Origin of the sequence: Microbacterium sp. HMH0099 (assembly GCF_049384025.1) — a bacterium.
In the GTDB taxonomy this organism is placed as follows: Bacteria; Actinomycetota; Actinomycetes; order Actinomycetales; family Microbacteriaceae; genus Microbacterium.
In genome coordinates, this window is the sequence record NZ_JBMRJR010000005.1 from 1 (window position 1) to 226,782 (window position 226,782).

Annotated in this window: 211 protein-coding genes and 1 tRNA gene (1 of these 212 only partly in view); 131 read left to right on the top strand and 81 right to left on the bottom strand. The window is 71.7% G+C overall.

Annotated elements, in window-relative coordinates; all coding sequences use genetic code 11:
• The first annotated feature begins 475 nt into the window (after positions 1-475).
• Both aqpZ and ACO03V_RS11985 read left to right on the top strand, forming a co-directional pair.
• Positions 476-1,294: an aquaporin Z gene (gene aqpZ, locus ACO03V_RS11980; protein ID WP_423137743.1), complete on the top strand. Its 819-nt coding sequence runs from the start codon at positions 476-478 to the stop codon at positions 1,292-1,294.
• 132 nt (positions 1,295-1,426) lie between these two features.
• Positions 1,427-2,161, top strand: coding sequence for a TetR/AcrR family transcriptional regulator C-terminal domain-containing protein (locus tag ACO03V_RS11985; RefSeq protein ID WP_423137744.1), 735 nt, complete (start codon positions 1,427-1,429; stop codon positions 2,159-2,161).
• Positions 2,162-2,411: 250 nt separating this feature from the next.
• Here the strand turns inward: ACO03V_RS11985 and ACO03V_RS11990 are convergent.
• A tRNA-Gly gene (locus tag ACO03V_RS11990) sits at positions 2,412-2,482 on the bottom strand.
• A gap of 129 nt (positions 2,483-2,611) precedes the next feature.
• Between ACO03V_RS11990 and dcd the strand changes: the two genes are divergently transcribed.
• A complete protein-coding gene (gene dcd / locus ACO03V_RS11995; protein WP_367728241.1) occupies positions 2,612-3,217 on the top strand; it encodes a dCTP deaminase in 606 nt (201 codons plus the stop codon).
• 57 nt (positions 3,218-3,274) lie between these two features.
• Here dcd and ACO03V_RS12000 read toward each other — a convergent pair whose 3' ends face one another.
• Positions 3,275-4,012: a hypothetical protein gene (locus tag ACO03V_RS12000; protein WP_423137745.1), complete on the bottom strand. Its 738-nt coding sequence runs from the start codon at positions 4,010-4,012 to the stop codon at positions 3,275-3,277.
• 106 nt (positions 4,013-4,118) lie between these two features.
• On the opposite strand from ACO03V_RS12000, the gene ACO03V_RS12005 reads away from it, so the two are divergent.
• Entirely contained in the window at positions 4,119-4,646 is a 528-nt protein-coding gene (locus ACO03V_RS12005; RefSeq protein WP_423137746.1) for a MarR family winged helix-turn-helix transcriptional regulator, read from the top strand.
• Positions 4,647-4,774: 128 nt separating this feature from the next.
• Here the strand turns inward: ACO03V_RS12005 and ACO03V_RS12010 are convergent, their stop codons facing one another.
• Complete coding sequence (locus tag ACO03V_RS12010) at positions 4,775-6,151, bottom strand: MFS transporter (RefSeq protein WP_423137747.1); 1,377 nt, start codon at positions 6,149-6,151, stop codon at positions 4,775-4,777.
• A gap of 115 nt (positions 6,152-6,266) precedes the next feature.
• Between ACO03V_RS12010 and ACO03V_RS12015 the strand changes: the two genes are divergently transcribed.
• From ACO03V_RS12015 to ACO03V_RS12050, 8 genes are all read left to right on the top strand, one after another.
• Positions 6,267-8,021: a DEAD/DEAH box helicase gene (locus ACO03V_RS12015; RefSeq protein ID WP_423137748.1), complete on the top strand. Its 1,755-nt coding sequence runs from the start codon at positions 6,267-6,269 to the stop codon at positions 8,019-8,021.
• 425 nt (positions 8,022-8,446) lie between these two features.
• Positions 8,447-10,321 (top strand): molecular chaperone DnaK, encoded by a 1,875-nt coding sequence (gene dnaK / locus ACO03V_RS12020; RefSeq protein WP_367728258.1) that lies wholly within the window; start codon positions 8,447-8,449, stop codon positions 10,319-10,321.
• A 10-nt stretch (positions 10,322-10,331) separates the two neighbouring features.
• Positions 10,332-10,943 (top strand): nucleotide exchange factor GrpE, encoded by a 612-nt coding sequence (locus tag ACO03V_RS12025; RefSeq protein WP_367728261.1) that lies wholly within the window; start codon positions 10,332-10,334, stop codon positions 10,941-10,943.
• 8 nt (positions 10,944-10,951) lie between these two features.
• Positions 10,952-11,947, top strand: coding sequence for a DnaJ C-terminal domain-containing protein (locus ACO03V_RS12030; protein ID WP_367728265.1), 996 nt, complete (start codon positions 10,952-10,954; stop codon positions 11,945-11,947).
• 75 nt (positions 11,948-12,022) lie between these two features.
• Entirely contained in the window at positions 12,023-12,466 is a 444-nt protein-coding gene (locus ACO03V_RS12035) for a heat shock protein transcriptional repressor HspR (protein ID WP_367728267.1), read from the top strand.
• 113 nt (positions 12,467-12,579) lie between these two features.
• Positions 12,580-13,869, top strand: coding sequence for a sensor domain-containing protein (locus tag ACO03V_RS12040; RefSeq protein WP_423137749.1), 1,290 nt, complete (start codon positions 12,580-12,582; stop codon positions 13,867-13,869).
• 22 nt (positions 13,870-13,891) lie between these two features.
• On the top strand, positions 13,892-14,581 hold the full coding sequence (locus ACO03V_RS12045) for a response regulator transcription factor (protein WP_367728280.1): 690 nt from the start codon (positions 13,892-13,894) through the stop codon (positions 14,579-14,581).
• A 150-nt stretch (positions 14,582-14,731) separates the two neighbouring features.
• Positions 14,732-16,243 carry a glycosyltransferase family 2 protein gene (locus ACO03V_RS12050; protein WP_423137750.1) on the top strand — a complete coding sequence of 504 codons (1,512 nt, stop codon included), beginning with the start codon at positions 14,732-14,734 and terminating at the stop codon, positions 16,241-16,243.
• 61 nt (positions 16,244-16,304) lie between these two features.
• On the opposite strand, the gene ACO03V_RS12055 is transcribed toward ACO03V_RS12050, so the two are convergent.
• On the bottom strand, positions 16,305-16,895 hold the full coding sequence (locus ACO03V_RS12055) for a hypothetical protein (protein WP_423137751.1): 591 nt from the start codon (positions 16,893-16,895) through the stop codon (positions 16,305-16,307).
• A gap of 178 nt (positions 16,896-17,073) precedes the next feature.
• Between ACO03V_RS12055 and ACO03V_RS12060 the strand changes: the two genes are divergently transcribed.
• From ACO03V_RS12060 to ACO03V_RS12075, 4 genes are all read left to right on the top strand, one after another.
• Complete coding sequence (locus tag ACO03V_RS12060) at positions 17,074-18,801, top strand: ABC transporter ATP-binding protein (protein ID WP_423137752.1); 1,728 nt, start codon at positions 17,074-17,076, stop codon at positions 18,799-18,801.
• Positions 18,798-20,951: an ABC transporter ATP-binding protein gene (locus ACO03V_RS12065; protein WP_423137753.1), complete on the top strand. Its 2,154-nt coding sequence runs from the start codon at positions 18,798-18,800 to the stop codon at positions 20,949-20,951. The genes ACO03V_RS12060 and ACO03V_RS12065 overlap by 4 nt, the downstream gene beginning before the upstream one ends.
• A gap of 101 nt (positions 20,952-21,052) precedes the next feature.
• A complete protein-coding gene (locus ACO03V_RS12070; protein ID WP_367728290.1) occupies positions 21,053-22,261 on the top strand; it encodes a glycosyltransferase in 1,209 nt (402 codons plus the stop codon).
• A gap of 4 nt (positions 22,262-22,265) precedes the next feature.
• Positions 22,266-23,501 carry a glycosyltransferase gene (locus ACO03V_RS12075; RefSeq protein ID WP_423137754.1) on the top strand — a complete coding sequence of 412 codons (1,236 nt, stop codon included), beginning with the start codon at positions 22,266-22,268 and terminating at the stop codon, positions 23,499-23,501.
• A gap of 7 nt (positions 23,502-23,508) precedes the next feature.
• Here ACO03V_RS12075 and ACO03V_RS12080 read toward each other — a convergent pair whose 3' ends face one another.
• Positions 23,509-23,721 carry a hypothetical protein gene (locus tag ACO03V_RS12080; RefSeq protein WP_423137755.1) on the bottom strand — a complete coding sequence of 71 codons (213 nt, stop codon included), beginning with the start codon at positions 23,719-23,721 and terminating at the stop codon, positions 23,509-23,511.
• A gap of 86 nt (positions 23,722-23,807) precedes the next feature.
• Here ACO03V_RS12080 and ACO03V_RS12085 point away from each other — a divergent pair, with 86 nt between their 5' ends.
• Entirely contained in the window at positions 23,808-24,815 is a 1,008-nt protein-coding gene (locus ACO03V_RS12085) for a GlxA family transcriptional regulator (protein WP_423137756.1), read from the top strand.
• Between the two features lie 177 nt (positions 24,816-24,992).
• Entirely contained in the window at positions 24,993-27,188 is a 2,196-nt protein-coding gene (locus tag ACO03V_RS12090) for an ATP-dependent Clp protease ATP-binding subunit (RefSeq protein ID WP_423137757.1), read from the top strand.
• A 239-nt stretch (positions 27,189-27,427) separates the two neighbouring features.
• Here the strand turns inward: ACO03V_RS12090 and ACO03V_RS12095 are convergent, their stop codons facing one another.
• Together ACO03V_RS12095 and ACO03V_RS12100 are read right to left on the bottom strand one after the other, a co-directional pair.
• Complete coding sequence (locus ACO03V_RS12095; RefSeq protein ID WP_367728315.1) at positions 27,428-28,012, bottom strand: nitroreductase family protein; 585 nt, start codon at positions 28,010-28,012, stop codon at positions 27,428-27,430.
• A gap of 139 nt (positions 28,013-28,151) precedes the next feature.
• A complete protein-coding gene (locus tag ACO03V_RS12100) occupies positions 28,152-29,537 on the bottom strand; it encodes a glucose-6-phosphate dehydrogenase (protein WP_423137758.1) in 1,386 nt (461 codons plus the stop codon).
• Between the two features lie 113 nt (positions 29,538-29,650).
• On the opposite strand from ACO03V_RS12100, the gene ACO03V_RS12105 reads away from it, so the two are divergent.
• Entirely contained in the window at positions 29,651-31,426 is a 1,776-nt protein-coding gene (locus tag ACO03V_RS12105) for a glycoside hydrolase family 15 protein (RefSeq protein ID WP_423137759.1), read from the top strand.
• Between the two features lie 105 nt (positions 31,427-31,531).
• Here ACO03V_RS12105 and ACO03V_RS12110 read toward each other — a convergent pair whose 3' ends face one another.
• Positions 31,532-32,170 carry a nucleoside deaminase gene (locus ACO03V_RS12110; protein WP_423137760.1) on the bottom strand — a complete coding sequence of 213 codons (639 nt, stop codon included), beginning with the start codon at positions 32,168-32,170 and terminating at the stop codon, positions 31,532-31,534.
• Positions 32,171-32,324: 154 nt separating this feature from the next.
• On the opposite strand from ACO03V_RS12110, the gene ACO03V_RS12115 reads away from it, so the two are divergent.
• Positions 32,325-32,705, top strand: coding sequence for a VOC family protein (locus ACO03V_RS12115; protein ID WP_423137761.1), 381 nt, complete (start codon positions 32,325-32,327; stop codon positions 32,703-32,705).
• A 72-nt stretch (positions 32,706-32,777) separates the two neighbouring features.
• Here the strand turns inward: ACO03V_RS12115 and ACO03V_RS12120 are convergent, their stop codons facing one another.
• The 4 genes from ACO03V_RS12120 to ACO03V_RS12135 all read right to left on the bottom strand — a co-directional run bounded on the left by ACO03V_RS12120 (position 32,778) and on the right by ACO03V_RS12135 (position 37,010).
• Positions 32,778-33,899, bottom strand: coding sequence for an ABC transporter permease (locus tag ACO03V_RS12120; protein WP_423137762.1), 1,122 nt, complete (start codon positions 33,897-33,899; stop codon positions 32,778-32,780).
• The gene (locus tag ACO03V_RS12125; protein ID WP_423137763.1) at positions 33,896-34,780 is read right to left on the bottom strand and encodes an ABC transporter ATP-binding protein; all 885 of its coding nucleotides are present in this window, start codon (positions 34,778-34,780) and stop codon (positions 33,896-33,898) included. Before ACO03V_RS12125 ends, ACO03V_RS12120 begins: the two co-directional genes overlap by 4 nt.
• Before the next feature lie 231 nt (positions 34,781-35,011).
• A complete protein-coding gene (locus ACO03V_RS12130) occupies positions 35,012-35,686 on the bottom strand; it encodes a response regulator (protein WP_423137764.1) in 675 nt (224 codons plus the stop codon).
• Positions 35,679-37,010, bottom strand: coding sequence for a sensor histidine kinase (locus tag ACO03V_RS12135; protein WP_423137765.1), 1,332 nt, complete (start codon positions 37,008-37,010; stop codon positions 35,679-35,681). Before ACO03V_RS12135 ends, ACO03V_RS12130 begins: the two co-directional genes overlap by 8 nt.
• Before the next feature lie 164 nt (positions 37,011-37,174).
• On the opposite strand from ACO03V_RS12135, the gene ACO03V_RS12140 reads away from it, so the two are divergent.
• On the top strand, positions 37,175-37,432 hold the full coding sequence (locus ACO03V_RS12140; protein ID WP_423137766.1) for a hypothetical protein: 258 nt from the start codon (positions 37,175-37,177) through the stop codon (positions 37,430-37,432).
• Between the two features lie 165 nt (positions 37,433-37,597).
• A complete protein-coding gene (locus ACO03V_RS12145; protein ID WP_423137767.1) occupies positions 37,598-38,170 on the top strand; it encodes an NADPH-dependent FMN reductase in 573 nt (190 codons plus the stop codon).
• Positions 38,171-38,260: 90 nt separating this feature from the next.
• On the opposite strand, the gene ACO03V_RS12150 is transcribed toward ACO03V_RS12145, so the two are convergent.
• From ACO03V_RS12150 to ACO03V_RS12165, 4 genes are all read right to left on the bottom strand, one after another.
• Complete coding sequence (locus ACO03V_RS12150; protein WP_423137768.1) at positions 38,261-39,496, bottom strand: RNA polymerase sigma factor; 1,236 nt, start codon at positions 39,494-39,496, stop codon at positions 38,261-38,263.
• On the bottom strand, positions 39,493-39,918 hold the full coding sequence (locus ACO03V_RS12155; protein ID WP_367728334.1) for a YciI family protein: 426 nt from the start codon (positions 39,916-39,918) through the stop codon (positions 39,493-39,495). Before ACO03V_RS12155 ends, ACO03V_RS12150 begins: the two co-directional genes overlap by 4 nt.
• Positions 39,919-40,547: 629 nt before the next feature.
• Positions 40,548-41,390, bottom strand: coding sequence for an exodeoxyribonuclease III (locus tag ACO03V_RS12160; protein WP_423137769.1), 843 nt, complete (start codon positions 41,388-41,390; stop codon positions 40,548-40,550).
• A gap of 86 nt (positions 41,391-41,476) precedes the next feature.
• Entirely contained in the window at positions 41,477-42,685 is a 1,209-nt protein-coding gene (locus ACO03V_RS12165; protein ID WP_423137770.1) for a hypothetical protein, read from the bottom strand.
• Positions 42,686-42,794: 109 nt separating this feature from the next.
• Between ACO03V_RS12165 and pyrE the strand changes: the two genes are divergently transcribed.
• Positions 42,795-43,373: an orotate phosphoribosyltransferase gene (gene pyrE, locus ACO03V_RS12170; RefSeq protein ID WP_387055799.1), complete on the top strand. Its 579-nt coding sequence runs from the start codon at positions 42,795-42,797 to the stop codon at positions 43,371-43,373.
• A 184-nt stretch (positions 43,374-43,557) separates the two neighbouring features.
• Here the strand turns inward: pyrE and ACO03V_RS12175 are convergent, their stop codons facing one another.
• The 3 genes from ACO03V_RS12175 to ACO03V_RS12185 all read right to left on the bottom strand — a co-directional run bounded on the left by ACO03V_RS12175 (position 43,558) and on the right by ACO03V_RS12185 (position 44,834).
• On the bottom strand, positions 43,558-43,707 hold the full coding sequence (locus tag ACO03V_RS12175; RefSeq protein WP_367728346.1) for a hypothetical protein: 150 nt from the start codon (positions 43,705-43,707) through the stop codon (positions 43,558-43,560).
• A gap of 13 nt (positions 43,708-43,720) precedes the next feature.
• Positions 43,721-44,551 (bottom strand): HAD-IIA family hydrolase, encoded by an 831-nt coding sequence (locus ACO03V_RS12180; protein WP_367728348.1) that lies wholly within the window; start codon positions 44,549-44,551, stop codon positions 43,721-43,723.
• A gap of 112 nt (positions 44,552-44,663) precedes the next feature.
• Positions 44,664-44,834: a CsbD family protein gene (locus tag ACO03V_RS12185; RefSeq protein ID WP_367728351.1), complete on the bottom strand. Its 171-nt coding sequence runs from the start codon at positions 44,832-44,834 to the stop codon at positions 44,664-44,666.
• Positions 44,835-45,018: 184 nt separating this feature from the next.
• On the opposite strand from ACO03V_RS12185, the gene ACO03V_RS12190 reads away from it, so the two are divergent.
• Positions 45,019-45,960, top strand: a complete 942-nt coding sequence (locus ACO03V_RS12190; RefSeq protein ID WP_367728352.1) for an SDR family NAD(P)-dependent oxidoreductase — start codon at positions 45,019-45,021, stop codon at positions 45,958-45,960.
• A gap of 285 nt (positions 45,961-46,245) precedes the next feature.
• Here ACO03V_RS12190 and ACO03V_RS12195 read toward each other — a convergent pair whose 3' ends face one another.
• Positions 46,246-46,881, bottom strand: a complete 636-nt coding sequence (locus ACO03V_RS12195) for a metal-dependent transcriptional regulator (protein ID WP_367728354.1) — start codon at positions 46,879-46,881, stop codon at positions 46,246-46,248.
• Positions 46,882-46,891: 10 nt separating this feature from the next.
• Complete coding sequence (locus ACO03V_RS12200) at positions 46,892-48,280, bottom strand: Nramp family divalent metal transporter (protein ID WP_423137981.1); 1,389 nt, start codon at positions 48,278-48,280, stop codon at positions 46,892-46,894.
• A gap of 198 nt (positions 48,281-48,478) precedes the next feature.
• Between ACO03V_RS12200 and ACO03V_RS12205 the strand changes: the two genes are divergently transcribed.
• Positions 48,479-49,117 (top strand): TrmH family RNA methyltransferase, encoded by a 639-nt coding sequence (locus ACO03V_RS12205; RefSeq protein ID WP_367728356.1) that lies wholly within the window; start codon positions 48,479-48,481, stop codon positions 49,115-49,117.
• Positions 49,118-49,453: 336 nt separating this feature from the next.
• Positions 49,454-50,698 carry an acyl-CoA dehydrogenase family protein gene (locus ACO03V_RS12210; RefSeq protein ID WP_423137771.1) on the top strand — a complete coding sequence of 415 codons (1,245 nt, stop codon included), beginning with the start codon at positions 49,454-49,456 and terminating at the stop codon, positions 50,696-50,698.
• Positions 50,699-50,875: 177 nt separating this feature from the next.
• Here the strand turns inward: ACO03V_RS12210 and ACO03V_RS12215 are convergent, their stop codons facing one another.
• Positions 50,876-51,415: a hypothetical protein gene (locus ACO03V_RS12215; protein WP_367728360.1), complete on the bottom strand. Its 540-nt coding sequence runs from the start codon at positions 51,413-51,415 to the stop codon at positions 50,876-50,878.
• Between the two features lie 49 nt (positions 51,416-51,464).
• Positions 51,465-52,787 (bottom strand): MATE family efflux transporter, encoded by a 1,323-nt coding sequence (locus tag ACO03V_RS12220; protein ID WP_423137772.1) that lies wholly within the window; start codon positions 52,785-52,787, stop codon positions 51,465-51,467.
• 91 nt (positions 52,788-52,878) lie between these two features.
• Here ACO03V_RS12220 and ACO03V_RS12225 point away from each other — a divergent pair, with 91 nt between their 5' ends.
• The gene (locus ACO03V_RS12225; protein WP_423137773.1) at positions 52,879-55,155 is read left to right on the top strand and encodes a M13 family metallopeptidase; all 2,277 of its coding nucleotides are present in this window, start codon (positions 52,879-52,881) and stop codon (positions 55,153-55,155) included.
• Positions 55,156-55,202: 47 nt separating this feature from the next.
• The gene (locus tag ACO03V_RS12230; protein ID WP_423137774.1) at positions 55,203-56,165 is read left to right on the top strand and encodes a serine hydrolase; all 963 of its coding nucleotides are present in this window, start codon (positions 55,203-55,205) and stop codon (positions 56,163-56,165) included.
• 4 nt (positions 56,166-56,169) lie between these two features.
• Here the strand turns inward: ACO03V_RS12230 and ACO03V_RS12235 are convergent, their stop codons facing one another.
• A complete protein-coding gene (locus ACO03V_RS12235; protein WP_423137775.1) occupies positions 56,170-57,501 on the bottom strand; it encodes an MFS transporter in 1,332 nt (443 codons plus the stop codon).
• A complete protein-coding gene (locus tag ACO03V_RS12240) occupies positions 57,498-58,022 on the bottom strand; it encodes a helix-turn-helix domain-containing protein (protein ID WP_367728371.1) in 525 nt (174 codons plus the stop codon). Before ACO03V_RS12240 ends, ACO03V_RS12235 begins: the two co-directional genes overlap by 4 nt.
• 155 nt (positions 58,023-58,177) lie before the next feature.
• Here ACO03V_RS12240 and ACO03V_RS12245 point away from each other — a divergent pair, with 155 nt between their 5' ends.
• A complete protein-coding gene (locus ACO03V_RS12245; protein WP_367728375.1) occupies positions 58,178-58,453 on the top strand; it encodes a hypothetical protein in 276 nt (91 codons plus the stop codon).
• A 14-nt stretch (positions 58,454-58,467) separates the two neighbouring features.
• Positions 58,468-59,355 (top strand): FHA domain-containing protein, encoded by an 888-nt coding sequence (locus tag ACO03V_RS12250; RefSeq protein ID WP_423137776.1) that lies wholly within the window; start codon positions 58,468-58,470, stop codon positions 59,353-59,355.
• 51 nt (positions 59,356-59,406) lie between these two features.
• Here the strand turns inward: ACO03V_RS12250 and purU are convergent, their stop codons facing one another.
• Positions 59,407-60,294 carry a formyltetrahydrofolate deformylase gene (purU, locus tag ACO03V_RS12255; RefSeq protein WP_367728379.1) on the bottom strand — a complete coding sequence of 296 codons (888 nt, stop codon included), beginning with the start codon at positions 60,292-60,294 and terminating at the stop codon, positions 59,407-59,409.
• Positions 60,295-60,510: 216 nt separating this feature from the next.
• On the opposite strand from purU, the gene ACO03V_RS12260 reads away from it, so the two are divergent.
• Together ACO03V_RS12260 and ACO03V_RS12265 are read left to right on the top strand one after the other, a co-directional pair.
• A complete protein-coding gene (locus tag ACO03V_RS12260; protein WP_367728380.1) occupies positions 60,511-61,833 on the top strand; it encodes an MFS transporter in 1,323 nt (440 codons plus the stop codon).
• A gap of 61 nt (positions 61,834-61,894) precedes the next feature.
• Positions 61,895-62,296 (top strand): arsenate reductase ArsC, encoded by a 402-nt coding sequence (locus ACO03V_RS12265; RefSeq protein WP_367728382.1) that lies wholly within the window; start codon positions 61,895-61,897, stop codon positions 62,294-62,296.
• Between the two features lie 12 nt (positions 62,297-62,308).
• On the opposite strand, the gene ACO03V_RS12270 is transcribed toward ACO03V_RS12265, so the two are convergent.
• Positions 62,309-63,454 (bottom strand): response regulator transcription factor, encoded by a 1,146-nt coding sequence (locus tag ACO03V_RS12270; protein WP_423137777.1) that lies wholly within the window; start codon positions 63,452-63,454, stop codon positions 62,309-62,311.
• Between ACO03V_RS12270 and ACO03V_RS12275 the strand changes: the two genes are divergently transcribed.
• Together ACO03V_RS12275 and ACO03V_RS12280 are read left to right on the top strand one after the other, a co-directional pair.
• A complete protein-coding gene (locus tag ACO03V_RS12275) occupies positions 63,441-63,563 on the top strand; it encodes a hypothetical protein (protein ID WP_423137778.1) in 123 nt (40 codons plus the stop codon). The genes ACO03V_RS12270 and ACO03V_RS12275 overlap by 14 nt on opposite strands.
• A 700-nt stretch (positions 63,564-64,263) precedes the next feature.
• Entirely contained in the window at positions 64,264-65,928 is a 1,665-nt protein-coding gene (locus tag ACO03V_RS12280) for a sigma-70 family RNA polymerase sigma factor (protein ID WP_423137779.1), read from the top strand.
• Positions 65,929-65,936: 8 nt separating this feature from the next.
• Here ACO03V_RS12280 and ACO03V_RS12285 read toward each other — a convergent pair whose 3' ends face one another.
• The 6 genes from ACO03V_RS12285 to ACO03V_RS12310 form a co-directional block, all read right to left on the bottom strand.
• Positions 65,937-66,512 carry a hypothetical protein gene (locus ACO03V_RS12285; protein WP_423137780.1) on the bottom strand — a complete coding sequence of 192 codons (576 nt, stop codon included), beginning with the start codon at positions 66,510-66,512 and terminating at the stop codon, positions 65,937-65,939.
• A gap of 101 nt (positions 66,513-66,613) precedes the next feature.
• On the bottom strand, positions 66,614-66,820 hold the full coding sequence (locus ACO03V_RS12290; RefSeq protein ID WP_423137781.1) for a multidrug transporter: 207 nt from the start codon (positions 66,818-66,820) through the stop codon (positions 66,614-66,616).
• Between the two features lie 7 nt (positions 66,821-66,827).
• A complete protein-coding gene (locus tag ACO03V_RS12295) occupies positions 66,828-67,637 on the bottom strand; it encodes an SDR family oxidoreductase (RefSeq protein ID WP_423137782.1) in 810 nt (269 codons plus the stop codon).
• Between the two features lie 167 nt (positions 67,638-67,804).
• Positions 67,805-69,481, bottom strand: a complete 1,677-nt coding sequence (locus ACO03V_RS12300; RefSeq protein WP_423137783.1) for a tripartite tricarboxylate transporter permease — start codon at positions 69,479-69,481, stop codon at positions 67,805-67,807.
• A 12-nt stretch (positions 69,482-69,493) separates the two neighbouring features.
• Positions 69,494-70,048, bottom strand: coding sequence for a tripartite tricarboxylate transporter TctB family protein (locus ACO03V_RS12305; RefSeq protein ID WP_367728393.1), 555 nt, complete (start codon positions 70,046-70,048; stop codon positions 69,494-69,496).
• Positions 70,045-71,064, bottom strand: coding sequence for a Bug family tripartite tricarboxylate transporter substrate binding protein (locus ACO03V_RS12310; protein ID WP_367728395.1), 1,020 nt, complete (start codon positions 71,062-71,064; stop codon positions 70,045-70,047). The genes ACO03V_RS12305 and ACO03V_RS12310 overlap by 4 nt, the downstream gene beginning before the upstream one ends.
• A gap of 167 nt (positions 71,065-71,231) precedes the next feature.
• Here ACO03V_RS12310 and ACO03V_RS12315 point away from each other — a divergent pair, with 167 nt between their 5' ends.
• The 6 genes from ACO03V_RS12315 to ACO03V_RS12340 all read left to right on the top strand — a co-directional run bounded on the left by ACO03V_RS12315 (position 71,232) and on the right by ACO03V_RS12340 (position 78,157).
• Positions 71,232-72,803 (top strand): ATP-binding protein, encoded by a 1,572-nt coding sequence (locus ACO03V_RS12315; protein ID WP_367728397.1) that lies wholly within the window; start codon positions 71,232-71,234, stop codon positions 72,801-72,803.
• Positions 72,800-73,495: a response regulator gene (locus tag ACO03V_RS12320; protein ID WP_423137784.1), complete on the top strand. Its 696-nt coding sequence runs from the start codon at positions 72,800-72,802 to the stop codon at positions 73,493-73,495. Before ACO03V_RS12315 ends, ACO03V_RS12320 begins: the two co-directional genes overlap by 4 nt.
• A gap of 111 nt (positions 73,496-73,606) precedes the next feature.
• On the top strand, positions 73,607-74,140 hold the full coding sequence (locus tag ACO03V_RS12325) for a hypothetical protein (protein WP_423137785.1): 534 nt from the start codon (positions 73,607-73,609) through the stop codon (positions 74,138-74,140).
• Positions 74,141-74,265: 125 nt separating this feature from the next.
• Positions 74,266-75,654: a glycine--tRNA ligase gene (locus ACO03V_RS12330; protein ID WP_423137786.1), complete on the top strand. Its 1,389-nt coding sequence runs from the start codon at positions 74,266-74,268 to the stop codon at positions 75,652-75,654.
• Between the two features lie 287 nt (positions 75,655-75,941).
• Positions 75,942-77,123 carry an ATP-binding protein gene (locus ACO03V_RS12335; protein WP_423137787.1) on the top strand — a complete coding sequence of 394 codons (1,182 nt, stop codon included), beginning with the start codon at positions 75,942-75,944 and terminating at the stop codon, positions 77,121-77,123.
• Positions 77,124-77,125: 2 nt separating this feature from the next.
• Positions 77,126-78,157, top strand: a complete 1,032-nt coding sequence (locus ACO03V_RS12340) for a tetratricopeptide repeat protein (protein ID WP_423137788.1) — start codon at positions 77,126-77,128, stop codon at positions 78,155-78,157.
• A gap of 52 nt (positions 78,158-78,209) precedes the next feature.
• Here ACO03V_RS12340 and ACO03V_RS12345 read toward each other — a convergent pair whose 3' ends face one another.
• Positions 78,210-79,196 carry a LacI family DNA-binding transcriptional regulator gene (locus ACO03V_RS12345; RefSeq protein ID WP_423137789.1) on the bottom strand — a complete coding sequence of 329 codons (987 nt, stop codon included), beginning with the start codon at positions 79,194-79,196 and terminating at the stop codon, positions 78,210-78,212.
• Between the two features lie 202 nt (positions 79,197-79,398).
• On the opposite strand from ACO03V_RS12345, the gene ACO03V_RS12350 reads away from it, so the two are divergent.
• The 4 genes from ACO03V_RS12350 (at position 79,399) to ACO03V_RS12365 (ending at position 85,117) form a co-directional block, all read left to right on the top strand.
• The gene (locus ACO03V_RS12350; RefSeq protein ID WP_423137790.1) at positions 79,399-80,652 is read left to right on the top strand and encodes an MFS transporter; all 1,254 of its coding nucleotides are present in this window, start codon (positions 79,399-79,401) and stop codon (positions 80,650-80,652) included.
• On the top strand, positions 80,649-82,268 hold the full coding sequence (locus ACO03V_RS12355) for an amidohydrolase (RefSeq protein ID WP_423137791.1): 1,620 nt from the start codon (positions 80,649-80,651) through the stop codon (positions 82,266-82,268). The genes ACO03V_RS12350 and ACO03V_RS12355 overlap by 4 nt, the downstream gene beginning before the upstream one ends.
• Positions 82,269-82,382: 114 nt before the next feature.
• Entirely contained in the window at positions 82,383-83,417 is a 1,035-nt protein-coding gene (locus ACO03V_RS12360) for an agmatine deiminase family protein (RefSeq protein ID WP_423137793.1), read from the top strand.
• Positions 83,414-85,117 carry an amidase gene (locus ACO03V_RS12365; RefSeq protein ID WP_423137794.1) on the top strand — a complete coding sequence of 568 codons (1,704 nt, stop codon included), beginning with the start codon at positions 83,414-83,416 and terminating at the stop codon, positions 85,115-85,117. The genes ACO03V_RS12360 and ACO03V_RS12365 overlap by 4 nt, the downstream gene beginning before the upstream one ends.
• Before the next feature lie 25 nt (positions 85,118-85,142).
• On the opposite strand, the gene ACO03V_RS12370 is transcribed toward ACO03V_RS12365, so the two are convergent.
• The 16 genes from ACO03V_RS12370 to ACO03V_RS12445 all read right to left on the bottom strand — a co-directional run bounded on the left by ACO03V_RS12370 (position 85,143) and on the right by ACO03V_RS12445 (position 102,661).
• Positions 85,143-85,508, bottom strand: a complete 366-nt coding sequence (locus ACO03V_RS12370; protein WP_367728433.1) for a hypothetical protein — start codon at positions 85,506-85,508, stop codon at positions 85,143-85,145.
• Positions 85,498-89,598, bottom strand: coding sequence for a type VII secretion protein EccCa (eccCa, locus tag ACO03V_RS12375; RefSeq protein WP_423137795.1), 4,101 nt, complete (start codon positions 89,596-89,598; stop codon positions 85,498-85,500). Before eccCa ends, ACO03V_RS12370 begins: the two co-directional genes overlap by 11 nt.
• The gene (locus tag ACO03V_RS12380; RefSeq protein ID WP_423137796.1) at positions 89,595-90,470 is read right to left on the bottom strand and encodes a hypothetical protein; all 876 of its coding nucleotides are present in this window, start codon (positions 90,468-90,470) and stop codon (positions 89,595-89,597) included. The genes eccCa and ACO03V_RS12380 overlap by 4 nt, the downstream gene beginning before the upstream one ends.
• 23 nt (positions 90,471-90,493) lie before the next feature.
• The gene (locus ACO03V_RS12385; RefSeq protein ID WP_423137797.1) at positions 90,494-91,843 is read right to left on the bottom strand and encodes an EsaB/YukD family protein; all 1,350 of its coding nucleotides are present in this window, start codon (positions 91,841-91,843) and stop codon (positions 90,494-90,496) included.
• On the bottom strand, positions 91,840-92,097 hold the full coding sequence (locus tag ACO03V_RS12390; RefSeq protein ID WP_367728454.1) for a hypothetical protein: 258 nt from the start codon (positions 92,095-92,097) through the stop codon (positions 91,840-91,842). Before ACO03V_RS12390 ends, ACO03V_RS12385 begins: the two co-directional genes overlap by 4 nt.
• Positions 92,097-93,170 (bottom strand): DUF6177 family protein, encoded by a 1,074-nt coding sequence (locus ACO03V_RS12395; RefSeq protein ID WP_423137798.1) that lies wholly within the window; start codon positions 93,168-93,170, stop codon positions 92,097-92,099. The genes ACO03V_RS12390 and ACO03V_RS12395 overlap by 1 nt, the downstream gene beginning before the upstream one ends.
• A gap of 46 nt (positions 93,171-93,216) precedes the next feature.
• Positions 93,217-93,990, bottom strand: a complete 774-nt coding sequence (locus ACO03V_RS12400) for an FHA domain-containing protein (RefSeq protein ID WP_423137799.1) — start codon at positions 93,988-93,990, stop codon at positions 93,217-93,219.
• Positions 93,991-94,129: 139 nt separating this feature from the next.
• A complete protein-coding gene (locus ACO03V_RS12405) occupies positions 94,130-95,077 on the bottom strand; it encodes a hypothetical protein (protein ID WP_423137800.1) in 948 nt (315 codons plus the stop codon).
• Positions 95,078-95,156: 79 nt separating this feature from the next.
• Complete coding sequence (locus ACO03V_RS12410; protein ID WP_423137801.1) at positions 95,157-96,014, bottom strand: hypothetical protein; 858 nt, start codon at positions 96,012-96,014, stop codon at positions 95,157-95,159.
• Positions 96,015-96,019: 5 nt separating this feature from the next.
• Positions 96,020-96,505: a hypothetical protein gene (locus ACO03V_RS12415; protein ID WP_423137802.1), complete on the bottom strand. Its 486-nt coding sequence runs from the start codon at positions 96,503-96,505 to the stop codon at positions 96,020-96,022.
• On the bottom strand, positions 96,502-99,126 hold the full coding sequence (locus ACO03V_RS12420) for a hypothetical protein (protein WP_423137803.1): 2,625 nt from the start codon (positions 99,124-99,126) through the stop codon (positions 96,502-96,504). The genes ACO03V_RS12415 and ACO03V_RS12420 overlap by 4 nt, the downstream gene beginning before the upstream one ends.
• Positions 99,126-99,470, bottom strand: a complete 345-nt coding sequence (locus ACO03V_RS12425) for a DUF6507 family protein (protein WP_367728468.1) — start codon at positions 99,468-99,470, stop codon at positions 99,126-99,128. Before ACO03V_RS12425 ends, ACO03V_RS12420 begins: the two co-directional genes overlap by 1 nt.
• 103 nt (positions 99,471-99,573) lie before the next feature.
• Positions 99,574-99,885: a pore-forming ESAT-6 family protein gene (locus ACO03V_RS12430; protein ID WP_367728472.1), complete on the bottom strand. Its 312-nt coding sequence runs from the start codon at positions 99,883-99,885 to the stop codon at positions 99,574-99,576.
• Positions 99,886-99,905: 20 nt separating this feature from the next.
• On the bottom strand, positions 99,906-100,226 hold the full coding sequence (locus ACO03V_RS12435) for a hypothetical protein (protein ID WP_367728473.1): 321 nt from the start codon (positions 100,224-100,226) through the stop codon (positions 99,906-99,908).
• Between the two features lie 133 nt (positions 100,227-100,359).
• Positions 100,360-100,935 carry an HhH-GPD-type base excision DNA repair protein gene (locus tag ACO03V_RS12440; protein WP_423137982.1) on the bottom strand — a complete coding sequence of 192 codons (576 nt, stop codon included), beginning with the start codon at positions 100,933-100,935 and terminating at the stop codon, positions 100,360-100,362.
• Positions 100,936-101,335: 400 nt separating this feature from the next.
• Entirely contained in the window at positions 101,336-102,661 is a 1,326-nt protein-coding gene (locus ACO03V_RS12445) for a glutamyl-tRNA reductase (protein ID WP_387055755.1), read from the bottom strand.
• 111 nt (positions 102,662-102,772) lie between these two features.
• Between ACO03V_RS12445 and hemE the strand changes: the two genes are divergently transcribed.
• From hemE to cofD, 11 genes are all read left to right on the top strand, one after another.
• A complete protein-coding gene (hemE, locus tag ACO03V_RS12450; protein ID WP_423137804.1) occupies positions 102,773-103,810 on the top strand; it encodes a uroporphyrinogen decarboxylase in 1,038 nt (345 codons plus the stop codon).
• Positions 103,807-105,354, top strand: a complete 1,548-nt coding sequence (hemG, locus tag ACO03V_RS12455; protein WP_423137805.1) for a protoporphyrinogen oxidase — start codon at positions 103,807-103,809, stop codon at positions 105,352-105,354. The genes hemE and hemG overlap by 4 nt, the downstream gene beginning before the upstream one ends.
• A gap of 226 nt (positions 105,355-105,580) precedes the next feature.
• Positions 105,581-105,982, top strand: coding sequence for a hypothetical protein (locus ACO03V_RS12460; RefSeq protein WP_367728494.1), 402 nt, complete (start codon positions 105,581-105,583; stop codon positions 105,980-105,982).
• A gap of 3 nt (positions 105,983-105,985) precedes the next feature.
• Positions 105,986-106,396 (top strand): phage holin family protein, encoded by a 411-nt coding sequence (locus ACO03V_RS12465; protein WP_367728504.1) that lies wholly within the window; start codon positions 105,986-105,988, stop codon positions 106,394-106,396.
• Complete coding sequence (locus tag ACO03V_RS12470; protein ID WP_367728506.1) at positions 106,386-106,664, top strand: hypothetical protein; 279 nt, start codon at positions 106,386-106,388, stop codon at positions 106,662-106,664. Before ACO03V_RS12465 ends, ACO03V_RS12470 begins: the two co-directional genes overlap by 11 nt.
• A gap of 190 nt (positions 106,665-106,854) precedes the next feature.
• Positions 106,855-107,523, top strand: coding sequence for a hydrogen peroxide-dependent heme synthase (gene hemQ, locus ACO03V_RS12475; RefSeq protein WP_367728507.1), 669 nt, complete (start codon positions 106,855-106,857; stop codon positions 107,521-107,523).
• Positions 107,520-108,518: a hydroxymethylbilane synthase gene (gene hemC, locus ACO03V_RS12480; RefSeq protein WP_387055753.1), complete on the top strand. Its 999-nt coding sequence runs from the start codon at positions 107,520-107,522 to the stop codon at positions 108,516-108,518. Before hemQ ends, hemC begins: the two co-directional genes overlap by 4 nt.
• A complete protein-coding gene (locus ACO03V_RS12485) occupies positions 108,515-109,330 on the top strand; it encodes a uroporphyrinogen-III synthase (protein ID WP_367728517.1) in 816 nt (271 codons plus the stop codon). Before hemC ends, ACO03V_RS12485 begins: the two co-directional genes overlap by 4 nt.
• A complete protein-coding gene (hemB, locus tag ACO03V_RS12490) occupies positions 109,327-110,310 on the top strand; it encodes a porphobilinogen synthase (RefSeq protein WP_423137806.1) in 984 nt (327 codons plus the stop codon). Before ACO03V_RS12485 ends, hemB begins: the two co-directional genes overlap by 4 nt.
• Positions 110,311-110,377: 67 nt before the next feature.
• On the top strand, positions 110,378-111,706 hold the full coding sequence (hemL, locus tag ACO03V_RS12495; RefSeq protein WP_423137807.1) for a glutamate-1-semialdehyde 2,1-aminomutase: 1,329 nt from the start codon (positions 110,378-110,380) through the stop codon (positions 111,704-111,706).
• Positions 111,707-112,079: 373 nt separating this feature from the next.
• Entirely contained in the window at positions 112,080-113,045 is a 966-nt protein-coding gene (gene cofD, locus ACO03V_RS12500; protein WP_423137808.1) for a 2-phospho-L-lactate transferase, read from the top strand.
• 276 nt (positions 113,046-113,321) lie between these two features.
• On the opposite strand, the gene cofC is transcribed toward cofD, so the two are convergent.
• The 4 genes from cofC to cofG form a co-directional block, all read right to left on the bottom strand.
• A complete protein-coding gene (gene cofC, locus ACO03V_RS12505; protein ID WP_367728526.1) occupies positions 113,322-113,957 on the bottom strand; it encodes a 2-phospho-L-lactate guanylyltransferase in 636 nt (211 codons plus the stop codon).
• A gap of 102 nt (positions 113,958-114,059) precedes the next feature.
• Positions 114,060-115,070, bottom strand: coding sequence for a glucose-6-phosphate dehydrogenase (coenzyme-F420) (gene fgd / locus ACO03V_RS12510; RefSeq protein WP_367728528.1), 1,011 nt, complete (start codon positions 115,068-115,070; stop codon positions 114,060-114,062).
• A complete protein-coding gene (locus ACO03V_RS12515; RefSeq protein ID WP_423137809.1) occupies positions 115,067-116,557 on the bottom strand; it encodes a flavin-containing monooxygenase in 1,491 nt (496 codons plus the stop codon). Before ACO03V_RS12515 ends, fgd begins: the two co-directional genes overlap by 4 nt.
• Positions 116,554-119,010, bottom strand: coding sequence for a 7,8-didemethyl-8-hydroxy-5-deazariboflavin synthase CofG (cofG, locus tag ACO03V_RS12520; protein ID WP_423137810.1), 2,457 nt, complete (start codon positions 119,008-119,010; stop codon positions 116,554-116,556). Before cofG ends, ACO03V_RS12515 begins: the two co-directional genes overlap by 4 nt.
• Before the next feature lie 108 nt (positions 119,011-119,118).
• Between cofG and ACO03V_RS12525 the strand changes: the two genes are divergently transcribed.
• The 3 genes from ACO03V_RS12525 (at position 119,119) to ACO03V_RS12535 (ending at position 122,885) form a co-directional block, all read left to right on the top strand.
• On the top strand, positions 119,119-119,508 hold the full coding sequence (locus ACO03V_RS12525) for a hypothetical protein (protein ID WP_367728534.1): 390 nt from the start codon (positions 119,119-119,121) through the stop codon (positions 119,506-119,508).
• A gap of 167 nt (positions 119,509-119,675) precedes the next feature.
• Positions 119,676-122,621, top strand: coding sequence for an immunoglobulin-like domain-containing protein (locus ACO03V_RS12530; RefSeq protein ID WP_423137811.1), 2,946 nt, complete (start codon positions 119,676-119,678; stop codon positions 122,619-122,621).
• Positions 122,622-122,708: 87 nt separating this feature from the next.
• On the top strand, positions 122,709-122,885 hold the full coding sequence (locus ACO03V_RS12535; protein ID WP_367728538.1) for a hypothetical protein: 177 nt from the start codon (positions 122,709-122,711) through the stop codon (positions 122,883-122,885).
• Positions 122,886-123,437: 552 nt separating this feature from the next.
• On the opposite strand, the gene ACO03V_RS12540 is transcribed toward ACO03V_RS12535, so the two are convergent.
• Positions 123,438-126,119: a LamG-like jellyroll fold domain-containing protein gene (locus tag ACO03V_RS12540; protein ID WP_423137812.1), complete on the bottom strand. Its 2,682-nt coding sequence runs from the start codon at positions 126,117-126,119 to the stop codon at positions 123,438-123,440.
• A gap of 232 nt (positions 126,120-126,351) precedes the next feature.
• Here ACO03V_RS12540 and ACO03V_RS12545 point away from each other — a divergent pair, with 232 nt between their 5' ends.
• Positions 126,352-129,840 carry a family 43 glycosylhydrolase gene (locus ACO03V_RS12545; RefSeq protein ID WP_423137813.1) on the top strand — a complete coding sequence of 1,163 codons (3,489 nt, stop codon included), beginning with the start codon at positions 126,352-126,354 and terminating at the stop codon, positions 129,838-129,840.
• Between the two features lie 270 nt (positions 129,841-130,110).
• On the opposite strand, the gene ACO03V_RS12550 is transcribed toward ACO03V_RS12545, so the two are convergent.
• Both ACO03V_RS12550 and ACO03V_RS12555 read right to left on the bottom strand, forming a co-directional pair.
• On the bottom strand, positions 130,111-130,929 hold the full coding sequence (locus tag ACO03V_RS12550) for an ABC transporter permease (protein ID WP_387055743.1): 819 nt from the start codon (positions 130,927-130,929) through the stop codon (positions 130,111-130,113).
• On the bottom strand, positions 130,926-131,987 hold the full coding sequence (locus ACO03V_RS12555; RefSeq protein WP_367728546.1) for an ABC transporter ATP-binding protein: 1,062 nt from the start codon (positions 131,985-131,987) through the stop codon (positions 130,926-130,928). Before ACO03V_RS12555 ends, ACO03V_RS12550 begins: the two co-directional genes overlap by 4 nt.
• Positions 131,988-132,166: 179 nt before the next feature.
• On the opposite strand from ACO03V_RS12555, the gene ACO03V_RS12560 reads away from it, so the two are divergent.
• Positions 132,167-133,234, top strand: coding sequence for an enoyl-CoA hydratase/isomerase family protein (locus ACO03V_RS12560; RefSeq protein ID WP_423137814.1), 1,068 nt, complete (start codon positions 132,167-132,169; stop codon positions 133,232-133,234).
• 341 nt (positions 133,235-133,575) lie between these two features.
• Positions 133,576-134,502: a DnaJ domain-containing protein gene (locus ACO03V_RS12565; RefSeq protein WP_367728556.1), complete on the top strand. Its 927-nt coding sequence runs from the start codon at positions 133,576-133,578 to the stop codon at positions 134,500-134,502.
• A 51-nt stretch (positions 134,503-134,553) separates the two neighbouring features.
• On the opposite strand, the gene ACO03V_RS12570 is transcribed toward ACO03V_RS12565, so the two are convergent.
• On the bottom strand, positions 134,554-136,218 hold the full coding sequence (locus ACO03V_RS12570) for an ABC transporter ATP-binding protein (RefSeq protein WP_423137815.1): 1,665 nt from the start codon (positions 136,216-136,218) through the stop codon (positions 134,554-134,556).
• A gap of 189 nt (positions 136,219-136,407) precedes the next feature.
• Here ACO03V_RS12570 and ACO03V_RS12575 point away from each other — a divergent pair, with 189 nt between their 5' ends.
• The 5 genes from ACO03V_RS12575 to ACO03V_RS12595 all read left to right on the top strand — a co-directional run bounded on the left by ACO03V_RS12575 (position 136,408) and on the right by ACO03V_RS12595 (position 147,229).
• A complete protein-coding gene (locus ACO03V_RS12575) occupies positions 136,408-137,160 on the top strand; it encodes a LamB/YcsF family protein (RefSeq protein ID WP_423137816.1) in 753 nt (250 codons plus the stop codon).
• Complete coding sequence (locus ACO03V_RS12580; protein ID WP_423137817.1) at positions 137,154-138,752, top strand: 5-oxoprolinase/urea amidolyase family protein; 1,599 nt, start codon at positions 137,154-137,156, stop codon at positions 138,750-138,752. The genes ACO03V_RS12575 and ACO03V_RS12580 overlap by 7 nt, the downstream gene beginning before the upstream one ends.
• A 314-nt stretch (positions 138,753-139,066) precedes the next feature.
• Complete coding sequence (gene rpoB, locus ACO03V_RS12585; RefSeq protein WP_367728564.1) at positions 139,067-142,564, top strand: DNA-directed RNA polymerase subunit beta; 3,498 nt, start codon at positions 139,067-139,069, stop codon at positions 142,562-142,564.
• 41 nt (positions 142,565-142,605) lie between these two features.
• Positions 142,606-146,481: a DNA-directed RNA polymerase subunit beta' gene (gene rpoC / locus ACO03V_RS12590; RefSeq protein ID WP_367728567.1), complete on the top strand. Its 3,876-nt coding sequence runs from the start codon at positions 142,606-142,608 to the stop codon at positions 146,479-146,481.
• A gap of 139 nt (positions 146,482-146,620) precedes the next feature.
• Entirely contained in the window at positions 146,621-147,229 is a 609-nt protein-coding gene (locus ACO03V_RS12595; RefSeq protein ID WP_367728569.1) for a hypothetical protein, read from the top strand.
• Between the two features lie 13 nt (positions 147,230-147,242).
• Here the strand turns inward: ACO03V_RS12595 and ACO03V_RS12600 are convergent, their stop codons facing one another.
• A complete protein-coding gene (locus tag ACO03V_RS12600) occupies positions 147,243-147,824 on the bottom strand; it encodes a hypothetical protein (RefSeq protein ID WP_367728571.1) in 582 nt (193 codons plus the stop codon).
• A 152-nt stretch (positions 147,825-147,976) separates the two neighbouring features.
• Here ACO03V_RS12600 and ACO03V_RS12605 point away from each other — a divergent pair, with 152 nt between their 5' ends.
• The 10 genes from ACO03V_RS12605 to ACO03V_RS12650 all read left to right on the top strand — a co-directional run bounded on the left by ACO03V_RS12605 (position 147,977) and on the right by ACO03V_RS12650 (position 164,996).
• Positions 147,977-149,080 (top strand): ABC transporter, encoded by a 1,104-nt coding sequence (locus ACO03V_RS12605; RefSeq protein WP_423137818.1) that lies wholly within the window; start codon positions 147,977-147,979, stop codon positions 149,078-149,080.
• Positions 149,081-149,086: 6 nt separating this feature from the next.
• Positions 149,087-149,563, top strand: a complete 477-nt coding sequence (locus ACO03V_RS12610; RefSeq protein WP_367728573.1) for a hypothetical protein — start codon at positions 149,087-149,089, stop codon at positions 149,561-149,563.
• A gap of 64 nt (positions 149,564-149,627) precedes the next feature.
• On the top strand, positions 149,628-150,290 hold the full coding sequence (locus ACO03V_RS12615) for a spermidine/putrescine ABC transporter substrate-binding protein (RefSeq protein WP_367728575.1): 663 nt from the start codon (positions 149,628-149,630) through the stop codon (positions 150,288-150,290).
• Positions 150,291-150,395: 105 nt separating this feature from the next.
• Positions 150,396-151,529, top strand: coding sequence for a serine/threonine-protein kinase (locus tag ACO03V_RS12620; protein WP_423137819.1), 1,134 nt, complete (start codon positions 150,396-150,398; stop codon positions 151,527-151,529).
• A complete protein-coding gene (locus tag ACO03V_RS12625; RefSeq protein WP_423137820.1) occupies positions 151,529-157,450 on the top strand; it encodes an Ig-like domain-containing protein in 5,922 nt (1,973 codons plus the stop codon). Before ACO03V_RS12620 ends, ACO03V_RS12625 begins: the two co-directional genes overlap by 1 nt.
• A 42-nt stretch (positions 157,451-157,492) precedes the next feature.
• On the top strand, positions 157,493-158,458 hold the full coding sequence (locus ACO03V_RS12630) for an AAA family ATPase (RefSeq protein ID WP_367728583.1): 966 nt from the start codon (positions 157,493-157,495) through the stop codon (positions 158,456-158,458).
• Between the two features lie 73 nt (positions 158,459-158,531).
• Positions 158,532-159,905 carry a DUF58 domain-containing protein gene (locus ACO03V_RS12635; protein WP_423137821.1) on the top strand — a complete coding sequence of 458 codons (1,374 nt, stop codon included), beginning with the start codon at positions 158,532-158,534 and terminating at the stop codon, positions 159,903-159,905.
• Positions 159,902-162,397, top strand: a complete 2,496-nt coding sequence (locus tag ACO03V_RS12640) for a DUF3488 and transglutaminase-like domain-containing protein (protein ID WP_423137822.1) — start codon at positions 159,902-159,904, stop codon at positions 162,395-162,397. The genes ACO03V_RS12635 and ACO03V_RS12640 overlap by 4 nt, the downstream gene beginning before the upstream one ends.
• Positions 162,394-164,010: a DUF5684 domain-containing protein gene (locus ACO03V_RS12645; protein ID WP_423137823.1), complete on the top strand. Its 1,617-nt coding sequence runs from the start codon at positions 162,394-162,396 to the stop codon at positions 164,008-164,010. Before ACO03V_RS12640 ends, ACO03V_RS12645 begins: the two co-directional genes overlap by 4 nt.
• A complete protein-coding gene (locus tag ACO03V_RS12650) occupies positions 164,007-164,996 on the top strand; it encodes a hypothetical protein (protein ID WP_423137824.1) in 990 nt (329 codons plus the stop codon). Before ACO03V_RS12645 ends, ACO03V_RS12650 begins: the two co-directional genes overlap by 4 nt.
• Before the next feature lie 49 nt (positions 164,997-165,045).
• Here ACO03V_RS12650 and ACO03V_RS12655 read toward each other — a convergent pair whose 3' ends face one another.
• Positions 165,046-165,939, bottom strand: coding sequence for a hypothetical protein (locus ACO03V_RS12655; protein WP_423137825.1), 894 nt, complete (start codon positions 165,937-165,939; stop codon positions 165,046-165,048).
• Between the two features lie 196 nt (positions 165,940-166,135).
• Between ACO03V_RS12655 and ACO03V_RS12660 the strand changes: the two genes are divergently transcribed.
• The 38 genes from ACO03V_RS12660 to ACO03V_RS12845 all read left to right on the top strand — a co-directional run bounded on the left by ACO03V_RS12660 (position 166,136) and on the right by ACO03V_RS12845 (position 191,128).
• Entirely contained in the window at positions 166,136-167,434 is a 1,299-nt protein-coding gene (locus ACO03V_RS12660; RefSeq protein WP_423137826.1) for a hypothetical protein, read from the top strand.
• Positions 167,435-167,906: 472 nt separating this feature from the next.
• The gene (gene rpsL / locus ACO03V_RS12665) at positions 167,907-168,275 is read left to right on the top strand and encodes a 30S ribosomal protein S12 (RefSeq protein WP_013584051.1); all 369 of its coding nucleotides are present in this window, start codon (positions 167,907-167,909) and stop codon (positions 168,273-168,275) included.
• A 5-nt stretch (positions 168,276-168,280) separates the two neighbouring features.
• Positions 168,281-168,751 (top strand): 30S ribosomal protein S7, encoded by a 471-nt coding sequence (gene rpsG / locus ACO03V_RS12670; RefSeq protein WP_022878284.1) that lies wholly within the window; start codon positions 168,281-168,283, stop codon positions 168,749-168,751.
• 87 nt (positions 168,752-168,838) lie between these two features.
• Positions 168,839-170,953, top strand: coding sequence for an elongation factor G (fusA, locus tag ACO03V_RS12675; RefSeq protein WP_367728609.1), 2,115 nt, complete (start codon positions 168,839-168,841; stop codon positions 170,951-170,953).
• Between the two features lie 161 nt (positions 170,954-171,114).
• Positions 171,115-172,308 (top strand): elongation factor Tu, encoded by a 1,194-nt coding sequence (tuf, locus tag ACO03V_RS12680; RefSeq protein WP_108317909.1) that lies wholly within the window; start codon positions 171,115-171,117, stop codon positions 172,306-172,308.
• Between the two features lie 150 nt (positions 172,309-172,458).
• Positions 172,459-172,674 carry a hypothetical protein gene (locus ACO03V_RS12685; protein WP_367728612.1) on the top strand — a complete coding sequence of 72 codons (216 nt, stop codon included), beginning with the start codon at positions 172,459-172,461 and terminating at the stop codon, positions 172,672-172,674.
• A gap of 424 nt (positions 172,675-173,098) precedes the next feature.
• Positions 173,099-173,407 (top strand): 30S ribosomal protein S10, encoded by a 309-nt coding sequence (gene rpsJ / locus ACO03V_RS12690; RefSeq protein ID WP_013584016.1) that lies wholly within the window; start codon positions 173,099-173,101, stop codon positions 173,405-173,407.
• 8 nt (positions 173,408-173,415) lie between these two features.
• Positions 173,416-174,075, top strand: a complete 660-nt coding sequence (rplC, locus tag ACO03V_RS12695) for a 50S ribosomal protein L3 (RefSeq protein WP_367728624.1) — start codon at positions 173,416-173,418, stop codon at positions 174,073-174,075.
• A gap of 4 nt (positions 174,076-174,079) precedes the next feature.
• Entirely contained in the window at positions 174,080-174,742 is a 663-nt protein-coding gene (gene rplD / locus ACO03V_RS12700; protein WP_367728627.1) for a 50S ribosomal protein L4, read from the top strand.
• Positions 174,739-175,038, top strand: a complete 300-nt coding sequence (gene rplW, locus ACO03V_RS12705; protein ID WP_367728628.1) for a 50S ribosomal protein L23 — start codon at positions 174,739-174,741, stop codon at positions 175,036-175,038. Before rplD ends, rplW begins: the two co-directional genes overlap by 4 nt.
• A 22-nt stretch (positions 175,039-175,060) precedes the next feature.
• Positions 175,061-175,900: a 50S ribosomal protein L2 gene (gene rplB / locus ACO03V_RS12710; RefSeq protein ID WP_013584012.1), complete on the top strand. Its 840-nt coding sequence runs from the start codon at positions 175,061-175,063 to the stop codon at positions 175,898-175,900.
• Between the two features lie 12 nt (positions 175,901-175,912).
• Positions 175,913-176,194 (top strand): 30S ribosomal protein S19, encoded by a 282-nt coding sequence (rpsS, locus tag ACO03V_RS12715; protein ID WP_013584011.1) that lies wholly within the window; start codon positions 175,913-175,915, stop codon positions 176,192-176,194.
• Between the two features lie 25 nt (positions 176,195-176,219).
• Entirely contained in the window at positions 176,220-176,618 is a 399-nt protein-coding gene (gene rplV, locus ACO03V_RS12720) for a 50S ribosomal protein L22 (RefSeq protein WP_367728632.1), read from the top strand.
• The gene (rpsC, locus tag ACO03V_RS12725) at positions 176,618-177,376 is read left to right on the top strand and encodes a 30S ribosomal protein S3 (protein WP_367728645.1); all 759 of its coding nucleotides are present in this window, start codon (positions 176,618-176,620) and stop codon (positions 177,374-177,376) included. Before rplV ends, rpsC begins: the two co-directional genes overlap by 1 nt.
• Positions 177,376-177,795, top strand: a complete 420-nt coding sequence (rplP, locus tag ACO03V_RS12730) for a 50S ribosomal protein L16 (RefSeq protein ID WP_077049577.1) — start codon at positions 177,376-177,378, stop codon at positions 177,793-177,795. Before rpsC ends, rplP begins: the two co-directional genes overlap by 1 nt.
• Complete coding sequence (rpmC, locus tag ACO03V_RS12735) at positions 177,795-178,103, top strand: 50S ribosomal protein L29 (protein WP_367728653.1); 309 nt, start codon at positions 177,795-177,797, stop codon at positions 178,101-178,103. The genes rplP and rpmC overlap by 1 nt, the downstream gene beginning before the upstream one ends.
• Entirely contained in the window at positions 178,103-178,435 is a 333-nt protein-coding gene (gene rpsQ / locus ACO03V_RS12740) for a 30S ribosomal protein S17 (RefSeq protein WP_022877835.1), read from the top strand. Before rpmC ends, rpsQ begins: the two co-directional genes overlap by 1 nt.
• Positions 178,436-178,470: 35 nt before the next feature.
• Complete coding sequence (rplN, locus tag ACO03V_RS12745) at positions 178,471-178,839, top strand: 50S ribosomal protein L14 (protein WP_013584005.1); 369 nt, start codon at positions 178,471-178,473, stop codon at positions 178,837-178,839.
• 2 nt (positions 178,840-178,841) lie between these two features.
• The gene (rplX, locus tag ACO03V_RS12750; RefSeq protein ID WP_367728661.1) at positions 178,842-179,219 is read left to right on the top strand and encodes a 50S ribosomal protein L24; all 378 of its coding nucleotides are present in this window, start codon (positions 178,842-178,844) and stop codon (positions 179,217-179,219) included.
• A 2-nt stretch (positions 179,220-179,221) separates the two neighbouring features.
• The gene (rplE, locus tag ACO03V_RS12755) at positions 179,222-179,812 is read left to right on the top strand and encodes a 50S ribosomal protein L5 (RefSeq protein WP_367728665.1); all 591 of its coding nucleotides are present in this window, start codon (positions 179,222-179,224) and stop codon (positions 179,810-179,812) included.
• Positions 179,813-179,904: 92 nt separating this feature from the next.
• Complete coding sequence (gene rpsH, locus ACO03V_RS12760) at positions 179,905-180,303, top strand: 30S ribosomal protein S8 (protein ID WP_367728670.1); 399 nt, start codon at positions 179,905-179,907, stop codon at positions 180,301-180,303.
• 6 nt (positions 180,304-180,309) lie between these two features.
• Positions 180,310-180,846, top strand: a complete 537-nt coding sequence (gene rplF / locus ACO03V_RS12765; protein ID WP_367728673.1) for a 50S ribosomal protein L6 — start codon at positions 180,310-180,312, stop codon at positions 180,844-180,846.
• 3 nt (positions 180,847-180,849) lie between these two features.
• Entirely contained in the window at positions 180,850-181,209 is a 360-nt protein-coding gene (gene rplR / locus ACO03V_RS12770; RefSeq protein ID WP_367728676.1) for a 50S ribosomal protein L18, read from the top strand.
• Positions 181,206-181,886, top strand: coding sequence for a 30S ribosomal protein S5 (gene rpsE / locus ACO03V_RS12775; RefSeq protein WP_387055717.1), 681 nt, complete (start codon positions 181,206-181,208; stop codon positions 181,884-181,886). Before rplR ends, rpsE begins: the two co-directional genes overlap by 4 nt.
• Positions 181,886-182,071 carry a 50S ribosomal protein L30 gene (rpmD, locus tag ACO03V_RS12780; RefSeq protein ID WP_013583998.1) on the top strand — a complete coding sequence of 62 codons (186 nt, stop codon included), beginning with the start codon at positions 181,886-181,888 and terminating at the stop codon, positions 182,069-182,071. Before rpsE ends, rpmD begins: the two co-directional genes overlap by 1 nt.
• The gene (rplO, locus tag ACO03V_RS12785) at positions 182,071-182,607 is read left to right on the top strand and encodes a 50S ribosomal protein L15 (RefSeq protein ID WP_367728688.1); all 537 of its coding nucleotides are present in this window, start codon (positions 182,071-182,073) and stop codon (positions 182,605-182,607) included. Before rpmD ends, rplO begins: the two co-directional genes overlap by 1 nt.
• A 109-nt stretch (positions 182,608-182,716) precedes the next feature.
• Positions 182,717-184,039: a preprotein translocase subunit SecY gene (gene secY, locus ACO03V_RS12790; RefSeq protein WP_367728692.1), complete on the top strand. Its 1,323-nt coding sequence runs from the start codon at positions 182,717-182,719 to the stop codon at positions 184,037-184,039.
• Positions 184,036-184,632 carry an adenylate kinase gene (locus ACO03V_RS12795; protein WP_367728694.1) on the top strand — a complete coding sequence of 199 codons (597 nt, stop codon included), beginning with the start codon at positions 184,036-184,038 and terminating at the stop codon, positions 184,630-184,632. The genes secY and ACO03V_RS12795 overlap by 4 nt, the downstream gene beginning before the upstream one ends.
• Before the next feature lie 4 nt (positions 184,633-184,636).
• Positions 184,637-185,476: a type I methionyl aminopeptidase gene (gene map / locus ACO03V_RS12800; RefSeq protein WP_367728699.1), complete on the top strand. Its 840-nt coding sequence runs from the start codon at positions 184,637-184,639 to the stop codon at positions 185,474-185,476.
• Positions 185,477-185,478: 2 nt separating this feature from the next.
• Complete coding sequence (locus ACO03V_RS12805) at positions 185,479-186,177, top strand: DsbA family protein (protein ID WP_423137827.1); 699 nt, start codon at positions 185,479-185,481, stop codon at positions 186,175-186,177.
• A gap of 139 nt (positions 186,178-186,316) precedes the next feature.
• Entirely contained in the window at positions 186,317-186,538 is a 222-nt protein-coding gene (infA, locus tag ACO03V_RS12810) for a translation initiation factor IF-1 (protein ID WP_013583992.1), read from the top strand.
• A 59-nt stretch (positions 186,539-186,597) separates the two neighbouring features.
• Positions 186,598-186,714 carry a 50S ribosomal protein L36 gene (rpmJ, locus tag ACO03V_RS12815; RefSeq protein WP_005050492.1) on the top strand — a complete coding sequence of 39 codons (117 nt, stop codon included), beginning with the start codon at positions 186,598-186,600 and terminating at the stop codon, positions 186,712-186,714.
• Between the two features lie 125 nt (positions 186,715-186,839).
• On the top strand, positions 186,840-187,214 hold the full coding sequence (rpsM, locus tag ACO03V_RS12820; protein ID WP_063256596.1) for a 30S ribosomal protein S13: 375 nt from the start codon (positions 186,840-186,842) through the stop codon (positions 187,212-187,214).
• Positions 187,215-187,248: 34 nt separating this feature from the next.
• The gene (gene rpsK / locus ACO03V_RS12825) at positions 187,249-187,647 is read left to right on the top strand and encodes a 30S ribosomal protein S11 (RefSeq protein ID WP_013583990.1); all 399 of its coding nucleotides are present in this window, start codon (positions 187,249-187,251) and stop codon (positions 187,645-187,647) included.
• A 178-nt stretch (positions 187,648-187,825) separates the two neighbouring features.
• Positions 187,826-188,815 carry a DNA-directed RNA polymerase subunit alpha gene (locus tag ACO03V_RS12830; protein WP_367728722.1) on the top strand — a complete coding sequence of 330 codons (990 nt, stop codon included), beginning with the start codon at positions 187,826-187,828 and terminating at the stop codon, positions 188,813-188,815.
• Between the two features lie 42 nt (positions 188,816-188,857).
• Positions 188,858-189,433, top strand: coding sequence for a 50S ribosomal protein L17 (gene rplQ, locus ACO03V_RS12835; protein WP_367728725.1), 576 nt, complete (start codon positions 188,858-188,860; stop codon positions 189,431-189,433).
• Between the two features lie 70 nt (positions 189,434-189,503).
• Positions 189,504-190,358, top strand: a complete 855-nt coding sequence (gene truA / locus ACO03V_RS12840) for a tRNA pseudouridine(38-40) synthase TruA (RefSeq protein ID WP_423137828.1) — start codon at positions 189,504-189,506, stop codon at positions 190,356-190,358.
• Positions 190,359-190,435: 77 nt separating this feature from the next.
• Positions 190,436-191,128 (top strand): endonuclease/exonuclease/phosphatase family protein, encoded by a 693-nt coding sequence (locus ACO03V_RS12845; RefSeq protein ID WP_367728731.1) that lies wholly within the window; start codon positions 190,436-190,438, stop codon positions 191,126-191,128.
• A gap of 188 nt (positions 191,129-191,316) precedes the next feature.
• On the opposite strand, the gene ACO03V_RS12850 is transcribed toward ACO03V_RS12845, so the two are convergent.
• Both ACO03V_RS12850 and ACO03V_RS12855 read right to left on the bottom strand, forming a co-directional pair.
• Positions 191,317-191,907, bottom strand: coding sequence for a hypothetical protein (locus ACO03V_RS12850; RefSeq protein WP_423137829.1), 591 nt, complete (start codon positions 191,905-191,907; stop codon positions 191,317-191,319).
• A gap of 113 nt (positions 191,908-192,020) precedes the next feature.
• The gene (locus ACO03V_RS12855) at positions 192,021-193,799 is read right to left on the bottom strand and encodes a DUF4012 domain-containing protein (protein WP_423137830.1); all 1,779 of its coding nucleotides are present in this window, start codon (positions 193,797-193,799) and stop codon (positions 192,021-192,023) included.
• Positions 193,800-193,885: 86 nt separating this feature from the next.
• Here ACO03V_RS12855 and ACO03V_RS12860 point away from each other — a divergent pair, with 86 nt between their 5' ends.
• Positions 193,886-194,536, top strand: coding sequence for a hypothetical protein (locus ACO03V_RS12860; RefSeq protein ID WP_423137831.1), 651 nt, complete (start codon positions 193,886-193,888; stop codon positions 194,534-194,536).
• 4 nt (positions 194,537-194,540) lie between these two features.
• Here ACO03V_RS12860 and ACO03V_RS12865 read toward each other — a convergent pair whose 3' ends face one another.
• Together ACO03V_RS12865 and ACO03V_RS12870 are read right to left on the bottom strand one after the other, a co-directional pair.
• Positions 194,541-195,659, bottom strand: a complete 1,119-nt coding sequence (locus tag ACO03V_RS12865; RefSeq protein WP_423137832.1) for a hypothetical protein — start codon at positions 195,657-195,659, stop codon at positions 194,541-194,543.
• Positions 195,656-197,341 carry a sensor histidine kinase gene (locus ACO03V_RS12870; RefSeq protein ID WP_423137833.1) on the bottom strand — a complete coding sequence of 562 codons (1,686 nt, stop codon included), beginning with the start codon at positions 197,339-197,341 and terminating at the stop codon, positions 195,656-195,658. The genes ACO03V_RS12865 and ACO03V_RS12870 overlap by 4 nt, the downstream gene beginning before the upstream one ends.
• 175 nt (positions 197,342-197,516) lie before the next feature.
• Here ACO03V_RS12870 and ACO03V_RS12875 point away from each other — a divergent pair, with 175 nt between their 5' ends.
• Positions 197,517-198,398 carry a fructose 1,6-bisphosphatase gene (locus ACO03V_RS12875; RefSeq protein ID WP_423137834.1) on the top strand — a complete coding sequence of 294 codons (882 nt, stop codon included), beginning with the start codon at positions 197,517-197,519 and terminating at the stop codon, positions 198,396-198,398.
• A 41-nt stretch (positions 198,399-198,439) separates the two neighbouring features.
• On the opposite strand, the gene ACO03V_RS12880 is transcribed toward ACO03V_RS12875, so the two are convergent.
• Positions 198,440-199,516: a hypothetical protein gene (locus tag ACO03V_RS12880; protein ID WP_423137835.1), complete on the bottom strand. Its 1,077-nt coding sequence runs from the start codon at positions 199,514-199,516 to the stop codon at positions 198,440-198,442.
• Between the two features lie 148 nt (positions 199,517-199,664).
• Here ACO03V_RS12880 and ACO03V_RS12885 point away from each other — a divergent pair, with 148 nt between their 5' ends.
• Complete coding sequence (locus ACO03V_RS12885; RefSeq protein WP_423137836.1) at positions 199,665-201,128, top strand: glycosyltransferase family 2 protein; 1,464 nt, start codon at positions 199,665-199,667, stop codon at positions 201,126-201,128.
• A 96-nt stretch (positions 201,129-201,224) separates the two neighbouring features.
• Here ACO03V_RS12885 and ACO03V_RS12890 read toward each other — a convergent pair whose 3' ends face one another.
• Together ACO03V_RS12890 and ACO03V_RS12895 are read right to left on the bottom strand one after the other, a co-directional pair.
• Complete coding sequence (locus ACO03V_RS12890; RefSeq protein ID WP_423137837.1) at positions 201,225-202,205, bottom strand: response regulator transcription factor; 981 nt, start codon at positions 202,203-202,205, stop codon at positions 201,225-201,227.
• A 127-nt stretch (positions 202,206-202,332) separates the two neighbouring features.
• A complete protein-coding gene (locus tag ACO03V_RS12895; RefSeq protein WP_423137838.1) occupies positions 202,333-203,358 on the bottom strand; it encodes a glycoside hydrolase family 6 protein in 1,026 nt (341 codons plus the stop codon).
• A 156-nt stretch (positions 203,359-203,514) separates the two neighbouring features.
• Here ACO03V_RS12895 and ACO03V_RS12900 point away from each other — a divergent pair, with 156 nt between their 5' ends.
• Positions 203,515-203,835 (top strand): ATP-dependent DNA ligase, encoded by a 321-nt coding sequence (locus ACO03V_RS12900; protein ID WP_367728773.1) that lies wholly within the window; start codon positions 203,515-203,517, stop codon positions 203,833-203,835.
• A gap of 54 nt (positions 203,836-203,889) precedes the next feature.
• On the opposite strand, the gene ACO03V_RS12905 is transcribed toward ACO03V_RS12900, so the two are convergent.
• Complete coding sequence (locus ACO03V_RS12905; RefSeq protein WP_423137839.1) at positions 203,890-204,348, bottom strand: MarR family winged helix-turn-helix transcriptional regulator; 459 nt, start codon at positions 204,346-204,348, stop codon at positions 203,890-203,892.
• Between the two features lie 190 nt (positions 204,349-204,538).
• Between ACO03V_RS12905 and ACO03V_RS12910 the strand changes: the two genes are divergently transcribed.
• On the top strand, positions 204,539-204,865 hold the full coding sequence (locus ACO03V_RS12910) for a hypothetical protein (protein ID WP_423137840.1): 327 nt from the start codon (positions 204,539-204,541) through the stop codon (positions 204,863-204,865).
• Between the two features lie 3 nt (positions 204,866-204,868).
• Here the strand turns inward: ACO03V_RS12910 and ACO03V_RS12915 are convergent, their stop codons facing one another.
• On the bottom strand, positions 204,869-205,159 hold the full coding sequence (locus ACO03V_RS12915) for a hypothetical protein (protein WP_423137841.1): 291 nt from the start codon (positions 205,157-205,159) through the stop codon (positions 204,869-204,871).
• A 153-nt stretch (positions 205,160-205,312) separates the two neighbouring features.
• On the opposite strand from ACO03V_RS12915, the gene ACO03V_RS12920 reads away from it, so the two are divergent.
• The 4 genes from ACO03V_RS12920 to ACO03V_RS12935 all read left to right on the top strand — a co-directional run bounded on the left by ACO03V_RS12920 (position 205,313) and on the right by ACO03V_RS12935 (position 207,799).
• Positions 205,313-205,690, top strand: a complete 378-nt coding sequence (locus tag ACO03V_RS12920; RefSeq protein WP_387055678.1) for a DoxX family protein — start codon at positions 205,313-205,315, stop codon at positions 205,688-205,690.
• Positions 205,691-205,703: 13 nt separating this feature from the next.
• Positions 205,704-206,249, top strand: coding sequence for a 2'-5' RNA ligase family protein (locus tag ACO03V_RS12925; protein WP_423137842.1), 546 nt, complete (start codon positions 205,704-205,706; stop codon positions 206,247-206,249).
• Complete coding sequence (locus ACO03V_RS12930) at positions 206,243-206,620, top strand: PPOX class F420-dependent oxidoreductase (RefSeq protein WP_423137843.1); 378 nt, start codon at positions 206,243-206,245, stop codon at positions 206,618-206,620. Before ACO03V_RS12925 ends, ACO03V_RS12930 begins: the two co-directional genes overlap by 7 nt.
• A gap of 129 nt (positions 206,621-206,749) precedes the next feature.
• Positions 206,750-207,799 (top strand): helix-turn-helix domain-containing protein, encoded by a 1,050-nt coding sequence (locus ACO03V_RS12935; protein ID WP_423137983.1) that lies wholly within the window; start codon positions 206,750-206,752, stop codon positions 207,797-207,799.
• An 18-nt stretch (positions 207,800-207,817) separates the two neighbouring features.
• Here the strand turns inward: ACO03V_RS12935 and ACO03V_RS12940 are convergent, their stop codons facing one another.
• The 4 genes from ACO03V_RS12940 to ACO03V_RS12955 form a co-directional block, all read right to left on the bottom strand.
• Positions 207,818-208,783, bottom strand: a complete 966-nt coding sequence (locus ACO03V_RS12940) for an LLM class F420-dependent oxidoreductase (protein WP_423137844.1) — start codon at positions 208,781-208,783, stop codon at positions 207,818-207,820.
• A 173-nt stretch (positions 208,784-208,956) separates the two neighbouring features.
• Positions 208,957-209,979 (bottom strand): TerC family protein, encoded by a 1,023-nt coding sequence (locus ACO03V_RS12945; protein WP_423137845.1) that lies wholly within the window; start codon positions 209,977-209,979, stop codon positions 208,957-208,959.
• Positions 209,980-210,182: 203 nt separating this feature from the next.
• A complete protein-coding gene (locus ACO03V_RS12950) occupies positions 210,183-211,508 on the bottom strand; it encodes a UDP-glucose dehydrogenase family protein (RefSeq protein WP_423137846.1) in 1,326 nt (441 codons plus the stop codon).
• Positions 211,509-211,631: 123 nt separating this feature from the next.
• Complete coding sequence (locus ACO03V_RS12955; RefSeq protein WP_423137847.1) at positions 211,632-212,192, bottom strand: TetR/AcrR family transcriptional regulator; 561 nt, start codon at positions 212,190-212,192, stop codon at positions 211,632-211,634.
• A gap of 116 nt (positions 212,193-212,308) precedes the next feature.
• Between ACO03V_RS12955 and ACO03V_RS12960 the strand changes: the two genes are divergently transcribed.
• Positions 212,309-214,888, top strand: a complete 2,580-nt coding sequence (locus ACO03V_RS12960) for an MMPL family transporter (RefSeq protein WP_423137848.1) — start codon at positions 212,309-212,311, stop codon at positions 214,886-214,888.
• 121 nt (positions 214,889-215,009) lie between these two features.
• Here the strand turns inward: ACO03V_RS12960 and ACO03V_RS12965 are convergent, their stop codons facing one another.
• Positions 215,010-215,174, bottom strand: a complete 165-nt coding sequence (locus ACO03V_RS12965) for a hypothetical protein (protein WP_367728799.1) — start codon at positions 215,172-215,174, stop codon at positions 215,010-215,012.
• A 161-nt stretch (positions 215,175-215,335) separates the two neighbouring features.
• On the opposite strand from ACO03V_RS12965, the gene ACO03V_RS12970 reads away from it, so the two are divergent.
• Positions 215,336-215,527 (top strand): hypothetical protein, encoded by a 192-nt coding sequence (locus ACO03V_RS12970; protein ID WP_423137849.1) that lies wholly within the window; start codon positions 215,336-215,338, stop codon positions 215,525-215,527.
• A 503-nt stretch (positions 215,528-216,030) separates the two neighbouring features.
• Here the strand turns inward: ACO03V_RS12970 and ACO03V_RS12975 are convergent.
• Both ACO03V_RS12975 and ACO03V_RS12980 read right to left on the bottom strand, forming a co-directional pair.
• Entirely contained in the window at positions 216,031-217,488 is a 1,458-nt protein-coding gene (locus tag ACO03V_RS12975) for a glycosyltransferase (protein ID WP_423137850.1), read from the bottom strand.
• Positions 217,485-217,733 (bottom strand): hypothetical protein, encoded by a 249-nt coding sequence (locus ACO03V_RS12980; protein WP_367728805.1) that lies wholly within the window; start codon positions 217,731-217,733, stop codon positions 217,485-217,487. Before ACO03V_RS12980 ends, ACO03V_RS12975 begins: the two co-directional genes overlap by 4 nt.
• A gap of 81 nt (positions 217,734-217,814) precedes the next feature.
• On the opposite strand from ACO03V_RS12980, the gene ACO03V_RS12985 reads away from it, so the two are divergent.
• Positions 217,815-218,522: an esterase/lipase family protein gene (locus ACO03V_RS12985; RefSeq protein WP_423137851.1), complete on the top strand. Its 708-nt coding sequence runs from the start codon at positions 217,815-217,817 to the stop codon at positions 218,520-218,522.
• A gap of 39 nt (positions 218,523-218,561) precedes the next feature.
• On the opposite strand, the gene ACO03V_RS12990 is transcribed toward ACO03V_RS12985, so the two are convergent.
• A complete protein-coding gene (locus tag ACO03V_RS12990; protein ID WP_423137852.1) occupies positions 218,562-219,104 on the bottom strand; it encodes a MarR family winged helix-turn-helix transcriptional regulator in 543 nt (180 codons plus the stop codon).
• Between the two features lie 93 nt (positions 219,105-219,197).
• Between ACO03V_RS12990 and ACO03V_RS12995 the strand changes: the two genes are divergently transcribed.
• From ACO03V_RS12995 to ACO03V_RS13005, 3 genes are all read left to right on the top strand, one after another.
• Positions 219,198-219,569 (top strand): hypothetical protein, encoded by a 372-nt coding sequence (locus ACO03V_RS12995; RefSeq protein WP_423137853.1) that lies wholly within the window; start codon positions 219,198-219,200, stop codon positions 219,567-219,569.
• A gap of 5 nt (positions 219,570-219,574) precedes the next feature.
• Positions 219,575-219,892 (top strand): hypothetical protein, encoded by a 318-nt coding sequence (locus ACO03V_RS13000; protein ID WP_423137854.1) that lies wholly within the window; start codon positions 219,575-219,577, stop codon positions 219,890-219,892.
• 207 nt (positions 219,893-220,099) lie between these two features.
• Entirely contained in the window at positions 220,100-221,857 is a 1,758-nt protein-coding gene (locus ACO03V_RS13005; RefSeq protein WP_423137855.1) for a glycoside hydrolase family 13 protein, read from the top strand.
• Positions 221,858-221,885: 28 nt separating this feature from the next.
• Here ACO03V_RS13005 and ACO03V_RS13010 read toward each other — a convergent pair whose 3' ends face one another.
• Positions 221,886-222,086, bottom strand: coding sequence for a hypothetical protein (locus ACO03V_RS13010; RefSeq protein ID WP_387055649.1), 201 nt, complete (start codon positions 222,084-222,086; stop codon positions 221,886-221,888).
• A gap of 145 nt (positions 222,087-222,231) precedes the next feature.
• On the opposite strand from ACO03V_RS13010, the gene ACO03V_RS13015 reads away from it, so the two are divergent.
• Entirely contained in the window at positions 222,232-222,828 is a 597-nt protein-coding gene (locus ACO03V_RS13015) for a hypothetical protein (RefSeq protein WP_367728815.1), read from the top strand.
• 115 nt (positions 222,829-222,943) lie between these two features.
• On the opposite strand, the gene ACO03V_RS13020 is transcribed toward ACO03V_RS13015, so the two are convergent.
• Positions 222,944-223,882, bottom strand: a complete 939-nt coding sequence (locus ACO03V_RS13020) for an aldo/keto reductase (protein WP_423137857.1) — start codon at positions 223,880-223,882, stop codon at positions 222,944-222,946.
• A 489-nt stretch (positions 223,883-224,371) separates the two neighbouring features.
• Between ACO03V_RS13020 and ACO03V_RS13025 the strand changes: the two genes are divergently transcribed.
• The gene (locus tag ACO03V_RS13025) at positions 224,372-225,058 is read left to right on the top strand and encodes a DUF998 domain-containing protein (protein WP_423137859.1); all 687 of its coding nucleotides are present in this window, start codon (positions 224,372-224,374) and stop codon (positions 225,056-225,058) included.
• 47 nt (positions 225,059-225,105) lie between these two features.
• On the opposite strand, the gene ACO03V_RS13030 is transcribed toward ACO03V_RS13025, so the two are convergent.
• Entirely contained in the window at positions 225,106-226,569 is a 1,464-nt protein-coding gene (locus ACO03V_RS13030) for an FtsX-like permease family protein (RefSeq protein WP_423137860.1), read from the bottom strand.
• A protein-coding gene (locus ACO03V_RS13035; protein WP_367728823.1) for an ABC transporter ATP-binding protein crosses the window boundary here: on the bottom strand, positions 226,566-226,782 show its 3' portion. It continues 548 nt past the right edge of the window; 217 of the gene's 765 nt are visible here — the last part of the coding sequence; its start codon lies off the right edge, out of view; the stop codon is at positions 226,566-226,568. Before ACO03V_RS13035 ends, ACO03V_RS13030 begins: the two co-directional genes overlap by 4 nt.

The following is a 226,782-nucleotide window of genomic DNA, read 5'->3' on the forward strand; positions in this document are numbered from 1 at the left end:
GCCGCGATACCCGCGACCTTGCCCACCACACCATCAGCGATCGTCGTCTTGCCCGCGGCAGGGGCCTCCGAGCCGCGTCCGCCGAGCGGACGGTTCACGCGCGAGGCGGCCTGGGGAACGTTCTGGGCAGCGGGGGTGGAGGCGTTCTCAGCCATGGTCGAAGTCCTTTCGAGTGTGTTGACCCGGCGAACCGGGGCGGCCCGTCGGCCGGTACTTACAAGACGTACCGGCCCGTCGAAACGTCACGCGGGGCTTGCGCAGTTTGTCCGAATGTGTATGAACACGCATACGCTTACGCCGTATACATCAGAGCTGGAGCGGGAGTCAACAGTTCCTGCGCGTTGCGTCGAACGGCCATCCTGTCTCTCATGCGGCAGGCGGAACTCGCCCTCGTCTGTCGTCCAGGCCTGCAGGCGCGGGCCTCCCCTGAACACGACGCCGGAGTGCATCCCGGCCTTCGAGAGGACCCCGCCACATGGGCAAGAAGAAGCACGCGAAGCAGGAGCAGGAGCCGGTCGCCGTCGCGGACTCCACCGTCGAGCAGCGGAAGCAGAACGCCTCCGAGTGGTCGTCCCTCGCCCGTTACGGGGCGGAGGCCTTCGGGACATTCCTCCTCGTGCTCGGAGGCGTCGGCACGGCCGTCTTCGCCGCGAACTTCCCCGCCGCCGACGACAACCAGGCGGGTGTCGGCTTCCTCGGGGTCGCGCTCGCGTTCGGCCTCACGCTCGTCGCGGGGATCGCTGCTGTGGGCCACATCTCCGGCGGTCATTTCAACCCGGCGGTGACGCTCGGGCTCCTGGCCGCGGGCCGGACCGATGCGCGCCATGTGCCGGGCTACATCCTCGCCCAGCTCGTCGGCGGTATCGCCGCCTCCAGCGTCATCGCGCTGATCTTGACGGGGAAGGACGGCGGGTTCGCGGCCGCTCAGGACGCCGGCTTCGCCAGCAACGGGTTCGGCGAGGGAAGCCCCGGAGGCTTCGGACTCGCGGCGGTCTTCATCGCGGAGGCCGTGCTGACGGGTATCTTCGTCGCCGTCATCCTCTCGATCACCGCGAAGAAGGAGTACGTCACCTTCGCCCCGATCGGCATTGGTCTGGCGCTGACCCTCATCCACCTCATCAGCATCCCGATCAGCAACACCTCGGTGAACCCCGCACGCTCGGTCGCCGCCGCGGTCTACGGCGGTGCGCTGCCGGTCTCGCAGTTGTGGGTGTTCATCGTCGCCCCGATCCTCGGAGCGGCCGTCGCCGGGCTCATCGTTCGCGCCCTCGGGCGCCGCACCGTCGCCGTCTGACCCGCCGCCGGTCGTCCGGCGGTGCGCAGCGCGGGGGTCCGGTGGTTCGTGGGGGAGCCACCGGGCCCTCGCCCACAGGCAATGCGCGTCGTCGATTCACGCGCCTGATCGACCGGAACGAGAGGAGCGATGGTGGCCGATCACGACGCACGGGGGGTGCACGGGCAGCCTCTGCCGAGACTGAGCCGCGATGTCGTCATCCGGTACGCCCTCGCTCAGATCGATGAGGGAGGGCTGTTCGGGTTGTCGATGCGGAACCTCGCGAAGACGCTCCGCGTCGAGGCGATGTCGCTCTACCGGTACGTCAACGGTCGAGAGGACCTCCTCGAAGGCATTGTCGACCTGCTCCTGCACGACCTCACCCCCGCGATGAGGGACGCGCAGCGCGGGCAGTGGCAGCGGTTCTTCCAGGTCACGGCCCACGAGGTGCGACGCATCGCCATCGACCACCCCCGGGCGTTCCCGCTCGTCGCGACGCGACATCCGGCCGCCCCCTGGCTGCGGCCTCCGCTGCGCAGCGTGGAGGTCGTCGAGATCTTCCTCGGGACGTTGATCGAGTACGGCTTCACCGATCAGCAGGCCGTGGATGCCTATCGGTCCTTCAGCAGCTTCCTCCTCGGTCAGCTGCTGCTCGAGTCCGCCGTCCGCGGTGCCGACACGTCCCCGGACGACGAGCCCCTCGACGAGGGCGGGGCGGACGTGCCGCAGCGGGACGGGACCCGGCGGCTGGTCGACCTCCCACACGTGTCCCGGCTCCGCGACCTGCTCAGCGAGGACCGCGCGGAGGAGGAGTTCGAGGTGACGCTCGAGGCCCTCCTCGATCGCCTCGATCACGAGTTGTCGCGGGACGGCGGACGCGCGCGCTAGGCGACGACTCGGAGCAGGTCGAGTCGGTCCTCCGAGACTCTGTCGGGATGCCCCGTGTAGACGAGATACGACAAGCCGGCGATGCCGGCATGTCGGACCTTTGAGGGGCTGACGGGAATCGTCCCCACCGCCCCTCCACACGCCGCTGCGCGGCGTGCGGAGCCTCCGGCGGCGTGGGCCCACCCAAGGGTTCGATCCGCAACAACACGAAAGCCCTCCCGAGCGGCTGAAGCCGCCCGTGAGGGCTTTGAGGGGCTGACGGGAATCGAACCCGCGCTGTCTGCTTGGGAAGCAGAAGTTCTGCCATTGAACTACAGCCCCGGATGCCTCGCGGCAACCCGCCCAGCATAACAGCGACGGGGTGGCATCCATCGTCCGGATCGCGTGCGGCCCGGAACGACCGGGTGAAGACGCCGAACGCGCCCGGCCGTGCGCCCCTAGGCTGGGGGCGTGCTGCTCTCCGATCACGACATCCGGGCCGAGCTCGACGCGGGACGCCTGGGCCTCGACCCCCTCGACCCGGCCATGGTGCAGCCCTCGAGCGTGGACGTGCGGCTGGACCGGTACTTCCGGCTGTTCGACAACCACAAGTACCCCTTCATCGACCCGGCCGAGGATCAGCCCGAGCTCACGCGACTGATCGAGGTCGATCCGGACGAGCCGTTCATCCTCCACCCGGGCGAGTTCGCCCTCGGGTCCACGTACGAGCGCGTGTCGCTTCCCGACGACATCGCCGCCCGACTGGAGGGCAAGTCGTCGCTGGGGCGACTCGGTCTGCTCACCCACTCCACGGCGGGGTTCATCGACCCCGGCTTCACCGGGCACGTGACCCTGGAGCTGTCGAACGTCGCGACGCTCCCCATCAAGCTGTGGCCGGGGATGAAGATCGGGCAGGTCTGCTACTTCCGGCTCAGCTCGCCGGCCGACAACCCTTACGGGTCCGGTCCTTACGGCAACCGGTACCAGGGGCAGCGCGGGCCGACGGCCTCGCGTTCCGCGCTCAACTTCCACCGCACCGACGTCGGTGCGAGCGACGCCGGCTCCGTCGGACGCTGACCGGACCACGACGCGGCGGGCTCCCGAGGGACACCCGCCGCATCGTGTTCTCGGGGATCACTCGGATGCCGCGGACTCACGGCCGCGGCTGAACCCGGCGTCGAAGCCGCGCTCGTAAGCGCTCTCCGCCGCCCGCTGCCCGCGGCCGTGGCGCTGCCCGCGATCGTGCCGGTGGCCGTTCTCGTGGCACGGACCGCGGCCGTGCGAGCCGCGGTGCTCGTGGCGCTGGCGCCCGCGCCCGTGCTCGTCGTCGCCGCCGTCGTCGAACCGGGGTCCGCCGAAGCCGTGGCGCTCACCGGGGCCGAACCCCGGCCCGAACCCGCGGCCGGCGCCGGGTCCGAACGGACCGGGGCCGAAGCCGAATCCACGGGGTCCGCGTCCGCGGGGTCCGCGGGCGGCTTCGTCCTCGTCGAGACCGAGGGCTGAGGAGACCACGTCGAGGGCGGCGGTGAGACGTTCGATCTCCTCCGCGGGGACCTCGGCGAGAAGCGCCTGCTTGTCGGCATCCATCCGTTCGAGGACCTCGCGGCCCTCGTCCGTCAGCGTCCAGCCGTCGTCGGCGGGGGCGATCCATCCCCGGTCGGCGAGGGCGCTGAGGCGCTTGCCGCCGCGGGCGATGCGGTCGCTGATCCACGGGGCGTCGATACGCCCGTCGATCACGGAGAGGACCAGGACGGTCTTCGGGTGCAGGCCGCTGTCGCGCAGCTGCGCGAAGAGGCGGTGGTGCAGCGCGTGGCCGACCGTCGTGAGGCGGTGGGCGAGGCTGCGGGGATCTGTCGGTGCAGAGGTGTTCATGGGAGTCCTTTCGTCGGCGGGCTGTCCGCCGTTACATGTCATGTGACAACGGATGTACTCTGACATGTATTTCGAATGCTTGTCAAGCGACATGTAAAATCCGAGGGTGACCACCGACCCCGCCGACGAGATCGCGGCAGCCCTCGGCCGCCTGCGCGGACGCCGCCCGCGGCCGCCGTTCGCCGCCGACGACCGCGACCCGCGCGAGCACGGCCCCGGCCACGCGCACGGCCACCACGGCGGACCGTGGGGACGCGGCGCGCCGCCCTGGGCGGACCCCGCGCACGGACGCTTCGGCGGACCGGCGCGCCTGCGCATGCTCGACGCCCTCCTCGCGGCCGGCGATGCGTTGTCGGTGGGCGCGATCGCCGAGGCGGTCGGCGTCGATCAGCCGCGCGCCTCCCGCCTGGTGCAGCAGGCGGTGCAGATGGGGTTGATCGAACGCGAGCCCGATCCGGACGACGCCCGCCGCACCCGTGTGCGCCTCACCCCCGAGGGGGAGCGTCTCGTCTCCCGGGTGCGGGGGAGGAGGATGGATGCCGTGCGCTCCGCGCTCGACTCCTTCACCGATGCCGAGCGCGCCGAGCTCGCCCGTCTGCTCTTGAAGCTCGCCGACTCCTGGCCGCGGGACTGAGCCCGCGGCATCCGGAATCCGCCTCGAGACCACACGTTCGGCGCGAGATCACACGGTCGAAGCCGTCGGGATCGCGTGATCTCGCGCGGAACGTGTGATTCTGGCGAGGACGAACCCGGGCCCGGGGCTCAGCGGATGACGGCCGGACGCGCCGCCACGGGCAGGAGCAGGGCGAGGCCCGCGGCGAGCACGAGGACGATGCCGAGGATGCCCAGCCGGGTATCGCCGGTGGTCGCGACGAACAGCGCGAACAGGCCGGGGGCGAGGAACGACACCGCGCGGCCCGTCGTGGCGTAGAGGCCGAACATCTCGCCCTCCCGTCCCTCGGGGGCGACGCGGGCGAGGAAGGAACGGCTCGCGGACTGCACCGGTCCGACGAACATCGTCAGGACGAGGCCGGCCACCCAGAACGCCGCCTGCGACGTGCCGATGAAGAGCACGGCCGTCCCCGCGACGATGAGCCCCGTCAGGGCGAAGACGATGACGCGCTTCGGCCCGAAGCGGTCGTCCAGCCGGCCCGACACCATCGTGCTGATCCCGGCGACGACGTTGGCGGCCACGGCGAAGTAGAGGACCTCGGTTGAGGAGAACCCGAACACCTGGGCGGCGATGATGGCGCCGAAGGTGAACACGCCGGCGAGACCGTCGCGGAAGACCGCACTCGCCAGCAGGAACATCAGCACCTGACGGCTGTCGCGCCAGAGGGAGCGGAGCGTGCCCCACAGCACGACGTAGGACTGCAGGAAGCCGACGCGGACGCGACGCTCCTGCGCGGGGATCTCGGGCACGCGCACGAGCACCGGGATGGCGAAGGCCGCGAACCACACGGCGGAGGCGAGGACGGCGAGCCGGATGTTGAGGCCGCCTTCCTCCGTCACGGCGAGGAGACCGCCCGTCGCGGGGTCGCCGAAGCTCTGGATGAACAGCACCAGCAGGACGAGCAGCAGGACGATCCCGCCCACGTATCCCATGCCCCAGCCGAAGCCGGACACGCGCCCGATGTTCTCGCGGGTCGACACCTGGGTGAGCATCGCGTAATAGTTGACGCTCGCGAACTCGAAGAACACGTTGCCCACGGCGAGCAGCGTCGCCCCCAGAACGAGGAGCTTCGGCGTGCCCTCCACGAAGACCATCGCCGCCATCGCGAGGACGACGACACCGGTGTTGACGCCCAGCCACAGCTTGCGGCGGCCGGTGCCGTCGGAGCGCTGACCCAGCACCGGAGCGAGCACGGCGACGGCGATGCCGGCGATCATGAGGGCGACGCCGACGGTGCTGGCGTTCTGCGCGAGGGCCCGGACGAGCGCGGGATCGTCGGGGTCGCCGCCCGCGGCCGCGACCACGGCGGGGTCGACGAAGAGCGAGCTGGCCAGGTAGGTGCTGAAGACGAACGTCGTGACGACCGCGTTGAAGGCGGCGGATCCCCAGTCCCACAGAGCCCACGCGAGGACGGGGTGTCGGGCGGGCGTCGACGGCGTCGGGCCGGGGGAACTGTTGTCGGTCACGCGCGGATCCTTCGATGAGCGCCCGGGCGTCCGGGAGGGGGGCTGCGACCGCAACGGCGCACCGCTCACGCTAGTGGTGCCGACGCCGCGACGCGCGGCGAAGTACCGTGGACCCATGGCATCCGATTCCCCCGTCGACTCCGTCGAGTCCGACACCGCCCCCGCCCAGCTCACCTTCGCCGATCTGGGACTGGATGCCGCCGTGCTCAAGGCCCTGAAGGACGTCGGCTACGAGACCCCCTCCGCCATCCAGGCGGCCACGATCCCGGTGCTGCTGCAGGGCCGCGACGTCGTCGGTCTCGCCCAGACCGGAACCGGCAAGACCGCGGCCTTCGCGCTGCCGGTGCTGTCGCAGATGGAGACCGGCCACAAGAATCCGCAGGCTCTCGTGCTCGCCCCCACCCGCGAGCTCGCCCTTCAGGTGTGCGAGGCGTTCGAGAAGTACGCCGCGCACATCAAGGGCGTCTCGGTGCTGCCCGTCTACGGCGGTCAGGGCTACGGCCAGCAGCTGTCGGCCCTCCGCCGCGGCGTCGACGTGATCGTCGGCACGCCCGGGCGCATCATGGATCACCTCGACAAGGGCACCCTCGACCTGAGCGAGCTGAAGTTCCTCGTGCTCGACGAGGCCGACGAGATGCTCAAGATGGGCTTCGCCGAGGACGTCGAGACGATCCTCGCCGACACCCCCTCGACCAAGCAGGTCGCGCTGTTCTCGGCCACGATGCCGGCGCAGATCCGCCGCATCTCGGCGCAGTACCTCAACGACCCCGAAGAGATCACGGTCAAGACCAAGACCACGACCTCGGCGAACATCACCCAGCGCTACCTGGTGGTCTCGTACCAGCAGAAGATCGACGCGCTCACGCGCATCCTCGAGGTCGAGAACTTCGAGGGCATGATCGTCTTCACCCGCACGAAGAACGAGACCGAGACGGTCGCCGAGAAGCTGCGCGCCCGCGGCTACACGGCCGCCGCCATCAACGGCGACATCGCCCAGGTGCAGCGAGAGCGCACGGTCAACCAGCTCAAGTCGGGCAAGCTCGACATCCTCGTCGCCACCGACGTCGCCGCCCGCGGCCTCGACGTCGAGCGCATCAGCCACGTCGTCAACTACGACCTGCCGATCGACACCGAGTCGTACGTGCACCGCATCGGCCGCACGGGCCGCGCCGGTCGCACCGGCGACGCCATCAGCTTCGTCACCCCGCGCGAGCGCCGCATGCTCACCGCGATCGAGAAGGCCACGCGCCAGCCGCTGACCGAGATGTCGCTGCCCAGCGTCGACGACGTCAACGCCACACGCCTGACCCGCTTCGACGACGCCATCACCGCCGCCCTCGAGGACACCGCCGCGATCGCGACCTTCCGCGACGTCGTCGCGCACTACGTCGAGCACCACGATGTGCCCGAGGCCGACGTGGCCGCGGCCCTCGCCGTGGTCGCGCAGGGCGACACGCCGCTGCTGCTCGAGGAGGAGACGATCCAGCAGCCGCGGTTCGACCGCGATCGCTCGGACCGCCCCTCGCGCGACGGCGGCTCCCGCGACGGCGGCACGCGCGAGCGCCGCGAGAGCAACGGCCGGTTCGCCACCTACCGCATCGCCGTCGGCCGCCGTCAGCGGGTCGAGCCGCGCCAGATCGTCGGCGCGCTCGCGAACGAGGGCGGTCTGCGCCGCAACGACTTCGGGGCGATCCAGATCCGCCAGGACTTCTCACTCGTCGAACTGCCCGTGGATCTCCCGCGCGACACGATCGACCGTCTCGCCGACACCCGCATCTCGGGCCAGCTCATCGACCTGCGCCTGGACCAGGGCGGCCGTTCCGCCAAGCGCAGCGACCGGCCGCAGCGCCGTCCGCGCGATCGCGACTGAGGTCGCGGCATCCCGTCGACGCCCCCGGGCCCCCTTCGGGCCGGGGGCGTCGTCGTGTGCCGGGGTGCGTCGGGGCGTCGCGCGGCGGGGCGGCGTGTGCCGCGAGCGTCGCGTACCGGAGGCGTCGTGTACCGGGGGCGTCGCGTGGCGGGGGCGTCGCGTGCCGGGGGCGTCGCGTGGCGGGGGGGGCGGGTGTGCGCGAGTGGCCCCGGGGCGCCGTGCGTGGCCCCGGGGCCACTTCGGCGACCCGGATCAGATGGAAGGGATGCCGCGGAAGTTGAGCCAATTCATATCAACTCTCCTTGACCGCTCGGCGGGCCTGCGATAACGTTGAGTCATCGCGGCTCAACTCGGTTCGAGTCGCCGAAGACTTCGCAGCAACCAGGAGCCGTGGTGATCCCCGGCTCGGATCAAGGAGAAGACACATGCCTCGTGCAGTGGGAATCGACCTGGGTACCACCAACTCGGTCGTGAGCGTCCTCGAGGGCGGCGAGCCCAAGGTCATCGCGAACGCGGAGGGCTTCCGCACCACCCCGTCGGTGGTCGCGTACACGAAGGACGGCGAGGTGCTCGTCGGCGAGACCGCCAAGCGCCAGGCCGTCACCAACGTCGACCGCACCATCTCCAGCGTGAAGCGCCACATGGGCACCACCTGGACCTTCGACGTCGACGGCAAGAAGTGGACGCCGCAGGAGATCTCGGCCCGCATCCTCCAGAAGCTGAAGCGCGACGCCGAGGAGTACCTGGGCGACAGCGTCACCGACGCCGTCATCACCGTGCCGGCGTACTTCAACGACGCCGAGCGTCAGGCCACCAAGGAGGCCGGTGAGATCGCGGGCCTCAACGTCCTGCGCATCATCAACGAGCCGACCGCCGCGGCCCTCGCCTACGGCCTCGACAAGGGCAAGGAGGACGAGCTCATCCTCGTCTTCGACCTCGGTGGTGGAACGTTCGACGTCTCGCTGCTCGAGGTGGGCAAGGACGACGACTTCTCGACCATCCAGGTGCGCGCCACCGCCGGTGACAACCGCCTCGGTGGAGACGACTGGGACCAGCGCGTCGTCGACTACCTGATCAAGCAGTTCAAGGACACGACCGGCGTCGACGTCTCCGGCGACAAGATCGCCCTGCAGCGCCTCAAGGAGGCCGCGGAGCAGGCGAAGAAGGAGCTCTCGAGCTCCACGTCGACGAGCATCAACCTCCCCTACCTGTCGCTGACGGACTCCGGTCCCGTCTCGCTGTCGGAGACCCTGTCGCGCGCCAAGTTCGAGGACCTGACCAAGGACCTGCTCGACCGCACCCGCAAGCCCTTCTCGGATGTCATCCGCGAGGCCGGCGTCAAGGTCGAGGACATCGCCCACGTCGTGCTCGTCGGTGGTTCGACCCGCATGCCCGCGGTCGCCGAGCTGGTCAAGAAGGAGACCGGCAAGGATGCCAACAAGGGCGTGAACCCGGACGAGGTCGTCGCCGTCGGCGCCGCCCTGCAGGCCGGTGTCCTGAAGGGCGAGCGCAAGGACGTCCTCCTCATCGACGTCACCCCGCTGAGCCTCGGCATCGAGACCAAGGGCGGCATCATGACCAAGCTCATCGAGCGCAACACGGCCATCCCGACCAAGCGCAGCGAGACCTTCACCACCGCCGACGACAACCAGCCGTCGGTCGCGATCCAGGTCTTCCAGGGCGAGCGCGAGTTCACCCGCGACAACAAGCCGCTCGGCACCTTCGAGCTGACCGGCATCGCACCGGCTCCCCGTGGCATCCCGCAGGTCGAGGTCACCTTCGACATCGACGCGAACGGCATCGTCCACGTGTCCGCGAAGGACAAGGGCACCGGCAAGGAGCAGTCGATGACCATCACGGGCGGCTCGTCGCTGCCCAAGGAGGACATCGAGCGCATGGTCCGCGAGGCCGAGGAGAACGCGGCCGAGGACAAGAAGCGCCGCGAGTCCGCCGAGACCCGCAACCAGGCCGAGACGCTGTCGTACTCCGTCGACAAGCTGATCAAGGACAACGACGACAAGCTGCCCGAGGAGGTCAAGACCTCGGTGCAGGCCGACGTCGACGCCCTCAAGTCGGCCCTCGCCGGCGACGACGACGACGCGGTCAAGACCGCGTTCGACAAGCTCAACGCCAGCCAGAGCCAGATCGGCGAGGCCATCTACAAGTCGTCGCAGGCCCAGGGCGAGCCGGCCGACCCCAACGTCGGCCAGCCCGGCAACGGCGAGACGCCGAACCCTGAGGAAGACGTCATCGACGCCGAGGTCGTCGACGACGAGCCCCAGCAGGACGACAAGAAGTAAGCGATAGGACATGGCACACAAGGACGACGAACAGCCCCAGGGCTCGGGCGCCGGTCCTGACGAGACGGGGCCGGAGGAGAACACCTCCGGCCCCGCGCCGTCGGACCCGCAGTCCGCGACCGAGGGGGATGACGACGGTCTGACCGTCGACGACATCCTGGGCGCAGAGCAGACGCCGGAGGCGGCGGCCGAGGACGGGACCGACCCCGAGTCGACGCTGCTGACCGACCTCAAGCGCGTGCAGGCCGAGTACGCCAACTACCGTCGGCGCACCGAGGAGCAGCGCGAGCGTGAGATCGAGCGCGCCAAGGGCGAGGCCGTGAAGGGCCTGCTGCCGGTGATGGACGACCTCGACCGCGCCGAGAAGCACGGCGACCTCGTCGAGGGCACGCCGTTCGCGGCCATCGGCGGCAAGATCCGTGCCGTCGCCGAGCGCCTGGGTGTGGTGTCGTACGGCACCGCGGGCGAGCCGTTCGACCCGCAGCAGCACGAGGCGATCTTCCAGGCTCCAACCCCCGGCGTGACCGTGGCCACCGTGCTCGAGGTCGTCGAGGTCGGCTACCGCCTCGGCTCGACGGAGCTGCGACCCGCCAAGGTCGTCGTCGCCGTCCCCGCCGAGTAGGAGGATCCATGGCGAGTCAGGACTGGTTCGACAAGGACTTCTACAAGGTCCTCGGCGTCGAGAAGGACGTGAGCGCGGCCGATCTCAAGAAGACGTACCGCAAGCTCGCGCGCCAGTACCACCCCGACTCGAACCCGGGTGACGTCAAGGCCGAGGCGAAGTTCAAGGAGATCAGCGAGGCCTACTCCGTCCTGAACGACCCGGAGCAGCGGGAGGAGTACGACCAGATCCGCGCGATGGGGTCGGGCGCCCGCTTCTCCGCGGGGGGCCAGGGCGCCGGCGGCGGCTTCGAGGACGTGTTCAGCAGGTTCGGGCAGAGCCGCGGAGGCGGCTCCGGTCCGATGCCGGGCGGTTTCGACGACTTCTTCTCGGTGTTCGAGCAGCAAGGGACGGGCTTCGGCTCCGGCCGGTTCGGCCAGACCAGCGGCGGCTACCGCGGGTTCGGCGGGCCGCAGCGCGGTGCCGACGTCACGGCGCGGACGACGATCGACTTCGTCACCGCCGCCAAGGGCGAGACGATCACCCTGCAGGGCGAGGACAACAAGCCTTTCAAGGTGAAGATCCCTGCCGGCGTCGCGGACGGACAGAAGATCCGGCTGCGCGGTCGCGGCCGGCCCTCGCCCGACGGGGGAGAGGCCGGCGACATCGTCGTGACCGTCGCCGTCCGTCCCCACCCCGTGTTCGCCCGCGACGGGGTCAACCTGCGCGTGACCGTCCCGGTGACGTTCACCGAGGCCGCGCTCGGCGCGACCATCGAGGTCCCCACCCTGGGCGGAGAGCCGGTCCGGCTGCGCGTCGCACCCGGTACGCCGTCGGGGCGGGTCCTGCGTGTGAAGGGCAGAGGCATCCAGACCACCAAGGCGACCGGCGACCTGCTCGCCGAGGTCCAGGTCGCGGTGCCCGCCCACCTCGACGACGCGGCCCGCGAGGCGCTCGAGCGCTTCCACGCGCTCGAGCCCAAGGAGAACCCGCGCGCGGACCTGATGTCCAAAGCGCGTTCGTGACACCGCGGCTCCTGGCATCCGGGATGATCGGATGCCAGGAGCCCGTGCCCCATCGGAGCGACGAGAGGAGAAGACGTGTCCGACAGAGAGATCGACGAGGACGCGCCGATCTTCGCCATCGCGGTCGCCGCGGAGCTGTCCAACATGCACCCGCAGACCCTCCGACAGTACGACCGGCTCGGACTGGTCGTCCCCGCGCGCACGCAGGGCGGATCGCGTCGGTACTCCAGCCGTCACGTGGCCCAGCTGCGCGAGGTCGCCCGCCTGTCCGGCGAGGGCATGAGCCTGCCGGCGATCGCACGGCTTCTCGATCTGGAGCAGCGGGTGCACGAGCTGTCGCGCCGCGTCAGCGAGCTCGAACGGCAGCTCGTCGCCGAGCGCCAGGCGCGCCCCGGTGCCCGCGTCTTCGCGGCCGGAGCCACCGGATCCGTCGTGACCCTCCGCCACGGGGCGCGCGTGCGGCGCGCCACCGACGTCGTCCTCTGGCGGCCGCGGGACCCGTTCGGTCGCGACGACTGAGCCCCGCCGGCCGCCTGCCCGGGTGGGCTCAGGGCAAGAGTGCAGCGCGATGCACCGCAGAGTGAGGACCCCTCCCTCGGGCGCGCCCGTGCGCGCGGCCTAGCGTCGTCCGTGTGCCCGCCCCGAACGACGTCACCCGCCTGCGCGCGTTCACGCGTCGCGTGAGCCAGGCGCCGCTCCTCCTGCTCTACCGGCTGACCAGCATCCTGCTCGCGACCTGGGGTGCCGCCACGCTCATCGGCCTCATCACGCTGCCGCTCGTCCCGCTCGTGGCTCAGGCGCTCATCGCGATCGAACGGCGCCGGGGCGCGCTGATCGGACGGCCGATCACCGGGTCGGCAGGTCCTCCGCCGCCGGCGGGTCCGGTCGGGTGGGTGCGCCGGGCCTACCGTCCGGACCGGGCCGGCCGTGTCGCCGCGCTGTACGTCATCACCGTGGTCTTCGGGCTGGTGCAGCTGGCCGTCCTCGCCTATTGCGCGGTCGTGCTGCTGCTCGTCATCGTGCTGCCCGCGGCCGTCTTCCGCTACCACGACGACGTGAAGGCCGCGGGGTCCGGGGTCCAGCCCCCCGAGCCGCTGCCGTTCCCCGGAGGCCCCTTCACGCGGGTCGGGGACTCCGGGTCGCTGACGTTCTGGATGATCACCGGAGTCCTCGTCGTCCTCGTCGGGTGGTATCTGACGGGGGTGCTCGCCCGGGTGCAGGCCCGGGTGGTGCAGCTGCTCCTGTCCACACGCGAGGCGGATCTCGAGACCGCCGTCATCGAGCTGCGCGGCTCGCGCTCCGTTCTCATCACCGCGTTCGAGAGCGATCGGGAGCGCATCGAGCGCGATCTGCACGACGGCGCCCAGCAGCATCTCGTCATGACGACGCTCCGCGTGGGGACGGCGCTGTCGCAGGCGCGTGCACATGAGGGTGAAGAGAAGATGCCCGAGGTCGTGAACCAGCTGGTGAAAGCCCAGGAGAGCGCCGAACTCGCCCTGGCGACACTGCGGCGCACCGTCCTCGGACTGCACAGCGACGTGCTCGTCGACCACGGCCTCACGGCGGCGGTGGAGGAGCTCGCGCAGCGGTCCGTCCTCCCCCTCACCGTGCATTCGGCCCTCGACCGGCGTTTTCGCGCCGACGTCGAGCGCTGCGCCTACTTCACGGTCAGCGAGGCGGTCACGAACACCCTCAAGCACGCGGACGCGAGCGCCATCCGTGTCACGTTGACGACCGAGGGGGACAGCCTCGTGGTGCGCGTCATGGACGACGGCGCCGGAGGCGCGGCGGTCGACGGCGGCCGCGGCATCCGGGGTCTGCGCGAACGCGCCCGGAACCTGGGGGGTACGCTCGCGGTCTCGAGCCCCGTCGGTGGGCCCACCACCCTCACTCTCGAGGTCCCTGCCATCCCCGAGGAGTGACGCGATCGAGAGGTCCCCCCGGATGAACATCGTCGTCGCCGACGACTCGGCCCTGCTGCGCGAGGGCATCTGCTCCCTGCTGACCGGCGCCGGACATGCCGTCACCACGGCGGCGGACGCCACCGCGCTCCTGCGGGTCGTCCGGTCGGGCCCGACGTCGACGGACCTCGTCGTCACGGACGTCCGGATGCCGCCCGGTCACCGCAGCGACGGCGTCGACGCCGCACTGGTCCTGCGACGCGAGTTCCCCGATCTCCCCGTCCTGCTGCTGTCGAACTACGTCGCGAGCGCCTACCTGAACGACCTGTTCGCCCAGAGCAGCCGGTCGCTCGGATACCTGCTGAAGGACCGGATCGGCCGCGTCGACGACTTCCTGCGGAGCATCGAGATCATCGTCGGCGGCGGCACGGTCATCGACCCCGAGATCCTCGCGACCGTCGTCGGACGGCGCACGGGGGGCACGGCCCTGGATGCGCTCACCCCTCGCGAGGGGGAGGTGCTGGCGCTGATCGCGCAGGCGCGGTCCAACACCGAGATCGGCCGGCTCCTGCACCTCAGCGACAGCGCCGTCTCCAAGCACATCGGGTCGATCTTCGCCAAGCTGGGTCTCGACGAGTCCGATCCGGGTCATCGCCGTGTGCGGGCCGTCCTCCTCTACCTGGATGCCGCACGGTCGCGGGACGGCGAGCCGGTGGGGTTCGGCGTGGGGTGACCGTGCCGCCGGGTGTGCGGGCCGCCCGCCCGCCCGCCGGAGGCGCCGCCCGCCGGGTGTGCGGGCCGCCCGCCCCCGTGGCAGTCCGCTGCACCCCGGAGTGCGGTCGCACCCCTCCCGCGCGGGCCGCGGCGCCGATGGGATGGACCCATGCGCACTCGAACCGACCGTCTGCTGCTCGCCGGTCTCCTCACGCTGTGGGCGGGTCTCGTCGCCCTCGCCGTGAGCGTCCTGCCGCCTGTGGACCTCGGCGCGCCGTGGGCGGGTGCGACGGCGACCCTGTTGGCGGGAGCGGTGATCGGCACGGTGTGGGCGATGGCCGTGCGCTCGCTCGTCGTCCTGGCCGCGTACCCGCTGTTGCGGCGTCGGCAGCGCCCCGTCCCGCACCGCCCCTCGGATGACAGTGTGGCGCTGCTCTACTGCACCGCCGACGACTTCGACGGCGCCCGGCTCGCGGCATCCCTGCAGCAGACGCACCCGGTGACGACGTACATCCTCGACGACTCGCGCCGGCCGGACAGCCGCGCCGCGATCGACGCGTTCGCCCGCCGGACCGGTGTCGAGGTCGTGCGTCGCGCCGACCGAAGCGGGTTCAAGGCGGGGAACCTCAACCACTTCCTGTCGCTCGGACACGCGCACGACTGGGTCGTGGTGATGGACAGCGACCAGGAGCTGCCGCCGACGTTCGTCCGTCGGGCTCTCGATCACGCCGCCGACCGGGCCGCCTCGGGCGTGCGGGTCGGAGTGGTGCAGGGGCGTCAGACGACCCGGCGCGGCGTGACCGGCTTCGCCGACGAGTTCGGCCCGCTCCTGGAGTCGCACGTGCACACCACGATGCTCGTGCGTTCCGCGTTCGGTTCCACCTGCTTCCTGGGGCGCGGCGGCCTGGTGAGCACGACCTGTCTGCGGGCCACGGGCGGGTTCCCGGAGGTCGTCGCCGAGGACATGGCCTTCAGCATCGAGGCGGCCCGGCACGGTTTCGACGTGTCGTACGCCGCGGATCTCGTGAGCGTCGAGGACTTCCCCGTCGACTACGCCGCCTTCAAGACCCAGCACGAGAAGTTCAGCCAGAGCAACGTGGAGATGCTGCGGCGGTACGCGGGCTCGCTGCTGCGCTCGCCGTTGCGGGCATGGCACAAGATCGACCTGATGCTGGAGATGACGACGGCGACGGTGGGGGTGGCCGTGACGGCGCTGCTGCTCGTCTTCTCGGCGGCCACGCTCACCGCCTCGGCGGGGGCGTCGTTCCCGGCGTGGGTCGGGCTGACGCTCGGGGCGGGCGGTGTGCTGCCGCTCGTGCCGGAGACCCTCCGCCGCCTCCGCGGGCGCGACCCCGTGTCGGCGCTGCTGTTCGTCGTCCGCGCCATGGCCCTGTACTCGTCGATGCTGCTCACGACCGCCGGCGCGGTGATCGGCGTCCTCGGCGGTCGACGCGCACGGTTCATCGTGACGCCGAAGACCCGCACGCGCTCGCGCGCCGCGACCTGTCGGACGGACGTCGTCGTCGCGGCGGTGCTGCTGGCGGTCACCGTCGCCGGTTGCGGCTCCCCGGTCCCCGCCCTCAGCGTCGCCACGGCCGCGGCGTGCGCGGTGTACTACAGCGTGCGCAGCGGCCGGTGGGAGACGGCGAGCCCGCGCGAGGATCTGCGGTTGGCGGCGTGACGGGTGCCGCCGTCGCCGCCGAGCTGTCGCCGGAGCGCCGCAGGCCTGACGCGGCCGCCGGTCAGGCGGGGCCGAGCCGCAGGACGGTCGGGGCCTCGCCCACGTTGAGGTCGTCGACGACGCGGAGGGTCCGGGCGATGTCGTCGACCGGGCGCAGGACGGTGCCGAAGCGTTCGCGGTCGGAGCTCACGGCGGTGAGCGTGACGAAGTGCGCGCCGGTGTCCCACGTGTAGGTCGCGAACGGCGGCGCCGCGGGCTCCTTCGGCAGCGGCATGGCGAGCTTCTCGCCCACCCCGAGGTGGGGGTTCGGGAAGGCCTCGGTGTCGTCGTACTCCATCGGCATCATCGCCCGAGCCGTGCGCAGCTGGGGAGTGGCCTGCTGCAGCTGGGCCATCACGACGAGCAGCTCGGGGTCGGACTTCCACACCCACACGAGCACGCGACCGTCCGCCCGCCGCATGAGCAGCGGCGTGGCCTGGCTGAGCACCCAGGCGAACACTCCGCCGCCCGGTCGGGGCGTCGCACCGGCACCCCGCCCCTGGGTCAGGAGCATCCGGATGGCGGCCTTGCGGTGACGGCGGCCGCGGAGCCCGAGGGAGCCCGTCACGGGCACCCAGAGGTCGGCGGGGGCGTCGGCCTGCAGTCGCGACATGGCCCCAGCTTACGAGCCGACCCGGGGACTGTGGATGCCACCTGTCACGGCTCCGCTCCGCGACTGAGTAGTCGGGACCCGCAGCGGCCGCGCGCGGGGGGTCTCGCCCGTGTCGGAGGTCCGTGCCAGGCTGGGGGAGCGGTCCCGTCGCCGCTCGCCTCATCTACGGAGGGCCCCTGTGCTCGGAAAGATCCTCACCCGATATCTCACGCGCTATCGCGCGCTGCTCATCGCCCTCCTGATCTTCCAGTTCGCCGCCGCGATGGCATCCCTCTATCTGCCTCGTCTCAACGCGGACATCATCGACCAGGGCGTCGCCCGTGGAGACACCGGGTACATCTGGTCGCGGGGCATGCTCATGCTGGTCATCTCGCTCGGTCAGATCACGGCATCCGTCATCGCGACCTACTTCGCCGCGCGCGCGGCGATGTCGGCCGGGCGCGACATCCGCCGCGACGTGTTCGAGAAGGTGAGCGGGTTCTCGGAGCGGGAGCTGACGCAGTTCGGGGCGGGCTCCCTCATCACGCGCAACACGAACGACGTGCAGCAGGTCCAGATGCTCGCGATGATGGGCGCCACCATGCTCGTCAGCGCGCCGCTGCTGGCCATCGGCGGCGTCGTGATGGCGCTGCAGCAGGACGTGGGGCTGAGCTGGCTGATCGGGGTCTCGGTCCCGGCGCTGCTCATCGCCGCGGGTCTCATCATCGCGCGCATGGTGCCGCTCTTCCGCAGCTACCAGTCCAAGCTCGACGGCGTGAACCGCGTCATGCGGGAGCAGCTGACCGGCGTCCGCGTCGTGCGGGCCTTCGTCCGCGAGCGCATCGAGGAGGAGCGCTTTCGCGAGGCCAACACGGACATCATGATCGTGGGCCGCAAGGTCGGCTCGCTGTTCGTCCTGCTGTTCCCCCTGGCGATGCTCGTGCTCAACGTCACCGTCGTCGGGGTCATCTGGTTCGGCGGCATCCAGGTCGATGCCGGCGCCGTGCAGATCGGCACGATCTTCGCCTTCATGCAGTACGTCGCGCAGATCCTCATGGGCGTGCTCATGGCGAGCTTCATGACCGTGATGATCCCGCGCGCCGCCGTCTCGGCCGAGCGCATCGGCGAGGTGCTCGACAGCCACTCGACGCTCGAGCGTCCCTCCGACCCGGTCGCGACCTTCCCCGCGCCGGGCGCCGTCGAGTTCGACGATGTCGCGTTCGCCTACCCCGGCGCGGAGGCGCCCGTCGTGAGCGGCGTGAGCTTCGCCGCCGCCCCCGGCGAGACGGTCGCCATCGTCGGGTCCACCGGATCCGGCAAGACCACGCTGGTGTCGCTCGTCCCGCGCCTGTTCGACGTGACCGGCGGCGCGGTGCGGGTCGGCGGCGTCGACGTCCGGCAGGCCGACCTCGACGTGCTGTGGCAGAGCATCGGCCTCGTGCCGCAGCGCCCGTTCCTGTTCAGCGGGACGGTGGCATCCAATCTCCGTTTCGGTCGCGAGGAGGCGACCGACGAGGAGCTCTGGCGGGCGCTCGAGATCGCGCAGGGTCGGGACTTCGTGGAACGGATGGAGGGCGGGCTCGACGCGCGGATCGCGCAGGGTGGCACGAACGTGTCGGGCGGTCAGCGGCAGCGTCTCGCCATCGCCCGCGCGATCGTCCACCGTCCGCGGGTGCTCGTCTTCGACGACTCCTTCTCGGCGCTCGACCTCACCACCGACGCCCGCCTGCGGCAGGCGCTGTGGTCCGAGCTGCCGGAGGTGACGAAGATCGTCGTGGCGCAGCGCGTCTCCACGATCGTCGATGCCGACCGCATCGTCGTCCTCGAGGACGGGCGGATGGCCGGTCTCGGCACCCACGAGGAGCTGCTGCGCTCCAGCCCGACCTACCGCGAGATCGTCGAGTCGCAGCTGGGGGTGGAGGCGTGAGCACCACCGACACCCTCACCGAGGAGGAGCGCGCCGAGCTCGAGCTGGCCGAGGAGGCCCGCCGCACCTCCGGCGACTGGGACAGCGTCGCGCCCGGCAAGGCGTCGGACTTCGGCGCGAGCTTCGGGCGGATGATCGGCCTGCTGCGGCCCTACGCGTGGACGTTCGCCCTGGTCTCCGCCCTCGGAGCGCTCGGCGTCGTCCTCGCCGTCCTCGCGCCCCGCGTGCTCGGCAACGCCACGAACATCATCTTCGAGGGCGTCGTCTCGCGCGGCCTGGCCGAACAGTTCCCGGCGGGGACGTCGAAGGACGCCGTCGTCGAGGCCCTGCGCACCGCGGGCCAGACCGACATCGCCAACATCGTCGGCGCCATGGACAGCTTCCAGGTAGGCGCCGGCGTCGACTTCGACGCCCTGCGCGTGACGATCGTGACGGTGCTGGCGATCTACGTCGGCTCCTCGCTGCTGTCGTGGGTGCAGGGGTACGTCATCAACGTCATCATGGTCCGCACGATGTGGCGCCTGCGCGAGTCGGTCGAGGCGAAGATCAACCGCCTGCCGCTGTCGTACTTCGACCGCGTCCAGCGCGGCGAGCTCATCTCGCGGGTGACGAACGACATCGACAACATCACCCAGACCATGCAGCAGTCGCTCTCGAGCGCGCTCACCTCGGTGCTGACGGTCGTCGGCGTGCTCATCATGATGTTCACGATCTCGTGGCAGCTCGCGCTGGTCGCGCTGGTCTCGCTGCCCCTCATGGCCGTGATCTTCGGTGTCATCGGCCCGAAGTCGCAGAAGGCGTTCGGCGAGCAGTGGAAGAAGGTCGGCCGCCTGAACGCCCGCGTCGAGGAGTCGTTCTCCGGTCACGCGCTGGTCAAGGTCTACGGGCGCGAGCGCGATGCGCGCGACAAGTTCGAGGTCGAGAACGAGGAGCTGTACCAGGCCAGCTTCCGGGCGCAGTTCCTGTCGGGGATGATCATGCCCGGCATGATGTTCGTCGGGAACCTGACCTACGTCGGCATCGCCGTGCTCGGCGGGCTGATGGTCGCCGGCGGGCAGATCCGACTCGGCGACGTCCAGGCCTTCATCCAGTACTCGCAGCAGTTCACCCAGCCGCTGTCGCAGCTGGGCGGCATGGCCGCGGTCGTCCAGTCCGGCACGGCATCCGCCGAGCGCGTCTTCGCGCTGCTCGACGCGGAGGAGCAGGAACCGGATGCCGCCGACGCCCCCGGCCCCGCCGAAGGCCGCGGCGTCATCGAGTTCGAGAACGTCCGCTTCGCCTACAGCCCCGACCGGCCGCTCATCACCGACCTCTCGTTCCGTGTCGAGCCGGGGCAGACGGTCGCGATCGTCGGGCCCACGGGAGCCGGCAAGACGACCCTGGTCAACCTCATCATGCGGTTCTACGAGCTCGACGGCGGACGCATCCTGCTCGACGGGCAGGACATCGCCGACATGCGCCGCGACGACGTCCGCTCGCGCACCGGCATGGTGCTGCAGGACCCGTGGCTGTTCGCCGGCTCGATCCGCGAGAACATCCGCTACGGCCGCGCCACCGCCACCGACGAGGAGATCCACGAGGCCGCCGCCGCCACCCGCGTCGACCAGTTCGTGCACTCCCTCCCCGACGGGTACGACACCGTGCTCGACGAGGACGCCGCGAACGTCTCCGCCGGCGAGAAGCAGCTCATCACGATCGCGCGGGCCTTCGTCGCGCGTCCGTCCGTGCTCATCCTCGACGAGGCCACGTCGTCCGTCGACACCCGCACCGAGCTGCTGCTGCAGCAGGCGATGGCCGCCCTGCGCGAGGGGCGGACGTCGTTCGTCATCGCCCACCGCCTGTCCACGATCCGGGACGCCGACCTCATCCTCGTGATGGAGCACGGCGACATCGTCGAGAAGGGCACGCACGACGAGCTCATCGACCGCCGCGGAGCGTACTGGCGGCTCTACCAGTCGCAGTTCGAGAAGGCCGCCGCCGAGTCCGACGCGGACGCGGACGGCATCGAGCCGGAGCGTCCCCCGGCGGACGACGACGCGCTCGTCGTGTCCGCGATGGCGGCCGCGGCGCCGGACGTGACCGCCCCCGCCGGCACCGACGGACCGCCGCGTCCCGCCCACGGCTCGCCCGAGCCCGACCCGCGGCTCTGAGAACGGGGAGGCATCCGGGAACTCCAGGACCCCTCCGGTACAGTGGACGCTCGCAAGCACCGCCCGTGCGACCCCTGCCGCACAGATAGGCCTCACCACCCGTGACTTCTCCTGCGACGCCCGGCGACCATCCCCCCGCCGACCGACCGCTCACCATCCTCATCGGCTGCGACACGTTCGAGCCGCACATCAACGGGGCGGCGCGGTTCGCCGAACGCCTCGCCGCCGGCCTCGTCCAGCGCGGGCACGACGTGCACGTCGTCGCGCCCGGGACCCGCTACCGCCGCGAGAAGGCCCACACCGAGGTCATCGAGGGCGAGCCGATGACGCTGCACCGCTTGCCCTCGGTGCGCTGGCCCCCGCACGACTGGCTGCGGTTCGTCTGGCCCTGGCGAGCGAAGCACCACGTCCGTCGCATCCTCGACGAGACGACCCCCGACGTCGTGCACATCCAGTCGCACATCATCATCGGACGTGCGCTCGCCCGCGAGGCACGCAAGCGCGGCATCCCGATCGTGGCCACGAACCACGTGATGGCCGAGAACATCCTCGACTTCACCACCCTGCCGCCGGTCCTGGACAAGATCGTCGTCCGACTGGCCTGGGCCGACGCCGCGCGCACCTTCGCGATGACGCGCGCCGTCACGACCCCCACCCGCAAGGCGGCGGACTTCCTCGAGTCGACGATCGACATCGACGGTGTCATCCCCATCTCGTGCGGAATCGACCGGTCCAACTACCGGCCCGACCTGAGCCCGCGCGACCAGAATCGCATCCTCTTCGTCGGTCGCCTCACGACCGAGAAGGGCATCGACGTCATCCTCCGCGCCCTCGCGCAGCTCGACCCGGCGCTCGACGCGACCTTCGACGTCGTCGGCGGGGGCGACCAGCGCAAGAACCTCGAGAACCTCGCCGCCCAGCTCGGCGTCAGCGAGCGCGTCACCTTCCACGGCCACACCTCCGAGGAGGAGCTGCGCTCCCTCTACTCGCGGGCCAGCGTCTTCGCGATCGCCTCGATCGCCGAGCTGCAGTCCATCGCGACGATGGAGGCCATGGCATCCGGTCTCCCCGTCGTCGCCGCCGACGCCGTCGCCCTGCCGCACCTCGTGCACCACGGTGAGAACGGGTACCTCTTCACGCCGGGAGACGCGGACGACGCCGCCGCGCGTCTCACCGACGTGCTGACCGCCTCCCCCGAGGATCGCCGGCGCATGCAGCAGGCCTCCCTCGACGGCGTCGCCGTCCACGACATCACGCGGACGCTCGACACCTTCACAGCGCTCTACCGCGGCGAGCCGATCCCGGAGTGACCGCGTGCACGTCGTGATGTTCGCCGACCAGCACATCGAGTCGCTGGGCGGTGCACAGGTGTCGATGCGACTGCAACGACGGTTCCTCGAGCGCGCCGGGCACACCGTCACCGTCGTCGCCCCGCGCATGCATCGGCCCGTCCCCGGCGACCCGGCGTACGTCGACCTGCGCTCGACCTCGGCGACCCCCGACCGCGAGTACGGCTTCAGCTGGCCCGGACGCCGCAGCGACAGGGAAGTGGATGCCGCCCTCGCCCGGCGTCCGCCCATCGACATCGTCCACGTGCAGGCGGACTTCTGGGGCGCCTTCATCGGCCACCGGTTCGCCGCCCGGCACGGCCTGCCCGTCGTCCACACGATGCACAACCGTGCGGACGTGGGCATCGAGGCCACCGTGCCCGTCCCGGGACTGGTGCTGCGCGCCCTCAACGCCTGGGCGCGGACGGCGCTCCGGCCGGCCCTCGCCCGCCGTCGTGCTGAGCGCGGCGGCGACTCCCTCGCCGACGGCCGCAGCGACGGCTGGGCCTACCTCCGCCGGCTGGCGCGCCTGTCCGACGCCGTGACGGCACCCTCGTCCCACTTCGCCCGCCGCTTGGAGCGGCACGGCGCGGTCCCCGCCGCCGGATCCGTCGACGTCATCTGGAACGGCATCGACGACGAGCTCCTCGACGCGGTCTCCACGCAGCGCGTCGCGCGGCGCCCGGGACCCCCGCGGTTCGTCTGGCTCGGCCGGATGAGCCCCGAGAAACGGCTCCTCCCGTTCCTCACTGCGGTGGCGCACTCCGGCATCCAGGCCGAGGTCGAGATCATCGGCGGCGGCGTGCAGCTGCGAGCGGCGCGACGGCTCGTGGAGCGCGGGTGGGGGGAAGCGTCCATCGTCTTCTCCGGCCGCCTGCCCTACGCCGAGACGCTCGCCCGGCTGGCCGACGCGGACGCCGTCGTGCAGACCTCGATCGGGTTCGAGACGCAGGGCATGACGGTGTTCGAGGCGGCCTCGCTCGGCACGCCGGCGGTCGTCAGCGACCCGGACGTCGCCGCCGAGCTCGGCTCCGGCACGTGGGGAGTGCGGGATGCCACGGTGCCGGCCCTCGCGGATGCTCTCCGCCGCGCCGCCGCCGACATCGCCGCCGGGACGACCCCGGCCGTGGACCGCGACATCGCCGAACGGTTCCGCCAGTCGTCCCGGACGGCTGCCATGGTCGGCGTGTACGAGCGGACCATCGCGCAGGCCCGCCGGTAGCAGCGCGTCACGCGGTGGGGTGGACCCGCAGCGTCGGCACGCCGCACTCGTCGCGGGAAGGGACCCGAGAAGACGCCCCGGTCGACGCGGCGCGCGGCGGCGCCTCGGGTCGTCGTGCGGGATCGACCGGGATACGGCGGTAGCCGTCGGTCGCCATCGCGTGGACGGTGGCGGCGATCCCGAGGAGCGAAAGGGCCAGGAGGATGATCAGCAGTGCCATGGCAGGAAAGCTACGCCTGGCGTGATACCGCCTCGAGTGGCATAGTGGACGCTGTTCGTTCGATTCCTGCCACACCGGAGGTCGCCATGCGATCGGTCGCCGTCGTCATTCAGCCCGGCTTCGCCCCCTTCGAGTTCGGTCTCGCCTGCGAGGCCTTCGGGCTGGACCGCAGCGACGACGGCATCCCGAACTTCGACTTCCGCATCGTCGCGCCGGACCCGGGCGTCGTGCCGTCCAACATCGGGTTCTCGGTCAATGTCGAGCGCGGACTGGAGGATGCCCGGGATGCCGACATCGTCGTGCTCGCGCCGATCCCGCGCGCGCAGTGGGACGACGTCGACCCGCGCGTCATCGAGGTGGTCCGCGCGGCGCACGCCCGCGACGCCTGGCTGCTGAGCGTCTGCAGCGGGGCGTTCGTCATCGCCGCCGCGGGCGTCCTCGACGGTCAGCGCGCCACCACCCACTGGATGTACGCCGACACGATGAGCCGGCTGCACCCGTCCATCGACGTCGACCCCGATGTGTTGTACGTGCAGTCCGGTCGCATCATCACCAGCGCGGGCACGGCCGCCGGCCTGGACGCCTGCCTGCATCTGCTCCGGCAGGAGCTGGGGTCCGAGCTCGCCAACCGCATCGCCCGGCGTATGGTCGTCGCGCCGTTGCGCGACGGGGGACAGGCGCAGTTCATCGCGTCGCCGCTGCCGGTCAGCGCATCGATGTCGCTCGCGCCCGTCACCGAGTGGATGATGCAGCACCTGGATGCCGACCTGTCCGTCGAGCGCCTCGCGGCCCGCGCGCACATGTCGCCCCGGACGTTCGCTCGGCGGTTCAAGGCCGACTTCGGGGCGACCCCGGCGGCCTGGCTCGCCCGGCAGCGCCTGCTGCACGCGCAGCGGCTGCTGGAAGAGACCGATCTCGGGCTGGACCGGATCGCCACGGAGTGCGGATTCGGGTCCGCCGCGGTGCTGCGGCAGAACTTCGCCCGGACGCTCGGACTCACCCCGACCGCGTACCGCGCCCGCTTCTCGTGCGGGGAGGCCGCCATGGCCGGCCCCGCGCCGGCGTTGCAGAGCGCCGAGCCGGTCCTCGCCTGAGCGGCCCCGCGGTCCCTGGTCGCGCGGCCCCGCGGTCCTGGCACACGCCGCGCCATGGGGCGCAAGGGGTGCGCGAGCGGGGCGCCGAGGTGGTGGCATCCATTGCTCCCTTTCGGGACCGCTGGTAAACTTGAGTCAGCGCGGCTCAAGTTCTGCGCAGAAACTTCGGGAGACCACATGAACGCCACACAACAGCCGGGGCAGGAGGACGCGCGCAGCGCCCTCGAGCAGTTCGGCATCAACCTCACCGACCGGGCCCGTCAAGGCAAGCTCGATCCCGTCATCGGGCGCGACGGCGAGATCCGGCGGGTCAGTCAGGTGCTCACGCGTCGCACCAAGAACAACCCCGTCCTCATCGGCGAGCCCGGCGTCGGCAAGACCGCCGTCGTCGAGGGGCTCGCCCAGCGCATCGTCGCGGGCGACGTCGCCGAGAGCCTGAAGAACAAGGAGCTCGTCGCGCTCGACATCTCCGCGCTCGTCGCGGGGGCGATGTACCGCGGCCAGTTCGAGGAGCGGCTGAAAAGCGTCCTGAAGGAGATCACCGAGTCCGACGGTCGCGTCATCACGTTCATCGACGAGCTGCACGTGCTCATGGGGGCGGGCGGCGGGGAGGGATCGGTCGCGGCATCCAACATGCTCAAGCCCATGCTGGCTCGCGGCGAGCTCCGCCTGATCGGCGCCACGACGCTCGACGAGTACCGCGAGTTCATCGAGAAGGATGCCGCCCTGGAGCGCCGCTTCCAGCAGGTGTACGTCGGCGAGCCCACCGTCGAGGACACCATCGCCATCCTGCGCGGCCTCAAGGAGCGGTACGAGGCGCACCACAAGGTCGCCATCGCCGACGCCGCGCTGGTCGCCGCGGCATCCTTGTCCAACCGCTACATCCCGTCGCGCCAGCTGCCCGACAAGGCCATCGACCTCATCGACGAGGCGGCGTCACGGCTGCGCATGGAGATCGACTCCGCCCCGCTGGAGATCGACGAGCTGCGGCGTCACGTCGACCGGCTGAAGCTCGAGGAGCTCGCACTGAAGAAGGAGAAGGACGCGGCGTCCAAGGAGCGCCTCGCGACGTTGCGCGAGAGCCTCGCGTCGGAGCAGGCGAAGCTCGACGAGCTGCAGGCCCGGTGGGAGCGGGAGCGCGCGTCGCTGAACCGCGTCGGCGATCTGAAGACCCGATTGGATGCCGCCCGTGTCGACGCCGAGCGCGCACAGCGCGAAGGCAACCTCGAGCGGGCGTCCCGGCTGCTGTACGCCGACATCCCGGCGCTGGAGCGCGAGCTGATGCTGGCCGAGCGCGAAGAGCCCACGGGCGACCGGATGGTCAACGAGCAGGTCACCGACGAGGACATCGCGGCCGTCATCGCCGCGTGGACGGGCATCCCCGTGGGGCGCCTGCTGCAGGGCGAGACCGAGAAGCTGCTCCACCTCGAGCGCGAGCTCGGCAAGCGGCTCATCGGGCAGAAGGATGCCGTGAAGGCCGTGTCCGACGCGGTGCGCCGCTCGCGCGCGGGCATCAGCGACCCCAACCGGCCCGTGGGCTCGTTCCTCTTCCTGGGCCCCACCGGCGTCGGCAAGACGGAGCTGGCCAAGGCGCTGGCCGACTTCCTCTTCGACGACGAGCACGCGATGGTGCGCATCGACATGTCGGAGTACGGCGAGAAGCATTCCGTCGCCCGGCTGGTCGGTGCCCCTCCCGGGTACATCGGGTACGAGCAGGGTGGGCAGCTGACGGAGGCGGTGCGCCGTCGTCCGTACAGCGTCGTGCTGCTCGACGAGGTCGAGAAGGCGCACCCCGAGGTGTTCGACGTGCTGCTGCAGGTGATGGACGACGGTCGCCTGACCGACGGCCAGGGTCGGACGGTCGACTTCACCAACGTCATCCTGATCCTGACGTCGAATCTCGGCTCGCCGATCCTCATCGACCCGACGCTGTCGCTGCAGACCAAGCGGGACCAGGTGCAGGCGCTCGTGCGGCAGGCCTTCAAGCCGGAGTTCGTCAACCGTCTCGATGACATCGTCATCTTCCAGGCCCTCACCGAGGACGACCTCGCTCAGATCGTCGAGCTCACGGTCGACGCGCTGCACAAGCGGCTGCGTGAGCGCCGGTTGACCCTCGCGGTGACGCCCGACGCCCGGTCGTGGCTCGCCGAGCGCGGGTACGACCCGGTGTACGGCGCCCGGCCGTTGCGTCGGCTCATCCAGTCCGAGGTGCAGGACCGCCTGGCCATGGCGATCCTGGCCGGCAGCGTGCGCGACGGCGACCTCGTCCGCGTCGACGTCGCCTCGGACGGCGAGTCGCTCGTGCTGGCCAGCGCCGGTCCGGCAGCCGAGGCGGGCGACGACGACGTCATCGAGGCGGAGATCGTCGAGTAGCGGCGGCGCGCGCTATGGCGCGCGTTTGCAGGACTGGTGGGGCGGGAGTGGTGCTTGCGCGCGCGTTTGCAGGACCGGTGGTGCGGGAGTCGCCGCGAGGGGCGGGTGGGGCGGTGGAGCCCGGCTCGGCCCTGCAGATTGACCCCGCCGGCGCCGCGGCGACGCGAAACGCCCCCTGCCCGAAGTGCGCCGGGTGAGGCGTTTCGGTGCAGGGGGCGTTCGCGGAGGGATGCCGCGGATCAGGCGTCGACGAGAAGGGACTCGGCGATGGGGCGGCGCTGGCGCGGCGCGAGCTCGCGCTGACGCAGGCCCTCCTCGGCGGCATCGATGTCGCCGAGCGCGCCGACGGCGATCACCGTGACGGGGGCGAAGCGCGGCTCGACGTCGAAGGCCGCGCGCAGGTCCTCGGCCACGAAGCCGCCCATCTGGTGGGTCGCGAGGCCCTCGGCGTGCGCCTGGACCGTGAAGTGGGCGGCGGCCTGGCCGGCGTCGTAGTACGCCCACGCGCGGGCCTCGCCGTCCTCGGTCTCGGTCTCGGCCAGCACGACCAGCAGCGCGCCCGCGGCGGGGGCCCAGGCCTGGTTGAAGCCCATGAGGGCCGCGGAGAGACGGTCGTGCGCCTCGGTACCGCGGCGGGCGACGATGAAACGCCACGGCTGATGATTCATGCCGGACGGTGCCCAGCGGGCGGCCTCAAGGGCGGAGCGGAGGGCCGCCTCATCAATGGGCGTCTCAGGATCGAAGACGCGGGTGCTCCAGCGCTCGGCGAGCACGTCGAGGATGGGGGCGTCGGTGGGGGCGACGCGGTCGAGAGTGGTGGACATGGGGGCCTCCAGCGAAGAATCGGATGAGCGGGGCATCATCGACCCGCACCAGTGAACGCCATCGGGCGGCATCCTGTTCCCGTATGACGGTCGATGTCGTAGCGCGGAACGCCGCCTGTCAGCCCGCCGCAGCCGTTCGTCAGCCCGCCGACGCGGGGGCCGGCGTCGCGTGCCAGGACTCCGGTCCCGCGGAGCCCGCCGGGTACTCGTCGAGCGGCACCTTGCCCTGCCGCCACGCGTCGATCACGGGCTGCACGATGCGCCAGCACTGCTCGGCGGCGTCGCCGCGGACGGCGAGCATCGCGTCGCCGTCGAGGATGCCCGACAAGACTTCGCCGTACGCCTTCAACGCGCCCGCGCCGAGGTCGGCGGCCAGGGTCACGCGCTCGAGCTCGAGGGGGTCGTCGGCGCCGTTGACGTTGAGCTCGAGGCTCATCGTGTCGGGGCCGAGCGAGAAGACGAGCTTCGAGGGGTCGCTCTCGCCGACGAAGCCGCCGGGAAGGTGCCGCACGGGCTTGAAGGTGACGGTCACCGCGGGGTAGCCGGCATCCAGTCCCTTGCCGGATCGCAGGGTGATGGGGACGCCCTGCCATCGTGCGGTGCGCACCTCGACGGTCATCTCGGCCAGGGTCTCGGTCTCGTGCGAGGGGTCGACGCCCGGCTCGTCGACGTACGACACGAAGTGGCGGTCGCCGACGTCGCCGGCGGTGTAGCGGGCGCGGCGCGAGTTCTTCACGGGGTCGTCGTCGAGCACGTGGGTGGCGCGCAGAACCGCCGAGGTGGCGTCGCGCAGGTCCAGCTGGTCGAGGCTGGACGGCGGCTCCATCGTGATGAACGCCATCACCTGCAGCAGGTGGCTCTGGATCATGTCGACGAGCGCGCCGGCGGTGTCGTAGTACCCGGCGCGACCTTCGAGGCCCAGCTTCTCGGGGAAGTCCACGGTGATGGCGGCGATGTCGTCCGCCGACCAGACGCTCTCGATGAGGCGGTTGGCGAAGCGGACCCCGAGCAGGTTGAGTACGGTCGAGCGGCCGAGGAAGTGGTCGATGCGGAAGACCTGCTCCTCGGGCACGAGGGACGCGAGCTGCCCGTTGAGCCGGTGCGCGCTGGCCTCGTCGGTGCCGAACGGCTTCTCGAGCGCGAGGATGGTGCCGTCCGGGATGGTCACGTCGGCGAGGGCGACGCAGGCCTTCTCGGTGACGGCCGGCGGGACGGCGAAGTACAGCGCCGGGCGCCCCTCGGCCTCGTCGAGCAGGGTCTGGAGATCGGCCGCCTTCGTGATGTCGGCCTGCGAGTACGTCGTCGCGGAGACCGCGTCGAACGCGGCCTCGGCATCCATCGACTGGAAGGCCTTGTGCACGACGTCGCGCCAGTGCTCGTCGGTCCAGTCCTCCATGCCGGCGCCGTGCAGGCGCACCGAGCGCTTCGGCTCGCGCGCGAGCAGCTGGCCGAGGGCCGGCAGGAGCAGTCGCGAGGTGAGGTCGCCGGAGGCTCCGAGGATGATCAGGGTCGTGTCGGCCGTCATGGGCCTCACTGTATCCACGCCGTGTCTCGTGCCCAGAGGCTTGCGGAACCTTCGTGGAAACTCCATCGGAAAAGCCCTCCTGTGGAGGAGTCTCGGCCTGCAATGATCCGAAGGTGAGCACTCCGATCGAGGACTACGCCGTTCTGAGCAACTGCCGCTCCGCCGCGCTGGTGTCGTCCGCGGGCAGCGTCGACTGGCTATGCCTGCCGCGCTACGACAGCGGCTCGATGTTCGGAGCCCTGCTCGGCGACCGGTCCCACGGGAGTTGGTCGCTCCGTCCGGCCGATGCGGATGCCCGGTCGACGCGCCGCTACGACGGCGACACGTTCGTGCTCGTGACGAGGTGGGAGACCTCGACGGGCATCGCCGAGGTGCACGACGCGATGCCCGTCGACGACGGCGACTCCCTCGTCCGTCGTGTCGTCGGCATCTCCGGCGAGGTCGACTTCGTCAGCGAGGTGCGCCTGCGCTTCGACTACGCCCGTGCCGTGCCCTGGGTGCGCCAGGTCGGCCGCGACGGGGAGCACGCGATCCTCGCCGTCGCGGGCCCGGACGCGGTCGTCCTCCGCGGCCCCCGGCTCATCGCGGTCGACACCGCGCACCTCGCCCGCTGGACCACCGCCGCGGGCGAGAACGTGGACTCCGTGCTGTCGTGGGGCCCGTCCTGGCAGCCCGCGCCGGGACCGTTCGACGTGGATGCCGCCCTCCAGCGCACCCGTGACTGGTGGGCCGAATGGGCGGGGCGCGTGCAGTCCGCCGGCTCGCATGCCGCGCACGTCACGCGGTCTCTGCTGGTGCTCCGGGCGCTCACCCACGCCGAGACCGGCGGGATCGTGGCCGCGGCGACCACCTCGCTGCCCGAGGCCTTCGGCGGCGCGCGCAACTGGGACTACCGCTACGTGTGGCTGCGCGATGCGGCGCTCACGCTGGCCGCCTACATCGACCACGGCTACCTCGACGCCGCCCGTCGGTGGCGCGACTGGCTGCTGCGCGCGATCGCGGGCGACCCCGCGGACGTGCAGATCATGTACGGGATCGCGGGGGAGCGGGATCTCCCCGAGCGGGAGATCGACAGCCTGCCCGGCTACGAGGGCGCCGCACCGGTCCGCATCGGCAACGCCGCCGTGGGCCAGTACCAGGCGGACGTCATCGGCGAGGTCATGGTCGCGCTCGAGGCGGCCCGGCACGCGGGTGTGGAGGAGACGTCGTTCTCGTGGGCGCTGCAGCGGGCGCTTCTGGATCAGCTCACGCACTGGGTCGACCGGCCCGACAACGGCATCTGGGAGATGCGCGGCGACCCGCACTTCTTCACGCACTCCCGGGCCATGGTGTGGGCGGCCTTCGACCGTGGCATCCGGGCCGTCGAGGAGGCCGGTCAGGACGGCGACGTCGCGACTTGGCGCGCTCTCCGCGACCGGGTTCGCGATGACATCGACCGCCGCGGCGTCCACACCGGCGGCTGGTTCACCCAGCACTTCGACACGGACGAGGTCGACGCATCCCTGTTGATCCTCCCGCAGGTCGGGTTCTGCGCCCCCGACGATCCGCGGATGCTGGCCACGGTGGCCCGCATGGAGGAGACCCTGATGCCCGACGGCTGGCTGCTGCGCTACCGGACCACGGGCGTCGACGGTCTCGCCGGTGACGAGCATCCGTTCCTCGCCTGCACCTTCTGGCTGGTCGAGCAGTACGCGCGCAGCGGTCGCCGGGACGACGCGGTCGCGCTGATGCGGCGCGCCACCGCCGTCGCGAACGACCGGGGCCTGCTGTCCGAGGAGTACGACCCGGTGAGCGGCCGGCAGGTGGGCAACACCCCGCAGGCGCTCTCGCACCTCGCGCTCGTCGGTGCGGCCGACGCCCTGGATGCCACGGCCCCGCCGACCGACTGACCGGCCGTCCCGCGGGGTCGGGCCGGCACGGTGACGCGCGGAAGGCCCCACCGGCCGCCCGACCGGATGACCGCGCCGGACCGCTGGGGGACCGCCGGGCCGGGCTCAGCGCGCCGCAGTCGCCTCGCCTGCGTTCTCGCCGCTGCGGGCGTTGTAGACGAGAGCGCCGCCGGCATCGACCATCGCCCGGTAGTCCCGGAAGACGGCGAGGGCCTCGTCGCGCAGGACGTCCTGCACGACCTCGATCCCGCGCGCTTCGAACTCGGCCGCCCAGTCCGAGGTGAGGGGGCCTTCGTCGAACGTCGTGATCGCCTCGAGCTCGGGTCCCTCCCCGGCGACGACGAGCGTGCGCACGCCCGACCACATCGTGGCGCCGTAGCACTGGATGCAGGGGCGCCAGTTGACGACGAGCTCGTGGCTCGGCATCCCTTCTCCTCCGAGATCCCACGACCCCAGCGCAGTCTGCGCGAGACCGAGCGCGGTGACCTCGGCGTGCCCGCTGGAGACGTTGCTGCCCAGCACGACGTTCACCCCCACCGAGACGATGCGTCCGGTGGCGGTCTCGGCGACGAGAGCGGCGAACGGGCCGCCGTTGCCCTCGCGGAAGTTGCGGGCGGCGAGGCGGTGCACGAGACGCATGCGCTCGGTGCGGTCCGGGATGACGTCCGGCACATCGGCGAGCTCGTCCCCGATCCACGCGGGCAGGTCGACGCGGTACGAGGTCGCGAGGGTGGCGAGGTGCATGGGAGTCCTTCTCTCGTGGGGCGGGTCGGAGCGAACGGAAGCGTCGCATTCCGGTCGAACTTACGGCAGGGGCGCCGGCCTTCTCGGCAGCGCCCTCGACAGCGCGCCCGACACGGAGGACCCTGGACGCATCACTCCCGACGAGAGGACGTCCATGTTCACCATCGACCACGCGTTCAGCGGCTTCTCGGTCGACGACCTCGACGCGGCCCGGCGCTTCTACCAGGACACCCTCGGCCTCGACGTGGAGGTGCTCGAGGGTTCCGGCTTCCTGCAGCTGACGCTGGGCTCGGGCGGCCGCGTGCTCGTCTACGGCAAGCTGAATCACGAGCCGGCGTCGTTCACCGTGCTGAACTTCCCCGTCGACGACATCGACGCCGCCGTCGACGACCTCACCGCCCGCGGGGTGGACACCAAGATCTACGACGACGCCGAGTTCCCCACCGACTCCCGCGGCATCATGCGCGAGATGGGCCCGGCCATCGCGTGGTTCCGCGACCCGGCCGGCAACGTCCTCGCCGTCCTCGAGGGCTGACCTCGCGCGACGGAGGAGGGGATGGATGCCGCGAGGCGGCGGCATCCATCCCCGGACGAACCGGCGGGGGTGTCAGCCGCGCAGGGCCTCGGCCAGCTTGACGCGTGCGCCCATGCGCAGGAGCGAGTTCTGGTAGATGCGCGCGGCGACGAGGATCGCGGCGACGCACGCCGCGACGAGGATGAGCAGCGACAGCAGCGGCTCCCACCACTGCGCGTCGCCGATGTACAGGCGCAGCGGCATCCCGACCGGGGCGGAGAACGGCACGTAGGACATGATCGCCAGCACGAGCGGGTTGTCGTTGAAGAAGATCACGAGGAAGTACGGCGCGAGCACGAGCATCGTCAGCGGGGTCGTGGTGGAGCCGATGTCCTCCTGACGGGAGACCATCGCGGCCGCCGCGGCGAACAGCGACGCCAGCAGCACGAACCCGAACAGGAAGAACACCGCGAACCACGCGATCGGAGCGCCCAGGGTCGTCAGCACGCTCGCCTGTCCGGTCACGCTCAGACCGACGACCGCGATCGCGGCGAGGAGCACGATCTGCGCCATCGCCAGCACGGTGTTGCCGAGCACCTTGCCCGCCAGCAGCACGCGGACGGGGATCGCCGAGATCAGGATCTCGACCACGCGCGTCTGCTTCTCCTCGACGACGCTCTGCGCGATCGTGCCGCCGAACGTACTCGCGGCGATGAGGAACACCAGGCCGAAGCCGAAGGCGATCAGGTAGCGCAGGGCGTCGGCCGCTCCCGCCGCCGGGTCGAGCATCTGCACCGGGGGCGACTCGCTCAGCAGCTGCAGGAGCGCCGAGGGGACGCTGTCCTCCACGAGCACGGTGTAGTCGAACGACCCGCCCGACGGATTCGGGACGAGGGCGGCATCCACCGTCCCGTCCTCGACGAGCGCCTGGGCCGCGTCGTCGGAGTCGGCGACGGTCACGTCGAGACCCGCGACGCCCGTCACCGCGCTCTCGGTCTGAGAGGTCACGGCGACGGGGATGCCGGAGTCCGATCGCGCGTCGCCTGCGGCGAACCCGCCCCACAGCACACTCGCGAGGGCCGCGACGAGGAGGAAGGCGGTCGAGATGACGAACGCCTTGCTGCGCAGCTTGGAGCCGATCTCTCGTTCGGCGACGAGCCACACGCTCTGCAGCTCGCCGGGGGACCGGTGCCCGGTGGGGGTCTGCGTGCTCACTGGATGACCTCCTTGAAGATCTCGGCCAGGGTCGGGCGTTGCGGGGCGAAGCTGGCGACGTCGCCGCGGGCGACGGCCTGGCGGAGCACCCGCTGCGCGGCCTCGTCGTCGGAGGCGTCGAAGAGTGCGTAGCCGCCGTCGAAGTCGATCACGGAGACGCCGGACTCCTCCCGGAGCCAGCCCGCGTCGCCGTGCGACAGCAGCTCGTAGCGGTGCGTCGCGTGCTGTGCGCGAAGCTCCTCGCGGGTGCCGGTCGCGCGGATGGTGCCGCCGGCGATGATGACGAGGTCGTCGCACAGCCGCTCGACGACGTCGAGCTGGTGCGACGAGAACAGCACGGCCGCTCCCGTCGCGGCCTTCTCCTGAAGGACGCCGGCGACGACGTCCACGGCGAGCGGATCGAGGCCCGAGAACGGTTCGTCGAGGATCAGCACGTCGGGTTCGTGCACGAGCGCGGCGGCGATCTGCGCGCGCTGCTGGTTGCCGAGCGACAGCGTCTCGACGAGGTCGCCGAGGCGCTCGCCGAGCCCGAGTCGTTCGAGCAGCGCCGTGGCCTTCTTCGTCGCCTCGGCCTTGCCGAAGCCGTGCAGGCGGGCCAGGTAGGCGATGTGCTCGACGACCTTCATCTTCGGGTACAGCCCGCGCTCCTCGGGCATGTAGCCGAAGCGGCGGCGGTCCGCCGTCGTCACGGGCGCGCCGTTGAGCGCGACGGTCCCGCCGTCCTTGGCGAGCACCCCGAGCGCGATGCGCATCGTGGTGGTCTTGCCCGCGCCGTTGCCGCCGACGAATCCCGTGAGCCGCCCCGGGGCCACGGCGAAGCTCACGTCGTCGAGCACGCGGCGTCCGCCGTAGCTCTTGGTGATGCCGTCCAGTTCGAGCACAGTCGTCCCCTCTCCTCGTCCCCTCACGCTAGTGAGGGCCGGGCGCGGCGGCATCCGTCGGGGGAGGGGTTGCCGTCCTCCCCCGTGCGGGGGAGAGCCGTCGTGCGGGGGGGAGCCGTCGCGCGGGGGAGACCGTCGTGCGGGGGAGAGCGGTCGCGCGGGCGGAGCGCCGTCGCTCGGGGGCCTCCCGGGAGCGGTACCGGCCGAGGTATCGCGGGGAAGGCTCGGCGCTCAGGCCAGGCCGTGCCGGTGCGCGAGCACGACCGCCTGCACGCGGTCGCGGGCGCCGAGCTTCTGCAGGACGTTGGACACGTGCGTCTTGACCGTCGCCTCGCCGATGAACAGGCGTGCGGCGATCTCGGCGTTGCTCAAGGCCTCGGCGACGAGGCGCAGCACCTCGGACTCCCGATCGGTCAGCGGTTCGCCGAGCGTCAGAGGCGGAACGCGGGGAGGGAGGGATGCCGCGGCCTCCCCGCCGCGCCCGGCGAAGTGTTCGATGACCCGGCGCGTGACCTCGGGGGCGAGCAGCGCGTCGCCGGCGCCCACGACGCGCACCGCCGCGACGAGCTCCTCGGGGCCGGCGTTCTTCAGCAGGAACCCGCTGGCGCCGGCGGCCAGGGCGGCGAACACGTAGTCGTCGCTGTCGAACGTGGTGACGATGAGGACGGCGGCGTCCACATCCGGGTCGGCGAGGAGGCGTCGGGTCGCCTCGAGCCCGTCCATGTCGGGCATCTGCACGTCCATGCAGATGACGTCGGGACGCGTGCGGCGGGCGACCGCGAGCGCTTCGAGCCCCGTGGACGCCTCCCCGACGACGTCGATGTCGTCCTCGAGGGTCAGGATGGTGCGGAAACCCGCGCGCATCATGGCGTGGTCGTCGACGAGCAGCACGCGCAGCTCAGGCACGGGTCGCCTCCGGAGGGGTCGGGGCGGATGCGTCCGCCGCGAAGGTGAGCGGCAGACGGGCGCGCACGAGGTAGCCGCCGCGGGTCCGCGGGCCGATCTCGACGGTGCCGCCCGAGACCGCGGCGCGTTCGCGCATGCCCAGGTGCCCGAGGCCCGTGCGCACGGGACCGTGTCGGCCGGTGTTGGCGATCTCGAGCTCGACGGCATCCGGGTCGAAGCGCAGTCGGACGTCGGCGGTGGCGCCCGGACCCGCATGACGCCGGGCGTTGGTCAGGGCCTCCTGAGCGATCCGGTACAGGTTGACCTGCAGGAGCGGGGACGGCTCCGCGTCGATCTCCCCGATGACCGTGAACGTCGTGGCAAGACCCGCCTCGGTCGCCTCCCCCACGAGGGCCGGGATCGTCGCGAGGCCGTGCGTCGTGGGCGCCGTGTCCGGGGCGTCGCCGCCGGACGTGCGCAGGGTCTCCAGCAGTTGGCGCAGCTCCCGCAGCGACGTGCGCGCCGACTCCTCGACACCCGTGAGCAGGTCGCGGGACTTCTCCGGGTCGCGCGTGAGGACCGAGCGGGCGGCGCCGGCCTGCACGCCCATCAGCGACACGTGGTGCGCGACGACGTCGTGCAGCTCGCGGGCGATACGCACGCGGTCGAGGGCGACGGCCTGCGCGGCGGTGACCTCCCGCTCGGCCTCGAGCTCCGCCGTGCGCTGCTCCAGGGCGGCCCGCTCCTGCGCCTGCTGATGCGAGCGCTCCCCGAAGTAGTAGGCGCCGCCGAAGTAGAGGACGTTGATGAGCAGGCCCGCCAGCTGACTGGCGACGAACGCGGGCACCTGCGAGGGGCCGAGCGTCCCGGCATCGAGGCCGGAGAGGGCGGCCTGAACGATGGTGACCGTCAGCCAAGCGGCCATCGCCACCATCACCACCACCCGGATGACGAGGGCCCGTCGCCGGTCCGGGACGTGCGCGCCGACGGTGTAGAAGACGATGAACAGGCTGACGTTGCCCGCGTAGAGCTCCGGGATGCCGATGGTCACGGCCACGAAGTACGCGACGGCGACAACGATGAGCATCGTGGCGGGCCACTTCCGCCGCAGGGCCACGGCGGCACCCAGGACGAGCGCGTAGGGGACCGCGAGGCCGGCCACGTCGACGCTGCCGTAGTAGCCGGAGATCGCCGTCAGGCCCGCGCTCACGAGAGCGCCGAACAGGACGACGGCGCCGAGGACGAGGTCGACGCGGTTCGTGGAGACGGGTCGCGCGGTTCCCTCGGCGGTCGGAGTGCGGTGGCGTGCCGTGGCGGTCACGGGTCCTCGCGAGGGGGTGGACACGTCCAACAGTCTAGGTTGGGTCATCCCGCCGCCCCAGGGGCGATTCCGTCGTCCGGGGGAGGTGCATGCCGCCCGGGGCGGGCGAGGCTTGACGGACGGACGCCGCGCGTTCCGTCCGACCCGACGGATGCCGCGCGCTCCGTCCTAACGAGAGGACGTCGAACATGGCGAGACTGGACAAGCTGCTCTGGGGAGACCGTGCCGACCCCCGGGACGAGCTGCGGGAGCTGTTCCCCTCCGTCGAGCGCGGGAGCCTCGCGGCTGCCCGACAGTGGGCGAGCGAGGTCGTCGCCGCGGCGGGTGTCAGCGCCGACGACGAGCTCCGCGTCATCGCGGTCCTGCGGGAGGCGGAGCCGCGTCTGTCGCTGAAGCCGGCGCGCTTCCTTGCGACGCAGGTGGCGGGCGCACCCCGGGAGACGTGAGCGTCTCTTCCCCTGGCGGGGCGGGGGCCCTGCGGTGAGCGGAGCCCTGCACCCCCGGCATCCGTCCGTCAAGCGGGTCGGGAATACAGGGGCATCCGGGATCCTTTCCCGTGAATGTACCTGGCGGCCGCGCGCCGCCGACGACACCCACACAGGAGGATCATCGTGACGGACCACACGATCGGCTACATCGTCGGAAGCATCTCGAGCACGTCCATCAACCGCCGTCTGGCGAAGGCGCTCGAGAAGGTCGCCCCGGAGGGCGTCACGCTCAAGGAGATCCCGATCAAGGACCTCCCCTTCTACTCGCCCGACGCCGACGGGAACTTCCCCCAGGTCGCGATCGACTTCAAGAAGGCCATCGAGGATGCCGACGGCGTCTTCATCGTCACGCCCGAGTACAGCCGCTCCATCCCCGGCGTCCTCAAGAACGCCCTCGACTGGTCGGCGCGCCCCTACGGTGAGGCGTCCTTCAACGACAAGCCGACCGCCGTCATCGGCACCTCGCAGGGCGGCATCGCCACCGCTGCCGGCCAGCAGCACCTTCGCTCGGTCCTCCTGCACTACAACGCCCTCGTCCTCGGCCAGCCGGAGGGCTACATCCAGTCCACGCCCGGCCTCTTCGAGGAGGACGGCACCGTCACCGACGAGTCGACCGCCGCGTTCCTCCGCTCGATCATCGAGGCGCTCGTCACGCTCATCGAGCGCGTGAAGCCGGCCGAGGTCCCCGCGGCCTGACGCACGGTCTCGGCGGGGTCGGGGTTCGCTCCGGCCCCGCCGTCGTTCGCCGCAGCGGTATTCGTCTTCCGCACTCTCGTCGGGCGGCGGCTAATCGGACAGCGCGTCGGCCTTCCGTCGCAGCAGCGCCGCCTCGCGCTCGTTCCGGGTCGACTCCGCGGCCGAGCGCAGCTCCTCACGCGCCTCGCGCGTCCGGCCCAGCCGCGACAGCAGCTCCCCGCGCACCGAGGGGAGGAGGTGCGATCCCTTCAGCGCCCCGGTGCCGGCGAGCCCGTCGACGATCGCGAGGGCGTCGAGGGGACCGGATGCCATCGACACCGCCACCGCACGGTTCAACTCCACGACGGGGCTCGGCGCGATCCGACCGAGCATCTCGTACAGCAGCACGATGCGGTCCCAGTCGGTGTGCTCGACGCTCCGCGCCTCCGCGTGGCAGAGGGCGATCGCGGCCTGCAGCGCGTACGGGCCGCGCCCCCGGTCCAGGGCGTCTGCCCGCTGAAGGAGATCCCGCCCGCGTGCGATCGCCGACCGGTCCCAGCGGCGACGGTCCTGGTCGGCGAGGAGGACGGCATCCCCGTGCACATCGACGCGGGCCGCGAAGCGCGAGGCCTGCAGCTCCATGAGCGCGGACAACCCGAGCACCTCGGGCTCGCGCGGGAGCAGGGCGCCGAGCACGCGACCCAGTCGGATGGCCTCGTGCGCCAGCTCGGTGCGCAGCACCGCGTCGCCGGAGCTCGCGCCGTAGCCCTCGGTGAAGACCAGGTAGATCACCGTGAGCACCGCCGCCCGCCGCGCCGGCCACTCCGACGGCTCCGGCACCGCGAACGGCACCCGTGCCGCGCTCAGCGCCTTCTTCGCGCGGACGATCCGCTGCTGCATCGTCGGCACCGGGACGAGGAACAACCGCGCGATCGCCTCGGTGTCGAGGCCGCCGACCACCTTGAGCGTCAGCGCCACCTGCGCTTCCCGCGACAGCACCGGATGGCACGCAGCGAACACCAGTCGCAGCACGTCGTCGGGGATGGGTTGCCAGACGGCATCCGGGACGTCTTCGAGGTCCGCGCCCAGCAGCCGGTACCGCTCCTCCAGTCTCTGCTGTCGACGCCAGCCGTCGATCGCGCGGCGCTTGGCGACGGTCGTCAGCCACGCGCCGGGATTGTTCGGGATGCCGTCGCGCGGCCACTGTACGAGGGCTTCCGCGACGGCATCCTGTGCGAGGTCCTCGGCCGTGCCGAGGTCGCCGACCACGCGCGCGAGCGTCGCGACGACCCGGGCGCCTTCGATGCGCCAGATCGCCGCGACGCGTCGCGCGACGTCGGTGGTCACCGCGAGGCCTGCTCCTCGCGCCAGCCCTCCTCCTTCTGGATGTACTCGTTGTCGGCGAAGGCCGCGAAGTCGGTCTCGTCGGTCACCCGGCGCACCTCGAGCTTGTTCCCGGCGATCAGCGGCGCGCGCCGCGCCCATTCGATCGCCTCCTCGCGGGTGGACACCTCGATGATCCAGAACCCGTTGAACAGCTCGTGCGTCTCGCCGTAGGGGCCATCGGTGACGACCGGCTCCTCCCCGCCGAACTCCACGACGAAATTCTTGCTCATGTCCTCGGCGAGGCCGTCGCCGGCCACAAGGACGCCCGCGGTCATCATGGACTCGTTGTACGCGCCCATGTCGTTGATGATCTGCTCGAAGGGGATCTGCTTGTACGCGGCGTACGCCTCGTCGGTGCCGCGCATGATCAGCATGAACTTCATCGTGAACTCTTCTCGTCGGTGCTCTCTGGAGCGATCTGAGGGGAGCGAATGCCTCCCCTTACTATCGCGTCGAACGGCGACCAGCGGAATCGACAGCGCGCGGGAAAAGTTTGCGGGGGCCGGGGGCCGGGGGCCGGTGACCGGGGGCCGGGGCGGGGTCGCGCGGAGGTGCGGAGCTCGCGCGGGCGTCGCGGAATCGGATGGATGCCTCGGATTCGGACCTTTCCGCTCGATCGCTCCGATTTCGGTGCTCCGGTCCGATTCCGCGCCGCCGCGATCCGCGCTCCGCGCAGAATCGCGGCTCTCTCGCAGTTCCGGTCGCGCATCTGCGAGAAGCGTGCCGGACTGCGAGGATCGCGCGGCGTGGCGGTCAGCAGATTCGGATGGATGCCTCGGATTCGGACCTTTCCGCCCAGTCGCTCCGATTCCGGCGCTCTGATCCGATTCCGCGCCGCAGGATCGAGCGACGTGGCGGTCAGCAGATTCGGATGGATGCCTCGGATTCGGACCGGTCCGCCCAGTCGCTCCGATTCCGGCGCTCTGATCCGATTCCGCGCCGCCGCGTTCCGCGCCGACGAGCCCGCCGCGCGGGCGGAACAGTACCCGGATGCCGCCGAAGCGGCGCCGCGTCAGCCGAAGATCATCGGCAGGTCGTCGTCGTCCTCGCCGGTGAGGTCGAGGTCGGCGACGACCGGGACGTGGTCGCTCGGGACCTCGCCCTTACGCTCGTTGCGGTGGATCTCGGCGCCCTGCACGGCGTCGGCGAACGCCGGGGACCCGAGGATGAAGTCGATGCGCAGCCCCTCGTTGCGGGGGAAGCGCAGCTGCTTGTAGTCCCAGTAGGTGTACCCGGTGGGGATGAGCGGGCGGACGACGTCCGTCAGCCCTGCCGCCTCGAACGCGGCGAATGCGGCGCGCTCCGGCGGGGAGACGTGGGTGGTGGCGCCCTCCACGACGGTCGGGTCGCCGTTGTCGTCGTCGGTCGGGGCGATGTTGAAGTCGCCCGTCAGCGCGAGCGCGAGGCCCGGGTCGGCCGCGAGCTGGTCCGCGGTGTACTGCCGCAGCGCCTCCAGCCAGTCGAGCTTGTAGACGTAGTGCGGGTCGTCGAGCGAGCGACCGTTCGGCACGTACAGGCTCCACACGCGAACGCCGCCGACAGTGGCGCCGAGCGCGCGGGCCTCCTTCGGCAGGTCTGGGCCCTCCTTGCCCTTCTCGAAGCCCGGCATGCCGGGGAAGCCGATCTCCACGTCCTCGAGCGGCTCGCGGCTGGCGATCGCCACACCGTTCCACTGGTTCAGTCCGTGCGCGGCCACGTGGTAGCCGGCCTCCTCGAAGGCGGCGTACGGGAACTGCTCCGTCTTGCACTTGATCTCCTGCATCGCCAGCACGTCGATGTGCTCGCGGACGCAGAACTCGACCGTGCGGTCGATGCGAGCACGGATGGAGTTGACGTTCCAGGTGGCCAAGCGCATGGCATCCAGCCTACTTTCGGCCGCCGACACCCGACGCCCGCGGGGGCGTCGTCTGAATCGCCACTCGGATCGAGGAACGGCGACGGTCAGACGAACGCGAAGACGACGGCCGCGCCCGTCGCGATGGCGCTGACGATGGCGGTCGACATCAGGCCGGTGGCGGGTCGGCGGGGGTGCTGCACCGCGGCGATAGCGAAGAGCACGGTCCACATGCCGGCGGTGAAGGCCAGGCTCAGCGACGCGATCACGCGGGGCGCAGCGTCGCTCCACACGATGACGCCCGCCCCGACGGGGATGCTGAGGAGGGCGAGGAGCAGAAACCGCATTCGCGGCCCGCCGTCGGGCGGGGGGAGGTCGACAGGGGGCCGGGGCGGGCGTACTCCGAGCAGCGCCCGCACCGCGTCGACGTCGCCCGCGCTGGGGTCGTCATACGGCACGCGGGAGGCGTCGAGCAGGCGATCGTCGGCGTACGCCGGGCGCTCTCCGCTGAGCAGCACGTCGGCGTAGGCCGAACGCTCCTCCGCCGTCGTCAGTCCCGCGATGGTGCATCCCCACCGTGCCGCCTCAGCCGGACGCCCACGACGGCGCGCGTCGTCGACGAGAGCATGTCGCGCCGTGTCCGTATCGTCGACGGCGACGAGCGCGCGCAGCATCGCCCGTCCCTCGCGCGGTCGGGTGGTCATGAGTTCCGCGGCGCGCATCTGCAAGAACGTCGGATCGAGGCCGAGCCGCGGTCGGACGGTCCTGATGAGGCCGAACACCAGCGCGAGCCCGAGGAGGACGGCCGCCGTCACCACCAGGACGGGCCCGTCCGCCGACCTCACCCCGGCGAGGCCGTCCACGATGACCTTCCCGATACCGACCACCGGCACCAGGGCGACCGCCGCCAGCAGGGCCGTCGCCACGCAGCCGCTGACCTCGGCGACGGTCTCTCGTCGCGCGCCCGGGCGTCGTTCCCGCAGGGCAGGGTCCGAGAGATCGGCGACGGCGTGAGGGAGGGGCGTGGATGCCGCGAGCGACAGGCTTCGACGGACGTAGTCGCCGCGGTCGGCGGTGCCGGCGAGCCAGAGCCGCAGCTGCGCGACCTCGTGGGGTCTCGCCCATCCCGGGAAGACGATGCCCCAGCGCCCGGCCTGCGCCGGCTGGCGGATCCGGCGGTAGTGCTCGGCGAGCGCGCGCCGGACGGCGTCGTCGGTGCCCGCGCGCAGCTTCGCCTCCTCGCGGGCGTCGGGATCGACGTCGCGCCCGCTTGCCTCGAGGGCTGCGATCAGCTGAGCGGAGCCCTTCTTCTGCACGGCTCGAGTATGCCCGGCTCCGGTGCCCGACACGGACCCCGACTCCGCAGGGCGGCGAGGGGGATGGATGCCACGGGCCCTGGCATCCATTCGCAATAGACTCGACGGCGTGACCGCCGCCTCCACGCCCGAGCTCGAAGCAGACCGTCAGGCGCTCATCCGCCTCATCTCGGACGAGGCGGTGTTCCACGGCGACTTCACCCTCTCGAGCGGCAAGAAGGCGACGTACTACGTCGACATGCGCAAGCTGACCCTCGACCACCGGGCCGCACCGGCCATCGGCCGCCTGGTGCTGGACCTCGTCAAGGACATCGACGGGGTCGTCGCCGTCGGCGGCCTCACGCTCGGCGCCGACCCGATCGCCAACGCGGTCATGCACGAGTCCGTGCGCGCGGGCCGTCCGCTCGACGCGTTCGTCGTGCGCAAGGAGCCCAAGGACCACGGCCGCGGCCGTCAGGTCGAGGGCGCCGACGTCGCCGGCAAGCGCGTGGTCGTCGTCGAGGACACCTCGACCACCGGTCAGTCCGCGCTGAAGGCCGTCGAGGTCCTGCGCCGCGAGGGCGCCGAGGTGGTCGCCGTGGCCGTCGTCGTCGACCGCAAGACCGGCGCCCAGGCCGCCGTCGAGGCCGAGGGGCTGCAGTGGCTCGGCTCGATCGACCTCGACGATCTGGGCCTGCAGCCGCAGTAACCCGCCTCACCGGCGACAGGCGCCACGGCGAGGACATGCCGTTTCGCCGCGGATCCGCCTGTCCCCGTGCCGCTGCCTGTCCCGGCGCCGCTGCCTGTTCCCGTGCCGCGTCCCGGCGCCGCGGCCTGTTCCCGTGCCGCTGCCTGTCCCGGCGCCGCTGCCTGTCCCGGAACGGCGGCCGGCGTCAGCGCGGGGTGTCGTCGTCCGGGCCGGGGCCGTCGAACGGATCGTGCCCGCCGCCGCGCCGTCCGCGCACCCACTGCACGATGAACGCCACGAGCGTGCCGGCGGTGATGAAGAAGGCGACGATCAGCCAGAGTGTGCGGTCATCCATGCGCTCGATCCCCTCAGATCCCCGCGGACAGTCCGTCCTCGCCGTCGGCGAGGTCCGTCTCGACCGGCTCGTCGCGCACGAGCTCGGCGACGGAGCCGAGGATCTCGTCCGGACGGAACGGGTACTTCTCGATCTCGTGCTGATCGCTGATCCCCGTCATCACGAGCACCGTGTGCAGCCCGGCCTCGATGCCGGCGACGATGTCGGTGTCCATGCGGTCGCCGATCATGCCGGTGTTCTCGCTGTGCGCCCCGATGCGGTTCAGCGCCGACCGGAACATCATCGGGTTCGGCTTGCCCACGATGTAGGGCTCCTTGCCGGTGGCCTTCGTGATGAGCGCCGCGATCGCGCCCGTCGCGGGGAGGACGCCTTCGGTGGAGGGGCCGGTGGCATCCGGATTCGTCGCGATGAACCGCGCGCCCGCGCGGATGAAGCGGATCGCCTTCGTGATCGCCTCGAAGGAGTAGTTTCGCGTCTCGCCGACGACGACGTAGTCGGGAACGGTCTCGGTCATGATGAACCCGGCCTCGTGGAGGGCCGTGGTGAGTCCGGCCTCGCCGATGACGAAGGCGGACCCGCCGGGCATCTGCGCCTTGAGGAAGTCCGCGGTCGCGAGTGCGGAGGTCCAGATGGATGCCTCGGGCACGACCAGTCCGGACGCGCGCAGGCGCGCGCTCAGGTCGCGCGGGGTGAAGATCGAGTTGTTCGTGAGCACCAGGAAGGGCGTCCCCTCGGCGCGCCACTGCGCCAGGAGCTCGGACGCTCCGGGGATCGGGGTGTTCTCGTGGACGAGCACGCCGTCCATGTCGGTCAGCCAGCACTCGATGTCCTGCCGGGTTCGCATGCGCTCAGCCTAGACCCGGCACTTCCGCGGGCACCGCGTACCCCTCGGGGCCGGCGGGAAGACGCAACGGGGGCGGAGCCTCGCGGCCCCGCCCCCGTTCCGTCGCGCCTGCTTACTTGAAGGCGTCCTTGACGTTCTCGCCGGCCTTCTTCGCGTCGGCCTTGGCCTGGTCGGCCTTGCCCTCGGCGGCGAGCTTGTCGTTGTCGGTGGCGTTGCCGATGGTCTCCTTGGCCTTGCCCACGATGTCCTGAGCGGCGTTCTTGATCTTGTCGTCCAGACCCATGATCTGTCCCTTTCTCGTATCGACGTCGCAAGCGGCGGGTTCGCCGTGCGGAGCGTTGTTCACCATGGAGACGTGTCGAGCGGCGGATTCGTCACGCGCCGCGGGAAAAAACTTCCGAGCGGGCCGCATTCCCCTTCCGGAATGCACCCGTGACGGCGGGGAGTGTTCTCGTTAGTGTCGAGGGGTGACGCGCGACGACTGGGACCCCGAGAGCCTTCGCGACCTCTCGGGGCGCACGTACCTCGTCACCGGCGCCACCCGCGGTCTCGGCTTCTTCGCGTGCGAGCAGCTCGCCGGCGCCGGCGCGCACGTCATCCTCACCGGACGCCATCCGAACAAGCTCGTCACGGCGAAGGCGGCCGTGCTGCGCAGCACTCCGGATGCCGACATCGAGACGCTCCTGCTCGACACGAGCAACCTCGGGTCGGTGCGTGCCGCCGCGGCGACGGTCCGCGCGCGGGGCCGCCTCGACGGGCTCCTGCTCAACGCGGGGGTCGTGCATCCGCCGAAGGAGCGGCAGCTGGCCGGCGGGCACGAGCTCGTCTTCGCGACGAACGTCCTGGGGCACTTCGCGCTCGGCGGGGAGCTCCTCAAGCCGCTCGCCGCCGCGCGCGGGCGCATGGTGTGGGTGGGCAGCATGTCCACGTCGCTCTGGAACCACGTGCCCACGGACCCCGAGCTGACCGAGGGCTACACGCCCTGGCGCGCGTACGTCCAGTCCAAGGCCGCGACGACCGCGCTCGCGCTCGAGGCCGATCGTCGGCTGCGCGCCCACGACGTCCCGGTCGAAAGTCTCGTCGCGCACCCCGGCTACTCCACGAGCGGCCGGACGCGCGGCATCCGCGGGGTCAACGAGCCGTCGCGCCTGTCGCGGTTCCTCGACAACCTTCAGGCGCCCGTCACGCAGTCCAAGGAGGAGGGGGCGTGGTCCCTCGTCCGCGCGCTCGTCGACCCGCTCGCCGAGGGCGGGCAGATGTACGGCCCCGCGCTCGTCGCGCGCGGTCGGCCGCGCCGGGCGACGCCGGCCCGGCGGACCCGCGGCGACGCGCTGGGTGCCGGCCTCTGGGAGGCGTGCGAGAAGGCCACGCACGTGCGCTGGCCGTTCGCGAAGGTCCGCCGCGCCTGACGCCGCTCTCCTGTGCGGTGAGTTGCCCCATATGTACGCCGGAGGCGCTCCCTGGCGTGCATATGCGCCAAGTCAGCGCTTCAGGGACGCCGCTCCGACGACGGTGACTTGCCCCATATGTACGCCCAAGTCTTTCCCTGGCGTGCATATGCGCCAAGTCAGCGCTTCAGGGACCTCGCACCCACGGCGGTGAGTTGCCGCATATGGACGCCAGAGGCGCTCCCTGGCGTGCATATGCGACAAGTCAGCGCGGGGGTCGGCGCGAGCGCGGCCGAGACCCGGGGGTCAGCGCGTGAGCCAGACCGACGTCGGCGCCCCCGCCGGCAGCGTCACCGCGACGCCGTCGGCGCGCACGACGCCGTCCCCGACGACCTCCAGCTCGTGGCCCACGTCGATCCCCCGCTCCACCATGGCCTGCAGCAGCTCCGGGTCCCGGTCGCTCACGCGCAGCACGCGGCCGGAATGACCCGACGCGGCTTCGGCGAGCAGGACGAAGGGCTCGCGGTGCACGGCGCCGGTGGCATCCGGGATCGCATCCCCGTGCGGGTCGAACCGGGGGTGACCGAGGCGGTCGTCGATGCCGTCGAGCAGACGCTCGCTGAGCGCATGCTCCAGGACCTCGGCCTCGTCGTGCACCTCGTGCCAGGCGTAGCCGAACTCGCGGACCAGCCAGGTCTCGACGAGACGGTGCCGACGGATGACCCCGGCCGCCCGCTTCCGCCCCGCGGGGGTGAGCGAGACCGGGCCGTACGGTCGATGCGTCACGAGCCCCTGCGCCGCGAGCTTCTTGACCATCTCCGTCACGCTCGAGGGGGCGAGTCCCAGGACCGTCGCGAGCTGCGACGGCGTGATCGGGTCGTCCTGCCACTCGGTGTGGTGGTAGATGGCCTTGAGGTAGTCGTCGGCCACGGGCGATTCCACGGGCGTCAGTCTATGCGCCGGTGAAGACCAGCCAGAGGAGCACCCCGTTGAGCGTGATCAGGAAGAGGGATGCCAGGACTCCCGCGACCGTGGTCAGCATGCGGTTGCGGTAGGCGCCGAGCAGGTCCCGCCGTGCGGTCAGGGCGACCAGCGGCACGAGGGCGAACGGGATGCCGAACGACAGCACGACCTGACTCAGCACGAGCGCGAGCGTGGGGTCGACGCCGAGGGCCAGGATGCCGAGCGCCGGGAGGAGGGTGACGAGCCGCCGGGCGAGGAGCGGGACGCGGACGCGCAGGAGGCCGTGCATGATCTCCGCGCCGGCGTAGGCGCCCACCGAGGTCGAGGCCAGGCCACTGGCGAGCAGGCCCACGGCGAACATCGTCGCGACGAGCGGCCCGAGCCCGTCGCGGAGGGCCGTGTAGGCGCCCTCGAGGCTGTCCGTGCCGTCGACGCCGGCGAGGTTCGCGGCGGCGAGCAGCAGGATCGCCAGGTTGACGGTGCCGGCGACGGCGAGGGCGATCGTGACGTCCCAGCGGGTGGCACGCAGCAGGCGCGGGGTGGCGATGCCGCGGGCCCGCTCCAGGTCGGCGCCGGAGGCGGCGACGGGGGCGCGGGCGGGGGGAGTGGCCTCGGCCGGGGTGGCGGCGGTCGGGAAGGCATCGGTCGTCGGGCCGGCCGTGGCGCCGGTCGCCGGGGTGGTCGCCGGCGCCGCGGGGGCGAAGCGGTCGCGGGTGAGCGCCGAGTGGGCGTAGATCGCGTGGGGCATGATCGTGGCGCCGAGGATGGATGCCGCCAGCAGCACCGAGCTCGTCCCTTCGAACCGCGGGACCAGACCCTCGACCACGCTGCCCGCGTCCGGCGGCGCGAGGAAGAGACCGAAGGTGAAGCCCGCGGCGATGATGACCAGCAGCCCGATGAGCACGGTCTCGAAGGCGCGCGCGCCGCGGCGGGACTGCACGACGAGCAGCAGCATCGACACGACCCCCGTGATCGCCCCGCCCCACACGAGCGGGACGCCGAAGAGGAGGTTGAGCGCGACGGCGCCGCCGATGACCTCGGCGACGTCGGTGGCCATCGCGACGAGCTCGGCCTGCAGCCAGTACGCGCGCCGAGCCCACGGACGGCGGATGCGGCGGCCCAGCACCTGCGGGAGGCTCTCGCCCGTCACGATGCCGAGCTTGGCCGAGAGGTACTGGATGAGCCAGGCCATCACGTTGCCGAGCACGACCACCCAGACCAGCAGGTAGCCGAAGACCGCCCCGGCCGTCATGTTGCTGGCGACGTTCCCTGGGTCCAGGTACGCGACGCCGGCGACGAGCGCCGGGCCGAGGAGCCAGGCGGCCCGCCCCGGCCGGTGGCGCCTGTCCGGGGCGGCCGTCGTGAGGGCGGCATCCATCGTATTTTTCGGCATACCGAAACCCTAGCGAGATTTCGGGATGCCGAAAAGTCTGCGCGAGTCCGCCGTGCGGCGCGAGTGACCCCGGGGCCACCCTCCGCGCCCCGGGGCCACTTGCGAGCTGCCGGGCTCGCACGGCAACGCGAGCCCCGACCGTCGCCGCCGGGCACGACGCGGGGGCGCCGGTAGCCTGGGCCGGTGACGACGGACGCCGACGACAGCACCTCTCCGGCTCCGACGCACGGGGTCGGGCCCTGGCCGGGCGGCCCGGACGCGTGGCCCGACGACCCGCGCTACGACCCCGACCTGCTCGCCGACGGCGACACCCGCAACGTCGTCGACGCCTACCGGTACTGGACGATGGAGGCCATCGTCGCGGACCTGGATGCCAAGAGGCACCCCTTCCACGTCGCGATCGAGAACTGGCAGCACGACCTGAACATCGGGTCGATCGTCCGCAGTGCGAACGCGTTCCTCGCAGCCGAGGTCCACATCATCGGCAAACGCCGCTGGAACCGCCGCGGCGCGATGGTCACCGACCGGTACCAGCACGTGCGGCACCACGAGGACGTGGCGGCGTTCGCCGCGTGGGCGGCGGCGGCATCCCTCCCCGTCGTCGCGGTGGACAACGTCGACGGGTCCGTCCCGGTCGACCGGGCCGAGCTGCCCGAGGCGTGCGTGCTGCTGTTCGGACAGGAGGGGCCGGGGCTGTCGCCCGAGGCGCTCGCCGCCGCCACCGGTGTCGTCGAGATCACCCAGTACGGCTCGACGCGATCGATCAACGCCGCCTCCGCGGCCGCGGTCGTGATGTACGAGTGGTGCCGTCGCTGGGCCTGACGCCCCCCCGCCGTCCGGCGCAACGCCCCCCGCCGGTGGGCGTGACGCCCCCCGCCAACCGTCCTGCGAAACGCCCCGCCAACCGTCCGGCGCAGCGCCACGCCAACCGTCCGGCGCGACACCCAGCCCGCCGTCCGGCGAGTGTGACGACGCACAGGGTCTTCGTCGGTAACAAACCTCGGCCGCGGGCGCGGACGGTTGTTGACTGTGGCCACGAAGCCGCGATACGGGCGATGAGGACGGATGCGTCCCGCCGCTCGCCGAGCGGACCTGCCCATCGCCGGTGGCAGCCGGGGAGGGCACGACACCGAATCGCACACCCTGGAAGGAATGACCATGACGATCACGGATTCAGTGACCACGGGCCTGGCCGACCGTTGGCGGGACGCAGCCGCTCCTCACACTAGCGCCGGCTGGATCGACCGCGCCCGGGAGGTCGGCGACATCCTCGCCGCCGACGCGGTCGAGCGCGACCGTGCCAACCTCGCGCCGTTCACCGAGGTCGAGCTGCTCAAGCGTTCCGGACTGGTGACCCTGCTCGGTCCGCGCGAGCACGGCGGCGCGGGCGAGACGTGGGACACCGCCTACCGCGTGATCCGGGCGGTGGCCCGCGGCGACGGGTCGATCGGGCAGCTTCTCGGCTACCACTACCTGTGGGCGTGGGCGGCCCGTCTGGTCGCGACCGACGAGCAGATCTCCGCGGTCGAGGAGCTCTACACGCGCAACACATTCCTGTTCGGCGGAGCGGTGAACCCCCGCGACTCCGACCTCGTCATCCGCGAGGAGGGCGACGAGCTGGTGTTCTCGGGGCGGAAATCGTTCTCGACCGGCGGACGCGTGTCCGACCTCACCGTGCTCGAAGGGGTGCTCGTGGGCACCGACACGCATGTCTTCGCCATCGTCCCGACCGCGCAGGAGGGCATCGTCTTCGCCGGCGACTGGGACAACCTCGGCCAGCGCCTCACCGAGTCGGGGTCGGTGGAGATCCGCGACGTCCGGGTGAACTGGGCGGATGCCGCCGGCTTCGTCGACAAGCAGTTCCAGCCCCTCGTGTACAACACGTTGAACGTCCCGGCGATCCAGCTCGTCTTCGCGAACTTCTATCTGGGCATCGCGCAGGGGGCGCTGGAGACCGCGTCGGCGTACACGCGCGAGCGCACCCGCCCGTGGCCATACGGCGGTGACGACAAGGCCCGCGCCGCGGACGAGTGGTACCTCCTCGAGGGATACGGCGAGCTGCAGTCCCGGCTGTGGGCGGACGAAGCCCTCCTGGATGCCGCCGGGGCCGAGATCAGCGCCGTGCTGCACGCGCCGCGCGAAGAGCTCACCGAGCGTCGGCGCGGTGAGATCGCCGTGCGCATCGCCGCGGGCAAGCTCCGCATCGTCGACGACGGCCTCGAGGTCGCGTCGACGGTGTTCGAGCTGACCGGGGCACGGGCCACGTCGAACGCCGTCGGGCTCGACATCTTCTGGCGCAACCTCCGGACGCACAGCCTGCACGACCCGATCGCGTACAAGAAGCGCGAGGTCGGCGAGTACGTGCTGCTGAACCAAGTGCCGACGCCCACCTGGTACACCTGACGTCTTCCCGCGCTGACTTGTCGTAGATGTACGCGTGGCGGCGTCTTTCGCGTGCATTTGCGGCAAGTCAGCGCTGGGGGTTTGCCCTGTGGCCGTGACGAGGGCGCGGATGTACGCACGACGGGGGGCTCGGCGTGCATCTGCGGCACGTCAGAGCACAGGGGCTCTGCTGACCTCTCAGGTGCCGGAGCGGGGGTGGACCTCGTAGACGAACACCGCGTCGGCCGTGGCGTCGACCAGCACCGCGCCCGCCTGCACGGGAAGGCGCGTGGGCGCCGGCTGATCGCCGCCCGGCGCGGAGCAGGGGACTTCGAACAGCTCGCCCGGCGAGCCGAACCGCACTCCGAGCGCGGACCCGTCGAGGCTCTGGCACGCGAGGACCACCTCGAACGCTCCCGCGTCCTCGGGGAGCGTCACGCTGGCGCCCGTCTCACCGACCTGGCCGGTGCCGCGGGCGATGGCGGTGCTGCCGCCCAGCGCGTTCTCGGGCAGAGCGAGAGCCGCCCACGCCTGCAGCGACGCCGCGTCCCGGGGGAGTGCGTCCGGCGCTGTCGGCGGCGACACGGTCACGGTCGGGGTGGCGGTGGCCCGCGCGGTGGGGCTCGCATCCGGAGCGGACGAGGACGGCGCGGACTCGTCGGCCGCGCCGGTGCAGCCGGCCAGCAGAACGGCGGACAGGGACAGGACGGCGACGACGGCCGAGCGGGACGACCTCATGCCCCGCACCGTACGCCCCGCGGCTGGGAACGACCAGGGGAGGGATGCCTCACGCTCCCGCCGTCATCCAGGCCCGGCCCCGCACGCGCAGGCCCAACGTCACGGCGCGGGCGAGCAGGTACACGCCGAAGAAGGCGGCGGCCAGCCAGGCCAATCCTCCGGCGCCGCCGCCGGCGAGGGCGGCGACGAGGAGGAGGGCGGGGATGTAGGGCACGAGGTTGAGTACGCCCGCGAGCGCGAGGTACCGGGCATCGCCCGCGCCGATGAGCACGCCGTCGAGGACGAAGACGAAGGCCGCGAGCGGCTGGGCCACCGCGAGCACGAGCAACGCCGGCTGGATGAGGGCCGCCACCGCGGCATCCCCCGTGAAGACGATCCCGATGACGCCGGACGCTGCCGCGATGAGGCCACCGACGATCACGCCGAACCAGACGCCCCACGCGACGGTGCGACCGAGCACGCGCGTGACGCTGTCGTGGTCGCCGGCGCCGAGCGCCTTGCCGACGAGCGCCTGCGCGGCGATCGCGAGGGCGTCGAGGGCGAAGGCGGCCGTGGAGAAGATGGTGAACGCGATCTGCCATCCGGCGAGCTCGGCCGAGCCGAGGCCGGTGGCGACGGCGACCGTCGCGAGGAAGGCCGCGCGCAGGCTCAGCGTCCGAAGGAACAGCCAGCCGCCGGACTGCGCGGTCCCGCTGAGTCCGGCCCGCTCGGGGCGGAGGGATGCCTCGTGCCGACGGGCCAGTCGACCGACGACGACCACGTAGGCGCCGACCATCCCCCATTGGGCGACGACCGTCCCCGCCGCGGAACCCGCGACGCCCCAGCCGAAGCCGTAGATGAAGAGGGCGTTCAGCAGCGCGTTCGCGCCGAAGCCGAGCCCGGCGATCCACAGGGGGGTGACGGTGTCCTGCATGCCGCGCAGGAGGCCCGTCGCGGCGAAGACGATGAGCATCGCCGGCAGGCCCCACATCGAGATCGACAGGTAGATGCGCGCCTGCTCGGCGACGTCGGGCGCGGCGCCGAACACGTCGACGATGGCCGGGGTCGTCAGCACACCGGCCAGGGCGAGGACCGCGCCCAGCGTGAGCGCGAGCCACATGCCGTCGATCCCGACCGACACCGCGCGGCCGAACTCGCCCGCGCCGAAGCGGCGGGCGACGGCGGGGGTCGTCGAGTACGCGAGGAACACCATGAGGCCGACGATCGTGTGCAGGACCGCACCGGCGATGCCGAGACCCGCCAGCGGGGCGACGCCGAGGTGGCCGACCATGGCGGAGTCGACGATGAGGAACAGCGGCTCCGCGATCAGCGCACCGAGCGCGGGCAGGGCCAGGCGCAGGATCTCGCGGTTCAGGGTCGGCCTGCTCGTCACCCTCCGAGCCTAGGGCGGGCGGACGGGATGCCGATGGCGCGGCGTGTCCACCCCCGCGCCCGCACCGATGCGGGGCACATATTCTGTCTCCATGACCGAGACCCCCCGCTCCGGACTTGCCCTCGACGAGCTGAGTGACGAGATCCGCCCGCAGGACGATCTGTTCCGCCACGTGAACGGACGTTGGCTGGAGCGCACCGAGATCCCCGACGACAAGGCCCGCTGGGGCTCCTTCCACCTCATCGCGGAGCAGGCCGAGAAGCACGTCCGCGCGATCGTCGAGGAGTCGCAGGATGCCGAGGCGGGCAGCGAGGCCCGCAAGATCGGCGACCTCTTCGCGAGCTTCATGGACACCGACCGCATCGAGGAGCTCGGCCGCACGCCGCTCGCCGCGCAGCTGGACCGGGTCGACGAGGTCGGGGACGTGGCATCCCTCCTCCGCCTCATCGGCGAGCTGGAACGCGACGGGATCAGCGGCCTGGTCACGCTCTTCGTGGAGCCCGATCCGGGCGACCCGACCCGCTACGTGCCGGTGCTCTACCAGGGCGGGCTGTCGATGCCCGACGAGAGCTACTACCGCCTCGACAACTTCGAGGAGACCCGCGCCGCCTACCGGTCGCACATCGAGCGCATCCTCGATCTGGCCGGGGTCGCCGAGCCCGCCGAGGCTGCCGCGCGCATCTTCGCGCTGGAGTCCGAGCTCGCCGGCCACCACTGGTCGCGCGAGGACAGCCGCGACGCGGTCAAGACGTACAACCTCAAGACCTGGGACGAGACGGTCGCCCTCGCCGGCGTCGACCTCGAGCCCTGGCGTGCGGGGGTCGCCCCCGGCTACGACGACGTCTTCGCCGAGGCCGTCGTCTACCAGCCGAGCTTCGTCGAGTCGCTCGGCACCCTCCTGCGCGAGGACCGCCTCGAGGACTGGAAGGCGTGGCTGCGGTTCAAGATCGTGCACGCCTCCGCGGCCTTCCTGTCGGAGCCGTTCGTCGCCGAGAACTTCGCGTTCTACGGCACGCAGCTGACCGGTGTCCCCGTCAACCGGGAGCGCTGGAAGCGCGGCGTCAGCCTCGTCGAGGCCGCCCTCGGCGAGGCCGTCGGCAAGGTCTACGTCGAGCGGCACTTCCCGCCGACGGCCAAGGAGGAGATGGACGTCCTCGTCGACAACCTCATCGAGGCCTACCGCCGGTCGATCTCCTCCCTCGAGTGGATGACCCCCGAGACCCGCGAGCGCGCGCTCGCCAAGCTCGACGCATTCACCCCGAAGATCGGCTACCCCGTGCGGTGGAAGGACTACTCGGACCTCGAGATCGACGCCGCGGACCTCGTCGGCAACGTGCGCCGGGCGCACGTGTGGGACCACGACCGCCAGCTCGCCAAGGTGGGCCGGCCGATCGACCGCGATGAGTGGTACATGACCCCGCAGACGGTCAACGCCTACTACAACCCGCTGATGAACGAGATCGTCTTCCCCGCCGCGATCCTCCAGTACCCCTTCTTCGACGCCGACCGCGACGCCGCCGCCAACTACGGCGGGATCGGCGCGGTCATCGGTCACGAGATCGGTCACGGCTTCGACGACCAGGGCAGCCGCTTCGACGGCGACGGGTCCCTGCGCGACTGGTGGACGGATGCCGACCGCGCCGCGTTCGAGGAGCGGACCAAGGCCCTCATCGCCCAGTACGACGCCCTCGTCCCGCAGGGCCTCGGCGAGGAGCACCACGTCAACGGCGCCCTCACGATCGGTGAGAACATCGGCGACCTCGGCGGGCTGGGCATCGCCATCGCGGCGTACCGTCTGTCGCTGGAGTCGACTCCGGATGCCGCCCCGGCGGGGTCCCTGTCGACCGCAGACGACGACGAGGCCGGGTCCGACGCCGCGACCGGCGAGACCGCCGCGGACGCCGCGGACGACGTTGCCGCCGCGGCCGCCGCGGACGAGGGCGCCGCCGCCGAGACCGTCTCCGACGGCGACGCGGCCCCGGATGCCGCGGCCGCCGCGGAGGGCACCCTCGACGCCTCGGACGACGACGCCGCGCCCGCACGCACCGACGACGGCTCGGAGGGGGCGGCATCCCTCCCCGACGCCCCCGCGGGGGACGCCGCGATCGTCCACGGTCCGACGGCGGACGGCCCGGTGGTCGACGGCTACACGGGCATTCAGCGGCTGCTGCTGAGCTGGGCGCAGGTGTGGCAGCAGAAGGGCCGGGAGGCCGAGACGATCCGGCTGCTCACGATCGACCCGCACTCGCCGAACGAGTTCCGGTGCAATCAGATCGTGCGTAATATCGAGGCGTTCTACGAAGCGTTCGACGTCACCGAGGGCGACGCCCTGTGGCTCGACGAGGACCAACGCGTCACCATCTGGTGAGACCCCGTTTGTCGCCCTCCTGATGCGAAGGAGTCACACTCGTGGGCATGCCCCCGCTCCCCGAACCCGCCGCGCCCGACCCTGCCGGCGCCCCGGCGGAGTCGTCGAGGCGGGACGCGCCCTCGTTACGGGGTGCGGGGCGCAAGGGGCATAAGCGGCTGCCCCGCCGTGCGGCGGCGGGGCGACGGTCGTTCACCTCGACGCTGCGCGCCCTGGACGAGCTCGCCACGTCGGGCGCACGCGTGTCGGTGCGCATCGACGAGCTCGACGGCGGTTCGGTGGTGCTCGCCGGCGACGACCACGTGACGTTGCCGGTGGGTGGCCTCGGCGTCGTGGCGCTGCTCATCGAGACGGCCGCGGCGATCGAGTCGGGACGCCTGGACGCGCTCGAGATCGTCGATCGCGCGCAGCTGCCCGGCGTGGCCGTCGCGGGCGTCTGGCAGCACCTCAAGGCGCCGGCGCTGCCGTTGTCGGACCTCGCGGTCCTGGCGGCGGCCACCGGAGACGCGCTGGCCGCGAACGCGCTGCTCCACCGGGTGGGTCTGCAAAGCGTCCGCGCGCGCGTCGAGCAGCTGGGCCTGCGGCGTACGGCGCTGCTCGACCGGTTCCGCGACGACCGCGGCCCGGACGACGCCCCGCACCTGGCCCTGTCCACGGCCGGAGAGATGGCGCAGCTGTTCGCCGGCCTCGTCAACTCGTCGCTCGTCTCGCCGGGGGTGAGCGCGCAGGTCGCGGAATGGCTCAGCCTCAACAGCGACCTGTCGCTCGTGGCGTCCGCGACCGGTCTCGACCCGTTCGCGCACGAGAACGACCAGCACGGGCTGCTCTTCGTCAACAAGACGGGACGGGCAGGCGGGGTGCGCGCCGAGGCCGGGGTCCTCGGCGGTCCGCGGGCCGGGGTCGCCTACGCGCTCATCGTCAACTTCGACGACCTCTCCATCGCCCACCGCCTGCGGGCGCACGACGCCTTCCGCGTGCTGGGCGTCGAGCTGATGGAGTACGTGTTCTGACCCGTTAGGCGGTCGCGCGGATCCGCCACACGCTGCGGGAGCTCGACGCGGCGGCGGTGGCGATGACGATCACCGCCGCGCACCCGAGCAGCACCGGCACGGTGCCGAGGCCGTGCGCGAGCGGGCCGACAAGGATCTCCCCGAGCGGGACCGCGACGAAGGACCCGACCATGTCGTACGAGTAGACCCGCGACAGCGCGGCACGGGGGACATGCGCCTGCAGCGACTGGTCCCACGCGATGGCGAACAGCTCGATGGCCAGACCGCCGAGGGCGAACGCCGCGACGAGCGCGGGGAGCGTCGGCGTCAGGGCGAGCGCCACCACCGGGATGGCTGCGGCCGCCATGGCGGCGACGCCGATCCCGAGCGCCCGGCGCGGGCGCCAGCGCAGGGCGAGGAGTGCGCCGGCGCCGAACCCGACCGTCTGCGCCGCCACGACCAGCCCCCACCCGGCGCGGCCGAAGCTCTCGTCGGCGACGAGCGGTCCGAGCACCGTCACCGCGCCCGTGAAGGCGGCGTTGAGCACGGCGAACTGCAGCACGACGATCCAGATCCAGCGGCGGCCGGAGAACTCCCGCCAGCCTTCCCGCAGGTCGGTCAACACCGATGTCGGCGTCGCGGGACCGCTCTCCGCGGGAACGGCGCCGGCGGGATCGGCGCCGGCGGGATCGGCGCCGGCGGCCCGCGGACCGGCCGCCGTGCCCACCGCGCCCTCCCCGGCGGCCGCCGCGCCCTCCCCGGCGGCCGCCGCGTCGGGAAGTCGGAGACGCGAGAACAGGACGGCGGCGACGGCGAAGGCCGCGGCATCCACCGCCAAGCCCCACCCGGGCCCCACGACCGCGATGAGACCCGCGCCGGCGGAGGCGCCCACGATGCTGCCCGCGTTCAGGCCGAGTCGCAGCCAGGCGTTGGCGGGGCGCAGCAGGTCGTCCGGGACGGTGTCGGGCACGAGGGCGGCGGCCGCGGGGAGGCTCACGGCCGCGACCGCGCCGTTCAGGACGCCGAGGGCGACCAGGGCGGGGATGCCGGCGGTCCCGGTGAGGACCAGCGCGGCGATCGTTCCCTGGGTCGCCGCGGCCGCGATCGACGTCCCGACGAGCACCACGTTGCGGGGCAGACGGTCCGCGATCACGCCGCCGAAGAGCAGCATGGCGACGTTCGCGAGCGACCGCGCGGCGACGACCAGTCCGAGGTCGGCCGCGGAGCCGGTGAGGTCGAGCACGGCGAAGGCCAGCGCGATGGGTGCCACCGCGTTGCCGACGATGGCGACCGTGCGCGCGGCGAGGAGCCAGCGGAACGGGGCGAAGGAGAGCGGTCCCTCCGTGCGGGCGCTCATCGAGGGGTCCGGAGGGGGAACAGGGCCGCGGTCATCGACACGGGGCGGGTGCCGGGCGACCGGGGCGGCTGCGCGGCGGCGTGGAGCAGCGCCGAGGCCTCGCCGACGTGCTGCACGACGCGCCGCCAGACGGCGGGGTCGAGCCACAGCTCGGCGTCGGTGGACAGGGCGGGTCCGTCGGTCCGGAGCCCGGCGCGGCGGCGCAGCTCGGCGACGAGCGCCTCGACGTACTCCGCCTCGTCCTCGGGCGAACGGGTCCGGGCGGCAGCGTCGACGTCGTACCGGCGGGAGGACGCCTCGTGGCGGTACCGCTTGGCCTCCCCTCCGCGCAGGCGCACGATCTCGACCACGCGGACGAGGCCCACCCGTTCGAGCACCCGCAGGTGGTAGCTCGCCGAAGCCTGCGAGACGCCCAGCTCGCGTCCGGCCTCGGCGGCGCTCAGGGCGGCGCCGGTCAGCAGCGACAGCAGGCGCAGGCGGAGCGGATGCGCGGTGGCGCGCAGCTCGTCGAGGGAGGTCACCCGGACATGCTGCCCGGCTCGCGCGTCACCGTCAAATGTCTCTTTGGGGGTCGACGGAATGGTCCCGCACCCCCGCGTCCGGCGCAATCCCTCATTCCGCGTCGGGACGCGCTGCCACCCTGGTGCCCTCGAAACGAAAAGAAGGGACGCGAGCCATGTCCGACTCCTCCACCACCACCGATCCGTTCGCTGACGCCTCGGGCCCCGAGGGCCACTCGATCACCGACTGGACCGACCTCGGCCGCGAGATGTGGTCGTACTTGACGGGTCGCGGCGCGGCCGTCAACTACTCCTTCGTCGACATGACCGTCGAGGTCCCGCGCGACATCGGCCCCGACGCGCCCCGCGCCACCTGGAAGCTGAACGGCACCCTGCGCGTCACCACGAGCGACGACACGGCGCCCGGCTCCGACCCGCACCGCGGCAGCTGAGACGCGGCGCCGTCATGGTGCGCCTCGACATCGATCTCTCCTTCTCCGAGCAGGAGGAGGGGAGGGATGCCGCCGACCCGCCGTTCGAAGGGACGATCACGGCCGAGGGGAGCGAGATCCGGATTACCGTCAGCGACCCCTCGCGCCTGCCGGGGAACGGACGGCGGACGCTGTCCGAGCTGACGACCGTGGCCGACGCGCTCGCGGCGCGGGGCATCTCGGTCCGGCTGGAGGGGCCCGACGGGCCGATCCTGCAGATGGGGAGCGTCAAGCGCAACGCGCTGCAGCGCATCGTCACCGGGTCGCCGCACATCCGCCTGGGCTCCGTCGCGGCGCTCGCGCCGCTGCTCGTGCGTCGCGGCAATCGCGCCACGGCGTTCCCGGTGCCGCCGGAGACCCCGCTCCCGCTCGTGCCGACGGTCAACCGGGTCGTCCGCCGCCGTGTCACGACGACCCACTACACGCCCGGATCGGGACGGCCGCGCCTCATCTTCGCCATCGGGTCGTCCACCTGGGACGGCAAGGCGCCGCGCGAGTTCGACCTGCTGCCCGAGCGGACCGTCATCGGATCGGGGGAGGAGGCGGACCTGCGTCTGCCCGGCCTCGCGCCGGTGCACGCGGAGATCCGGCACGAGGGCGACGACGAGTACGTCCTCTACGCCTTCGAGTCCACCGGCGGCGGCGGCGGCGCGCGCGACCAGGGCGGCCGGGGCGGCGGGCGCATCCTCCGCACGGGTGCGCGTATAGAGATGGGCGACTGGCGACTGGCGTACTTCCGTGCCGAGTTCGCCGACCACGGGCGGCCGTACGGCGGACGCGTCGGCGGCGAGCTGGCGCGTCAGCGCAAGCAGGCCCCGCGCGGGGGAAGCGGACCGCTCAGCCGCGCGTCCGATCCCGACTGAGGTCCGCCCCGGCTCGGGCGCGTCTCGCGACCCGGGCCGGGACGACCCGGGTCAGTCGGAGAAGACGATCGTGTGGTTGCCGTGGCGGATCACGCGGTCCTCCGCGTGCCAGAGCACGGCACGGGAGAGGACCTGACGCTCGACGTCGGCGCCGCGGCGCGCGAGGTCGGCGGAGGAGTCCGCGTGCGTGACGCGCACGGTGTCCTGCTCGATGATCGGGCCCTCGTCCAGGTCGCCGGTGACGTAGTGCGAGGTCGCGCCGATGAGCTTGACGCCGCGCTCCTTCGCCTTCTTGTAGGGCTCCGCGCCGATGAAGGCGGGCAGGAAGGAGTGGTGGATGTTGATCACCGGCACCCCGATCTTCTCGAGGAACTCCGGCGAGAGGATCTGCATGTACCGCGCGAGGACGACGAAGTCCACGTTGCCCACCAGGAGCTCGAGGATCCGCGCCTCGGAGGCCGACTTGTCCGGTCCGGGCGTGGACGGGACGTGGAAGAACGGCACGCCGAACGACCGGACGTCCTCGGCCGACGTGGTGTGGTTCGACACGACCATCGGCACGCTGACGGGAAGGTCGCCGCGGCGGTGACGCCAGAGCAGGTCGAGCAGGCAGTGGTCCTGCTTCGAGGCCAGGATCGCCATGCGCTTGGGTGTGGCGAGGTCCGTGAGCTTCCACTCCAGCTCGAAGCCGCCGCCGAGGGTCGCCGCGAGGTCCGCCTCGATGTCGGGCAACGAGGCCGCGAGGTCCGGCTTGTGGAACACCACGCGCTGGAAGTACGCCCCACCGCGCGGGTCGTCGGAGTACTGGTCGAACGCGACGATGTTGCCGCCCTGACGTGCGATGAGCGCGGACACCGCGGCGATGATTCCGGGGGTGTCGCTGCCGTGCACGATGAGGCAGGCGTGGTCGGGCTGCAGGTGGGGGCTCACGGAGGCCATCGGACCATTCTGCCGTGCGCGCGACCGGTCGCCGACCACGTCCCGCGTCGTGTCGGGGCTCGGGATGCCACCCCTCCCGGCTCCGTCCGGGCGGCGCGGCCGCCGGTCCGTGCCGGCGTCCGCTGCGCGCAGCGGCCGCCCCCACCGCGCCGGGTCGCCGATAGCCTGGAGGGGCGCCTCGCTCGAGGCATCCCTCCCCTCGTCCTCAGGAGAAGCGTGACCGGCACCCTGCGCCTCGACCGGCCGGGGTGGCGCACCTGGACCCTGTGGATCGTCGGCGTGCTGGCGTACGTCGTCTCGATCGTGAACCGCACGTCGCTGTCGGCGGTGGGCGTGGACGCCGCGGTGCGCTTCGGCGCGGACGCCTCGGCATTGTCGATGTTCGCCGTGATCCAGCTGTTCGTCTACGGCGCGATGCAGATCCCGGTGGGGCTGCTGCTCGACCGGTTCGGCGCCCGCCCGATGATCGCCATCGGGATGGTCCTGATGGCCCTCGGGCAGCTCGTGATGGCCTTCGCGGACGCCGTGGGCATCGGCATCCTGGCCCGTGTCCTCATCGGCGCCGGCGACGCGATGATCTTCCCCAGCGTCCTGCGCGTGATCGCGACGTGGTTCCCCGCGCAGCGGGCCCCGATCCTCGTGCAGCTCACCGGCATCATCGGCCAGCTCGGCCAGATCGTGGCGGTCGTTCCCCTGGCGGCGCTCCTGCACGCGACGACGTGGAGCGTGACCTTCGGCAGCGTCGCGGGGCTCGGGGTGCTCTTCGCCGTCCTGACCTTCGCGATCATCCGCAACCGTCCACCCGAGCGGCGCGACGACCCGGTCGACACGTCCGTCGACACCCAGACCGGTGCCATCCGCGTCGTCACCTCCTCCGCGGACCTGCGCCGGGGATTCCGCGAGACGTGGGCGCACCCCGGGACGCGCCTCGGCTTCTGGTCGCACTTCACCACGCCCTTCGCGGGGACGGCGTTCATGCTGCTGTGGGGGTTCCCGTTCCTCACGGCCGGCGAGGGCTTGGCCCCCGCGACCGCGTCTCTCGTGATGACCACCCTCGTCCTCTTCGGCATCGTCTGCGGGCCGGTCATCGGCGCCCTGTCCAGCCGGCATCCGCAGCGCCGCTCCCGGTGGCTCGTCCTCCCCACGGTGGTCTTCCAGGCCCTCGCCTGGATCGCGGTCGCGGCGTGGCCGGGTCAGGCGCCGGTGTGGCTCCTCATCGTGCTCATGTTCGCGCTGTCGACCGGTGGCCCGGCCTCGATGATCGCGTTCGACCACGCGCGCACCTTCACGCCCAGTCATCGCCTCAGCACGGCGACGGGCATCGTGAACGGCGGCGGCTTCCTGGCCGCGCTCCTGGCAATCCTCTTCATCGGCGTCGCGATGGACGTGCAGGGCGCCGGCACGCCGGAAACCTACTCGCTGGACGCGTTCCGCATCGCCTTCCTCACGCAGGTCCCGCTCTGGGTCGTCGGGGCGGTCGGCATCGTGGTCGAGCGCGGCCGGACGATCCGCCACGTCGGCGGCGTCCTGCCCCGGTGACGACGGCCAGCAGCCGTTCACCTGCGTCGCCTAGCGTTCGAGGGATCCCGAAGGAGAACCGATGACCCGCCCCACCGTGCTTTTCGTGTGCGTCCACAACGCCGGCCGTTCCCAGATGGCCGCCGGCTACCTGCAGCACCTCGCGGGCGACCGCATCGACGTCCTCTCCGCGGGGTCGGCGCCCAAGGACACGATCAACCCGATGGCCATCGCCGCCATGGCCGAGGAGGGCATCGACATCTCGGCCAACCAGCCGAAGATCCTCACCGTCGACGCGGTGAAGACCTCCGACGCCGTCATCACCATGGGATGCGGCGACGCGTGCCCCATCTTCCCGGGCAAGCGCTACGAGGACTGGGAGCTGGACGACCCGGCCGGACAGGACCTCGCGGCGGTCCGCGCCATCCGCGACGACATCCGCGTCCGCGTCGAGTCGCTGATCGACAGCCTCACCGCGCGCTGACACCGGCGCCGGTCACTCCTTGCCCAGCCACAGCGCCTCGTCGCGGGAGTGCGCGCCGAGCTTGCGGTAGAGCGCCCGCACGTGCGTCTTGGCGGTGTTGATCGAGACGTGCAGGGCGGATGCCACCTCCGACAGGGTCGCGTGGGTCTCCAGCGCGTCCAGCATCTCCCGCTCCCGCCGCGTGAGCTTGATGCGCGGGAGGTACTCCCACGGCCGGGGCACCTCGGCGGCACTCGTGCCGACGAGCGGCAGGAGCTCCTCGCGCAGCTCGGGCGTCGCCTGCGCGAGGGCGCTGAAGGCGCGGTGGTGCGCCACGGACGACGCGGCCAGCCGCAGGGTGTTCTCGGAGAGGGCTCCGGATGCCGCCAGCTCGGCGGACGCGAAGACCACCGCGCCCGAGGGCAGATGCCGGGTGGGGATGTGCTCGCGCCGGGCGGACTCGCCCGCGAGCATGACGTTGAGGGCCTGCTCGGGACGCCCCCGCAGCAGCGCCTGCCGGGCGAGCGAGGTGACGACGCCGCTGTGCCGGCGCAGCAGGCCCGGGGTGAGCATCGTGCGCTCGGCGGCGCGGAGGTCGCCGACCGCCTGGTACAGGCTCGCGAGGTCCGCGCGGAGCGTCGCACCCGAGAGGGATCCGGGGCTGTGGCGCTCCGCGCTCGCGACGATCTCGGAGGTGATGCTGTGGATCGCGTCCCAGGCCTCCCCGGCGAAGATCGCGGAGGTGGCGCCGGCGTGCAGCGCGACCCACCCAAACTCGCTCGCGCGGATCCCGTCGTCCACCAGGTCGAGGAGGCGGTTGGCCTCGTCGGTGTCGAGATCGGACAGGGCGAGCAGGACGCGGGCGAGCAGGCCGGGGGCCTCGAGACGGCGGGCCACCGTGTCGGTCGGGCTCCGCGTGAAGGGTCCCTCGATCAGGGCCGCGGCGTCCGCGTAGCGCTCCTCGAGCGCATGGACGAGGGCGAGGTGCTCGCGCGCGTACCGGGCGTAGGGGTGCCCGCCGCCCGTGGGCGCCCAGCGGAGGGCCTCTGCGTAGCAGGCGGTGGATGCCTCGATGTCGCCGGCCAGCAGCTTCGCGGTGCCGCAGCGCACGTACGTCGCGGGCAGCACGTCGCTGTACTCGCTGCTGACCGTCTGAGCCGACCGGATGAGCTCGAGCATCACGTCGGCAAATACCGGACGCCTGCTCGTACCAGCCGTGGGCGATGGAGTCGCGGATGCGGGCCGCCTCGACGCCGAGGAGGTCGCGGAGCTCGGGGTGGTCCTGTGACTCGACCCATGCGAGGAAACGTCGCTGCGCCGCCTGCTGGACGAGGCCGTCGGCGTCTCGGGCCGACCGGGCGAGAGCGCGGGACATGCCGTGCCGGGGGTGTTCGGCGAACCACTCCTCGGGCAGGGCGTCCAGAGCTCGGTCGACGAGGGCGGGATCCAGCAGCAGGAGGCGGAGGAAATGCGCGTCGAAGATGTCGTTCACCTCGTCCCACGCGCGGCGGGAGAGGGCGTCTTCAAGGGACGAGACGGAGTGCATCGAATACCTCCCTGCGAGCCGAAAAGGTGATGTTCCTCGTCCGTTTCAGTGAAGTCCGGTGCCTGGAATCCACAGCTTCGCCGCACGAAACTCACCCGAAAAATCACCCTCGCCTTGATTGTGACCCATGAAGGGAGCGTTCGGGCGTTAGCGCTCACACGCGCGAGCGGGTGATGTGGGTGATGAAAAACGCTGGGTTCGGTGGCGCAGAGGGCGGATCGTGTGGCGGGATGGACGGGTGATCAGTCAGACCACGAACAGCTCCCGTCCGCGGAACCCCTTCGCGGTGGCCGGACGGTGAGGATCCGACGCGCAGGACAACGGGTATGACCCGCGCGACGGAGAACGAGGAGACCGGGGGGCCTCCTCGGTGCGACCGGTGGCGGTATGCCCCCGCCGGTCGCACCCCACCCGGCCGGTGCGTCCACAGGTGCGCGTGCCGATGAGGGTGCGCGGCGCCGTCCCGTCCGACCGGGAGCTGCTCGAGCGCGTGCGAGCGGGCGATCGTTCCGCGTACGCGCACCTGTGGTCACGTCACGCCGAGGCCGTGAGAGCCGCGGCATCCCTCTTCACGTCCTTCGACGCGGACGACGTCACCGGCGAGACGTTCTCGCGCACCCTGGCGGCGATCGACCGCGGCAACGGCCCGAGGGGGGCCTTCCGCCCGTACGCCCTCGCCGCCGCGCGCAACATCGCCGTCGAGTGGAGCCGCCGGCCGTCCGAGGCGTCTCTCGACACCCGCTTCGAGCCCCGGGACGACAGCTCCGCCGACTTCGCCTCCGCCCTCGCGGACGACCGTTCGCTGGCCTCGCAGGCCTTCCGGTCCCTCCCCGGCCGGTGGCAGGAGGTGCTCTGGTACAGCGAGATCGAGCGGATGCGTCCGGCCGAGATCGGGCCGCTGCTCGGCATGAAGCCGAACGCGGTCGCGGCCCTCGCCCTGCGCGCGCGGGAGGGACTGCGTCAGGGGTGGATCCAGGCGCACCTCCGGTCGGCGGATCTCGCGGCGGAGCACCGGTGGGTCGTGGAACGCGCGGGCCGGTACTGGCGCGGGGCTCTGGCCTCGTCGTCCCGGCGCCTCGTCGAGGACCACCTCGACGTGTGCGAGGACTGCCGGAGGGCCTTCGCGGAGGCGGAACGCGAGACGCGGCGCATCGCGGTCGTGCTGCTCGCCCTCGTCCTGGGGTCGGCGGCCCCCGGCTACGCGGCCTGGACCGCCTACCGCGCCGCCCTCACCACGGGAGCCGTGGCGGCGCCGCGCGGGCGGGACAGAGGACGGATGCCGTCGGTCCGTGCCGCCGTCGGGGGAGCCGCGCTGGCGACGGTCCTCGGCGGAACCGTCGTGTTCGCGGCGGTCATGACGTCGACGGTCGACACGGCGGCACCGGACGTCCGAGATCAGGTGGTCGCCCTCCCGACCTCCCCGCCCGTGGACGCGACGACCCCCGCGGCTCCGACGGCGCCCCCGACGGCCGACGAGGTGCGCACGCCGGATCCCGCAGACGGGCTCGTGCCGGATGCCGGGGAGGCGCCAGGAGCACCGCCGGCGGATCCAGGAGGGTCGGATGCCGTGGCGCCGTCGGCCGGTGACATCCGCGAGGAGCGTCGGGAGCAGGGGGCGGGCGCCGTTCCCGCCTCCGAGCCCTCCCGATCCGGGACGGAAGCCGCGGATCGATCGCCGTCCGAGCCGCCCTCCCCGGTCCCGGATGCCGGGCCGTCGCCGGCGCCCGCCCCTCCGCCGTCGCCCGTGCCGACCGCATCGGTGACGCCCTCCCCGTCTCCGACGCCGCCGCCGTCGCCCGTGCCGACACGAACCCCGTCTCCGACGTCCACGCCGTCCCCGACACCGACCCCGTCTCCAACGCCCACGCCGGCTCCGGCTCCGGCGCCCACGCCGGCTCCGTCGCCGTCTCCGACGCCCGCCCCGGCACCGGCTCCGTCGCCATCTCCGACGCCCTCGCCGGTGCCGGCTCCGTCGCCACCGACGTCCTCGCCCACCCCGTCGCCGGCGCCGCTCCTGCCGGTGTGCCGTCTCACCGACCCGTTCCTCTGGCAGCCCGGCACGCCCGTGATCGTCTGCACGCCGGCGGCAGGGTCACCGGCGGGCTGATCCTCGGGTCACCGGCCGGACCGTCGAGCGTCCAGATACGCGCTCACGAGGAGATCGAGCCGGGACTCTGTCGGTGCCGGTCGGGAGCGCGCGGGCGTGCGGAGGTGCTCGTCGATGCGCACGAGTCGGCAGTGGCGACCGTCGGGCCGACGGTCCGTCGCACCGAGGGTCGAGATGACCACCGACAGGCGCACGCTCTCGACCACGACGAGACCGACCTCCGGTGCCCCGGTGAGCGTCCGGCGGACGGCGAGGAGGTGGCGATGGATGCCGGGGTAGTGGGCGGCGACGAGGTCGACGTCCGAGGCGGTCGGGTCGACGGACCCGATGGCTGCCCGGCGCGCTGCCCTCCGCGCGTTCGCCGCGTCGGCGCGCAGCGGCAGCAGCTGGCGCCGCAGCGGCGGGAGCACGCTCCGCCACTGCCGCCCGCGGTCCGTCCGCTCGAACGGCAGAAGCCCGCCGAGCAGATCCGCCGGGATGGTGCGGCCCGCCACGCGCAGGATGTGCGGCGCCGACAGGCGCACGAAGCCGTCGACGCGATCAGCGGGCAGCGGCTCGAACCCGGACGGCTCTCCGTTGGACATGGCATCCCCTTCCGCCCCGTTCACGGAGAACGGTGGCCTCAAGGGGAAGACGAGCGAGACCGGCGATCATGACGCCGGGTCCCGGAATTCGCCCGGTTCTCCTACTCGGTGACGGGGACGTCCTTCTCGGCGGCGGGGTCGCCGGGCCCGGGACCGGGACGAACGGCGGCGTCGTCGCGCACGTCGATCCGCGTCACGCCGTCGTGCTCGGTGACGTCGAAGCGCGGTGCCGCGTCCTCCTCGGTCGCCTTCGGGGCGCTCGTGAGCTGGTCGTGCCGGTTCTCTTCGAAGCTCTTCTCGTCGCTCATCTCGACCTCACTCTCCGGCCGAACGCCAGGCGTCCGACTCCATGTGCGAGCCCGCCTGCGGGCCCATGTGCAGCATTCCGCCGTCGACGACCCAGCTCGCGCCCGTCACGTACGAACCGGCGGGGGAGGCGAGGAAGGCGATGACGTCGGCGATCTCGTCCGGCTTGCCGGGACGGCCCAGCGGGATGCCGGGACGGTGCACCTTGTCGGCGTCATCGGCATCCATGTCGTTGATCGGCGTGGCGATCTCGCCCGGGGCGACCGCGTTCGCCGTGATGGCGTGGGAGCCGAGCTCGAGGGCCATCGTCTTGATGAGACCGCCGAGGCCGTGCTTCGCGGCGACGTACGCCGCAGACCCGACGCGGGGCTGGTGCTCGTGGACGCTCGAGACCGCGATGAGACGGCCACCGCGTCCGGCGGCGACCATGCGCTTCGCCGCGGTGTGCAGGGCGAGGAAGGCGCCGTCGAGGTTGAGGGCGATGTCGGTGCGCCAGGCGTCGAGGTCGAGGTCGAGGAACGGGCCGCCCGCGCCGCCGCCGGCGTTGTTGACGAAGACGTCGAGCCCGCCCAGCTCCTCGGCCATCGCGTCGATCGCGCCGGGCACGCTGTCGAAGTCGGTCGCGTCGAACTGGGCGACGATCGCGCGGGAGCCGCGGGCCCGGACCGCGGCGGCCGTCTCCTCGGCCCCGTCCTTGTCGCTGTGGTACGTGACGGCGACGTCGAGACCGGCGTCGGCGAGGGCGAGAGCCGTGGCCGCGCCGATGCCCGAGTCGGAGCCGGTGACGATGGCGTGCCGGGGAGTGAAGTCGTCGCTCATGCGTGCGACGGTACGCGGACGCCGGGATGCCGCCGTCGGCCTTGTCACCGCGCCGACCGCGCGTTATACGCCCGCCCTTCTCGTCGTCGTCCTCAACGCCGTGACATGCCGCAGATGTACGCGGGGAGCAGTCCCCGGCGTACATCTGCGACAAGTCACGGCAGGGGTCAGTCCTTTCGGGGAGGGCGGCCGGGGTCGGAGGACGCCGCCCGCTCGGCCGCCTCGGCGGCCAGCTCGGCGCGGATCGTGTCCGTGCGCACGTCGGTCGGACGCTCGCCCGGCTCCCACAGGCGGTCGACCGCCGCCTGCGGGTGGCCCTCGTCGGCCGCGAGGGAGGCCTCCAGGGCGCGTTCGTAGCTGTTCTGGCGGCGCTTGAGCCACAGGCCCAGGACCAGCAGGACCGCCAGGACGATGTACGCGGTCGCGGCGAACGGGTGGAGCACCAGGTCGAGCAGGTTCCCCTGGCTGAGCTGGAGCGCCTTTCGGAGCTGCTGCTCTCCCATCGGCCCCAGGATGAGGCCGACGATGAGAGGGGCGATCGGGAAGCCGAAGCGGCGCAGGAAGTACCCGAGCGCCCCGACGACGAGGAGGATGGCGATGTCGAGCGTCGAGAAGCTGACCGCGTACGCCCCCAGGACCGCGAAGGTCAGGATGCCGGCGTAGAGGTACGGCCGCGGGATCTGCAGCAGCTTGACCCAGATTCCCGCGAGCGGCAGGTTCAGCACCAGCAGCAGGACGTTGCCGATGTAGAGGCTCGCGATGAGGGCCCAGACGAGGTCGCCCTGGTTCTGGAACAGCTGCGGACCGGGCTGGATGCCGTACGACTGGAACGCCGTGATGATGATCGCCGCGGTCGCGGTGGTCGGCAGGCCCAGCGTGAGCAGCGGCACGAGCACACCGGCTGCGGCGGCGTTGTTGGCCGCCTCGGGGCCGGCGACGCCCTCGATCGCCCCGCGTCCGAACTGGCTCTTGTTCTTCGACAGGCTCTTCTCGCTCGCATACGACAGGAACGTCGCGACGTCGGCGCCGCCGGCGGGGATGGTGCCGACGGGGAAGCCGATGAACGTCCCGCGCAGCCACGGCTTCCACGAGCGCTTCCACTCCTCGCGCGTCATCCAGTTCCGCCACCCGCGGGTCACCGGGATGACGGGGATCGGCCCGTGCCGCAGGCGCGCGGCGACGTAGAACGCCTCACCGACGGCGAACAGGCCGACGGCGACGAGGACGACGCTGATGCCGTCCGACAGGGCGAGCACGCCCAGGGTGTAGCGGGCCTGACCGGTCGTGACCTCGGTGCCGATGAGGCCGATGAGCAGGCCGATGCCGAGCGAGGCCAGGCCGCGCGCCGGGGAGGACCCGAGCAGGGCGCCCACCGTGATGAAGGCGACCACGATCAACGCCACGAAGTCGGCCGGCGATAGGTTGACCGCGAACCGGGCGATGAGCGGGGCGAACAGGGTGAGCAGGGCCGTCGCGATGGTCCCGGCCACGAACGAGCCGATGGCCGCGGTCGCGAGCGCAGCCGCGCCGCGTCCGAGCTTCGCCATCTTGTTGCCCTCGATGGCGGTGATGACGGATGCCGACTCGCCCGGGGTGTTCAGCAGGATGCTGGTGGTCGAACCGCCGTACATGCCGCCGTAGTAGATGCCGGCGAAGGTGATGATCGCCGCCGTCGGCGAGAGCGAGTAGGTGAGAGGGAGCAGGAGGGCGACGGTCATCGCCGGTCCGATGCCCGGCAGCACGCCCACCGCGGTGCCCACGAGCACGCCGAGGAAGGCGAAGAGGAGGTATTCGGGCTGCATCGCCGTGGCGAAGCCCCCCATCAGGGAGGAGAAAGCGTCCATGGTCTCTTCCGATCAGCCGAACAGGGGTCCGGGGCCGTACCACCAGTCGAAGGCCATGCCGCGGGGGAGCGACAGACCCAGACCCTCGCCGAACAGCAGCTGGGTCAGGATGCCGAGTGCGAGCCCGACGAGGAAGGCCACCCAGGGGCGCTTCGCCCCAAGGGTCCAGGCGACGCCGCCGAACAGCAGGGCGGCGACCACCCACCATCCGAGGATCTCCAGGAGCACGATGACCGCGACCACGAGGCCGACGAGCTTGAGGATCGTCCACCAGTCGGTCTTGGCATTCGGATCGATGTCCTCGCCCGCGTCCGCGGCGGCGATCTTTCCGCGCAGGGCCGCGACGACGAGCGAGACACCGGATGCCAGCAGGATGGCCGACACGAGGAAGGGGAACACCTGCGGGCCGATGACCTGGCCGGCAGGGGTGCGGATCGTCAGGGCCCCGACGAAGGCGAAGACGCCGAGCGCGACGATGAACGCCGCGAAGACGAGGTTGCCGGTGCGGTCGGCGCCCCAGCCGGACCGCGGCGACGCCGCGGCCCGGTCGGTCGTGGGGCTCGTCATGAGATCAGCCCGATGTTCTGCAGCGTCCCCGAGACCTCGGTGATGTTCTCGTCGAGGAAGGAGGTGAACTCGTCGCCGGTGAGGAAGGCGTCCGTCCAGCCGTTCGTCTCGAGGGCGTCCTGCCAGCCTTCGGTCTCGCGCATGCGGGTCACGAGGTCGATCAGGCCGGCCGCGTCGGCCTCGCTGATGTCCCCGGGAGCGAGGAGCCCACGCCAGTTGGTGTAGGTGATGTCGAAGCCCTCGTCGATCATCGTGGGCACCTCCGGCAGGAGCTGCGCGGCCTCGTCGCTGGACACCGCGAGCGCGCGGAGGTCGCCCGACTCGACGTACTCGGCGAACTCGCCGACGCCGGAGATGCCCGCCGCGGCGTTGTTGCCGAGGAGCAGCGACACGGCCTCGCCGCCGCCGGCGTTGGGGATGTAGTTGAGCTTCTCGGTGATCCCGGCCCCGTCCAGGCCGGCCTCTTCCAAGAGGAGCCCGGCGAGGATGTGGTCGGCGCCGCCCGCGGAGCCGCCCGTGATGGTGACGGCCTGGCCGTCCGCGACGACCGCGTCGACGAGGTCCTGAAGCGTCTCGTACTCGCTGCTCGCCGGCACCACCACGACGAGGGGCTCCTCGGTCAGGCGAGCGATCGGGGTGGTGTCCTCGATGCGGTTCTCGGCGGCGTTGGTCTCCACGGCGCCGACCATGACGAGACCCGTCACCATGAGGGTGAAGGGGTCGCGCTCGTTCGCGAGGCTGGCGAGACCCACCGTGCCGCCGGCGCCGCCGATGTTGCTGACCGCCGCCGTGCCCACCATGTCGCCGTCGGTGAGGACGGTCGAGACGGCGCGGCCGGTCTGGTCCCAGCCGCCGCCCGGGTCGGCGGGCACGATGATGTTGACGGCGTCGACGGCGGCGGCCTCGTCCGACGCGGCATCCCCGCCGCCGCCCATGGCCGCACCCTGGGGGTTGCAGCCGGCGAGGGACAGGGCGGCCACACCGGCCAGGGCGATGACAGCGAAACGCGTACGCATGGGACTCTCCTTCGAGTTCCGCCGGAGCATCGTCGCCCGGCGTGCAGATGCTCAGACGTTAGGGACCCGGCCCCGGCCTGTCGCGGTTGCGCAACTAACAGGCAGTTCGGTAACTATTGGTCCCGGCCGGCCCGGGGAAATGCGCCCGACCGGGGGAGAATGGGCCCGTGCCCCGAGCGATGTCGCTGAGATGGCAGCTGTTGCTGCTGCAAGCCGCCATCGTCTGCGTCGTCATCGTGATCGCCGGGGTCGTGGCCGTGACGTTGCAGGAGCGGTCCATCCGGGACTCCTACCGCGACCGCATGGTCGGCGTCGCCTTCTCCATCAGCCGCCTGCCCACGATCGCCGAGGCGTTCGACACCGATGAGCCCAGCGAGGTGATCCAGCCGCTCGCGGAGGTGCTGCGCGAGGCGTCCGAGCTGACCTACGTCGTGGTCACCGACGCCGACGGCATCCGGTACTCCCACCCCAATCCGGATCGCATCGGCGAGGCCGTCTCGACCGACCCGTCAGCGCCGCTGTCGGGCGAGGTCTGGTCGGGGACGGAGACGGGGACGCTGGGGGAGTCGTACCGCGTGAAGGTGCCGCTGTACGTCGGCGCGGGGGACGAGGGCCGCATCATCGGGTCGGTGTCCGTGGGGGTGCTCGAGTCGGAGCTCGCCGCGCAGGTGCAGTCGCGGCTCCCGTGGCTGCTGCTCGCGCTCGGCGGCTCCGCCGTCGTCGGCGTCTTCGGGGCGGCCGCCGTCACCTCTCTCATCCGTCGACGGATCCTGGGACTCGAGCCCGAGCAGATCGCCGAGCTCGTCGCCGAGCGCGAGACGATGCTGCACCGACTGAGCGAGGGCGTCCTCCGCATCGATCGCGACGGCGTGATCGCCAGCGCCAACGACGCCGCCGTCCAGCTGCTCGGTGCCGGCCCGCTCGTCGGAGAGCGTGCGGGCGACGTGCTGGAGGGCCCGATCCTCGACGTGCTCACCCGCGGCGAGCGCGAGGGGCGCCTGGTCCTGGCCGGGGAGCGGCCGCTCATCGCGCGGGCCACCGGTCTGCACGACGACGACGGCCGACCCGTCGGCGGCACGCTGCTGCTGCGCGACCACACGGAGTTGCACAACGCCGTCCGCGAGACCGACGGCCAGCAGTCGCTCACCGAGGGGCTGCGGGCGCAGGCGCACGAGTTCGCCAACTCGATGCACGTCGTCTCGGGGCTGCTGGAGTTCGGGGCATGGGACGATGCGCGGGAGTTCATCGCGCGCATGCAGCCCGGCGGCGCGCTCGACCTGGGTCCGGCCGCCGACCGCCTGGGGACGGAGCTGTCCGCGCTGCTGTCGGCGAAGTCGGCGCGGGCCCGGGAGCTCGGCATCCGGATGACGGTGGAGGCGACCGGCGTCGTGCCGGGCGCATACACCGGCGACATGGTGACCCTGCTGGGCAATCTCGTCGACAACGCCTTCGACGCGTGCGGAGCGGAGGACGCGCTCGCCGTCACCGTCCACGCCGGGCCCACGGCGATCGAGGTGGTCGTGGAGGACAGCGGCCCCGGCGTCGATCCGGCCCTCGCGGCGCACGTGTTCGAGGCGGGCGTGAGCACGAAGGATCCGCGCGCTCGCACCCGCGGCGTCGGTCTCGCGCTCGTCCGCCGGATCAGCCGGCGCCACGGGGGGTCGGTCGCGTTGGACCGCTCGTCCCTCGGCGGCGCGCGGTTCACCGTGCGGCTGCCGGTGCGGGAGACGGTCTCGTGAGCGCCGCGACCCTTCGCGTCCTCGTCGTCGACGACGCTCCGGCCGTCGCGCGACTGCACGGCATGTTCGTCAGCGCCCATCCCGACTGCGAGCTCGTCGGCACCGCGGCGTCGGGACCGGACGCGCTCGCCGCGATCCGGTCGCTGTCGCCGGACCTCGTCCTGCTGGACGTGCACCTGCCCGGCTTCTCCGGCATCGACGCGCTGCGCGCGGTGCGCGCCGAGGTGGCCCTCACCCAGCCGGAGGTGGTCGCGGTCACCGCGGCGCGCGACATGGACACCGTCCGCAGTGCCCGGATGATGGGAGTCCGGCACTACCTGGTGAAGCCGTTCACGGCGCAGGAGCTGCACGACCGGATCACCGACGTCATCGCGGAGCGGTCGACCGCAGCGCCCGGCGCCCGGCTCGACCAGTCGGACATCGACGCCGTCATGCGTCCCACGGCCCGGCGGAGCCTTCCGAAGGGGCTCACCCGCGAGACGCTCGACACGGTGCGCGGCGCGCTCATCCGTCTGGGTGGCGGGACGGCGGGTGAGGTGGCCGCCCACCTCGGCCTGTCGCGGGTGAGCTGTCGCCGTTACCTCGAGCACCTCGCGGAGGAGGGGGCGGCGCAACGGACCATGGACTACGCCACGGCGGGGCGCCCCAGCACTCGTTACCTGCTCGCGGGAGCAGCGCGCGGGTCGGGCTGAGGGCGCCCGGCCTCTCGACGGGCGACGCGTCAGACGACAGCGGGGGAAGCGCCTGATGAACTCCTGCGCCACCCCCAGCTTTTCGCAATCTGGCCTCGGTACCCTTCGCTCGTGTCACTCGCCCGTCCCGCGTCATCGACGGATGCCGCCCCGCTCTCGACCGCGCGTGCGCGCGGGGTCCGAGCCCTCGGCATCCTGTCGCTCGCCGTCCTCGCGCTGACCGCGTGCTCGGGGGCGCCCCGGCCCGGCCCGTCGGCCACCGTCCTGCCGCCGGGTGTCGATGCGGTGCTCGTGCAGTACCCCGACGACGTCGCCGCCGGCACCGCGCATGTGCGTCTGGTCAACCGCGCCGACAAGGTCCTCGAGATCGGTCGCATGCTCATCACCGACGACCGGGTCGCCGGCTACGGCCGTCGTCCGGCCGGGGGCGACATCGAGGTCGAGCCGGGCGCGACGAGCGACATCCCGGTCGTCTTCCCCAAGATGAACTGCACGGATGCCACCGCGGTGGCCGACACGATGCTGTTGCTGCCCTACACGCTCGGCGCGTCGTCGGGGGTGTCCGCAGCCGAGCTCGCGGACCCGAACGGCATCCTCGGCACCCTGTTCTCGGCGGCCTGCGTGACGGAGGCCGCCGCGCGCTGAGCGACGGATGCCGCAGAGGCCGCCGGGCGGCACAGGCGCGACGCCGGACGGCGCAGCGCGGCTCGGTAAACTGGAGCTCCCGCGTTCGCGGCATCCCTTCGCCTCTTCCGACCATTGGAGCCACCGTGGCCGAACAGTCCCGCCTCGACAAGGTCATCTCCCTCGCCCGCCATCGCGGCTTCGTCTTCCAGGCCGGTGAGATCTACGGCGGTTCGCGGTCGGCCTGGGACTACGGCCCCCTCGGCACGGAGCTGAAGGAGAACATCCGCCGGCAGTGGTGGCAGACCTTCGTCCGCGGGCGCGGCGACATGGTCGGCCTGGACTCGAGCATCATCCTCCCCAAGCGCGTCTGGGAGGCGTCCGGCCACGTCGCGACGTTCACCGACCCGCTCGTGGAGTGCCTCAGCTGCCACAAGCGCTTCCGCGCGGACAACCTCATCGAGGACTTCGAGGCGCGCAAGGGCCGCAAGGCCGAGAACGGGCTCGCCGACGTGCCGTGCCCCAACTGCGGCACGAAGGGCCAGTACACGGAGCCGAAGTCCTTCTCGGGCCTGGTCAAGACCTATCTCGGCGTCGTCGACGACGAGTCGGGCCTGTACTTCCTCCGCCCCGAGACCGCGCAGGGCATCTTCGTCAACTTTTCGAACGTGCTCACGGCATCCCGTCGCAAGCCCCCGTTCGGCGTCGGCCAGGTGGGCAAGGCGTTCCGCAACGAGATCACGCCCGGAAACTTCATCTTCCGCACGCGCGAGTTCGAGCAGATGGAGATCGAGTACTTCACCCCGCCCGCCGAGGCGAACGAGTGGTTCGAGCACTGGGTGGAGGCGTGCTGGGACTGGTTCGTCGACCTGGGCATCGATCCCGAGAACATGAAGCGCTTTGACGTCCCCGAGGACGACCGCGCCCACTACTCGGCCGGCACGATCGACGTGGAGTACCGCTTCGGCTTCCCGGGCCGGGAGTGGGGCGAGCTGATGGGCGTGGCCAACCGCACCGACTACGACCTGAAGAGCCACTCGGATGCCTCGGGCACGAGCCTGACGTTCTTCGACCAGGCCTCGGGCGAGAAGTACACGCCGTACGTGATCGAGCCGTCCTTCGGCCTCACGCGCGCCATGATGGCCTTCCTCGTGGACGCCTACCGCGAGGAGGAGGTGCCGAACGCCAAGGGCGGCACCGACACCCGCACCGTCCTCAAGCTCGACCCGCGTCTGGCCCCCGTCAAGGCGGCCGTGCTGCCCCTGTCGCGCAACGAGCGTCTGTCGCCGCTGGCGCGCGAGGTCGCCGACACGCTGCGCAGCGCGGGCTGGAACGTCGACTTCGACGACGCCGGCGCCATCGGCCGCCGCTACCGCCGCCAGGACGAGATCGGCACCCCGTTCTGCGTCACGATCGATTTCGACTCGCTCGACGACAACGCGGTGACGGTCCGCGACCGCGACACGATGGGCCAGGAGCGTATCCCGCTCGATGCTCTGCACGCCTACCTGGCGGAGCGTCTGCGCGGCGCCTGACGTCTCCGACGGGTGAGAACGGATGCCGCGGCCTCGGGGTCGCGGCATCCGTTCCGCTTTCTGCTGGTCGAAGGGGGGGGGTCGTCCGCCGGCGACTCGGGTGACCAAGCGACGGGTGAAATCCGGCCCTTTGCTCCCCGTGGTGACGACAGCGCTTCGTAGCATGGCCCGATCGCACACGACAGGCGGACGATGGTCGGAGAGAAGGCCTTCGCGGTCGCCGCGGAGGGAGATCTCGACATGGCGCCACCGACGGAGCGACAGCGTGCGCAGAGGTGCGTCGGACGATGACGGGGTCGGCAGACTTCGTCGAGATCATCAAGGCGGCGGTCGCGGCGGACCCCGAGAACGTGGGTTTGCGCATCGATCTGGTCGAGCTCCTGTTGCAGCAGGACCTGAACGAGGCGCAGCGGCAGATCGAACACCTGTCGTCGCTCAGGGCCAACAGCGCGACCCTCGACGTTCTGGGCGCTCGTCTGGCGGCGGCGCGTCTGCGATCGCAGCGGCCGTCGGATGCCGCTGCCACTCCTGCGGCGTCACCGGAGACGCCACGTCTCCGCATCACGGCCGACGACGTCGAGCGGCCCGTCTGGGACGTCGAGCATCCCGCGGTCACCCTCGCGGACGTCGCCGGACTCGAGGACGTGAAACGGCACTTGGAGGGGGCGTTCCTGCTCCCCATGCGCAACCCTCAGATGGCTCGGATGTTCGGCAAGGCGCCCCGCGGCAGCCTGTTGGTCTACGGTCCCCCGGGATGCGGCAAGACGTTCATTGCTCGGGCGATCGCGGGGGAGCTCCAGGCGGGCTTCGTCCACGCCACACTCGCGGACATCGTCAGACCGCACTTCGGCGAGACCGAGCAGTCGATCCACTCGCTCTTCGAGGCGGCGCGCGCGGCCCGGCCCTGCGTCGTGTTCATCGACGAGTTCGACGCCATCGGCGGACGTCGCACGTCGGGCAGTTCGTCTGCGCAGTCGTACCGGATGCTCGCCAGTCAGCTGCTGGAGGAGTTCGACGGCGTCGAAGCCGACAATGACGGGATCTACATCCTCGCGGCGACGAACAGGCCATGGGATGTGGACCCGGCCCTGAGGCGCCCGGGGCGGATCGACCGCACCGTCCTCGTGCTCCCTCCGGATGAGCCCGCTCGTCTCGCGATCGTGCAGAACGCCCTGCGAGACAAACCGGCGGCGGCCGTCGACGCTCGTGAGCTGGCGCGGCGGACCGCGGAGTTCTCCGGGGCGGATATCGCCTACGTCGTCGATCAGGCGATCGAGAGCGCGTTCACGGAGTCCGTCGCGAGCGGGGTTCCTCGCATGATCGGCACCGCCGATCTGGAACGTGCCGCCGCGAACACCGTCCCGTCGACACGGGAGTGGTTCGAGCAGATCAAGCCCGTCCTCGACTACGGCGTCGATGATGGGACGTTCGCGCAGCTGCGTTCGTACATCAAGGCGCATCGCATCTGATCGTGAACGAGACCGAGACGATCCAGCGAGCCGTGCTGTACCTGGAGGCGAATCGCCCCCGCGAAGCCCGCACTCAGCTGAGACCGATCCTCATCGAACACCCCACCCACGCTCGCGCGCATCTCCTCATGGCTCTGGCGGACCGGCGCCTCGCAGACGCCGCATCGGCAGAGTCGCACGCCCGTGCCGCGATGGCGGACCCGGACGCGCGGGCGGTCGCTCGAGGCGTCCTGGCCGAGATCATCGCGGAGGATGAGGCCCGCCTGGTCGAGGCGAAGGACCTGGCGGCAGCCGCCGTCGAGGAACAGCCGGAGGATGCGAACTCTCTGAGGATCCTGGCGCGACTCGAGGCGCGCGTCGGCGATGTCGATACCGCCTGGGCCCACGCCGAGGCGGCCGTGCGGCTCGCTCCGGACACGTCCTCACGCGCCTCCGCGTTGATCGATCTCGCGCGTATCTCGCTGGCGAGCCGGAGACGTCGTGGACGAACGCTCGCCATCATGGAGGAGGCCGCGCGCCTCGCGCCCACCGACGCAGACGTCATGTCGATGCTGGCCTATGCACAGCTGCGCGCCAGGCGCCGGAGTGACGCGATCAGGACATCGCTCACGATTCTGCGGTCCGCACCCACCGAGAGGCTTCCGGCGTTCGTCGCACGCACCGCGGTGCACGTCATCGGCAGCCGCCTGTCGGACACGTTGCTGGCGGTCGCCGTCCTCTCGCTCGTGATCGCCGGCGCGTTCTCCTCACCCGGCTCACCCGTGGGGGCTCGCGTCGGAGGCGCTCTCGGGGTCACCGCCGTCGTGACGGTCGTCCTCCTCACGTCGCGCTCTCTGCTGCGAGCCATCGACGGCCGCCGCCTGTGGAGGATCGTGCGGACACAGCCCGCGGGGTTGTTGGCGATACTCGACGTCGGCGCGGCGCTCGTCGTCTCGCTGAGTCAGCTCGTCGGGGGTGTCTTCTTGCAGCCGCTGTCGTTCCTCGTCTACGTGCTCATCGCGTCGGCGTACGGGAGGACCCGCCCCCGACCGTGACCACGCGGTCTCGCACGGCGCTCGGTGGCCGGCGCCGTCGCGAACCCGGGCGTCAGCGCCGGGGCTGGGTGCTCGCGCGGACGATCAGCCTCGGCTCGGTGGTCTCGACGTTGGCCTCGGGGGCGTCGTCGTCCCACAGGGAGGCGAGCAGCGACAGGCAGGCCGCGCCGAGCTCCCGCGGCTCGAGGTCGAACGAGGTGACGGCGGGGCTCAGCAGCGCGTGCATGGGCTCGTCGACGTAGGCGGCGAGGAGGAGGTCGGCGCCTACGGTGCGACCGGCACGTGTCGCCGCGGCGAGGGCCGGCGCGGCGGAGCCGCTCGGGACGACCACGAGCGCGTCGAGGGGGGCGGCATCCATCAGGTCCGTGACGGCGGCGTCGACCTCGTCGGCCGTCGGGACGAACGGGATGACGCGCGTCTCCACGCGGGGCTCGTGCGCGTCGACGACGGCGGTGACGGCGTCGCTCCACGCCGTGCCCGGGGGCGGCAGCACCGCACCGATGCGCGTGGCGCCCTGCTCCCCGAGGTGGGACAGGAGTCGCCGGGTGGCGGAAGCATGATCGGCGACGACGCTCGCGCTCACCTCGTCACCGCCCCCGACCACGTGCTCGCCGCTGACGACGGGACGACCGGCGTCCAGGATGCCGCGGACTCCCGGGTCCTCCGTGGTGGCGTCCACGACGATGAAGCCGTCGACGAACGCGGTGGGCGGTGCGGCGTCGTCGTCGCGGTGGGGCAGGAGGATCACCGACAGGCCGCGGCGGTCGGCGGCATCCACGACCCCGAAGGCGAACTCGGTGTAGTACGGCAGGCGGGTCGCCCCGGACGGGAGGTGCAGGCCGACCGCCCCGTACCGGGCGGTACGGAGGCTGCGTGCGGGGGCGTTCACGACGTAGCCCAGCTCGCGGGCGACGGCGAGGACCCGCTCGCGGGTCTCGGCGGACACCCCGGCCTTGTCCCGCAGGGCGAAGGAGGCCGCGGCGATCGACACGCCCGCCGCGGCGGCCACGTCGTGCAGCGTCTTCTTGCGGGCAGCCATCGCGCTCGACGTTACCGGAGCGGGCGGCGGTCGCCTCTTGCGCACGAGCTCACTTAAACGTTTAATGTGTCTGAAACAGAACGGGCGGGAGAACGGAAACACCGGGTCCCTAGCCTCGGCTCCACCGGCCGCGATCGACGACGACCCGACCGGAGCCCCACACCGCTCGCCGGCTCGCCCGGCTCGTTCGAAGGAATCCGACGTGTCCGCTCCCACCCGCGCCGCCGCGACCCCCGTCGCCGACGTCCGCCTCCCCCTGCGCCTTCCCACCGCGGGCGCGACGTTCGTCGTCGGGATCGCGGGCTACCTCGGCGTGAACCTCTCGCCCTACATGATCGCCGCCGCGCAGGAGGGCACCGGCTCGGACCTCGAGGCCGCCAGCTGGCTCGTCACCGGCGCGCTCCTGCTCACCGCGCTGACCGGTCTCGGCGTCGCGCGTCTGTGCGCCGGCGCACGGCGTCGCCCGGTCGCGCGGATCGGCTTGGCGCTCGCCGTCGTCGGCTTCGGCGTCGCCGCGCTCGTCCCCGCGCTGATCCCGGCCGGCCTCCTCGTCGGCGGGGCAGGCGCGGGAGGGGCGGTCGCCGCGTCCGGCGCCGCCCTCGCCGCGTTCCGCAACCCGGACCGCGTCGCCGGCCTGAACGGCCTGGCCAACCGCGCGCTGATCACGGTGATCCTCGCGGTGGTGCCGCTCATCGGACTGGCGCCCCTCAACGTCTTCGGCACGCTCGCCCTGTGCAGCCTCGTCGCTCTGGTGCTGGTGGCCTGGCTTCCCGCGACGCCCGCGGCGACCGTGCACGCGGCCGCCGCGGTCGGCGAGGCGGTGCCGATCGAGGTGCCGCCCACCGGCACGGTCCGCGCCGCCGCCGTCCCGTCCCGCACGGTGACCGTCGCCGGCATGGTCCTGCTCGTCGTCTTCGCCCTGTGGGCGGTGAGCGAGGACTCGCTGTGGGCGATGGCCGGGGTCATGGGCGCCGCCCAGGCGGCCCTCACGCCCGAAGGGCTGGGCATCGCCCTCAGCGGGGCGACGGCCGGCGGTCTGATCGGGACCATCGCCCTCGTCGCGATCGGCGACCGCTTGGGCCGTGGCATCCCTCTCCTCGTCCTGATGATCGCGGGAGGCGTCCTCAAGATCGCCCAGGGGTACATCACCGACCCGACGGTCTTCATCGTCGTGTTCATCGTCTGGAACAGCATCTACGCCGTCGCATTCATGTACTTCGTCGCCACGGCCGCCGCGCTCGACGCCGACGGACGCTGGTCCGGGCCGCTGCTCGCCGTCTACCTCGTCGGCTCCGCCCTCACCCCGGTCATCGGCGCCCAGCTCGTGGCCCTGCTCGGCTACGCCGGCTTCACCCTCATCCTCGGGATCGCGAGCTTCGTCCTCGCCGTGCCCGCCACCATCGTGGGCCTGCTGTCCCGGCGGCTCGAGCGCGCGGCACGGGAGGTGTCGGCATGACCCGGGTGCTCTACCGCGGTGGGCGCGTCTTCACCGCCGACCCGCAGGATCCGTGGACCGACGCCGTCGCCGTCGAGGACGGCGTCGTGGTCGCGGTCGGCGCGACCGCGCGGGCGATGGATGCCGACCAGACCGTCGACCTGGCCGGCGGGCTCGCGCTGCCGGGGTTCACCGACGCGCACACCCACCTGCTGATGATGGGAGCGGCGCTCGGGCAGGTCCCGCTCACCGAGGCGCGCTCGCTCGAGGCCATCCAGGCGGCGCTGCGGGATGCGCGGGCGGCGGATCCCGACGCGACGGTCCTGCGCGGTCGCGGCTGGCTCTTCGACTCCGTCCCGGACCGACGGCCCACGGCCGGCATGATCGACGCGGTGGTCGCCGACGTGCCGGTGTATCTGGATGCCAACGACTACCACTCCTGCTGGGTGAACAGCGCCGCGCTGGCCGAGCTCGGCATCACCCGCGACACCCCGGACCCCGCCGGGGGCGCGATCTCCCGCGACGCGGACGGCGAGCCGGACGGTCTGCTCATCGAGACCGCCGCCGTGCAGTACGCGTGGGGGCAGCGGGATGCCGCGATGACCGACGAGGAGCGCGACGCGGCGGTCGACCGCGTCCTCGACGCCTATGGGCGCGCCGGGGTCACGGGGGTCGTCGACATGGCCTTCGACGAGCACGGTCTCGCCGCCTTCGACCGCGCGGCGGAGCGTCACGGCGGCCTGCCGCTGCACGTCGCCGCGCACTGGCTCCTCGAGAACACCGGCGACCGCGAGCGCAACCTCGCCCAGCTGGACCGCGTGGTCGAGCTCGCGCGTCGCCCCGCGCCGCAGGCCGTGCGCGTCGTCGGGATCAAGCTCATCATCGACGGGGTCATCGACGCGTGCACCGCCGCCATGGGCGCCCCCTACGCCGACGGCTCGAACGCCGAGCCCATCTGGCCGCTCGCCGATCTCGCCCCCGTCGTGGCGGCGGCCGACGCGGCGGGGCTGCAGATCGCGATGCACGCGATCGGGGACGCCGCCAGCGACAGCGCCCTCACGGCGATCGAGCAGGCGATCGCGGCCAACGGCGACATCGCCCGACGGCATCGGATCGAGCACCTGGAGTACGCGGCGCCCGGCACCGCCGAGCGCATGGCGCGGCTCGGGGTGACGGCATCCATGCAGCCGGTCCACGCCGACCCGGCGATCTTCGCCAACTGGGCGGCGATGCTGGGCGACGAGCGCGTGGAGCGGGCCTTCCCGTGGCCCGAGTACGAGGAGGCGGGGACGCTGCTGGCGTTCTCGACCGATGCTCCGACGGCGCCGTACGAGGCGCTGGCCAACATGTACGTCGCCACGACGCGCGCCTCCGCCCTGGACCGCTCCGTCCCCGCCGTGCACCCGCAGCACGCGCTGTCGCTCGCCGCCGCGCTGGGGCACGCGACGCGGGACGCCGCCGCATCGGTCGGCGACGGGGAGTGGCGCGGTCGCATCGCCCCCGGGTTCGCGGCCGACATCGTCGTGCTCGACCGCGACCCGTCCTCGTCGGCCGATCCGGCGTCGCTGCTGGCGGCCCGCGTGGTAACCACGCTGGTGGGCGGGCGTCCCGTCTACGCGGCCGAGCCGGTGGCCTGACGTACCCGCCCGGTTCGAGGCGCGTTCCTCCTGCCGGGGCGCGAGAATGACGCCCCGGGAGAAAAAAGGCGCCCCGAACCGTCCCCCCGAATCGCTTCGAAGGAACAGAGAGACATGACCTGGCGAATGCCGTCCGAGACGGCTCCCCATTCCCGCACGTGGATGGCCTTCCCCTGCGAGGGCCCCACCCTCGGCGAGACCGACGCGGAACGCGAGGCCGGCTACGCCGCGTGGACCGCCGTCGCGCACGCGGTCGCGGAGTTCGAGCCCGTGACGATGGTGGTCGACCCGAGCGAGACCGCACGCGCCCGGCGCTTGCTCTCCGGGACGATCGAGGTCGTGGAGGCGCCCGTCGACGAGTTCTGGATGCGCGACGTCGGACCCACCTTCGTCCTCGACGCCGCGCGTCCGGGCGTCCTCGGTGCGGTCGACTGGACCTTCAACGGCTGGGGCGACCACGACTGGGCGCAGTGGGAGAAGTCGGCCGGACTCGGCCGCATCGTCGCCGACCTCGCCGGCGCGGAGCTCGTGCCCTCCGCCCTGGTGAACGAGGGAGGCGGCATCCATGTCGACGGGGAGGGCACGGTGCTGCTCACCGAGACCGTCCAGCTGGACCCGCGACGCAACCCCGGCGCGACCCGGGCGCAGGTCGAAGCCGAGATGGCGCGCACCATCGGAGCGACGCACGCCGTGTGGCTGCCGCGCGGGCTCACCCGGGACTACGGCGACTTCGGCACGAGCGGGCACGTCGACATCGTCGCCACGATCCCGTCGCCGGGGGTCGTCCTGCTCCATGACCAGCAGGACCGCGACCACCCCGACCACCTCGTCTCGCGCGAGCTCCGCACGTTCCTGGAAGGACAGGTGGATGCTGCCGGCCGACCGTTCCGCGTGCGTGACCTGCCCGCGCCGGCCACCCTGCGCGACGCCGAGGGCGACGTCGACTGGAGCTACGTCAACCACCTCGTCGTGAACGGCGGGGTCGTCGCGTGCGGGTTCGGCGAGGACGCCGCCGACCGGCGGGCACGGGAGGTCCTCGCGGACGTCTACCCCGGACGACGGGTCGTGAGCGTCGATGCCCGGGAGCTTTTCGCCCGCGGCGGCGGCATCCACTGCATCACCCAGCAGCAGCCGGAGGTGGCGTCGTGATCGATGTGGTCGAGGCATCCATCGCCGACCTCTCCGCCGCGCTCGCGGCCGGCCGGACCACCGCCGTCGAGCTCGTCGAGGCGCACCTCGCCCGCATCGACGCGTACGACGGCCCCGACACGGACACGCGGCTGAACTCCGTGGTCGTCCGCAACCCGGCGGCGCTCGCCGAGGCGGCCGCGTCGGACGCACGCCGGGCCGCGGGGGAGGCGCGGGGGCCGCTCGACGGCATCCCGTACACCGCCAAGGACAGCTACCTCGTCGAGGGGCTGACCGCCGCCGCCGGCAGTCCCGCCTTCGCCGACCTCGTCGCGCAGCGCGACGCCTTCACCATCGAACGGCTGCGGGCCGCTGGGGCGATCTGCCTCGGCCTGACCAACATGCCGCCGATGGCGAACGGCGGCATGCAGCGCGGACTCTACGGGCGCGCCGAGAGCCCGTACAACGCGGACTACCTGACGTCCGCGTTCGCGTCGGGCTCGTCCAACGGCTCGGGGACCGCGACCGCGGCCTCCTTCGGCGTCTTCGGGCTGGCGGAGGAGACCTGGTCCAGCGGACGCGCCCCCGCCTCCTGCAACGCCCTCTGCGCCTACACCCCCTCGCGCGGGGTCATCTCCGTCCGCGGGAACTGGCCCCTGGTCCCGACGATGGACGTCGTCGTGCCGCACACCCGCTCCATGGCGGACATGCTGGCGGTGCTCGACGTCATCGTCGCCGACGACCCCGACACCCGGGGCGACTTCTGGCGCGTGCAGCCCTGGATCGCGATCCCGGACGCCTCGACCGTGCGGCCGGAGTCGTTCGCGTCGCTGACCGTCTCGGCGTCGCTCGAGGGTGTGCGTCTCGGCATCCCGCGCATGTTCCTCGGGACCGATGACGAGGCCGGGACGGGCCCCACCGGAGTGGGCGGGCCGACCGGCCGGCGCATCGAGCCGCGTCCCTCCGTGCTCGCGCTGTGGCGCAGCGCGCGGGAGGCGCTCGAGGCCGCGGGGGCGACGGTGGTCGAGACCGACTTCCCGCTCGTCAGCAACTACGAGGCCGACCGGCCGGGCGCCCCGACCATCGCGACGCGCGGCCTCGTCAGCCCCGCGTTCCTGCGGCGCGAGATCGTCGACCTCTCGGCGTGGGCGTGGGACGACTTCCTGCGGGCCAACGGCGACCCGGCCGTCCCGGACCTCACCAGCGTCGACGGCGCGGCGATCTTCCCGCACCCGGCGGGGGCTCTGCCCGACCGCTACGACGGGTTCGACGACGACATCGCCGAGTACCCGGAGCACGTCCGGCGGCATCCGGTGGCCGCGATGACCGACATCCCGCACCTCGCGGACGGGCTCGCCGGCCTCGAGGAGACCCGGCGACGGGACCTCGAGCAGTGGATGGACGAGCAGGGCCTGAATGCCGTCGTCTTCCCCGCCATGACCGACATCGGCCCCGCGGACGCCGACGTGAACCCGGCCTCCGCCGACATCGCCTGGCGGAACGGCGTCTGGGTCGCCACCGGCAATCTCGCCATCCGGCACTGCGGCGTCCCGACCGTCACCGTCCCGATGGGGACGCTGCCCGACATCGGCATGCCGGTCGGACTGACCTTCGCCGGTCGCGCCTACGACGACGCGCGGCTGCTCGCTCTCGCCGCGGCGTTCGAGGCGACGGGGACGCGGCGCACTCCTCCGCCGCGGACGCCGCGCCTGCCCGGCTGAGCGGCGGCGCGCGGCATCGCGCAGATCAGGCCTGGTGGACGACCCGCCCGGCGCGCTCGGCGGCCGCGGCCTCCAGCAGGCGGATGCCGATCACGCCCTCCGGCTCCCAGGGGCTCACGGCCTCGGTGCTCCATCGCGTCGCGTCGCGGTCGACGTCGGTGAGACCGTAGACGCGCGCCAGCTCGGTGGGGGACGGGGTGAGGCGAGGGCGCAGCACCGTCAGCACGACCCGATCGAGCAGGAGCACCTGCGCGGCAGCCCCGTCGTCGAGAGGCCGGATCTCGACCGGTGTCTCTGCCAGCTCCTCGACTGTCAGAACGGTCGAGACGGCGCGGGCGAGCGCGTCGATGTCGAGCGGGTCGCGGGTGAAAGCGATGCTGCTACGGGGCACGGTTCGCTCCTCGTCGACGGAGGAGCGGCTTCTGCTCCCCGTCCGTCTGCGATGGTGTGGGCGAGGTCGCGGGACGCGCGTCCTCGCCGTCGGGGGAAGCGGTCGCGACGGGAACGGCATCCGGGATCTCCGTGACGACGTCGGATGCCCCGGGACTGAGGCGTGCCTCGGTCGCGCCCGCAGCGGCATCCGGGATCTCCGCGACGAAGTCGGCGACCTGGACGAGCGTCGGGCGCTCGCCGCGGCGGGCCAGGCGTCCGCGACCCGCGATCATCGGCTCGGCGTACAGCTTGGGCAGGAGGGCGCCCTCGGAGCGATCGCCGGACATGATGAGGGTCGTCCCGCCGGTGTCGCGGATGCCCTGCAGGGCGACGTCGAACATCGCGCGCGATGCGCCGGCGACCGGCCGGCTCACGACGACGTTCAGCCGCAGGTCGCGGGCGGAGGCGAGGTACGGCAGGAGGGGGCGGAGGGGTTCCTGGCCGCCCGCGGCGAGGATGTCGAAGTCGTCGGCGATCACGAGGATGCGCGGACCGGCGCCGCGATCGCCCTGACGCTTCTCGAGTTCGACGGCGATGGACTCGGCCAGCAGACGGGCCTGCCGACCGGACGAGGCGTGTCCGCCGAGATATGCGTCCGGGATCTCGGCCGCCAGCTCGCCGCGCGCATCCATCAGGGCGATGACGAGCTCCTCCGCCGAGTGCCGGTCGATCGCGCCCTGGACGATGCCGCGGAGGGTCGTGGTCTTGCCGCACCGACTGTCGCCGAGGACGAGGAGGTGCGGATCGCGCGACGCGAGGTCGAGGGCGACCGGCTGCATGGTGTCCTGGCGGAGGCCCAACGGGACGGCATCCGGCTCGTCGATCGCGTCGGGGAGCTCGGCGGGCGACAGCACCTCCGGCAGCAGCCGGATGGGGGCTGCGCCCTGGCCGCCCCAGCGCGCGGCGCTCTCGCGGGCCAGGCGTTCCAGGGCCTCGCCGGTGTCGCCGTCGTCGACCTCTTCGAGGAGGGGGAGCGCGATCTGCGCGAACAGCTTCTCGTCGGTGAGGACGCGGCCGGGCTCGTCGGCGCGCAGAGTCGTCGACAGCTTCCGGGCGATCTGCGAGTCCGCGGGGTCGTTGAGCTTCAGCTCGAGCCGCGTGCCGATGAGCCCCTGGAGGTTCATGCGCAGCTCGTTCCACCGGGACAAGGCGACGACGACATGGATGCCGAAGCTGCCGCCGCGTTCGAGCAGCTGCGCGAGAGGCGCCTCGAGGTCCTCGAAGTCCTGGCGGAGGGCACCGAGCCCGTCGACCAGCAGCACGACGTCGGCGCTGGGCAGGTCGGGCAGTCGTCCGTCGGCGTGCTGACGACGCATATCCGCCAAGGAGTCGAGGCCGTGGTCGCGGAACACCCGTTCGCGCACCGCCAGCATGCCGGTCAGCTCTTCGAGGAGGCGGCCGAGCCGCTCCCGGTTGCCGCGGGTCGCCACGCCGCCGACATGCGGGAAGGGCTCGATCCGGGCGAGGCCGCCTCCGGTGAGGTCCATGCCGTAGATGCTCACCTGGCGGGGCGAGTGCGTGAACGACAGGGAGGCGGCGAGCGTGCGCAGGAACATCGACCGCCCGGACTGCGGGGCGCCGGTGATCGACACGTGCCCGCCGGAGCGGGTGAGGTCGAGCATCCACGGCGACTGGTTCTGCCGCGACGGGTCGTCGAGGAGACCCATCGGCGCGCGCAGCGTGCCGCCGCCGTCCGCCTGGGGAAGGATGCCGCCGAGTGTGAGCACCGGCGGCAGGGGCGGCAGCCACACGGGGCGGGTGCGCGCGACGCCGCGCGCGAGGCGCGAGGTCGCGGCGTTCACGAGGGTCCGTCCGGTGGTCGGCGTCTCGGGTTCGACCTCGACCGGCTCCTCGACCTCGACGTCGCTCTCGGGGAGGTCGTAGTCCGGCACGAGCAGGACCGGCGGGGCGTCGTCGTGACGCGGGCCGGACTCGATCGGGTCGGGCACCGGTCCCGAGACGTACCCGGCGCGGAAGCGCGTGTAGACCGACGTGTCGACCTTCAGGTACCCGAAGCCCGGGATGGCCGGCAGGTGGAAGGCATCCGGGGTGTCCAGCACGACCGCGGACTCCGACTCGGAGAACGTGCGCAGACCGATCCGGTACGACAGGTAGGTGTCGAGTCCGCGGAGGCGTCCGCCTTCGATCCGCTGGCTCGACAGCAGCAGGTGCACCCCGATGGAGCGGCCGATGCGCCCGATGGTCAGCAGCAGCTCGACGAAGTCGGGCTCGGCCGTGAGCAGCTCGCCGAACTCGTCGATCACCAGGAAGAGGTGCGGCAGGGCGGGCAGGTCGGGACGCTCCCGGCGCATCTGGCGGTAGTGGCCGATGGATGCCGCGTTCCCGGCGTCCTTGAGCAGTCGCTGCCGACGCACGACCTCGCCCTGGATGCTCGCACGGGCGCGCTCCGTGAGCTGCGGGTCGTCGGCGAGGTTGTCGATGATGCCGGCGACGTGGGGCAGCCGGGCGAAGGGCGCGAAGGCCGCGCCGCCCTTGTAGTCGACGAGGATCATGCTGAGGTCGTCGGGGGCGTGGGTGAGCGCGAGGCCGAGGATGAGCGTTCGCAGCAGCTCGCTCTTGCCGGAGCCGGTGGCTCCGATGCAGATCCCGTGCGGGCCCATGCCGAGCTGCGCCGACTCCTTGAGGTCGAGGAGCACCGGCCCGCCGTGGTCGTCCACGCCGATCGGCACGCGCAGGAACTCCGCGGCACCGCGGGGGCGCCAGGCGGTCGTGGTGTCGATGGCATCCACGTCTCCGACGCCGAGCAGCTGCGTGACGTCGGGGGCGAGGGCGGTGCCCGCGTCCTCGGCGGAGGTCCGCGTGAGTCGCAGCCCCGCGAGCGGTCGGGCCACGATTTCGAGGGCGGACGGGGTGAGCGCGTCGATCCGGATGCCGCCGACCGCGGCCTCGCCCGAGCCCGGGGTCTCGACGGTGGCGACCCCGTCCGTCACGCTGACGCGCACGGCGACGGTGGTGGGCTCCTTGAGCCGGTCGTCGACGAGGTGGACGACGGTCACGCCGAGGGCGGTGAGGTCGAGGGCCGCATCGAGACGGGGGACGGCGGATGCCGCTCCGTCCGCCTCGTCCACGAAGACGACGAGACGCCCGGGCTTGGTGCGGCGGCCCGCGCGGCGCGACGCGGCGGCGGTGGCGACCCGGTCGCGCAGCTCGTCGCGCAGCAGCGAGAGCAGCTCGGCCAGGGTCGGGGCGACGCGGCGTGCGGCGACGGCGCCGGAGGGAGGGGTGGCGCGGGAGACGTGCGGGAGCAGGTCGAGACCGCGCCAGTCGTCGCGCTGGGCGGGTGCCACGGCGGCGGCGATGTGCACGTCGTCGGGGGAGTGGAACGCGGCGATCTGCGCGACCAGGGTCCGCGCGACGCGCAGCGTGTCCTCCCGCGCACCGACCAGCGAGACCTGCCCGCCGCGTTCGAGGTCGACGATGCCCGGCATCCCTTGCGACACCCCGGCGAGACGCACCATGCGCTCGGCGGACTCCCTCATCACGGGGTCGAAGGGCTGTACCGGGTTCTGCTCCGGCGGCAGGGTGACGTCGACGGCGCGGAGGTCCCCCGTGCCGATCCGCAGACGCAGGAAGTCGGGGTCGCCCGGGCGCCGTTCCCACCGGCGGGCGGGATCGGCCGTGATCTCGACCAGGGTTCCCGGGGCGGGGTGAAGGGTGAGGGCGGCGTCGCGCTGCGACTCGGCGGTCCGGCGGACGCTCTCGCGCGTCTCCTCCAGGTAGTCGAGGTAGCGCTCGCGCTGCACGCGCCGCTGCCGGGCCGCGTTCCCGCGCTGGGTGAAGGCCATGCCGAGGCCGCCCACGAGCGCGACCACGAGGATGACGGCGCCGACGACGACCATGATCGGGTTGTTCCGGAGCAGCACGATCATCGTGATGGACGACAGGCTGCCGACGATGGGCAGCAGCGACTGCAGCGGGAAGCCGGTGGCGCCCTCGCCGATCGGCGGCGGCGGGGCGAGGATCACCTCGGGAGCGGGTTCGACCGCCTCGCTGATGCGGGCGGGCCGGTGGACGATCCGGACGGTCATGCGGTCCTCTCGTCGATCGGGGCGGCGTCGGCGCCCGGGGCCCCCAGGCGCCCGTCGCCGTGGGCGGACGGACCGCCGGAGGTGCGGCGTCCGGCATCGGCGGGTCGTGCGGCGGCGCCGCCGGCCGCGACCACGGCCGCGGCCAGTTCCACGAGCGCCAGGTTGGTGACCGACCGTCGCGGACGTCCGCCCGAGGCGAGGCCCGGGTCGAAGGGCACGGCGACGACCGGGTGCGCGTCGGTGGCGGAGAAGGCGCGGGCCACGCCGGCGCCGTCGCGCGCGTGGTCGACCAGGGCCAGGACGACCGCCGGCGACTCGGGGAGCCCCGTCAGGGCGTCGACGACGGAGCGGGCGTGCTCGGCGGGCGAGCGACGTCCGTCGGCGACCAGGCAGACGACATCGCACAGCGCCGCGCAGGCGGCGAGATCGACCACCGGGTGCCGAGCGCCGAAGTCGGTGACGGCGACGTCGAAGAACCGCGCGATCGGGGCGGCCTCGGCCAACCAGGCGCCGACGGCGTCGTCCACGTCCCGTGGCCGCAGCCCGACGACGCCGTCGCGGAGCTCGAGTCCGCTCAGCGCCTCTGCGGTGGTTCGGGCGGATGCCCGCGTCTCGTCGGGTGCCGCCGTCGCTGCGCCGACGCGCGCCGCCAGGCCGTCGTCGCCGGACGAGACGTCGACGGCGAGGACCGGTTCGCTGCGGCGGGCGGCGACCGCGCGCACCAGCTGATGCGCGACCGTGCTGGTGCCCGCTCGCGCGGAAAGCGAGACCACGCCGACCCGCCGCGTGGTCGACAGGCCGCCGCGGATCGCGTCGTCCCACGCGGTCAGCTCCCGACGACCGCCGGCTCCGCTGCCGAAGAGGGCGGTCATGACCGCTCGCAGATCCGGCACGGTCAGGAGCCCCCGCCGAACATGCCGAGCAGGTCCGCGTAGACGCCGAGGGTCCCCACCAGGAGCGGGATGAGGGACACGACGGCGAGCGTCTCGACGATGTTCCCCAGTCCGCGCAGCCGCGCCCGCACGTGGGGGCGCGGCGAGACGAGCACCATCGTGGCGACCAGGCCCGCGAGCACGACCGCCGCCGCGGCGCCGATCCACCCCAGCCCGCCCGACAGCAGCACCGACAGGCCGGCGGCGGCGACGGCGGCGGCCGCGGCCCACAGCAGCCAGCCGTGCGAGCGCAACGGGAAGGCACGCGTCCGCAAGGCGGCCACGAGGAAGAGTGCGAGGGCCAGCAACTCCGTCCAGATCTCGCCGGACAGCGCCAGGACCACGCCGGTCGCAGCGAGCACGGTGGCCACGGCGGCGACGCTCCACGTCAACGCCGCATACGCCTCGTCGATCGCGGCGAAGGCGCGGGGACGGGCCGGCGGCTCGCCGTCGGCGGCGCGCTGGTCGAGATCGGTGAGCCCCGCCGACGACAGCGCGATCCAGGGCAGCGGACCGGTCGCGAACGCGGCCACGACGCCCGTCACGGCCGCTGCGGCCGTGGCATCCACTCCCGCCAGGAGGAGCGTGAGGAGCAGGCTCGACAGGACGGCCCCGAGCGCCGCCCCGGAGGCGGCCCCGCGACGGCGATGCGCGACACCGACGCCGAGCAGCGCGACGGTCGATCCGGTCGCCAGCGCCGCGGCCACGCCCGCGAGCACCGTCGACTCGACGGGGAGGCCGACGGATGCCACAGCTCCCACCGTCGCGCCGCCGATGGGCAGCGCCAGTCCGGCCGCCGCCGCGGCGATGCACGTCGACAGGCGGCGGAGACCGCCGAGGCCGACCCCCGTGGCGATGACGGCGAGGAGGAGGGACAGGCCGAGCAGGGCGAACGCGGCGAGCGTGGGCGACGTCCAAGGGGACAGCGCCCCCGCGACGGCGAACGCCGCGGCGATGCCCGTTCCTCCGGCGGCCATCCGCGCCCGCTCATCCCAGCGGTCGGGGCGTGCGTCGTGGGCGTCGGCGGCGGCGTCGGTGACGTCGATCACGACGGGGGGAGGAGGTGCGGCGTCGAGGCGCACGAGACGGACGAGGGTGCCGTCAGTGAGGTCGAGCTGCTGCGGCGAGAGGGCGATGTCGATCTGCTCGCCGTCCGGGGCGACGACCGCGATCGGACGGGCCACCGTGCCGGCGGTCTCGCCGAGCAGGTCCAGGAGACGGGGCAGGGCCGCGCCGACCGGCTCGCCACTGGGGACGACGACCTCGGCTCGGCGCGCGGAGCCCGCGACGGTCAGACGGGTGTAGATGCTCACGGGTTCACGGCTCCGGTGGGGGTCTGGATCGACGAGCTCTCCTGCGCGCGCTCGGTCAGCAGCTGCGACACGAACGAGACGCCGACGCACGCGGCGCAGGCCACGGCGGCGACCACGATGGATCCCATCAGGCGCTTCATGTGGTCGTTGACGGTGCGGCGCTCGCCGATGTGCCCGTACACGAGCGCGGCGCCGAGCCGCATGCGCTGGATCTTGGCCTGCTCGATGAGCACGGTGTCGCGCTGGTCGGGCATCAACGGCTCCTTTCCGGGGCCTGCAGGAGCGCGCGCACATGCGGCGCGAGGTTCAGGAGGTCGGCGAGTCGGGCGGGATCGAGGGTGGCGAGGACGTCCTCCAGGCGCGTCCAGCCACCGCCGTCGACCGACCCGAGTGGAAGCAGCACGCCGGGGAGGCGGGGGCTGCCGACGACGGTGCCGCCGACCTCGCCGATCCACCGCTTCGGGTCGACGCCGAGGGCGCGCACGCCGGCGGGACCGACGAGCAGGGCGAGCGGTTCGGGCTGCGGCGTCGCGGTGGCGCGCCGCGCCAGATCGGGCGCGCCGATGGCCGCGAACGCGACGCCGATGAGCGGCAGGCCGATGGTCCCCGCGCGCGCGAGCATCTCGCGCGCCTCGGCGGTGGCGGTCGCCCCCGCGTCCCGTCCGACGCCCGGGACCGCGGCCCACACCCGCGTCGTCTCCTCCAGGCCTTCGCTCGTGCGTCCGACCTGGATCGTGGACACGACCGGCCGGTCGCCGCCGCCGACGGCGATCCAGTGGCTGTCGAGGGGGACGCGCCGGCGCGAGCGCTCCGTGAGATCGCCGCGGTCCCAGGGGGCCAACAGCGGCTCGAGGGCTCCCCAGGCGGCGGGCTCGGCGCCGGTGAAGAGGTCGACGGAGGCCTCGGCGACGCCGCCGAGACGGACGGGCCGCGACACCCGGTGACGGGTGGACACCGTCGCGACGACCTGCAGTGCGGATGCCACCTGCGCCCGGACGAAGAGCGGATGGATGCCGTCGGCGTTCGCCGCGCCGGCCGTCAGGGCCTCCGCGGGGGCGGACAGGCGCGCGCCGCTGCGCGCGTCGTAGAAGCCGTTGTCGCGGGTACGGACGACCCACTGCCCGCGGACGGCGGACAGCACCTGCGCCATCGGCTGCGTCATGCGGGAGAACTCGGTGGAGACGACGATCGGACGGAGGCCCTGCGTCGCGGTCTTGTGGAGGAAGTCGCTCATCCCGGTGGTCAGCGCGATCACCTGCGCGCGCGTCTCCGTTCCGGCCCAGCCCGGGCCCGCGGCGTCGAGGTACGGGTGCGTGACGGTGCTCATGCGGCATCCCTTCTCGTCCGACGCGCCCGCGGGGGCGTTCCGCCGCTCACGCGGCGTCCCGGATGGTCAGGACGCGGTCGCCGACCTCGATGACCACGTCGGTGGGAACAGGGGTGCGCTGGTGGGGGAGGAGTGGGGTGGGAGCTCCGGCGCCGCGGACGAAGGTGCCGTTCGTGGAGCCCAGGTCGGTGACCCAGACCTGGTGCCCGTCCCACTCCAGCCGCACGTGGGACTTCGACATCGTCCGAGACATGTCGGCCCAGCGGTAGACGTCGGCGGGAGCGTCCGCCGGGGCGGACGGATCGCGGCCCAGGATGAGCGCGGTGGTCAGCGTGAGACGTTCGCCCGAGTCGAGAAGGATCCCCGGGGCGGTCGAACGCGCTGCCGAGCTCGTGGTGCGGCCGAGCGCGGAGTCGGGGAAGCGGAACGCCGAGACGGCGGGGGCGAAGGGATCGCGCGCACGCCGCAGATCGCACAGCACGAGGCCGCCGGCGAACAGCGCGACGAGAGCGGCGGATCCGGCGGCGACGCCGTTCGAGCGACGCACGACGCGCGCGTTGACGGTCGCGGTGCCGAGGGTGCGGCCGGTGCGGCCGAGGAGCCAGACCGCGACGGCGAGCAGGACGACGGCGAGCGCGATGAGGGCCCAGCCTGCGGAGGGGAGCCCGCCGGCGACGACGACGATGCCGGCGACGAGCAGCGCGAGCGGCATGACGACGTCGAGCGCGACAGCGCCCGCGATCTGTCCGGCGCCCGCGCGTGCGGTGAACACCAGCGGATCGACGTCGGCCAGCCGCGGTGCCTCCTGCGTACTCGTCATCGGCTCTCCTCGCCCCTCAACCCTCCAACCCTATGCACCTCGCTGCGGGCGCGCGGATCGGTTCGGTGCCTTGTGTGGACAACTCGCGTCCCGGCAGAATTCGCGAGTGAGGTTGCATCTCGTCGGTGGGGCCGGCTGATCAGCGTCGATGGAGCGGGACGTAGGTGCGTGCGGCGACCATTGCGATCACATCGCCCGCGGCATCCGCGGAGATCTCCTCGAGGTCGGCGTCCAGGGGGAATCGGACGGCGCGATGGAGCACGCCCCGCGAATCGCGGACCCACGCGTCGACGTCCGCGAGGTATTCGTCGGTCGGGCCCGTGGCATCCGTTCGCCGTCGGAACAGGCGGACGGGGACGAGCCGCCCGTCGACGAGGTGCTCGCGGATGAAATAGCGGACGGAGAGGGATGCCGCGGCCCCCCTCTCGCGTCCCTGCTCGTGGCTCCGCCAGCCGGTGACGCGGTTCGCCGCGCGCAGACGTGAGAGGAAGTGCTCGAGGGCAGCCTCTTCCGAGGCGAACTCGCGACGCCCGACCGGGGTGGCACGCTCATCCGTCGCGAAGACGGCCCACTCGTCCGGCGTGCGGGCGATCGCGACCACGTCCACCTGATTCGTCGCGTCTTCGAACCATCGGTAGCCGTGCAGCCCCTCGCGTCGGATGGCTTCGAGGACACCCTCGCGCGTCGTTGGCGCTCCGTGCAGGAGACTCGTCTGCAGGCTCTTCACATCCTCGTCGGCGAAGTAGCTGAACTTGGCTGCCTCGATATCGCTGGCGAAGAAGCGCCTCGGACCAGGGGTTCCTCGCGACAGGATGAATCCCGCGTCCGGGGCCCGCTCAAGCAGGAAACCCTCCGCAGGAACCGCCACTCCGTCCCCATCGATGGCGAGGGGGCGGCGAAGAGCCGGCAGGCGATGAGCTGTCCGGATGTCATTGGCGAGCAGGCACACGAGGTACCGGACGACGTCGTCGGAAGTCTCGGCCCGGAATGCCGTGCCCCTATCCTGGTCGCGCCACTGCTTGTGGACCTGCCATCCCGCTTCCGTTGCCCGGATCTGGAGGGTCAGCTCGTCTGCGCGCAGGATCACGCCCCCATGTGTGGGCGTGGCGCTGATGAGCTCCGGTGCGAGATCCGCGACGGCGAGGATGTGGATAGGGTTTGCGTCTCTAGGCCGTTGTTCGGACGAGTTCCTCACCCCGCATATCCGTGACGTCCTCCAGGCGTGCCGTGGTTTCGTACACCCCAGCGTCGACGCGCTCCAGCCCTGCGTCGTCCGCTGAGGGGGCGTCTCGACCGATGTAGACGAGACGCGCGACCGTTCCGGTTCCGTCGTTCCATCGCCGAGCGACCTGGAAGCGCAGGCCGTTCAGCGTAGCCGTGAGGCGGAGTGCGTGGACGTCCTCGATCTCCTCGGCCTCCACGACGTGGGCCCAGAGCCCGCGTTCGGTGGCCTTACCTCCGTCGAACGGACTGAAGGACGCGAGTACGACGCGGTCGTTGTCCAACTCGTCCGCGAGGAAGGAGACCCCTTTCCATCGAGAGAAGGTTCCGCAGACGTCTGACGGCAATGCTCGCCCCTGACCCGGTTGCCACCCCGACGCGACGTTCGCGTAGGCCGAGAGGAACTCTTCGCGTCCGTCCGTATGGATGCGCCACAGTTCGGAACCGGCGGGTACCCTCGTCGGCTCCACCCACCACAGCGGGACCAGCCCCTTCGTCGTCGGGGAGAATCCGGTACCGGTGAATGGGGGAAGGCCCACGAACCCCTCGCCACCCCCGTCGACGGCGCCCGTGGCAGGCACGAAAGTCAGTGTCGCGCGGGGCTGAAAACGCAGCACGTCGACGAAAGGCTCATCAGCGAAGAGCGGATCACCGGCGGCGTAGCCGTGCGCCTCGAGAACCTCAGACGAAGTGCGCGCCCAGGACACGTCGACGTGCCGCGCAACGAACCCGCAGAGGAACTCGTCGCCCTGCGTCCAGAGTCGACGTCGAGCTGGGCTCACGACCTTCTCGAAGATGTCCATGCTTCTCATCTTGGCGTGGACTCCGAGTCAGCCGACATCGAGCCTGCGAGAGGGATGACCTTCTCGCGGTAATCCTCGATCTCGAGGACAGGAACCCGCAATGAGACCCCGCCGTACAGAGAACGGGGGTCGTGCACCGCGGCTCCGGGAATCGCGGCGATGGCATCGAATTCCGGGCCGTTGTCGTAATAGAGCAGGGCGAAGGAGCCGAGCTGGTCTCGAGGAACAGGACTCCACACCGCGGTCTCATCGCTCTTCGAAATCGAAACCAGAGGAATCCAGTGACCCTGGTAGAGACCCTCTGACTCCACTCGCTCGACCGCGAGGACATCCCACGGGGGGATCTCTCGCTGACCCGGACCCTCATGGTCGTAGACGACGAACCGCGACGGGATCGTCCCCGGCTTGATGCGGTACGTCGATACGAACCACCCGTCCGTCGTCTCGATCCAGGTACCGGTGCTGCGGAGGTCACCATGGTCCTCGTTCACACCGGCACCCATCCGTTCTCGGTCAATACGACGAAGGGGATCTCCTCCCCTGATGCCGTGATCCGGTAGATCTCTGTACCGAGCTCGAGGTCGATCCGGCCCGGGAGATGGTACTCAGGGATGATCTGGATACCGCCGTCGCCCACGAAGCCATGTCCGAGGAACGGGTTGGAGGGTCCGAGGGGATCCATGCGCTGCGGACGGTAGTACGGCTGACCCGAAGAGTCGAAGAGGTACCCCGCCAAGGCGCCGGCATCGGCTGACGGTACCCGCAGGTCAGCACCCTCGGGGAGGGTGAACCGCACGGCGTAGGTCTCACCGATCGGCGCCGTGAACTGATCGGGAACCGTTCGTCCGGGGCCATAGTCGAGTCCGAAACCGCGAGCGATCTCCTCCGGCGTTGTCAGCCGCGCCGCGTCGGATGCGCGAGCGACAAAACCGCCCACCGTGTCCTCCGGCCCGTACTTGTGCTGCAGCAGGTTGTCCACGTCCGTCTGGCCGAGGATCTTCTGCATGACCTCGCCGGGCTGGGGCATCGGGATGCTCTCCCGGACGTCGAGAACGACGCGCGCTTCCTCGGGCGTGAGGGATTCCAAGGGCCTCTCGTGAATGAGGTGATGGAACTCGTCGGGCGACAGGCCGTGACGAGCTGCGGCCGATTCGATCGCCGATTCTGCGCTCGGGGACTGGATGACCTGGTCGTGCGACATCCGCGGCTCGAAGGAGTCGCCGTCAGGCAGACGAGTCGGGTCGTTCGTGGGAGGCCCACCGCCGTCGTCGCTGCGCCCGCCGCCCGTGGCGCCGTCGTCGCCGCGGCCCACGCCGCCGCCCGTGGTGCCGTCGGAGCCGTTGTGCCCGCCGGCATGGCTGCTGCCTCCACCGGTCTCGGTGGAGGGTTCGCGGACGACCGTCGACTCGCCTGAGCCGCTCGTCTCCGTCCGCACGGGAGCGTCTTCGACGATCGAGTTCCCGACTGCCGGACCGGTCTCGCCGCGGACGCCGCCGGCCGTGACGAGCTCCGGCTCGCGCACTGGAGCGGACAGGCCGCCGTCGGCGCGCACCGGGACGTCACCGCCGCGGACGGTGTCGAACGAGCCCGCGGGCATCTCGATCCGGCCGGAGGGGATCTCCGCGGTCGGCGGGAACTCGTAGACCGGGATGCCGTCTTCCACGCGCGCGGTGACGGTGCCGAGATCGACGCCCGCCTCGTCCAGTGCGCGCAGCGCCGAGGTCGCGTCGTCCGCGACGAACGGCGTGTCCGGGGTGTTCAGGTGGAAGCCGTCAGTGGCGTTCGAGCCCAGGCGTCCGATGAGGCCGTCCAGGCTGTGCAGACCGGCCCCGCCGAGGCGCATCGCTCCGTTCATCGCGAGCGCGGCCGGGTCGACGAAGTCGACGACCTTCGCCATCTTCGAGACGACGGATGCCGCCGTCGAGGCGGTCTTCACACCGGCGACGGCCGCGCCGCCCACCGGGATGAGGGCCGTGCCGATGTTGAACACGGACTCGCCGAGGGCGGTGCCGGGGTCGTCCTGCCACTTGTCCCAGGCGATGAGCGCCTTGCCGGTGTTGAGGGCGGCCTCGTCGGCCTTCGCCTTGAAGTCGCGGACCTCCTGGGGGAGGAATCCGCCCATCCCGGTGGCCTCCATCGCGGCGTCGCTCGCGAAGAGCGGGCCCAGCAGGGGCGAGTTGGCGACGCCCGAGAACGCAATGAGGCCCAGGTTCCCCCATGCGGCACCGTAGGCGTCGCCGGAGAAGAACTCGCCCGTCTCGGGGTTGTAGCCGAGTACGAGGGTGCCGAGGCCGGTGATCGTGCCCCAGACGCCGCCGACGGCGATGCCCTCCCAGAGGAAGTCCTTGAACACGAACTTCGCGGTCGCCTCGCCGCAGCCCTCGGTGCGCTCGACCTCGGCGCCCCACGGCATCTCGGTGCCCTCGGGGATCTCGGCGATGCCGTAACCGAGGGCGTCGTCCTCGGACTGCGCCGCGCGGAGCGCGGCACCGCCGAAGAGCGCGCGGATGCGGTTCGCACAGGCGCGCTCGGCCTCCCACAGCTTGACCTGCTGGGCGTTGACCGCGGCCAGCAGCTCGTTGTTGCGGTCGACGTGCTCCTGCGACTCGTGCCACTCCTTCGTGACCGTCCGGTACTTGTCGGGGGTCGCGGGAGCGGACGTCGTCGACGACCCCCACGAACCCTGGTACGTCGGCATGGCGGTCGCGCCGCCGTAGGGCGACTGCGCCGCCGTCCAGGCCGGGTTGATCTCGCGGACCTGCACGCCGCCCTGGATGGAGTCGACGAAGGTCTGCGCCTCGACGCGCAGGGAGTCGAGCTCCGCCTTGATCGGGCGCACGTCGGCGGCGAAGGCGATCAGCGCCGCAGACACCTCGGAGAGGTTGTCGCCCACCTGGGTGGCCTGTGCGCTGACGGGCGCCATGAGCCCCAGCAGTGTCGGCGACTCGGGCGCCTCGTAGACGCCGGCCATGCCCTGCCAGGCGAAGTGGACGTTGGACCCGTGGTCGGCGACCTGACCGGAGATGGTCCCGATCGTGCGGGCGTTCTCGTCGATGACGTCCGGCAGGATGTCGGCACCGGGGATCTTGTCGGGATCGATGGGGCTGGGCATCACTGCATCCCGTGGGGGAGGGCGGGCGGGTAGACGGCGGCGATCGCGGCCGTCTCGGCGTTGGCGGCCATCTCCATGTCGCCTGCGATGTAGGCCTCGGTCGCGCTGACGACGCCCTGAGCGGCCGCACCGATCCGGGCGCTCATGCCCTGGATGCGCGGTGCCTCCTCCTGCTCGAAGTAGGTCTGCACCGCCTCGGAGATGGCTCCGGACTGCGTCGCCGTCACGGCCCCTTCGAGCGCCGGACTGAGCGCGTTGAGCGCCGCCCCGAGCGCCTCGGCGTCGACGTTCACCGTCTGCAGCACCGATACGACGCCGGACGGCTGTATCCGCCAGCTGGTCATCGCCCCCACCCTTTCGAATCTCGCATCCGCCCGCGCCCCTCACCCCGGTCGCGGGCGCCGTCGATGCCGGGCGCATCCCGCGCCCGGCATCGTGCGGCGACGATCAGCCGATCGACTCCACGGCCGCGCGAGCCTTGCTCAGCGCAGTCTGGGCCGACTCGTCGTTCCGCTCGAGCGAGGAGCGCAGCGTCTGGATGATGCCCCGCACCTCGGCGGCGGCGTTCTTCCAGCGGGTCTCCTTGCCACGGTAGTCCTCGGACACCCCGTCGGCGGAGTAGTCGGACATGGCGGCCTGCACGTCGCGATCGTGCTGGTCGATGAGCGCCTCCAGCTGGGCGGCGACGCGGTTGAAGTTGTCCTGCGCGTTCTGCGAGGCCGCGATCGAGTAGTCGCGCCGATCTCCCTGATTCACCATGAGTCAGTCCCTTCCGATCCTCAACGGGCGCCGAAACGCGCGGCGTCGAATGCCGAGCCGGCCTCGAGGCCGGTGGTCTGGTCGACCATGGACGTCTCGCCCTCCTGGAACGAGCGGTCCATGCCGGAGATGCCGCCGAGCACGCCGTCGAGAGCCAGCTTGAGCTCGGACGAGATCGCGTCGGTGCGCGACTTGAACCGGTCGAATGCGGCGCGACCCGCGCCCTGGAACTGCCCCTCGAGCGGCTCGGCCGCCTCGAACAGCTGACGCACCAGCAGCGACAGCTCATCGCTCGACCCCGAGGTGGCCTTACCCAGCACACCCAGAGTGTCGGAACCCATTGCGAACTTCACGAGAGCCCACCCTTCATCCGTGAAAAAACCGTGCAACGAACTCTGACACCCTAACCAGCGCGGCCGACGGTCCCAAGAAAGATGAGAGAACTCTCCTTCTTCTCGGCCTGTGGAGGGCAGGTCAGCCCTTGGCCTCCTTGGCGGCGGCCTTGGCCGCGCGCTTATGCTCCCGCACCTTCGTCAGCGTCTCCGGACTGGTGATGTCGGCGACGGAGCGGAAGGACCCCTCCTCGCCGTACGGGCCCGCCGCCTCGCGCCAGCCGTCGCCGTCGAAGCCGCACTGCTTGCCCAGCAGCGCGAGGAAGATCCTCGCCTTCTGGTCGCCGAAGCCCGGAAGGGCCTTCAGTCGCTTGAGCACCGTCGCGCCGTCGGGGTCGTCACGGGTCCAGAGGGCGGCGGCATCCCCGTCCCAGTCCTCCTCGATCGCCGCGCAGAGGGACTGGACCCGACCGGCCATCGACCCCGGGAACCGGTGCACCGCCGGGCTCTGCGAGAACGCGGCGGTGAACTCGTCGTGGTCGTAGTGCGCGATGGTCGCGGCGTCGACGGTGCCGATGCGCTCGCGGATCTTCAGCGGACCGGTGAACGCGGTCTCCATGGCGATCTGCTGGTCGAGGAGCATCCCGATCAGCAGGGCGAGCGGGTCGCGGGAGAGGAGCTCGTCGGCGGCGGGGTCGTCGGTGATGCGCAGGCTCATGCCTCCATTCTCGCGGGGAGCGGAGGAGATGCGGCGGAGGGAGGACGTGGATGCCACGGGTCGTCCTCCCGTCCCGACATCTCCTCCCGCGGCCACCAGGTGGAGCCGTCGGGGAGCGGGGGAGATGTGGCGGAGGGAGGACGTGGATGCCACGGGTCGTCCTCCCGTCCCGTCATCTCCTCCCGCGGCCACCAGGTGGAGCCGTCGGGGAGCGGGGGAGATGTGGCGGAGGGAGGACGTGGATGCCACGGGTCGTCCTCCCGTCCCGACATCTCCTCCCGCCGCCACCGGGCGGAGCCGTCGGGGAGCGGAGGAGATGTGGCGGAGGGAGGACGTGGATGCCATGGGGCGTCCTCCCGTCCCGTCATCTCCTCCCGCCGCCACCAGGCAGCGAGGCGCGTCAGCCCGCGTCGGCGATGTCGCGCACGATCTCGGGCGCGGAGACCTCGATGCCGAACAGCGCGGAGAGGGCGTCGACGTAGTCGTCGGCGCGTCCGGCCTCGGCGAGCTCGTGCGCGCGCGTGGTCGGGGTGTGCAGGAGGACGCCGACGAGGTGGCGCAGGGCCTGCTCGGTCTGGCCGCCCTCGTCGCCACGGGCACGGACGCGGGCGATCTCGGTGTCGAGGACGCCGAAGACGTGGGCGCGCAGCGCGACCACGGCGGGGGTGATGTTCTTGCGCTCGCCGACGGAGGCGAAGCGGCGCGCGGCGTCGCGGACGAGGTCGCGCGCGGCGTCGGTGGCCTGCAGCTCCTCGAGCGGGGCGTGCAGGCGGATGGTCTCGAGGTCGAGCAGGTCGACGCCCGGCACCGTGGCCACGTCCGGGTCGACGTTGCGCGGCAGGCCGAGGTCGATGACCAGCCGGCTCGAGGTGTGGTCGACGGGGCAGGACCCCGCCGCGCTCTCGACCGCCGTCTCGTACGCGCCGCGACCGGCGGCGTAGGTGGCGGCGCTGAGCACGTGGTGCTCGGCGGTCGTGCAGGTGATGACGAGGTCGGCCTGGACCACGGCAGCGGGGAAGGTCTCGGCCGAGACGGCCCGCAGACCGTGCTTCGCGGCGAACTTCGCGGCGCGTCCGGACGGGGAGTGCACCGAGATGTTCTCCGCTCCCTGGTCGCGCAGAGCGGCGACGGTCGCCGCGGCGTACGCGCCGGTGCCCACGAGCAGCACCCGCTGGGTCGACCAGTCGGCGATGCGGCTCGACGCGAGCTCGAGTCCGAGACGCACGAGCGAGCGCCCGGCGCGGCCGATCGCGGTGGAGTTCTTGACGCCGCGCTGCGCCTCCGAGGCCCGCTGGAACAGACGCTCGAGCTCCGCGGACGTGGTGCCGAGCTGGCGGGACTCGGTCAGCGCGCGACGCACCTGACCGGCGATCTCGCCCTCGCCGACGACGACGGACTCGAGACCGGATGCCACCGAGAACAGGTGCTCCGCGACCTCGCCGCCGCCGAGGACGGTGTACGCCCCCTCCAGCTCGCTGGCGGGCACGCCGGTGGCGGCCTCGATCGCGCTCAGCGTGGCCTCGACGCCGACGGCCACGGCCGCGGTGACCGGCTCGTCCATGTCGACGTAGGCCTCGAAACGGTTGCAGGTCGCGACGACGACGGCACCCTGGACGCACTCGTCGTGCTCGGCGATGAGCGGGGCGATGGGTGCCGCGGGTACGCTGAGCCGCTCGAGGAGCTCGAAGGACGCGGTCTTGTGACTCGCGCTGACGCACAGCAGCACGTTCATATTCTACGCGCGGTGCCCGCGAGGTATTCCGGGAGCCTCGACATCGAGGCATCCATCCCCCTCCCGCCCCGCGTCGGCCGGTCGGTGAATGGGAGGATGGATGCCATGGCCTCTCCCGACGCTCCCCTTCTTCGTGCCCTCCGCGGCGACCGTCCTGAGCGTCAGCCGGTGTGGTTCATGCGGCAGGCCGGCCGCTCGCTCCCCGAGTACCGCGAGCTGCGCGTGGGCACCCGCATGCTCGACGCCTGCCTCACCCCCGACCTCGCCGCCGAGATCACGCTGCAGCCCATCCGCCGACACGACGTCGACGCGGCCATCTTCTTCAGCGACATCGTCGTTCCCCTGCGACTGGCCGGGGTGGGAGTGGAGATCGAGCCGGGACGCGGCCCCGTCTTCGCCGACCCCGTGCGCACCGCCGCCGACGTCGAGCGCGTGACATCCATCGACCCCGCCGACGTGGCCGCGGCCGCCGAGCCGGTGCGCGAGGCCGTGCGGCTGGTGACGGCCGAGCTGGGCGAGCGCGTCCCGCTCATCGGCTTCGCCGGCGCCCCCTTCACCCTGGCGGCGTACCTCGTCGAGGGCGGGCCGTCGAAGGAGCACCTGCGGGCGCGCGGCATGATGCACGCCGACCCCGCGTCGTGGCACCGGCTGGCCGGGTGGCTGGCGAAGGTGTCGCGCGCGTTCCTCGACGCGCAGGTCGACGGCGGGGCGCAGGCCGTGCAGCTGTTCGATTCGTGGGCCGGGTCGCTGTCGCCGGCGACCTTCCGCGAGTTCATCGCACCGCACTCCGTCGAGGCCCTCGAGGGGATCACCGTTCCGCGGATCCACTTCGGCGTCGGCACGGGTGCGTTCCTCGACGACATGCGTCTGGGCGGACTCGCCGACGCGGTCGGCGTGGACTGGCGGATGCCGCTGGACGAGGCCGCGGCGATCGTCGGCCCCGACGTCACCCTGCAGGGCAACATCGACCCCGCCCTGCTCGGCGCCCCCTGGCCCGTCCTCGCCGCCCACGTCGACGACGTGCTGGCCCGCGGGCGCGCCGCCCGGGCGCACATCCTCAACCTGGGTCACGGCGTCCCGCCGGACACCGACCCCGACGTCCTGACCCGCATCGTCGCCCGCGCCCACGGGGAGGACGCGTGAGCGATCCCCTCGAGCGGCTCGCGCGGCAGGCGCACGAGACGCACGTCGTCGTGGTCGGCGGCGGGATCGCGGGACTGGTCGCCGCCCTCGAATGCGCGAAGGTCGGGCTGCGGGTGACCGTGCTGGAGGCCTCGCCGGTGTTCGGCGGGGTCCTCCGCTCGGCGGAGGTCGGCGGCATGACCCTCGACGTGGGCGCCGAGAGCTTCGCGACGCGCGGCGGCGTGGTGCGGAAGCTGCTCGCCGAGCTCGGCCTCGACGACGACATCGTCGCGCCGAACCCCGCCGGCGCGTGGGTCGCCGGGCTGCCCGGCGGCGCGGCCGCGCCCCTGCCGAAGGGCGGCGTGCTCGGTATCCCGGCCAACCCGTTCGCCCCCGACGTCCGCCGGGTCATCGGGTGGGCCGGCGTGTGGCGGGCCTACGTCGACCGGGTGCGTCCTCCCCTGACGATCGGGCACGAGCACAGCCTCGGTCGCCTGGTGCGTTCGCGCATGGGGGCACGGGTGCTCGACCGTCTCGTCGCCCCCGTGACGAGCGGGGTGTACTCCGCGCGTCCCGACGACATCGACGTCGATCTGGCCGCGCCGGGTCTGAACGCCGCTCTCACGCGCACGGGATCGCTGCAGGGCGCGGTGGCGGAGCTGCACGCGCGCCGTTCCGCCCCCCGCGCCGTCGACGCCCCCGCGTCCGACGTGCCCGTGTCGAGAAGCGGCGGCCCCGCGTCCGACGTGCCCGTGTCGAGAAGCGGCGGCCCCGCGCCGGGCGGGGCGGTCGAGGGCCTCGCCGGCGGGATGTCCCGCCTGACCGACGGGCTCGTCGCCCGGCTGACCGAGCTCGGCGTCGACCTGCGGACCGACGTCCGCGCCGATCGCCTCGACCGGCTCGAAGACGGCTGGCGCGTCGCGACGTCCGAGGGCGAGCACGTCCACGCCGATGCCGTCGTCGTCGCCTTGCCCGAGGGGCCGGCCCGCGCGCTCCTCGCGCCCGTGGTCCCCGCCCTGTCGGGCGACGAGCCCGTGGCCCCGGTGGTGGAGGTGGTGACGCTGGTGGTGAAATCCCGCGACCTCGACGCCGCTCCTCGCGGCACGGGTGTGCTGACGGTCCCCGGCAGCCACGCGGCCAAGGCGCTCACCCATTCGACCGCGAAGTGGGACTGGGTCCGGGATGCCGCCGCCCCCGGCATCCATGTCGTCCGCGTGTCGTTCGGCGCCCAGGGCGAGGAGCCGGCCACCGCCGCCCTCGACGACGACGCGGCCGCACGGCTGGCGCTGTCCGAGGCGGAGAGGATGCTCGGCGTCCCGCTGCCGCCGACCGTGCTCTCGGCGTCGCACCGGGTCCGCTACGTCCAGTCGCAGCCCGCGGCCACGATCGGTCGCGCCGCGGAGGTCGCAGCGGCGCGCGGCGCGGTGCGCGCGGTCCCGGGCCTGGGGGCGACGGGGGCGTGGATCGCCGGGACCGGGCTCGCGCAGGTCGTCCCCGACGCGCGCGCGGAGGCCGACCGCATCCGCAGCGCCGTGCTCTGGCGCGGGCGGCCGCTCGCGGAGTGAGCGTCCGGTCGGAGCTCACGGCTCCGGCGCGGGCTGCCGCCGGCTGGCGCGGGCGGCCGCTCGCGGAGTGAGCGCCCGGTCGGAGCTCACGGTTCCGGCGCGGCAGGCCGTGGACGCGGGGAGCCCCTCCGTCAGAGTCCGGGCGATGTCAAGGGCGGATGCCGCGCCGGGAATACATCGCTACTGTGAGTCTCGACCAGCACTCGATCGAGCGTGAGGAGACCCCATGAGGGGCAAAGCAGCACTCGTCGTCGGACTCGTGGCGGGCTACGTGCTCGGAGCACGTGCAGGCCGCGAGCGGTACGAGCAGATCAAGGGCCAGGCCGAGAAGGTCTGGGACCAGCCCGCCGTCCAGGGTCAGGTCGAGAAGGTGAAGGCGTTCGGCGCCTCCGCGCTCAAGGCCGTTCCGGGCGTCGTCTGGAAGGGCGCCAAGTCCGTGACCGGCGCGGCCACGCAGCCGGGCACCGTGTCGGAGCGCGCGCAGCGCGCCGCCCGCGTCGCCAAGGACTCGGCCGCAGAGGTGGCCGACACCGTCGAGGACTCCGTCGAAGAGGCGGAGAAGGCCGAGAAGTCGGCGACCGCGCGTGCGAAGGCGGCCCAGGGCGGCTCCGACTCGTCCGGGAGCTGAGGCATGACCACTCCTCGCGGATTCCGCGACCGCTCGGACGACAGCCTGTTCACCCTGCTCGGGGACATCCCCGAGCTGGTGCGCAACCTCGTCGTCGCCGAGATCAACGGCGCGAAGGCGTGGGCGCAGCGCACCGCCAAGGACGCCGGGATCGGCGCCGGCTGGTTCGTGGGGGCGCTCATCGTCGTCTTCTGGGCCGTCCCGGTGTTCTTCGCCTTCGTCATCGCGGGGCTGTCGTCGTGGTGGCCGGTCTGGCTGTCGGCGCTCGTCGTCTTCGGTGTGATGATCCTCATCACCGCGGTCCTGGCGCTTCTCGGCATCCTGCGCTTCAAGCGCCTGTCGTCCCGCGAGAACCCCGGCAAGGCGATCTCCGAAGACGTCCGCATCATCAAGGAGGCCCGCGATGAGTATTGACCGTCCCGTCCCGGTGCCGAAGACCGCGGTGCCGCTCGGCATCAGCGACCCGGTCGAGCACGCCCGCGCGGAGCTCAAGGCCGCGTTGGCGGCCATCGAGGTCAAGGCCAACGTCCCGCGTCGCGCGAGCGACGCGCTGGACCGCGGCGTCGAGCGGGCGCGGCACTTCGCCCGCTCCAACCCGTCCGCCGCCGCGGCCGCCGTGGTCGGAGTCGCCGCGACCGTCGGCCTCGCCGTCTGGGGCATCGTCCGCGCCTACACGCGCTGATCGCGTCCGACGCCCGGCCCGTGCGGGGCCGGGCGTCGTCGCGTCCGCGGGTGCCCGACGCCCCGGGCGAACGCCCGCGCACCGCGTTTCGGGGCGGGAACCGCGTTCAGCGGCATCCGGATCCCGAGGGGTGGTTCGCCGATGAGTCAACCGGTTTGGACCGGCGCGCGCGCCGGACGAGACTAGGGACATGTCCCACGACTCCTCTTCCGTCTACACGCTGTGGGCGGTGTTCCGCCGCGACCCCGAGAACCCCGTCACCGCCACCGACGCCACCGAGCTCGCCGACATCACGGCGCTCGTCGAGGCCGACGGCGTGACCGTCCGCGGGTTCTACGACGTCAGCGGGCTGCGCGCCGACGCGGACCTCATGGTGTGGATGCACGGCGAGGACCCCCAGGCGCTGCAGCGCGACCTCCGCCGCCTGCGCCGCACCGACCTCCTCAAGAACCTCCTCCCCACGTGGAACGCCATGGGCGTCCACCGCGACGCCGAGTTCAACCGCTCGCACGTCCCGGGCTTCCTCCGCGGCATCGAGGCCCAGCAGTGGCTGTGCCTGTACCCCTTCGTGCGCAGCTACGAGTGGTACCTCCTGCCGGAGGCCGAGCGCCGCGAGATGCTCATCGAGCACGGCAAGAAGGGCTCCGTCTACAAGGGCGTCATCGCCAACACCGTCGCGTCGTTCGCCCTCGGCGACTACGAGTGGCTCCTCCCGATGGAGGCCGACGTGCTCACCGACCTCGTCGACATGATGCGCGACCTGCGGTACACCGAGGCCCGCCGCCACGTGCGCGAGGAAGTGCCCTTCTACACGGGCCGCCTGGTCACGCTCGACGAGATCCCCGAGATCCTCCAGTGACCGCGCCCCTGCGTCTCGGCACCCGGCGCAGCGCGCTGGCGATGGCGCAGTCGCAGATGGTGGCGGACGCCGTGGCCGAGGCGTCCGGCCGCCGGGTCGACCTCGTGCCGATCGTGTCGGAGGGCGACGTCAACCGCGCGTCCCTGTCGCAGCTCGGCGGCCGGGGCGTGTTCGCCAACGGCCTGCGCGAGGCGCTCGCCGCGGACCGCTGCGACTTCCTGGTGCACTCCTTGAAGGACCTCCCGACCGCGCAGCCCGACGGGCTCGTCATCGCGGCGACCCCGTCCCGGGAGGACGCGCGCGACGTGGTGGTCACCCGCGACGGCACCCCGCTGTCGTCGCTCCCGGCCGGCTCCACGGTCGGCACCGGGTCGCCCCGGCGCATCGCACAGGTGCTGCGGCACAATCCCCGGCTCGAGGTGCGCGACATCCGCGGCAACGTCGACTCCCGACTCGCCCGCGTGCGGGACGGGGAACTGGATGCCGTCATCCTGGCCGCCGCCGGGATCTCGCGCCTGGGCGGGGACCTCGGCGGGCTCGAGGCGGAGTACCTCGGCCTCGGCGAGTGGCCGACCGCGCCCGGACAGGGCTCCTTGGCGGTCGAGACGCGCGCGGACATCGCCCCCGACATCCTCCACGCCCTGTCGCAGCTCGACGACGATCGCACGCGCATCGCCATCACGGCGGAGCGGACGGTCCTGTCGGAGCTGGACGCCGGTTGCCACGCGCCCGTCGGGACGCACGCGGCCCTCGTCGACGGTGACCTGCGCCTGCGGGCCGTCGTGTACGCCCTGGACGGTTCGCGTCGGATCGGCATCGATCGGACCGTGCCGCTGGACCCGGGGTATGCTCGGGGACCGGGCAGTGGCAACGATGCAGATGCTGCCGACGACGGGGGACCCATCGCGCGTGCGACGCGTGCGGGCCAAGAAGCCGCACGTCGGTTGCTCGAACGTGGGGCGGCCGACCTGGTACCACGAGAGTCGACCACATGAACGAAGGCCATCGGCAGACGCCGACCACCTCCACGGGGAGCGTGCCCAAGCCGCTCGCCGGCCGGCGCGTCCTCGTGCCGCGCGGCGGCCCCTGGGGCGACGGCGTCGCGGCCAGCCTGCGCCAGCGCGGCGCCGTCCCGGTGATCGCGCCGCTCATCAACTTCGCCCCCACGAACGACCAGGCCACGCTCGACCAGGCCCTCGCGGACCTCGCCGACGGCGCCTTCGACTGGCTGACGCTCACGAGCGCGACCACCGTCGACGTTCTCTACGCCTACCGCGCGGTCATCCCGGCGACGACGAAGGTCGCCGCCGTGGGCGAGACGACCGCCGCTGCGATGCAGGCGGTCGGCTACCGCGTGGACCTCGTCCCCGAGCGCGACAACTCGGCGCAGGGCATGGCCGAGCAGATGATCGCGCTCGAGACCGAGCCGAAGAACGTGCTCACCCTGCGCAGCGAGATCGCCAAGCCCGTGCTGACACGGCTGCTCATCGAGGCGGGCCACCACGTGCGCAGCGTCGTCGCCTACCGCACCGTCGGCGTGCCCGTGACGGAGAAGATCGCCGGCGACGTCGGGTCGGGGCGGATCAACGCGATCCTCGTGACGAGCGGCTCGGTGGCCGAACAGGTCGTGGCGCAGTTCGCCGAGATCCCCTCCACCACCGTGGTGGCGGCGATCGGCCCGCGGACGGCCAAGGACGCCAAGCGCGCCGGGCTGACCGTCGACGTGGTCGCCGAGCGGCAGACGGTCGAGTCGCTGATCGAGGCCGTGGCCCGCTTCCCCCTCCCCACCGACGAGAACGACAGATGAGCTTCCCCCAGCACCGCCCGCGCCGTCTCCGGCGCACCCCCGCCATCCGCCGCGTCGCCCGCGAGACCCACCTCGTGCCGTCGCAGCTGGTGCTCCCGCTGTTCGTCCGTGAGGGAATCTCGGAGCCGAGCCCCATCGGCTCCATGCCCGGCGTGGTGCAGCACAGCGTGGACTCCCTGCGCCGCGTCGTCGCGGAGGCCGCCGAGGCCCGCATCGGCGGGGTCATGCTGTTCGGCGTGCCCGAGCACCGGGACGCCGTCGGCTCCGGGGCCGACGACCCGAACGGCATCCTGAACCTCGCCACCGCGGCCGTCGTCGCCGAGGTGGGCGACGCCGTCGTGGTGCAGACCGATCTCTGCCTCGACGAGTTCACCGACCACGGGCACTGCGGCGTGCTGCAGCCCGACGGGGCGGTCGACAACGACGCGACCCTCGAGCGCTACACCGCGATGGGCCTGGCGCAGGCGCGGGCCGGCTCGGCGATGCTGGGCCTGTCCGGGATGATGGACGGCCAGGTCGCCGCCGTCCGGGACGCCCTGGATGCCGAGGGCTTCACCGACACCCTGATCCTGGCCTATTCCGCGAAGTACGCCGGAGCATTCTACGGTCCGTTCCGCGAGGCCGTCGACTCCCAGCTGAAGGGCGACCGCCGGTCGTACCAGCTCGACCCCGGCAACGGGCGCGAGGGGGTGCGCGAGGCGCTGCTCGACGTCGAGGAGGGCGCCGACGTCGTCATGGTCAAGCCGGCACTGCCCTACCTCGACGTCCTCGCCGAGGTGAAGGCGTCCGTCGACGTCCCGGTCTGGGCCTATCAGGTGTCGGGGGAGTACGCGATGGTGGAGGCCGCCGCCGCCCACGGGTGGATCGACCGCCGCGGCGCGATCCTCGAGAGCCTGCTCGGCATCCGCCGCGCCGGCGCCGACGCGATCCTCACCTATTGGGCCCTCGAGGCCGCCCGCTGGCTCCGCGAAGAGCTCTGACCCGTCCGAGCGAGGGGGCGTTCACCGTCCGACCCCGCGCGTCGTCCTGCCCGGAAGAATGGATGCCATGACCGACCTCAACGACCAGTGGTTCGCCCGTGCCAAGGACGTCATCCCCGGCGGTGTGAACTCGCCCGTGCGGGCGTACGGCTCGGTGGGCGGCACCCCGCGCTTCGTGCAGTCGGCGGTGGGTCCGCGCATCACCGACGCCGCCGGACGCGAGTACGTCGACCTCGTCGCGTCGTGGGGACCGGCCCTGTTCGGACACGCGCACCCCGAGGTGGTCGGGGCCGTGCAGTCGGCGGCATCCCGTGGTCTGTCCTTCGGGGCGCCGACCGGCGCCGAGGTCGAGCTCGCCGATCTGATCGCGCACCGCGTGCAGGTCGGCGATCTGAAGCCCGTCGAGAAGGTCCGTCTGGTCTCCACCGGCACCGAGGCGACGATGACGGCCATCCGCCTGGCCCGCGGCGCGACCGGTCGCGACCTGCTCATCAAGTTCGCCGGGCACTACCACGGCCACTCGGACGGGCTGCTCGCGGCCGCCGGCTCGGGTGTCGCGACGTTGGCGCTGCCCGGATCGGCGGGCGTCCCCGCACCGATCGCCGCGCAGACCCTCGTGCTGCCGTACAACGACCTGGACGCGGTGCGCGAGGCGTTCGCCGTCCACGGTGAGAACATCGCCGCGGTCATCGTCGAGGCGGCCGCCGCGAACATGGGCGTCGTGCCGCCGCTGCCCGGATTCAACGCCGCCCTGGCGGACATCGCGCACAGCCACGGCGCGCTGCTCATCATGGACGAGGTGCTCACCGGCTTCCGCGTCCACCCCGCCGGCTTCTGGGGCCTTCAGGCCAGCCACGGCGAGACGTACCTGCCCGACATCCTGACGTTCGGCAAGGTCGTCGGCGGAGGGATGCCGCTGGCCGCTCTCGGCGGCCGTGCCGACGTGATGGACCAGCTCGCGCCGCTCGGCCCGGTGTACCAGGCGGGCACCCTGTCCGGGAACCCGCTCTCGGTCGCGGCGGGTCTCGCCACGCTCCGGCTGGCGACGCCGGAGGTGTACGCGGCCGTCGACGCCGCGGCCGCGCAGGTGTCGCACGCGCTCGGCGCGGCGTTGAGCGCGGAGGGCGTCGTCCACGCGGTCCCGCACGCCGGATCGCTGTTCGGCGTCGCCTTCCTGCCCGAGGTGCCGCGCGACTACGCGACGGCGCTCACCCAGGAGTCCTGGCGCTACGCGTCGTTCTTCCACGCGATGCTGGACGCCGGCGTCTCGCTCCCGCCGAGCGTCTTCGAGGCGTGGTTCCTCACCGCGGCGCACGACGACGTCGCGCTCGCGCGCGTGCTCGAGGCTCTGCCCGGTGCGGCCCGGGCCGCCGCCGCGGCGGTCGCCCCCGCCTGAGCACGGCCGGCGTCGCACCGGTCCCGCCGCGCTCCCGAGTCGGTGGGTCGTGTGTGCGGCGGTGGGTCGCCGAACTCCTGAGTTCCGCGTGCGTGTGTGCGGCGGTGGGTCGCCGAACTCCTGAGTTCCGCGTGGGTCGAGCGGCCGGCCGTCGGCTGTGCCCGGCCGTTGTCCTGGTGCTTCGTCCCGCTCGGGAGGCGCGGCGAGCAGAGTTCAGGAGTTCGGCGGGTCGCGCGGTGCGGGGCTCAGGAGTCCGGCGGGTGGCGCCGATGCAGGGCTCCGGAGATGGGCGGGTCGCGACGGGGGAGCGGAGGGGGCGGATCCGGAGGGGGCGGCATCCATCCGCCGGCTCGCAGGGTGGGAGGATGGAGGGATGCCGCTCGCCCAGACCCGTGTCGTCGTCCTCGCCGGAGGGGTCGGAGGCTCCAAGTTCACCCTCGGCGTGCGCGCCGCGCTGCGGAAGGTGGGTGCGCCGGAGGCGACGGTCGTGGTCAATACGGGCGACGACCTGTGGCTCGCGGGGGTCCGTCTGCAGCCCGACGTGGACTCGATCACCTACGCGCTCGCGGGCGTGAACGACACCGTCCGCGGCTGGGGTCGCGCCGGCGACACCGAGCGCGTCAACGAGGAGCTCCAGGCCTGGGGCGGCGGCTGGCCGTGGTTCACCCTCGGCGACCTCGATCTCGGCACGCATCTCGCGCGCACCGGGTGGCTCCGCGACGGTGCGACGCCCACGCAGGTGCTCGCCCGGATGGCGGAGCGCTGGCCGCTCCGCGCGCGTCTGCTGCCGATGACGGACAGCGAGGTCGACACCCACGTCCTGCTCGAGGACGGCGGGCGCCTGCACTTCCAGGAGTGGTGGACGCGCCACCGCGCCGCGCTCGTCCCCCGCGCGTTCGAGAATCCGGGTATCGCGGAGGCCGTTCCCGCGCCGGGCGTCGTCGACGCGATCGCCGCGGCCGACGTCGTCCTCGTCGCGCCGTCCAACCCGGTCGTGTCGATCGGTCCGATCCTCGGAGTCCGCGGCATCAGGGAGGCCCTGCAGCGCACGGAGGCGACCGTCGTCGGCGTCTCGCCGATCATCGGCGGCCGTGTGGTGCGCGGGATGGCCGACGTCTGCCTGACCGCCATCGGTGTCGAGACCAGCGCCGCGGCCGTCGCCCGGCATTACGGCGCGCGCTCCGACGGCGGGATCCTCGACGCGTGGCTGCTCGCCGAGGAGGACGCCGACGCGGCGCCCGAGGTCACGGCGGCGGGGATCCGAGCGGTCGTCGCGCCCCTGTGGATGACCGACGTGGATGCCTCTGCGGCCATCGCCGCGGCCGCGCTCCGCGCCTGACCGCCGCCCTGGCGCTGACTTGTCGCAGATGTACGCCGCGGCGGTGGTTTCGCGTGCATATGCGCCATGTCACGGCATTCGGGCATCGGGCGGCGGGCGGTTCCCCGGGCGCTGACTTGTCGCAGATGTACGCTGCGGCGGGGGTTTGGCGTGCTTTTGCGCCAAGTCACGGCAGGACGAGACAGCGGCGCGGCAGCGCGCGGCGGCGGGGCGGGGGCCGCGGGCGTCACGCGGCGGCGCGCGACGGCGGGGCGCGGGCCCCGGCGGCGGCGCGGGTCAGGCGGCGGCCGCGGCGAGGACCGCCGACGTGCGCGGTCCGACGCCGAGCTCGACGGCCGCGGCCAGCTGCCCCGCGGTGTCGACGTCGCGGCGCAGCGACGAGTCGCGCTTGACGGCCAGGTCGGTGCAGCCGAGGAGGCGGTGCCGGGCGGCGGAGTCGACGCCGAACGCGGACACCCACACCGCCCCCGCGCGGGCGGTGACCAGGGTGGATCCGGTGGCCTCGGCATCCGGGACCAGTCCGCGCTCCACGCCCGCCGCGAGCCGGAGCGCGGCGTCCAGATCGCCCGGCCGCAGCGCGGGCAGGTCGCCGAGCAGTGCCGCGCGCGGCGCCCCTTGACCGGCGGCGTCGGCACCCCGGGCGATCGCGGCGTCGAGACCGCGGCTGTCGCCCTCGGCGACGACCTCGACCCCGGGGAGCCGGGCGGCCTCGGCCCGCACGCCCGCGTCGTCGGTGACGACGAGGACCCGGCCGACCTCCGTTGCGGCGGCCGCAGCGGCGACCGTGTCGAGCGCGATGGCGCGCGCCAGCGACTCGCGGTCGACGGGGACGTCGATCAGCCGTGACTTGCCCACGGCGGCGGGCTTGACCGGCACGATGATCGTCCAGCCGGGGGAGTCGAGAGTGGTCATCGCGTCCATTGTCCGCTCATCCGACGACATTCCCGGTGGGGGGTAGCGGGCGCACCCGGGATCGTGCCAGTGGCATCCCGGATCCCGCCCGCCGCCCGCCGGTCAGGAGAAGCGCGCACGCAGGCGGGGCAGGATCTCCTCGCCGTACGTGCGGAGGAACTCCTCCTGGTCGTGGCCCGGGTCGTGGAAGACGAGGTGCCGGAACCCCAGGTCGACGTACCGGGCGATGCGCTCGACGTGCTCGTCCGGATCGGTCGACACGATGAACCGGGATGCCGCCCGCTCGATCGGCAGCTCGGCGGCCAGGCGCTGCATCTCGATGGGGTCGTGGACGCTCATCTTCTCTTCGGCGGTGAGGGCGAGCGGCGCCCAGAAGCGCGTCTTCTCGAGGGCGGTGTCGTGGTCCGGGTGGTACGACACCTTCACCTCCATGAGGGTGTCCACGTCGTCGCGCGTGCGACCGGCCTTCGACAGCCCGTCGTCGAGCGCGGGCAGGAGCTTCTCGGTGTAGAGCTCCGGGTCCTTGCCGCTTGTGGTGATGTAGCCCTCGGCGATGCGGCCGGCCAGACGCGTGGCCGCCGGACCGGAGGCGCCGATGTAGATGGGCACCTTCTGCTCCGGGCGGTCGTAGATGGTGGCGTCCTTCACCGAGTAGTAGGTGCCGTCGAACGTGACCCGCTCGCCCTCCCACAGCTTGTCGATGAGGGTGATGGCCTCCTTGAGGCGCTGGAAGCGCTCCGGCGGCTCGGGCCAGTCGAGGCCGAGCGTGACCTCGTTGAGCGCCTCGCCGGTGCCGACACCCAGGACGACGCGACCCGGGTACATGACGCCGAGGGTCGCGAACACCTGCGCGATGACGCCCGGATGGTAGCGGAACGTGGGGGTCAGCACCGACGTGCCGATGATGACCCGCTCGGTGCGGGCGCCGAGGGCCCCCAGCCAGGGCAGGGCGTTGGGCGCGTGCCCGCCGTCGTGCATCCAGGGCTGCAGGTGGTCCGAGAGGAAGACCGAGTCGAACCCCATCTCCTCCGCGAGCACGCCGAAGCCGAGCAGCTCGTTCGGGCCGAACTGCTCGCTCGAGGCCTTGTATCCGAAACGCAGTGGGACGCTCATCGCTCTCCTCCTATCCCGCACCCGCGCACGGGGGTGTGCGCGGGCTCGAACTCCGACCCGTCTGTGCCGGTCAGTCTCTCGTGGAACGCCTGCACGGTCCCCGGCCACAGCAGCGTCAGCCGCCCGGACCGGTCGTCGACGTACCAGTTCCGGCAGCCGCCGGTCATCCACGGCGTCGACGCGGCGGCCGCGGCGATCTCGTCCGTGTAGGCCGCCTCCGCCGCGGGGCGGACCCGCAGCGTCGCGTCGTCGCGGCGGTCGCGCTCGGCCAGGGCGCGGACGACGTAGGCCGCCTGCTCCTCGATCATGAGCACCGCCGAGTTGTGGCCGAGGCTGGCGTTGGGCCCGTTCAGCACGAACATGTTCGGGAAGCCCGACACCACCGTGGACCCGAACGAGGTCATGCCCTCGCTCCAGTGGTCCGCCAGCGTGCCGCGCTCGCCGCGGACGAGGTCGGCGTAGGGCTGCTGCGTCGACGCGAACCCGGTCGCCAGGACGAGCACGTCCGCCTCGTGGCGTCGCCCGCTGCCGGCGGTCAGGGTCGAGCCGTCGACGGCGGCCAGCGCGGAGGACTCCAGGGTGACGGCGTCCGAGGCGACGGCCGGGTAGAACGCGTCGGAGAGGAGCACCCGCTTGCACCCGAAGGCGTAGTCGGGGGTGAGGGCGTCGCGGAGCGCCGGGTCGGCGACCTGGGCGTGCAGGTGCGCGAGCGCGGCGGAACGGGCGGCTCCGGATGCCACGGCGTCCCCCGACCGGGAGGCGAACCGCGCCTCGCCCTCGGCGTACAGGTGCGCGCGCAGGCGCGCCAGCGCCCCCGGCTGCGAGGCGAGGCGCTCGCGCTCGGCGGGAGCGATGTCGTGCCCGCCGCGGGGGACGATCCAGGCGGGCGTGCGCTGGAACAGCGTGACGTGCGCGGCGCGACGCGCCAGCTCCGGGACGAGCTGGACGGCGCTCGCGCCGGTCCCGACGACGGCCACCCGCCGGCCGGAGAGGTCGACGTCGTGGTCCCATCGCGCCGAGTGGAAGAGCGGTCCCGGGAAGGACTCGAGACCGTCGATCGCGGGGACGAACGGCTCCGACAGCCGGCCGCACGCGAGGACCAGCGACCGAGCCACGACCGGCTCGGCGCCGGTGTCGAGGCGCCAGACCGCGGCGGCGGCATCCCATTCCGCCCCCAGCAACGGCGTGCGCAGCCGGAGGCGTTCGCCGAGGCCCTCGCGCGCTGCGACGTCCCGCAGGTACGCCTGGATCTCGTGCCCGCCGGCGAAGGTGCGCGACCATCCGGCGTGCGGGTGGGCGGCGAAGCTGTAGAGGTGGGCCGGGACGTCGCACGCGACGCCGGGGTAGGTGTTGTCGCGCCAGGTGCCGCCGACGTCGTCGGCGCGCTCCAGGACGACGATGTCGTCGCGCCCGGCGCGCCGCAGGGCACCCGCCATGCCGAGCCCGGCGAACCCGGCTCCGACGATGGCGACGTCGACGACGCTCACGCGGGGGACCCCGCCGACCCGGTCGTGCGGACGTCCGCCGACACGCGGTAGTCGGTCGTCCGCAGGCGGAAGGGCCGCATCAGGCTGCGCGCGAGACGCTCGGCGTCGGGGACGGGCAGCTCGTTCCCGTGCTCGATGCCGGTGTCGGGGAGGACGCGCCCGTCGTAGAGGGTGCCGCCCAGGTCGTCGCCGCCCGACCGCAGCAGCACGGCCGCGGTCTCGCGACCCACCCGGGTCCAGGGGATCTGCACGTGCGGGATGCTGCCGGACAGCAGCAGCCGCGACACGGCCACCATGGCGCGGTGCTCGTCCCGGGCCGCCCGGCCCTCGACCAGGGGCACGTCGCCGCCGGGCAGCGGGATCGGCACGAACTCGGCGAAGCCGCGGGTCCGCCCCTGGATCTCGCGCAGACGCCGGAGGTGGGCGATGCGCTCGGCCGCGGTCTCGACGTGCCCGTAGAACAGGACCGACGTCGAGCGGAACCCGGCGCGATGCGCCGCCGTGATCGTCTCCACCCATCGGTCGATGTCGAGGTCGCCGGGTGCGATCCGCTCGCGCACGCGCTCGCTCAGCACCTTCACCCCCGTGCCGGGAACGGTGTCGACGCCGGCGTCGCGCATCGCGGCGAGGGCGCCGTCGAGTCCGAGCCCCCCGCGTTCGGCGAGATCCACCACGTCCTGCGGGCGGTACGCGTGGACATGGATGCCACCCGCCCCGAGCTTCACGGCCCGGACGATGTCGAGGTAGGCGGTCGGGTCGACGTCGTCGGGCAGACGGCCCTGCACGCAGATCTCCGTCGCGCCGAGTCCGGCGACGTCGGCCGCGATGGCCGCCGCGTCGTCGAGGTCGAACTCGCCCTCCGCCGTCCGCCCGCCCGGACGGAAACCCGTGGACGTCAGGTTGCGGTTCTGCACGAGGGTGATCGGCTCGCCGACGGTGTACCGGCGCGCGTCGTCGGCGGCGGCGGTGAGGGCGTCGAGGTCGTCGCCGGTCGCGCGGAGCAGCCGGACCCAGTCGGCGTCGTCGAGCGCGAGCGGGTCGGCCGCCGCCCGCTCGGCGAGGCGCCCGACACCGGGGTCTCCGGCGCTGTTACCGCCCGGGCCGGCGCCGTGAGCGCCGGGGGAGGAGGAGATGTCGCGAACGGAGGATGTTCCCGTGGCGGGAGATCCTCCCTCCGCGTCTTCTCCTCCCGTCGCGCGCCGACCCGCGCCGAGAGGGAGGACGTCGGCGGCGAGGCCGGTGGCATCCCTCAGCTCCCGGACGGGGCCGTGCAGGGCCGGGTCGATCCACCGGTCCGGGTCCGCGAGGTACTCGGGGTGCGCCGTCAGACGCTCCCGGAGCTCGAAGCCGTGGTCGGCGGTCGCGGCGGCGAGGTCGTCGATGTGCGGCCAGGGGCGTTCCGGGTTGACGTGGTCCGCGGTGAGCGGCGACACCCCGCCCCAGTCGTCGATGCCGGCGTCGAGGAGCAGTCCGAGCTCGCGCGGGTCGGAGAGGTTCGGCGGGACCTGGATGCGCATGTCGGGTCCGAGCACCAGGCGTGCGACCGCCACCGTCGCGAGGTACTCGGCCGTGTCGGCATCCGGAGCCCCCTGCATCGCGGTGCGGGGCTTGGCCCGGAAGTTCTGGACGATGACCTCCTGCACGTGCCCGTGCCGATCGTCGCTCTCGCGCAGGGCGACCAGCGACTCGGCGCGGTCGCGGACGGTCTCGCCGATGCCGACGAGGATGCCGGTCGTGAACGGGATGCCAGCGGCCCCGGCGTCGTCGATGACCTTCAGACGCAGCGCGGGGTCCTTATCGGGGGAGCCGTAATGGACCTGCCCGGGCTCCTCGAACAGTCGGCGCGAGGTCGTCTCGAGCATCATGCCCATCGAGGGCGCGACGGGACGCAGCATCGCGAGCTCGTCGGGGAGCATGACGCCGGGGTTGGCGTGCACGAGCATGCCCGTCTCGGCGGTGATCAGGCGCGCGATGTGGGCCACGTACTCGACGGTCGAGGCGAAGCCGTGCGCGTCGAGCCAGGCCCGGGCCTCCGGCCAGCGGTCCTCGGGGCGGTCGCCGAGGGTGAGCAGCGCCTCCTTGCACCCGAGGGACTGGCCCTGCCGGACGACCGTGAGCACCTGCTCGGGACTCATGTAGGTCGGCTTGCGCAGCAGGCTCAGCTGCCCCGGGGTGTCGACGAAGATGCAGTAGTGACAGCGGTCGCGGCACAGGGTCGTCAGCGGGACGAAGACCTTGCGCGAGTACGTGACGACGCCCGGACGTCCGGCGCGCTCGAGGCCGACGTCCCGCAGGGCCGCCGCCGCGGGGAGCAGCCGGTCGAGCGGCGCGTGCAGCAGCATCTCGGCCTCGTCGACGGTGGGGCGGTGCCCGTCCGTCACGCGAGCGAGGAGATCGTCGATCGAGGCGCCTCGGGCCGGTGCGACCTGCGGCGCAGCGCTGCCCGTGCTCATCGCTCCAGGCTATCCCTCCGCTTGCGCATCCGGGTCGGGGCGCGATCGTTGCGCTCTCGTGAGGTGGACGGCCGGGAACGGCCCGGGGGCGCTGGCAGACTGGATGCCATGGTGACCCTGCTGCTGGACTCGACGCAGCTCGAGGTGGTGCTCTCGCCGACCGAGCGTGCGATGTCATTCCGCAAACGGAATATCGTCGTGCCGCGCGACACCATCGAGCGCGTCCAGCTCACCGACGACGCCTGGACGTGGCTGCGCGGCGTCCCGAACCCGGGTGTCAACGTGCCCGTGGTCGGGGCGATGGGCACGTGGAAGTCCGCCGGGGGGAACGACTTCGTCATCATCCGCGGGCGAAAGCCGAGCGTCGTCGTCGACCTGCAGGGGCACGACGAGTTCGAGCGTCTGATCCTGACGACGAAGCACGGTATCGCCCTGCTGAAGGCGCTGCGTCTGGATGTCGCCGCCGAGCCCGAGGACGTCGCCGACATCGTCGACTGACCGCCCACGGGGCTGTTCCTGAGAGCCCGGCGACAAGGACGCGACGCGCATTGTTACCGAGAACAATTTGCGCTAACCTGCTCGGACCCGCACACCTCACAACCGGGTTCGATGCCGAACCCGAGAAGGCCGCGTCGCCGTCGACCGTCCTTCGGAAGGGATCGTCGATGTCGCCCCTACCCCCGTCCTCGCGAGCGACCCCCGGACGCCTGCCGCGCCGGACGCTCGCCGTGTCGGTCGCCGCCGCGTGCCTCGGCGCGCTGCTGTCCCCGGTGTCCGCCGCGACCGCGGCCGTCTCCGTGCCCGCGCCCGTGCTGGAGTACACGTTCGACCAGCTCGCGGCGAGCCCGGCCGACGGCGCCGTCATCGCCGACGCCGCCCCCGGGAATCACCCCGGCACGGTCGTGAACGCGGGCGCCTCCAGCGTCGCCGGGCCCTCGGGCGCTGCGGCCGACAAGGCGCTGTCGCTTCCGGGCGGGGCGAGCACGGCCGCCGCACCGCACGTGCGGATCGCTCCCGGTCTCATCCCGGCGGGAACCGCTGACGTGACGATGTCCGCGTGGATCCGTTGGAGCGGAGCCCCGCAGTGCACGTGGCCGTTCACCCTCGGCTCGAGCGTGAACGCGCACATCCTCGCCACTACGCAGTGCGGCAACGCCGGGTACGGCGCGATCAAGAACGGCGCCGAGGTGCGCGCCTCGGGAACGGCCCCGGTCGCCGCGTCGCGCTGGGTGCACATGGCCGTCGTCGTCACGGGCGGCACGTCCGTCGCCACCTACCTCGACGGCACCCTCGTCGGCCAGGCGGCCACGAGCTACACCGCCTCGGCCGCCATCGGCAGCTCGACCTTCTCCGGCTACCTCGGCAAGTCGTTCTACGGTCCGGACGCCTACTGGGCCGGGGCCATCGACGACGTGAAGGTGTGGACGTCCGCCCTGTCGGCCGCGCAGCTCCAGCAGACCGAGAGCGACGTGCACGCGGGGATCGCCCGCGGCGACGCCGCCGTCTCGCTCGGCGACACCTCCCGCGTGACCTCCGACCTCGCCCTGCCGACCACCGGCGCGGGCGGCTCGACCCTCACATGGACCTCCAGCAACCCCGCCGTCGTCAGCACCACCGGTGCCGTGACCCGCCCGGTCGCCGGGTCCGCCGACGCGACCGTCGTCCTGACGCCCACGGCCACCCACGGCGGCGCCGCCGTCGCCGGAGCGGGCATCACCGTCACCGTCCCGGCCTACGCCGCCGGGGACAGCGCCGAGGCCGAGCTCGCTCGCGCGGTGGCCGACGCCGTCGCCGCCGAGCCCGCGCTGGCCGGTCCGATCCGCGGCAGCGTCACCCTGCCGACGACCGGCGCGGACGTCGACGCCACCGCGACCCGCCCGGGTGCGGCGAAGGCCGCGATCTCGTGGTCCTCGTCGAACGAGGCCGTCCTGTCGACCGTCGACGAGGGGACGGCGCCGAACGTCGTCGCCAAGGGTGCGGTGACGCGTCCGGCGACCGACACGCAGATCACGCTGACCGCGACGGTGACCGTGCCGGGAGCGGCATCCGTCACCCGCACCCTCACGCGCACGGTCCCGGCTGCGGCCCCCGTGGCCGCCGGCGACCTCGACGCGTACATGTTCGCGTACTTCACCGGAGACAACATCGAGGGCGAGAAGATCCGCTTCGCCACCTCCGACGGCAACGACTCGCTGCGCTGGAAGACCCTCAACGACGCCCAGCCCGTGCTGACCTCCACCAAGGGCACGATGGGCCTGCGCGACCCGTTCATCCTCCGCTCGAAGGAGGGCGACCGGTTCTTCCTGCTGGCCACGGACCTCTCCGTCGGCCGGAGCGGCTGGGGCGGCTCGACCGATCGCGGCAGCCACTTCCTCGAGATCTGGGAGTCGACCGACCTCGTCAACTGGGGCGAGCAGCGGCACGTCGAGGTCAACCTGCCCAACACCGGCATGACCTGGGCGCCCGAGGCGATCTACGACGAGAGCATCGAGGCCTACACCGTCTACTGGACCTCGACGGTGTTCGCCGACGACGCCCGCACCATGCCGGACGGCAACGGCCCGCAGATCCTGCTCTCGACGACCCGCGACTTCCGCGACTTCACCACGCCCGAGCCGTGGTTCAAGGCGGCGGACGTCCCGGGACTGGTCCAGGGCAACGGTCTGATCGACTCGACCGTCCTCAAGGAGGGCGACACCTGGTACCGGTTCACGAAGGCGACCGAGCGCACCGGCTGCGCATCGCCGGACATCATCGGACAGAAGTCGACCGACCTGCGCGCCACGACCGCGTCGGGCGCCTGGTCGCTCATCGACACCTGCATCGGCCGCACGGCCGGGACCCCCGAGGTCGAGGGGCCGGAGATCTTCAAGGCCAACGAGGGCGACCGCGCGGGCTACAAGTACTTCCTGTGGGTCGACAACTACGGCGGCCGCGGGTACATCCCGCTCGGCACGAACTCGCTCGAGGGCGACATCCAGTGGACGATCCCCAGCAGCTTCTCGCTGCCGGCCTCGCCCCGCCACGGCTCGATCCTGGCCATCACGGCCAAGGAGCGCGACGCCCTCGCGGCGAAGTGGAACCCGTCGCTGCTGGTGACCTCGGTCGACCCGGTCTCCGCCACCGTGCAGGCCGGCGCCACCGAGGTGGCGCTCCCCGCCACCGTGCAGGCCACGTTCAAGGACGGGCACCGCGAGACGGTCGCCGTCACGTGGGACAAGGCCGACCTCTCCTCGCTGAAGAAGGCCGGCGACACCGTCCAGGTGCGCGGACAGCTGGCGAACTCGGCCGCGACCCCGGCGATCGCGACCGTCACCGCGACGGCTCCCCCCGGACCCGCCGTCAGCGCCGTCGTCTCGACGCGCTGCGTCGCGGGCAAGGTGGTGCTGACCACGCGGGCGACCAACGACAGCGACGCGGCCGCGGACATCACGGTGCGCTCGGCGTGGGGAACGAAGACCCACAGCGCCGTCGCACCCGGTGCCACGGTCTCGACCGCGACCACCGTCCGGGCCTCGGCGGTCGACGCCGGCTCGGTCGAGGTGACGGCCAAGGGCGCCTCCGGCTCCCGCACCATCACCGCCTCGTTCGCGGCGGCCAGCTGCCGCTGACGGGCTCACGCCGAGACGGGCGGAGAGGGTGGCACCCCTCTTCGCCCGCCTCGGCGTCCCGTGCATGACACCCCCGGAGAAGACCCCATGACCCGCCGCCAGATCCTCACCGCCCTCGCCCACGGACTCCTCGTCACGTCGGCCGTGGCCCCTGCGGTCGCCGCTGCGACGCCCGCGGACGAGATCCGCGCCTCGATCTACGAGATCGACAGCGCCGAGCCCGACACCCTCCTCATCAACGGCCGGGCCTTCCTCCTCGAGTAGGCCCCGCCGCTGCTGCCGTGCTGCCGCCGGAGCTCTTGGCGCTGACTTGTCGCAGATGTACGCCGGAATGCTCCTCCGGCGTACATGTGCGCCCAGTCAGCGTGGTGGGCGGGGGCTGGCGGCACCCATGCCTTTCTCAGCGAGGAGAAGGGCGATGGATGCCACCGGGGCTGGCCCCGCGGCATCCCTCCCTCTACTGCTCCGGGGTCCCCGCGCTGCCCCGCAGGCCGCTCTGTCACCCCCGGCCGGCGCTGACGTGGCGCAGATGTACGCCGGGGTGGTCCTGCGGCGTGCATTCGCGCCAACTCAGCGCTGCGGTGAGGGGTGTGAGCCCGCGGCGTCCCTGCCTCTGCTGCTCCGGACCCCGCGCCGCCCCGCAGACCGCCCTGTCGCGCGCGACGGCGCTGACGTGGCGCAGATGTACGCCGGGGTGGTCCTGCGGCGTGCATTCGCGCCAACTCAGCGTTCGTTCGAGGGCGCGCGGCATCCCTCCCCGACGCCCGGACACGACGAAGGCGCCGATCCCCGACGGGACCGGCGCCTCCGGGGACGTCAGCGGCAGGTCGCCGCCGCGTACGGTGCCTTCACCGTGGCGGTCGCTCCGTTGCCCGTAGCCGTCACCGTCGCCTCGCCGGCCGCGACCGTGGCGCTGCGAGTCGTGAAGGAGACGCTGGTGGTCTTCCCGGCGGCCAGCGACGCGACCGACTTCGTGCCGTGGGCCGACTCGACCTTCAGGGCGACGGCCGTCGTACCCCCGTTGACGACGCGCGTCAGCACGGTCACCTTGCCCGCCACGCAGCGGGTCTCCGCCGTCGCCGTGACGCTCAGCGCCGGGGCGGTGACGACGACGTCCGCCGTCACGGTCAGGGCGGTGGAGCTGAACAGGCGCCGGTCCGCCGCGTCGTAGGCCGTCGACCCGTTCGCGCCCGCCCACTGGTTCAGGTTCGCGCCGATGGTGCGGACCGTCCCGGTCACGGGGTAGGTGCCCGGCCGGCTGGTGTCGACGCCGGAGAGGTTCCACGTCACCGGCTGTGCGGCCGTCCCGCGGCCGTAGGCCAGCGTGACCTGCGCCTCGCGCGGCAGCGCGCCCGTGACGGCCTGCGCGTCCGCGCCCTGGGCCACGGCGGCGTCGCCGAGGTCCGTCGCGACGACGCTCGCGGCATCCGCCTTGCGGATCCCGTCGTACTGCCCGAACGTCAGCGGGACGATCCCGCCGTGCTTGGTGCTCGGGGCCATCGAGAAGGTGTCCGACATCAGGGTCGTCCAGCCGGCGTCGAGGTCGGTCGTCTGCATCGGGCGGTACCCGGTGGACGGGATGACGTCGACGTAGAGGTACCACGCGTCCTCGCCGTGGCGCTGGAAGACCGCGGGGCCCTCCACACCGCCGGCGTTGCCGCCGGCCCACGAGGCGCCGATCCGCTCCTGCACGGTGATCCAGCGGGTGCCCGGCTTCCACCAGTCGGCGGCGGTGGTCGACTCCATGTAGATGCCGCGGCCGAAGGCGTTGTCCTTCGTCACCCGGTAGGTCTTCCCGTCGTTCTGGATGACCGTCGTGTCGATGGCATCCCCGCCGGTGTCGATCATGACGCCGCCGTACCGGTAGCTCTGCTGCGTGAAGTCGGTGGTCGCGCCCCAGAGCACGCGGGAGTACGAGGGTCCCGTGTGGGCGGCGTCGGGGTAGACCGTCGACGACCAGTAGAGGACGAACGCGCCGCTGCCGTCGGCGTTGTAGCCGGGCACCCAGGTCGCCTCCGGCGCCCACGCCATGCCCAGTTCGGCGACGTCGGTGCCCGCCGGCGACTGCGCGACGTCGAACTGCCGCAGGTCGCTCCACGTGATGAGGTCCTTCGACTCCCAGACGTTCAGCTTCGTGCTGCCCTGCGAGGACCAGTAGCACCAGTCCGTGCAGCCGCTGCGACCGCGGTCGCCGCCGAACACGCGCAGGTCGGTCGCGATGATGTAGTACGTCTTGGTCTCGGGGTTGAAGGTCAGGTAGGGGTCGCGGACGCCGGTGGTGCCGAGCTGCGACGCGAGGATCGGCTGGCCGCCGTTGAGCGGGTCCCACACCTCGGGGTCGTCGCCGCGCGAGACGTCGAGGTAGATCTTCTCGGCGTAGCCGTTGGCGTCCTCGATGAAGTGGACCATCGCGTAGCCGAAGGCGTCGGTGGCCGCCGGGGTGGGCTGCACCGTCACGGGCACGGACCGCGTCGCCGCGACTCCGCGCACCGTCGCGGTGGCGGTGAGCGTGGCGGAGCGGGGGTCGCTGCCCGCCGCGGGCAGCTGCGTCGTGACCGTCCGGCCGTCGGCGGCGACCGTGATCGCCGGGTCGGTGGAGGTCCAGCTGACGCGGCCGCCGGAGGTCGGCAGCGTGGTGACGCTCTCGTCGATGGTGACGGGAGCGACGGCGTCCACGACGGCCTGGGCGGCGGCGCGGTGCGCGTCCGCATGGATCGCGGCGTCCGCGTCGGACACCCCGGCGACCTCGGCGGAGCTCAACGCCCGGTCGTACACGCGGAACGTCGACACCTCGCCCTTGTACATCGGGTCGGGGTAGGGCGCGCGTCCGATCGCGTTGAGGGTCTGATCGGTGATGTCGGCAGGCGAGAGGGAGGTCGGGGTGGATGCCACCTGCGCACCGTCGACGTAGAAGGTGATCCGTCCCGCTGCCCCGTCGATGACCGAGGTGAGGCTGTACCAGCGGTCCGCCGTGAGGGGCGAGCCGGAGCGCGCGTTGACCTCGCCGCCGCCGCCGTTCGTCGTGATGACGGTGCGGGGGTTGTCGCGGACCGACGAGAAGTACGACCGGGTCGGCGAGTCGCTGCCGATGTTCCAGAGGAAGTTCCAGTTGTTCTTCATCGACGCGTCGAGCTTGGTCTCGATCGTGATCGTGGCCGACCGGGCGCCGGAGAGGACGTTGTCGGGCAGACGGACCCAGCTGGCGGTCGGGCTGGTCTTCGCGCCGCCGGTGAACACCAGCGACGAGCCGGTCCACAGGGCGTCCGTCCCGTTGACGACCGTGGCCGCACCCAGCGCGGTGGGGGCGCTGTTCGGGACGGAGGCGCCGGCGGTCTCGTCGAACAGGTACTCGGCGCGCAGGCCGGACGAGGGGATGGATGCCGCCGCGACCGCCGGAGCGACGGGCACCAGGCCCGCGGCGATCAGGGCGGTGCCGACGGCGGTGGTCAACAGGGTGCGGAACCGTCGGCGCGTCGAGGGCGTCGGGGGTGCGGTCATCGTTCCAGCTCCTTCGCATGGACGATCGACCCGGAGGGGGTCGGGGATCGTCGTGATGTTACCGCTCACTAACGCCGGGGCACAAGGGATCCCGCCCAGCGGCGGTGCGGGCCGACTCTGGACACCCTCGATATGTTGCCGCTAACATCTCGACCACGCGGATCCCCCGGTCCGGTCACTCGCCGTCGCCACGGAGGGTTCCGCGTGCGAACCGAGCAAGGGAGCCGGATTCATGCGAACTCGACGACGCCTCGCGCTGCTGACCGCCTGGGCGGTCGGAGCGGCGACGCTGGTGGCAGCCCCGGGAGCGGCGTCGGCCGCCGTCCCGGACGACGGACTGGTCGCCGCCTACGCCTTCACCCAGACCACGGGGACCACCGTCCCCAACACCGCGCCCGGGTCGTCCTTCGGGCCGGCGACCGTGCGCAACGTCCAGTCCACGGACTGGACGGGCACCGGCCTGACCCTGCGCGGTGGAGCGAAGACCTCCACCGGCAACTGGGTCGAGCTCCCCGACGGCCTCCTCGCGGGGGAGCGGTCTGCGAGCGTCGTCGCCGAGGTCAAGGCGTCGTCGGCGATGCTCAACGGGTTCCACTTCCTCTGGAACATCGGCAACGAGTCCGCCGCCACCGAGTACTTCTTCGCCTCCCTCAACTGCGCCTCCGGGCGCTCGCCGCTGGTCGGCGTGAAGTCCGCCGGCGTCGAGCGGCTGGTCCCCTCCGGCTCCTGCGGCGTGACCGCGGACCAGTGGGTCAACGTCGCCTCGATCGTCGACGGGTCCACCGGCCGCGCCTCGCTGTACATCGACGGCGTCCGCGTCGCCGACGGGGCGATCGACCGCACCCCGGCCGACGTCGTCGACCAGTCGCTCAACACCATCGGTCGCGCCCCCTGGCCCGACCCGCTGTTCCAGGGCGCCGTCTCGGCCTTCCGCGTCTACGACCGCGCGCTCACCGGCAGCGAGGTCGCGGCCGGAGCGGAGGCGGACGCGCAGACGCACGCCGCCGAGCTGCAGGCCCGCGCCCGCGCCGTGCTCGACGGTCTCGCTCTCGCGGACCGCGCCACCTCGACCGACATCGACCTGCCCACCGCGGGCGGTCGCGTCACCTGGACCTCGAGCGACCCCGGTCTCGTCGCCGCCGACGGCACCGTCAACGCCCCCGTGGCGGGGCAGCCCGCCGCATCGGCCCGCCTGACGGCCACCGCGAGCATCCGCGGCGTCTCGGCGACGCAGACGATCACGGTGACCGTCACCCCCTCGACCGAGACGGCGGCCCAGCGCGCGGCGCGGCTGGCCGAGCGTTTCGTCATCCCCTCCGTGCTCGAGGCGGGCACCGCCCTGCCGGCCGCCCCCACGGGAGCCACCGTCGCGGTGACCCGCACCGACGGCGGCATCGTCGTCCGCGACGGCGTCGTCTCGGGCGCGGACGGCTCGATCACGGTCCGGGTCACGGACGCGTCCACCGGCGCGACCGCCGACCGGACGTTCGCGATCACCGTGCTGCCGGCCGACGCGACCGCGCAGCTGCTCGCCTACAACCGCGTGCCGACCCGCGTCGAGGAGGCCAACAACGCCGACGTCGCCCTGAGCATGCACCTCGCCGTGTCGGATGCCGACGGGTGGGAGCCGCTGAACGAGAACTACGGCATCTTCTTCCCCAAGACGGCGGTACCCGTGCCGGCCAACGGCCCGCGCGAGGGCGACATCCGCAGCCTCCGGGACCCGCACCTGTTCACCCTCGAGGACGGCGGGTACGGCATCGTCGCGACCCGCACGGCCCGCGGAGGCGGAGCCGACGGCACGCAGACGTCGAGCGTCCTGTTCGCCCGCAGCGCGGACCTGCGGACCTACGACGAGGTCGGGATGGTGAACGTCGGCGTCACGAGCGGCGTCAACGACCCGGCGGCCGTCTACGACGCGGCATCCGACCGCTACGTCGTCTCCTGGACCTCGGACGCCGGCGCTGCGATGTACACGTCGTTCGCCGATCTGGCGGACGGCGCGACCCGCGGTGACGTGCGACGCGGCGTCGTGTCGGCGACCGCGGGAGCGGACGGCGCGGGCGTGCCGGACTTCGACTCGGGCAATACCGTGCCGGTCGACGCGGAGACCCTCGCCGCGCTCGAGGTGCGCTTCGGCCGTGTGGCGAACACCGGTGTCGCGGACCTCGCCCCGGTCAAGGTCGCCCAGAACACGACCCTGGATGCCGCGGCTCTCCCCGCCCGCGCGGAGCTGTCCTACTCGGACGGGTCGACCGCGACGCGCGCCGTGCAGTGGGATGCCGCGTCCCTCTCGGCCGTGGACACCACCACGCCCGGCGTGTACGAGGTCACCGGCTCGGTGAAGCAGACGGAGTACGCGACCCCGTTCGCGGACGAGCGCGCCGACCCCTCGGTGTTCCGGTACGACTGGAACGGCCGGCAGAAGTTCCTCATGATCGCCACCGAGGACATCTACGGCGGCAACATCGACCCGCAGGGCGGCGCCCACATGCCGATCCGCGTCGCGGACTCGATCGGCGACCTGTCCGACGAGGCGGTCCGCGCGGGCCGCAACGTCGAGGTGGACCTTCTGCGCCGCGGGGACACCGACGCCGACGGCGGGGTCATGACCGGATGCTTCTGGGCGCCCGAGTACCACGTCATCGGCGGCAAGCTCTCGATCCTGTTCATGCCCTGCTACAACGGCGCGAACGGGCGGCCGGACATGTTCACGGGCCAGGCGAGCATCATCCAGCTGAAGAAGGACGCGCAGGGTCGCGACCTCGATCCGGCGGTCCCGGCCAACTGGACCAAGGCCCAGAAGGTGCTGCGGTCCGGGGGCGGCATCCTGAACCCCGTCCAGACCATCTCGCTGGACATGACCTACTTCCAGGACTCGGGCCAGTCGTACTACGTGTGGCAGCAGCTCGGAGCGCTCTTCATCGCGCGCATGGACCCCGCGAACCCGACGCGTCTGACGTCGGAGCCGGTGCGCATCCTCGCGCCGGAGTACGCGTGGGACAACGTCATCGCCGAGGGGCCCAACGTCCTCGCGAAGGACGGGACGCTCCAGATGATCTACTCCGGCTCGACGGTGGGCGACACCTACACGACCGGTCTCGCGACCGCGAAGGCCGGCGCGAAGGTCGACCTGACCTCGCCGGCCGCGTGGACGAAGCTGAACTACCCGATCCAGAAGTCCGGGCTGTTCAACGGTGCGTGGCAGCTCGGCACCGGTCACGGCATGTGGTCCCAGGACGAGGACGACAACCTGCTCTACGTGTTCCACGCCCGCACCGACAACAACGGCCTGAGCGGTCGCGACATGTTCGTCCGCCGCGTCCACTTCGCCGCCGACGGTCTGCCGATCTTCGACATGGAGCAGGACGAGGAGGTGGCCCCCGACAACCGCCGCGTGACGACGACGGTCGAGGTGGTGGCGGCCCCGCGCCTGGACGTGTCGGGGACGGCCGCCGCGCGCTGCGTGGCCGGCAAGGTCACCCAGGTGGTCACGGTGCGAAACGCGGCGACGTTCCCGGTGACGGTGACGGCGCAGGGCCCGTTCGGGTCGAAGGCGTTCGGGTCTCTGGCGGCGGGCAAGACGGCGTCGGCGGCGTTCTCCTCCCGTCAGGTCACCATCCCCGCCGGCACGGTGACGCTGACGGCCACCGCGACCGTCGACGGCAAGAAGGTCGTCGAGACGGTACGGCTGGACTACCCGTCGGCGAGCTGCCGCTGACACGGATCAGACCGTCGTGCCCGGGCGCTCCTCCGCCCGGGCACGACTCCGTTCAAGGACGGAGCCGTCCAAGGACGGCTCCGGCCGGGCGCGACTCCGTCCGGGGGCGGCTCCGGCCGGGTGCGACTCCGTCCGGGTGCGACTCCGTCCGGGGGCGACTCCGTCCGGGCGCTCCTCCGCCCGGGCACGACTCCGTCCGGGGGCGGCTCCGGCCGGGCGCGACTCCGTCCGGGCGCGACTCCGTCTCGGGAGTGCGTTGCCGGGAAGCCGTCAGTTGACGTCGCGGCGCCAGGTGGAGAGCTGTCCCACCAGCAGCAGCACCACGGCGTAGCCCAGCAGGACGAGACCACCCACCCACCAGGCGGGCTGCTCGCCGCCGGTGGCCGACATGGCGGTGAAGATCGTCTGACCGACGAGGGCGTCGCTGGCGGCGCTCGGCAGCCAGCGGGTCACCTCGTCGATGCCGTCGACGAACCCTGCGACCGTGCGCGCGATCGGCTCGACGAACAGCGTCACGGCCAGCACGATGACGATGGCGGCGACCTGGTTGCGCACCGCGGTGCCGACGCCGATGCCGACGAGCACCCACAGCACGTAGGCCAGCAGCATCCGGGCGACCAAGGCCCAGGTGTCGGCGGAGCCGAGGGCGGTGTCGACGCCGAACGCGGCCAGGGACCCGGCCCCGGCGCCCACGGCGGCGGCGATCCCGATCGCGCCGTAGAGGAGGCCGAGCAGGATGCCGACGGCGAACTTCGCCCCGAGCACCAGCCCCCGGCGCGGCACGGCGAGGAAGGTCGCCGTGAGCGTCTTGTGCCGGAACTCCGCCGTCACCATCAGCGTGCCGATGAGCAGCGGGAAGACATAGCCGACGGACGTCGCCGTGCTGTAGACCAGCGCGGCGAGCCCGTCGATGGGGATGGGCGGGCCGGACGACCCGGGCAGGCGACCGGTGGAGACCCCCGCGAAGGTCAGCCCGAGGAGCGCCGTCGTGAACCCGACGTATAGCACCAGGATGAGCGCGAGCACCCACCACAGGGAGGTGGTGAACTGCTTCGTCAGCTCGGACCGGCTGGCGGCGACCAGGCTCATCGCTGCTCCTCGGGGGCGGGGGTGGGAACGGTCTCGACGGTTGCCGCGTCGGGGGCGGCCCAGTCCGCGCGCGCCGGGGCGGCGTCGGGCGCGGTCGCCTCAGGAGCGGCCGCGTCCTCCGCGGGAGCGGCGACCGGACCGGCGCCCGCGGCGCTCGGGTGCACGCGCGCGCCGCTGACGAGGTCGAGGAAGATCTCCTCGAGGCTCGCGCCCTTGCGCTGCAGGGACGACAGGGCGATGCCCGCGCCGGCGGCGAGGGCGCCGAGCTCGGCGGGCTCGGAGTGCCGGACGGTGACGCCGTTGCGCAGGACCTGGTAGCCGATGCCGCGCTCGTCGAGCAGGTGCAGCAGGGCGTCCCGATCCGGGGCGTCGACGATGGTGGCGTACTCGTCCGGGTCGGCGAGGGCGTCGATGTCGCCCTGGAAGACGAGGCGCCCGGCGGAGATGATGAGCAGCGCGTCGACCGTCTGCTGCACCTCGGCGAGGAGGTGCGACGACACGAGGACGGTGCGGCCCTCGTCGGCGAGGGAGCGCAGCAGCGAGCGCATCCACCGGATGCCTTCGGGGTCCAGGCCGTTCGTCGGCTCGTCGAGCACGAGGACGCCCGGGTCGCCGAGCAGGGCGGCGGCGAGCCCGAGCCGCTGCCGCATGCCGAGCGAGAACCCGCCGATGCGGCGGCCGGCGACGTCGGCGAGGCCGACCAGCCCGAGCACCTCGTCGATGCGGCGCGAGGGGAGGCCCGCGGCCTGCGCGAGGATCGCGAGGTGGTTCGCGGCCGAACGGCCGGGGTGGAAGCTGGACGCCTCCAGCGCCGCGCCGACCGTCTGAAGGGGGTGTTCCAGGTCGGCGTACGCGCGGCCGCCGATCGTGGCGGTGCCGGAGGTGGGACGGACCAGCCCCAGCAGCATCCGGAGCGACGTCGTCTTGCCCGCGCCGTTCGGGCCGAGGAAGCCGGTGACCTGACCCGGGGCGACCCGGGCGGTGAGGCCGTCGACGGCGGACACCGCGCCGAAGCGTTTGGTCAGCTCCGCGAACTGCAGAACCTGGCCGTCGGGCATGCGGGACCTTTCGTCGGAAACGGGCGTTCTGTCCATCCTGGCCGATGGGAGGCCATTTCCACGAACGCCCGCACCGGCGGCATCCGATCCGCGCCGGCCCCCGTCACGCACGCTTCACCGGGCGCGCGGCGCGGAGGTCGTCGCGGGGGCGGACGTGACGGGGAGGTAGCGTGGCGGGCGTGAACGAGCAGAACGGTGACGAGGCCCCGGTCCTGGTGCGGACTCGCCGCGGTGTCGGCCACCTCACCCTCCACCGCCCGCGCGCGATCAACGCGCTCGACCTGGACATGATCCGACGGCTCTCCCTGGCCCTGGACCGCTGGGAGCACGACGGCGACATCGACGCCGTGCTGCTCGACGGTGCGGGCGACCGCGGCTTCTGCGCCGGCGGCGACGTGCGCGCGCTGTACGACATGGTCGTCGAGGGCCGCGTCGACGAGGTCCACGCGTTCTTCCGCGAGGAGTACGCCCTCGACCACCGCATCGCGACCTACCCCAAGCCGGTCGTCGCGATCGCCGACGGCATCACGATGGGCGGCGGCATCGGCCTGGCCGGCCACGCCCGGATCCGTCTCGTGACCGAGCGCTCGCGTCTGGCCATGCCCGAGACGCGCATCGGCTTCACCCCCGACGTGGGCGGGTCGTGGCTGCTCTCCCGCGCCCCCGGTCGTCTCGGCGAGTACCTCGCCCTGACGGGCGGGACCATGGATGCCGCCGACGCCCTGTACGCCGGATTCGCCGATCACCTCGTGCCCGCGGCGCATCTGCCGGCCCTCTCGGAGGCGCTGCAGAACCGGGCCGACCCTTCAACCCCGACGGAGCTCGTGCTCCTGTTCGACGAGACGCCCGAGCCGTCCCGGCTGCAGGCCGCGCGTCCGTGGATCGACGACGCCTTCGCGGCCGACGACGTCCGCGGCATCCTGGGACGCCTCCGCGACCGGCCGGAGCCCGAGGCGCGCGAGACGGCCGACCTGCTGGAGGCCTCGGCGCCCCTGGCGGTCGCGGTGACGCTCGAGGCGGTGCGGCGTGCGCGGGCGCTGCCGTCCCTCCGCGCCGCGCTCGCCCAGGAGTACGGACTCGTGCTGTGGTTCGCCACGTCGCAGCCCGATCTCCGCGAGGGAATCCGGGCGCAGCTCGTCGACAAGGACCGCTCGCCGTCCTGGACGCCCCGCCGTCACGAGGACGTGTCGCCCGACCTCGTCGACGAGGCGTTCGCCTTCGTCCCCGCCCCGCCCCTCTGGGGCTAGCTCCCCGCCCCGCCCCGCCCCGCCCCGCCCCGCCCTGCCCTGCTCGTGGCCGTGAGTGGGCGCAGATGTACGCGCGACACCGCCCCCGGCGTACATCTGCGACAAGTCAGTGCTGGAGTATTCCCGCCGGTCTCTGCCCGCTGCCCTGCCTCATGCCGTGAGTGGGCGCAGATGTACGCGTGATGCCGCCCCCGGCGTACATCTGCGACACGTCAGTGCTGGAGAACGCGCGGCCCAGCGTTCCCCGATGGCGTGCACGGCTCGCGCACAGGACCGGCCCGTCGCAGCCGTCATAGGCTGAACGGTGCCGCATTCGCGCGGCGGAACGGAAGAATCCCACAGTGTTCGACAGTCCCATGTCGCTCTCGGCATACCAGGTGCTCCGCGTCGAGTCCGACGTCGACGACGAGGGCCTGCGCCGGGCGTACCGCGTCCGGCTGCGCGAGACGCATCCCGACACCGGGGGCGATGCGGCGCTGTTCGTGCAGGTGCAGCGCGCCTGGGAGCTCGTCGGCACCCCCGAGGCGCGGAGCGCCTACGACCGGGGCCGGACGACCACCGCGACCGAGTGGTCGGGAGGGCCCGCGGCATCCGCCCCCTCCGCCCGTCCCGACACGCGCCCCCGCGCCCGCGCCTACGGCCAGCCCGGCGGGTGGCGTCGCGAGCGGTACCTGACCCTCATCCGGGAGTGGGTGGGACGGGGCGTCGAGATCCCCGACCCGTACGACGCCGCGCTCGTGCGCTCGGCGCCGCCCGAGATCCGGCACATCCTCGCCGACGCGCTCGCGGAGGAGGAGACGGCCCGGCTCGTCGCCGATCTCGGCATGGGCTACACGGTGTGGCACGACGTCTTCGCCGACCGCGACGGCATCGACCCGGAGCAGAAGGTGGACCACCTCGTGCTCGGCCCCAGCGGGCTCTACGCGATGCTCAGCGAGGACTTCGGCGGCGCCGTCGGCGTCCGTCGCGGGGAGATCTCCGGGCCGAACGTCATCGGCTCCCCGGTCACGCAGCTCGTCTCGCGGACGCGGGTCGTCGCGCGCGCGGCCGGGGTCCGCTTCAGCGGTGCGCTGGTGGTCCTGCCCGACGACGACATCCACGACGCCGTCACCGAGCTCGGCAAGGTCCGGGGCACGCCCGTGGCCCTGGTCACCCGCAGCGCCCTGACGACGTTGCTCCGCCGGGGGTTGACCGGCGCCCGCGAGGTCGGCGGCACCGAGCTGTTCGACATCCGCACCCGGCTGCAGCAGCGCGTCCGGCACGTCTGAGCCGCGTCCCCCCGCCGTTCGCGGCCGCGGGGGAGGCGGCATCCGGTGTCCTCAGCCGGCCAGGCCGAGCTCGTTCCCCGGAATCGACGACAGCAGGCGGCGCGTGTACGGGTCGCGCGGGTTCGTGAAGACCTCTTCGCTGGATGCCGCCTCCACCAGACGGCCGTCCTTCATGACGCACACGTAGTCGCTGATGAGCCGGACCACCGCGAGGTCGTGCGAGATGAAGAGGTAGCTCAGGCCGTACTCGCGCTGCAGGTCGCCGAGCAGCGTGAGGATCTGCGCCTGCACGAGCACGTCGAGCGCCGAGACCGGCTCGTCGCACACGATGAGCTCCGGGGAGAGGGCGAGGGCCCGGGCGATCGCGACGCGCTGGCGCTGACCGCCGGACAGCTCGGACGGGTAGCGGCGGAGCATGGATGCCGGCAGGGCGACGTCGTCCATCAGCTGGCGCACCCGCTTGGCGCGGTCGGCGCGGGAGCCGCGCTTGTAGAAGTCGAGGGGCTCCTGGACGATCCGCTCGACCGTGAACATCGGGTTGAGGCTCGAGTAGGGGTCCTGGAAGATCGGCTGGACCTTCTGACGGAACTGCCGCAGGGCGTCGCCCTTGAGAGCGGACACGTCCTGGCCGTCGAAGGTCATGATGCCGCTCGTCGGCTCCACGACCTTCAGGAGCATGCGGGCGGTCGTGGTCTTGCCGGACCCGGACTCGCCGACGATCGCCACGGTCTCGCCGCGCGGGATCGACAGCGACACGTCGTCGACGGCGCGGAAGTCCTCGCCCTTGCCGCGGGTGGGGTACACCTTGGTGAGCCCCGTGATCTCGACGATGTTGTCGCGGGCGGGGGAGACGGATGCCTCGCCCCCGGTGCGGAAGTCCTCCGGGCGCAGGCGCACGGCGGCGACCGACGGCGCGGCGGCCACGAGCGACTTCGTGTAGGCGTGCTGCGGGTCCTCGAGGATCTGCCGGGCGGGACCCTGCTCGACGACCCGGCCGCGGTGCATGACGACGACCTTCGACGCCCGCTCGGCCGCGAGGCCCAGGTCGTGCGTGATGAGGAGGACGGCGGCGCCGAGCTCCTTCGTCTGCTTGTCGATCTGGTCGAGGATCGTCTGCTGGACCGTCACGTCGAGCGCGCTGGTCGGTTCGTCGGCGATTAGCAGACGGGGACGGCACGCGAGACCGATCGCGATGAGGGCGCGCTGACGCATACCGCCGGAGAACTCGTGCGGGTACTGGGTCGCCCGCTTGGCGGCATCCGGGAGTCCCGCCGCCTCGAGCGCCTCGACGACCTTGTCCTTGACGTCGGACCGCTCGGCCAGGCCGTGCGCGAGCAGCGTCTCGGCGACCTGCGTGCCGATCTTGGCGACCGGGTTGAGGTTCGACATCGGATCCTGCGGGACGAGGCCGATCTGACGGCCGCGCACCTGGCGCATGCGCGCCTCGCCGAACTTCGTCAGATCCTCGCCGTCGAGCAGGATCTGCCCGCGTGCGACGCGCCCGCCCGAGGCGAGCAGGCCGATGATGGCCATCGCCGTCGTCGACTTGCCGGAGCCGGACTCGCCGACGATCGCGATCGTCTCGCCCGCGTGGATGTCGAGGTTCACGCCGTCCACCGCGCGCACCGGGCCGTCCATCGTGGCGAAGTCGACGGCGAGGTCGCGGACCGACAGGAGGAGGGAGGATGCGGGGGGACCGGCGACGTCGGAGGTCATCCCCCCATCCTGCCCTGCGGCGCGCTCCCGACGCGGACGTCCCGCGCGATCGTCACGCGCCCGTAACGTGCGGCCGGTGCTGGGGTTGTCGGGGAGGGGAGGGGATGCCGCCGGCGGAGGAGGCTTCGCGGGGTGGGGGTCCTCCCTTCCCGACATCTCCTCCCGTCCCCTCGCGGGTAGCGTGAGCGCATGCGCGTGGACCTGAACGCCGACCTCGGCGAGACCGTCGACGGCCTTCCCACGGCGGACGACGCGGCGATGTTCCCGCTCGTCTCCAGCGCGAACATCGCCTGCGGCGGCCACGCCGGGGACGCGGCATCCCTGCGTCTCTCCGTGGCGCGCGCCCTCGCGGACGGCGTCGCCGTCGGCGCGCACCCCTCGTACGAGGACCGCGCGAACTTCGGACGCGTCCGCCGCGACCCCCCGCCCGCCGAGCTGCGTGCCAGCGTCGCGGCGCAGCTCGACGCGCTCGTCGCGGCAGGAGGGGACGTCCGCTACGTCAAACCGCACGGGGCGCTCTATCACGCGGTCATCGACGACGCCGCCCAGGCCGCCGCGGTGATCGGGGCCGTCGCGGACCTCTCCGCGCGCCTGGGCCGCCCCCTGCCCCTGCTCGGACTCCCCGGCCGCATCTCCGACGCCGCCCGTGCCGCCGGCCTGCCCTTCGTGCACGAGGCGTTCCTGGACCGCGGATACCGCCCCGACGGCTCCCTGGTCCCGCGCGGCGAGCCGAAGGCGCTCATCCACGACCCCGCCGTCGTCGCGGCCCGCGCCGTCCGGCTGGTCGCGCGCGGTGAGGTCGAGGCCGTCGACGGCACGATCGTCGACGTGGATGCCGCCTCCCTCTGCCTGCACGGCGACACCCCCGCCGCAGTCGAGATGGCCCGTGCCGTCCGCCGCGCCCTCGACACCGCGGGGATCGAGGTGCGCGCGCCGTGGTGACCGCGGCGATCCGCCCGATGGGGGAGCGGGCGCTGCTCGCGGAGGTCGACAACCTCGCCGCCGTCCTCCTGCTCCACGCGGCGCTCGCCGCGGATGTCCTCGCGGGGGTCGAGGACCTCGTGCCCGCCGCCCGGACGGTGCTGATCCGCTTCGACCCGGCCCGCCTGCCCCGCGCCGCCGTCGTCGCCTGGGTGCAGGACGCGGCGTCCTCTTCCGTCCCCGACGTCACGGCGGCCCCACCCGTCGTGGAGGTGGCCGTGCGCTACGACGGCCCCGACCTGGTCGAGACGGCGGAACTGCTCGGCATCCCTCCCTCCGCCCTCGCCGCCCGCCATGCGGCGGCGGACTGGACCGTCGCGTTCACGGGCTTCGCCCCCGGGTTCGCGTACCTCGTCAGCGCGGACTGGCCGTTCGAGGTGCCACGGCTGGCGACCCCGCGGACGCGCGTCCCCGCGGGGTCGGTCGGTCTCGCCGGGGAGTTCAGCGGCGCCTATCCGCGCGAGACGCCGGGCGGGTGGCGGCTCATCGCCACGACGGCGGCTCCCCTCTTCTCTCCGGATGCCGCCGAGCCCGTGCTCCTGCCGCCGCGCGCACGGGTGCGGTTCGTGCCCGAGCGCCCGGTCGTGAGGGGAGGCGTGCCCGAATCCCGGGTGGTGGAGGGAGGGGATGCCGCGAGCGGAGGAGCCGCGACCCCTCTTCCGTCCTCCGCCGGCCGCATCTCCTCCGCCGAGCGCGGCGCCGCACTCGCGGTGCTCGCGCCAGGACCGCTCACGACGGTGCAGGACCTCGGGCGGCCCGGGCGTGCGGCGCTGGGAGTGGCGCGGTCCGGCGCGCTCGATCGCCGCGCGCTGCGCGTCGCCAACCGGCTGGTGGGCAACGCCGAGGACGCCGCGGGTCTCGAGGTGCTGCTCGGCGGGTTGCGCGTCCGCGCCCTCCGCGACACGTGGGTGGCCGTGACCGGGGCGCTCGGCGACGTCCTCGTCGACGGCAGAGCGATGGATGCCTACCGGCCGCTGCTCCTCCCCGCGGGGGCCGAGCTCGCGCTGGGTGCGGCGCGGGCGGGCCTGCGGTTCTCGGTCGCGGTCCGCGGCGGTCTCCGGGCGACGACGGCTCTGGGATCGGCGTCCCGCGACGTCCTCGCCGGACTCGGGCCCGAGCCGCTGCGCGCGGGGGACGAGCTGGTCGCGGCCGACGGCGAGAGGCATCCCGTCCCCGCGGTCGACGTGTTCCCGTGGACGGTGCCGCCGTCGGAGATCGACGTCCCCCTCGCCCGGGGGCCGCGCGAGGAGTGGTTCACCGTCGCCGCGCGGGAGCTGCTCGTCGATGCGCGGTGGACCGTGTCGTCGGACGCCGATCGGGTCGGGCTCCGTCTGGACGGTCCGGTTCTGGAGCGGCGCGTCGAAGGAGAGCTCGCGAGCGAGGGGATGGTGCCCGGGGCGCTGCAGGTGCCGCCGCACGGGCGGCCGGTCGTGCTGCTCGCGGACGGCCCGGTGACCGGCGGGTACCCCGTGATCGCGGTGGTGCGGGAGGGCGCGCTGGACGCTCTGGCGCAGGCGCGACCGGGCGACATGGTGCGTTTCCGGCGGAGCTGAGACGGCTGGCGCGCCGGACGCGACGGCGACGGGGCCCGTTCGGGGGAGTGGATCGCGGAATGCGCCGGGGGCGTGCGCGGTTATACCGCAGGTACGCAAAGTCGTCAAGAATTCGACTGGACACGGCGAGTCCTCCCGCGTATGCTTGGACTTTGCGCTCCCAACTTCCCCCTGCCCTCATATGGTGGTCGGCTGTGCCTGTGCGTCCCCGCTTCACCGCGGTGTGCGACACGCAGGCTTCCGGGGTACGGGAGCACTCCACCTGACGACAAGGAATCACGAGCCCCTCGCCCGGGCTTCTGGAGGTTATTCCCTTGGCTGCTGCGAGCAACGCATCCACCACCACCACCCCCAAGAGCGGACGCGGCGCCTCGCGTCTTTCGTTCGCCAAGATCTCCGACAAGCTGACCGTCCCCGACCTGCTGGCCCTGCAGACGGAGTCGTTCGACTGGCTGGTCGGCAACGAGGCCTGGAAGGCGCGCGTCGCCGAGGCCCAGGCCGCCGGTCGCACCGACGTGCCCGAGATCAGCGGCCTCGAGGAGATCTTCGAGGAGATCTCGCCGATCGAGGACCTGAGCGAGACCATGCAGCTCTCGTTCACGAACCCCTACCTCGAGCCCGAGAAGTACTCCATCGAGGAGTGCAAGGAGCGTGGCAAGACGTACGCCGCCCCGCTCTACGTCGAGGCCGAGTTCATGAACCACCAGACCGGTGAGATCAAGACGCAGACGGTCTTCATGGGCGACTTCCCGCTCCAGACCGACAAGGGCACGTTCATCATCAACGGCACCGAGCGTGTCGTCGTGTCGCAGCTCGTGCGTTCGCCCGGCGTCTACTTCGACAAGACGCCGGACAAGACCTCCGACAAGGACATCGTCTCGGCGCGCGTCATCCCCTCGCGCGGTGCCTGGCTCGAGTTCGAGATCGACAAGCGCGACCAGGTCGGCGTCCGCATCGACCGCAAGCGCAAGCAGTCGGTCACCGTCTTCCTCAAGGCGCTCGGCCTGACCAGCGAGGACATCCTCGCCGAGTTCGCCGGGTTCGACTCCATCGAGGAGACGCTGTCCAAGGACACGATCCTCACCAAGGAGGACGCGCTCCGCGACATCTACCGCAAGCTGCGTCCGGGCGAGCAGGTCGCCGCCGAGGCCGCGCGCGCGCTGCTCGACAACTTCTACTTCAACCCGAAGCGCTACGACCTGGCCAAGGTGGGTCGCTACAAGATCAATCAGAAGCTCGGCGTCGACAAGCCGCTGTCGGACTCGGTGCTCACCGTCGACGACATCGTCGCGACGATCAAGTACCTCGTCCGCCTGCACCGCGGCGACTCGTCCTTCGACGGCGTGCGCGGCGGCCAGGCGGCGGACATCCGCCTCGACACCGACGACATCGACAACTTCGGCAACCGTCGCATCCGCGCGGTCGGCGAGCTCATCCAGAACCAGGTCCGCACCGGTCTGTCGCGCATGGAGCGCGTCGTCCGCGAGCGCATGACCACGCAGGACATCGAGGCGATCACGCCGCAGACCCTGATCAACGTCCGTCCCGTCGTGGCGGCGATCAAGGAGTTCTTCGGCACGTCGCAGCTGTCGCAGTTCATGGACCAGAACAACCCGCTCGCGGGCCTGACCCACAAGCGCCGCCTGTCGGCGCTGGGCCCCGGCGGTCTGTCGCGTGAGCGCGCCGGCGTCGAGGTCCGCGACGTCCACCCGTCGCACTACGGCCGCATGTGCCCGATCGAGACGCCGGAAGGCCCGAACATCGGTCTGATCGGCTCGCTCGCGTCGTTCGCGCGCATCAACGCGTTCGGCTTCATCGAGACGCCGTACCGCCGCGTCGTCGACGGTCGCGTGACCGACACGATCGACTACCTCACCGCCAGCGAGGAGAGCGACCACATCGTCGCCCAGGCCGGTGTCGCCCTCCAGGCCGACGGACACTTCGTCGAGGACCGCATCCTGGCCCGCCGCGGTCAGGGTGGCGAGGTCGACCTCTTCCCCGTCGACGAGATCGGCTACATGGACGTCTCGCCGCGCCAGATGGTGTCGGTGGCCACCTCGCTCATCCCGTTCCTCGAGCACGACGACGCCAACCGCGCCCTCATGGGTGCGAACATGCAGCGTCAGGCCGTGCCGCTGGTCCGCAGCGAGTCGCCCGTCGTCGGTACCGGTATGGAGGGCTTCGCCGCCATCGACGCCGGTGACGTCGTCACCGCCGAGAAGGCCGGTGTCGTCATCGAGGTCTCGGCCGACGTCGTGACCGTGCAGCTCGACGAGGGCGGCACGCAGGACTACTTCCTCCGCAAGTTCGACCGCTCGAACCAGGGCACCTCGTACAACCAGCGCGTGGTCGTCTCCGCGGGCGAGCGCGTCGAGGCCGGCGAGGTCATCGCCGACGGTCCCGCGACCGAGAACGGCGAGCTCGCGCTCGGCAAGAACCTCCTCGTGGCGTTCATGACCTGGGAGGGTCACAACTTCGAGGACGCGATCATCCTCAGCCAGGACCTCGTGAAGGACGACACGCTGTCGTCGATCCACATCGAGGAGTACGAGGTCGACGCGCGCGACACCAAGCTCGGCAAGGAGGAGATCACCCGTGACCTCCCCAACGTCAGCCCCGACCTGCTGAAGGACCTCGACGAGCGCGGCATCGTCCGCATCGGCGCCGAGGTTCGTCCCGGCGACATCCTCGTCGGCAAGGTCACGCCGAAGGGCGAGACCGAGCTGAGCGCCGAGGAGCGCCTGCTCCGCGCGATCTTCAACGAGAAGAGCCGCGAAGTCCGTGACACCTCGCTGAAGGTGCCCCACGGCGAGCAGGGCACGATCATCGCCGTCAAGGAGTTCAACGCCGAGGACGGCGACGACGAGCTCGGCTCCGGCGTGAACCGCCGCGTGGTCGTCTACATCGCCCAGAAGCGCAAGATCACCGAGGGCGACAAGCTCGCGGGCCGCCACGGCAACAAGGGTGTCATCGCCAAGATCCTCCCGATCGAGGACATGCCCTTCCTGTCCGACGGCACGCCCGTCGACGTCGTGCTGAACCCGCTCGGCATCCCCGGTCGAATGAACTTCGGCCAGGTGCTCGAGCTCCACCTCGGGTGGATCGCCCAGCAGGGCTGGAAGGTCGAGGGCACCCCCGAGTGGGCCGCGAGCCTGCCCGAGGTCGCTCGCGAGGCCGCTCCCGGCACCAAGGTCGCGACCCCGGTGTTCGACGGTGCATTCGAGGACGAGATCGCGGGTCTGCTCGACTCGACGATCCCGAACCGCGACGGCGACCGCCTGATCGACTCGACCGGAAAGACCCGTCTGTTCGACGGTCGCTCCGGCGAGCCCTTCCCGGCGCCCATCTCGGTCGGCTACATGTACATCCTGAAGCTGCACCACCTCGTCGACGACAAGATTCACGCACGCTCGACGGGCCCCTACTCGATGATCACCCAGCAGCCGCTCGGCGGTAAGGCCCAGTTCGGTGGCCAGCGCTTCGGTGAGATGGAGGTGTGGGCGCTCGAGGCCTACGGCGCCGCATACGCGCTGCAGGAGCTCCTCACGATCAAGTCCGACGACATCCTCGGCCGCGTCAAGGTGTACGAGGCCATCGTCAAGGGCGAGAACATCCAGGAGCCCGGCATCCCCGAGTCGTTCAAGGTGCTCATGAAGGAGATGCAGTCGCTCTGCCTGAACGTCGAGGTCCTCTCGGCCGACGGCACGGCGGTCAACCTCCGCGACACCGACGATGACGCCTTCCGCGCTGCGGAAGAGCTCGGCATCAACATCTCCAGCCGCTTCGAGTCCTCGTCGATCGACGAGATCTGACCCGGCCAGGCAACGAACAGAATTCCGACACAGGAGAACCAGTGCTCGAATCAACCACTTTCGATCAGCTTCGTATCGGCCTGGCCACCGCCGACGACATCCGTCGTTGGTCCTTCGGCGAGGTCAAGAAGCCCGAGACGATCAACTACCGCACGCTGAAGCCCGAGAAGGACGGCCTCTTCGGAGAGCAGATCTTCGGACCCTCCCGCGACTGGGAGTGCGCCTGCGGCAAGTACAAGCGCGTCCGCTTCAAGGGCATCGTCTGCGAGCGCTGCGGCGTTGAGGTCACCAAGTCCTCGGTCCGCCGTGAGCGCATGGGCCACATCGAGCTCGCCGCGCCCGTCACCCACATCTGGTACTTCAAGGGCGTGCCCTCGCGCCTCGGCTACCTGCTGGACATGGCGCCGAAGGACCTCGAGAAGGTCATCTACTTCGCCGCCTACATGGTCATCTCGGTCGACGAGGATGCTCGTCACCGCGACCTGGCCACGCAGGAGAACAACATCCGTCTCGAGCTGAAGACGCTCGGCGACCGGCGCGACTCGCGCATCGCCGCCCGCCTCGCCAAGCTCGAGGAGGAGCTCGCCTCCCTGGAGGAGGAGGGCGCCAAGGCCGACCAGAAGAAGAAGGTCAAGGACGCCGCCGAGAAGGACATGACCTCGATCCGCAAGAACGCGGACGAGCAGATCGCCAAGCTCGAGCGCGTGTGGGAGGACTTCCGCACGCTTGAGGTCGGCGCCCTGAAGCCCGAGGACGACGTCTTCCACGAGCTGCAGGACCGCTTCGGTCAGTACTTCGAGGCCCACATGGGCGCGGAGTCGATCAAGCGTCGCCTCGAGACCTTCGACCTCGCCGCCGAGTCCGAGAACCTGCACCTGCAGATCTCGGAGGGCAAGGGCCAGCGCAAGATCCGCGCGATCAAGCGCCTGAAGGTCGTCAACTCGTTCCTGCAGACCGGCATGAGCCCGGCCTCCATGGTCCTCGACGTCGTCCCGGTGATCCCGCCGGAGCTGCGCCCGATGGTGCAGCTGGACGGTGGCCGCTTCGCGACCTCCGACCTGAACGACCTCTACCGTCGCGTGATCAACCGCAACAACCGCCTCCGTCGCCTGATCGACCTCGGTGCCCCCGAGATCATCGTCAACAACGAGAAGCGCATGCTGCAGGAGGCCGTCGACGCGCTGTTCGACAACGGCCGCCGCGGTCGCCCCGTCACCGGTACCGGCAACCGCGCCCTCAAGTCCCTGAGCGACATGCTCAAGGGAAAGCAGGGTCGCTTCCGCCAGAACCTGCTCGGCAAGCGCGTGGACTACTCGGGTCGTTCCGTCATCATCGTCGGACCCCAGCTCAAGCTGCACCAGTGCGGTCTGCCCAAGCAGATGGCGCTCGAGCTGTTCAAGCCGTTCGTCATCAAGCGCCTGATCGACCTGGGTCACTCCCAGAACATCAAGGCCGCCAAGCGCGCGGTCGAGCGCTACCGTCCCGAGGTCTGGGACGTGCTCGAGGAGATCATCCGCGAGCGCCCCGTGCTGCTGAACCGTGCGCCCACGCTGCACCGTCTCGGCATCCAGGCGTTCGAGCCCCAGCTCGTCGAGGGCAAGGCGATCCAGCTGCACCCGCTCGTCTGCGCGGCGTTCAACGCCGACTTCGACGGCGACCAGATGGCCGTCCACCTGCCGCTGTCGGTCGAGGCCCAGGCCGAGGCCCGCGTGCTCATGCTCGCGTCGAACAACATCCTCAAGCCGTCGGACGGCCGCCCGGTGACCCTGCCCTCGCAGGACATGATCATCGGTCTGCACCACCTCACCACCCTCAAGGAGGGTGCCGTGGGCGAGGGCCGTGCGTTCGGTTCGGTGGGCGAGGCGATCCTGGCCAAGGACGAGGGCACCCTCGACCTGCAGGCCAAGGCGCGCATCCGCATCCCCGGTCTGACCTTCCTCGAGGGTCAGGCTCCGGAGGGCTACGAGAAGCACGGTCTCGTCGACGCCTCGCTCGGCCAGGCGATCTTCAACGACACGCTCCCCAAGGGCTACCCGTTCGTGCGCGAGCAGGCGGACAAGGGCAAGCTGTCGCAGATCGTCAACAAGCTGGCCGAGGAGTACCCCAAGGTCGAGGTCGCGGCATCGCTCGACCGGATCAAGGACGCCGGCTTCTACTGGGCCACGCGCTCGGGTGTGACGGTCGCGCTGAGCGACATCCTCACGCCGCCGAACAAGGCCGAGATCGTCGCGGGCTACGAGAAGCAGGCCGCGAAGGTCCAGGGTCAGTACGAGAAGGGTCTCACCACCGACGCCGAGCGTCGTCAGGAGCTCATCAAGATCTGGACCGAGGCCACCGACGAGGTCCAGAAGGCGATGCGGGACAACTTCCCCGCCGACAACACCATCAACCGCATGGTCTCGTCGGGCGCCCGTGGTAACTGGCTGCAGATCCGCAACATCGCGGGTATGCGTGGTCTGGTGAACAACCCCAAGGGTGAGATCATCCCGCGTCCGATCATCTCCTCCTACCGCGAGGGTCTGTCGGTCGCCGAGTACTTCATCGCGACGCACGGTGCCCGTAAGGGTCTGGCCGACACGGCCCTCCGTACGGCCGACTCGGGGTACCTGACCCGTCGTCTGGTGGACGTCTCGCAGGACGTCATCATCCGCGAGGAGGACTGCGGCACGTCGAAGGGCCTCGAGCTCCCGATCGCCGCGGCCGACTCGTCCGGTTCGCTCGTCAAGGACGCCAACGTCGAGAACTCCGTGTTCGCCCGTACGCTGGCCACGGCCGCCGTCGACCCGCAGGGCACCGTCCTGGCGGAGGCCGGCGAGGACGTGGGCGACGTGCTCATCGACAAGCTGGTCGCCGGCGGCATCGAGTCCATCAAGGTCCGTTCGGTCCTGACGTGCGACTCGGCCGTGGGTGTCTGCGCGAAGTGCTACGGCCGTTCGCTGGCCACCGGCAAGATCGTCGACATCGGCGAGGCCGTCGGCATCATCGCGGCCCAGTCGATCGGTGAGCCCGGTACCCAGCTGACGATGCGTACCTTCCACACCGGTGGTTCCGCGTCGGCCGACGACATCACGCAGGGTCTGCCCCGCGTGCAGGAGCTGTTCGAGGCCCGTACCCCCAAGGGTGCGTCCCCGATCGCCGAGGCCGACGGTCGCATCACGATCGACGAGACCGAGAAGGCCAAGAAGGTCATCCTCACGCCCGACAACGGCGACGAGCCGGTGGTCTACCCCGTCCTGAAGCGTGCGACGCTCCTGGTCGAGGACGGCCAGCACGTCTCCGTCGGCGAGCCCCTCCAGGTCGGAACGCTCGACCCCAAGGAGGTCATGCGCGTGCAGGGTGCCCGCGAGGTGCAGAAGTACCTCGTGAACGGCGTCCAGGGCGTGTACCGCTCGCAGGGTGTGCCGATCCACGACAAGCACATCGAGGTCATCGTCCGACAGATGCTCCGCAAGGTCACCGTCGTCGACCACGGCGACACCGACCTGCTGCCCGGTGAGCTGGTGGACTTCAAGCGCTACCAGACCATCAACCGCGAGGCGGTCGGCGAGGGCAAGCGCCCCGCGTCGGGCCGTCCCGAGCTGATGGGTATCACGAAGGCGTCGCTCGCGACCGAGTCGTGGCTGTCGGCGGCATCGTTCCAGGAGACCACCCGCGTCCTGACGCAGGCGGCCATGGAGGGCAAGAGCGACCCGCTCGTCGGCCTCAAGGAGAACGTCATCATCGGAAAGCTCATCCCCGCCGGAACGGGACTTGCGAAGTACCGCAACGTCGCCGTCGAGGCGACGGAGGAGGCGAAGAGCGAGCGGTACCCCAACCGCATCTTCGCGTCCGACGGTGCGTACTCCGACGCCGACCTGAGCTACGTCGACTTCGACAGCTTCTCGACGGACGACTTCACGCCCGGCACGTACAACTGAGTGAGCATGGATGCCTCTGCCTGAGGCATCCATGATCGACACGAAGGCCCCCGGCTCCCGCCGGGGGCCTTCGTGCGTCCGGCGTGTCGAAGTGCGGTGCCGGAGGGGTGGTCGTCCTACCGTGGACGGGGAGGCACGGATGGCACGAGTGGGTGGACGCAGCGCCTGGATCGCGTGGCCGGCGGGGTTGTTCTGCCTGGCCGTCGTCGCCGGCCTGCTGTACCTCGCCGCCCCCGGCATCCCTCGCACCGTCTCGTTCATCGGGGACGCGCTGCGGGCCGGCACCTCGGCACCGGTCGCGGCGGGGGAGTCCTCCCTCCGCGACGAGCACGCGCCCGCCCAGGACTGCCGCAGCCTCTACACCCAGCCGATGTGGTCGACCCTGGTCTGGTCGCCCGGGGCGCTGCTGTCGCAGGTGCGCACCCCGCCCGTCTCGACTCCCGAGGCCGTCGCGGTCGCGCAGCCGGCCGTCGTGACGACCTGCCACTGGCGGGGCGCGGGCGACTCGTCCATCTCGACGACCGTCTCGACCGTCCCGCCGGAGGCAGCCCCCGCGATCCAGGCGACGCTCTCCGGTCAGGGCTTCGCCTGTCGCGTGGATGCCGCGACGATCCACTGCGAGCGGACGTCGGGCGTCGTGCACGAGGTCCACGACCTGCGCGGCGACCGGTGGGTCTCGAGCACCCTCACGGGGTGGGAGCCGGACGGCTACACCGGGGTGGTGGCATCCCGCGCCTTCGGCGACTGAGACCTGTCGCGCCTCAGCCGAAGATGCCGGCGATGACCCCGGCCGTGTAGCCCGTCGGGGCGAGGTTGGAGTACCGGGTGTCGATGAGGATGCCGTCGCGCCAGTAGAGGGTGCGTCCGTCGTTGACCGGGTACTGCGGGTTGATCCACGTCTTCTCGCAGCGCGTGCCCTCGTCGGGGGTGTAGCAGCTGAAGCCCTCGTCGGCGACGAGCTGATTGAGCATGTCGAGGGCGGGACCGCGGTCCTCGCGGCTGATCGTCGTGACCAGCCCGGTCGTGTCGGCCGCCGGGTCGCGCCAGATGCACACGAGCGAGCCGTCCGCCTGCGGACCCGACGGCCCGAGGGCGGGGTCGTTCAGCGGCACGGTGCGCAGCTGCGCCAGCACATCCTGCGGCAGCATCGCGCGACAGTCGCCCGGGATCCGCGCGGCGGCAGCGGTGGGGGTCGGGGATGCCGTCGGCGTGGGCGTGCGGGACTCGACGGGGGCCGCGGTGGGCGGTGCCGTCTCGTCCGCCGGGTCGGGGGCGCACCCGGTGAGCGCGAGCACGGCCGCGCACGCGAGGACGGCGAGGCGGGCGGAGCGACGCGCGGACATGTGCACACCATAGACGCGAGCGCCGACACGCGTGGCCCGACACGGCATCCCGGCGCGCACGGACACGGACACACGACGGCACGCCTCCCCGGCGCGATGGCAGGCGCGGGTTAGCCTGAGGCGCTAGAACCGCCCGCGTGAGGAGTATTCCGATGAGCGACCCCCAGTCGTACGGCAACCCCGTCGACGAGCCGAAGGACGAGCGAGGCGACGTCGTCGGCCGCGCCCACGAGGGCCTCGCCGACGCCGAGGCCGCCCGCCGGGACGCGGTCCACCCCGAGGCCGCCGCGGCCGCGTGGGACGAACGCGCGAACGAGGAGAAGCGCGAGAGCGCGACCCCCGTCGTGCACGACGCGTCGCCGCAGGAACCGCGCACCGAGACGCCGGCCCGCTCCTCGGTCGATCTGGACGACGAGGACGCCCGCTGGGCGGCCTACGCCGCGTCCGCCGAGCCCGAGGCCCACGACGACCGCGACGCGCGGGGCGACCACGCCGCGTCCGCACACGACGGCGCCGACCGCGACGTGCCGGCGGCCCGCGACGGCGTCTACGGCACCGGTGCGGGTGCCGGCGTCGCCGCGGCGGCCGCGGCCGGTTCCGCGTCCTCCGACGACCGCACCGCCGTCTACGCGACTCCGCGGAACGACGACGCGTACGCCACCGAGCCGCAGCGTGCGTCGAGCGGTCCGCAGCCCATCTTCGTGCAGGCCCCGGAGGCTCCCCGCCCCAAGGGCAACCGCGGCGCGGCCGGGGCGATCGGCCTGCTGGCCGCGCTGGCCTTCGCCGTGCTCTACCTCGCGGCGATCCTCGGCTTCGGCCTGCTGAGCGGGGCGTACGACCTCGCCGGCGTGCCTCAGGCGGCCCTCGAGGCGCTCACCACGTGGGGCCTGTGGGTCCCGACGGTGGCCTTCTTCGTCGGCTTCTGGTTCCTGGGTGCGCTCATCAACCGCGGTCGGTGGGGACACTGGGTCATCTGGGGCCTCGTCGTCGGCGTCATCGCCTGGCTCGGCCACCTGCTCGGCGTCCTCTTCGCCGCGCCCTTCTGGATGATCACCGCACGCCAGGGTCTCGACCTGCTGCAGGAGAACGCCCTCGCCCCCCTCGCGATCGTGGCGTTCGTCCTCGGACGCGAGCTGACCATCTGGTTCGGCGCCTGGGTGGCCGCCCGCGGCCGCCGCGTGACGGAGATCAACGCCGAGGCGCAGCGCGAGTACGAGCGCACCCTCGAGGCCGGGCCTCAGCTCTCCCAGCGCTGAGCCGACATGAGTTCGCCATCGCGACCGGCGGGGGTCACCCCGCCGGTCGCCGTCGTTCTGGCCACGGTGTCGTTCGCGGCGCTGGCCATCGCGGCGCTGGGCGTCACGGCCCTCGTGCTGGACGCCGACGTCATCCCGGTCCGCGGACTGGGCGCGTTCCCGGGCGTCATCGGGATGCTGTGCGCGATCGGCGCCTTCGCCGGCGCGCTCGCGTGGGGTCTTCGAGCCGTCCCGCCGGGATATCTCACCGCGGTGCCGTGCGCGCTCGGCGCGTATCTCGGCGAGGTGTTCGGCATCCTCGTCGGCGCCCTGGTGACGGGGGCGGACCCGGCGCTCGGCGCCGCCGCCGCGGGGTCCGTCGCGCTCGGATGGCCCGGGGCGGTCATCGCGGCGGCGGCGCTCCTGGCCGGCGCGTTCGGCGTCCTCCTCGTGCGCACGCCCACCGATCGCGCGCACTGGTCGTGGGAGTCGGAGGACGACTGACTCCGGCGGACGCGCGGGCCGTGGCATCCGGAGCTTTCCGGGCGTGTCGGGCTAGCGTAGAGACGTGGAGCGGTCGCTCGAGACCCAGGTCGGCCATGCGGTCGACGCCTGGCTGAGGTGGTTGCCCCGGTGGGAGCCGGCGCATCACCGTGGCCGCATCGCGCCCTGCCGCCGGTGCTTCGGTTCTCCGGTGCTGTCCGCAGCGGGTCTGGGTGCTGACGTCCCCCACGGCGTGCAGCACGGGCTGTCGACGCGCCTCAAGGGCATCGTCGACCTCGCCGTCGCGGACTACACGGCCCGCAACCTCCCGATGCTGCAGTCCGAGCTCGACCAGCAGGCGGAGCGCAACCGCCGGCGCGCGTACCGTCCGGCCGAGGGTCTGGAACCGGAGTTCGAGGGGATGCCGCTCGACCCGGAGCCCGAGCCCGGGGCGCCGTTCCTCTTCACCCTGACGGGACTGGCCGCCGAGGAGGACGCGTCGATCCCCGCCCTCCCCCCGCTGAGCGACGAGGCGAAGGCGGCGCTCCGCCAGGAGGTCGGCCTCGCCGACGACTACGCCAACATGATCGGGCGCGAGGTCTGCACGATCCTGCTGCACCACCGCCTGCGGATCCAGGCGGCGGTGGCCGAGTACGTGGAGCCGCAGGTGGCCGCGATGCTCGACGACCTCGCCCGGTCGCTGGACGCGCCGTTCGATCCCCGGGACACCGGCTCCGAGGCATCCTGAGCCTGTGGATGACGACGAGGCGGCCGCACGCGATTTTGTTAGCATTGCCGGGTTGTCCGCGGCCCGACGAGGTGTGCGGGGAGTGTGACCGGGGAAAGGGGCACGATGCCGCAGCGCCTGCCCTCCGCGCCCCCCATCCTCCCCGGGCTGGCGTACATCCGACCGCTCGGGTCGGGCGGCTTCGCCGACGTCTTCCTCTACGGGCAGGACATGCCGCGCCGCGACGTCGCGGTCAAGGTGCTGCCGAGCGACGTGCGCGACCCGGACCTGCTGCGCATGTTCAACGCCGAGGCGGACGTGCTGGCGCACCTGTCCGCGCACCCGTCCATCGTGACCGTGTACCAGGCGGGCATCTCGGCTGACGGCAGGCCCTACATCGTCATGGAGTTCTGCCCCGGCTCGCTCGCCCAGCGGTACCGGGTCGAGCGGATCCCCGTGCCCGAGGTGCTGTCCATCGGCGTGCGCATGGCGGGGGCCCTCGAGTCCGCCCACCACGCCGGCCTCGTGCACCGCGACGTCAAGCCGAGCAACATCCTCGTGACCACCTTCGGGGCGCCGGTACTCGCCGACTTCGGGATCTCGTCCTCGCTCGTGCGGCAGGGCGCCGACGAGATGCTGGCCATGTCGGTGCCGTGGAGCGCGCCGGAGGTGATCTCGGAGCAGACCGCGGGGACCATCGCCAGCGAGGTCTGGAGCCTGGGGGCGACCGTCTACTCGCTGCTCGCGGGCCAGAGCCCGTTCGAGCGGCGGGAGCGCGGGCAGAACTCGCGCGAGCAGCTGCGTCGCCGCATCGCCCGCGCCAGCTACACCGACATCGCCCGCACCGACGTGCCCCCGTCCCTGCAGGCCGTGCTGGCGCGCGCGATGGCCCGCGCCCCGCAGGACCGCTACGCCAGCGCCCGCGAGCTCGGGGAGGCGCTGCAGCAGGTGCAGGCCGAGTTGCAGCTCGCATCGACGCCGCTCGAAGTGCCCGCCGCCCAGTGGACCCCGCAGGTCGGCACGGTCGACTTCTCGGACGGGACCCTGCGCGGCCCCGCCCGGTCGCGGATCGAGCGCGACAAGTCGCGCAAGTTCCGCGACTCCTCCGGCGTGCGGGGCCTCGCGCGGGACGAGGACACCGACATCTCGGCCCCCGGGCCGTCGCTGCACCGGTCGGTGCCGTGGGTCCTCGGGGCCCTCGCCGCGGTGGCCGCGGGCGCCGTCCTCGTGGCCGCGTTGTTCGCGACGGGGGTGCTGTGATGCGCCGTCGCACCATCGCCGGTCTGGCGGCGAGCATCGCCGCGGCCGCGCTCGTGGTCACCGCCTCCGTCGTCTGGCCGGGGCTCGACGCCCAGGAGACGCCCGAGGTCGACACGTCGGTGTGGGCGCTGCAGACCGGCGACGGCCAGCGCTACGCGCGCGTCAACACGACCGTCGGCGAGTTGGACACGGTACGCACGGTCGGCAATCCGACGCAGGTCGCGCAGGCCGGCGACGGCGCGTACCTCTTCACCGACAGCTTCAGCAAGCTCGCCCGCATCGACGAGGCGCAGCCGATCGACCTGGAGCAGGAGCAGCTCGACGACGCGCCGGACAGCCCGTCCGGGACGACCTCGGTGGTCACCGCGGGGGACTTCGTCGTCTACCGCACCGACACCGGCGTGCTGCACCTCGGGCGGTTGAGCGAGGCCGGTCGGACGCCGCCGGAGTTCGACCCGTTCGGCACCGCGGGCGACGAGGACGCCCCCTCCTACACGGCGGACGCCGTCGCGCTGGACTCCCGAGGGATGCTCTTCTCCTACTCGGCGGCGGACGGCTCGGTCGTGAGGTACGACCTCGACGCCGACGAGCTGCGCGGACGCGACGCGCTCGACGTGGACGCGGCCGCGCCGGCGCTGTCCGCGGCCGGTGACGACTGGGTCCTCCTCGACGCCGAGGACGGCCGGGTGTGGACGCGCGGCGGGGCGCAGACCACGATCGAGACGACCGAGCAGCTAATGGTCGGCGAGCCCGACCCGACGGGGAGCGCGGTCTACGTGGCCGACGAGCTGTCGCTGTGGAGCATCTCGGTCGACGGGGAGGCGCGGCCGGAGGTCGGCGGCGCGGCGAGCGTCCGCGGGCAGCCCGCGCGTCCGATCGTGCACGACGGCGTCGTCTACGCGGCCTGGCTGCTCCCGGGCGAGGCGAGCGGCACGCTCTGGAGCTCCGTCGCGGGGGAGACCGGTCTCGACTACGCCGGGGCGACCCTGCCCGACCAGCGGCGCCCCGTCTTCGTCGCGACCGAGAACGCCGTCATCTTGAACGAGACGCGCACGGGATGGGTCTGGACCGTCCCGGACGGCCGGCTCGTCTCCTCGAGCCAGAGCTGGTCGCTCGACGACCAGACCCAGGATGCCGCCGTGCAGAGCGAGGAACAGCTCAACGTCGTCCTCGACCCGAAGCCGCCGATCGCCGAGCCGGACGCGCTCGGCGTGCGCCCCGGGCGCCTCGCGACCCTGCCGGTCCTGCTGAACGACCACGACCCGAACGAGGACGTCCTCAGCATCGTCGGCGAGAGCGTCACGGGACTGGACCCCGGCTTCGGCTCCCTGTCCATCACCGACGACGGGCAGCGTCTCGCCGTCCGCGTCGCCCCCGACGCCACGGGGACCGCGACCTTCCAGTACGCCGTCACCGACGGCACGGCGGCGGACGGTCTGCTGTCCGCCCCGACCACCGTCTCCCTCACGGTCTCTCCGTCCGAGGCCAACAGCGCCCCCGTGTGGTGCGGCGTCGACCAGTGCCTGCAGCCCTGGCCCGTCCCCGAGGTGGCCCGCGGCGGCACCGTCACCGTGCCGGTGCTCCCCGGCTGGGTCGACCCCGACGGCGACCCCCTGCTGCTGCTGTCGGTCCAGAACCCGTCCGGCATCGGCAGCGTCGCCTCCACGCCCGCCGGCGAGGTCGTCTACCAGCACGCCGACGACGGATCCGGCGGCGATCAGACCGTGCAGCTCGACGTCACCGTGGCCGACACCGCCGGCGCGACGACCGTCAAGCCGCTGCTCATCCGCGTCGCGCCCGACCCGGCGCTGGCCGTCCAGTCCTTCGCCGTGGTCGACACCGCCGGCTCGGGTCTGACCGTCGACGTCGGCCCGCACGTGACGGGCACGGCGGGCAGCGTCACGCTGTCGTCGGTGCGGGTCGTCGACGACGCCCGTGCGCTGGCGACCGTGGTCGGCGGCAGCACCACGTTCGACTTCGCGGCGAACGACCCGGGCGTCTATCGCGTCGACTTCACGGTGAGCGGAGGAGGACGGGATGCCACGGGCACGGCCCGCATCACGCTCCTCGCCGCCGACGCCCCGCCGCAGCTGTCGACCTCGCCCGTCGTCGCGTTCGTCCGCCCGCAGGAGGACGCCACGCTGGACGTCTTCACCGCCGTGTCGAACCCCACCGGGCGCGTGCTGCTCCTGAGCGACGTCGAGGCGACCGCCGAGGAGGGCGCGTCCCTCACGGTCGACACGGTCGGGCAGAACGACCTCCGCGTGTCGGGGACGACCGCGACCGGCGAGGCGGGGCTGCTGGGCACCGTCGGCTACACCGTCAGCGACGGCACGGACGACGAGGGCGCGCGCGTGGCGGGGGAGGCCACCGTGTATCTGCTCCCGCCGGCCCCGGAGATCGCGCCCATCGCCGTCGACGACACGGTCGTCGTGCGCGCAGGCGCCCAGGTCGACATCCCGGTGCTCGACAACGACATCTCCCCGGCGGGCGGGCGCCCGACCCTCGACCCGGCGACCGTGCAGGCCAGCCCGGCCTCGGACGGTCTCGCCTTCGCCTCCGGCGGGGTCCTGCGCTACCTGGCCCCCACGACCGCCGGCGCGTACGAGGTGACCTACCGCGTCTCGACGACCGGCACCCCGTCGCTGTGGGACGAGGCGACCGTCCGCATCACCGTCCTGGGCGCCGAGTCCAACCGCGCGCCCCTGCCGGACACGCTCGAGGGCCGCGTGCTCAGCGGCGGCACCACGAGCATCGACTTCGACGGCTTCGCGACGGACCCGGACGGCGACGCGGTCGTCCTGGACCGCATCGTCAGCCAGCCGGACCGCGGCACCGCGGCGATCTCCGCCGACGGCTCCGCCATCGTGTACACCTCGATCGCGGGTGACCGAGGGCAGGTCTCCTTCCGCTACCGCGTCGCCGACAGCTCCGGCGCGACGGGGGAGGGCACCGTGCGGATCGGCGTCCTGGACGCCGAGGCCAACCCGAGCCCGGTCACCTTCACCGACTACGTGCAGGTGCAGGCCGGCGCGGAGAGCACGATCCGCGTGAGCCCGCTCGCGAACGACGTCGACCCGACGCAGGGTCGCCTCCAGCTCACGTCCGTGCGCCCGGACCTGCCCGAGACGCTCGTCGACGGCAGCGACAACCCCGAGTACGACCGCCAGAACGCGCTGATCGCCGACGTCGGCACGACGGGCGTGGTCCTGCGGGCCGGAGAACTGCCCGGCACGATGTCGTTCCTCTACGACGTGGAGTCCTCGTCGGGCAACACCGGCCGGGGCCTGGTGGTGGTCAAGGTCGTGCGCGAGCCCGTCCCGGACTACCCCGTCGTCGCGGACACGGTGCTCACGGCCGAGGACCGCGAGGACTTCACCACCGGGGTGGACGTGCTGGAGGGCAAGGCCACCTGGTCCGGCGGCGAGGTGAGCGACCTGCAGGTGTCGCTCTGGGGCCAGCCCACGGGCGTCGCCGTGGACGGGCGACGTCTGAGCGGCGAGCTGCCCGCGACCCGTCGCATCATCCCGTTCGAGGTCAGCGGAACCGCCGGCGGCGAGACGATCACGACATACGCGTTCCTCCGCGTCCCGGGGGACGACGACCTCACGCTCGCCCTGCGGCCCGGTGCGGCGCGGCAGGTCGACGAGCTGGCGTCGGTCGAGTTCGACATGGCATCCCTCGTCGCCATCCCGCGGCGCGCGACGCTCGAGGTCGGTCCCGAGGTTGCGTCCACCGGGGCCCGGGCCGAGGGGCGCTGCTCCGTGAGCGGCTCGACGGTGCGGTACGACGCCGGGGCCGGGTCGCCCTACACGGACGCCTGCCAGGTGCCGGTCCGCCTGGCCGGGACCGAGGAGTGGACGCTGCTGTCGGTGCCGGTCGGCATCGTCGCGCGCAACCCGCAGCCCGAGCTGCGGCCGGGCTCGGTTACGGTCGGCCCGGGGGAGACCACGACCTTCGACCTGCGCAACATGACCTCGTGGCAGCTGGGGCGCGAGGACTGGGCCGGCATCGCGTACGCGCTGGACTACAGCGGATCGGCGTTCCAGGTCGCCCTCGAGGGGTCCACCGTCCGGATCACGGGCTCCGACCGCGCGGTGCCCGGCTCCGAGAACGCGGCCGTCATCGGGGTGACCAGCCACGCCGCGGTGGCCCCGGCCCGCCTCCTCCTGCGCGTGGGGGCCGCGCCCTCGACCCTGCCCCAGGGCGGGTCGACGGCGCAGCAGTGCTCGCAGGCGGGAGGCTCGAGCTGCACGATCGACGTGGTCGGCGCCGGCGGCGAGGTCAACCCGCTGCCCGGCACGCCCCTCGAGGTCGTCGCCGTCCGTCCGACCGGCGCGTGCACGGGCGTGGGCTTCTCCGTCGCCGACAGCTCGAGCATCCTCGCGTCGTGGTCCTCCGACGCCCCGGGCGCCACGTGCAGCGCGAGCGTCACCCTGCGCGACGCGCAGGGGCGCACGACGGCGGCGACGCGCGACGCCCGGGTCGTCCTCGACCTCCTCGGCTACCCCCGCGGGCCGGCCAGCGTCCGTCAGACCGCCTACGGCGACGGCTCCGTGACCCTCCGCGTCGACCCGGGCGAGGCCCGTGCCGCCTACCCGGGGCTGTCCGGCTTCGTGGTGCGCACGGGCGGGCAGACGGTCGCGCAGTGCAGCGCGGACGGGTCCTGCCCCCTCATCTCCGCCCCCAACGGCGAGCAGCGCGAGTACGTCGTCACCGCGGTCAACGGGGTGGGCGAGTCGCGCGCCGCCGCCCGGACCACGGCGTGGGCGTACAACCCGCCGCCGACGCCGACCAATGTGTCGTGGACCCCGGTCCAGACGCGGGACGGCCAGGGCAACCTGATCGACATCGAGATCCGGGGAGTGGATGCCACTCAGGTCGGGTCCCTCGAGATCGTCAGCGCCGCGGGCGACCGCCAGACCGTCGACGTCCGGCGCGGGCAGGACACGGTCCGCGTCAACGGCTTCCGGGTCGGCAGCAACGCCCCCACCACCGTCACGGTCATCCCCGCCTCGCGCTTCACCGCCCCGCCGGGCCTCGGCGGAGCCGCCCCCGGGCAGGGGTACAGCTTCTCGGCCCACGGCGTCGGGGCGCCCGTCAACCCGGTCCTGACCCTCACGTCACGGTCCACCGGCAACGACCGCTCCACCGTCATCGCGGACGCCGCGGCCGGACAGAACGGCGCCGACTCGGAGGTGCGCTTCGGCATCACCGACGGCTTCCGCTGCACGACGAGCGCCGACGGGCAGCACCGCGAGTTCCCGAACGTCGCCGACGGCGAGGTTTACGAGTACCGGATGTGCGCCGAGTCCTTCTACCAGGGCCGCTCCTTCGGCTCGGTGGAGGCGACCGCCCAGATCGACGTGGCGCAGGACACGTCGGCCCCGACCGGGTACACGTTCTCCGTGGACCGCGCCCCGGTCGTGGAGGGCAGCACGGCCCGCTGGCGGATCACCGAGATCAAGACGGGCAGCGAGCCGCCCCGTCGCAACGACGTCAAGTACGAGAACTTCGACGGCGGGCGCTCGACCGTCTTCGGCAGCGACCCCGGCATCCGCGTGTACTTCGAGCACGAGCGCACCGGCAAGCAGTCGCAGCGCGGGGCCGTGAAGCCGGCCTCCGGCAGCGCGCCTTACCAGGTGCAGGCGTCGGCCGAGCTCTCCTCCTGCACGGTCGGGCAGCAGGTCGAGGCCACCTGGTCGTCCAGCAATGGCGCCGCGGCCGGCACCGCCGACTACTCCGGCGTCGTCTACCGCGACGCATCCGGCGCACGGGTGGACCCCGGCGAGACCCCCCGCACCGTCCCCGCCGGGACCGCGACGGTCTCGGGCATCCGCGTGACGATCGACTGGTCCGCCCAGGGATGGGGCCTCTCGAACGCCGTTCTCCCGGTCTCCGGCTCCTGCCGTGCCGGCTGATCCCGTCCCCTCCTCTCCCCCACACCGAAGGACACGCACCGCATGACGATCACCCAGGAGCAGGCCACCTGGTTCGCCCAGACCTTCTCGCAGATCGCCGACAACGTCGAGCGCGCCGTGCTCGGCAAGCGCCACGTGGTCGAGCTCGTGCTCACCGCGATGCTCAGCGACGGCCACGTCCTCCTCGAGGACGTCCCGGGGACGGGCAAGACCTCGCTCGCGCGCGCCGTCGCGCAGTCGGTGCAGGGGACGAACACCCGCATCCAGTTCACGCCCGACCTGCTCCCGGGCGACATCACCGGCATCACGGTCTACGACCAGCAGACCGGGAAGTTCGAGTTCCACGCGGGCCCCATCTTCGCGAACATCGTGCTCGCCGACGAGATCAACCGCGCGAGCCCGAAGACCCAGGCCGCGCTCCTGGAGGTCATGGAGGAGGGACGCGTCACCATCGACGGCGTCTCCCGTGAGGTCGGCGTGCCCTTCCTCGTGCTCGCGACGCAGAACCCCGTCGAGCAGGCCGGCACGTATCGGCTGCCCGAGGCGCAGCTGGACCGCTTCCTCCTGCGCACCTCCCTCGGCTACCCCGACCACGCGGCGACGGTCCGTATCCTCGACGGCGTCGCCGTGGCGACCGGCGACCTGCGCCCGATCATCACGCCGCAGGCCCTCGTCGGCATGGCCGACCTCGCGGCCAACGTCTACGTGGACGCCCTCGTGCTCGACTACATCGCCCGACTCGTGGACGCCACGCGGTCGGCGGACGAGGTGCGCCTGGGCGTCAGCATCCGCGGGGCGCTCGCCCTCACGCGCGCGACGCGCGCCCGCGCCGCCTCCCAGGGACGCACCTACGCGACCCCGGACGACGTGAAGGCCCTGGCCGTGCCCGTCCTCTCGCACCGCCTGATCCTGCACCCGGAGGCGGAGTTCGACGGCGTGACGCAGGAGGCGGTCGTGGGCCAGGTCCTGCTCGACACGCTGCCCCCCACGCAGCGCGAAAGCGCATGAGACGCCTCGCCGGCGGCATCCATCCCGGTCCCGGCCCGGCGGCCGTGACCGCCTCAGGCGTGCGGATGCCGCGATGACCGACCTCCGCACCGAGTCCCGCCTCACCCGCACCTCGGCGGGCACCATGGCCACGGGGTCGCGCACATCGATCACCTCCACGTCGTCGCGTCGGCAGCGCCGTCTCGTGCGCGCGATTGTCCGGGCGGCCGATATCTGGCGCGTCGTCGTCGCCGCCGTGGTCGGCGCGGTGCGGTGGGCGGGACGGACGGTCCGGCCGGCGGGGGCGCTCGTCGCCGTCGCCGCGACCGCGGGGCTGCTGCTGGGCGTGGCCTTCGGCTGGATCGAGTGGATGGTCGCGGGCGCCGTGTCGCTCGCGCTGCTCGTCATGAGCGTGCCGTTCCTGTTCGGCGCCCGGGCCTACGACGTCGACCTGGCACTCACGCACGAGCGCGTGGTCGCCGGTCAGGGGGTCACCGGTGCGCTCGTCGTCCGCAACGAGGGCTCCCGCCTCGCCCTTCCGGGGCGGCTGGACATCCCCGTCGGCCGCGGTCTCGTCGAGTTCGGCGTCCCGCTGCTGCGTCCGGGGCAGAGCGTCTCCGAGCCGCTCGAGGTGCCCGCGCTTCCGCGCGGGATCGTCCGCGTGGGACCCGTCACCACCGTCCGCAGCGACCCCCTGGGGCTCCTGCGGCGCGAGCACGCGTTCGACGACGTGCACGACCTGTACGTGCACCCCCGCACGGTGGGGCTGCCGTCCACCAGCGCCGGGCTGATCCGCGACCTGGAGGGCAACGCCACGCGGCGGCTCGTCGACGCGGACATGTCCTTCCACGCCATCCGCGAGTACGTGCCGGGGGACTCCCGCCGGCAGATCCACTGGAAGTCCACCGCCAAGACGGGGCGCCTGATGGTGCGTCAGTACGAGGAGTCCCGCCGGTCGCGCATGGCGGTCGTCCTGGGCGTCGCCGACGCCGAGTTCCTCGACGGCGACGAGTACGAGCTCGCCGTGAGCGCCGCCGCGTCGCTGGGCCTCCGCGCGGTCCGGGACGCCCGCGATGTCGCGGTCGTGACCGGCTCCGAGATCCCGCGCGTGGTGAAGGGCCGTCTGCGGGCCGTCCGGAACGTCGCGACGGTGACCCCCCGCGCCATGCTCGACGGGTTCAGCGCCCTGGAGCGTTTCGAGAACACGATGGCGGTCGAGGACGTCTGCCGGCTGACCTCCGAGGCGAACGAGCGCCTGTCCATCGCGTTCGTCGTCACCGGATCCCTCGTCCCCGTCGCGCGGCTGCGGCAGGCCGCGCTCGCCTTCCCCGCCGACACGGCCGTGGCCGCGGTGGTGTGCGACGAGCGGGCCCACCCGCGCATGCAGGCGGTGTCGGGCCTGACGGTTCTGACCATCGGAACTCTCGACGACCTCGCGGGACTGCTCGTGCGCGGAGCGACGTCGTGAGCGCGGGACGCCGCGACGCCGCGGCGCGTCGGCGGGTCGTCTCCGGCGCGCTCTACACCGCGGCCGCCGTGGCCCTCGCCGCGGTGGCGGCCTGGCCGGTCTACGCGGGCGGCGCGTTCCTCGTCCTGGCGGCCGTCTCCGCCGTCGTCGCCGGGGCCGTGACGGCGGTCGCCGGCTGGCGGCGGTGGAGCGGGTGGACCGTGGCCGCGACCCTCGGCGGCGCGTTCGTCCTGCTGGCGGTGCCGCTCGCCGTGCCCTCGCGGCTCGGCGGTCCGGCGGAGATCCTCCGCGGGCTCGGGGAGGCGCTCGCGGGCCTCGTGCTGGCCTGGAAGGACCTCGTCACCGTCGACCTCCCGGTCGGCACGTACCGCAACCTCCTGATCCCGGCGCTCGTGGTGTTCCTCGTCGGGACGGCCCTCACCCTGCGCCTGTCGTGGCGCACCGACCGGCTCGCCGTCGCGGCGGTGGTGCCGGGTCTGGCCATGTCGGGCTTCGGCCTGTTCTTCGGTCGGACCTCGACGAGCGCCCCGCTGACGATCGGTCCGGTCACCGTCCCCGCTCCCGTCGAGGCCGCGACGGGTCTGCTGGCGCTGGTCACCGCGATGCTGTGGCTCGCCTGGCGCGCGCACGACGAACGCGTGCGCGCCCTCGACCGTGCGGCCGAGAGCGGCCCCGTGCCGACGACGCGCCGCTCGTCGCCCGCGGACCGCCGTCGCACGGCCCTCGGCGCGGCGATGCTCGCCGTCGCCGTCGTCGCCGCGGTCGCGGTCGTGCCCGCCGCCGCGCGGGACGCCGACCGCCAGGTCCTGCGCGCGGCCACCGGCCCGGAGCGTCAGATCGCCGCCGCGGTGAGTCCGCTGGCGGAGTACCGCGCGATGTTCTCCGACGAGCGAGCCGACGAAGTGCTCTTCACCGTGACCGGGGACGACGGCGTCCTGCCGGAGCGGATCCGCGTCGCGACGCTCGACGCCTACGACGGCGAGGTCTTCCGCGCGTCGGGCGCCGAGAGCGGGCGTTTCGTGCGCGTGCCCTCCCGGATCGATCCGGGGGAGGGGCGCGAGGTCGACGTGCGGGTGCTCATCGACGCATGGGACGGGATCTGGATGCCGACGGCGGGCAGTCTCGCCCGGGTGCGGTTCGACGGCGAGCGGCAGACGCTGCTCGCGGACAGCTTCTACTACAGCGCCGGGGCGCAGGCCGGCGTCCAGACGGCCGACGGCGGCCTGGAGCCGGGCGACGGCTACGTCCTCTCGGCGGTCGAGCCCGCGACGACGGACCTGGCCGCGCTCGAGGCGCCCGGGGCCGGCGACGCGACGCGCGGGGGCGACAACCTGCGTCGATGGGTGGAGGAGCACGCGACCGGCGAGGGCGGCGCGGCACTCGACGCGCTCGTGCGACTGCTGCGCGATCGCGGATACCTCAGCCACGGCCTGCTGCCCGCCGAGGGCGCGCCGGCCCCCGCGTGGACCGCCGAGCTCCCCGGATACCAGCTGCAGCCCAGCGCGTCGGGACACTCCCTCGCACGCATCGACCTGATGTTCTCGCGGCTCCTGGAGCGCGAGGGCGACGCCCGCGCCGAGACCACCGGCAACTACGTGGCCGCGGTCGGCGACGACGAGCAGTTCTCCGTCGCGGCGGCGCTCATCGCGCGCGAGCTCGGCTTCCCGTCCCGCGTCGTGGTGGGTGCGCGGCTGACGTCCCCCGATCCCGGTGTCAGCACGTGCACCGACGGCGTCTGCCGTGCGCAGGACCTGACGGCATGGACCGAGGTCCGCGGCGTCGACGGACGATGGATGCCGCTCGACGTCACGCCGCAGTGGGAGCAGTCGCCGAGCCTCGAGGTCACCGAGCAGCGGGATCCCGAGATCGTCACCGAGGTGCGGCCCGACACGGTTGAGGAGGTCGTCCCGCCCGACCCCGTCCAGGAGGACAACGGTCTCGACGACGACCCGCGCGCCGACGACGGCGTCGACCTCGCCTGGCTGTGGCCCGTCCTGCGTGCCGCGGGACTCTCGCTGCTCGTCCTGCTCGTCCTGTTCGGCCCGTTCCTCGCGATCGTCCTCGCCAAGGTCCTGCGGCGTCGCGGCCGGCGCCGCGACCCGAACCCCCGCGCCGCGATCGCCGGAGGGTGGGACGAGTACGTCGACGCCGGAGTGGACGCCGGACGGGTCGTGCCGCGCGCACCGACCCGCCGCGAGGTGGCGACGGCGTTCGCGACGTCGTCGGGGGAGCGGCTCGCGGAGGACGCCGACCGTGCCGTCTTCTCGCCCGCGACGGTGACCGCCGACGAGGTGGAGCGCTTCTGGCGCATCGTCGAGGCGGATCGGCGTGAGCTGCTCCGTCAGCGCGGCTTCTGGCGACGGCTCCGCGCGGCCGTATCGTTGAGATCGTTCGTGCGGCTCCTGGCTCCGCGCCCGTCTCGGCGCGCAGCTCCGCACCGGGACGAGAGGGGGAGGCGCCGGACCGACGATCGGTCGCGCCGCAGCACATGAACGATTCGACCTCGGTGGTCCTCGGACTGCTGACCCTCGTGCTCATCGTCATCCTGTACGTCTGGGTGGGGCTCGCGCTCGCGGCCCTGTTCCGCAAGACCGGCGAGGACGCCTGGAAGGCCTGGGTGCCCGTCCTGAACACCGCGACGCTGCTGCGCGTCGGCGGCTTCTCGCCGTGGTTGGTCCTCATCAACCTCGTGCCGTTCTTCGGCCTCATCGCCTTCGCCGTCATCTGGGTGATCGTGCTGCACCGTGTCTCGACCGCCTTCGGCGCGGGCGGCGGCATGACCGTCCTGGGCGTGGTGCTGTTCCCGGTGTGGGCGAGCATCCTCGGCTTCGGCTCCGCCCGCTGGGAGGGGCCGTCCGGGACGGCTGGGGACCTCGACCCCGCCCGCCGGCGGCAGGACCTCGACGGTCCCTACGTCCCGCTCATCGGCGGATGGATCCCGGATGCCGCCCCCGAGGGCCCTGCGACGCCGATCGGCTCTGCGCCGGGTCCCCGCCATGAGCCGTCCCCGCTCTCCGAGCCGGTCGCGCTCCCCTTCGCCGCGCCGTCCGGCTCGCTGTCCGACGCGGTCCCCGGCCCGGTGGACTGGGCGCCGCCCGCGCGCACCGTCGAGGACGACGCCGCTCCGCCCACTTCCGTCTTCGCGGCGCTCGACGCGATGCGCGACAGCGCGCCCGCAGACGAGGGCGTCGGTCGCCGTGCGGACTCGTCCCGTTCGGCGACGAGCGACGAGAACGCGTCCGCTGCCCCCGTCGCGGCCCCGGCCGACGACGCCCCGGTGATGTCCGCGCCCGCCGACCTCGACGCGAAGGATGTGGACCACGACCGGCCCGAGCTGATCTCGGCCGCTCCGGTCGTCGACGCGCCCGTCCGGCGCGGGAACCCCTCGTCAGGTGAGACCCCCGCCGCCGCCGCCCCCTCCGCCGTCGCACCCGAATCCGCCCCGGAAGAGCCGCAGCCGCGCGACGACGCGTCCGACGCCCCGTGGGCGGACGTGCCGCGTCGAGGGGAGGGCACTCCCGTCGCGCCCATCGGCAGCGTCCCGCTGACCCGTCCGGCGCCGCCCTCGGACCCGACCCCGACCGTCGACGACGACCTGCACGACGACTTCCCCGAGCCGTCCGAGGCGGTGTCGGCGGTGGTCGGCGCGCCGGACGCGGGGGCGCCGCGCTCCGCCCGGACATCGGTCTCGGCGCTCTACACGCAGCCGGAGGTGCCCGGCGAGGACGACTTCGAGGCCATGGACCGCACCGTGGTCGCGCGTCGTCGTCGCATCCCGTGGCGGCTCGTGCCGCCGAACGGCACCGCGGTCGACATCACCTCGACCGTCGTGATCCTCGGCCGTCGCCCGTCCCCGGATCCCGCCTACCCCGACGCGCAGCTCGTCGCGATCTCGGACGAGACGCGCACGGTCTCGAAGACGCACGCGCGTCTCGAGCTGCGATCAGACACCTGGTACGTCACCGACCTCGGGTCCACGAACGGCGTCCTGTTCGCCACCCTCATGGGGACCGAGGTCGAGGCGCCTCCCGGCGAGGAGATCGAGGCGGGCGAGCGCTTCTTCCTCGGCGACGCGGAGGTCCGCCTGTCGCGGAGCGAGGCGTGACCAGCGCGGACGGGCCCGACGACGTCGACGACGTCACCCTCTGGGCCGGCCGTCTACGTCCGTGGCCGGCGGCCCCGGCTCCAATCGACGCCGCCCCGGACGACGACGCCGTGGACGAGGAGACGGTGCGCTCGCGCCCGCCGGTGGGCGTCCCCGACGAGGAGACGGTGCGCTCGCGCCCGCGCACGGACGTGCCGGACGAGGAGACGGTGCGCTCGCGCCCGCGCGCGGAGGTGCCGGCCGACGATGCGGGGGAGTCGCGCCCGCTCGCGCCGCCGGACCTGCCCGACGAGGTGACCGTGCGCTCGCAGCCCCGCCCGTCGGTCGACGGGCCGGAAGAGGAGACGGTGCGGTCGCGCCCGCGCCCGACCGTCCCGACCGGCGACTCGGGGGAGTCGAGCCCCGCGGGGGAGGACGAGGACCCGCTCGACGCGACGGCTGTCGTCAGTCGGTCCTCGCGTCCCGCTGTCGACGACGACACGACGACGGGCCCCCGGGCATCCGGTGCTGCCGTTCTCGACGACACGACGACGGGTGCCCGCACCCGGCGGCCCCGGGCCTCGGCCCTCGACGACGTCGCGGACACCGCGGTGGGTACGCGTCGCGCGGAGGGTCGGGATGAGACGGAACGGCGGACCCGCCGCGGCGACGTGCGCACCGCCGGTCCCGCGGCCGCGCCCGACCCCGCGCCGGGGACGCGGGCCGCTCTCCGGCGGGCTGAGCCCGATCCCGTCCTCGGCGACCTCGCGCGGCGGTCGGCGCGGACGCCCGACACGCTGGACCGCGACACGTACGGGCCTCGGGAGGACGGGGCCATCCGCGTCGAGCGTCGCGCGGTCCCCGTCCGTGCCGCGGGCGCGGGCGACGCCGGCGCCGTCCGGCCGCGCTCCGGACGCCGGGGCGCGGTGGTGCTCCTCCTCGTCGCCGCCGGGGTGCTGCTCGCCGTGACGGCGGCCGCGATCGCCGTCGCCGTCCTCGCGTTCTGAGCCGATTCGTCAGCGACGCGCTCCTCGAGCCCGTTCATCGGGAAGAATTTCAGCCGGCCACACCGCGATCCTTCTGTGCCCTTTGCATCGCCCGAACCGATCCGAAACCGGAGGTCAGCGCGGCCTCCTCAGCGGTGACGAGCCCTGTCGCCCGCAACCGGTCGGATAGCCGAAGGCGGTGACGACGTATCTCGAGACCAGGAGATGTGCCGCGCCTGGCGAATACCCGTGACAAGTACTGGCGTGACACACCCATGGCTTCGACAAGAGACTCGACCGTCATGTCGGTGCCATGTCCCCATGTCTCGATATAAGCGAGGGCGTCCATGTAGAGGCGGCGGGCGTCGCGCTGGAGCGGCGGCCGGTCCGCTTCCACGAACAGCAGTTCGACCGCATCCTCCAAGACCTTCTGCAGCGTCTGCAGGAACGGCGGAGACAGGGTGCCGTCCGAGTTCAGCGTCGCGTTGACGGTCGAGAGGAAGACCTCCGACGCAACCGAGGCGGCACGTGTCCCGGAGGAGAAGAGAGTGAACGGCCGTAGGGAAAGAACCGGCGGGCAGGGGAAGTCCGCCTCGATACGAGCAGTGGGCGACTCGGTGACGAGTCCCAGCTGGTGCCCATCGGGGATGACGGCGACGTCATCAGATCGAAGCCTGTGATCCAATCCGTCGACGCTGAGCTTCGCCTCGCCGTCGACGAGGAAGATCACACGGAGCCTGTCGGCAGCGTCAGGGCCTGGCTCATTTCGGTACTCCAGGGTGGCGGCGGTGTGCCATAGACGTCTCAAGGTGTAGCGGGGCGCGGCGATCTCGTCAGCGACCAGTGCGCGTTGCTCGACAGAGGAGGGCTTCGCGCCCCACCACCCTCTCGCGGCCAGCCATTCGTTGACCCGTCCTTGGTCGAGGCGGTAGCGGGACCGACCGATTCGTTCAGAACTGCTCATTCTTCCCAGAAAGATAAACCCCCCTTTCTATCGCGGTTTGAAAGGCTGCGGGTCGTCACCCGCGACAGGGGCAACGCATCATCCGGTGTCGCCGGCGTGTAACCCGACGCGACTTCATGGAAACCGCAATTCTCGGTCTTTCGACGAACGCCCGACTATTTCCTTGCTGTAACCACTCTCGAAGAAATGAGTATCCATGTCTGAAGAAGCAAGGGCTGAATCCGGCGGCGTGTTCACGGATGCGGACGGGGTCAGGCGGCGCACCCTCATCGCCGGAGCGGCCTGGACGATCCCGGTGATCGCTGTTGCGACGGCGTCTCCTGCGACCGCCGCCACGAACGATCTCAAGCTGGCCTTCGACAAGAGCTCGTACAGCGGAACTGGGTGCGAGACCATCAAGGGCGCGTACGTGACCGCGACGCGCGGGGGCAGCGCCGCAAGCGGGGAGTCCGTCACCGTCACCCTCGCGGACGGGTACACCTTCGACGGGGGTTCCACGACCTATACCGGCACGACGGGCACGGACGGGCGTTTGAACCTCCCGGCGATCAACGTCCCGCAGAAGGGCGGTGACAGCACGTTCTCGGCGACCAGTGGCTCCGCGTCCACGTCCGCACCGGTGACCGGAGCGGAGGGTGGGCAGGCCATCCAGGTCAAGGACAAGGCGACCAACTCGACGAAGGTGCCGAATGGCGCGACCCCCCTCAACGCGGGGTACTTCCTCCAGGGCACCACACTGTACTTCCTCGACGGAACGGTCGTCGCGTCGGATGTCGCCGCCACGAGCACCGGCTATTACGCGGACGGACAGGGGAACGGAAACTACATCAACTACCGAACCTCGGACGGGAAGCTCTACCAAGCGGAAGGAACGAAGTCGACGGCGGCGAGCAAGATTCCTGACGGGGCGACCCCGCTCAATGCAGGGTATTTCCTGAAGAGCAGCACGCTGTATTTCATCGACGGCACGAAGATCGCGACGAACGTCGCGGCTACCAGTGACGGCTATTACGCTGTCGATCAGGGCAACGGCGGCAATTTCATCAATTACCGTGACAGTGACGGAAAGCTCTATCAAGCGACCGGAAATACGTCGACGGCCGCCAGCAAGATCCCCGACGGGGCGACGCCGCTCGATGCCGGATACTTCCTGAACGACGGCGTCCTCTACTTCATCGATGGTACGGAGGTGGCGAAGGACGTGGCGGCCACGAGCACGGGCTATTACGCGTCGGGGCAAGGTACGAACAGCAACTTCATCAACTACCGCGACAAGAGCGGCAAGGCGTATCAGGTGGACGCGACGAAGGCGACGGCGCAGTCGAAGGTTCCGGATGGCGCGACACCGCTCAACGCGGGTTACTTCCTCAAGGACAACGTCCTGTACTTCGTGGACGGAACGAAGGTCGCCGAGAACGTGGCGGCCACCAGCACCGGCTACTACGCCAAGGACTACGGAAACTACGTCGACATCCGGACGAGCGAGTGCTCCTGACCTAGACCGACGGGCGCCACCGCGCGAGGGACGGCGGACGATCGCTCGGAAGCCGCCCCGGGGCCGCAGACGCACGTCTGCGGCCCCTCGTGCGTGCGTGCACGTTCGGACCGGTGCTGTCATGACCATGGTCCGGGCGCTGAGAGCCCTTCTCGCTGGCATCCGTGATCCACACCGTCCGCACAGTCGCGGACGTTTGCCGCCCCGCGGAAACGCGCGTATCATTGAGCGGGTGTGCGCACTCGCGCGCGCTGCGTCGTGCCTCGGTACGACACCAGGCGACGAAGGCTCCCACATCTCAGGGACGGGTCTGCGAACAGGCCACCCCCACGGCATATCCACCACTCCCGCGTCCGATCATTCTGGCGCGCGGTGGATCACACGTGAGCCCGACACGTCACGAATCGCAAGATGCGCGACGAGTCGGGGGAGACACGACGCTGTCACCGTGCAGCACAATCAAGGAGAGAACGTGCCAACCATTCAGCAGTTGGTTCGCAAGGGCCGCTCGCCGAAGGTCTCGAAGACCAAGGCTCCCGCGCTGAAGTCGAACCCCCAGCAGGCCGGCGTGTGCACCCGCGTGTACACGACCACCCCGAAGAAGCCGAACTCGGCGATGCGCAAGGTCGCTCGTGTGAAGCTCCGCAACGGCACCGAGGTCACCGCCTACATCCCCGGCGAGGGCCACAACCTGCAGGAGCACTCGCTCGTGCTCGTCCGTGGTGGTCGTGTGAAGGACCTCCCCGGCGTCCGTTACAAGATCGTCCGCGGTGCGCTCGACACCCAGGCTGTCAAGAACCGTAAGCAGGCTCGCAGCCGCTACGGCGCGAAGAAGGGCTGAGAACCATGCCTCGTAAGGGTCCCGCCCCGAAGCGTCCCGTCGTCAACGACCCGGTGTACGGCGCTCCCGTCGTCACCCAGCTCGTCAACAAGATCCTCGTCGACGGCAAGAAGTCGCTGGCCGAGTCGATCGTCTACGACGCCCTCCGCGGTGTCGAGGCGAAGAACAGCCAGGACGCCGTCGCCACCCTCAAGAAGGCGCTCGACAACGTGCGCCCCACCCTCGAGGTCAAGAGCCGCCGCGTCGGTGGCTCGACCTACCAGGTTCCGGTCGAGGTCAAGCCGCACCGCGCGAACACCCTCGCGCTGCGCTGGCTCGTGAGCTACGCGAAGGGTCGTCGTGAGAAGACGATGACCGAGCGTCTGCAGAACGAGATCCTCGACGCCTCGAACGGCCTCGGTGCCGCGGTCAAGCGCCGCGAGGACACCCACAAGATGGCCGAGTCGAACCGCGCCTTCGCGCACTACCGCTGGTAAAACCCGCGGAGGGTCCGTGACCGCACCCCGGTCGCGGACCCTCCGATGGGCCCGGCATCAACCTCCCAACAGGTAAGGAAGACACCCGTGGCACAAGACGTGCTCACCGACCTCCACAAGGTCCGCAACATCGGCATCATGGCGCACATCGATGCCGGCAAGACGACGACGACCGAGCGCATCCTGTTCTACACGGGCGTCAACCACAAGATCGGCGAGACGCACGACGGTGCGGCCACCACCGACTGGATGGAGCAGGAGCAGGAGCGTGGCATCACGATCACCTCCGCCGCCGTCACCTGTTTCTGGGAAAAGAACCAGATCAACATCATCGACACCCCCGGTCACGTGGACTTCACGGTCGAGGTGGAGCGCTCGCTCCGCGTCCTCGACGGTGCCGTCGCCGTCTTCGACGGCAAGGAGGGCGTCGAGCCCCAGTCCGAGACCGTGTGGCGTCAGGCCGACAAGTACGACGTCCCCCGCATCTGCTTCGTCAACAAGATGGACAAGCTGGGCGCCGACTTCTACTTCACGGTCGACACCATCGTCAACCGCCTCAAGGCGAAGCCGCTGGTCATCCAGCTCCCGATCGGTGCCGAGAACGACTTCGTCGGCGTCATCGACCTCGTCTACATGCGCGCGCTGGTCTGGCCCGGTGACGCCAAGGGTGACGTGACCATGGGCGCCAAGTACGAGATCCAGGAGATCCCGGCCGACCTCGTCGAGAAGGCGAACGAGTACCGCGAGAAGCTCCTCGAGACCGTCGCGGAGTCCGACGACGCGCTGCTCGAAAAGTACTTCGGCGGCGAGGAGCTCACCCACGAGGAGATCAAGGGCGCCATCCGCAAGATGACGATCGCCAGCGAGGTCTACCCCGTGCTGTGCGGCTCGGCGTTCAAGAACCGCGGTGTGCAGCCGATGCTCGACGCGGTCGTCGACTACCTCCCCTCGCCCCTGGACGTGCCGGCCATCGAGGCTCACGACCCCAAGGACGAAGAGGTCGTCATCGAGCGTCACGCCGACCGCGAGGAGCCCTTCGCGGCCCTGGCGTTCAAGATCGTGACGCACCCGTTCTTCGGTCGCCTCACCTACATCCGCGTCTACTCGGGTCACCTCGACTCCGGCGCCCAGGTCGTCAACGCGACCAAGGGCAAGAAGGAGCGCATCGGGAAGATCTTCCAGATGCACGCCAACAAGGAGATGCCGGTCGAGTCCGTCACCGCGGGCCACATCTACGCGGTCATCGGCCTCAAGGACACCACCACCGGTGACACCCTGTGCGACCCGGCGAACCAGGTCGTCCTCGAGTCGATGACGTTCCCGGAGCCGGTCATCGAGGTCGCCATCGAGCCCAAGACCAAGGCCGACCAGGAGAAGCTGGGTGTCGCCATCCAGAAGCTCGCCGAAGAGGACCCGACGTTCCGCGTCGAGCAGAACGCCGAGACCGGTCAGACCGTCATCAAGGGCATGGGCGAGCTGCACCTCGACATCCTCGTGGACCGCATGAAGCGCGAGTTCAAGGTCGAGGCTAACGTCGGCAAGCCGCAGGTCGCGTACCGCGAGACGATCCGCAAGACCGTCGACCGTCACGACTACACGCACAAGAAGCAGACCGGTGGTTCGGGTCAGTTCGCGAAGATCCAGTTCGCGATCGAGCCGCTCGAGGTCACGGCCGACAAGACCTATGAGTTCGAGAACAAGGTCACCGGTGGTCGTATCCCGCGCGAGTACATCTCGCCGACCGACCAGGGCTTCCAGGACGCCATGAATGTCGGCGTGCTCGCCGGCTACCCCATGGTGGGCGTGAAGGCGATCCTCCTCGACGGCGCCTCGCACGACGTCGACTCGTCCGAGATGGCGTTCAAGATCGCCGGCTCGATGGGCTTCAAGGAGGCCGTCCGCAAGGCGAACCCCACGATCCTCGAGCCGATCATGGCCGTCGAGGTCCGTACTCCCGAGGAGTACATGGGCGACGTCATCGGCGACCTGAACTCGCGTCGTGGCCAGATCCAGTCGATGGAGGACGCCGCCGGCGTCAAGGTCGTCCGGGCCAACGTGCCGCTGTCCGAGATGTTCGGCTACATCGGCGACCTGCGCTCGAAGACCTCGGGCCGTGCCGTCTACTCGATGGAGTTCGACAGCTACGCCGATGTCCCGAAGGCCGTGGCCGACGAGATCATCCAGAAGAACAAGGGCGAGTAACACCGCTCTCACGGATGCCGGGGACCCCGGGTTCTGCTCGGGTTCCCGGCATCCGCTCAAACTGAATACCGACTCTCTAGTAATCTGAGAACCATCCCCGCGAAGAACCGGTCGCAATCCAGCGCCCGCGACCTCGCAATCAACGTCCTGAGGAGGACCCAGTGGCTAAGGCCAAGTTCGAGCGGACCAAGCCGCACGTGAACATCGGAACGATCGGTCACGTCGACCACGGCAAGACCACGCTCACCGCTGCCATCTCGAAGGTGCTCGCCGACAAGTTCCCGTCGGCCACCAACGTCCAGCGTGACTTCGCGTCGATCGACTCGGCGCCGGAAGAGCGCCAGCGCGGTATCACCATCAACATCTCGCACGTCGAGTACGAGACCCCGAAGCGTCACTACGCTCACGTCGACGCCCCGGGTCACGCCGACTACATCAAGAACATGATCACCGGTGCCGCTCAGATGGACGGCGCGATCCTCGTGGTCGCCGCCACCGACGGCCCGATGGCTCAGACCCGTGAGCACGTTCTGCTCGCCAAGCAGGTCGGCGTTCCCTACCTGCTCGTCGCGCTGAACAAGTCGGACATGGTCGACGACGAGGAGATCCTGGAGCTCGTCGAGCTCGAGGTCCGCGAGCTCCTGTCCTCGCAGGACTTCGACGGCGACAACGCCCCCGTCGTCCGCGTCTCGGGCCTCAAGGCTCTCGAGGGTGACGAGCAGTGGGTCAACTCGATCGTCGAGCTCATGGAGGCCGTCGACTCGTCGATCCCCGACCCGGTGCGTGACAAGGACAAGCCGTTCCTCATGCCCATCGAGGACGTCTTCACCATCACGGGTCGTGGCACGGTCGTCACCGGCCGCGCCGAGCGCGGTACCCTCGCGATCAACTCCGAGGTCGAGATCGTCGGCATCCGCCCGACGCAGAAGACCACGGTCACGGGTATCGAGATGTTCCACAAGCAGCTCGACGAGGCGTGGGCCGGCGAGAACTGCGGTCTGCTCCTCCGCGGCACCAAGCGTGACGACGTCGAGCGCGGCCAGGTCGTCGTGAAGCCCGGTTCGGTCACCCCTCACACCAACTTCGAGGGCACGGCGTACATCCTGTCCAAGGAGGAGGGCGGCCGTCACAACCCGTTCTTCACGAACTACCGCCCGCAGTTCTACTTCCGCACCACGGACGTGACCGGCGTCATCACGCTGCCCGAGGGCACCGAGATGGTCATGCCCGGTGACACCACCGAGATGTCGGTCGAGCTCATCCAGCCGATCGCCATGGAAGAGGGCCTCGGCTACGCGATCCGTGAGGGTGGCCGCACCGTCGGCGCCGGCACGGTGACCAAGATCATCAAGTAAGTCCTCGGACTGAACCGACAGGGGTCGGGCCTTCGGGCCCGGCCCCTTCGTCGTGTCCGGGGGAGTCGCGCAACCCGTTCCCTTCGCGCCGCCGTCCGGTCCAGAATGAAGGCGTCCGGGATGCCACGGGCGTGACCACGAGGAGGATTCATGGGAGTCGACGACATCATCGCGAAGAGCAAGAAGCTCCTCGACGAGAACCGCGACAAGATCGAGGAAGCCCTCAAGAGCGAGAAGGCCGAGGAGGTCAGCGACAAGATCCTCGACGGGGCGGCGGACGCGATCAAGAAGGTCGTGCCCGCCGAGCACCACGCCAAGATCGACAGCACGCGCGCGAACATCGACAAGAACATCGGCAACTCCTGACCGGGATGCCGTCCGCGGCGCCGCTCCGAACGGGGCGGCGCCGTCGGCTTTTCTGAGTGATCGCTGCGCGCGACACGCCCGGGTTTGCGGCTGGCCCGGGGCCCACGTAGACTAGACCAGTTCCACATTCCGGCGTGCGCTCGGCGCGCGCCAGGATCACTGCCAGGGCAGTGCACAGGCGGCGCGAAAGCGCAGGGACCTGGGCCGCGGGCAGCAGAACACACACCGAACCCCCTCATCCCCCAGGGAATCCGTGCGCGTGCGCGCGGAGAGGGACGGGCCGGGTGCCGTGCGCCCGGTTTGACAGCTGAACAGCGGTGCAGCATCTCTCGCGCAAGCGAGGGGAAGTGCCAGGGCGCGAGAGCGCCACCGTGCGTCCGATGCCCGGGGTCGGGTAAGACGCGAGAAAGAGAGTGAGCAGACAATGGCGGGACAGAAGATCCGCATTCGCCTGAAGTCGTACGACCACGCCGGACTGGACTCGTCCGCGCGCAAGATCGTCGACACCGTGACCCGTGCCGGCGCCACTGTCGTGGGCCCGGTTCCCCTGCCGACCGAGAAGAACGTCGTGTGCGTCATCCGGTCGCCCCACAAGTACAAGGACAGCCGCGAGCACTTCGAGATGCGCACCCACAAGCGCCTCATCGACATCATCGACCCGACGCCCAAGGCCGTCGACTCGCTGATGCGCCTCGACCTCCCGGCCGATGTCAACATCGAGATCAAGCTCTGAGGTTCGACATGGCTGACATCAACTCCAAGATCTCCAAGGGCCTCCTCGGCACCAAGCTCGGCATGACCCAGGTGTGGGACGAGAACGGCAAGCTCGTTCCCGTCACCGTCATCGAGGTCGCCCCGAACGTCGTGACCCAGCTCCGCTCGGTCGAGAAGGACGGCTACAATGCCGTGCAGATCGGCTACGGCCAGATCGACCCCCGCAAGGTGAACAAGCCCCTCACGGCTCACTTCGAGGCCGCCGGCGTCACCCCGCGCCGCCACCTCACCGAGGTGCGCACCGCGGACGCCGCCGACTACTCGCTGGGCCAGGAGCTCACCGTGGACGGCCTGTTCGAGGCCGGCCAGCTGGTCGACGTCGTCGGCACCAGCAAGGGCAAGGGCACCGCCGGTGTCATGAAGCGCCACAACTTCAAGGGTGTCTCCGCTTCGCACGGTGCGCACCGCAACCACCGCAAGCCCGGTTCGATCGGCGCCTCGTCGACTCCGAGCCGCGTCTTCAAGGGCATGCGCATGGCCGGCCGTATGGGTGGCGAGCGCGTGACCGTCCTCAACCTCACGGTGCACGCCGTCGACGTCGAGAAGGGTCTGCTGCTCGTCAAGGGCGCCGTCCCCGGCGCGCGCGGCCGCATCGTCTACGTCCGCAACGCAGTGAAGGGTGCCTGATCTCATGGCTGACTCGACTCTCGCGCTCGACGTCCTGAAGGCCGACGGCAAGAAGGCCGGCTCCGTGGAGCTGCCCGCCGCCATCTTCGACGTCAAGACGAACATCCCGCTCATCCACCAGGTCGTCGTCGCCCAGCGCGCCGCCGCCCGCCAGGGCACGCACTCGACCAAGCGTCGTGGCGAGGTCTCGGGTGCCGGCCGCAAGCCCTTCAAGCAGAAGGGCACGGGTAACGCCCGTCAGGGTTCGATCCGCGCGCCGCACATGACCGGTGGTGGCATCGTCCACGGCCCCAAGCCCCGTGACTACGGCCAGCGCACCCCCAAGAAGATGATCGCCGCCGCCCTCCTGGGCGCGCTGAGCGACCGTGCCCGCGGCTCGCGTCTGCACGTCGTCGACAGCTTCGGCATCGAGGGCGCGCCCTCGACCAAGGCCGCGGCCGCCGTGCTGACCGCCTTCGGCGCCGTCAAGAACGTCCTCGTGGTCATCGACCGCGACGACGAGCTGACGGTCAAGAGCGTGCGCAACCTCGCGTACGTGCACGTGCTGACCTTCGGCCAGCTGAACGCCTACGACGTGCTCGTCTCCGACGACATCGTCTTCACCAAGGCCGCCTACGACGCGTTCGTCGCGTCGAAGTCCGGCGCCACCGAGGAGGTCTCGGCATGACCGCCGTCAACAAGGACCCGCGCGACATCATCCTGAAGCCGGTCGTCTCGGAGAAGAGCTACTCGCTCATCGACGAGGGCAAGTACACGTTCCTCGTGGACCCCCGCGCCTCGAAGACCGAGATCAAGCTCGCCATCGAGAAGATCTTCGGCGTGAAGGTCGCCTCGGTCAACACGATCAACCGTGTCGGCAAGGCCCGCCGCACCCGCTTCGGCATCGGCAAGCGCAAGGACACCAAGCGCGCGATCGTCTCGCTGAAGTCGGGCACCATCGACATCTTCACGTCGGTCGGCTGACCGGGATACCAAGGACAGAACAATGGCTATTCGCAAGTACAAGCCCACGACCCCCGGTCGCCGCGGCTCGTCGGTGGCCGACTTCGCCGAGATCACCCGATCGACGCCCGAGAAGTCGCTGCTGCGCCCGCTGTCGAAGACCGGTGGCCGCAACAACCAGGGCCGCATCACCACGCGTCACATCGGTGGTGGCCACAAGCGTCAGTACCGTCTGATCGACTTCCGTCGTAACGACAAGGACGGCATCGACGCCAAGGTCGCTCACATCGAGTACGACCCCAACCGCACCGCGCGCATCGCGCTGCTGCACTACGCGGACGGCGAGAAGCGCTACATCCTCGCTCCCGCGAAGCTGTCGCAGGGCGACGTCGTCGAGTCGGGTGCCGGCGCGGACATCAAGCCCGGCAACAACCTGCCGCTGCGCAACATCCCCACCGGTACCGTCATCCACGCGATCGAGCTCCGTCCCGGTGGCGGCGCGAAGATGGCCCGTTCGGCCGGCGCCTCGGTGCGTCTGGTCGCGAAGGACGGCCCCTACGCGCAGCTGCGTCTGCCCTCGGGCGAGATCCGCAACGTCGACGTGCGCTGCCGCGCCACGATCGGCGAGGTCGGCAACGCCGAGCAGTCGAACATCAACTGGGGCAAGGCCGGCCGTATGCGCTGGAAGGGCGTCCGCCCGACCGTCCGCGGTGTCGCCATGAACCCGGTCGACCACCCGCACGGTGGTGGTGAGGGTAAGACCTCCGGTGGTCGTCACCCGGTTTCGCCGTGGGGTAAGGCCGAGGGCCGCACCCGCCACGCGAACAAGGAAAGCGACAAGCTGATCGTCCGCCGTCGCACCGCCGGCAAGAAGCGCAAGTAGGAGTAGAGGAAGATGCCTCGCAGCCTTAAGAAGGGCCCCTTCGTCGACGAGCACCTGCTTCGCAAGGTCGTCTCGCAGAACGAAGCCGGTTCCAAGAACGTCATTAAGACCTGGTCGCGCCGGTCGATGATCATCCCCGCCATGCTGGGACACACCATCGCCGTGCACGACGGTCGCAAGCACATCCCCGTGTTTGTGACCGAAACCATGGTCGGCCACAAGCTGGGCGAGTTCTCGCCCACCCGCACCTTCCGCGGCCACGTGAAGGACGACAAGAAGGGCCGCCGCCGCTGACGCGGGGGCGCTAGAGGAGAGAGAAATGGTGGAGTCCATCGCACGCGTGCGACACATCCGCGTGACCCCTCAGAAGGCTCGTCGTGTCGTTGCGCTCATCAAGGGCAAGCAGGCCGAAGAGGCCCTCGCCATCCTGAAGTTCGCGCCCCAGGGCGCGAGCGAGCCGATCTACAAGCTCGTCGCCTCGGCGATCGCGAACGCTCGCGTCACCGCCGACAAGACGAACGAGTACCTGGATGACGCCGACCTGTACGTGAAGAACGCGTACGTCGACGAGGGCACGACGCTCAAGCGTTTCCAGCCCCGTGCACAGGGTCGCGCCTTCCAGATCAAGAAGCGCACGAGCCACATCACGGTCGTGCTCGCGACGCCCGAAGAGGCCGCTGCGGCCCCGGCGCGCACCAACAAGAAGGCGAGCAAGTAATGGGACAGAAGGTCAACCCGTACGGCTTCCGTCTCGGCATCACCACCGACCACGTGTCGCGCTGGTTCTCGGACTCGACGAAGCGCGGTCAGCGCTACGCCGACTACCTCGCCGAGGACATCAAGATCCGTCGTCTGCTGACGACCTCGCTCGACCGCGCGGGCGTCAGCAACATCGAGATCGAGCGCACCCGTGACCGTGTCCGCGTCGACATCCACACCGCCCGCCCGGGCATCGTGATCGGTCGTCGCGGCGCCGAGGCCGAGCGCATCCGCGCCGACCTCGAGAAGCTCACCGGCAAGCAGATCCAGCTGAACATCCTCGAGGTCAAGAACCCCGAGGCCGACGCTCAGCTCGTCGCGCAGGGTGTGGCCGAGCAGCTCTCTGCTCGTGTCGCCTTCCGTCGCGCGATGCGCAAGGGTCTGCAGGGCGCCCAGCGCGCCGGCGCCAAGGGTGTCCGCATCCAGGTGTCGGGCCGTCTCGGCGGCGCCGAGATGAGCCGCTCGGAGTTCTACCGCGAGGGTCGCGTTCCGCTGCACACGCTGCGCGCGAACATCGACTACGGCTTCTACGAGGCCAAGACCACCTTCGGCCGCATCGGCGTGAAGGTCTGGATCTACAAGGGCGACCTCACCAACAAGGAGCTCGCCCGCGAGCAGGCCAACGCCCCGAAGTCCCGCGGTCGTGACGACCGCGGCGGCGACCGTCGTCGTGGCCCCCGCAACGAGGCCCCCGTGGCAGAAGGAGCGTCGGCGTAATGCTCATCCCCCGCAAGGTCAAGTACCGCAAGCAGCACCACCCGGGCCGCTCGGGCCAGGCCACCGGTGGCACCCAGGTGTCGTTCGGTGAGTTCGGCATCCAGGCCCTGACCCCCGCCTACGTGACCAACCGTCAGATCGAGTCCGCTCGTATCGCCATGACGCGTCACATCAAGCGTGGCGGAAAGGTGTGGATCAACATCTACCCCGACCGTCCCCTCACCAAGAAGCCCGCCGAGACCCGCATGGGTTCCGGTAAGGGTTCCCCCGAGTGGTGGGTCGCAAACGTCAAGCCGGGCCGCGTCCTCTTCGAGGTCGCGGGTGTGAACGAGGAGCTCGCTCGCGAGGCCCTCACCCGAGCCATCCACAAGCTGCCGCTCAAGGCACGCATCATCAAGCGCGAGGAGGGCGACGCGTAATGGCGATCGGCACCAAGCAGCTCGCCCCGAGCGAGCTCGACACGTTCGAAGACCAGCGCCTCGTCGAGGAGCTGCGCAAGGCCAAGGAAGAGCTGTTCAACCTGCGCTTCCAGTCGGCCACCGGCCAGCTCGAGAGCCACGGTCGCATCCGTGCGGTCAAGCGCGACATCGCGCGCCTGTACACCGTGATCCGTGAGCGCGAGCTCGGCATCCGTGCCACCCCGGCCCCGGTCGAGGTCAAGGCGAAGAAGAGCAAGGCGAAGAAGGCGGATGCCGCTGACGACGCCGCGAAGGAAGAGGCGGAGTAATGGCCACCGCGAAGAAGGCAGAGGCCGAGGCGCAGGTCGCCGGTCACGAGCACGCCGCGAACGACGTGCGCGACGAGAACGCCCGCGGTTACCGCAAGGCGCGTCGCGGCTACGTCGTCAGCGACAAGATGGACAAGACGATCGTCGTCGAGGTCGAGGACCGCGTGAAGCACCCGCTCTACGGCAAGGTCATCCGTCGCACCTCGAAGGTCAAGGCGCACGACGAGACCAACTCGGCGGGCATCGGCGACCTCGTCGTCATCAACGAGACCCGTCCGCTGAGCGCCACCAAGCGCTGGCGTCTGGTCGAGATCCTCGAGAAGGCCAAGTAAGCCTCGCGGCTCGCTTGGAACCCAAGGAGTAAAAAGTGATTCAGAACGAATCCCGGCTGAAGGTCGCCGACAACACCGGCGCCAAGGAGCTGCTCACCATCCGCGTGCTCGGTGGGTCGAACCGCCGCTACGCCGGCCTGGGCGACGTCATCGTCGCCACGGTCAAGGACGCGATCCCGGGTGGAAACGTCAAGAAGGGCGACGTGGTCAAGGCCGTCGTCGTCCGTGTCGTGAAGCAGACCCGCCGTCCCGACGGCTCGTACATCAAGTTCGACGAGAACGCCGCCGTGATCCTGAAGAACGACGGGGAGCCCCGCGGCACCCGTATCTTCGGGCCGGTCGGCCGTGAGCTTCGCGACAAGAAGTTCATGAAGATCGTCTCGCTCGCCCCGGAGGTCATTTGATCATGGCGAAGATCAAGAAGGGCGACCTGGTTCAGGTCATCTCGGGTGCGCCCGAAAAGCCGAAGAAGGAAGGCCGCAAGGCCGGCGATCGCGGCAAGCAGGGCAAGGTTCTCGAGATCCTCGACGGCGGCCAGCGCGTCATCGTCGAGGGCGTGAACTACGTCACCAAGCACAACCGCGTGGGCCAGTCCCAGCGCGGTACCAAGACCGGCGGCATCGAGACGTTCGAAGCCCCGATCCACATCTCGAACGTCGCGCTCGTCGACCCCTCGACCAAGAAGCCGACCCGTGTCGGTCACCGCGTCGAGGAGCAGGTGAAGGACGGCGTCAAGCGCACCGTCCGCGTGCGTTTCGCGAAGAAGAGCGGCAAGGACCTCTGAACATGAGCACCGACACTGCCGCGGTGGCTGGCAAGATCCAGCCCCGCCTCAAGCAGAAGTACAACACCGAGATCAAGAAGGCCCTGCAGGACGAGTTCGGCTACGCGAACGTCATGCAGATCCCCGGCCTGGTCAAGGTCGTCGTGAACACCGGTGTCGGCGAGGCTGCTCGCGACAGCAAGGTGATCGATGGCGCGGTCGAGGACCTCACCAAGATCACCGGTCAGAAGCCCATCGTCACCAAGGCCCGCAAGTCCATCGCGCAGTTCAAGCTGCGCGAGGGCCAGGCCATCGGTGCGCACGTCACCCTCCGTGGCGACCGTGCGTGGGAGTTCGTGGACCGCCTCGTCAACCTCGCCCTGCCCCGCATCCGCGACTTCCGCGGTCTGTCGGCCAAGCAGTTCGACGGCAACGGCAACTACACCTTCGGTCTCCAGGAGCAGTCCGTGTTCCACGAGATCGACCAGGACCGCATCGACCGCGTGCGTGGCTTCGACATCACGATCGTCACGACCGCCAAGACCGACGACGAGGGTCGCTCGCTGCTGCGTCAGCTGGGCTTCCCGTTCCAGTCGGCGGACTCGCAGGCCTGACCCCCCGGGCCCCCGGAACCCCGGGGGCCCCTCATCGAAGGTCGTCTGTCGCGTAACGGCAGGCGAAACCTCATGAACGAAAGAAGCATCAGATGACGATGACAGACCCGGTCGCAGACATGCTGACCCGTCTGCGCAACGCGAACTCTGCGCACCACGACTCCGTGTCGCTGCCGAGCTCGAAGCTCAAGACCACCATCGCCGAGATCCTCAAGCAGGAGGGTTACATCGCCGACTGGAGCGTCGCTGACGCCCGTGTCGGCCAGACCCTCACGATGACGCTGAAGTACGGCCCGAACCGTGAGCGGTCGATCGCCGGCATCAAGCGCGTCTCCAAGCCCGGCCTCCGCGTGTACGCGAAGTCGACCGAGGTCCCCACGGTCCTCGGCGGCCTGGGCGTGGCCATCCTGTCCACCTCCTCCGGTCTCCTCACCGACCGTCAGGCAGAGCAGAAGGGCGTCGGCGGGGAAGTCCTCGCCTACGTGTGGTGATCTGACATGTCGCGTATCGGACGTCTTCCCATCGACATCCCCGCCGGAGTCACCGTCTCGGTGAACGGCCGGGAGGTCGCCGTCAAGGGCCCCAAGGGCGAGCTCGCGCTCACCATTGCGCAGCCCCTCGAGGTGTCGGTCGAGGAGAACCAGGTTCTCGTCACCCGCCCCGACGACGAGCGCGAGTCGCGGTCGCTCCACGGCCTGACCCGCACGCTCATCAACAACAACATCATCGGTGTCACCCAGGGCTACACCAAGGGTCTCGAGGTCGTCGGCACGGGTTACCGCGTCGCGCAGAAGGGCAGCTCGATCGAGTTCGCCCTCGGCTTCTCGCACCCCGTGCTGGTCGAGCCCCCCGCCGGCATCACGCTCACGGTGGAGGGCAACAACAAGGTCACCGTGAGTGGCATCGACAAGCAGGCCGTCGGTGAGGCCGCCGCCAACATCCGCAAGATCCGCAAGCCCGAGCCCTACAAGGGCAAGGGTGTCCGGTACGCGGGCGAGGTCGTGCGTCGCAAGGCCGGAAAGAGTGGTAAGTAAGCCATGGCTCTCAAGACAAAGTCCGCAGCCCGCGCGCGTCGCCACGCACGTCTTCGCAAGAAGGTCGTGGGCACCGACGTCCGTCCCCGTCTGGTCGTGACGCGCTCGGCGCGCCACGTCTTCGTCCAGCTCGTCGACGACAGCAAGGGCCACACGCTGGCCTCGGCCTCCACGCTCGAGGTCGACCTGCGGTCGTTCGACGGTGACAAGACGGCCAAGGCCCGCAAGGTCGGCGAACTCGTCGCCGAGCGTGCCAAGGTCGCCGGTGTCTCCGACGTCGTGTTCGACCGTGGTGGCAACCGTTACGCCGGTCGCGTCGCCGCGATCGCCGAGGGCGCCCGCGAAGGAGGGTTGAACCTGTGAGTGACAACAAGGAGACCGAAGTGACCGAGCAGACCGCCCCCGCAGAGGGTGCAGCTGCCGCTCAGGCCCCGGCCGAGCGTGAGCGCGAGCCGCGCCGCGGTGGCCGCGAGCGCAACGCCAACCAGCGCGACCGTGGTTCGCGCGACCGCAACGAGAGCCAGTTCCTCGAGCGCGTCGTGACCATCAACCGCGTGTCGAAGGTCGTCAAGGGCGGTCGTCGCTTCAGCTTCACGGCGCTCGTCGTCGTGGGCGATGGCAACGGCGTCGTGGGCGTCGGCTACGGCAAGGCCCGCGAGGTCCCCCTCGCCATCTCGAAGGGTGTCGAGGAGGCCAAGCGCAACTTCTTCCGCGTGCCGCGCTCCGGCTCGACCATCCCCCACCCCGTTCAGGGTGAGGCCGCTGCCGGTGTGGTGCTCCTGCGCCCCGCCGCCGCCGGTACCGGTGTCATCGCCGGTGGTCCCGTCCGCGCGGTGCTCGAGTGCGCCGGCATCCACGACGTCCTCTCGAAGTCGCTCGGCTCGTCGAACACGATCAACATCGTGCACGCGACCGTCGAGGCGCTGAAGTCGCTCGAGGAGCCCCGCGCCGTGGCCGCCCGCCGTGGCCTGGAGTTCGACCAGGTCGCCCCCGCTCGCCTCGTGCGTGCGGAGGCCGCCGCTCAGAAGGTAGGTGCCTGATGGCCGAGCGTCTGAAGGTCACGCAGATCAAGTCCAAGGTGAGTGAGAAGCAGAACCAGCGCGACACGCTGCGTTCGCTCGGTCTCAAGCGGATCGGCGACTCGGTCGTCCGTCCCGACGACGCGCAGACGCGCGGCTACGTCAAGACCGTCGCTCACCTCGTGAAGGTTGAGGAGATCGACTAATGGCTGACAAGAAGGACGAGGCCGTCGCGGCCGACGCCCCGAAGAAGGCATCCGCCCGCAAGGCCGCCGCGACCACCGACGCCCCGGCGTCGCGTCCCGGTGTGCTGAAGGTCCACCACCTGCGTCCGGTCCCCGGCGCCCGTACCGCCAAGACCCGCGTCGGTCGTGGTGAGGGCTCGAAGGGTAAGACCGCCGGTCGTGGTACCAAGGGCACGAAGGCGCGTTACCAGGTCAAGGTCGGCTTCGAGGGTGGGCAGATGCCGCTGCACATGCGCACCCCCAAGCTGCGCGGCTTCAAGAACCCGTTCCGCGTCGAGTACCAGGTCGTCAACCTGGACAAGCTGGCCGAGCTCTACCCGCAGGGCGGCGATGTGACCATCGTCGACCTCGTGGCCAAGGGCGCCGTTCGCAAGAACGAGAAGGTCAAGGTGCTGGGCACCGGCGACATCGCCGTGGCGCTCAACGTCTCCGTCGACAAGGTCTCCGGCTCGGCTGAGCAGAAGATCGTCGCCGCGGGCGGCACCGTCAACAACTGACGTCCGACCCTGCAGGGGGCCGGCGGCCTTAGGGCCGCCGGCCCCTTCTGGGTTAGTGTGATGAGGTGTGCGCTCTGACGCGCGCCGAGATCGTTCTGGAGGAATCCTCTTGTTCAGCGCCATCGCGCGTGTCTTCCGCACGCCAGACCTGCGGCGGAAGATCGCCTTCACGCTGGGGATCATCGCCATCTACCGGCTGGGTGCCCACGTTCCGACCCCGTTCGTCGACTACCCGAACGTGCAGTCGTGTCTGCAGCAGTCGGGCAGCACCGAGGGTCTGCTTTCGCTGGTGAACCTCTTCTCCGGCGGCGCGCTGCTCCAGCTCTCGATCTTCGCGCTCGGCGTGATGCCCTACATCACCGCCACGATCATCGTGCAGCTGCTGCGCGTGGTCATCCCGCACTTCGAGACCCTCTACAAGGAGGGTCAGGCGGGCCAGGCGAAGCTGACGCAGTACACGCGCTACCTCACCATCGCGCTGGCGCTGCTGCAGTCGACCACCCTCGTCACCGTGGCCCGCTCCGGCCAGCTGTTCGGCTCGACGGGCGTGCCCGAGTGCACGCAGCTGCTCACCAACGACATCTGGTGGGCCCAGCTGCTCATGATCATCACGCTGACCGCCGGTACCGGTCTGGTCATGTGGTTCGCCGAGCTCGTCACCGAGCGCGGCGTCGGCAACGGCATGTCGATCCTCATCTTCACCTCGATCGCCGCGACCTTCCCGGGCGCGATGCTGTCGATCCTCACCTCGCGCGGCCCGGAGGTCTTCCTCCTCGTCCTGGCCGTCGGCATCGTCGTCGTGGCCCTGGTGGTGTTCGTCGAGCAGTCGCAGCGCCGCATCCCCGTGCAGTACGCCAAGCGGATGGTCGGCCGCCGCACCTTCGGCGGCTCGAACACGTACATCCCGATCAAGGTCAACATGGCCGGCGTCGTGCCCGTCATCTTCGCGTCGTCGCTGCTGTACATTCCCGCCCTCATCGCGCAGTTCAACCAGCCGCAGGCGGGTCAGGAGCCCGCGGGCTGGGTGACGTGGATCTCGCAGTACCTCACGCGCGGCGACCACCCGCTGTACATGGCGATCTACTTCCTGCTCATCGTCGGGTTCACGTACTTCTACGTCGCGATCACCTTCAACCCGGTCGACGTCGCCGACAACATGAAGAAGTACGGCGGCTTCATCCCCGGCATCCGCGCGGGCCGTCCGACGGCCGAGTACCTCGACTACGTGCTGACGCGCATCACGCTGCCCGGGTCCATCTACCTGGGTCTCATCGCCCTGCTGCCGCTCATCGCCCTGGCCACGGTCGGCGCGAACCAGAACTTCCCGTTCGGCGGCGCCTCGATCCTCATCATCGTCGGTGTGGGTCTCGAGACGGTGAAGCAGATCGACGCGCAGCTCCAGCAGCGTCACTACGAGGGGCTCCTCCGATGACCGCCCGCCTTCTGATCGTCGGCCCGCAGGGCTCCGGCAAGGGCACGCAGGGCGTCCGCATCGCGGAGGCGCTCGGGATCCCGGTCGTCTCCACCGGCGACGTGTTCCGTCAGAACGTCTCCGAGGGCACCGACCTGGGCCTCGAGGTGAAGTCGATCATCGACGCCGGCGACCTCGTCCCCGACGAGCTCACCAGCGCCGTGGTCCGCGACCGCCTCTCCCAGGCGGACGCCGCCGACGGCTTCCTCCTCGACGGGTATCCCCGCAACCTCGCCCAGGTCATGCACCTCGACGAGTTCCTCGAGGGCCGCGACGAGTCGCTCGACGCCGTCATCGCGCTGGTCGTCCCCCGTGAGGAGTCCATCTCGCGCCTCAAGACGCGCGCGACGGAGCAGGGCCGTGCGGATGACACCGAGGAGGGGATCGCCACCCGTCTCGCGATCTACGAGCGCGAGACCGCGCCCATCCTCGGCGTCTACGGCACGCGGGACATCGTCGACGAGATCGACGGCGTCGGATCCCTCGACGAGGTCGCCGCGCGGATCACCGCGGCCCTCGAGGCGCGGGGCATCACCCCGTCGTCCGCACACTGATGCCGTGCTGCGCTCGTCCGTCTACAAGAAGCCCGCGCACCTGCGCGCGATGGTGGAGCCGGGACTGATCACGGCGGCGGCGCTCGACGCCGTCCGGGCGATGATCGCCCCCGGCGTCACGACGTTGGACCTGGATGCCGCGGCCTCCCGCGTCATCGTCGGGCGCGGCGCGAAGTCGAACTTCCAGATGGTCCGCGGGTACCGGCACACCGTCTGCGCCTCGGTCAACGAGCAGGTGGTGCACGGCATCCCGAACGACCGCCCGCTGCAGGCGGGGGACATCCTGTCGATCGACGCGGGTGCGGAGTACCGCGGGTGGAACGGCGACTCGGCCTTCACCGTGATCGTTCCGGGCGACGCCCCGGAGGAGCTCGTCGCCCCGCGTCGCCGCCTCTCCGAGGTGACGGAGGGCTCCCTGTGGGCCGGCATCGCGGCGCTGTCCCGTGCCGAGCACCTGGGCGAGGTGGGTGCCGCGATCGAGCAGTACATCGTCGAGCACGCACCGGCGCCGGGCTACGGCATCCTGCGCGACTACGTGGGTCACGGCATCGGCCGCAAGATGCACGAGTCGCCGAGCATCTTCAACTACGCGACCGAGGAGCGCGGCGCCGACGTGCGGCCCGGTCTCGCCGTCGCGATCGAGCCCATGGTCGTCATCGGGGACCAGCAGACGTTCACCGAGGACGACGGATGGACGGTGTCGACGCTGGACGGCACGGACGGCTCCCATTGGGAACATAGCGTCGCGGTGCACGATGGAGGGATCTGGGTCCTCACCGCGCCCGACGGCGGTGCAGAGAAGCTGGCGCCCTTCGGAGTGGTGCCCACGGAGATCGAGGGATGATGATGGCCGCCGCCCGCAAGTCCACGAACTGGTTCGCGATCGGCGTCACCGCCGCCGCGCTGGTCGTCGTCCTCATCGTGGGCGGTGTGGTGTGGTTCGCCAACAGCCGGGCGACCTCACCCGGCCCGACGCCTCAGGCACAGGCCGTCGACCCCGACACGGGCGCCATCGCCGTCGGAACCGGCGACCAGACCGTGGACACCTACGTCGACTTCATGTGCCCCATCTGCAACCAGTTCGAGCAGAGCTACGGGCCGACCCTCGAGAGCCTCGTCGACGACGGCACCATCACGCTGAACATCCACCCGATCTCGATCCTGGACCGGGCGTCGCAGGGCACCGAATTCTCCACCCGGTCCGCGAACGCCGCCTACTGTGTGGCCGAGGACGACGCGCAGAACGTGCTGCCGTTCGTGCAGGCGATGTACGCGCAGCAGCCGGCCGAGCAGACCTCGGGTCTCGACGACGCGACGCTGGTCCAGATCGCCGAGTCCGCCGGGGCATCGGATGCCGTGGCCTCCTGCATCCAGGACGGCACCTACGAGCGCTTCGTGACGGCGCGCACCCGCGACACCCCGGTCCAGCCGGGCGCCTCGGGCATCGCGACGCCGACGATCGCCATCAACGGCGAGGTGTTGAACAACCAGACCGACCTCACCGGCAACCCCGAGACCGACATCACGGGGCGTCTGAACGGCTGAGCGCCGGCGGCGACTTGCCGCATCGGGCACTACCACGTATGCTTGATCTTTGGTGCGTTGCGCCTTCATTGGCGTGTCGCAAGCACCGAAACCCCATCCACCGCAGACCGGCCGGTCTGCAACGAGCGTGAGCGAGTTTATGGCGAAGAAAGACGGTGTCATCGAGATCGAGGGCACGGTGTCCGAGGCACTGCCCAATGCGATGTTCCGTGTCGAGCTGACCAACGGTCACAAGGTGCTCGCCACCATCTCGGGAAAGATGCGGCAGAACTACATCCGCATCATCCCCGAGGACCGCGTCGTCGTCGAGCTGAGCCCGTACGACCTCACCCGTGGTCGTATCGTCTACCGCTACCGCTGAGTCCGGCCGAGAAGTAACGAGCCGCTCCGGCGGGTCGAAGACAGCGAAATCAGGAAATCATGAAGGTCAACCCCTCCGTCAAGCCCATCTGCGACCACTGCAAGGTGATCCGTCGCCACGGGCGCGTCATGGTGATCTGCAAGAGCAACCCGCGTCACAAGCAGCGCCAGGGCTGACACCCCGACTTTCCAACTGAATACACACCGGCAGGATCAGAACCCGCGATGCGGGGGACACCTCGGGGCGGAGGCCCGAGCACCGATCCTGTTTCACACCTCCACGACACTCTGAGGAGAGCCGCATGGCACGTCTCGCCGGCGTCGACATCCCGCGCGACAAGCGCGTGGTGATCGCACTTACCTACATCTACGGCGTGGGCCGCACCCGCTCCACCGAGATCCTCACCGCGACCGGCATCAGCCCGGACGTCCGCGTCAAGGACCTCACCGACGACCAGCTGGTCGCGCTCCGCGACCACATCGAGGGCACCTACAAGGTGGAGGGTGACCTTCGCCGCGAGGTCGCCGCCGACATCCGCCGCAAGGTCGAGATCGGTTCCTACGAGGGCCTGCGCCACCGCCGCGGCCTCCCCGTGCGCGGTCAGCGCACGAAGACGAACGCGCGTACCCGCAAGGGTCCGAAGCGCACCGTCGCCGGCAAGAAGAAGGCGCGCTAGGCCTCCGCCGGCGCAGGATTCAGGAGAACCGCACATGGCACAGGCCAAGTCCGCTGCGCGCAAGCCGCGCCGCAAGGAGAAGAAGAACATCGCCGTGGGTCAGGCCCACATCAAGTCGACGTTCAACAACACCATCGTCTCGATCACCGACCCCTCCGGTGCCGTCATCAGCTGGGCCTCGTCCGGCGGTGTCGGTTTCAAGGGCTCGCGCAAGTCGACGCCGTACGCCGCCGGCATGGCCGCGGAGTCGGCCGCTCGCCAGGCGCAGGAGCACGGCGTCAAGAAGGTCGACGTCTTCGTGAAGGGTCCCGGCTCGGGCCGTGAGACCGCGATCCGCTCGCTCACCGCGGCGGGCCTCGAGGTCGGCTCGATCCAGGACGTGACGCCGCAGGCCCACAACGGCTGCCGTCCGCCGAAGCGCCGCCGCGTCTGACGTGTGAGATCCCGAGGGGCCCTGTGCTCCTCGGGATCGACGCGCGTCGCGCGTCCCAGCACTTTCCGGGATGCCTCCCGCCCCTGTTCCTCCGGGGCGAGGCGTCCTCGGGGACAACTCAACACCTCACCCCATTACACGTGTCATATAGCGGGCACGTGATCGAAAGGAACACATAGTGCTCATCGCACAGCGTCCCACTCTGACCGAGGAGAAGATCGGGGAGTTCCGCAGCCGTTTCGTCATCGAGCCGCTCGAGCCCGGCTTCGGTTACACGATCGGCAACGCGCTGCGTCGCAGCCTTCTGTCCTCCATCCCCGGCGCGGCCGTCACGAGCATCCGCATCGACGGTGTGCTGCACGAGTTCAGCACCATCCCGGGCGTGAAGGAAGACGTCACCGAGATCATCCTGAACATCAAGCAGCTCGTCGTCTCGAGCGAGCGCGATGAGCCCATCACCGCGTACCTGCGCAAGACGGGTGCCGGCGAGGTCACGGCGGCCGACATCTCGGCTCCGGCCGGTGTCGAGGTGCACAACCCCGAGCTGGTCATCGCCACGCTCAACGACACCGCCAAGTTCGAGCTCGAGCTCACCATCGAGCGCGGCCGCGGCTACGTGTCCGCGACGCAGAACCGCAACGAGTACGCCGAGGCCGGTCAGATCCCGATCGACTCGATCTACTCGCCGGTGCTCAAGGTCAGCTACCGCGTCGACGCCACCCGTGCCGGGGAGCGCACCGACTTCGACAAGCTCGTCCTGGACGTCGAGTCGAAGCCCTCGATCGCGCCGCGCGACGCCGTCGCCTCCGCCGGCCGTACCCTCACCGAGCTGTTCGGTCTCGCCCGCGAGCTGAACGTCGAGGCCGAGGGCATCGAGATCGGGCCCGCCCCGGTCGAGACCGTGCTCTCGAACGAGCTCTCCATGCCGATCGAGGACCTCGACCTGTCGGTGCGCTCGTACAACTGCCTCAAGCGCGAGGGCATCAACACCGTCTCCGAGCTGGTCGCCCTGTCGGAGACCCAGCTGATGAACATCCGCAACTTCGGTCAGAAGTCGGTCGACGAGGTGCGCGACAAGCTCACGTCGCTCGGCCTGTCGCTGAAGGACTCGGTGCCCGGCTTCGACGGCGCCCAGTACTTCGGCGGCTACGACGACGAGACCGTCTGACCCGTCGGACCCGACCGAACCTTCCCACTGGAGTAACACGACATGCCCAAGCCCACGAAGGGTCCCCGCCTCGGAGGCGGCCCGGCCCACGAGCGTCTGCTTCTCGCCAACCTCGCGGCAGCGCTCTACACGCACAAGTCCATCAAGACGACCGAGACCAAGGCCAAGCGCCTGCGTCCGCTCGCCGAGCGTCTGATCACCTTCGCCAAGCGTGGCGACCTGCACGCGCGTCGCCGCGTGCTGAGCGTGATCGGCGACAAGGACGTCGTGCACACCCTGTTCACCGAGATCGCGCCGCTGGTGGCCGACCGTGACGGCGGCTACACCCGCATCACCAAGGTCGGCAACCGCAAGGGCGACAACGCGCCCATGGCCGTGATCGAGCTCGTCCTCGAGCCCGTCACGAAGAAGCCGTCGTCGTCGAAGGCCGCCGCGCCCGCCGCCGCAGCCCCCGCCGCCGACGAGGCGCCCGCCGACGAGGCTCCCGCCGAGGAGACCGCCGCCGACGAGACCGCCACCACCGACGAGGCCGCCGACGCCGGCGCCGAGTCGCCGGAGGAGGGCGCTGCTGCCGAGGCTGCGGCCGAGGACGCCGTCGAGGGCGACACCAAGGCCTGAGCGCCTTCGCTCGATCGAAGCCCCCATCCGTCCGCGGGTGGGGGCTTCGTCGTGCCTCTAGGCTTGTCGGGTGCGCATCCGTCTCGACATCGCCTATGACGGCACGCACTTCCGCGGTTGGGCGCGGCAGCCGCGCCTGCGCACGGTCCAGGGGACCCTCGAGGACGCCCTCGCCCGGATCGTCGGCGGCGACCCGCGGCTGGTCGTCGCGGGCCGGACGGATGCGGGCGTGCACGCGAGCGGCCAGGTCGCGCACGTCGACCTCGACGAGGCGCAGGCGGCCCGTCTGCCGCGCCGCCGCAACGACCCGGGCGCCGATCCCGTCGCGTCCCTGGCGGGCCGCGTGCGGGGCGTCCTGGGTGCCTATCCCGACGTGACCGTTCGCCGGACGAGCTTGGCCCCCGACGGCTTCGACGCGCGCTTCTCGGCGGTGTGGCGGCGGTACGTCTACCGTCTCGCGGACGCGCGGACGGGGTACGACCCGCTCCTTCGCGCCGCGACGACCACGGTCAAGGCCGATCTGGACGTGGACCGGATGGATGCCGCCGCCCGCAGCCTCATCGGCCTGCACGACTTCGCCGCCTACTGCAAGGCGCGCGAGGAGGCGACCACCATCCGCACCCTCCTCGAGTACGACTGGCACCGCGGTGCGGACGGCGTCCTCGTGGCTCACGTCCGCGCAGACGCTTTCTGCCACAGCATGGTGCGGGCCCTCGTCGGAGCCTGTGTCGCGGTGGGGGAGGGGCGTCTCGCCGTCGAGGACGTCGTGGCCATCCGCGATGCCGGTCTGCGGACGGCGGACACCAAGGTCCTGGCGGCGCGCGGTCTCGTGCTCGCCGAAGTGGGCTATCCCGCCGACCACCTGCTCGCCGCGCGGGCGGAGCAGACGCGCAATCGCCGCGACGCCGACGACATCGGGTCATGAGCGTGCCGCGCGGGTGCCGGGAATCCGCCGCAAGCCCCCCGCGTCCGCATCTTCGGCGGGCCTAGGCTGTCATCGCCATGAAGGTCATCTCGTACAACCTCCGCAAGCACCGCGCCGCCGGTGAGCTCGCCGCGCTCGTCGAGGCGCACGCCGTCGACGTCCTCTGCCTCCAGGAGGCGGACACCCGCGATCTTCCCGCGGAGATCGCCGGTCTCCACCTTGCCGACGCGACGCAGCGCAACAGGCTCGGCCTCGCCGTCTACTACCGCGCCAACACGTTCCAGGCGCAGGAGGTCCGCGCGATCGGCCTCAAGAAGTCGCTTCACGACTACGTGCTGAAGCCCGCCGAGGAGCGGATGCTGGGCGTGCGCCTGCGGGACATCGACCACGGTCGCGAGATCATCGTCGCGTCGTTCCACGCGGCGCCGCTGACGGCGCTGAACTCTCTGCGGCGTCATCAGATCCGCACGGCGCTCTCGGCCCTGCAGGATCTCGGTCCGGGCCTCCCGGCGCTCATGGTGGGGGACTACAACTACCCCGTCTTCAAGGAGAACCTCGGTCAGAAGGTGCGGGACCAGGGCTACGAGCTGACGCTCAGCGACGCGCGCACCTACACGCGCTATCGGTTCTTCCGCGGTCACTACGACTTCGCGACGTCCAACGGGTTCGACATCGCCCACATCAGGACGCTTCCGCAGGGTCTGAGCGACCATCTGCCGATCCTGATCACCGCGGACGTGTCGTCCCGACGCCCGCCCGCCGTCGTCTGAGCGGGATGGATGCCGCTCACCGTGGCATCCATGAGGCGTGAACTCCCCCTCAGCCGGAGGGATGCCGCAGGCGGCGGCATCCGCCATGCCCCTGCCTTGACCGGTGTTGTGCGCCGGGGACGGATTCGGACTCGGGGAACGACGAAGGGCCGCCCGCGATGCGGACGGCCCTTCGAGCGGAGCTGAGGTCAGGCGGCGTTCTGACGCGAGCGGCGCACCGTGGTGCCGACCGCGATCGCACCACCGGCGAGGACGAGCGCGCCGCCACCGACCCAGAGGCCGAGGAGCGAGCCGGAGTCCAGACCCGTGGCGGGCAGGCCGCCGGCGTTCGAACCGCCGGTGCCGGTGCTGCCACCGGTGCTGCCGCCGGCGCTGGCGCTGTCACCCGCGACGACCGAGACCGAGCGGCCGCTCTCGAGGCCCACGAGGGTGATCGAGTAGGCGCCGGCAGCGGTGTCCGGGAACTTGAGGTTGACCGCGACGGAACCCGACGCGTCAGCCTGCGTGCGCAGGCTGCTGTTGGTCTCGACGGCCGTCTTGACGATGGCCGTGGTGATGCCGAGGGCGCTCTCACCGGTGATGGTGAGGCCCACGGTCTCGCCCGGAGCCATCGTGCCGGCGGGGAGGGCCAGGCCGAGGGTCTCGCCGGGGCCGGTGCCGCCGGACGTCTCAGCGACGGCGGGGTCGGGGTACTCGGCGTTGGCGGCGGTCGGAACCGCGAGCGCCATGCCCGCGGCGAGAGCGAGCACCGCGGAGGCGCGGACAAGCTTGTTGTTCATGGTGGCACCCATCTAGATCGAAGGCATGCGCCGAGAAGATCACGGCACATGAAATCGAGAGCCGAGGCGACCCCCCAAGGCCCCACACCGGGTCTCGACTCTCTTAGTGGAGATTATTCAGGAAAACCACAGCCCGCGCCAACTCGGGACGTTTCATTTGCGTAAACAGTGGGCGTGAGAAGAGCGTCCAGCTCCGCGGTCGCCGGGGTTCCCGCCCTCAGGAGGAGTTCGGCCTGCTGCCCCGGAGCGAGCTGCACCGACCATTTCACCACGCCGTGCCCGCGGTCCGTGTCCGTCGTGGCGCTCGCGGCACTCCCGGCGCTGGACAGCCTCTGATCCTGGAGCACCGCTCCCTCGGGGAGGTAGACGTACACCCCGGTGAGCGCCTGGCCCTCCGGCACACCGAACGCGCCGCCGCCCGTGACGTACGCGGGGAGCGTCGCGGGGTCGGGGGCGTCGTTGCGCAGCGTCACGCGCAGAGACGCCGCGTCCGCGCCGCACCATGCCGTCTCGACGTCGACGTGCAGGTAGTAGTCCATCTTCGAGCCGGTGCCGTCGTTGAGGTAGACGCCGAAGGCGGTGCGGTCGGCGTCGCTGACGGGGAGCGCTCCCTGGAGGGTCGTGCCGTCGAGGACGGCCTGCTCGGCGGCATCCGCGCTCCACATCAGGAGGCGGCGCTGCTCGCCCGCCTCGGTGAGCGCGTCGATGAGGGCGGCGGGGTCGGCGCGGCCATCGGCGAGCGCCTGGAAGACCGAGGCCGCGGCCGACTGGAAGAACGCGTCCTGCTGGGCGGGCACCGCGTAGCGGCGGTACACCTCGTCGAGGAGGAGGGGCACGGCGTTGTCGGACGTGATCACGTCGCCGGTGGGCAGGGTGATCGGACCGGTGGCCCGGAGGATGTACGACAGGCTGACCGGATCGAGGGCGATGACCCCGTCGACGGCGGTGCCGGTCTCGCGCAGCCACATCTCCCGCGCGATCGGGGCGCCCATGGTGAAGTCGGGGAGCTGCGTGACGTTCTGGATGAACCGGGCGGGCCGGGTGCCGAAGATCCGGAGGGTGTCCTCGGGCAGGGCGACGACCGGGTCGTCCGGCGCGGGGGCGCGGAAGTCGCCGGACGAGCCCTGCGCACCGAGGGAGATGCGGCCGTTCTCGGTGTCGATCTGGGCCACGGCGCCGACGATCCCGCCCATGGACCGCCACTCGGCGTTGTTCTGGAAGGCGACGAGGTAGGTCCGCGGACCGTTCGCCCCGAGGATGGCGGGGACGATCCGCGTGGCCCGGTGCAGCGCGTCGGCGGACACGGATGCCTCGGAGACGAGGTCGCGCGCCTGGCCGACCGCCTCCCGGACGACGCCGAGGAGGGGGCGTTCGTCGATGCCGGCGAGGTCGTCGGACGCGCCGGCGAGAGCGGTCGCCGCGGCGCCGGCGGCGGGTTCGAGGGCGGCGATGCGCGCGACGTCGAACGCGCCGTCGACGGGGCGCAGGGCATCGGCCGAGAGCCCGGACGCGGCCTCGGAGAGCGGCCCCAGGGCGTCGGCGGCGACATCGTCGATGGCCGCCGCGAGGTGCGCCACGGCGGCCAGCTGCGGTCCGACCCAGGGCACCGTCTCGGCGGCGCGCCAGACCGGGTCGCTGGTGAGGGATCGCGCCGCGGAGGTGTCGTCGCCCACCCCGCCGAGCAGCGCCGCGGCCGCGGCCGGGTCGTCGATCGAGGCCGAGGCCGCGGCGACGGAGTCCTGTGCGTCGCGCAGGTGCCCGTAGGCGAGCCACCCCCGGACGCCCACCCACGCGACGGCGAGGACGGCGACGGCGAGGACGGCGCCGACCGTCCAGGCGAACGCCGTTCCGGCGGCGCGCGACGGCCGACGGCGGGGGGCGGGGTCGGTCACGCGGACCACCCTAGACGTTCGGGCCGTGCGTCGACCGCCGGCGACCCCGCGTCCGCCTAGACTGGCCGCTGACCCGGGGAGGACGCATGGGGGACGGTGCACGACGACGTCGGACCGCGCTGAGCGCGATCGGCATCATGACGGCGGCGCTCGCCCTCAGCGCGTGCGGCGCACCGCCGTGGGCCACCGGAGGCGGAGCCGCCCCCGTGGAGACCGCGACCGCGGCCCCGACCACGGCACCGGCGCCGAAGCCCGTCCCGAACGACCTCTCCAGCGGCTCGACCCAGCGCCCGCTGCAGGCCGGTGCCGTCAACGCGACCGTCGACTACTGGTCCAAGCTCTCCATGGACCGGTGGACGGCCACGGCGCTCAAGCCGGTCAGCATGTCGATGGTGACGACGGTGACGCCCAACGACGGCCAGAAGGTCTACCTGCAGCGCGCGACGATGACGGCGGTGCCCGGCAACGCCGATCAGTCGTTCGCGCCGCTCGATCCGCAGATCGACGAGTCCTCCGTCGCTCCGGGGTACCTCGTCCTCGACCCGTACAGCTACTCGCAGACCTTCACGATCGGCGAGGTCCCGCCGGGGGCGACGTTCGTGACGCTGCAGTTCACGTACGACTTCCTCGTCCAGACGACGCCCACGTCGAGCGAGTTCGCGAAGCAGACCGCCAGCGACAGCATCACCGTGGCCATCTCGGGCGGCGGGGAGCCCGAGCCCTCCGCGTCCAGCTGACCGCTCAGGCGTCGATCCGCTCCCACCGGTCGCCTCCGAGGCGGGACGCCTGGGCGGCGGCCCCGTCCGCCGCGGCCGCGAGGACGTCGAGGTCGTAGCTCCCGCTCTCGGCGGGAACCCAGCCGACGCTGGCCGACAGCTGGACGGCGATGTGGCTCGTGGCATCCAACTCGGTCACGCGCCGGAGCATTTCGCGGACGTGCTCGCGCAGGACCGGTCCGGGCCTGCACACGACGGCCACCACCCGCCCGGGGGCCGGACTGCCGAGATCCGCCTCGGCGGGCAGGGTCGTCGCGACGACGTCCTCGAACGCCTCCACGATGCGCCCCCAGCTCGCCTCGCCGGCCGCGCCGCGCACGTGGTCCGCGTCGTCGATCCGGATCGCCAGGACGGCCCACCCCGGCTCGTGTGCGCGCCGTGCACGCCGGAGGCGGTCGCGGGCGGTGACCGAGAACTGCGGCCACGACGTCGCTCGGAGGGTTCCGACCGGCGACACCGACGTGAAGTACAGCAGGCTGACGATCGCGCAGACGAGGAACACGAGCATCGCGAGGCCGTTGAGCACGCGGGTGAGCTCGAGATCGTCGGCGCGGACGGGCAGGAGGAGACCCGACAGCAGCACCCAGCACCCGAGCGCCACGAAGCCTCCGGACACGATCGTGAGCGGGAGCACGAGCCGCTCCTGGCGGTCGGCCGCCCGGCGCAGCTCGAGCAGCGTCAGCCCGGCGAAGACCGACGCCCCGAAGAAGCCGACCCGGAACGCGAGCCCGTAGACCTCCGAGGCCGACGCGACGAGGAAGCCGCCGGCGGTGATCAGCGCCTGGGCGACCGCGATCCAGGGGAGGGCGGGGACGCCCCGGCGGGCCCGGAAGCCCGACCAGATGAGGGCCGGGGCGCCGAGCATGAGCCCGAGACCGGCACGGCGGATCTGCTCGTCGCCCAGGGCGGAGCCGGTCACCGACACCCAGGTGCTCGTCATCGCCAGGACGAAGGCCAGTGACCACAGCAGGGACGCCTTCGACGGGCGGTGGAGGAAGCCGAGCCCGATGACCATGACGGCGCCCAGCGTCGCGACGGTCGCCTGCGCCAGGCCGAGGTTGGCCATCGCGACGTCGAAGGTCATGCCGTGCGCTCCTCCGCGCCGGGCCCGTCGGCGCGGGCGGGGAGCGTGATGCTCACCGTCGTCCCCGCGCCCACCTCGCTCTCCAGGGTCAGGGAGCCGCCCTGCTGCTCGACGATGCTGCGGACGATGCCCATCCCCAGCCCGGTCCCGGGGGTGGTGCTCTCGCGCACCGCGCGAGCCCGGTAGTAGGGCTCGAAGATGCGCGGCAGGTCGTCCTCGTGGATGCCGATGCCCGTGTCGGCGAAGTGCAGGACCACCGTGCGGCCGAGGCGGTCGGCGTCGCCGATGATGCGGACCGTGCCCCCGCCCGGCGTGTACTTGATGGCGTTGCTCAGGACGTTGTCGAAGGCCTGCCGGAGGCGGAACGCGTCGCCCACGACCTCCAGCCCCTCGCCCAGGTCCTCCTCGATGGTCACCCGGCGCGCCGCGGCCGCGGGACGGAACGACTCGAGCGACGAGGAGATGATGCGGGCGGCGTCGGACACCGCGGGTGCCGCGTCCTCGCGGAACACGCCGCGCGAGCTGGCGAGGATCTCCGAGATGAGCGACTGCATGCGCTCGCCGGCGCCGGCGATGACCTCGATCTGCTCCCGCACCTTGGGCGGCAGCGTCGGGTCGTCGAGCGCCAGGTCGGCGTGGCCGACGATCGCCGTCAGAGGATTGCGCAGCTCATGCGACACTGTCGCCGCCAGGCGCTCGCGGGCGCGCTCGGCTTCGATGAGCGCCGTGATGTCGTGCACGATCAGCAGGGTGCTGGGCGGCTCGTCCGACGACATCAGGCGTCGGGTCGACACCGACAGCGCGTGCCAGTTCCCGTCCGCGTCGTACAGCCAGACCCGCTCGTCCTCGAACTGCTCCCCGCGCGACGCCCGGATGAACGGCCGCTCCCCGTCGGGCAGCGGGTCCCCGCGCAGCGCGGCGTACTCCACGGCGCCGCCGGGGCGCTTCGGGTCGTCGCGGTCCACCCCGTAGAGGGCGACGTAGGTGTCGTTGAGCGCCAGGACCTCGCCCTCGGCCGACAGTCGGGCGATGCCGGTGTCGAGGCCGTTGAGCATCTGCGACACCCGGCGCTCCTGGCCCGTCACGCGTTGCAGCGTCCCCTGCAGGCGGGTGGCCTGGCGACGCAGCAGCTGCTTGAACGCCCGGGTCTGCCGCGAGGTCATGTACGCGGTGATGCCGATGAAGGTGAGGGTGAGCAGCACGATGATGAGCCGCAGGGCCTGCACCGGTCCGAAGCCGTTCGCCGTGGCATCCACGAGGATCATCGTCCCGACCCCGGCCAGCGCGGTGATGAGCAGCACGAGGCTGAAGTACGTCGCGAGCCAGATGATGGGGAACGCCCAGAAGAAGCCGAACCGCAGGTCGGTGCCGAAGGCGAGCAGTCCGATGCCGAGGACGTCGCCGAGGGGGATGGCGGCCACCGCGGTCCGCGGAACGCGATGCCAGGGGACGACGAGGGCCGCCGCGGTCAGGGCGATGATGAGGGCCACGCCGGTCGAGAAGGTCCACACCTTGAACAGCTCGGGCTGCAACGCCTGCACGACCAGCACGGTGATCACGACGCTCGCGCTGAGGACCAGCTGCTGGAGCCAGACGGACCGGGTCCTGCTGCCGGGGCCGGTGTCGTCCGTGCCGCTGCGGTCGCGGGGGGACGTCGTCGATACGCCGCCTGCGACTGCCATGCCTCCGAGTGTATAGAGGATGGTGTACTCTGCTGCTCGCCATCCTGTCTCTGCTCCGCCGACAGCCCTCCCGAGGGTCGTCGTCCGGTCAGACTCCCCCTGAGGCCTGCATCCCGCAGCGTGATGGTCGTTCGTCGACCTCGGCGCCGTCCCGCGCCTCACCTCAGGAGAACCCATGAGCACGCCCTCTCGCCGTCGCGTCGCGCGCACGGTCGCCTTCGCCGCCGCCCTCGCCCTCGTCGGGCCCGCCACTCTCAGCGGGTGCTCGCAGGTGGCGGACGCCTTCAACGCCCTGCAGGGGCAGACCTCCGGCACGCAGTCCGTCGTCGTCGCCACCCCCGCGCCGCAGTCCTCGACGGGCGCGATGCCGTTCGACTCGCAGTTCACCTACGACGGGTCCGTGTCGCTGTCGTCCGAGGTGGCCGACGGCCTCGAGGTGCGCCTCGACGTGTGGGCCGTCGACCCGAAGCGGACGATGGAGTGGACCGCCTCGAATGAGAAGCAGCTCGGGTTCGCCGTCAACGTCTACGACCACCGCGTCGACGAGAAGGCCGTGCTCACCCAGAAGCGCCGGGTCTACCTGTCGTCGATCTCGGTCACGTCGCAGACGGCGCAGACCGGGGGACAGGTGTCCAACCCGTTCCAGTTCAGCGCCGACCCGCGCACGCTCGTCCCCTCCGACACCCAGCGCTCCGACCGCGGCCTCCTGCTGAACAGCTACCAGGGTGGCCTGCTCATGCCGACGACGTCCATCCGTCAGCTGCCCAACGACTCGTACGGCCTCACGCTCGAGTTCGCCCTGAACGTCTGGGTCGAGGGTGCGCCCAACAGCGAGGGCTCGTTCTCGCAGCAGACCGTGTACCAGTACCTGCCCATCGCCATCTACGCGGACCAGGCCGGCAGCACCGGATCGACCACGACGCAGAACGGCCAGTCCGGCGGCCAGCAGTCGGGGTGGGGACAGAACGGTCAGCAGTCCGGGTGGGACCAGAGCTCGTCGGGCCAGCAGGGCTCGGGGACCGGCACCGGTCAGAGCTGGGGCGACGGCCAGGGCTGAGCCTCCGGTCGCGCGGGCGACGGCCAGGGCTGAGCCGGGGCTCAGGCGTCGTCGAACTCCCGCAGCGACGGACGCAGGCGCCGCGCCTCCATGAGCGTGGAGAGCGCGGCGACGTCCGTGATGCGACGGTGCGCGAACTCGAGGTCGGGGGTGTCGTCGTACCCGATGCCGGGCATCCGCGCCGCGAAGGCCCGGCGCACGTCGTCGTCGACGTCGCCGACGCGTCCGCCCGGGACGAGCAGGATCACCGTGTCGCGCGCGGGGACGCCCGCGGCGCCGCGCGGCTCCGCTTCCCGGGCCGCGTCCACGATCGCGGACATCATCGTCTCGGCGCGGTCGGCGTTGTGCGCGCGCCGGATCAGGTCGATCTCCGGCAGGCGGACCGTCACGGCCGTGATCCGGCCGTGGGTGCGCAGCAGCTCGGCGGCCTCCCGACGGAGCGCGCCGCGGTCGAAGGCGCGGGTGCCCGGCGCCGGGTCGTCGTCGAGCTGGCGTCCCATGAGGACCGTACCGACGCCCATGAGCACGATGACGACGGCACTGACGATGGAGGTCAGCTGCGCGGACGCGACGGCGTCCCAGGCATCCGAGTACATGCCCGCCGCGGCGGCGACGACGAGGCGGCCGAGGTTGAACACCGCGAACAGCGTCAGCGTCGTCGTGAGGACGCCGGAGCCGGCGAGGTCGCGCAGCGGGCGGCGGCGCAGCTCCCAGGCCGCCAGAAGGCACGCGGCCGCGATGGCCGCGGTCTTGACCAGGGTCGCCTCGTCGAGCGGGATGAGGAAGGTGACGCCGAGCATGAGGATGGCGGCCGCGCCCGCGCTCAGCACGCCGATCGCGGCACGGGCGTTGAGCCGCCGCGCGAGCGCCCACACCATCGCAGGGGCGAAGACGTTGGTGGCGTTCCCGACCGCGGCGGCGACGGTGCCGCCGCCGAGGATCTCGAGGGCGTTCATCACGGCGCAGACCAGCGCCGAGAGCGCCGAGACGCCGATGTAGCGGACGAGCTCCGCCCGCGGACCGCCCCGGTCGTCGCCGTGGCGCCCGTGGGCGAGAAAGAGAACCGACGACGCGATCACAGCGGCCGCGATGGCTGCGACGAGGTCGAGGACGCCCATTCCGTGCCCATCCCCATCCTTCTCGCGTCGCGATGCAATCTTCAGGAAACCTTGCGGCGACGACTGTGCTGTCCGGCGGATGCCTTGCGGCGACGCTACCAGAGTGATTCCCGGCAGAACCGCCGACCACCGACAGGAAGACACCGCCATGACCGACGCGCGCAGCTTCGCGAGCTCCACCCGGACTCTCGCACACCAGCCCGTCGCCCTCACCGAGGAGCACGGCTTCGCCGACGACTTCTCGGCGGTGCTCGAGAACACCTCGGTCCACCGTTCGACCATCGGCTGCATCATCCCCGCGTACAACGAGGAGGAGTCGATCGCCGACGTCATCGAGGGCCTGCTCAGCCAGACCCGCGTGCCCGACGTCATCCACGTCGTCGTCAACAACACCTCCGACGCGACCGTGAAGATCGCCTCCGAGTACAGCGGTCCGCACGAGATCCACACCGAGCTCGGGGAGCAGTTCACCGAGGTCTTCGTCCACGACATCGGCAAGAACCCCGACAAGAAGGTCGGCGCGCTGAACTACGGCTACTCGCTCGTCGAGGGCTACGACTACCTCCTCGGCGTGGACGGCGACACCATCGCCGACAGCAAGGCCGTCGAGTACCTCGAGACCGAGGCGGTCTCCGACTCGCGCATCGGTGGCATCTCGGCCATCTACACGATCGACGACAGGCCCATCAAGGGCATGATCGCCCGCTTCCTCACCGCGGGCCAGCGTACCCAGTTCGCCGCGTTCAACCTGCAGAACATGCTCCGCGGCCGCAACATGGCGGTGCTGGGCGGGCAGTTCTCGATCTTCTCGACCAACGCCCTGCGCGACGCGATGAAGCAGAACCACCAGAACACCCCGTGGGTGAAGGACTCCGAGGTCGAGGACTCCCTGCTCTCGCTGCAGATCAAGAGCGCCGGCTACCTCACCAAGATCAGCCCCTTCGCCCGCGCCGACGTCGGCGGCATGACCACCCTGTCGGGCTACGACGCCCAGCAGGTCAAGTGGACGTACGGCGCCATCGAGCTGATGTGGCCGGGCCAGCGCGGCGACACGAAGGGCCAGCCGTTCCACCCCAACCTGCGTCTGCGCTGGTTCGAGAACTTCGGCATGCTCACCAACCTCTTCGTCCGCGTGGCCTTCCTGACGCTGCTGGCCGGCTCGCTGTCGATCGGCGCCTTCGTGTTCTCGCCGCTGTGGCTCATCCCGCCGGTCATCGCCATGCTGCTCAACCTGCGCATCGCGCGCACGATGCTGAACGTCAACCGCACCGACGTCCTGTTCGCGATCCTGTTCTTCCCGGCCGAGATCTTCATGTGGATCCGCATCAGCCACTTCGTGCGCTCGTGGACCCGCTTCCTGTCCCGCAAGAAGGTCGACAACTGGGCCATGCAGGCCAAGGCGGAGCGGGGTGGCGGACTCGGTCACTGGACGCCGATGATCGTCCTCATCGCCGTCGCGATCGCGCTCGCCGTCATCTGGGTCATGGTGGGCCCGATGGTGCAGTCCTCGATCCTCTGGATCGGCTGGCCCATCGTCGGCGTCGTCACCGTCCTGCAGACGCTCCTCATGTTCTCCAAGCTCGTCCGTCGTCACCACGGCTTCAAGGTCTGACGGACCCACGGTCTGATCGCGACCCGAACGCGACAGAAGACGGATGCCTCGGCCCTGGGGAGGGTCGAGGCATCCGTGATGTCCGGGAGCGGACGCTCAGGGTGCGGCCAGCAGCTCCGAGGTCAGGCGGTAGCCGACGCCGCGCACGGTCTCGATGTACCGAGGGTTGGCGGGGTTGTCACCGAGCTTGCGCCGCAGGTTGGTCATATGCGCCTCGATGGCCCGCTTGTCGGCCTCGCCGACGAAGTAGCTGGTGACGTACGACTCGCCGCGCAGGACCAGGGTGAGGTCGGCCTTGCTGCGTACGCGGCGCTTGGACTCCATGAGCGTGGCCAGCAGGTCGAACTCGGTCCGCGTCAGATCGAGCTCCTCGCCGCCGACGAGGACGATGCGGCTGTCCGGATCCAGCTGAAGGTCGCGGTGAACGACCCACGGTGCGCCGTTCGGCGCGATCTCGCCGCCGAGGCGAGGGACGACCTCGGAGCCCGTCCGGTGGGCGACATCGGTGCCGGGGGCCGTCGCCCACGGCTCGGGGCCCTGCGAGGAGGGGACCACCACGGCCGCCGCAGCGGGCGCGACGGGCACGACGGGCGGAGCCGTGGGTGCGGGCTCCGGCGCGGCGGCCGGCCGGGCACCCGGGAAGGACGGACCGACGCTGTCCTGGCGCGGAGCGCCCGAGGCGGCCGCGCCGCCGGCACGGGGCCGGCGCAGGAGCGCCTCGATGCGCGCGCGCAGCTCGCGCGGGCGGAAGGGCTTCACGACGTACTCGTCCGCTCCGGCACCGAGGCCGAGGACGACGTCCGCCTCCTCCTCGAGGCCCGTCAGCATGATGATGTACGTGTCGCTCTGCTGGCGGATGCGCCGCGCGGCCTCGAAGCCGTCGATGCCGGGCATGTTCACGTCCAGCGTCGTGATCAGCGGCTGGTAGGCGATGACGGCGCGCACGCCGTCGATGCCGTTGCCGACCGACACGGTCGAGAACCCCGCGGACTCGAGCACCTCGACCAGCAGGTGGCGGATGTCCGGATCGTCCTCGACGATCACCGCGGTCTTCAGCAGCTCGGTGCTGTCGCTCATCATTCCCTCTTCTAGGGCGCGGCGCGCCCCGGCTCTCCCCCGAGATGACGGTCGTTACACCGACCGTGCACATCTTCGCATACGCGTGTGTCGCCGCCGTCGCACGGCGTCGCGGGGGATCTTCGCGTCAGCGTCGTCCGCGGGTCAGCTCGGCGGCGGCCTCCGGCCACCAGGTGCCGGCGGTCGGGCCGCCGTTGCACTCGCCGTCGCTCTCGCCGGGCGGCTTGATCCACAGGTTGGTGTCGACGACGCCGTCGCCGTAGGTGCCGCCCGGATCGCCGACGAGGCGGCCTGCCGGGTTGCACCATTCGGGGCCGGCCGGTCCGGCGCCGTTGCGGGACGTGTCCACAATCGCGTGGGTCCCGCCCAGCAGCTGCGACAGCTCGTGCGCGTAGGCGAACTCGTCGGAGGTGTCCTGGTAGTTCGACACGTTGAGGGCCACCCCGCGCACGTCGGAGATGAGGCCGGTCGCGTTGATGAGGCCGGCCATCTCGGCGGCCGGATGCCACGACGAGTGGCCGCCGTCGAGGTAGATCCAGGTGTTGGCGCCGCGCAGGTTGTCGACAGCCGCCCGCAGGTGTCCCGCGCGCTCCTCCGGCGATCCGCACTGGGACGACAGGGCGATGCTGTCGGGCTCCAGGATGACGATGCGCTGCAGGTCGGAGGCCCGGGACAGGGCGTCCCCGATGCGCTCGGTCCACGCGCGGTACGACTCGGGGTCGAGACCGCCGGCCGAGTGGTTGCCGCAGTCGCGGTCCGGCAGCCCGTAGACCACGACGGCGAGACTGGCGTCCTGGTCGCGGGCTTCCGCCGCGAGGTGCGCGACGCGGTCCCACACCTGGTCGATGGGGTCCAGCTCGGGCGTGAGCCAGTAGGCGGTGGGCTGCGACGCGAGCCAGGCCGCGGCCGCGGTCTCGTCGGCGCTGCCGTCGGCTGCGGCGGCCGCCTTCGCGGCCTTCGACTCGTCCGGCGCCACGATGCGGGTGTCCACGGCTGGAGGCCGCGCGGCGAGGGTCTGGAACAGCGTCGTCACAAGGGAGCCGACGACGGCGATGGCCGCGATCACGATGACGAGCGCGCCGGCGACGAGCGCGATGACGACCGCGCGGGGGAGGCGTCGCCGCCATCGGCGGGGCCGTCGTGTGATCGCCACGGTGAGGACTCTATCCGAGCGGGGGAGGGAGGGGACGCCGCCGAGGGAGGCCCCCCGCGCGGCGGAACATCCTCCATCCGCCACATCCCCTCCCCTCGTCGACGCGCAGACCGGCCCTGTCGATAGTTAACCGACCGGGCGGGATAGGCTAGCCACGTGGGCAAACTGGTTTACAACGCCGTCGGTCACTCGTTCGATATCGAGGATCGCACCCTCGCCCATCTCCGCCTCGTCTTCATGAACAAGCTCCGCCGCTCGGAGCCCTTCATGTTCCACTTCGCCGTCGGTGACGGCAGCGGCAGCAGGTCCCTGTGGATCCATCCGTCGATCCCGCTCGTGTTCCACTTCTACGGCAGCCGGTCGCCGCAGGTGAATCGGCGGTGGGTCGACGACCTCATGCTGGAGGCCAGCTCGCCGAACGGGCTGTCCATCACGCCCGAGCCCGACCCCGACTCCGCGGAGCCGCTCGCGCTCTGACGGGCCGGTGCGGAGCCCGGGCACGGGTGGCATCCGGTTCCGAGAGGGCGGGACTCAGGCGCCTTCCGCGTCGACGACCTCGCGCACACGGTCGAGGAAGGCCGCGACCTGGTCGATGGTGACCGCGGGCAGATCGCCCGCGAACTCCCGGATGCGCGCCGTGACGGGGTCGATCGCGTCGATGTCGGCACTGCGGTCGAAGGGGACCACGTATTTGCTGCGTCGGTCGCTCGGGTTGGCGACGAAGCCGATCAGGCCGCCGAGGTGCAGGCGTTCCAGCATCCCGGTCACCGACGCGGTCGAGACCCCGAGGGCATGGGCGATCTCGGTCGGTGTGACGTTCAGCCCGTCGTCCGCACGTTCGAGGATGAGTCTCATGGCCGCACGCGCATTCTCGCTCGGACCGCTGTCGGCCTGCCGGCGGCGCGCCAGGCGCGCCTCGGCCAGCCGCAGGCGTTCGACGGCGCGCACGGCGATGACGGCGTGATCGTCCTCGGATGTCCCGGTCGTCATGCTTCCCTCTCGCCCCTCCAGGCTGCCCGAGCGACAGTCTAGTTAGAGGTCCGAGATGAAAACCGGCCGATATATGCGGCGCGATCCCGGAAAGCAAGGGAGACGGCCGTCATTCATCCGTCATTCACTAGGAAATGGTTAGGCAATCTAGTAAAATTTTTCTACCGCCACACTCCGGAAGGAGACGCTCATGGGCCACCTCTTCTACGGCTCGTCCGAGCGCCCCGTCGCGATTCCGGACGTGGTCCTAGCGCACATCAAGGTCGTGATCGCGACCAAGCTGCGCCGCGGTGAGAGCTTCACGCTCTCGTGGCAGCATCCTCAGGGTGAGGAGGCAGGCCGCAGCACGCTGTGGATCCACCCCTCGATCCCGCTGCGCTTCGTCTTCTCGTCAGTCGATCCCGAGGTGCTCGATCCGACGGTGCTCCAGCGGTACGCGGCCGCGGCGAACTCCTCCAGCGGGCTCGTCGTCGATCTGACCGTGACGCCCGTCCACGAGAACGCGTCCGCGCGCTGAGGATCAGCGACGCCGAGCCGACGCGTGCCGGTGGGCGATGACCGACATCCACTCGAGCCCGGGGCACGGCGGCGCGTTCCGCCCGCGCATGCGCTCCCACGCTTCGACGTAGATGCCCTCGAGCAGCTCTTCGGCCACGGTCGGCTGACCGGTGGCCCGCAGCAGGATCGCGTAGATCCGCGGGGACGTGGCGTCGTAGAAGGCGACGAACGCGTCGCAGTCGCCGGTGGCGGCGCGCACCAGCAGGGCGTCGAGGTCCGCCTCGTCCGCAGGGACGGGGCGAGCGTCGGTCATCGTCACAGGAGCACCTCCGAATGCTTATTCCAGTGAATCGGTGTTGCGCGGACGGTTCTCGGGCTTGCGCGATCCGTCCTTGTGCTTTAGGGGCTGCCCCGGCCGGGACGTCAAGCCCCGCCGGGGCGCAGGAGGCGCGGATAGCGTCCTCGTATGAAGACGTTCGTGCGCTGGTCCCTCGCCCTCGCCATGGTGTTCGCGGGGGTGTCGCATCTCACCTTCGCCCGCCGGGACTTCCAGGCCCAGGTGCCCGACGCCCTCGTCGAGCGCGGCCCGCTGGACCGGGACCTCGTCGTCGTGGCATCCGGTGTCGTCGAGGCGGGGTTCGGCATCGCGCTGCTGACGCTCCCGCGTGAGCGCCGACGGATCGGGGCGGCCCTGGCGGCCTTCTTCATCGCGATCTTCCCGGGCAACATCGACCAGTGGCGCAAGCGCCGGTCGGCGTTCGGGCTCGACACCGACCGCAAGCGGCTCGTGCGCCTCTTCTTCCAGCCGGCCCTCGTCGCGGCGGCCTGGTGGTCGACTCGCTGAGCCCGGCCGACCGATGACCTCGCCGATCGTCAGTCTGGAGCTGGTCTTCGACGACGACACCGACGCCGCCGTCCGTGCCGAGTGGGACGCCCTCGCCGCCGCGGACCTGCCCAGCCAGGCCCGCCACACGGGCGCGAGCAACCGCCCGCACACGACGCTCGCGGTCCGCCCGTCGATCGAGGGTATGGATGCCGCTCCGCTCGAGGCCCTGCTGCCCGTGGCGGTGACGTTGGGCGCTCCGGTGCTGTTCGGCGGGGCGCGTCACCGCGTGGTGGCGCGACTGGTGGTGCCCTCGGCGGAGCTGCTCGCGCTGCACGCCGCGGTCCACCGTGCCGCCGGGAAGGGCGAGGACCTGGACCATACGCTGCCGGGGGCCTGGACGCCGCACGTGACACTCGCCCGCCGTGTGCCCGTCGAGCGGGTCGGCGAGGCGCTGACCGCCCTGGCCGAGCACGGCGCCGGCGATATTGCGGGTCATGCGGTCGGCATCCGGCGCTGGGACGCGCGGGCGCGCGAGATCTCCACGGTCGTCGGACGTGGGACGCTGGACCCGTGCTGACCGACGACGCGCTCGCGTTTCTGAGCGAATACCACCTGGCGACCCTCTCCACCCTCGGACGCTCGGGCCGCGTGCACGCGGTGCCGGTCGGGTTCACCTACGAGGACGGCGTCGTCCGGGTCATCGGGTCCCGCGGCACGCAGAAGTTCCTCAACGCCGAGCGGAGCGGCCGCGCGTCGATCTGCTCGGTGGACGGCGGGCGGTGGATCAGCTTCGAGGGGACGGCGACCGTGACCGACGACCCCGACGCGGTCGCGCACGCGGTGGAGCTGTACGCGGCCCGGTACCGACAGCCCCGGGTGAACCCGGAGCGCGTGGTGCTGGAGATGCGGGTGGAGCGCGTGCTCGGCTCGCCCGCGTTCCGGCGCTGAGGCACGGGAATCCCCGACGATTCTGTCCCCCGAACGGGGGACGGAAGCTCTAGCATGAGCATCGACGCGGCCGACCCGAGGGCCGTCGTCGGGGGAGAGAAGCGTGGACCGCGGGGAGTCCGAGTGCACATGAGAACGGGCGCGACGGGGGTCGCGCAATCCGATGCACGTCTCGACGAGGTCATCCGCGACCTCGCGGTCGGCGTGCACGCCCACCGTCTGCAGCGGGGGATGACCACTGCCGGCCTGGCGGCGGAGGCGGGCCTGTCGGAGTCGACCGTGAGGGCGGTGGAGTCCGGCCGTGTCAGCGCGTCGCTGGCCTCGCTCGTCGCGCTCGCCGACGCGCTGGGCGTGGGCGTGGGCGCCCTCTTCGGCGACGCGGGCGTCGCTCCGGAGGAGGGGGTCGACGATCCCGCCATGCGGAGCGTTCACGTCGTCCCGAGCGAGGTGGTGTGGGGCGGGGAGCTGCCGCCGGCCCCCTGGCTCGCCGCCGCGGAGGCGTCGGCCCCGGTCGTCGCGTCGGCGCCGGCAGCATCCGTCCCGCCCGTGCCGCCCAGGCCGGTCGCGCCCGCGCCGGCGGCGACCCCGGAACCCGTCGCGCCCGCCGCGGCGGCAGCGGCGCTCCCGGACGCAGTCGTGCCCGCGCCGGCCGCTGCGGAGGCCCGACCCGCGGCCCCGGCGGCTCCCACGGAGCAGACGTGGGGCAGTGGCATCCCGCCGGCGCCGTCGGCGGCCGAGCACGCCCGGGCCGAGGACCCGCTGCCGCAGGACTACCCGGTCCGCGCCGCGACGGATGCGGCGGGCCCGGCGCCTGATACGTCCTTCAACCGCTACGTGGTGACGGCCGCGGCGTCGGCGCAGACCGTCGTGCCGCGCGTCCACCATCTGTCGGCGGCGCGCGGGATGCAGGAGACGTCCGCGTACGTCTTCGTCTCTCCGGACGCTGCGGAGGCCGCCGTGGTCGAACCCGCGCCGCGGACCTTCGCCGACCTGCGCAAAGGCAAGCTCGCCGGTCGCACGTTCCCGTCTCTGCAGGAGTTCGCGGTCGCCGCGGTCGTGGAGGCGGGTCATCCGGTCCCGCCCATCGCCCGCATGTTCCGCGTGCCGGTGTGGCGTCTGGAACAGTGGGTGGCCGACGCCCGCTCCGCCGCGGAGGGGCCACGCGCCGACCGGCCGTGACCCCTCGCGGGGGCGCTGTCAGAGCGCGCGGAGCTTCTCCAGGAGCGGGGCGGCGATCTCGTCGACGAAGCGCTGCTGCTCGGCGTCGCCGACCTGGACGATTGCGATGTCGGTGAAGCCGGCGTCGATGAACGGGCGGACGCTCTCGGCGAGCTCGTCCAGGTCCGGTCCGCAGGCGATGGACTCGGCGACGTCCTCGGGGCGCACGAACTGCGACGCACCGGCGAAGCCGGCGGGCGTCGGCAGGTCCGCGTTCACCGACCATCCGCCCGCGAACCAGCGGAACTGGTCGTGGGCGCGGGCGATGGCCGTCTCCTTGTCGGGGTCCCAGCTGATGGGGATCTGGCCGATCTTGCGCGACTCGCCCTCGTGGTGCTCGTCCCAGCCCTGGATGAGCTCGGCATCGGGCTCGGTGGTGATGAGGTGGTCGCCGAGCGGCGCGAAGCGAGCGATCGAGTGCTCGCCCGAGACGGCCACCCCGATCGGCACGCCGCCGTCGGGGGTGTCCCACACGCGGGCGGAGTCGACGCGGAAGTACTCGCCGTCGTAGGTGACGAGGTCTCCCGTGTGGAGTGCACGGATGATCTCGATGGCCTCGACGAGCATGTCCTGGCGGGCGTGCACGGCCGGCCAGCCCTCGCCGACGACGTGCTCGTTGAGGTTCTCGCCCGATCCGAGACCGAGGGTGAAGCGTCCGTCGGAGAGCAGCTGCAGCGTCGCCGCCTTCTGCGCGACGACGGCGGGGTGATAGCGGACGGTGGGGCAGGTGACGTAGGTCATCAGCTCGACGTCGGTCGTCGCGTTCGCGACCGCGCCCAGCACGGTCCAGGCGTAGGGGGCGTGGCCCTGGCTGGTCAGCCAGGGGCTGTAGTGGTCGCTCGAGACGAGGAAGTCGTAGCCCGCCTTCTCGGCGCCCACGGCGTAGTCGACGAGCGCGCGCGGGCCGCTCTGCTCGGTCATGAGGGTGTATCCGAATCGCGTCATGACCGCCACGGTAGAGGGCGTGCTCCATGCGTCTTGCGGGGTTGCGCGCGGCCGGGGGATACGGCAGCACGACCGGCGCGGGAGGCCGCCCCGCGGCGCCGGTCGTGAGGGACCCGCCCGCAGACGACGACGGGCCCGCGGTGCGTACACCGCGGGCCCGTCGTTGCGGAGGGTCAGTCCTCGGGAGCGTGGATGACCTTCTCGCCGTCGAAGGTCTCGCGGTCCTTCTTCTCGCGGTCGTTGCGGGTCTTCCGCAGGCTGAGGAAGGTCGCGACGGCGACGGTCGCCGCGATGAACAGCAACGAGAACCAGATCGGGATCTCCGGCACCCACAGCAGCGGCTCACCGCCGTTGATGAAGGGGAGCTCGTTGACGTGGAGGGCGTGGAAGATGAGCTTCACACCGATGAACGCCAGGATGACGGCCAGGCCCTGCGCGAGGTAGACCAGGCGCTCCAGCAGACCGCCGATGAGGAAGTACAGCTGACGCAGACCCATGAGCGCGAACGCGTTCGCCGTGAAGACGATGTACGCCTCGTTCGTCAGGCCGTAGATGGCGGGGATCGAGTCGACGGCGAAGACGAGGTCGATGAAGCCGATCGCCACGATGACGAGCAGCATCGGGGTGACGAAGCGCTTGCCGTTCTTGCGCACCGTCAGCTTGTCCTCGTTGTACTCCTCGCTGACGGGGAGGATGCGGCGCACGAACTGCATGAACTTGCCGTTGGCCGGGTCGCTGTCGCCGTGCGAGAACGCCTGACGATAGGCGAGGAAGAGCAGCAGCGCGCCGAAGATGTAGAAGATCCACGAGAAGTTCGCGATGAGGGCGGCGCCGACGGCGATGAACGCACCGCGCATGATGAGCGCGATGACGATGCCGATCATCAGCACCTTCTGCTGGTACTTCTTCGGCACCGCGAACCCGGTCATGATGATCAGGAACACGAACAGGTTGTCGATCGACAGGGCCTTCTCGGTCAGGTACCCGGCGAAGTACTCACCGCCGTAGGTCCAGCCGGAGAAGACGCCGACGCCGACGCCGAACAGCAGCGCGAGGCCGATGTAGAACGCCGACCAGCGAGCGGACTCGCCGATGGTGGGCTCGTGCGGCTTGCGCACATGAGCGAAGAACTCGAACACGAAGAACGCGATGGTGATCGCGATCGTGATGATCCAGACGAGGGGTGTGACGCCCAACGCGGCCTCCAAGGGAAATAGGTGTGTGCCGGGACACCAAGGTCTCCTCCACCCGCTGCTGCGGACCGACGCCCCGGGTCCTCGATGGCGTGGACCGTATTGACGGGATCGTCGCGTGGGAGTACTCCCCTTGCTGCGTGAATTCTACGCGACCGCGCCGCCCTCTCGGGCCGCGAGCGCGCGGCATCCATTCTCCCGTGCGTTCAGGGGCGGCCCATTCCGTGGTAGGTCCACCCGGCGGCACGCCAGGCGGCGGCGTCGAGGCAGTTGCGGCCGTCGATGACGATCCGTCCGCGGGTGAGGCTCGCGGCGTGCTCGGGGGTGAGCTGGCGGCGGTATTCGTCCCATTCGGTCACGACAATGACGGCGTCGGCCTCGCGGAGGGCCTCGTCGCGGTCCTCGACGTAGTTGAGCTGGGGGTGGATGCGGCGGGCGTTCTCGATCGCGGCGGGGTCGGTGATGGTGACCCAGGCGCCCAGGCCGTGGAGGCGGACGGCGACGTCGAGGGCGGGGGAGTCGCGGATGTCGTCGCTGTGGGGCTTGAACGCGGCACCGAGGACGGTGATGTTCTTCTTGAACAGCGCCCCGCCGAGGGCGGTGGAGACGAGGTCGACGGCGCGGTCGCGGCGGCGGAGGTTGATCGCGTCGATCTCGCGCAGGAACGCGACGGACTCGCCGCGGCCGAGCTCCTCGGCGCGGGCGGAGAAGGCGCGGATGTCCTTGGGCAGGCAGCCGCCGCCGAAGCCGATGCCGGCCCCGAGGAAGCGGCGGCCGATGCGCGCGTCGTGTCCGATGGCGTCGGCGAGGGTGGTGACGTCGGCGCCGGTGACCTCGGCGATCTCGGCCATGGCGTTGATGAAGCTGATCTTCGTGGCCAGGAACGCGTTTGCGGAGACCTTCACGAGCTCGGCGGTGGCGTAGTCGGTCACGATGAACGGGGTGCCCTTGCCGATGGAGGGGTGGTAGACCTCGCGAAGGACGTCGGCGGCGGTGGCGCCGTCGGCGGTGGGGGCGCCGTCCTCGGAGGGGACACCGGCCACGAGACGGTCGGGGTCGACGGTGTCCTGCACGGCCCAGCCCTCGCGGAGGAACTCGGGGTTCCACACCAGCGTCGCGCCCGCGGCTGAGACGCGCGGGGCCAGACGCTCGGCGGTGCCCACCGGCACCGTCGACTTGCCCGCGACGATGTCGCCGGGGGCGAGGTGGGGCACGAGCCCGTCGATGGCGGCGTCGACGTAGGTGAGGTCGGCGGCGTACCCGCCGGCCTGCTGCGGCGTGCCCACCCCGACGAAGTGGACCTTGGCGCCGGCCGCGGCGGACATGTCGGTGGTGAACGACAGCCGTCCCGAGGCGATCCCCTCGGTGAGGATCTCCTGCAGGCCGGGCTCGAAGAACGGCGCCTCGCCCTTGGACAGGGCCGCGACCTTCCGCTCGTCGACATCGATGCCGACGACCTCGTGGCCGATGGAGGCCATCGCCGCCGCGTGCACCGCTCCCAGATACCCGCAACCGATCACCGAAAGACGCATGGCACTCCTCGCGCGCGTCCGGGGCCTCTCACCCCCACTGGACGAGCCGGACAGCCCCATTCATACCAAGGTCTCGTGTCGGCCGCGTAAACGCCGCCGGAGGGCGACTCGGGGAGGGATGCCTCAGGGTGTGCCGATCACGGCATCGACGAGGGCCCGCATGTCGGCGCCGTCGAAGTGCTCGCGGCTGAGCGCGCGCAGGATCACTCCGCCCAGGAGCGCGTCGGCGGCGGCGTCGAGCCGCGAGCCGGTGGCCCCGCCCAACGCCTCGGACAGCCGGTCGATCAGCGGCGCGGCGAGGATCTCGGCGCGGAGGCGGCGACCCGTCTCGGCGTTGCCGGCGGCGGCGGCGATGATCGAGTGCAGCAGGCCCTCGCCGTCGGCGCTCCCGCGCAGGGTGAACAGGTCGGTCAGCCACGCCGTGAGGTCCGACCGCGGGTCGCCCGTGCGCGGAAGGTCGCGGCGGCCGCCGAGCAGCTTGCCCTCGAGGATGGCCTCGGCGATGACGTCGCCCTTGCTCGGCCACCAGCGGTAGATGGTCTGCTTGCCCACGCCCGCGCGTCGAGCGATGCCCTCCATCGTGAGGTGGTCGTAGCCACGCTCGGCGAAGAGGGTGACGGCCGCGTCGAGGATCGCGATGCGGGCGGCTTCGCTGCGCACGGGGCCGCTGCGGGGGAGGGCCATGCGCACCTCTTTCAGAGCATCGTCACCGAGTCAAGACGAGACGGTGCGTGTTATCTTAGCAAGACTGGTCGGAGCCGACGGTGCTCCTTCGCGTGCACCGCACGAGAGGAGCCCCTGTGGCCGAACTGCTGCATCGCCTCGGAACGTTCGCCGCGCGCCGCGCGTGGACGGTCATCGTCGCGTGGGTGGTGATCCTCGGCGTCGCGGTCGGCGGCTTCCTCATCGGGTTCAAGGGTCTGAGCACCAGCTTCGACATCCCCGGCACGGCATCGGGCGACGTCATCGCCGAGCTCCAGGACGAGCTGCCCGACTTCAGCGGCGCCGCCGGCACGGCGGTGTTCCGCACCGACGACGGCTCGGCGCTCACGGACGAGCAGAAGGCGGAGATCTCCGCCTTGGTCGCCTCCGCCGGCGACCTGCCCGACGTCGCCAGCGTCACCGACCCCTTTGACGCGCAGCAGCAGCTGGAGGATCAGCGGGCGCAGGTCGACGACGGTCGCTCCCAGCTCGAGGCCGGCCGCGCGCAGGCCGAGTCGGGACAGGCGCAGCTCGACGACGGTCGCGCGCAGCTGGAGGCCGGGCAGCAGCAGCTCGACGCCGGTCGCGCGCAGCTGGAGGCGGCGCCGCTGCCCGAGGAGCAGAAGGCGGCGCAGCTCGCGGCGCTCGACGCCCAGCAGCAGCAGCTCGATCAGCAGAGGGCCGCGCTCGAGCAGCAGCAGACGCAGCTGACCGACGGCCTCGCCCAGATCGCCGCGAACGAGGAGCAGCTCGAGCAGGGCGCCGAGCTGCTGTCGTACGCCGACGGGATCCGACTGGTCTCGGCCGACGGCTCGACCGCGGTCGTCAACATCTCCTTCACCGTGCCGCGGCTCGAGCTCCCCGACACCTCGAAAGAAGCCGTGGTCGAGCACTTCACCGCCGACCCGGTGGATGGTGTGAACGTCGCCTTCAACACCGAGATCGCGCAGGGCATCCCCGAGATCTTCGGCATCGGCGAGGCCATCGGTGTCGCGATCGCCGCGATCGTGCTGATCGTCGTCCTCGGCTCGCTGCTCGCGGCGTCGTTCCCCATCGTCACCGCCATCATCGGCGTGGCGATCGGAGCGATGGCGACACTGTCGTTCTCCGGTGTCGTGCAGATGGCATCCGTCACCCCGTTCCTCGGCGTGATGTTGGGCCTGGCCGTCGGCATCGACTACGCGCTGTTCATCATCTACCGACACCGCCGGCAGCTCCTGCAGGGCTCCGATGTCGTCGATTCGATCGGTCTGGCCAACGGCACCGCGGGCAACGCCGTGGTCTTCGCCGGGACGACGGTCATCGTCGCCCTGCTCGCCCTCAACATCACCGGCATTCCCTTCCTCGGCCTGATGGGCACCGCCGGCGCCGTCAGCGTGGCGGTCGCGGTCCTCATCGCGGTCTCGCTCGTTCCGGCGCTGCTCGGGCTGGTCAAGATGCGCATCCTCGGGCGCCGCGCCCGCGCGCGCCTCACGGAACGCACCACCGTCGCCTCCGCCGCAGTCGATGCGAGCGAGCACCCTCGCCGCGAAGCGGGAACGGCGGACCACCCCCGCCGGGGCGACTCCGCGGTCCGACCGATGTCGTCCGTGCGAGCGGTCGTGACGATGGTCGTCGCCGTGGCCGCGCTGCTCGTGGTCGCCATCCCCGCCCTCTCGATGCGCCTCGGCCTGCCGGACGGCGGCTCCGAGGCCGAGGACTCGACCGCCTACCAGGCGTTCACCTGGACGCAGGACGCGTTCGGCGAGGGAGCCAACTCGCCGCTGCTGGTCACCGCCGCCTTCCCCGACGGTCTGGCCGACGAGGATGTCGTGAGTGCGCAGCGCGACGTCGCTCGCGAGATCTTCGGCCTGGACGACGTCGTCGCCGTGGCTCCGGTCGCCGTCTCGGACGATCGCACGCTCGGGGCGTTCCAGGTCGTCCCCGCGGAGGGACCGAACGCCGAGTCGACGGAGCAGCTCGTCCGCGACCTGCGGACGTTGCCGCCGGTCGACGGGAACATCGAGCTGGGCGTGGCCGGGGCCGCGGCGATCAACATCGACATCTCCGAGGGGCTGGCGGACGTGCTGCCGCTCTACCTCGCGGTGGTGGTCGGACTGTCGTTCCTGATCATGGTGATGGTGTTCCGCTCGATCCTGGTGCCGGTCATCGCCACCGCCGGGTTCGTCCTCTCGTTGTTCGCCACCTACGGCGCCGTGACCGCGGTGTTCCAGTGGGGTTGGCTCGGGGGCCTGCTCGGCGTGCACAACCCCGGACCGATCCTGAGCTTCCTGCCGGTCATCCTCGTCGGCATCCTGTTCGGGCTCGCCATGGACTACCAGCTATTCCTCACCACCGGCATGCGCGAGGCGTGGGCGCACGGGTCCGCTCCGCGCCTGGCGGTCGCGCAGGGCTTCCGGGCGGGGCGCACCGTCGTGACCGCCGCGGCGATCATCATGATCGCGGTGTTCTCGGGCTTCATCGCCTCCGACTCCGTGATCATCAAGTCCATGGGCCTCGGCCTGGCCCTCGGCGTCCTGTTCGATGCCTTCGTCGTGCGTATGCTGCTGATCCCCGCGGTCATGCATGTCCTGGGCGGCTCCGCCTGGTGGTTGCCGAAGTGGCTCGACCGGATCGTGCCGAACGTCGATGTCGAGGGGGCGGCCCTCGAGCGGCGTCACCCGGGCCACGCGGCCTGAGCCCCCCGGCGGGCCTGAGCCCCGCGGCCTGAGCCCCGCGGCCTGAGCCCAAGACGAGAGGCATCCCTCCCCGGTCGGTGAGGCGGGGGAGGGATGCCTCTGTCGTCGAGTCGCGGAGGGCTCAGTCCTCTTCGGGCTCGAAGTGGGAGTCGTCGCCGGTGTGACCGGCGGCCACGCCGTTCGGGTCGTCGGGAATGGTCCCGTCGTCGCCGAGGCCTCCCGGCTTCTCGGTGGCCTCGATGTCCTCGGCCTCGGTGGGCTCGTCCGCGGGGGTGGGGTCGCTCATCAGTCCTCCTCGATCAGTGAGGTTTCGACGCTAGGCGTCGGCGTCGGCTGCGGCAGCGGCTTGACAGTCGGCGAACACTCCGATGCGCCGCGCGCAAGCCCCGGCGCCCGGTCGGGGCGGGCGGGCAGGATGCCGGAAAGCCCGATCCCGAGGAGGACGACATGACCGATCGCGAAGAGACCCAGGACGCCCCCGTCATGGACGGCGCCACCGACGCCGGTGCCGAGGAGAAGAAGGAAGGCGCCGCTCAGCAGCGCCAGGCCGATGCCGCGGTCGCCGACGACGACGATCTCGCCTCCGAGGACATCCAGGACGACCTGCGCAGCATCAAGGCGTACGGCGAGGACCGCTGACCCGCGCCTCGCGGGCTGACCCTGCGCGGTGGGTCCCCGCGTTGAGTTGTCGCAGATGTAAGCGCGAGGGCCCTTCCGGCGTGCATTCGCGGCAAGTCAGCGCTGTGACGAATCACGCGGTTCTGCGCGTTGAGTTGTCGCAGATGTACGCGCGAGGGCCCTTCCGGCGTGCATTTGCGGCAAGTCAGCGCTGTGACGAATCACGCGGTTCTGCGCGTTGAGTTGTCGCAGATGTACGCGCGGAGGCCCGTCACGCGTGCATTTGCGGCAAGTCAGCGCCTCGACGAAGGACCCGCGCCCGCGGGGAGTTCGCGCAGAGGGCAGAGACTGCCGCGACGGTGACCCCGCGACGACCCTCGTCCGGAGCTGTCTGGGGGAACGTGCTCGACGGACGAGGGGCGTCGGGGTCGCGTCGGCCAGGGGGGACCGCCGCGTTCCGCACCGGCAATGCCGGGGCCGGGTGTCACAGACGTTACGCGCGGTCGCCGCACGTCGGGCGGAACTCAGCGAACTCCGAGTCGGCGCCGAAGAATCTCTCGGACTCGCCATGCGGTGCGCCGCAGCCGTTGCCGCCGGGAGGCGCGCTCCAGAGCACCCGCCCAGCGCGCGAGGACGGCGTCCTCGTCGTAGAGGCGGGCGCGTTCCACGGCGGCGCGGCGCATCCGTGCGGTCTCCTCGGGCGTGAGTCGGACGGCGCGGACGACGGCGTCGGTGAGCGCCGCGACGTCGCCGGACGGCACGAGCCACCCGGTGCGACCGTCGAGGATCAGCTCCCGCGGCCCGTACGGCACGTCGTAGGCGATCGGCAGGCACCCCGCCGCCATGGCCTCGGCGATCACCAGCGAGAACGCCTCGCTCTTGCTCGTCAGCAGCAGCACCGACCGCTCGCGCAACGCCGCGCCGGCGTTCGGATCGAAACCGTGGAACCGGATGCCGCCGTCCTCTCCCGCGATGGCCCGCAGGGTGTCGCCGGCCGGTCCGTCGCCGTACACGTCGAGGGTGAGACCGGGCTCCTCCGTGCGTGCGCGGCGCACCGCGGCGAGGCCGTCCTCGACCCGCTTGATCGGCTCGAGCCGGGCGACGACGGCGACGCCCTCCCGCGGAGCGGTCGTGTCCACCTCTCGCACCCGCACCGGGTGCGGGACCGTCAGCAACAGCGGGAGCCGGCCCGCCATCCGGCGCGCGTCCTGCGCCTGACGGTCGGTGCAGAACACGACCGCGTCGAACGCGGCGAGCTTGCCGAACACCTCGGCGCGCGAGGGCCGAACGGCATCCCCCTCGTCGGTGAGGTGCGAGCCGTGGACGATGTGGAGCACCACCACGTGGCGGCGGCGGTAAGTCGTGGCGAAGCGCGCCATGGTCTTGCTGTCCACGAGGAGGAACGAGGGCTCCCCGCCCGTGACCCGGTCCAGCCACGCCGTGTAGACGGCGCGGACGCCGGAGAAGGCCGCGAGCGGCGCACCGTCGGTGTCGCACGTGACGACCCGGCGACGGACGCGCCCGTCCGCACGCGGGACGTCGCGGCGGTCGGAGGCGGCGAGGGACCCGTCGGGGCGCAGGTGGTCGATCTGCTGCACCGCGCCGGCGGCATCCCTCCGCACCCGACGGACGACGTGTCCGCCGGACCGGTCCTCGACGACGCCCTCGTCACCCGACGCCAGGGGGGCGAAGCCGTCGGCCGGGGACACGGCACGACCCCGCAGGGTGTCGGTGCGCAGCCAGTCCCACAGGTTGACCACGCGCACCCGCTCGGAGAGGGCGTCGCGCCGCGCGAGCTCCGCCGCGACGCGCGCGTGGTCCTCTCGGTCGTCGCACGTGAGCACGTCGACGGCGGCGCCGCCGCGGCGATCGAACAGGCGCGATCGCTGCAGCAGGGCCGCCGTCAGTCCGCCGTAGTCGGCGGGGATGCTCCACGTCAGGACGAGCTGGCGTCCGGTGGGCAGACGCGCAGCGCGGATCATGCGGAGGCGTCGGTGGGGATCTCTCCGGCGGCGATGGCGTCGGCGTACGTTCGGATGTCCGGGCCGGGCTCGTAGTCGATGAAGCGACCCTTCATGCGCGAGTTGATCTCGGCGAAGGCGTCGTCCGACGAGATGCCGGGGTTCTCGCGGGCGATGTCGATGACGGCCTCGCGGAGGACGCGGTCGGCGTCGTCGAGGATCTTCTGGCGTGCGGGCTCGTTCCAGCGGATGTCCGAGGTTTCCATGCCCAGACTCTAGAGGTCGCGTCCGACGCGGATTCCGGGGTTGCGCGTCGCGGGGGCGTGTGCCGGACTGGGGTGATGTCGATGGATGCCACGGCCCCCGGGTCCGCGCCGAGGGCGGGGCTCCGCGCGCTCGCCGAGGACCTCGTGTGGTGGGTGCGCGACTACGCCTACGCCGTCGCCGGTCAGGTGCGCGCCGTCGTCGGCCGGGACGACCCGGACCGCATGGCGACGGGCGACGGGACGCCGATCGTGCTGCTGCCCGGCATCTACGAGACGTGGCGGTTCCTCGAGCCGCTGGCGCGCGCCCTGCACGACCGCAGTCATCCCGTCCACGTCGTGACGGCGCTCGGCGGCAACCGCCGCCCCGTCGCCGAGGCCGCCGGGCAGGTCGCCGACCTCCTGCGGGAGCGCGGGCTCGACGACGTCGTGCTCGTCGCGCACAGCAAGGGCGGGCTGATCGGCAAGCACGTCATGGCGTTCGACCCGGCGGGGGAGCGCGTGCGCGCGATGGTCGCCGTGGCGACGCCCTTCGGCGGGTCGCGGTACAGCCGGCTCATGCCGACGCCCTCGCTCCGGGCGTTCCGGTCGGGGGATGCGACGATGCGTGCGCTCGCCGACGCGGCGGCGGTCAACGAGCGCATCGTCTCGGTCTTCGGGCCGTTCGACCCGCACATCCCCGAGGGCAGCGAGCTGGCGGGGGCGCGGAACGTCCGGCTCGCGGCGGGCGGCCACTTCCGCGTGCTCGCCGACCCGCGGGTCATCGCCGAGGTGATCCGCGTCGCGGAGTAGGCGTCCAAGGTCGGTCGGGGCGGCCCGTCGTCTGCGGGGTCAGGCCGCCGGTTCGGTCTTGAGCACGCCGCAGCACCGCGGGGTCTCGTCGTCGCACACTGCGTCGACGGCGCAGCGCATCCGCTGGAGGAACGCCGTCACGGCATCCGCCTCGGCCTCGCTCATCCCGCGGGTCGCGCCCATCATGCGGCCGTGCATCGTGCCGAGGGTGTCGTGCATCTCCTCCTCGGTGTGGGCCGTCGCCGTGACGAGGACCTTGCGCCGGTCGGTGGGATGCCGGTCGCGCACGACGTGGCCCGAGCGTTCCAGCCGGTCGAGGAGGGCGGTCGTCGACGCCGTCGAGACGCCGAGGTAGCGGGCGAGGTCGACGGGCGTCACGTCGTCGCCGCGCCGCGACGCGCGCGTGAGGTAACGGAGGACGAGCAGCTCGTTCTCGCCCATCGACATCGAGTCCTGGGTGCGACGGCGCATCGCCATCTCGGCGGCGCGGTACAGCCGCATCGCCTCCATGACCCGCGTCCCCCGTGCGTCGTCGGCGCTGTCGCCGTACCAGTAGGAGGGAGGTGTCTGGTCACCGCTCATTGAAAACTCGCTTATATCTCGCTTGCCTATTCGCTAGTCTACCTAGTAAGTTCTCTAGCAAGCAACCAACAACACGAGCCGAAAGGTCGCATCATGGCGAAGCTCTTCTACGGGACCTCGGTCGAACCGATCACGGTGGACGACCGCATGCTGGCCCACGTCAAGGTCGTCGTCGCGACCAAGCTCCGTCGCGGCGAGAGCTTCACCGTCTCCTGGACGCACGGGGCGGGCGAGCCCACCGGTCGCACGACCATCTGGCTGCAGCCGTCCATCCCCCTCCGCTTCGTGTTCGACTCGGAGCAGCCCGAGACGCTCGACCAGAACCTGCTCAAGCGCATGGCCAACGACGCGAACTCCTCGCGCGGCCTGAGCCTCGACATCGCCCTGGACGAGGTCCCCGCCGAGCGCGCCCCCGCCGCGCCCCGTTCCGCCGCGCCGGCACGTTCGCTCGCTCGCGCCGCCTGACGACCATGACTGCGCCCCTGTCGGATGCGACCGTGGTCTGGTCGCGCGTCGACGACGACTTCTACGTCGCCACCCGCGGGGGCGAGTTCCACGGGTTCGTCGATCGACGTTCCGCCGACACCTTCTCGGTGTTCGACCAGCACTCCCGCTTCGTCGGCGGATATCCCCGACTCGACGACGCCAAGAACGCTCTCGGCCCTGTCCGCCGTCCGCAGCGGCGGCGGATCCTCCGTCGTCGCCTCCCCTTCTTCGCCACGGCATCCGTCACCGCCGCCCTCGGCGTCACGCTGATGACCGCCGGCGTGCTGTCACCCCTCATCTGACCTCCTCCGCCGGCGTCGCGCCTCGCCCACCGATGCCGGCCGGCCCCCATCTTCGAGTCGAGAGAGCAATGAACCCCACCGCGTCCTGGGACCTCCCCACCGAGCCCCTCACGATCATCACGGCCGAGCAGATCGAGGCGGCGCTTCCCGCCGCCTGAGCCGGACCGAGTCGCCCGGCCCCCGCGACGTTTCGGTAGTGTCGCGGGCATGTCGATGGATGCCGTCTCCGACCGCGAGTCCGCCTGGGCGCAGCGCCCCGACTGGTGGAAGCGCGCCGTCGTGTACCAGGTATACCCGCGCAGCTTCCAGGACTCGGACGGCGACGGGGTCGGCGACCTGCGGGGCGTGTTGTCCCGCCTCGACCACCTCGCGTACCTCGGGGTCGACGTGGTGTGGCTGTCGCCGATCTACCGGTCACCGCACGCCGACAACGGGTACGACATCAGCGACTACCGCGACATCGACCCGTTGTTCGGGACACTCGACGACCTCGACGCCCTCGTGGACGCGGCGCACGCGCGCGGCATCCGGATCGTCATGGACCTCGTCGTCAATCACACCTCGGACGAGCACGCCTGGTTCGCCGAGTCCCGGTCGGGACGCGACAGCCCGCGCCGCGACTGGTACTGGTGGTCGCCGGCCCGTTCCGGTCACGAGCCTGGGACGCCCGGGGCCGAGCCGACCAACTGGGAGTCGTTCTTCTCGGGGCCGGTCTGGCAGTGGGACGAGGCCAGCGGCGAGTACTATCTGCATCTCTTCGACCGCAAGCAGCCCGACCTCAACTGGGAGAACCCGGAGGTGCGGCACGCCGTCTACGACATGATGCGGTGGTGGCTGGACCGCGGCATCGACGGCTTCCGCATGGACGTCATCAACCTCATCTCCAAGCGGCTCCCGCTCTCCGACGCGCCGGAGCGGCCCGAGGGCGGGTGGGCCGACGGCTCGCCGCTCTACATGAACGGCCCGCGGCTGCACGAGTTCCTGCAGGAGATGCACCGTGAGGTCTTCGCCGGTCGGTCGGGACTCCTGACCGTCGGTGAGACGCCCGGGGTCACCGTCCAGGAGGCACGGCTGCTGACCGACCCTGCCCGCGCCGAGGTCGACATGGTGTTCCAGTTCGACCACGTCGGGCTCGACCACGGTCCCGAGGGCAAGTTCGCGCCGCAGCGTCCGGAGCCCGGCGCGCTGGCGGCGTCGTTCACCCAGTGGCAGGACGCGCTCGCCGACGTGGGGTGGAACAGCCTCTACTTGGCGAACCACGACCAGGCTCGCCCGGTCTCCCGGTTCGGCGACGACGAGCGCTACTGGCGCGAGTCCGCGACGGCGCTGGCCACGATCCTGCACCTGCAGCGCGGAACGCCCTACGTCTACCAGGGCGAGGAGATTGGGATGACGAACGCCCCGTTCGCCGACATCGACGCGTTCCGCGACGTCGAGTCCCTCAACCACTACGCGGAGGCGATGGCCCGCGGGTCCGCGCCCGCCGATGTGCTCCTCGGCCTGGCATCCATGAGCCGCGACAATGCGCGGACGCCCGTGCAGTGGGAGTCGACCCCCACCGCCGGGTTCACGACGGGGGAGCCGTGGCTCGCCGTCAACCCGAATGCGGCGCGCATCTCGGTGGCCGCGCAGCGCGGCGTCCCGGGATCGGTGCTCGAGCACTACCGCGCGCTGATCGCGCTCCGTCACGACCTCGACGTCGTCGCCGAGGGGACGTTCGCGCGGCTGGACGTCGGCGACCCCGCCGTGTTCGCATTCATCCGTGCGTTCGAGGGGGAGGAGCTCCTCGTCCTCGCGAACCTGTCGAGCGATCCGCGACCGGTGGTGCTGGCCGGGGCGGAGGACTGGGATGCCGCGGTCGCGGTGCTGTCGAACGTCGACTTGCCCGCGCGGGTGAGCGAGGCCGTCGCGGCACCGCTGGCGCCGTGGGCGGCGGCGGTCTGGCACCGTCGCGCGGAGGGCTGAGGCCGGCCGGCCGCCCGCGGGGCGGCTTCTACTCCTCGGGAGGACGTCGCGTCTCGACGCGCATGCGCACCACGCCGAGGGCGAAGACCATCGAGCCCGCGAGGATGAAGCCGCCGCGCACCGCCGTCGCGGTGTCGGCGGGGAGCGCCAGGATCGGGAAGGCGAAGATCGCGGCGGCGAGGGCGCACAGCAGGACGGCCAGGGGCCGTGGTGCGTTCCGCTCGGTCATGGGCGTCTCCGGGAAGGGGCGGGTCTCGGCTCCACCCTACGGGGGACCGTGCGGCGCCTCATAGCTTGCGACGTCGGCCGCGTCCAGTGGCATCCCGGGTCTGCGTCGCCTGATTAGCGTGGCCCGAAACGACGAAGGGAACCCCGTGCGCACCAGACTCGCTGCCGCCGTCACCGCCTCCATCGCCCTCACCGCCCTGCTGTTCGGCGGGGCCGGACCGGCTCAGGCCACGGCCACGCCGGAGGTGACGATCGAGCCGCAGTCCATCGCGATCGGTGAGACCGCTCTCGTGTCGGCCACGGGCCTGGGCGATCTGGAGACCGCCACGTTCGGGATGGACGCCTCCGGGGGCGCGTCCTTCGTGGGCGAGACGGTGGGAGCGGATGCCACGGTGGCGGAGGTCGCCGCAGCCGACGGCGCCGCCATGATCGAGTTCACCGCGACGCAGGCGGGCATCGTCACCGTCACCGTCGGCACGGGCGAGACGGTCCTGGCCAGCTCGACCGTGAGCGTCGCCGGCCCCACCGCGGAGCCCGCGCCCGGGACGACGGACACGTCGCCCTCGCCTTCCGCGTCGCAGACGGACACTGCGGCCAACGACTCGCAGGTGGCCGAGCCGGCCGCGGAGGTCGACGGCGGCCGCGGCTTCCTCGTGCTCTTCGCCGTGCTGGCGGCGGCCGTCGTCGTCATCGGCGGGATCTTCGTGCTGCGGCGCGGCCGCCGCAAGCCGCGCGGCGACTGACGCCCTCGCGCGGTCCGGCGTCCGCGGGACTGGTGCTCTCGCGTCCGGCGCCTGTTGCGTCCGGCGCCCTCGGGCCCGGCGCGGGACGGCTCCGGCGCCCGCGGGGGTCCGCGTCTCAGGGGACGACGTATCCGGCGGCGCGCGTGAGGGCGTACCACTCGGCGCGCGTCAGGGGGATGTCGGACCCCGCCGCGGCCTCGGTGACCCTCTCGGGCGTGGTCGTGCCGAGCACGACCTGGATGCCGGCGGGATGCCGCGTGATCCAGGCCACCGCGATGGCGATGGGCGCGACGTCGTACCGCGCCGCGAGCTCGTCGATCACGCCGTTGAGCTCGGCGTACGCGGCGTGGCCGAGGAACACGCCACCGCCGCCGCGCGTGCCCTGCAGGGGCGACCACGCCTGGACGGTGATGCCCTCGATGCGGCAGAAGTCCAGCAGTCCGCCGCCGTCGAGGACGGCCGACTGCGGGGCGCTCTCCATGTTCGCGGCCAGGCCCTGCGCGACGAGCGGTGCGTGGGCGATGGAGAGCTGCAGCTGGTTGGCGACGATCGGCTGGCGGACGGCGGTCTTCAGCAGCTGGATCTGACGGGCGGTGTGGTTGGAGACGCCGAACGCCCGCACCTTGCCGGACTGCTCGAGCTCGTCGAACGCGCGCGCGACCTCCTCGGGCTCGACGAGGGCGTCCGGACGGTGCAGCAGCAGCACGTCGACGTAGTCGGTCTGCAGCGCGCGCAGCGACTCCTCCACGGACGAGACGAGGTGCTCGTACGAGAAGTCGAAGTACGGCCCCTCGCGGACGATGCCGGCCTTCGTCTGGAGCCGGATCTCGCCGCGCTCGCTCGGCGACAGCTGCAGCGCCTCGGCGAAGCGCCGCTCGGCGGAGTGGAGCTCGGCGGCGTAGATGTCGGCGTGGTCGAAGAAGTCGATGCCCGCGGTGCGCGCGGCGGAGTACAGGGATCGGACGTCGTCGTCGGTCTTTCCGTCGATGCGCATCATGCCGGCGACGACGTTGGGGACGGCGGGGCCCGAGGGGCCGAGGGGGACGGTTCGCATGCCTCAACGCTAGCGGCGGCGGGGCGGCTGACGGCCGATCCCGTCGGGCGCGGCCGCAGCGGCCGCGAGGCGATGCGCGGTCCCGGGGCAGGGTGCCGTTAGCCCGCGGGACCGCGCATCTGTGGGGGCGCCGGTCGATTCGGATCGAGTGGGGAACCTGGGGGAGAACCACTCAACGACCGTGCACGGAGACGATGACATGCTCGGCGCGAGTTTCCCCGAGAATGCTCGAAATATCACCCGCGTCTTCGCCCGCCCCTTCCGACGCCGCCCCGGACCGCCTCCCGCTGCTCGCTGTCGCAGGGGCCGTGACTTGGCGCAGATGTACGCGCGGGGGCCCCGCGGGCGTACATCTGCGCCAAGTCAGCGCAAAGGGGCGAGTCAGCGCAGAAAGGGGAGGGCCCCGCCGCGTGCGGGACACGGGGCGATGGGCGGGCGCGCCGGTAGTCTGGCTCGACGTGCGCCGTGGCGCCGACCACGGGGAGAGGCATGACCGAGACGCTCGATCGACGCTCGTCGGTGTCGCCGTCCGACCGCCCGCGGCCCGCCCGCCCGGGCCGTGCCGTGCGGCTCGCCCGCATCGGGGCGCTCGCCGCCTTCACCAGCGCGGTGCTCATCTGGGTGAGCCGTCTGCTCGAGCCGAGTGTCCACTACGTCAGTCAGCTGGGCGCGCCCAGCATGGCGACCGCGCCGATCTTCAACCCGGCCCTGCTCCTCCTCGCCGCCGCCGCCGTGCTCGTGGACCGGGCGCTCGCCGTCGGCCGCGGCCGCTACGTGGTCGGCTGGCCCATCGCGCTGACGCTGCTCGTGTGCGGACTGAGCTTCGGCCTGGCATCTGTCGTCACCTGCTCGCCCGGATGCCCCGTGCCGTTCACCGAGGGCGCGCTCTGGCAGGACACCGTCCACATCGCCGCCGCGGTCCTGGGCTTCGTGCTGGCGATCGTCGCGATGGCGCAGGTCGCAGCGCTGCGGGGCCGTCCGTGGATGCGGTGGGGGAGCATCGTCACGCTGGTCCTCGTGGGGGTCACCTCGTTCACCGGCGCGATGCTCGCATTGTTCGGCGGTGACACGGTCCTGGGCGGCAACCTCGAGTTCACGGCCGCGACGCTCGCCATCGCCTGGTTCGGCGTCTTCGGTCTGCAGGTCGCCGCCGACGAGGCATCCCTCCCCGCCTGACGCGCGGAACGCCGCCCTCCCCCAGGGAGGCGGCGCTCGGCGGACGGTCAGGCGAGGGCGCGGACGGGCGAGATCCGGGTCGCCAGCCGGGTCGGGACGACGGATGCCACGACGGTGAGCACCGCGGTGGCCGCGATCACGATGGCCACGGTGACCGGCGGGATGGCGGGGACGATGAACGCGGGACCCCCGAGCTGCGCCTGCAGCGGTACCCATCCCCACAGCGCCTGCGCGCCGGCCCAGCCGTAGAAGGTCCCGAGGAGCAAACCGAGGCCCACGGCGGTGACGACGACGTGCACGGACTCCAGCAGCACCATGCCGCGCACCTGACCCTGCGACAGTCCGAGCGCCCGCAGCAGGCCGAACTCGCGGCGGCGCTGCAGCACACCGAGGGTGAGCAGGTTGACGACGCCGACGGCGGCGATGACGGCCGAGACGGCCACCAGTCCCATGGTCACGGCGGTGAAGATGTCGATGGCCTGCACCACCACGTCCGGCAGGTCGTCCGGGCTCACGCGCTGCAGGAACTGCACCGAGCTCTGGCCGCCGACGGCGAACAGGGTCACCAGACCGACGCCCATCACGACCCCGACGACCATGCGCGAGGACCGCTCCGAGTAGCGCACCGCGTTCGCCGCGGCCATGCGCGCGACGGCGCTCCGCCCGAACAGGCGGCCCACCGCCCGCAGGGCGGGCGGGACGAACAGCGTCGATCCGAGCGCGACGCCGCCGAACGAGAGCGCGCCGCCCGGAACGGCGATGAGCAGGCCGAACGGGGAGACCAGACCGAGCAGCAGACCGAGGCCCAGGATGCCGAGACCCACGAGGAACAGCGAGAGGGCGGCGACGTGGCGTCCCCGACGGGAGCGCACGGCGTCGCGCGAGGGCTCGGCCGCCTGCGAAAGCGCCTGCAGCGGGGTGACGGCGATGACACGGCGGGAGCCGGTCCACGCGGCCAGCCAGGTGACGGCGATGACGGCGAGCACGGGGGCGACCAGGTCGGGGCGCAGCACGTTCCAGGCGGGGTCGACGTTCCATGCGGCCGACGCGAGACGGAAGGCGAGGACGGACACCAGGAGTCCCCCGAGCAGGCCGAGGACGGCGCCGATGGCCCCGAGGATCAGCCCTTGGCGCGCGATGGTCGTGCGCTCCCGGCGCGCGGAGGACCCGAGCAGGCGCAGGAGAGCGATGCGCCGCACGCGCCCGGCCACCACCGTGCTGAACGTGTTCGCGGTCACCATCCCGCCGACGTACATCGCGATGGCGATGAACACGACGCCCACGATCGTCAGGGTGGTGCGGACGGTGTTGCTGTCCTCCGCTTCCGGAATCGCCCGGATCACCGCGGAGACGTACTCGATCGCCGAGAGCAGCATGACGCCGAACGCGGCCGAGATCGCCGCGACGAGGATGGTGGCCCCCATCCCGCGCTCCCGGATCCAGCTCTGCGGCCGCGCGACGGTGGGCCGGCTCGGTGCGACGGAGCCGAGCGTGCGGACCGCGACGGTCATGCCGTCACCCCCTCGGCGCGGAGCATGAACGCCGAGATCTGCTCGGCCGTCTGTGCGGGCTTGTCGGCGACGATGCGCCCGTCGCCCACGAACACGACGCGGTCGGCGCGGGAGGCGGCCACCGGGTCGTGCGTGACCATGGCGATCGACTGGCCGAACTCCCGCGACGCGGTGCGCAGCAGGGTCAGCACCTCGCGGCTCGAGCGGGAGTCG

Coding starts and splice junctions, on each gene's coding strand:
- rplE (WP_367728665.1), top strand. CDS start 179,222: ATGAGCACCGACACTGCCGCGGTGGCTGGCAAGATCCAGCCCCGCCTC.
- ACO03V_RS12435 (WP_367728473.1), bottom strand. CDS start 100,226: ATGGGTTCCGACACTCTGGGTGTGCTGGGTAAGGCCACCTCGGGGTCG.
- hemL (WP_423137807.1), top strand. CDS start 110,378: ATGACCGACCTCAACGACCAGTGGTTCGCCCGTGCCAAGGACGTCATC.
- ACO03V_RS12080 (WP_423137755.1), bottom strand. CDS start 23,721: ATGGCACTGCTGATCATCCTCCTGGCCCTTTCGCTCCTCGGGATCGCC.
- ACO03V_RS12380 (WP_423137796.1), bottom strand. CDS start 90,470: ATGACCGCCCTCTTCGGCAGCGGAGCCGGCGGTCGTCGGGAGCTGACC.
- rpsK (WP_013583990.1), top strand. CDS start 187,249: ATGGCACAGGCCAAGTCCGCTGCGCGCAAGCCGCGCCGCAAGGAGAAG.
- ACO03V_RS12535 (WP_367728538.1), top strand. CDS start 122,709: ATGACCCGCCGCCAGATCCTCACCGCCCTCGCCCACGGACTCCTCGTC.
- ACO03V_RS12485 (WP_367728517.1), top strand. CDS start 108,515: ATGAACGAAGGCCATCGGCAGACGCCGACCACCTCCACGGGGAGCGTG.
- ACO03V_RS12160 (WP_423137769.1), bottom strand. CDS start 41,390: ATGCGCTTGGCCACCTGGAACGTCAACTCCATCCGTGCTCGCATCGAC.
- ACO03V_RS12955 (WP_423137847.1), bottom strand. CDS start 212,192: ATGGCCCTCCCCCGCAGCGGCCCCGTGCGCAGCGAAGCCGCCCGCATC.
- ACO03V_RS12660 (WP_423137826.1), top strand. CDS start 166,136: ATGTCTGAAGAAGCAAGGGCTGAATCCGGCGGCGTGTTCACGGATGCG.
- ACO03V_RS13030 (WP_423137860.1), bottom strand. CDS start 226,569: ATGACCGTCGCGGTCCGCACGCTCGGCTCCGTCGCACCGAGCCGGCCC.
- ACO03V_RS12980 (WP_367728805.1), bottom strand. CDS start 217,733: ATGGAAACCTCGGACATCCGCTGGAACGAGCCCGCACGCCAGAAGATC.
- ACO03V_RS12265 (WP_367728382.1), top strand. CDS start 61,895: ATGACCCGCCCCACCGTGCTTTTCGTGTGCGTCCACAACGCCGGCCGT.
- ACO03V_RS12655 (WP_423137825.1), bottom strand. CDS start 165,939: ATGAGCAGTTCTGAACGAATCGGTCGGTCCCGCTACCGCCTCGACCAA.
- ACO03V_RS12545 (WP_423137813.1), top strand. CDS start 126,352: ATGCGAACTCGACGACGCCTCGCGCTGCTGACCGCCTGGGCGGTCGGA.
- rpsS (WP_013584011.1), top strand. CDS start 175,913: ATGCCTCGCAGCCTTAAGAAGGGCCCCTTCGTCGACGAGCACCTGCTT.
- ACO03V_RS12875 (WP_423137834.1), top strand. CDS start 197,517: ATGAGCACGCCCTCTCGCCGTCGCGTCGCGCGCACGGTCGCCTTCGCC.
- infA (WP_013583992.1), top strand. CDS start 186,317: ATGGCGAAGAAAGACGGTGTCATCGAGATCGAGGGCACGGTGTCCGAG.
- rplO (WP_367728688.1), top strand. CDS start 182,071: ATGGCTGACAAGAAGGACGAGGCCGTCGCGGCCGACGCCCCGAAGAAG.
- cofD (WP_423137808.1), top strand. CDS start 112,080: ATGCCGCTCGCCCAGACCCGTGTCGTCGTCCTCGCCGGAGGGGTCGGA.
- hemE (WP_423137804.1), top strand. CDS start 102,773: ATGGCCTCTCCCGACGCTCCCCTTCTTCGTGCCCTCCGCGGCGACCGT.
- ACO03V_RS12985 (WP_423137851.1), top strand. CDS start 217,815: ATGGATGCCACGGCCCCCGGGTCCGCGCCGAGGGCGGGGCTCCGCGCG.
- ACO03V_RS12360 (WP_423137793.1), top strand. CDS start 82,383: ATGACCTGGCGAATGCCGTCCGAGACGGCTCCCCATTCCCGCACGTGG.
- ACO03V_RS12805 (WP_423137827.1), top strand. CDS start 185,479: ATGGCCGCCGCCCGCAAGTCCACGAACTGGTTCGCGATCGGCGTCACC.
- ACO03V_RS12460 (WP_367728494.1), top strand. CDS start 105,581: ATGAGGGGCAAAGCAGCACTCGTCGTCGGACTCGTGGCGGGCTACGTG.
- rpsC (WP_367728645.1), top strand. CDS start 176,618: ATGGGACAGAAGGTCAACCCGTACGGCTTCCGTCTCGGCATCACCACC.
- ACO03V_RS12550 (WP_387055743.1), bottom strand. CDS start 130,929: ATGAGCCTGGTCGCCGCCAGCCGGTCCGAGCTGACGAAGCAGTTCACC.
- ACO03V_RS12230 (WP_423137774.1), top strand. CDS start 55,203: ATGCCCCCGCTCCCCGAACCCGCCGCGCCCGACCCTGCCGGCGCCCCG.
- ACO03V_RS12185 (WP_367728351.1), bottom strand. CDS start 44,834: ATGGGTCTGGACGACAAGATCAAGAACGCCGCTCAGGACATCGTGGGC.
- ACO03V_RS12215 (WP_367728360.1), bottom strand. CDS start 51,415: ATGAGGTCGTCCCGCTCGGCCGTCGTCGCCGTCCTGTCCCTGTCCGCC.
- cofC (WP_367728526.1), bottom strand. CDS start 113,957: ATGACCACTCTCGACTCCCCCGGCTGGACGATCATCGTGCCGGTCAAG.
- ACO03V_RS12140 (WP_423137766.1), top strand. CDS start 37,175: ATGGCGAGACTGGACAAGCTGCTCTGGGGAGACCGTGCCGACCCCCGG.
- ACO03V_RS12285 (WP_423137780.1), bottom strand. CDS start 66,512: ATGTCCAACGGAGAGCCGTCCGGGTTCGAGCCGCTGCCCGCTGATCGC.
- ACO03V_RS12355 (WP_423137791.1), top strand. CDS start 80,649: ATGACCCGGGTGCTCTACCGCGGTGGGCGCGTCTTCACCGCCGACCCG.
- ACO03V_RS12850 (WP_423137829.1), bottom strand. CDS start 191,907: ATGAACAACAAGCTTGTCCGCGCCTCCGCGGTGCTCGCTCTCGCCGCG.
- ACO03V_RS12555 (WP_367728546.1), bottom strand. CDS start 131,987: ATGCCCGACGGCCAGGTTCTGCAGTTCGCGGAGCTGACCAAACGCTTC.
- ACO03V_RS12925 (WP_423137842.1), top strand. CDS start 205,704: ATGACCTCGCCGATCGTCAGTCTGGAGCTGGTCTTCGACGACGACACC.
- ACO03V_RS12570 (WP_423137815.1), bottom strand. CDS start 136,218: ATGACCTCCGACGTCGCCGGTCCCCCCGCATCCTCCCTCCTCCTGTCG.
- ACO03V_RS12225 (WP_423137773.1), top strand. CDS start 52,879: ATGACCGAGACCCCCCGCTCCGGACTTGCCCTCGACGAGCTGAGTGAC.
- ACO03V_RS12290 (WP_423137781.1), bottom strand. CDS start 66,820: ATGAGCGACGAGAAGAGCTTCGAAGAGAACCGGCACGACCAGCTCACG.
- rplP (WP_077049577.1), top strand. CDS start 177,376: ATGCTCATCCCCCGCAAGGTCAAGTACCGCAAGCAGCACCACCCGGGC.
- ACO03V_RS12345 (WP_423137789.1), bottom strand. CDS start 79,196: ATGGCTGCCCGCAAGAAGACGCTGCACGACGTGGCCGCCGCGGCGGGC.
- ACO03V_RS12870 (WP_423137833.1), bottom strand. CDS start 197,341: ATGGCAGTCGCAGGCGGCGTATCGACGACGTCCCCCCGCGACCGCAGC.
- ACO03V_RS12395 (WP_423137798.1), bottom strand. CDS start 93,170: ATGAGCACCGTCACGCACCCGTACCTCGACGCCGCGGGCCCGGGCTGG.
- rpsJ (WP_013584016.1), top strand. CDS start 173,099: ATGGCGGGACAGAAGATCCGCATTCGCCTGAAGTCGTACGACCACGCC.
- ACO03V_RS12630 (WP_367728583.1), top strand. CDS start 157,493: ATGACGATCACCCAGGAGCAGGCCACCTGGTTCGCCCAGACCTTCTCG.
- ACO03V_RS12685 (WP_367728612.1), top strand. CDS start 172,459: ATGGGAGTCGACGACATCATCGCGAAGAGCAAGAAGCTCCTCGACGAG.
- rpsG (WP_022878284.1), top strand. CDS start 168,281: ATGCCTCGTAAGGGTCCCGCCCCGAAGCGTCCCGTCGTCAACGACCCG.
- ACO03V_RS12860 (WP_423137831.1), top strand. CDS start 193,886: ATGGGGGACGGTGCACGACGACGTCGGACCGCGCTGAGCGCGATCGGC.
- ACO03V_RS12865 (WP_423137832.1), bottom strand. CDS start 195,659: ATGACCTTCGACGTCGCGATGGCCAACCTCGGCCTGGCGCAGGCGACC.
- ACO03V_RS12200 (WP_423137981.1), bottom strand. CDS start 48,280: ATGGATGCCGCCCTCACGACGGCCGCCCCGGACAGGCGCCACCGGCCG.
- eccCa (WP_423137795.1), bottom strand. CDS start 89,598: ATGACCGTCCGGATCGTCCACCGGCCCGCCCGCATCAGCGAGGCGGTC.
- ACO03V_RS12390 (WP_367728454.1), bottom strand. CDS start 92,097: ATGCCCGACCAGCGCGACACCGTGCTCATCGAGCAGGCCAAGATCCAG.
- ACO03V_RS13010 (WP_387055649.1), bottom strand. CDS start 222,086: ATGACCGAGCGGAACGCACCACGGCCCCTGGCCGTCCTGCTGTGCGCC.
- rpsH (WP_367728670.1), top strand. CDS start 179,905: ATGACGATGACAGACCCGGTCGCAGACATGCTGACCCGTCTGCGCAAC.
- dnaK (WP_367728258.1), top strand. CDS start 8,447: ATGCCTCGTGCAGTGGGAATCGACCTGGGTACCACCAACTCGGTCGTG.
- ACO03V_RS12055 (WP_423137751.1), bottom strand. CDS start 16,895: ATGTCGCGACTGCAGGCCGACGCCCCCGCCGACCTCTGGGTGCCCGTG.
- ACO03V_RS12540 (WP_423137812.1), bottom strand. CDS start 126,119: ATGACCGCACCCCCGACGCCCTCGACGCGCCGACGGTTCCGCACCCTG.
- ACO03V_RS12575 (WP_423137816.1), top strand. CDS start 136,408: ATGCGCGTGGACCTGAACGCCGACCTCGGCGAGACCGTCGACGGCCTT.
- ACO03V_RS12045 (WP_367728280.1), top strand. CDS start 13,892: ATGAACATCGTCGTCGCCGACGACTCGGCCCTGCTGCGCGAGGGCATC.
- ACO03V_RS12975 (WP_423137850.1), bottom strand. CDS start 217,488: ATGATCCGCGCTGCGCGTCTGCCCACCGGACGCCAGCTCGTCCTGACG.
- ACO03V_RS12095 (WP_367728315.1), bottom strand. CDS start 28,012: ATGTCCACCACTCTCGACCGCGTCGCCCCCACCGACGCCCCCATCCTC.
- ACO03V_RS13025 (WP_423137859.1), top strand. CDS start 224,372: ATGACCGAGACGCTCGATCGACGCTCGTCGGTGTCGCCGTCCGACCGC.
- rplQ (WP_367728725.1), top strand. CDS start 188,858: ATGCCCAAGCCCACGAAGGGTCCCCGCCTCGGAGGCGGCCCGGCCCAC.
- ACO03V_RS12310 (WP_367728395.1), bottom strand. CDS start 71,064: ATGCGTACGCGTTTCGCTGTCATCGCCCTGGCCGGTGTGGCCGCCCTG.
- ACO03V_RS12965 (WP_367728799.1), bottom strand. CDS start 215,174: ATGAGCGACCCCACCCCCGCGGACGAGCCCACCGAGGCCGAGGACATC.
- ACO03V_RS12610 (WP_367728573.1), top strand. CDS start 149,087: ATGAGTTCGCCATCGCGACCGGCGGGGGTCACCCCGCCGGTCGCCGTC.
- ACO03V_RS12110 (WP_423137760.1), bottom strand. CDS start 32,170: ATGCACCTCGCCACCCTCGCGACCTCGTACCGCGTCGACCTGCCCGCG.
- ACO03V_RS12890 (WP_423137837.1), bottom strand. CDS start 202,205: ATGAGCGACAGCACCGAGCTGCTGAAGACCGCGGTGATCGTCGAGGAC.
- ACO03V_RS12845 (WP_367728731.1), top strand. CDS start 190,436: ATGAAGGTCATCTCGTACAACCTCCGCAAGCACCGCGCCGCCGGTGAG.
- ACO03V_RS12600 (WP_367728571.1), bottom strand. CDS start 147,824: ATGTCCGCGCGTCGCTCCGCCCGCCTCGCCGTCCTCGCGTGCGCGGCC.
- ACO03V_RS12605 (WP_423137818.1), top strand. CDS start 147,977: ATGAGCGACCCCCAGTCGTACGGCAACCCCGTCGACGAGCCGAAGGAC.
- rpsM (WP_063256596.1), top strand. CDS start 186,840: ATGGCACGTCTCGCCGGCGTCGACATCCCGCGCGACAAGCGCGTGGTG.
- ACO03V_RS12175 (WP_367728346.1), bottom strand. CDS start 43,707: ATGGATGACCGCACACTCTGGCTGATCGTCGCCTTCTTCATCACCGCC.
- ACO03V_RS12915 (WP_423137841.1), bottom strand. CDS start 205,159: ATGACCGACGCTCGCCCCGTCCCTGCGGACGAGGCGGACCTCGACGCC.
- ACO03V_RS12180 (WP_367728348.1), bottom strand. CDS start 44,551: ATGCGAACCCGGCAGGACATCGAGTGCTGGCTGACCGACATGGACGGC.
- ACO03V_RS12440 (WP_423137982.1), bottom strand. CDS start 100,935: ATGAGCCTGCGCATCACCGACGACCCCGCCGCCGACGAGCTCCTCTCC.
- rpsQ (WP_022877835.1), top strand. CDS start 178,103: ATGGCCACCGCGAAGAAGGCAGAGGCCGAGGCGCAGGTCGCCGGTCAC.
- ACO03V_RS12250 (WP_423137776.1), top strand. CDS start 58,468: ATGGTGCGCCTCGACATCGATCTCTCCTTCTCCGAGCAGGAGGAGGGG.
- ACO03V_RS12940 (WP_423137844.1), bottom strand. CDS start 208,783: ATGACGCGATTCGGATACACCCTCATGACCGAGCAGAGCGGCCCGCGC.
- ACO03V_RS12525 (WP_367728534.1), top strand. CDS start 119,119: ATGGTGACCCTGCTGCTGGACTCGACGCAGCTCGAGGTGGTGCTCTCG.
- ACO03V_RS12030 (WP_367728265.1), top strand. CDS start 10,952: ATGGCGAGTCAGGACTGGTTCGACAAGGACTTCTACAAGGTCCTCGGC.
- ACO03V_RS12990 (WP_423137852.1), bottom strand. CDS start 219,104: ATGAGCGGTGACCAGACACCTCCCTCCTACTGGTACGGCGACAGCGCC.
- ACO03V_RS12795 (WP_367728694.1), top strand. CDS start 184,036: ATGACCGCCCGCCTTCTGATCGTCGGCCCGCAGGGCTCCGGCAAGGGC.
- rplF (WP_367728673.1), top strand. CDS start 180,310: ATGTCGCGTATCGGACGTCTTCCCATCGACATCCCCGCCGGAGTCACC.
- rpmJ (WP_005050492.1), top strand. CDS start 186,598: ATGAAGGTCAACCCCTCCGTCAAGCCCATCTGCGACCACTGCAAGGTG.
- ACO03V_RS12905 (WP_423137839.1), bottom strand. CDS start 204,348: ATGACGACCGGGACATCCGAGGACGATCACGCCGTCATCGCCGTGCGC.
- rplV (WP_367728632.1), top strand. CDS start 176,220: ATGGTGGAGTCCATCGCACGCGTGCGACACATCCGCGTGACCCCTCAG.
- ACO03V_RS12620 (WP_423137819.1), top strand. CDS start 150,396: ATGCCGCAGCGCCTGCCCTCCGCGCCCCCCATCCTCCCCGGGCTGGCG.
- fgd (WP_367728528.1), bottom strand. CDS start 115,070: ATGAGCGTCCCACTGCGTTTCGGATACAAGGCCTCGAGCGAGCAGTTC.
- ACO03V_RS12425 (WP_367728468.1), bottom strand. CDS start 99,470: ATGACCAGCTGGCGGATACAGCCGTCCGGCGTCGTATCGGTGCTGCAG.
- ACO03V_RS12470 (WP_367728506.1), top strand. CDS start 106,386: ATGAGTATTGACCGTCCCGTCCCGGTGCCGAAGACCGCGGTGCCGCTC.
- rplB (WP_013584012.1), top strand. CDS start 175,061: ATGGCTATTCGCAAGTACAAGCCCACGACCCCCGGTCGCCGCGGCTCG.
- cofG (WP_423137810.1), bottom strand. CDS start 119,010: ATGAGCACGGGCAGCGCTGCGCCGCAGGTCGCACCGGCCCGAGGCGCC.
- ACO03V_RS12050 (WP_423137750.1), top strand. CDS start 14,732: ATGCGCACTCGAACCGACCGTCTGCTGCTCGCCGGTCTCCTCACGCTG.
- ACO03V_RS12090 (WP_423137757.1), top strand. CDS start 24,993: ATGAACGCCACACAACAGCCGGGGCAGGAGGACGCGCGCAGCGCCCTC.
- rplD (WP_367728627.1), top strand. CDS start 174,080: ATGGCTGACTCGACTCTCGCGCTCGACGTCCTGAAGGCCGACGGCAAG.
- ACO03V_RS12280 (WP_423137779.1), top strand. CDS start 64,264: ATGAGGGTGCGCGGCGCCGTCCCGTCCGACCGGGAGCTGCTCGAGCGC.
- ACO03V_RS12000 (WP_423137745.1), bottom strand. CDS start 4,012: ATGAACACCTCTGCACCGACAGATCCCCGCAGCCTCGCCCACCGCCTC.
- rplX (WP_367728661.1), top strand. CDS start 178,842: ATGGCGAAGATCAAGAAGGGCGACCTGGTTCAGGTCATCTCGGGTGCG.
- ACO03V_RS12950 (WP_423137846.1), bottom strand. CDS start 211,508: ATGCGTCTTTCGGTGATCGGTTGCGGGTATCTGGGAGCGGTGCACGCG.
- aqpZ (WP_423137743.1), top strand. CDS start 476: ATGGGCAAGAAGAAGCACGCGAAGCAGGAGCAGGAGCCGGTCGCCGTC.
- ACO03V_RS12625 (WP_423137820.1), top strand. CDS start 151,529: ATGCGCCGTCGCACCATCGCCGGTCTGGCGGCGAGCATCGCCGCGGCC.
- ACO03V_RS12085 (WP_423137756.1), top strand. CDS start 23,808: ATGCGATCGGTCGCCGTCGTCATTCAGCCCGGCTTCGCCCCCTTCGAG.
- ACO03V_RS12635 (WP_423137821.1), top strand. CDS start 158,532: ATGACCGACCTCCGCACCGAGTCCCGCCTCACCCGCACCTCGGCGGGC.
- hemQ (WP_367728507.1), top strand. CDS start 106,855: ATGTCCCACGACTCCTCTTCCGTCTACACGCTGTGGGCGGTGTTCCGC.
- ACO03V_RS12995 (WP_423137853.1), top strand. CDS start 219,198: ATGGCGAAGCTCTTCTACGGGACCTCGGTCGAACCGATCACGGTGGAC.
- hemB (WP_423137806.1), top strand. CDS start 109,327: ATGAGCTTCCCCCAGCACCGCCCGCGCCGTCTCCGGCGCACCCCCGCC.
- ACO03V_RS12295 (WP_423137782.1), bottom strand. CDS start 67,637: ATGAGCGACGACTTCACTCCCCGGCACGCCATCGTCACCGGCTCCGAC.
- ACO03V_RS12275 (WP_423137778.1), top strand. CDS start 63,441: ATGAGCTCGAGCATCACGTCGGCAAATACCGGACGCCTGCTCGTACCA.
- ACO03V_RS12595 (WP_367728569.1), top strand. CDS start 146,621: ATGGCACGAGTGGGTGGACGCAGCGCCTGGATCGCGTGGCCGGCGGGG.
- rplC (WP_367728624.1), top strand. CDS start 173,416: ATGGCTGACATCAACTCCAAGATCTCCAAGGGCCTCCTCGGCACCAAG.
- ACO03V_RS12155 (WP_367728334.1), bottom strand. CDS start 39,918: ATGAAGTTCATGCTGATCATGCGCGGCACCGACGAGGCGTACGCCGCG.
- ACO03V_RS12270 (WP_423137777.1), bottom strand. CDS start 63,454: ATGCTCGAGCTCATCCGGTCGGCTCAGACGGTCAGCAGCGAGTACAGC.
- ACO03V_RS12245 (WP_367728375.1), top strand. CDS start 58,178: ATGTCCGACTCCTCCACCACCACCGATCCGTTCGCTGACGCCTCGGGC.
- rpmC (WP_367728653.1), top strand. CDS start 177,795: ATGGCGATCGGCACCAAGCAGCTCGCCCCGAGCGAGCTCGACACGTTC.
- ACO03V_RS12025 (WP_367728261.1), top strand. CDS start 10,332: ATGGCACACAAGGACGACGAACAGCCCCAGGGCTCGGGCGCCGGTCCT.
- ACO03V_RS12430 (WP_367728472.1), bottom strand. CDS start 99,885: ATGGTGAATCAGGGAGATCGGCGCGACTACTCGATCGCGGCCTCGCAG.
- ACO03V_RS12305 (WP_367728393.1), bottom strand. CDS start 70,048: ATGACGAGCCCCACGACCGACCGGGCCGCGGCGTCGCCGCGGTCCGGC.
- ACO03V_RS12910 (WP_423137840.1), top strand. CDS start 204,539: ATGGGCCACCTCTTCTACGGCTCGTCCGAGCGCCCCGTCGCGATTCCG.
- ACO03V_RS12885 (WP_423137836.1), top strand. CDS start 199,665: ATGACCGACGCGCGCAGCTTCGCGAGCTCCACCCGGACTCTCGCACAC.
- rpmD (WP_013583998.1), top strand. CDS start 181,886: ATGGCCGAGCGTCTGAAGGTCACGCAGATCAAGTCCAAGGTGAGTGAG.
- ACO03V_RS12100 (WP_423137758.1), bottom strand. CDS start 29,537: ATGACGGCCGACACGACCCTGATCATCCTCGGAGCCTCCGGCGACCTC.
- ACO03V_RS12970 (WP_423137849.1), top strand. CDS start 215,336: ATGACCGATCGCGAAGAGACCCAGGACGCCCCCGTCATGGACGGCGCC.
- ACO03V_RS12210 (WP_423137771.1), top strand. CDS start 49,454: ATGACGATCACGGATTCAGTGACCACGGGCCTGGCCGACCGTTGGCGG.
- rplR (WP_367728676.1), top strand. CDS start 180,850: ATGGCTCTCAAGACAAAGTCCGCAGCCCGCGCGCGTCGCCACGCACGT.
- ACO03V_RS12015 (WP_423137748.1), top strand. CDS start 6,267: ATGGCATCCGATTCCCCCGTCGACTCCGTCGAGTCCGACACCGCCCCC.
- ACO03V_RS12410 (WP_423137801.1), bottom strand. CDS start 96,014: ATGGACATCTTCGAGAAGGTCGTGAGCCCAGCTCGACGTCGACTCTGG.
- ACO03V_RS13020 (WP_423137857.1), bottom strand. CDS start 223,882: ATGCGAACCGTCCCCCTCGGCCCCTCGGGCCCCGCCGTCCCCAACGTC.
- ACO03V_RS12400 (WP_423137799.1), bottom strand. CDS start 93,990: ATGACGAGTACGCAGGAGGCACCGCGGCTGGCCGACGTCGATCCGCTG.
- ACO03V_RS12300 (WP_423137783.1), bottom strand. CDS start 69,481: ATGGACGCTTTCTCCTCCCTGATGGGGGGCTTCGCCACGGCGATGCAG.
- ACO03V_RS12880 (WP_423137835.1), bottom strand. CDS start 199,516: ATGGGCGTCCTCGACCTCGTCGCAGCCATCGCGGCCGCTGTGATCGCG.
- rplW (WP_367728628.1), top strand. CDS start 174,739: ATGACCGCCGTCAACAAGGACCCGCGCGACATCATCCTGAAGCCGGTC.
- ACO03V_RS13000 (WP_423137854.1), top strand. CDS start 219,575: ATGACTGCGCCCCTGTCGGATGCGACCGTGGTCTGGTCGCGCGTCGAC.
- purU (WP_367728379.1), bottom strand. CDS start 60,294: ATGGCCTCCGTGAGCCCCCACCTGCAGCCCGACCACGCCTGCCTCATC.
- ACO03V_RS12920 (WP_387055678.1), top strand. CDS start 205,313: ATGAAGACGTTCGTGCGCTGGTCCCTCGCCCTCGCCATGGTGTTCGCG.
- ACO03V_RS12335 (WP_423137787.1), top strand. CDS start 75,942: ATGACGGGGTCGGCAGACTTCGTCGAGATCATCAAGGCGGCGGTCGCG.
- ACO03V_RS12465 (WP_367728504.1), top strand. CDS start 105,986: ATGACCACTCCTCGCGGATTCCGCGACCGCTCGGACGACAGCCTGTTC.
- ACO03V_RS12645 (WP_423137823.1), top strand. CDS start 162,394: ATGAACGATTCGACCTCGGTGGTCCTCGGACTGCTGACCCTCGTGCTC.
- ACO03V_RS12235 (WP_423137775.1), bottom strand. CDS start 57,501: ATGAGCGCCCGCACGGAGGGACCGCTCTCCTTCGCCCCGTTCCGCTGG.
- ACO03V_RS12420 (WP_423137803.1), bottom strand. CDS start 99,126: ATGCCCAGCCCCATCGATCCCGACAAGATCCCCGGTGCCGACATCCTG.
- ACO03V_RS12115 (WP_423137761.1), top strand. CDS start 32,325: ATGTTCACCATCGACCACGCGTTCAGCGGCTTCTCGGTCGACGACCTC.
- ACO03V_RS12935 (WP_423137983.1), top strand. CDS start 206,750: ATGAGAACGGGCGCGACGGGGGTCGCGCAATCCGATGCACGTCTCGAC.
- ACO03V_RS12530 (WP_423137811.1), top strand. CDS start 119,676: ATGTCGCCCCTACCCCCGTCCTCGCGAGCGACCCCCGGACGCCTGCCG.
- ACO03V_RS13005 (WP_423137855.1), top strand. CDS start 220,100: ATGTCGATGGATGCCGTCTCCGACCGCGAGTCCGCCTGGGCGCAGCGC.